Here is a 174,682-nt window from a genome sequence, read left to right on the forward strand (position 1 = left end):
CCTCTCTCCACCGCCCGCTTTGTCTCTCCACCAACTGTTCTCCTATACAGATCATCACCTGGAACCCTTCCCGGAGGGCCTTTCTTACTTTTGCATTGATGGAGGTATCTGTCTCCCCGTAATAGCTGCGCCTCTCGGAATGCCCTGCGAGCAGGCAGCTGCATCCCAATTCCCGGATCATCGGAAGGGAAATCTCCCCGGTAAAGGCTCCGCTGTCCTGTTCATGAAAATTCTGCGGCCCGAAGACAATGCGTCGTTTCACAAATTCCTCAGCTAAGACTGCCATTGTTGTATAGGGGGGAAACAGGATCACTTTGTCGTCTTCCCCTATTTCTCCCAACTCCTGCAAGAAAGCCATGCCCTCACGGACTGTCATATTCATCTTCCAATTTCCAGCTACTATCAGAGATTTCTTTTGCATATTGGAGATAACTTGTCTAATTATCTCTTCCAGCTTTTCTTTTTCCATTCTGTCCTCTCATTTATTGTTTGTTTACATTTGTTCATTATATAGTTAATTATGTTACCATGCTATAAGAATAGCATACTCCCACCCCTATGTCAAGAAAAGGAAGGAAACTTTGTACCCTATTTTCCGTACAACTTCCTTCCTCTTCACCTATTATCTGTTATGACATTGACTATTTACTGCAGTCCTTATGGTCTGAGTACCACCTTCATAGAGTGCTCCCCTCTTCCATTAAAGTCAAATGCCTTCTCCCACTGCTCCAGAGGGAAAAAATGGGATGCCACCCCCTCGGTTGGAAGCTTACCGCTGTCAATCCACTCAATGACTGTGGGAAAACAGTAGGGAGAGAGATGGGCTCCCAGCAAATCCAACTCTTTTGTATCTCCGATAATAGACCAGTCTACGGTGGTCTCACTTCCAAATACGGAAAACTCCACAAATCTGCCCAGCTTGCGCACCATGTTTAAGCCCTGTATAACGCTTTGCGGAGCGCCTGTGGCCTCCACATAGATATCGCACCCGTATCCGTCAGTCATATCCTTGACTCTCTGAACCACATCTTCCTCTGCCGGATTCATGACCATGTCGGCTCCGAATTTCTTTGCCATATCCAATCGCTCTTCCTTCAAATCCAGCACAATCAGACATTTGGGATTTCGAAGCTTTGCCACTCCCAGCATACCCATTCCCAGAGGACCTGCTCCGGAGAGGACCACCACATCCTCGTTCCCGATCTGTGCCCTGTCAATGGCATGTTTGGCACAGGCATAGGGTTCAACCAAAATGGCCTTTTCGATGGGCATCTCTTTTGGCACCTTGAACACCAGTCCCCCCTTGGCTACCTTCACATATTCGGCCATACCGCCGTTTACATTGCTCTGAAATCCATAGATATCATGTTTCTGGCACATCCAGTAATGACCTGTCCTGCAGAACCTGCACTCTCCACAAGGGGCAATCTGCTCCACAGTCACCCTGTCCCCTACCTGAACACCGTGTTTGCTGTCAGCTCCCTTTAAGACAACTTCCCCCACAAACTCATGTCCGGGGACAAAGGGCGCTTTCACCCAGGAGGGCTGATTGGCGTCTCCCCAGAACTTAGCAGCTCCATGCCATGCTTTCACGTCGCCTGCACATACTCCGCAGGCTTCCACCTTAATTAGTATCTCCTCATCGTCAATCTGAGGAACCGGAAAGTTCTCCTCCAGCTTATATTCTTCCCTGCTGTGCGCAACCAGCGCTCTCATTGTTTTTGGTATGCTCATAATACGCTCCTTTCTATCCCTCAATGGTCCATCCTTCGGATCAGTTCATCCAGTTTAAGTCCATCTTCGGGTATCCATTTTCTCCAATATTGATAAGTCTCTTTTAACTTCCCAGTGATCTCCGTGCAATACTCTGCATTGGATGCAAAGATTTCAAAGGCCAGATAGATTTCAGCAGCTCTGGGCGGCATTCCATTCACCTCTGTCTTCTCATAGGATTTGGCAATGGCCCTGAGTACTCTGTCCGGCCGGATAATGCCCTTTTGGTTGTTCGCCTCCGTAAAGGCTGCATGGGAGGCTGTAATCCCATCCGTCTGCTGCAGATGCACAATCGGGGAATAGCACCCCAGCTCCTGAAGCCAGGCATAGGGATCGGAATCCTCCGGCCCATCAGAGAACAGATACCCGTAAGCCTCCATATCCTCCAGAATCCGCTGGGCCTTTTCCCTTACGCTGCCCTGTGCCTTTTTCAGCTCACCCCACAGAATTCTGGTATGCCCTGCTCCCAGCCAAAGGCCTGGTTTTTCCTTTTTTCCATCGCAAAAGCTCTCCTCCAGCAGCTCTGAGGATGGCTTTTGAAATCTGGCCTGCCCGATCATATGTCCTACGTCAACCGTGGTGTAAATGGGCGCCCCTGTCCGGGTACAGTCTCTGAGGAAACGCCGGGTTCCCTGAATCGTCCAGGATGGCTGATGAGGCGCGTACATGGCCTCCGAGCAGAAATAAATTCCGTTTTCCGCAGCACATCTGCCGATCTTTCCAAACCGCTCCACCGCTTTTTGGTACGCCTTATGATACCGCTCCGGCTCCTGGAGGGCCTGGTCGGGGATTCCGAAAAAGGACACACCCATGTGGGATCTTCTCCTGCCCAGCCATCTGACCGCCTTTTCCATCCATTCCCTTTCCAGATAATCCGCCATCTCATCATCCGGGTGTCCCAACCCGGCTGTCCGATAGGTCTGGTATCCGGTAAAAAAGGTATCTACCCGGACTCCGCTCCTGTGCTCCTGTTCCTCCACCTGCTCAAACCACCTTTTCAAATACCAATCAGGGGAGTACAAAAAATCAATCTCATTGTCAAAACTGGCCTGGGCGCTTGTAAAGCCAATCTCTCTCGTCAAGGGCAGCCATTCCTTTGGCTGCACCCACCGTTTGATGGCAAAACAGTTGTCCAGCGTTAAGTATATCTTTGGATATTCCATGCAATCATCCCTCTACAATCTGCCTGTAACACTCTGCCAGTCCGCTCCACACCTGGGCGTCTTCGGGCTGATAGGATACCAGCTCACTATTTTGTGCGCAGAGCCTGCGCCCCTCCTCCAGAGAATCCAGCTTTCCATCCGCCATCATCTGAAAGATCAGGTTTCCGAAAGCTGTAGTCTCTGTGGGGCCTGCTACCACTGGTACTCTGACCGCATTGGCTGTGTACTGGCACACCAGCTTGTTCTGTGTACCTCCCCCCACCAGATGCAGCAGTTCCAGCGTTGCTCCCACTATATCGGTAATCCTTTCAAAACTGTATGCAAACATCAGAGCCAGACTTCGGAATATGCAGTCCGCCACTTCCCCTATGGTCTCAGGCACTTCCTGCCCTGTTTTCCTGCAGTACGCCTGTATGATCCCCGGCATGTCCGCCTGAAATTCTCCAAACCGCTCTTCGTTCACATTGATAACACACTTCATGGGTCTTGACTCTTTTGCCAGAAGAGTAATCTCATCCCACGAGATATCCCTGTCTTTTTTCCATTTATCCCTGCACTGCTGGATAATCCACAGTCCTGTTATATTTTTTATGAGCAGGTTTTTCCCGCAGGCGGCCCCTTCATTTCCAAATTCCAGTTTTACGATTTCAGGGTCCATCAGAGGCTCTCCCGTCTCCAGACCTGCCAGACACCATGTACCCAGACTCACATATCCCCAGGGCCTGTCGGTATCCCGAATCGGTATCCCCGCCACAGCAGAGGCGGTATCATGGGTGGCCGGGATGACCACAGGAATCGACTCCACCTCCAACTCCCTGCAAACTTCTTCCTTCAGCATCCCCAGGTAAGTCCCCGGTTCCGTCAGGGGATGCAGGAAATCCCTGTGCAGCCCCAGCCTGTCTAAGATTTCAGGTTCCCACTGCCTGGTTCTCTGGTTGGCCATCAGAGTCATTGTGGCGTTGCAGAATTCATTGCTGGGTTTTCCTGTCAGGAAATAGTTTAACAGATCAGGAATCATCAGCAGATATCTGCCATGCTCATATTCCACTGACCTCATCTTCATAAGGGAAAACAGTTTGTACACACCCATAATCCGGTTGCACGGTCCTCCGCTCAGCGCAAAGAGCTCTTCCTCTGAAAGTATGGCGTGAAGCTCCTCTGAGCGCTCATGCTGGTTCCTGTCCCGGTAATGGAGAGGATTTCCGATGAGCCTCCCATTCTCATCCAGCATCCCAAAATCACACCCCCAGGAGTCAATGGCCATAGAATTTACTTTTCCATATTTCTGCCAGCACTTTTGTATACCAATCTTTACCTCGGACAAGAGCCTGAGAATATCCCAGAAGTACTCCTCCTCGTTGGCGAACACGGGTCTGTTGTCAAACCGGTGGACCATATCAAACTCCACCTCATCCCCCCTGACGCTGGCCACAATCGCCCGTCCATTGCTGGCACCCAGGTCTAAAATCAGATAATGGTCTTTCATCTTCCTTCCCCCTTTTCATCAGGTATTGGTCTGTGTGCTCTTGGTCAACTGAGGCAGAAGGACTGCAATCAGAATGATAATACCCTTGATAACCAGCTGTGGATACGCGGGAACCTTCATCAGGTTCATGATATTGCTGATCAGTCCCAAGGTGTACACGCCAAACAGGGTCTTAACCACACTGCCGTTGCCTCCGTTTAAGTTCGCCCCGGCGATTACGCAGGCTGCGATGGCATCCATCTCTGTTCCGTCTCCTACCAGCGGGGAACCCACTCCTGTTCTTCCACACACAATGATGCCTGATATGGCCGCAAAGACGCTGCTCACTGCATATACGGACATCTTATATATGTTTACCCGTATACCGGACAGCCTCACCGCCTCCTCATTGGACCCCACAGCCAGAACCAGTCTGCCGTAGGTGGTATAGCGGAATACCAGAAAGATCAGGATAAACACCACTGCCATGATATAAAACTGTGTGGGCAGCCCCAGGATGTAAGATCTGGAGAACGTCAGATAAGACTGGCTCTTGATCTGAATGGATGCTCCTGCACTGATAATGTATGCAAATCCCTTGGCCACCTGCATGACTGCCAGTGTGACGACAAACGACGCCACCTTCTGATAAGCCACCATAAATCCGGATACGATCCCGCAGAGCATTCCCGCTCCCATTGCAATTAATATAGATACAAACAGTCCCTTTCCCGTATTCAGCATGTAGGCAAATACAATGTTACTTAGCGTCAGAACCGTTCCCACGGACAGGTCAATTCCACCTGTCATGATTACCATCAGCATTCCGAGACTGACAATTCCAAGGCCTGCGTTCTGTCTCAAAAGATTGGTCAGGTTCCCAGATGAAAAAAAGCTGGAACTGACGATTGACGAGATAATGAGCATCAAAATAAAAATAATGATGGTGTTATTGCGGTTAATAAAATTGAGAAAGCCTGCCTTTGTCACTTTTCCTCTCTTTGCCTGTGCTTCTTCCATGTCTATTTCCTCCTCGTTTACTCGTTCACCACACCCACGGAGTAATTGATAATCCGTGTCTGCGAAATATCTTCTTTTTCCAAAATCCCCATGGCTCTTCCCTTGTTTAAGATCAGTACACGGTCACTCATACCAATGATCTCCTCCACTTCTGAGGAGATCAGCACCACAGCAAGGCCCTCCTTTGTCAGGTCATTGATGAGGTTATAAATCTCCATCTTTGCCCCAATGTCCACACCGCGGGTGGGTTCATCCAGGATAATCACTTTGTTGTCCCCATAGAGCCATTTTGCCAGGCTGACTTTCTGCTGGTTTCCTCCGCTTAATCCCCCCACATGAATTTCCGTGCCGTCTGTCTTGATGTGCAGCTTACTGATCATCTCCCTGGTGTCCTGCTTCTCCTTTTTCTGCCTCACCACATCAAAGGGACCTCTCACCTTTTTCAGAGACGCCATGGTGGTGTTGATTCTCACGGACTGGGAGAGCAATACCCCGTGTTCCTTTCTGCTCTCCGGCAGGTAGGCAATCCCCAAACGGATGGCCTCATAGGGTGAACGCACTTTCACGGGCCTTCCATTCAGCCTTATCTCTCCGGTACAGTTCTTGTCCGCCCCGAATATGGCTCTGGCCAGCTCTGTCTTTCCAGCCCCCACCAATCCTGCAATCCCCAAAATCTCACCCGCGTGCACTTTAAAGGATACATTCTGCACATGGATGCCATTGCAAACATTGGACACCTCCAGAACCGGGGCTCCAAGTTTGATATCTCTCTTCGAAAACATGGATTCATAGCTTTGTCCAATCATTTGTTCAATGACCTGGTTCATGGTGATATTCTGGGTACGTACACTGTTTACCACTCTTCCGTCCCGCATGATGGTAATCTCATCGGATAGCAAAAAGATCTCATCCAGTCTGTGGGATATGTAGATAATGCTGACTCCCTGGTCCTTTAGCTTTCGAAGGAGAGCAAACAGATTTTCCGTCTCTTTTGGGGAGAGCACTGCAGTGGGCTCATCCAAAATCAGCACATTTACATCCTCACTCAGCGTTTTTGCGATCTCCACTACCTGCTGATAGGCAACACGCAGCTCCCCCACCTTGGCATAGGCATCGATGTCAAACCCCAGTCGGTTTAAAATTTCTTGTGCCTGCCTGTATAGCTCTTTCCAATTAATCCTTTTCCTGCCCAGGGACATCCGGTTAATAAATATATTCTCCGCAACCGTCAGGTCAGGAGCCAGGGCAAACTCCTGATAAATAATCCCCAGTCCGGCCTTGCGTATTTCAATCAGGTTGTTGCCTGAAAATTGTTTTCCATTGATAAAGATTTCCCCCTTGTCCTTCTTGTAAGCACCCGAGAGTATTTTCATCAGGGTCGACTTTCCAGCCCCATTTTGTCCCACCAGAGCATGAATCTCCCCCTCCTTCACGTTCAGAGATACATCCTGCAGAGCATGGACACCTCCAAAGCTCTTGTAAATATTTTTCAGTTCAATTCTATTTTTTTTCTGATCCGACACTCGTTTTCACCAGCCTTCCGATTTTTTCCCTGTTTTTAAGCCGAAGGAAGCGGGGTGGAGTGCTCCCCCCGCTTCCTTCTTAGAAGAAATTAAAATGTTGCATTGGGGTCATAGTAATCATCGATGTTATCGATGGTGACACAAGCTGCTGGCGTGTAAGTGTAAGCAGGGAAGTCTCCGAAGCCAGATCCGCTAAACCATTTGTCTGCCACGTCACAGGCGTACTCACCGATTTTTGTGGGGCTGTTTGTACCAGTACATCCGTATTTGCCTTCTTTGATCAGTTCAAATGCTTCTTTCTGCCCGTCCGCACATGCGGCAATCAGTTTATCCTGCAGCATATTGTGCTCCTCCAGCACCTGCATCGCTGCCATTGTCATAACGTCCGCCTCTGAGAGCAGTACGTTAAATTCCTCATTCAGCGCTACAATATCTTCCATTGCGGTGACCGCATTGTCCTCCGCCCAGTTGTCGCAGTATCCCTGTGCAATGATTTCCAGATTTACCTCACCCTCTGACGCCAGCTGTTCCTCAATAATTCCGGCGATCATGCCGTCCCTGCGGTTTAAGGAGTTGATGGTTCCCATCTGCCCGCTGATAAGCGCTGCCTTGATGGGTTTGCCCTTCATCTGCTGTGCCACCCATTTGCCGCAGACAAATCCGTTCCCGTAATTGTCTGCCTGTACGCAGGTCAGGACTTTTGCATCACTGTCCAGCGCATTGTCTATGGCGATGACCGGAATGTTTTCCTCATCTCTCAGACGGTTGATGGTGGTGGTCAGTATGGAGGTATCATAGGAGTTACACAGGATCACATCGCAGCCCTGGGTCACCAGATCCTCCATATCGCTGATCTGCTTATTGGAATCTCCCTGCGCATCCAAAACCACACACTCCCACCCCTTCTCATCACAGATCGACTGCACGGTATCACGGATGGTCACATAGAATGGAATGACAATGCTGACCATGGAGATCCCCACCGTAAACTTGTCTCCGCTCCTGGGTGTTCTGGTCCCACCCTCCTTTACTGTGCCGGATTCCCCTGCACTTGCCTGCTCGCTCCCTCCTGTGGTGCATCCCCCCAGCGCTGTTGCAGCCAAAGCCAGTGCCAGCACCATTGCCAATCCCTTTCTTGTTTTTTTCATATCCTTTCTCCTTTCAATTTTTATAAAAATATACCTTCTCCGTATATTTCTATCTCACCTCTGTGGGGGAAACTCCGGGCCGCCGGCTAAGTAGTCCGTACTGTACTCCCCAGCCTGATATTCCCTGACAATCCTCCCGTCCGCAAGTTCCAAAACCCGGTCCGCACAGTGGCAGACTGTATCCGGGTCATCTGAACACATCAAAACTGCTATTCCCTGTTGTGCTGCCTCCAGCAGCACTCTTTGTATTTCTCCGGAGGACTGGTTGTCTGCCCCCTCAGTAGGATTGATGACAATCATAATCCTCGGTGCCGTCATCAGACATTTTGCCAGCAGTACCTTCTGCCTGCTCCCCTTACTCACAAAACGGACTTTCCGGTCCATGAGATCTTCTATGTAAAGCTTCTCAGCCTGCAGCTTTACAGCGTTTTCCTCTACTCTTTTCTTGATCACTCCGCAGATATTCACCTTGTTCAGTACACCTATTGAGATATTCTCCTTGACCGTCATGTTCTCGATCAGGCCTCTCTGCTTCCTGTTCTGCGGCATATAGCTAATGCGGTGGCGTTTTCCCTCCAGTGGTGACTTTAAGGAAACCTGCTGTCCCCGGATACGGATTTCCCCGCCCAGGACCGGACGCAGCCCGTACAGACTCTCCATCAGCTCCTTTTTACCATGTCCTGTCAGGGCCAGTATTTCCCCCTCATGGATGTCAAAGGACACATCCTTTGTCTTTGTTCCTGCCTTCAAATGCTCCACTTGCATGATAACTTTCCGTTCTCTCTCCACCTTCTCTTTTCGGGGCAGCTGTGGCCCCCCTAGAAGATGTCGGATGAGATCTCCCTTTGTAAATTCTCCCCTGCGCAGTGTGTAGCAGGTATTTCCCTGGCGCATCACTGTAATCCGGTCAGCAAGCTCAAAGGCCTCTTCCAGTTTATTGGTAATGATAAAAACAGTGATTCCCTCTTCCTTCAGACGCTGGATGGATCTTTTTGACTGTCCGATCTCCTCGGACGTCATCGTTTCCATAAATTCATCCAAAATAATAAAACTTGCTCCTGAGGACAGCTCCCTGGCTAACTCCACGCTTTTTTTCTGAGCGGTGTTCAGCTTTTCTTCCGGGGTGTCCGGTTCCACATCCCCTATCCCAACCATATCCAGGTAGTGTCTGGCCTTGATATTCTCGGATTTCCGGTTCCAGATCCATCTGTTTGCCCGGTTGTTCAGGAGAAAAATATTTTCCGCCACGGTCATAGAGGGCACATACCGGACATCCTGGCTGACATATCCGATTCCCAAAGCCTTCATGGCTGCAGGTCCTCCATAATTGATCCTCTTTTCCTTAAAATAAATTTCTCCGGAGTCCCACTGCATATTTCCATTCAGAGTCTGCACCAGTGTTGTCTTTCCGGTTCCATTTCGCCCGATTAAGACATGGATTTCCCCTGCATAAAAGGTCATATTGATATGGGACAGCACCGTATCCCTCCGTATTTTCTTGCAAAGGTTTTTTATCCTCAGTATCTCGCTTTTCATAAGAGCCTCCTTTGTGTTTTTTATTATATCACACAAATTAATGCAGCCCTATTTTGACTATATGTCTCTATTCCTCTGCTTGACATTATCTATTTTGTATATTAAACTGTTTCCTAAGTTGTTTCCATTATACTAATCGCACAACTGTATAACAATGGCGTACTTTTCAGAAAAGGATGTCTCTTTTAAGGAATTAGAGACTTGTGACAGGAGGAGCCCCCTATGCTTAAGGTAATTGTAATTGACGATGAACCCATGATTGCCCAGATGATCGTACATACCATAAACTGGAAACAGCTGGATATGGCAATGTCAGGTCTGGCTTCAGATGGAGAGGAGGGAGAGCATCTGATTCTTCAGATAGAACCGGATATTGTGATTACTGATGTCCGTATGCCGATTATTGATGGAATAGAATTGATCAAGAGAATCCGAAACAACACGATTCTAAAGAATCAGCCGCACTTTATCATCATCAGCGGCTACGATGATTTTCAGTACGCGCAGTCCGCCCTCCGTTTTGGAGTGACAGATTACATACTCAAACCCTACGATGAGGAGTATCTGACAGAGATTCTGAAAAAACTTGGCTGCAAAATATCGCTGGAGCTTCATCAGCAAATGGACGCCAACCATATGCGCAGCATGTTAAATACCAGCCTGGAGAAACTCCAGAAAAACTTGTTCACCGACTTCTTCCGGCGCAGCTGCAGTTTTTCTTCCTTGGAAAACTTCAACAGGGAACTTTCCTGTTCTTTCTCGGAGCAGGATTTTACCGTAGTCATCCTAAAGGTATTTCAGTCCACCGGTCTGTGCACAGATCAGCCTCTGCTTGATGAACTCCAAAAGCAGATGGTTTCGCTCTATCCCCTCGGAGAGCAAACCGGCTTTTTCTGTTTCTGTATGGAAACACAGATTTGCATGGTGATCAATCACCGTCCCTCCCAAAAGGCCCGGGTCTGTCAGGGTATAAGAACGGTCTTTGAATCACTCTTGGGAGATGAGCGCATCAAATGGCAGACTTCTATCAGCATGGGCTATGCCTCTTGCTCCGCATTTTCTCAACTTAATGACACCTACGACCATGCAGCCACTGCCTGTGACTGCTTTCTTCTCTACTCCGTGAACCGCTGCTTTTGTTATGATGAGCTTACTTTTTCCCCACAGCCCGATTCTGTTTTCCTGCGGGGAAGCCAAAAGACTGCTCTGATGCACGCCTTTGAATGTATGGACCGGGAGCGCATCGGACTGTACATCTCGGAGTTCTTTACTCTCTTAGATACAAGTCCTCCCTATGCGCCTGATGTCTGGTATTCCCTCTGTGATGAAATAACACGATTGTTTATCAGCTACCTGGCAAAGGCAGATCCCTTTCTGGGCCAGAAAACAGATCTGTCCGCCCTCCGCCACTGTACTAAAAAATGTTTCTCCGCCCAGGATTTCCCTCTGGTTCTCACCAAATGCATGGACACTCTCCTGAAGGAGATCACCGCTGAAAAAAGTCAGGAGCCAAACGGCCCTATTGCTCTTTCTCTGGATTATATCCACCGCAACTACAACCAGACGCTACGTCTGAGCGATGTGGCAAGCTATGTGTATTTGACCCCTCAATATTTCAGCGAGCTGTTCAAAAAGGAGGTGGGACAGAATTTTATTGACTACCTGGCCAATTACCGAATTGAGATTGCAAAACAGTATCTGATCACACCAGGGGAAAAGATCAAGGATATCGGGGCAAAAGTCGGCTACACGGATTCCAAGTCCTTCAGCCAGGTGTTCAAAAAGCATGTGGGACTGACTCCCCAGGAGTACCGGAAACTCTATCTTTAGGCAAAGGAGCGTACAGATGAATATTTTTAAAAAATATTTCAACAGTCTTAAAGAAAAATACAGCCACAAAAGTCTTTTTTACGCTTTTACCATTTTCTTGTCCCTGCTCCTTGTGCTCTTTGGCAGCTTTGGAATCATCTCCTATCAGATTTTGAAACAAAGTGAAGAGACACGCATCCACAAGGAGCGCACCTGTCTGCTTCTCTCAACTGCTCTGGATGCCCAGACACTGGCCGGTACCAGGAATCAGGACTTTTCCTCAGCACAGTTTGAAACCTCTTTGCCAAAGGACTGCCTCCAGCTCTGGATCAAGGATGCCTCCAATAAGATTGTTTATTTTACGGATCAAAGCTCCCTCCAGCTTTTGGACAATATCTTTGAAAAAAGTCCCCACTGCGATCTTCCAGAGATCCATGGGGACTATACCGCCTCCAAAAACTACGTGTTCTATTCCATTCCGCTCTCCGGAGGCTGTACTCTTCAGTTTGCTTTTCCCAACGCCCCAGGCCGGCTTTCCCCATACCAAGCGCTTTTTTGGGGCGTCATTTTATCGTTAGTTTTGTCCGCTGCACTCCTCTTCTGGTACTTTACAAGACGTGTTTATCAGCCCCTGATAAAGATCGAACATGCCATCAACATGGAGGAGGACGGCGAACTTACCTTTGACCTCTCCTCCTCAGAGAACAGCGATCTGTATCCCCTGGCAGACAAACTAAACCGTATGTTTGAACACATCAAAAATCTGCTGAACCAAAAGTACAGCCTGGACCTTTTGTACAAACAGGCAGAAATCAATGCTCTGCAAAGCCAGATCAACCCGCATTTTCTCTACAACACTCTTGACTCCATCCGGGGGCTTGCACTGATGCAGAACTCTCTGGAAATCGCCAACCTCCTCAAATCCCTATCAAATATCTTCCGGTACAGCATCAGCAATAAACAAGATGTAGTCACACTGACCGAGGAGTTAAACCACTTAAATAATTATCTTACCATCCAGCAGTACCGCTTTCAGGACAAGTTTGAGTTTGTAACAGAATTTGACGAACCTCCTGAGCGGTTCCTTACCTGCCAGATTCCAAAGCTGACAGTACAGCCCATTGTGGAAAACGCTATCTTCCATGGCCTGGAGACAAAACGCGGCAGGGGGATCATTCATTTCTACATCTACCGGACTGCCTCCAGGCTCATCATTGAGATTAAGGACAATGGAAACGGAATGGACGATGAGACTCTGCGCAGACTCAATGAAAAGCTGAACTCCCCGGCTGATCCCAATGCTTCACCTGTAGGAGCCCACAGAAGCATTGCCCTGCAGAATGTAAATCAGAGAATTCAGCTCTCTTACGGGGACGACTATGGACTTACTATCTTCAGCACATTGAGCGTGGGAACCACTGTACAGATCCAGCTCCCCTATCTCCCCTCCTGCCAAGACGCAAAAACACCGCAGAATCCATAATGTTCTGCGGTGTTTTTGAGATTTAAAATTCTACCTGGACGACACAGTCCTCAAAGTTCTTTACCACAATATCGTTGTGGTAAATGCGTTCCGGCAGGCCAATCAGGATACTGGCCTGTTCGCTGTCTACGGGGTAAAGTACGTCATGCCAGGTTCCGGGATGAAGGCAGACCATCGTTCCCTTTGGAATGAGAAATGCCTCCGCCTCCCGGGCTGCAATCTCTCCTCCATTGGGCGGGGCGCACACCAGGACCACATCTGCGTCCATAGGCATTTGAATCTCCGCTGTGTAGTCATGGTACTCCATTCCTTTTACAATAAACTCCTCATTTTTTCTCACGGTCAGCGACGAACAGCAAAAAGTCTGCGGGGTGGCCGGGAACCGTATCCTATCCCGATAGAACTTGTGATACTCCCCCTCCAGGTAATATCCCCGGGGATTCATCATATCTGCATAGGTACCGTAATCTTTAAATGCTTCCAGGCTCAACGGCTTTGCCTTCACTTTTCTGGTTTCCATTGTAAAACCATCCTTTCCCTTTTTATTACCCAATACCCCATTCCAATCATTTCTTCTGTCTCTTACGCTAACATAACTCTTTTTTTTAGTCAAGAGTAACTATTCCATGTTCCTTGACTTATTTTAAAATATATGTTAATTTATTATCAGTTTTTTACATTTGTTAATCATTATTATCATTTGTTCTTAAGATGGGAGAATCAGAAAGATGAGCTATCGTGAACTATATCAGCCGGCCCACACTTTGATTGGCAAAGGCTGCATCCATGAAATCCCGAGATATATTGACAAAATATCCGGCAGAAAGGCCCTGGTGGTCACAGATCAGGGGCTTATCAAGAGCCGAATCCCACTGTCTCTATCGTAGAGGAGGCATACCGTTTTTATGCTCAGAATAACTGTGATTACATCATCGGGATCGGCGGGGGCTCATCTTTGGATGTCTCAAAAGCCATCAGCATCCTAGGCGCAAATGGGGGCAGCATCCTGGACTACAATGGCTTGGACAAGTCAAAAAAAGCCGGCGCCGCTCACAGCCTCCACCGGGATGGATGCTCTGACCCACGCCATAGAAGCCTATGTTGCCAAATCACATTTTCCGTTCACAGACGGCATTGCGCTTCAGGCCATCCGTCTGGTGGGGAAATCCCTGGAGCGCGCTGTCCGGGATGGCCATGACATTGACGCCCGGACAGATATGTGCTGGGCCGAATACATGGCCGGACTGGCTTTCTCCAACTCAGGTCTTGGCATGGTACACGCAATGGCTCATCAGCTCGGGGGCTTTTACAATACACCCCACGGAGTGGCAAACGCCATTTTACTTCCCTATGTCATGAGATACAATGCCCCTTCCTGCAAAGAACGATATGCAGATGTGGCCCAGGCTTTTGGTGCAGATATCTCAAAAATGACAGCAGACCAGGCCTCCAACAAAGCGATTGCTTACATAAAGGATCTATCCCGGCGAATATCCATACCTAAGCTAAGTTCCACTGCGTTCAAACCATCGGATGTGGTGACACTGTCTCTGCATGCCTTAGACGACACAGGGATGCCAGAAAATCCCAGAGAGGCATCCCTTGTAGATGTGCAAAAAGTCTATATGAACGCTTACTACGAGCAGTAGCCTACATTCTGTCCAGCCGGTTCAATACCCACTCGGCGGTATCTTCATTTGTGATCAGCACATTGACGATGCCGCCGTTTAACGCACCGCAGATAGACTCCACCTTACTGACACCCTGTGCTACGCCGATCCTGTATTCCTTTTGTCTGATCACATCCAGCGGAACCGCCATAGTCCGCTCATCCAGTTCTCTGTCACAGATGTTCCCGTGAATGTCAATGATATGGGAGCAGATATCCCCCACAGCGCCCATACCCAAGAGCCGCTCCATCTGCTCATACTCCAGGTAGCCGGCGCGCACCAGAGCGCTTCTGACTCCAAATGCCCCCATAGTGACCAACGCAATATTGGCATCATACCCATACTGCAAAATCTTTGCCATATGGTGATCTTCTCTGAGCATATCCACCATCTTCTTATTATCCAGCACCGCCGGAAGCGGAAGCAGGAAGGAGGAGCATCCCAGGGCCACTGAAAAGTTATCGGCGATCTCAGCCGTATACACCTTTTTGTTCAGGTTGCTTGTGCCTCCGCACAGCTGGACGGAAACCAGATCCTTCAGATCCTGACGTTCCATCAGAACTTTAGAGCATTCATAGATCGTCTCCCCCCAGGAAGTCCCGATCATATCCCCGTCCCTTAAGATACCGTCCAGGTATCTGGCAGCCTCAAGCCCCAGCCTGAAGAGCGCGTTACCCTCGGTTCCTCTCGGCACAATGATGACTTTCTTCAGCCCAAAGCGCTCCCTTATCTTTTTTTCCAGGACTGTCTCCACACTCAGGGGATCAATCACCTGTACCCTCACAATACCCGCCGCCTTTGCCTCATTTAAGAGTTTAGAGATGTAGGGCCGCGAGAGATTCAATGTCTTGGCCACCATCTCCTGGCTGTAGTCATTCTCATAATACAGCTTCGCCACCTGAACCAACAATTTAATTTTTTTGTAGTCTTCCATTTAACTAAGACCTCCAATTTCTTCTCAAAAACAGCGCAGAATAAGAATTCTGCGCTGCTGTCTGATATTCTTTAGTTGTTGATCAGCTTGTCCTCATCGCTCCAGCTATACAGCTTGCGAACCTCAGCGCCCACCAGCTCTGAAGGATGCTCTGCAGCTTTCTTTCTCATTGCACGGAAATGAGCCTGTCCGCCTGCGGGTGACATATCGAGAAGGAAGTCTTTTGCAAAGGTACCATCCTGGATATCGGAGAGGATCTTCTTCATTGCCTTCTTGGTATCCTCTGTGATGATCTTGGAGCCGGTGATGTAGTCACCGTACTCAGCGGTGTTGGAGATGGAGTATCTCATTCCCGCAAAGCCTGACTGGTAGATCAGGTCAACGATCAGCTTCATCTCATGGATACACTCAAAATATGCATTTCTTGCATCGTACCCAGCCTCAACCAGTGTCTCAAATCCAGCCTGCATCAGAGCACACACACCGCCGCACAGAACAGCCTGCTCACCAAAGAGGTCTGTCTCTGTCTCTGTTCTGAAAGTAGTCTCCAGCACACCTGCCCTTGCGCCACCGATTGCCAGAGCGTAAGCCAAAGCGGTATCCAATGCCTTGCCCGTAGCATCCTGCTCCACAGCCACCAGACAGGGAACACCCTTGCCCACCTGGTATTCACTTCTCACGGTATGACCTGGACCCTTAGGTGCGATCATGGCAACGTCCACGTTCTTAGGCGGTACGATCTGTCCGAAATGGATCGCAAAGCCATGGGCAAACATCAGCATGTTGCCTTCCTCTAAGTTTGGCTCAATGTCATTCCTGTACATTGCAGCCTGCTTCTCATCGTTGATCAGAATCATGATGATATCTGCTCTCTTAGCAGCCTCTGCTGCTGTATAAACTTCAAATCCCTGAGCCTCAGCTTTTGCCCATGATTTGCTGCCCTCATAGAGACCGATAATGACATTGCAGCCCGACTCTTTCGCATTTAACGCATGTGCGTGTCCCTGGCTGCCGTAACCGATTACGGCGATTGTCTTTCCCTCCAATAAGGCGAGGTTACAGTCTTCCTGATAGTAAATTTTTGCTGCCATTTTTTTATCCTCCATATGAAATCTATTTATTGTTTTGTAGTAACTGTTCAGTCTTCACAGTTACATGCAAAAATACATTTAAAATCACCTTCAGTGAAGGGACTTTTGTACTTATGTATTACAGATATCTGACATCCTCTGCACCCCTGGAAAGACCTGTGATGCCTGTGCGGGCCAGCTCCAAAATTTCGTAGCCTTCCAGCAGTTTGATAAATGCATCCAGCTTTGACTGCGCACCTGTCAGCTCTATGATCAGAGAATCAACCCCCACATCTATGATGTTGGCCCTGAACACATTCGCCAGAGAGATAATTGCCTGCCGGTTCTGGGCATCTGCCCTCACCTTGACCAGAATCAGCTCTCTGCAGACACTTTCGTCCTCCTTCAGAGTCTTAATGTCTACCACATCAATCAGCTTCGCCACCTGTTTGGTGATCTGATCCAGAATCAGCTCGTCGCCGCGCGCCACAACCGTCATTCTGGAATACCTGGGGTCCGCTGTCTCCCCAACTGTCAGGCTGTCAATATTGTAGCCGCGGCGGCTGAACAGACCTGCCACACGGCTCAAAACACCTGATGTATTGTCAACTAACATAGATAATACTCGTCTTTTCATAGAAAACCCACCTTTTGCTCGAACTAACAGTATTCTATCGTTACTGTTCACAGTAACGTGCATAAATCCATGCGAAATCGCCTTCGGCGATGGGATTTATGCACCCCTGAATCATTTTCTCACGGTTTGAGCAGTAAATGCTCAGACCTGAGTGAATAGTAACATTCTATCAACTATTAAAATCTTTGTCAACAAAAAACTGCTTTACTAGATTAAACTGTTAAAATTAACGCTTTTCTCCCGCTCTTCACTCTCTTTAAAACGGTTGTAGCAGTACTCTATGATATCTTTTCTGGTGATGATACCGATAAATATCTGATTGTCATCAATAACCGGCACAAAATTCTGATTCATGGAAGTCAGCACCAGATCCTCAATTTCACAGTTGACATTCACAGGATCATTATACCAACGCCGGTCAATTTTTGTAAGCGGGATATCCTCCGCCTTGTGCAGATCCAGCAGATACTTGTCCTTGATATTCCAAAGCAGATCCCCTTCTGTGATCGTCCCCACATAGTTGCCCTGATGGTTGATAACGGGCACTGCACTGTACCGGTAATACTCCATTTTTTCAAGGGCCTGGCGCAGTGAAAAATCTTCATACAGATAGATCACTTCACTTTTTGGCTTTAAAAAAAATAATACGTTCATCTCATGTCCTCTTATTTGCTTGCGCTCTTGTATAGTTGTACAAAACGTCCAAAATCATTATAGAGGAATGCGCCATTTTCGTCAATGAAAAGAGACAAATTTCATGGGTTTCTTACCTGCACAGATAGCCTTTTGCCGAGAGCTCCTTTGCAATGATATCCAGAACCTCTTCACTGTCCGCCTCCACTGTATGGCAGTGCAGTCCTGAGGTTAGATTTTTGAGGGGTCTTGACTCCCCGCTGCTGATCCCGTCTACAAAGTCCCTGACATTGCGCCTGGAACAGATGGACAGTCGGGCTGACAAATGTCCGTACACCCCATGCTCCACGAACACATCCAGAACCCTCCCCCCCATATCCACTATGGTATTCAGCTCGTCCTCTATCTGCTCATCGGTGTGAAAGACAGAGAACACCCTGGTCACTTTGTGCGGCATGTGAATCACATATCCCCGGTTGGTTGAGGAAATCTCATAGTTAGCCGCACGGAGCAGAGCGATATCCTGGACAATCACCTGCCTGCTCACATGATATTTGTTGGCCAGAGCTGCACCTGAGACAGGGCTTTTCGCCATTTTGATAGAATTTAAGATCTCCAAACGCCTTTCTTCTCCTGTCATATGCACACCCTTTCCCTATACTGCATGAAGGTTTTTCAGAGAGATATCCAGAATGGGCGCTGAGTGAGTCAAAGCACCGCTGGACACATAGTCCACGCCGATGTCCAGTATCTTCTGAATGTTCTCCTTTGTCACATTCCCGGAACACTCTGTCTTTGCCCTGCCATTTACCATCTCCACTGCCTTTTTCATTGTCTCCGGCGTCATATTGTCCAGCATAATAATGTCTGCCCCCGCGTCCAGAGCTTCCTTCAGCATGTCCAGATTCTCTACCTCCACCTCAATTTTGCGCACAAACGGGGCATACTCCCTTGCCATTCGGACAGCCTGTTTTACGCCGCCTGCTGCACCGATATGGTTGTCTTTGATGAGAACACCGTCTGAGAGATTATAGCGGTGATTAAAGCCCCCTCCCACCTTCACGGCATACTTCTCGAACAGACGCATATTGGGCGTGGTCTTTCGGGTATCCAGAAGCTTTGTCGCACTTCCCTTTAAAAGCTTTGCCACACTTTTTGTGTAGGTAGCGATTCCGCTCATCCTCTGCAGGTAGTTCAAAGCTGTCCGCTCCCCAGACAAAATTGCCCTAATGTCTCCCCGAACCACAGCCATCCTCTGCCCGCTCTTTACCTCATCGCCGTCCTCCACAAAGGTCTCAAACTTCACCTGATCGTCCAAGAGCTCAAACACCCGCTGAAACACCCACATTCCTGCAATGACCCCATCCTGCTTGCAGATCAAATCCGCACTGCCGGCGCAGGCAGTGTGCATTACCGCATTGGTGGTCACATCCTCGCTGGATATATCCTCCCTGAGGGCCATTAAAATTAACTCATCCGCATTTAACCTTGTTGTTACCTGATTCATATTCCCGTTCCTTTCTGATTTCTCTCCATATACTCTCTTTTGCCTCCTGGGAGCATCGCTGCATATCCCGGTACTCCTCCAGATGAACCCTGTACTGTTCTCTCAAAAATCCCGGCTCTGTACCGCATTCCTTTGGCCTTTGGGCCTTCTCCTCTATCATATCACGGGCCGCGCGCTCTGCAAACACCAAACTCTCCAAAAGTGAATTGCTGGCCAGCCGGTTGGCTCCATGGACTCCGTTGCAGCTGGTCTCCCCCGCTGCATACAGATGTCTCACTGAGGCAGCGCTCCTGGCATCCACCTCCACTCCTCCCATAAAATAGTGCTGGGCAGGAACCACAGGGATACATTCACGTGTGACATCGTATCCCTCCTCCAGACATCTCTTGCAGATGTTCGGAAATCTGGTCTTAATGTCTTCCCGGACCGTTTTCATGCAGAGCCATACATAGGGCATATCATCCTTTTCCATCTGCCTGTATATCTCCTTGGTGAGCAGATCCCTGGGCAGCAGCTCGTTTACAAACCGCTCCATATTTTTATTATAGAGCACCGCACCTTCTCCCCGCACAGACTCGGAGATCAAAAATCGTCTTCCCGGTTTCCGGGAATACAAGGTTGTTGGGTGTATCTGTACGTAACTGACATTTTTTAGTCTTATTCCATGTTTTAGGGCAATGGCCAGAGCGTCCCCCGTCAAATGCGGGAAATTCGTGGAATGGTCATAAATCCCCCCGATCCCTCCGCAGGCCCACAAAACATACCTTCCATATGCCGGTTCCAGTGTACCGTCCTGTTTCCTGGCCAGTATTCCATCGCACTGCCCTTCCCGGCACAGAATATCCACCATGGTGGTCTGTGTCAGGATAGTGATATTTTTTCTCTCCATCACCCGGCTCAACAATGCACTGGTTATCTCTTTTCCTGTGATATCCTCATGATACAGAATCCGGTTGGTGGAATGCGCCCCCTCCCTGGTAAAAAGGAGCTGTCCATCCTTCTGCGCAAACTGCACACCGTAGTCCATCAGCTGAGCGATCACCCCTTTAGATGACCGGATCATGATATCCACAGATTCCCTGCAATTTTTGTAGTGTCCCGCGCGCATGGTATCCTCAAAAAAACTGTCATAGTCACTCTCGTCCCTGAGCACACAGATTCCTCCCTGTGCCAGAAAGGAATCGCTCTCCTCCAGGTCCCCCTTTGTTATCATCAGGATTTCCCAGTCCTCAGGAAGATGCAGAGCTGCGAAACAGCCAGCCACACCTGTCCCCACAATAATTGCATCGTACACATTTTTCATAACTTTTCCCTCTTATTTTGCAAGCTGCAGCATTCTTTCAAGAGGTACGGATGCCTCCCGCAATAAGTTCTCCTCCATCTTCACTTCCGTCTCCCCTGTCTCCAAAGCCCGTATAATCTTATCCAGGGTAATCCGCTTCATTCCCTCGCAGATCTGTCTCTCCCTCACTGCGTAAAAACGCTTCTGTGGATTTCTGCGTTCCAGCTCATACATAACCCCCAGCTCCGTACAGATGATAAATTCCTCTGCAGGACACTCGCAGGCATAATGGATGATGCCCGAGGTACTTCCCGTGTAGTCTGCCAGAGCTGTGACTTCCTCCGGACATTCCGGATGCACCAGTACCTGCGCATTTGGATGCATCTCCATTGTCCTTCGAACGTCTTTGGCAGTGATGGCCTTATGTACGGGACAAAATCCTTCATTAAAAAGAAACTTCTTTTCCGGAACCTGGGCCGCTATAAATCTCCCCAGATGCTCATCCGGTATAAAGTAAATTACCGGATTTGGAAGCGCCTTCACGATCTTCAGCGCATTTGCAGAGGTCACGCACACATCCGCGTTTCTTTTCAGCTCTGCTGTGGAATTCACATAGCACACCACAGCCGCAGAAGGATACGCTTCCCTCACCTTGCGAATCTGCTCTGCTCCTGCCATGTGGGCCATGGGACAGTCCGCAAGCGCATCCGGCAGAAGCACGGTCTTTTTCTCATTGAGAACCTTTGCGCTTTCTCCCATAAAGGAAACGCCGCACAGCACTATGGTCCCTGCCTCCACTTCAGCCGCCTGTTTTGCCAGGTAGTAGGAATCCCCTATGTAATCAGCAACCTCCTGTACCTCCTGCTCCACGTAATAGTGGGCCATGAGTACTGCATCCTTCTCTTTTTTCAGCTCCTGAACTCTCTTTCTTTTGTCTTCCATGGTATCCTCCTATCCTTTCCTCATTCGTGAAAGTATACCATACCTTTTTACATATGACAAGACACATGAATACCTTATTATCCAAAACACGCCATACTGTTGTCGTCATTTGTGTGGTATGATTAAACTATCACACGAAAAAGAATGGTTGTCTGGAGGAAAAAAATGAATTTTATAAAGATTTCATCTGAAAATTTGGATACAGAGCACATCTGCTGCGCCATATCCAGCAAGAAAGACCCACAGGTGGTTGCCAAAAAGAATTGGTTAAAAGAGAGACTTGCCGAAGGACTTGTGTTTCTGAAAGGAGACATGCGAGGTAAATGTTTCATAGAATATATACCCGCAGAAAACGCGTGGGCACCCCTGACTGCAAAAGGTTATATGCATATAAACTGCTTCTGGGTGTCCGGCTCCTGCAAAGGTCATGGCTATTCCAATGATCTTCTAAACGCCTGTATCATAGATGCCAAAGCAAAAGGCAAGTTCGGTCTGACTGTCATTTCTTCTCCAAAGAAAATGCCCTTTTTGTCTGACCCCAAATATCTGACCTATAAGGGATTCCAGCTAGCCGATACCGCCACCCCCTATTTTACACTGTTATATTTACCTTTTTCAGCGCATGCGCCTGTTCCCAAATTCAGGGAACAGGCAAGGATTCCAAGAACCACCCAGAAAGGATTTGTTTTATACTACACCAGCGCCTGTCCGTTCACAGCCAAGTATGTCCCTGTCATCGAGCAATATGCCTCAGACCATGGGATTCCATTTCAAAGCATTCATATCACCACCTGTGAAGCTGCACAGAATGCACCTGCCGCTTGGACAAACTACGCATTGTTTTACAATGGTACGTATTTAACCAATGAAATTCTCTCTGTCAAGAAGTTTCAGTCCATTTGCGAGAAAACATTATAAAATTTGCAAAATCCAGTCATCCATGTTAAAATATAAGCAAATTTGCAAATGCGCAAATCAGTTGAATAGTTACACAAATTCCAAAAAAGGAGAGTAAAACTATGGATAAACAAGTACTGGATTTTGTTGTTGAAAAGACTCACGATCTGATCCATGCAGCCACATGCAGCAGTGAGACAAAAGCTGCTGCTCAGACCTGGCTGAACGCTGTTGGAACAGATAAGGAGGCTGAGGAAACCAAGAAATACATAGACGAACTGGAAGCAGACATTATGCCCATAGACAATCTGATCCATTTTGCCCAGTCCGAAAAGGGAGCCCAGGTTTTCGGAGCAGACAATGCGAAAAATATTGCAGCACACGCAATAGAGATCAGGTCTACTGGCGCAAAATACTGCGACTGTCCTGCCTGTGCGGCTGTGGAGGCTATTTTAGGGAAAAAAGAACTTATTTTGTAAGTAGTTAAAATGAACAACAAAATTTTAGCATAGAGAGCATCCATCAGCAATGATAGGTGCTTCTCTTTTAAAAGGAGACCATCCATGCTCAATCACTTACATATAACCTCAGGATTTAATTTTGAAGGATATTCCATAACAGAATATCTGGGATACTGTTCAGGAGAATGTGCTCTGGGCACAGGTTTTCTAAGCACTCTTGGCGCCAGTCTGGCCGATTTTGTGGGTATTAACAGCTCAATGTATGAGGGAAAGTTAGATAATGCCAGAAGTATGGCCCTTGATAATCTCTATCTCAGGGCAGAGGCTCTTGGAGCCAACGCAATAATTGGAATCAACATAAGCTACACAACGTTCTCCTCCGATATCATGGGAGTCATTGCCAACGGGACTGCTGTCAAAATAGAATCGGATAATAATATTATTCAAACTGCTAAGTGTATTCCCATAACAAACTACAATCCTGATTTGCCCTTCAGAATAAATGAATTAAAGATCTCCGTGAATAGTGAAAAAACGTCTTGTACTGTACAAGCAAATCTTTTGGGAAAAGCGATTTCTGCTATATCTGCTGATATTATCTTTACTACTATTTTTGATGATACTTACACTTTGAATAACATTGCATTAACAGACTTTATGGGTAAGCCTCAGCGCAGTCCTGGACATATCAGTTCACCATGTATCTGCAGCCTTCCTTTCGAAATCACAAAGATATTAAAATCCGCTAAAATAATGATCCGTAAATACATCCAAAACGAAATGATCCATAAAGTCGATGACAATGATATGCCCCTAAACCCAAATGAAAGATCAGATAATTTCTATTCACCAGAAAACGAAATTACTATTGAAGACTATCTTTCCTCTGTATCCCAGCTTGGTTCTGCCTCTGAAATTTTTGCATTTACCCAAAATCTGAATCTGAATTTCTTAAATTCCGAGATGCTTGATGAGATTCAGTCATGTGTTAATTTGGAGCGCTTGTATGGGAATGCTAAAGATGACTGTATCATAAAGTTGAAGAGATACCTCTATAGTTAGAGAGTACCGTTTCTTTGAAGATACAGCATACACAAAAAGCTCTCATACCCCTGGACGCCCTTCTCAATGAATATAAGCTTTCGTTTTAAAAAAGGGTTTATGTTCAGGAACATACGTTCTCTGCTTTTCACTATAGACTGAGCTGCGCTCAGCACATAAATCAGCTTGGATCTGGCATGATACATCTTCAGGTATCCTGCCAGAAGATCCAGGCTCTTTGTTTCTTCCGTCTGCACATAGCTGTCAAAATACCTGCCCAGTTGCAGCATGGGCATAGCTGACACCTGAGTGGTAATCTCACTGTCCGATTTCCAGTCCACAATATTCAACCTTACATTTCGAAAAATCTGGCTGTGTCTCTTCAATATATTTACAAGCTCTGCTGCCAGGGGCCCTATCTCCACCTTCTCCATCCCGTGATCCAGGACAATTGCCATCTCCAATAGGTCCTTTGTAAAATTGCCCGGTGTATTTAAGACTCCGTCCGTAAGCCTTATCAGCTTCTGTCTCTCTGTTAATTGAAATATCATCTCATTTACCTCTTCGCTGTTCCCTTGCTTCTATATGCTTTTGTAACTGTTCATTGTATGCACAAGTCCACAGAATCGTCACTATTTTTCTACTATAAACGTTTATATCCACTATGTCAATTTATCCATACAGAAAAGCTGCGGCAAAACAACCATACTTGCAACCGTTCCACTTAGAAATAGCCATTAGAAAAACATTCCCCAATGTGCTCCAAAATACAAAGGAAGTGCCACTCCACAGCAAAAAAGCTATTTTGCAGCACTTCCCTTGTTTAGCCTATAAAGCTTTCATTATTTGGTAATCTTAACTTTTCTCCCCTGCCCTTTCCCTTTCAGCAAGGTCTTATATACCTTCCGTTTTGCGGAAGGCACTTTGATATTTGCTTTGCTGGCAATCCCTTTAAAGGCATTACTTTTTACGCTGCTGAGGACCTTGGAATTGATCTTGATCATTTTCAGCTTGCTGCATCCGTTAAATGCCTGCTTTCCGATGACTGCAAGATTCGCTCCAATCGTTACTTTTTTTATCCTCTTATTTTTTCTGAATGCGTTTTCACTAATTGCGTTTACTTTGAACTTATATCCTTTGATTGTAATCGTTGCAGGAATTGTGATACTTGTTTTTTTCCTGTTGACCATACCTGTTACCGTAACGGTCTTCTGTCCATCTGACGAAGCCGTTACTTTGTATTTCAGGTTTCCAACATTATATTTCGTGCCGGCCCTGGGAGCAGCTTCTACCAACGCTTTTATGGCATTCTCCAGTGATGCGGCTGCAACGTTGACGGTGCTCTGTAGTCCCTCTTCCGGTTTTTGGATATTCAGGTTTTCCGCAACACTCAAAGCTCTTTGCAATGCTGCAAACGACTGCGGGGTATAAGCGGAACTAGTAAACGTTTTTGCTTTCATAATGGCTGTTTGCAAAGCCTTCAAATCCGCATATTTTATTACCGGTGTTTCCAGAACCAAAGCGCTGATAGCATCAATAATGTTTTTGCTGGCAGTATCAATTTCAGCCTGGGTTACATTCTCTTTATCCAGAATTGCCTGTCCTGCAGCCATTGCATCCTTCAGCTTTTTATAAGAGGCTGCCGTATACATAGCAGCGTCAATTTTTCCAGCGCTTGCAATCGTGTCCTCCAAGACCGTCTTGACTGCCGCAGGAGTCGGGTCAACGAGCCCCAGTGCGGCGATTTTGTCTACAATGTCCCTGGCTGCGTCGTCTACTTGCGTCTGGGTTGCGTTCTCGTCCAGCAGAACTGCGTGCGCATTGCGAATTGCATCTGTCAATTCTGCAAATGTATCTGCTGTGTATTTTCCGTCCTCGTTGCCAATCCGTTCAGCGCTGGACACAACTTCTTCCAATACCTCTTTCGATACCGCCGGAGCGGCTGCAGCGAGATCAGCCATCGCATTATTAAGAGTCAGAGTTGCCTCATCTACCGCATCCTGTGTGAGTGTATCAGATCCCTGCAATGCTATCGCAGCATCCAGTGCTTTTTTGAATGGGCTCCAGGAATCCTCAGTATAGTCCGTCTCAAGCTTAAGGATCGCTTTGGCTATGGCTTCATCAAGCGCATTTACGCTGGCCTCGGACACCAGGTTTCCGATGGAAACATTTACGCTGTCTGTCTGTGCAGCCACATCAGCCGCCGTGGCATTGGTCTTCTGATTATAGAACGCGGTCGCCTTCTCCACCGCAGTCTGAACCGCGCTTATCGATGCCGCTGTATAAACATCGGCCGAATAATCCAGAATTTCATTCGCCCGGGCCAGAGCTTCTCTAAGCGGGACTCTGGAGACAAGACTTCCCATTATGTCTCTCATTCTGCCTATTGCCCAGTCCAAATTATCCTGCGTATAGCTGGGTCTTCCATACATCATTTTACAATTTTCCAGCTCAATCAGGAAGTTTGTAGTAGTGCTGCCGGCACTGCCCTTTTGATATCTTACCTGGAATTGCATATAGTCGTCCAGATTCAGTGATTCGGCTTTTGCTATGACCTCTTTTAGTTCCACTCTGGAGACAAGGCCGCTCATCGCTTCGTTCAGCCTGAGCACGGCTTTATCAATGTCGATCTGTCTGGCATCCGGATTGGCATTCAGGGTTTGCGCTGCTGCCAGGGCATTCTTGTACTCATTTGCAGAGCCTGTGGTATAGTTCCCCAGATTGTCCCCGAACATCTTATCAAGCGCCGCGTTAATGGTCTGGACCAGATCCGTTTTGTCTACAGGTGCCCCTGACAGGACAGCAGTGTTACCCGCTTTATCTTCCGCCGATACCTCATACTGATCGGTTGCCAATGCTGCAATATAGGTTTTATCGTTTATAGCAAGCGCCTGCCCATTGATAGTTACAAACGCCGGATTTTGGTCATTGATGGTAACCGTTTTTGCATCAGGGTCATATTTTATCGATGGAATCGTTTTATCAACGTAAAATACAAATCCGCTTTTTTTGCCGTCAGCCGTTGCAGCCTCAATATAGTATTCACCCTCAGAGCTTGTTTCAATGTCGAATGGTGTGCCGGAGGAAACAAATCCCGCAGGAAGAGCTGCCTCACCGTTTATGGAAAGTGTCACTGACGTAAGCGCTGATCCGCCGGATTGCGCCACAGTCACCGATACCGTATCATTTTTGGTATAGCCGCCGTCGTTTATGCCGTCCACAGCTATTACTGCGGAGGTATCCGGTGTCAACACTTCCAGTGCTTTATAGGCCGTTTCCACTCTCTCATAGGCCAGCCCTATTTCAAGTGTGCTGGAACCGCTTTCCGTGATATCCTTTACTGTCTGCAGTACTTTCTGCAGTCTGTTCCAGCTTACCGCCGTATAATCGGATGCGTCTAAACTTCCTATCGTCTTGTTGACAAGTGCGTCAAATGCACCCCAATCCTTATTGGTAACATTCAGAATAGCAAACGGCGTGATGGTCATACTCGATCTGCCTTTTGTAATAGTCAGCTCATACGGACTGGCATTACGAACGGTACAGGTAACGCCGAGTGCCGTAAGTCCGGCATCTGCATCAAGCAGCCCCTGTGCCCTGGCCATGTCGTTGGCGCCGTCGTCCGTATCCTTAACTGCAATGCCGTTTCCGATCAGGCTTGCCGCATCTTCAACTGACAATTGATCGTAAGAAATCGGCATAGGAGTCTTTATGGGGGCAAACGTCACAGTATAATCTGTCTCAAATTCCTCCGCTGATCCGTTGGTTGCAAACACATTCAGCACCGCGTTTTCAAAGAACTCCTTAGGATATTTTGTCGCCAGAGTTCCACCCAGATTTGCCCAGGTCGTCGCCCTGGTGGTGGCATAAGCCCCACGCAATGTATTCCCAATCTTGGTCAGCCGAACTACGTGCGTATTCAGCGTAGAGGTCGGTGGATTCGTAGGGGGATTGCCCGTCAGTACAGGCCCCAATTCTGTTGGTGCGGAATCCTCTTTAACATAAATGGCAGCGCCAACGTTATTCTCCTTGGTACCGTTGCGGCGCATATGTGTCTGGAAGAAATTTTTCTCAGGCTCACTGCCCGCTGTCATGCCAATCCCGACCTGAATGTCTTCATTACTGGCCTGCAGCATCGGCTTGGCTGTAAAAGTTACCGTGGCCGCCCAGTCGCCGGCAAGCACTTCAGGAGGAATTGAGCTTAAATCTATTGTTTTTATGTCACCTGCGTTCTTGGCAGGATCACCATATGCCTTGCCATTCTTTTCAGGTTTGATTGTTCCGCTGACCGCTGGCAATACATTGGGATTTACATAATCTTCGGTGATGAGCGTCGCAACGTATTTCACTGAAAGGTTTCTGTCAGCAGCCGTATTTGTTGCGAACAACTGTACCCTGGCTTTATCAAAGACTGACGCATCAAAGGTCTGTGCGTTTCCAATATTTGTATACGTAGTACTACTATTATTCAGTGCTCCCTGCAATGCGGTTCCGTTCTTGGTAATGCGCAGGTTATAGGTGAACATCTGATAATAAGTCATGGTATTGACCATATGGTCCACCGCAAAGGCTGCTTTGCTGTTCTCACTGCCTGGATTATCGCCGTTTACAACGTAACCGACACCTGCATTCGCCGCTGTGACATTTGTCGCGGTGCTGTGGCGCTGTGCACTAACCTGATAATAGTTAGAGTCCGAATCATAAATCCCGACACCTGCCCGCGTACCGGCGGCAAACCCGTTGTCGCCCTTTAGTGCGTTATCCACCATGACCGATACGTCAAGCCGCCAATTGCCAGAAAGGTCTTCCCCCGCCATAATATCATCAATCATATCCTGCGGAGCGCCGCCCGGATATGCCATACCGTTTTTAACAGGATTGATTGTACCAGTTACGGTCTTACCTCTGGCCAGCATAATCCTGTAATTCTTGGTATAACCGCCTTTATTCGCACGCACAATAGCCATGCCCGTGGCCGAATCCGGCTGTTGTATGCTGATCTTGACGTTCTTATCGGAGCAGGTTGCCGTTACCACCGGCGCGTCCGCATTGCTATGCGCGTACGTAAAATCATAGTTGCCGCTGTCCGTGTACGCATTCGCAGTTGTGGTTGCAACTGAATTCGGTAACGGCACTACTTTTCCATCCACCTTTATTTTCATGTCAGACGTAGCGACTTCTTTATCTGTGGCGGCACGCACCAGCACACGGTTGATCCTGGCCGCAGCTGCCTGTGCAGTGGCAAATCCTACGGCACCGAAGTCATGATCGCCATTTTCGGTCCGAAGCATGGACACACCGTCAACATAGACTTTGATGACGCCGTCTGCAACGGAAATGGAAATCGCTGCCGATGCAGTAAACACGCCTTTGTCTGTTGATACCAGTTCTTTACTGATATTTTCCGACACACTGCTGAGTGCCAGAGTGCCGTCATCCGCTACAGTCAGCTCATAATAGTTCTTGCTATCCTTCTTCATAAATTGGATACTTAAACTGTCCGTTATTGACTCAATATCAGTAGTAAATTCATAGTCCTGCCAACCGCTGCCTTTTTTGGAGGTCAGCGCGCCGTTATTTGCCATCGTAAGGGCACCGCCGGAAACCGTCACATTCGCTGGGGCCGTCCAATTGTTCAGGCTGGCAAAGCTATCAGATAAAAGTACCTCCTCATGGCCGAAGGCAAAACCGCTTAACTGGCAGTTTTCCTGTACTGTATTGCCGGATCTGCAGACAAAATATATAGCGTGCTTCCCTTTTACGTTATCAAGCTCCGGCACAGAAATCGTATATTTTGTCTTAACCTGTCTGGCATCTGCCGAAACAGTAAGTTCGCCGAGTTTTTTACCAGCATTGGGCGTTCCTTCGGGCCACGGAGTATCCATCATGATATCAATGGTAAAATCAACGCCCTTGGGAGTAATATACAGGTCAAGGGTTGTACTCTTTCCGGCCGGTTTGGGTACATCAAAATTGAAATATTTGTATCCCATGATGGAGCCGTCCCGGATATTCAGAATGGGCGCTGCATCTTCGTGTATGTCATAGGTAGCCTGTATATACGTTATGAAATCCGGGGCCGGGACAACCGGAACATTGCCGGTGGTCCTTTCGGGCGTAACCCAGGTAGCCAGGCCGGCGGAAAAGTACTGATACGGATTCAAACCGTCAAGCTGCATTCCCGATGAGGTCACCTCGGCGCCCGTGTAGATATTTCCATTTACATCCTTTAATATTTTTGAACCTTTTGTATCAGTGTCATACCCGGTAATCACCACACTTCCGCCATCAGCCACCGGCTTTTCATCTGCTTTGACATAAACAGGGTCTGCCATGTGCTGACGTGAGTGCTCATTCTGGTTGATACACCTGTGATAGAAGATGTACCATTGATCATTCGCCTCCACAAGACCGCCGTGGGTATTGCCGTATGAGTTGGTTGTCATCATATTTCCATTTTGATCCAGCTGCGGACCACGGGCATCGACTATTACACCGCCGTACTTCCAGGGTCCCAGTGGATTGTCGCTATAGCAGTATTTTAATATAGCATTGGAGGAGTAGGTTCCATACTCAGGTCCTGCGTATCCACTGTAAACAAATACCCACTTATTTCCGATTTTACGCGGGGAAGATGCCTCAAAGATCCTGATGAGATCTAAATCTTCCTTATCTATAATGTCATATTTATTCTTTGTTGGATCATCCGGATTGATATTATCCTCCAACGGCCAGGCATGTACATTGCTGTAGTTGGATACGCCGGCAACCGGCAGGAAATTCCTCTTCACTCCATAGTCATTGCTTGTGGGATCACAATTATACTTGCCGGTGGTATCCTGGTCAGCAAGGGCCTGGTCAAACTCCGCGGATGCCATATTATCCATATTCAGTTTACACGCAACGATGGTATCAAAGCCCGCCCACCATAAATAGGCCGCGACAGCATAGCCGTCCTCATCGGTATCCACCACGACGCCCGGGTCAAAACCATTGTTGACAGCAGTAGAGCCATCCTCTAATATGGCTAATTTATTCGAGTTCGCATCAGCGTTCACGATCTCAAACGGTCCGGTCGGGCTGCCCTTTGAGTGACAGATAACCCAGGTAATTCCGTTAGGATGCGGATACAAATAATAGTCAAAGATATATCCACAGTCATTCTTTTTGTCATAATATACGGGATATTCATCGTATTTACGATCCTCATAATCGCTGGTAGCAAGCTTTTGATTATCTGCATATGAGTCTCTGTTTATTCCCGCCTTTAATGTGACCTTTCTCTTAACCTCCGCACAGTCTGGCGCAAAGAGTGTGGAAGGTAAGTTATTGTTGTTTCGTATAAACGTGTATACTGGTCCTTCATAACGCCAGTCTGTCATATCTTCCGGCGGAGTCGACCAGGAAACAATATCGTATGCACAATATGTGCTGGCTCTGATCAGATCATGCGAACCGTAAATATAGACGCGTTCTTTTGTGATATCGTCAGGATCGTGGAAAAGATGTACTTCTGCATCTGGGATATGTTCCCACAGCGGCAGGTACGGGTTCGCCGCCAGGGCCTTTTGCGGTGCGGCTATGATAACCATCGAACAAATCAACGATAGACTTATCATTATTGCCAAAAGTCTTTTTAGATTTTTCACTAATCTTCCCTCCTTAAAAATATTTGTCTTCCTGCTTTCGTTATCTGATTTCCGGGTGTAAAATCCTGGCACATCTTAAACTATGTTTTCATTTCCATCCCCTCCTTTGCTGCAAATGAGCAGGTTCCGATACTCCGGACACTGCATGGTTGTATGGTTATCTTTTTTGTAGCATATGTAACTTACTCTTTTGGCCTTCTTAATCATGATTCGCCTGATGTCGTTTCTACTCTGAACATTTATTATCATTTCAGGCACATCCAATCCGTATCAAAGTGATGCAAAAAAGAAATACGTCACTCAGTGTTCACGTATATAACAGCAATAATTTCTTTTCTTAGATCTATATAAAGGGGAACCAACGCTTTCTCCAGAAAGGGGCGATGTTTGAATGGCATTGCGACAGTTAGCTGTCTGCTCTTAGCATACAGCGCTACTTCCGCACGTCCAGAACTTGTTACCGATATGTTACAACTTTTCAGCAAGGAACCTATTCCTCTCTGATTTGATACTGGGAACTTGTGGCTTATCATTGTTAGCACAGCTCATGCAAAATACTGTACACTATTACGAAATCATATCTATCCACAAAGCAAAATCAACTTTCTGATGCAATCTATTACCAAAATTATATTATTAGCATTCAAATCTGAATCATAAAATTTAATAGTATTTTAACATATATTTCATAAATTTTCGTTCATTTTCTTTTGAGAATTGTTTGTTTTCTTATTTATTTAACTTCTATTTTCCATAAAATTAATTAGAAATGTATTTGGTTCAGAATAGAAAGAAAAAGAGCAGCTTATCCAAAAGATAAAACTGCTCTGACACGATATATAGGATTTTCTGGCTGGCTCTACAATTACTCTCCTACTCGCACTTTGTAAAATACATGGAAATTCCCTGCCCGCCTCCGATGCACATACTGATCATGGCGTCCTTCTTGTCTGTTCTCTGTAGCTCATACATTACCTTGGCAGCGAGTATACAGCCGGTTGCCCCGATGGGATGACCGATGGATATTCCGCCACCGTATATATTTACCTTTTCCATATCCAGCTTCAGATCTCTGGCTACTGCATAGCTCTGGCTTGCGAAGGCCTCGTTAATCTCAAACATATCGATTTTCGTTAAGTCCAGCCCCAGCTTTTTTGCCAGCTTCTCGCTGGAATACTTGGGGGCATATCCCATCAGCGCGCCGTCGTTACCGGCAACTGCAAACCCTTTTACCTCCAGGATCGGCCTGCACCCCAGCTCCTGTGCCTTTTCCTTGCTCATCACAACTACTGCTGCCGCGCCGTCGTTCAAGCTGGAAGAATTGCCCGCTGTCACGGTTCCTCCCTCCACAAAAGCGGGTCTTAGTTTCTGCAGCTTTTCCATTGTCAGCCCTTCTCTGGGACCCTCGTCAGTATCGAATACCGTTATATTCCCCTTTCTGTCTTTTAGCTCAACCGGAAGTATCTCATCTTTAAATTTCCCCGCCTTAATAGCGTCAAGGGCCCGCTGATGGCTCCTAAGTGCATAGGCATCCTGTTCCTCCCTGGATACATGGTACTCTCTGGCCACATTCTCAGCAGTCACTCCATTGTGATACGGCCCCAGCGGCCAGGTGAGAATGTCGATCACACCGTCCTCGAAGGTCTTATGCCCCATTCTGGCCCCCCATCTCGCATCCTTTACATAATAGGGAAGCTGGGTAATATTTTCCGTTCCGCTTGCCACCACCACATCCGCGTATCCTGTCTGGATCTCCATCACCGCATCTGTAATAGCCTGGAGTCCGGACCCACACTGCCGGTTAACAGAGTAAGCCGTTGTCTCCTCAGGCATTCCAGCTTTCAGGCTCACTGCTCTGGCTACGAACCCACACTCAGCAATCTGACCCACCTGGCCTACGATCACCTCATCCACATCTTTTGGCTTAATATTCGCCCTTTTTACAGCCTCCCTTACCACCATCGCTCCCATATCGATAGCCGAAATCGTTTTCAAACTCCCGCCATAAGATCCCACTGGCAGACGCACACTGCTCACCAATACTACTTCTTTTAAATTCATTATTCATTCTCCTCTCTACATCCTGTTCTCTACAGTACCATACCGCCGCTCACTTCAATCACCTGTCCCGTGATGTAGGCTGCTTCCTCTGACGCCAAAAACGCAATCAGATTTCCCACATCCCCGGGTGCACCTGCTCTCCCGGCGGGAATTTTACTGATCATCAGATCCCACACCTTTTCGGGAACCCCTCTTGTCATATCCGTCTCAATAAATCCCGGACAAATGGCATTGCAGGTGATCCCCTTCCTTGCCAGCTCCCTGGTAGCTGTTTTCGTCAGACCCACAACACCTGCTTTGGATGCCGCGTAATTGGACTGACCCACATTTCCCATCCAGCTCATGGAGGAAATATTGATGATCCTTCCGCTTCCCTGGTCACGCATATACCTCGCCGCCTCCCGGGTCATGTAAAAGGTCCCTGTCAGATTTACGGCAATGACCGCATCCCACTGTTCCTCCGTCATCTTGTGCAGCATAGCGTCCCGGTTGATCCCCGCGTTGTTTACCACTATGTCAATTTTTCCATAGATTTCCAAAGCAGCCTGGTAGACTCTTTTCACATCCTCCAGTTTCGCGATATTTCCCACAACTGCCGCAGCCTGTCCCCCCTTTTGTCTGATTTCCGCTACGCATTCATCCGCAGTCTCCTGCATTATATCGCTGACTATCACCTTTGCACCCTCCTGCGCCAGTTTAAGGGCAATCCCTTTTCCCAGCCCTCTGCCTGCACCTGTCACAATTGCCACCTTGTTTTCTAATCTCATATCTGTTTCTCCTTTCCGTATTCGTTTTCTTATTTTACATATTATTCTATGAAATCGCTTTCATTTTTGTGTAAAAAATTCCTTCTGCGGGAATTTTCTCTTACTCTGACAGCCTTCTGGTGGAAGTGCGCACAATCAATTTAGGTTCCAAAATCGCTCTCTGAAGGGGCCGGTCCGGGTCCTTCAATCTCTCCAGCAAAAACTTTGCGGCAATCTTCGTCATTTCCTCCAGAGGTTCTTTCATGGTAGTCAAACCAATCATATGCGTCCTGGCAATTTCAATATCGTCAAAGCTGCCGATGGAGATGTCCTCCGGCACAGAAAGGCCCGACTCTAAAAAAGCATCCATAAATCCAATGGCCATCATGTCATTGCCCGCCACAATGGCCTTCGGCATCTCGTCCAGATGCTGTGCGTACCACTTTCCTGCTTCGTACCCTCTCTCCATCCTCAGATTGCCGCTCAGAATCCACTTCTCCTCTATGGGAAGCCCAAAGGAATTCATGGCATGGCAGTAGCCATTGTACCTCTGTACACTGGATGAGGAAGTAAGAGGACCTCTCAGAACCGCAATCTCTGAGTATCCGTATTCAATCAAATGCTTTGTCATCTGATATCCCGCAATATAGTTATCCTGGATCACATAATCCCCTGCAAAGGAGGTCATGGTTCGGTTCAGAAGCACAGTGGGACATTTCATAGCCTTGATTCGTTTTGCCAGCTCCTCATCCTCCAGCGCTGTGGTCAGTATCACTCCAGCAAACTCAAACTGCTCCGCAAGATGAAAGAAATTCAGATTCTTTTCAATATTATTCTCATGGCTTGTGATAATCACCATATATCCGTGTTCAGCAAGCGCCTCCTGAATGTTGTACACCAGAGTGGCATAGTAAGGATTTCGGATATCATCAATCACCAGAGCCACAATATCCGAGTGGCCCCTGGCCAAACTGCGGGCAATGCTGTTGGGCCGATAGCCAATCTGGTCAATGATTGCCTTGACCTCCTCCCTGGTTGTAGGATTCACTCCCTGCTGTCCATTTAGCACACGCGATACCGTCGCGGGCGATACATTTGCCATCTTTGCAATATCAGCTATTTTATATTTCATCTGCTTCTCCATCCATCTCTCAATTATGTCTGTATTATACAGCAGTCTTCCTGTTTTCACAAGAGTGTTGCCGGCCATGAAGTGAACAGGAACGAATCAAAGTTCACTGCAACAATTAAACGCCCAGGTATGCTGCCCGTATTTCCTCATTGGACCGCAGTTCATCTGCAGTTCCCTCCATGGCCACACATCCTGTGTCGAACACATACCCCCTGTCCGCTACAGACAGCGCCTGCATCAGATTCTGTTCTACCAACAGGATGGATACCCCCTGCTTTGCCACATTGGAGATAATCTCGAACATCTCCTCCACTACAATGGGAGCCAGTCCCAGCGAGGGTTCATCCAACATCAGCATTTCCGGTTCCGCCATCAGCGCCCTTGCGATTGCCAGCATCTGCTGCTGCCCCCCGCTCAGTGAACCAGCCAGCTGATTTTTGCGCTCCTCCAGAATCGGAAACATTTTATAGCTCTTCTCAATGTTCCTTTCTAGATGGGGTCTGGCCTTTTTAGAGTAGGCGCCTACAATCAGATTATCCCGCACAGTAAGGCTTCCCAGAATTCCTCTCCCCTGCGGGATATGGGCAATCCCCAGGTCTGCTCTCTCAAAACTTTTCATCTTCGTCAGGTCCTTTCCCTTAAAGGTCACCTTTCCCGAAGTCACTGGTGTCAGTCCCGATATAATCCGCAGGAGCGTGGTTTTTCCCGCTCCGTTGGCGCCCACCAGGGATACCACCTCCCCTTCCTCCAGGTGCAGGGATACGTCAAAGAGAACCTTCAAATCTTTATAACCCGCACAAACATTTTCAACCTGCAGCATTCTTCTTTTGACCTCCTCCCAGATAAGCTTCAATTACCTCAGGACGTTTCAGCACTTCTTCAGGCACGCCCTCGCTGAGCATATTTCCATCCGCCAGCACCACCACCCTGTGACACACCTCCACCACAGCTTTCATCACATGTTCGATAAACAATACGGAGATTCCCTCCTTGTTGATCTTTTTGACCAATTGAAGGCTTTCTTGCATTTCCGACGGATTCAGACCACCCATCACCTCGTCCATCATGATGATTTTAGGGTCCAGCGTCAGGATTCTGGCCAGATCCAGCCATTTGCGCTTCTCAATCGGAAGCTTGATACTTCTCATGGATGCCAGGGGCGCCAGTTTTGTCATCTCCAGGATCTCCTCTGTCTTCGCCGCCGCGTCTTTGGGCGAGTAGCGCTGCAGGGCAATGGTATAGATATTCTGGTACACACTCAGATGCCCAAAGGGCTTAGGAGTCTGAAAGGTCCTGGTAATACCCATCTTTGCTCTGTCCGCTATGGTGTCCTTGGCCGTAAGTTCCCTGCCCCGATAGAGAATTTGGCCTCTGTCCTGGTGATATACGCCCGAGATCATATTGACACAGGTGGATTTCCCGGAGCCGTTGGGTCCTATGAGTCCCAGTATTTCCCCTTGATTTAATACAAAATTGGCATTCTTCACTGCTTTGATTCCTCCAAAGGAGATAGCTAAGTCCTTTACCTCCAAAATAACACTCATTCAACCGCCTCCTTTGTCTTTTTCGAAGAAATCTTCTTTTTGATCATCCCTATAACACTCTCATTTCCCTCTGTATCCTTTACGAAGAAGGAGATAATACCCGCCGGGCGGAAGATTACGATCAGAACCATAATCAATCCGTAAAGCATAAGGCTGGCTCCGCCTATGGCTCCCAGATACTCACTGGTTACCTGCGTCAGTATAATAATCAGGAACGCGCCCAGCACTGGTCCCCAGAGAGTACCCAGTCCGCCGATAATCGCACAGATTCCGATTTTGATGGATAGATCAATACCGCAGATGTTCAGAGGATCTATGTAGGTCAGGAAGAATGCGTAGATGGTTCCTATCCCGGAACAAATCACAGCGCTCAGCTGAAAAGCCGTCAGCTTTGTGCGGAATGTCTTGATTCCCAGAGAGATAGCTGCATCCTCATCCCCTTTGATAGCCCCCAGATAACGTCCCGTTTTGGATCGCTCAAAAAGCCAGGTGATCAGCAGCACTGCCGCCATTACCCCAAACATTATATAGTAGAAAGGGATATCATTTTTGAAGGTCAGATCCAAAAAGCTGCTCCCCTTGTAGGGGATACTGATACCTCTCGCACCCCCTGTAAAATCCGCAAAATACAGCAATACAATCTTCACAATCTCCGCAAAGGCAATGGTGGCCAGGGAAAAGAAGGCGCCTCTTAGCCGGAAGGTCCCGTATCCGATCACAGTGGCCACTCCCAGAGAGATCAGCATTCCCACCGGAATCGCGGCAAAGGGGCTCAGTCCTGTTTTTAAGTACATCAGATATCCGGTGTAAGCTCCGATTGCCACAAATGCGGAATGACACCAGGAGATCTGAGCCCCGTATCCGCCGATCAGGTTCCACGCCACCCCAAAGCCCGCAAAGACAAAGCAGTAGGTCAGAGTGGAGATGATAAAATTATTTTTTGTCAGAAGAGGGATCAGGATAAAGATTGCTCCCAGCAAAATTAAACAGATACTGTTTTTCTTTCGTTTACTCATGCGACCCTGGCCCCCTTTCCGAACAGGCCCTGCGGTCTCAAATACAGGACCACCAAGAATACCAGGAAGATTCCTGCAGGCCCAAGCTGGGCGTCTACCAATGTGGCAACCAGCTGTTCCATAATACCCACCAGAAGACCTCCCACGAAGGCTCCTTTGATGTCCCCAAGACCTCCAAGCACCACAATCATCAGAGCTGTGGTCTTAAAGATCGCTCCCGCGGAGGGAGTTACAAAGTAGATGGGTGTAAGCAGCAGTCCGGCCAGCCCGGCTAAAATGACACTCATCGTAAAGGCCAGTGCAAAAGACCTCTTTGTATTGATTCCCAGCATCTCCGCAACTTCTACATTTTCCGATGTGGCCCTCATGGCGCGTCCCACTGTGGTTTTGTTCAGCAGATAGTTGATCCCAAGCACCAGCACAACCGCCACCAAAAATGCTATCAGTCTGGGCATTCCCACAAAGAAGGTTCCAAGTGCAAAGGATGAACTCTTGATATCCGAAGGCACTGTCAGAGAGTTGGCTGTAAAAATCAACTGTGCCAGGTTCATGAGAAAATAGGACAAGCCTACCGTAACCATGATAAAAGCTGTTCCATCTCTGCCCAGCAGCGGTTTGATGCAGAGCTTAAAACTGACAAATCCCAATATTGCCATAAATACCATTACAAAAGGAATCAATGCATAACAATTCCATCCAAAAATACAGTACCCAATGTAGGTCGCGTACATGCCCCAAGTCAGGTAGTCCCCCATTGCGAAGTTTACCATCTTCATAACTCCATATACAATGGTGATTCCCACAGCTACCAGCGCGTACACTCCTCCCGCAAACAGGCCGTTAATGATGGCCTGTATAAACATCCATACCATTATATCCGCTCCTTTCAGGCCGCAATCCTAGTGGGCCTCCTATTCTTTTGACTGATACGCGGCGTTAGCCTCCTCCTCCGGATATACCGTTTTGGGGCGATACTCTCCATCCTCGCATTTCTGCCACTGGATCATCACGGCCCTCGCATTGGTGTTTGCACCCGTCTCATCAAAATTTAATTCCCCGCCTGGCTGGAGTGTAGGAATGTGCAGATTAGCAATCGTTTCCCTGAGCACCGCCCCATCTGTGGAGCCGCATTCCTCCAAAGCCTTGGCAATAATATAGATATTGTTGTAGTAACCCACAGCGTGCTCTGCCATGAAGGTGCCGTATTTCTCTTCATACTGCTGCGCAATCTCTGCAAGCTCCTGATTGTCTGTCATGCTCTTGCTGTCCCAGGAATTGGACCCCACAGAGACAATTCCATCCACATCTTCTCCCAGCTCCTGGGCAAATGCAGGGAAAAGAAAACCTGCTCCGCCGCCCACAATAACCGGGTGGTAATCCATGGTATTCATGGTATTAAACAGCAGCTTGGCATCCTGTGAGAAACAGACCGGAAATATGGCCTCAGCACCGGAGTTCTTCAGCGCCACCACCAGGGATGAGAGGTCAGAGCTGGGTGTTGTAAAGGACTCATCATAGACCACCTCATAGCCGGCCGCCTCCGCCACTTCCTTGTTTGTCTGGGCAGTGGACAGTCCGTACTCCGTATTCTCATAGATGATCCCAACCTTGCTTACCTCAATCCCCTGAGACTCGCCCAGATACTGCAGAAATTCCACCTGGGTGCTTCCAAAAGACTCTCCATTGGGCACCGGTTGGAATGTATAGGTGTACCCCTGGTTTGTAATGTTGGTGGAGACTCCAATCTGCACAAAGGGTTTCTCCATCTTTTCAAATACCGGCATCATGGGAATGGTGTAGGAACTGCCCCCGATACCGATTCCCGCCACAATGGAATGATCCGCCATGACACGCTCGCACACTGCCTTTGCCTGGGAGGTATCCGACATGGTGTCCCCCACTACCAGTTCCAGCTTTTTACCTCCCAAAGACTGTATCCCTCCTGCCTCATTGATATTATCAATGGCCAGCTGGGCTCCATTCATATTCAGGACTCCGGCGTCCGCCCCGCTCCCTGATACATTGATAAACGCAGCGATTTTAATAGTGTCCCCGGAGGAAGTCTCTGCCCCGCCTGAGGACTCACCCTTCGTCTCATTTCCGGAATCCGGGTATTCCTTTGATTCGGGGGTTGCCGCCGCTGTATCCGTGCCCCCATTGGTTCCGCCGTGTACACTGCATCCCACCATGCTGCATACCATCAGTGCTGCCATTAATCCCGCTAATACTCTTCTCTTCATATGATCCTTCTCCTTTTTCTATTTTTAGATCCTTTGAATCGTCACGATTCTTTCAGAATCCAAAATTCGGTTTTCTCTTCTCAAAAAAAGCATTGGTACACTCTGTCTTTTCCGGACTTCCCAGCATCCGGTCTGTATAAAGTGTCTCTGTCAAAAACTTTTTCTCAATCTGCGCATTCCGGTTCATGTTGATGGCCTCCTTGGAAAACTGCATTGCAGTGGGCGGATTTCCCACCATTTCCCTGGCCAGGTCCATAGCTTCCCCCATCAGCTTATCCCCTTTTACAGCCTTCCAGATTCCCCCGTACTCCTGCATCTGTTGAGCCGTAATACTCTTTCCGGTCAGCGCCATGTAACGCACAATCTTGTCCGGCACCATAAGGCTTAAAAAACTGGACCCGGATACAATGCTGAGCGTCACCTCAGGAATTCCAAACCTGGTATCCTCCGCAGCAATTACAATGTCACAGGCAGATGCGAACACCAATCCAGCGCCCAGCGCAAATTTGTGTATTGCGCCAATCACCGGATATTTGCACCTCATCACACTGAGCGCGCAGCCACAGAGCACGTCCTGATAGGCATGGTGATTCTCTTTTGTCATAGTTTTAATGTCATTGATATCGTTTCCCGCTATAAATCCTCTGCCCTCCCCGTGAAACACCACTACGCTGATATCACTTCGGAAGTTGATGCTGGTAAACGCATCCGTCAGCTCCCGGTAAGTCTGTGCATTGATGGCATTGACCGGAGGGCGGTTCACTGATATCGTACAGATTCTGTTCTCTACTTTTAACTTCACAAACTCATATTCCATAATGTTCTCCAATCACGCGTTCCTCACTTTCCCATTGTACTCAGACGTCTCTTCCTCCCTGGCAAGCCTGGTAACGGCTTCCCCCTCCAGAATCAGTACTCCATCCTGGTTATAGCAGTTCGTCTGCAGCTTTACGCGCCCTTTCCCCAATTTTTCTATACAAGTTACCACGGCCTTCACTGTATCTCCCACATAAACCGGAGCTTTGAACTCAGAGTACTGGGAAATATAGATGGATGTAGGGAAAGCATTTGTCAATGCCGTGGAAATCAGGCTGGAAGTCAATGCTCCGTGTGCGATCCTCCCGCCAAACTTTGATCTTTTGGCAAATTCCTCATTAATATGCATAGGGTTGCAGTCTCCGGACACCGCAGAAAACAAAAGAATGTCCGCTGCCGTGATGGTTTTTTCAAATGCATTGCTGTCCCCCTCCCTAAGCTGGCTATAAGTATAAACCATGAACGTCCTCCTCATCTTTTATGTAAGAAACTTATTTACTCTACTGTGGAATTTTAAAACACCTGTACTTATTTTATATCCTTGACTGTAATCGCTTTCATTATCTTTTCTCTCTTTTTCTGTGATTTCAGAATAACATCTTTTTTTCCTTCTGTAAATTGGATATTTTGTACATAATTACCTTTTCATTTCTGTGTAATTTATCTAAATTTAATATGTATGCGCTTTCTTTCGCTATCCGCTTCTTGCCTTTTTACGTATTTTTTCAGTTTTTCCAACATTTACTATTGCTTTTTTTTAAATATGTGTTATTCTTAACTTGTCATATAAAAAGATTACAATGCTTTTTAAATGATATTTTCTTATAATTTTAGTTTTTATTATTTATTTTTCTCTTTTTTGAAATCGCTTTCACTTTTCTTGCTTTTCTGCTTACGTATTCACATAAACTTTTTTCTGTTTAAAAACTGGAGGAAAATATATATGTTAACACCACAGCAATACAATGTAAGAGAGGCAGTTGAACTGATCAGGGATGGTGACACCATAGCAACCATCGGAATGACCATGATGGGCATCGCAGAGGCAGTCTTTAAAGAGATTGAACGAAGTTTCCTGGAGAAAGGTCATCCGAGAGATCTCATCCTCTTTCATCCAGCCGGCTTCAGTGACCGTTTTGGCGGTATCGAGCATCTTGCCCACGAAGGACTGCTGAAGAGAATCATCGGCTCACACTGGGGTCTTGCCCCAAAGATCATGAATATGATCTCAAACAGTAAGGTGGAAGCCTACTGTATGCCTTTTGGAGTGATGAACAATATGTTTCACGACATGTGCGGCAAAAAGCCGGGCTCCATCTCCAGAATTGGTCTGGAAACCTTCCTGGACCCCAGATACGAAGGCGGGAAGATGAATCCCATATCCACAGCGGATATGGTAAAGAGAATCTCCATAGACGGCGAGGAGTTTCTTCAATACAAGCATATCCCCCTGGATTATCTGATTATCCGCGCCACCTATGCGGATGAAGACGGAAACCTGTCCTGTGTGGACGAGCCTATAAAGATGGAAACACTGCCTGCTGTGCTGGCTGCCAAGAGATATGGCGGAAAAGTGGTTGCTCAGGTCAAGCGCATCGTAAAAAATGGTTCCCTTCCGCCAAAAGAAGTGGAAGTACCCGGAGTATTCGTGGATGGCATTGTAGTGTGCGAAAATCTGCAGGAGGATCACAAGCAGTCCTGTGGATGGTATCAGGATGATTCCTGCTGCGGAAAGCTGCAGGTGCCGGAATCCTCCATTGCCCCAATGCCATTAAATGAAAGAAAAGTCATTGTCCGCCGGGCCGCCATGTACATGTATCACAATGCGATTATCAACACCGGAACAGGCGTCCCGACAGATGCCATGGGTCCCATACTGGCGGAGGAAGGGCTGAAAGACAGCATCACGCTTACGGTAGAATCCGGCGTTTACGGGGGTGTCCCTGCCGGAGGAGGGGATTTCGGCATATCCCGAAATCCCACTGCCCTGATCCCCCAGAATGTACAGTTCGACTTATACAACGGCCGCGGAGTGGATTTTACCTTTATGGGATGCGGAGAGATGGATGAGGATGGGAATGTCAATTCCACTAAGATGGGAAATATAGCGCCTGGCTGCGGAGGATTTATCGATATCACCACCATGGCCAAAACCGTGTGCTTCTGTTCTACCTTTACGGTAAAGGGACTCCGGGTTTCTTTCGACGAGAAGAGGGGGCTCACCATTTTACAGGAGGGGACTATTAAGAAATTTAAGAAAAAAGTCATGCAGGTTTCCTATAACGCCAAATACAACACTTCCAAAGGCCAGAAGGCCTACTTTGTCACTGAGCGCGCTGTTTTTGAGCTTACAGAGGACGGGCCTGTGCTCATTGAAATCGCGAAGGGAATCGATCTGCAGAGGGATGTACTTGATCAGATGGAGTTTGTTCCCAGTATTTCACCTGGTTTAAAAACCATCAACCCCATTATCTACCGAGATGGGCTTTTCGGTTTAAAAGAAATTTTTGATCAGAATACGATTCAAGAGATTCACTAGATCACTATTATTGCTACTCATATATTCACAGTCCGTAACAGTTCAGCCAAGCTGCCCTGTCAATGCATAAATCCAGTAAAATTGCCTGCCTGAACTGTTACCACAGTCCCAAAAACCGCACCAACCATTAAAGGTTAGTGCGGTCCTGTTTAATCACTTTATTTTTTAATCTAATTAGAATTTCCCAGCCTTAGCCGCTTCCTCAATCGCCACAGCCACAGCCACAGTCATTCCAACCATCGGGTTATTTCCTGCGCCGATCAGACCCATCATCTCTACATGAGCCGGTACAGAGGAGGAACCTGCGAACTGTGCATCTGAATGCATACGTCCCATGGTGTCAGTCATACCATAGGAAGCCGGTCCTGCAGCCATGTTGTCCGGGTGAAGGGTACGTCCTGTACCGCCGCCTGATGCCACTGAGAAATATTTCTTACCCTGCTCAATACACTCTTTCTTATAGGTACCTGCAACCGGATGCTGGAAACGTGTGGGGTTGGTGGAGTTTCCTGTGATGGAAACATCTACACCCTCTTTGTGCATTATGGCAACTCCCTCGGTTACATCATTTGCACCGTAGCAGTTAACCTTTGCACGAAGACCCTCAGAGTATGCCTTGCGGAATACTTCTTTTACCTCTCCTGTGTAGTAATCCATCTCTGTCTCTACATAGGTGAAGCCGTTGATTCTGGCAATAATCTGAGCAGCATCTTTTCCAAGACCGTTTAAGATAACGCGCAGCGGCTCTTTTCGAACTTTGTTTGCCTTCTCTGCGATACCGATTGCGCCCTCTGCTGCTGCAAAAGACTCATGGCCTGCCAAGAAAGCAAAGCATTTTGTGTCCTCTTCCAGAAGCATCTTACCCAGATTGCCGTGTCCCAGACCTACCTTACGCTGGTCTGCTACAGATCCGGGGATACAGAAGGACTGAAGTCCCTCACCGATTGCTGCTGCTGCATCTGCGGCTCTTGTACAGCCTTTTTTGATTGCGATCGCTGCGCCTACTGTGTAAGCCCATTTTGCGTTTTCAAAGCAGATTGGCTGAATGCCTTCCACCTGATGATATACATCCAAGCCAGCAGCTTTTGTAATCTCTGCTGCCTCTTCGATTGAATTAATTCCATATTCTGCTAATTTAGCCAGAATCTGTTTTTCTCTTCTCTCATATGATTCAAATAAAGCCATCTTCTATTCCTCCTCAATTACTCGTTTCTCGGGTCAATGATCTTCACTGCATCTGCAACTCTGCCATACTGACCTTTTGCTTTTTCAAAGGCAGTGTTTGCATCATCGCCTGCTTTGATGAAATCCATCATTTTTCCAAAGCTTACGAACTGGTATCCAATGATCTCGTCATCATCATTCAGAGCAATGCCGGTCACATAACCGTCTGTCATTTCAAGGTAACGAGGACCTTTTGCAAGAGTACCGTACATGGTACCTACCTGAGAACGAAGTCCTTTTCCTAAGTCCTCCAGACCTGCACCGATGGGAAGTCCATCCTCAGAGAAAGCACTCTGACTTCTTCCGTAAACGATCTGTAAGAACAGCTCTCTCATAGCCGTATTGATAGCGTCACAAACGAGGTCTGTATTTAATGCTTCCAAAACAGTTCTGCCCGGCAGAATCTCAGAAGCCATGGCTGCGGAGTGAGTCATTCCTGAACATCCGATGGTCTCCACCAGACATTCCTGAATGATTCCCTCTTTAACATTCAATGTCAGCTTACAGGTACCCTGCTGAGGTGCACACCAGCCCACACCATGTGTTAAGCCTGAAATGTCTTTGATCTCTTTTGCCTTTACCCATTTTGCCTCTTCCGGAATCGGAGCAGCGCCATGTGCAACGCCCTGGGCCACTGGACACATTTTTTCTACTTCATGTGAATAAATCATTTTAAGACTCCTTTCAAATATAAATGACTTTACATATGTAAACATGAGATATAGCTATATCCCACGCCATACCTGAGAATATTTTCTCATAAATCGTCAAATTAGTCCAGTAGAATTTTAAATTTTTGTTTCTAGCCTATTATTCGTGCGGTAACAACAGACAGCAAGGGAAAACCCATTGGCTTTCCCTTGTAAAAAGACTTTTCCTTACCACTCTTTGTTCTTATACACTTGAATGGATACCCTGTAGGAGACAAAGAGGGCTGCGATCACTACCACAACACCTGCGACAGTCACTCCATTTAGGGCATTCATAAACATCTCATCTGTGAACGGTATCTTTCTGCCCTCCAGGTATTTCATAGCCATAACAAAAACTACAACTGGTATCAGGACACTGGCTATCATAATAAATCTGCCCTTTTCCACTCCGTATTTAAATATGACTGGTATGAGAAAAGCCAGCACAAGGAGAATAAAATAGACTCCAACCAACGTACACTTTACCAACAGCTCTTGATCTCCTCCGAAAATACTCGTCAGAACAACGCCCAGAATGAGTGACAAAACACCACCACCTATTGTAAAGAGCGTTGATAGAAACAGTTTTTCCTTGACAAGCAGGCTTTTATTTACAGGCATAGTCAATGCGTATTGATCCCATTTAACCTGCTCATCCAGGGACATCAGGGAAAGGGAAGCATTTAACGCCAGGAATATCATCATGGCAGTGACATAGGACGGATTTTTTAACACTATCCCAAAAATTGCCATCATCCCGAAAACAATGCCCAAAGACTTACCATAGTTTCTCATATTGTACAGGTCCTTTAAAATCAATCCTTTCATGCCATATCCCCCTTTGTCTGAAAGAGCATAATCTCCTCAATTGTCACCTGGTCCAACACATAGGTGTGCGTCCGCTTTTCCAGTTCCGGCCTGTTGTCTACCATTACCTCATAACCAAAACTGTTTTTTCTCACTCCAACCATATGTGCACGGTCTAAACTCTCAAATTCCTTTTTTGTACAGCGTACCAGTCCATAATGGTACAGAAGCCTATCTTTACTTTCCACAAACTGAAGCTTTCCCTTATGAATAAATGCAATGTAATCCGCCACTTTTTCCAGGTCGCTGATTATATGTGAGGAAACAAGAATACTGTGTTCCTCGTTCTGGATAAACTCCAAGAAAATATCCAGAATCTGGTCCCTGATCATGGGATCTAACCCGCTGGTCGCCTCATCCAGGATCAGCAGCTTTGCACCGTGTGAGAGAGCTACTGCCAGGGATACCTTCATTTTATTTCCTCTGGACAACTCCTTTACCAGCTTTGTGTCATCCACTCTCAGCTTTTTTAAGTACTCCCAAAACTTTTCCTCTTCCCATGTTTTGTAAATATTCTTCATAATTTTATTGATTTCTCTGACTCGTAGATTCTCATGAAACAGGCATCCGTCAAACACCACCCCTATGGATTCTTTAAGCTCTAAGTCTTCCGGGCTATACTCCCTGCCGAAAATCTTCACGCTCCCTCCATCCTTTTTCAGCAGACCCAGGATACCTTTGATTGTGGTACTCTTACCTGCTCCGTTTTCTCCTACAAATCCCACAATGCTTCCGCATGGCACCTGTAAAGAAACGTGATCCAGCTGAAACTTATTATAATTTTTGCAAAGATCTTTTACTTCAATTGCATACTCCATCATTCATCCTCCTTATACAGCATAGAAAGTATCTCCTGCATTTCCGCCAAAGTAACACCGCTTTTTCTCCCCTGGTCAACCGCCTCCTGTAGCTTCTGCTCTACAATCCGCAGCTGCTCCTCCTTCAGTATCTCCATATTGGACTCTGCAACAAAGCTACCGCGTCCCACCATAGTAGTGATAAATCCGTCTCTCTCCAGATCCTCATAGGCCCGTTTTGTAGTGATCACGCTGATTCTCAGCTCTTTTGCCAAAAGTCTCATGGAAGGCAGCGCATCTCCGGGCTTTAATTCTCCGGACATGATCATATTTTTAATCTGCCCGGTGATCTGTTCATAGATCGGTTTTCCACTGGAATTGCTGATAATGATATCCATTTATCCGCTTCCCTTCCCGTTTGTAATTATTGTATATATTTTATATATACATTTATATCACCATATATACACTTTGTCAATAGTAAATTTCCCAAAATGACCAGGTAATTTTTCAAAACTGACCGGGTAATTTTCGGAAATGACCAGGTAATTTTTGACATAGAAAAAACCACTGGTGTCAGTGGTTTTCTATACGATATTCAGCTTGCAGCTATTCGACTTCGGTACGCTTACTTTTTTATCTGAAGTATTCATCGATCCCATTCGCTATCCCTTTTACCATCCTTTTCTGGTAGATAGCTGTCTGCATCCTGCGATCTTCTGTTGGGTTCGTCATATAGCCCATCTCAATAATAGCTGCCGGAACCTTACTCCAGTTATTTCCGCTCATGCTGTCTGTCTCCCAGACATACTCTTTTCTGGCTCCCGTCGCCTTCACATATGCATCCAAAAGCGCAGATGACAGCTTCTTACTCTTTTGGGACAGGCTTTTTGACACATAAGGACTGTTCCCTGTGGTACAGATGGTCATGGCTCCGTGTACACCTAAATCACCGCTTCCGTTGGCATGGATACGTATAAAAGCATCTGCCCCGGCCCGATTTGCGACCATTGCCCGCTCTTTACAGCTGATGGCCTTTCGGTTTGTAGTCCTTGTCATTAACACGCGGTATCCCCTTGACTCCAGCTCTTTTTTTACCTTTTTAGCAATCACCAGAGTCAGCTTATATTCCGCAACATTGGTGGCAATCCCCTGGGTTCCAGTCGCATCTTTGGCCTTTTGCTGTGAAGCCCCTGGTCCCAGTGGCTCTGTGCCCCCTGTCATCCTGGCTGAATGTCCGGGGTCCAGTACAATCGTCTTTTTCCGGGTTCTTCCCAGGTACACCCCTTTTTTGCTGAACTGATACCACTTTGTGTTAATCTTCTGCCATCCGGTCAGCATCATGCCTTTTTTGTTAAAGTAATACTTCTTCCCCTGAATAACCTGCCACTTTTTTTGCATCACTCCATCCAGATAGTAATACTTTTCGCCCTTCTTTGTTTTCCAGCCAGTATACCCCTGTTCCGACTCTGTCCCCTTATTTGCCGCATCTGCCTTAACAGACAGGGCAGGTACAGACAGTATGCATAGAAACAGCAGCGCGAATCCACACCAAAATTTTTTCACCTCTCATCCCCCTTAACTTTTCTGCTTATGATATGTATTTCATCTTTGGGAAGAACTGCTCCAGCAGTTGATCCGTATAATATTTGTCCAGATGAGACTCTATTCTGTTGGTCGCCGGTTTGTTCTCATGTCTCGCTGACATCCTCATCAATGCCAGGGCGGACACGCTGATGGATAAAATCATGAACCCTACCATACACCACGTGGCAATGGTTCCCCCTTTTGCAGGCACGCGTTCGATCAGACGAGACAGAAATGGGTATACCTTCTTTGTCCACACAATCGCCGCAATACCCCAAAAAGCACAAAAGACCAGATTTACGTAATTGCCCAGGGATAGAGGAAGTCCGCTGTAGTCCCAGAATGTAACTCCCAGAGCCTGCTGGCATATCCAGCCGCAGAAAAACTCAAATACACCTCCCAGAACATATCCCTTGATAAAGAGCATTCCTGTCCTTTTGTCTCCATTGCCATGGAGGAGTATGCTGAACAGCGCACATCCAAGTCCCCAGACTGTGCTGAACGGCAAAAACAGATTGCTGGTCCTGCTGGACAGTTCGCCAAATGCAAAATAGCACCAGACCGTCTCTACCAGACATCCCAGAATTCCTCCCAGGACAAAAATCCAAAACACCTTGTAAAAATTAAATCCTTCTGCAAACTTTTCTCTCATTCTAACACACTTCCTTCTTTTTCTCAATCACTCTGTCTCACGATGTGTTTCTTTAGTTAAAACCGTACAGTCTCTGGAGTATATGATAACAGCCAATGGCTGCCTTCCGGCCCCACCTGCCCGGAAGGTTTACACCGATGCCCAGAAAGCTGTAGCGTACGCGCCGGTAAAGCTTTTTGTCTGCATCCTTCAAATACTGCCAGATTGCCCTCTTATCCTTTCTTCTCTCCTCTGTCCCGCTCAGAAGCGCCACGATAGAGGTAATGGCCATGACCAATTTCAGGCTGGTAATCATGGTTTTTCTCAGGGCAGACTCTTTGATCTTCCCCAATACCTTTTCCATATAGTCAATCATCTGTACATTTACATAGTACTGCTGTTCAAACCTGCGGCACATCACGCTCTCCTGTACAGATTGGCCGCAGCGCCCGATAAAATAGCGGTAGAGGTTGACGTCCATATAGCGGATTGTCTCCACATAGGGAAGGGGAACAAACGCATACAGGTTATCCACATAGAACGTGTTTTCCGGCAATTCCAGCCCGGACATCCGAACCACTTCTGTCCGGTAAATAATGGAATGCATCATCAGGTAATTGGTGATGGGCAGAGGTTTCATCCCACTCCATAGGAACATATACTTGTCATCCATAAACCTGTGATAATTGACCACCTTTTTCCGCTTCGCGCCCTGCTTTTCATAGACAAAATTGGTAACCAGCATATCCAGAGGCTGCTGTTCCTTTACTACCCTGCGCAGCTCCTGAAGAACCTGGAGATAGGCGTCCACATTCACCCAGTCGTCGCTGTCTACCACCTTGAGATACTGTCCCGTGGCATATTGAATACCAGTGTTTAACGCGCCTCCATGCCCTTTGTTCTCCTGATGGATTGCGCGGACAATGTCCGGATACTGCATCACATACCTCTGGGCAATGGCCAGTGTATTGTCCGATGATCCGTCATCAATCACCAGAATCTCCACATCGTCGCCCCCTGTCAGCAGTGTAGATATACAGTGCTTCATATAGTCCTGTGAATTATAACAGGGTACAATAATTGATAATAACTTCATAATCCGCCCTCATTTTCCTTCAAGTAAGCTGCTCCTCTGTTCTCTTTTTTCGTAACTGTTCCGTACCCTCACAGCTACTTGCAAAAATCCATTTAAGATCACCTTTGGTGATGGAATTTTTGCACTCCTGAATCATTTTCTTACGGTCAGCGCAGTAAAGGCGCAGGCCTGTTGAATTGTTACCTTTTATCTTAGTTTAAATTTATCTATACTTTATCAATTTTCTGTGGAAATCTTTATGCTCCCGCTTTCCGCCTTCAGTTCCAGTTTATTCCTGGCGCCCTTTTCCCTTATAAAGTTGGTGCCGTAGTCCTTGCCATTGAGTGTTGCGCTGCCGTAATCCGTGATCATGGATATATCATATTCGTCCTCTTTACCGGTCATTACCAGGTCTATATCACCGGATTCGCTGTCCACATCCACCTTCTTGGAGGTGAACTGTTTCATATCGCACTCTCCATAGTCAATGTCCATCTTAGCCTCTGCTGCAGTGATTAGATTACCTTCTATGTTCCCGCTCTCACTGGAAATCTCCAGGTAGCTGGTTTCCACATTTGTCAGATAGATTTCTCCGTATTCAGCGCCCAAAACCATACTTTTGGCCAATTTATTTTTTCCTGAACCCGCCAGATTCTCTACGGAAATCTTTCCGGACTCAGAATACAAGTTGAGACTGTCCGTCGTAATATCCTTCAGTGACATATTTCCATAGGCAAAGTTCATACTCACCTTTTCTGCTGTCAGATCATTGACTTTTCCCTCCCCGCTCTCATTATTCACTGTTAAATCCGTCACCGTGCTGGAATCCATCTGAAATCTTCCATAGTCTGTATTTAATGAGGCAGTCTGTGCCTTCAGGTTTTTGACGTTCACATCTCCTGACTCAGCATTTATAATAAATGTGTTTGCATCTGCCGTCTCCACTGTTACATTTCCGTAGCCATCCGTAATCTGCACATCCTCCAGTTGCTTGCCCTTGGGGATATAGATTCTCACATAACTGTCTCCTGACTGGTATGACATGCTGCCAAAGCTAAGTCCGCTCCAATAGATTTGTCTCGGAACATTTTTGGAGGCTAGATGATAGGTTCCATCTTTTACCTCCTCCTTTAAACTCTGGGCAGCATTATCGTAACCGTATTCCAGATGAAAGTTCTCCCCTTCCAGTATCTCAATATCTGCCTCATGAACATTAATGTTCAGCTTTTTTACGTTCTTTAAATCCACACTTTTCTCAATAAACTCGCCCTGATAGTCCTCTGTGGTCCGGATACCTGCCGGAGTAATCTGAAAACCGATTCTTCCTCCTGAAGCCCACCCGGCTGTCATAATAATTCCTCCGCCAAGTATCAGGCATCCTGATGTAATCAGCAGCACTTTTTGATATTTTTTCATCTCTTTTTCCCCCTTTTTACAATCTTTCTAAATAATGCGCGCACTCCCTTAAATATCCATTTTAAAATCCAGCAAAGCAGAAATCCCGCTAATATGCTGAAGCCAACGATCACAAGGCCTGCTCCAAAGTTTACTATGCCGGAAGCCGGCTGGCGGAACATGACTGCTATGCCTCCCACAATCGATACCACCCCTGTTGCCAAAAAACCTGCCACAGAAACGATTACACCCACCATTGCCACACCGATCATGACAAGAACCGCTCCCACCATTACGACAATTGCGATCGCCATAGGCAAAGCTATGGGGGCTGCACAGACAGCTAAGATTACCAGCCAAATTGTGCTGAAGCCCTTTTTCACAGAGGTTGCTGGATTATCCATGCGTTTCATAGCTGCTTCCGTGATAATCTGTGATGCCACCTCGTGGGGCGTCCCCAGGTCATTGATGGCCTCCTCCTCATGCTCAGGTCCTGCATCCTCAAAATACTCTACATAATAGTCAATGGCTCTTTCATATTCTTCTTTTGGCAGCTTGCGCAGCTCACCGGCAAGCGCCCTCAGATATTGCTCTTTATTCATTCTTCAAACCTCCCAAAATAATATCCTCTACCTCTATCCGGTATTTTTTCCACTCATCCACATAGTATTGATACTGCTGCTTTCCCTCTTCTGTAATGTAATAATACTTGCGGTTCCGCCCCTGGTAGGGCTGATCATAAGTCCCTAGGTAACCGTTTTGCTGAAGCCTCCTGAGCACTGGATACAGTGTAGATTCCTTCACATCGGATACCCTTTTGATTTGCTGGGAAATGGAATATCCGTAAGCATCTCCCCTTGCGATGATCGCCAGCACAATGGCGTCAATCAGCGTTGAACCCAATTGGTATATCATGCACATCCTCCTTTGGATACTTTTTCAATATATATCTGAAATATATATATGATCTATTTTTACATATTATACACTATATAATATATAAAATCAATACCTATTTTTACAAAAGAAGCTTCTGGTTTCCAAAACAAAAACAGCCCTGCATGAATTTACGCTTCCCAAAGGGTGGGATTCATGCAGAGCCATTCTTATATCACTGATTATTCACTTTGTTTGCTTTGGATTTTACATTTTCTCCTTATCCCTGGCTTGGAATATAGGTACGTATCCTTCCCACAAATTCATTAAAATTCTGAGTCTGTAAAATCACTCTTCCAGGCCCTGTTAGTCTGGTGATAAACAAGCCCTCACCGCCCAGAAATAAATTCATTCCTCCCTTTATTGTTTCAATCTCATAACGGATCGTGCTTTCAAATGCTACCACATTTCCAGTGTCCACCTTGAGCACTTCACCAGGAGCCAGCTGCTTTTCTACCCTGTTTCCGTCAATTTCCAAAAAAAGCATCCCGTTTCCTGAAATCTCCTGCAGAATAAATCCTTCTCCTCCAAACAGGCCTGCTGATAACTTTTTGGTAAAGGCCACTTTTGTGCTGACAGATTCCTCCGCACATAGAAAAGTCCCTTTCTGGCATATCAGGCTAGCGTACCCGTTCATTTCCACCGGCAGGATCTCCCCCGGCACAGTTGACGAGAATCCGATAAAAGCCTCATCTCTTTCAGCACGATAGGTAGTCATAAAGAAGCTCTCCCCTGAGAACATTCTTCCAAACCCTTTCATGATACCGCCCCTGGCGTTGGTATTCATAGAAATTCCATCACTCATCCAAGCCATTCCGCCTGACTGGGTGTACATGGACTCTCCACGGTTCATTTTCACTTCCACTGCAGGCATAACCTGACCGATCAACTGATACTGCATAATTTTTCCTCCTAACCATATTTTATTCCATTTACTCAATAACAAAATAACAATGCTGTTTCTCTAAGTGTAATACAGAAAGATAGCTCTTGCAAACCATATTTTACAACTATATAATGAAACCTATAATTCTATGACATCCGGGAGGTAGTTTTATGCCAAGGTTACGCAAAATTACTTTATCTATTTTCTTTCCTACTGTTTTTTTTCTGATTTTGACAGGATGCCAAAACAGAGAACCAGAACCACTCTCCAAAAGCGGTTTTTATTTTGATACGGCTATCACTCTGACTGTTTATGGCACAGAAGACGAATCCATCCTGGACCAATGTCTTTCACTGTGCAGAGATTACGAGCAAATGCTTAGCCGTACAATCACAGGAAGCGATATTAATCTGATAAATCTGGGACATGGAAAGCCGGTAGAAGTTCATTCTGAAACAGCTGCCCTTATTAAACAAGCAATTACATACGGACAGCTTTCAGGAGGTATCTTTGACTGCAGCATAGCTCCCCTTTCTACTCTCTGGGATTTCCGCAGTGAAACACACCGCGTCCCTTCGAGTTCAAAGCTTAAGTCTGCACTATCACACGTGGATTACCGCAAAATCAAAGTAAACGAAAACACAGTAACCCTTGAAGACCCTATGATGGAAATTGACCTTGGAGGAATTGCCAAGGGTTTTATTGCTGACCAGATAAAGGAATATCTAAAATCCCAAAATGTCAGCAGTGCCCTGATTAACCTGGGCGGTAATGTATTAGCTGTGGGGAATAAGCCAGATGGCTCCTTATGGAATATCGGTATTCAAAGACCCTTTTCCTCCGCCGGGACTTCCATCGCCACTGCAGCGATCTCTGATCAGTCTCTGGTTACCTCCGGCGTATATGAAAGGTATTTCGAGAAAGATGGGGTACTGTATCATCATTTGCTGAATCCATCCACTGGCTATCCTTTTGACAACGATCTCTACAGCGTAACTATCTTATCTGACTCCTCCACTGAGGCGGATGCCCTCAGTACCACCTGCTTTGGCCTGGGATTAGAAAAGGGGATGGAGATGGTCGAGTCCCTGGAAGGTGTGGAAGCCCTATTTGTCACAGCTGATGAGGAGCTACACTATTCATCGGATTTTCCCCGCTAAAACACAAAGTGTTCCTCCTTGTCTCCCTGTAAGACATTGTGGGCAGACCAACCTAATCTTCATGAAAATCAGACCAGGCCGCTGAATCTCAGCGGCCTGAACATACAATATGTTATACTCTTTTAGCTAATACTTCTTTTTCGTAATCCTGCACTTCTTTTAACCAATCCAGACCTGCGCCTGCATTCTTCTGTGCACAGTAGTAATCCCAAACCATGGCAAACGGCGCTGCCTTGAACTCTTCTTTGTAAGCCAGCCTTGCGCTTACATCCCAGTCTGCCTCGATCTCTTTCATCTTGTCTACCGGCTGGAGCAAAGCTGCCAGCATGGCTTTTCTGGTGTTTCTAAGGCCGATCACCCATGCTGCAATGCGGTTGATGGAAGCATCAAAGAAGTCCGTTGCAACATATGTATCTTTTAACTTGTCCATGCGAACCAATTCTTCGAAAATTGCCTTTGTCTCATCGTCAAATCCCACTACATGGTCAGAATCCCAACGTACCGGACGCGTCACATGAAGCAATACGGAATCGGTAAAGGTAAAGATGGAGGAAAGCTTCGCGGAAACCACCTCTGTGGGATGGTAGTGGCCTGCATCCAGAGTCATAATAATATGATCCTGATTCGCCTTCATTACATATCCCATGCAGAACTCATGAGAACCCACTGTGTAGCTCTCAGCGCCGATGCCGAACACCTTAGACTCAATGCCGTCGATTACGCCCTCTACATTCTTTGTGGCCTCAAAAATTTCGTCATAGCTCTTTTTCAGCCTCTGTCTCGGAGCCAGTGTATCAACCGGCACTTCCTTGTCGCCATCCGGTGTCCAGTGGTTAATCACACAGGGCTTTCCGGTCTTTTTGTAGAAGTACTCACCGATTTCGCGGCATTTGATGCCATGCTCAACCCAGAATTTGCGAGTGTCTTCATCTGCGCAGGAGAGCGTTCCTCTCTCTGTACTCTTGGGATGCGCAAAGTAAGTTGGGTTAAAATCCAGACCGATTCCCTTTTCAACTGCCCAGTCAACCCATTTCTGGAAATGCTCCGGAGCAATCTCGTTGCGGTCTACAAAGTGATCTGCCTCCTGATAGTTTGCGTGAATATTCACTTTCAGTTCACCGGGAATAAACCTCATAGCTTCCTCAATATCCGCTCTCAGTTCTTCCCCGTTTCTGGCTTTTCCCGGATAGTTTCCGGTTGTCTGGATACCGCCTGTCAGGGATTTGTCTTCCTTACACTCTGTTCCTGCAACATCGTCTCCCTGCCAGCAGTGCATAGAGATCGGAGTTTTGTCAGCAATCTCAATTGCCTTGTCTACATCAATACCGTACTGAGCATAGAACTCTTTCGCGGCTTCATAGCCTTTCTTTACATCGTACATGTTATTTTTCCGCCTTTCGTAAATTCGTTTACCGTGTTTATACTGCTATTATAGCGGAATAAACATAAAAAACAAGGACGTAAATTTTAGAATTTACGTCCTTATTTTCCACTAATCGTTAAAGTTGGTGCACACGCCCTTACTGTCGAAATTGTAGATCTTGCCGCCTCCCGCGGATCTGAGGCCGATTCCCCTGGCCATGGCGCCCTTGGGATAGAGCGTTCCTCCAACCTGGGTCTTTTGGGTAAAGAAATAATAGTAATTTCCGTCGATCTTCATCCATCCGGTACACATCACTCCGATATGGTCCGCATTTGTATTCATGAAGTAATAGAACCTGCCGTCATTGTACCAGCCCACTTTCAGGAATCCGGTAGGTTGGAAGAAGTAGCGATTTCCGTTAATGGTTCTCCACCCGGTAACCATACGTCCTCTCACATAATATTTCCAGGTCCTTCCATATCCGACCCATCCGGTTTTGGCAGGATTGTTCCTGGTCTCATCTACATAGCCCTTGATACGCTTTCCATCTTCGCCCACATATCGCTTTCCAACCCAGGTATTGCTGGCACGCTTGCCGTCCGCTCCCACATAGTAGAGGGCTCCGTCCGTTTTAATCCACTTTTTCGTGACCAAAGCCCCTTTGGAATCGAAGTAATACCATGCGGTTCTGATCTTGTTCCATCCGGTGAACGCATACCCTTTTCTGTCAAACCGATAGCGCTTGCCCTGAATAGTCTGCCATGCCTTCTTGGAGTATTTACCATTCCCATTGTAAAAGCGGCGTCCATTTTCATCCACCACCCACTTTGCCCCGGACAGTTTACGAACCATGGCTCCATTCTTATTGAAATAATACATGTTTTTCCCGATCTTATACCTGCCAATCACCATCTGGCCTGTCTTTTTCAGAAAATAGTACTTTTTCCCTTCAATCTTCGTCCATCCTGTGCTTGCTACGCCGTTCTGATAATAATAGGTGCTGCTCCCTCTCTTCACCCATCCATCTTCCCCTGCTGCCAGAGCTGTGGAAGACATCCCCAGACACAACAACAGCAACAGAATACATAGTAACCCTGTCTTTTTCTTATTCATGTTTCCTCCCTTCTGCAGGCCGCTGTTACCTGACCTGACTGTTTTCCAAAGCGCGGTAGCTCTTTGGACTCATGCCATAGGCCTCCTTGAAAATCCTGTGAAAATAGCTGGTGTTGTCATACCCCACCTGGTAAATAATATCCGTGATGGGAAGCCTGGTCCCCTTCAGCATATATTCTGCCTGTGCCAGCCTCTTCTCCTGCAGTAGTTCCTTGAAGGTCCTTCCCGTGTAGTGTTTGATCAGCTTGCTCATATTGGAAACCGACTGGTTCATACGCCCAGCCACCTCCGCCAGAGAACCATTCTTGTAGTTTTCTTCAATGTACTTTAGTATCTGCATTACAAAGATGCCCTGATACTGCTGTGGATTGCCGGATTCAATGCGGTCTGTCTCATTGACCAGCTGCATAAACAGCAGCCCCATGGTGGTCTGGTTGATGTCCCTGTAGTTGGCCTGCCGGTTCAGCAGGGACCAGACCAGATTCTCCACCAGATTCTGTACCGGAAGCACATCTGCCACCCGGTAATGGAGATATCCGGCTGTACTCGTATTTTTTCTCAGAGTGCTCACCAGAAAGCTGCTCAGCGCATTTTCCTGGTTCAGCATGGGCAGCACAGCGTCAAAGAACTCCGGGAGCACAATGAAATTGATCCCTATATCCTCCTCCGCTGCTGCCATCACCTCATGGTAGGAAAACTGGTTCATAAAGAGCAGATCTCCCTTTTGCAGTACTACCTTGGTGCTTCCATTGATCATGTGCTCAGTCTGACCGGAACACATATACACAATCTCAATATAGTTATGTTTGTGAGGCGGAAATGCAATAAACCTGGTGTGTGTGCGGATATCAATCAGCCTGCCCTTGGTGAGCATCTTTTCACTGTCAATGGTAAATTCCTTGCCAGTAGTGTATATTTCTTTCTCAATGCTCCCGCAGCCTGACAGAATCTTTTTTTCTTCCTCTGTCACCGGGCGCAGTCTATCTATCAATTCCTGACGCACCTGCTCTTCCTCCTGTCTTAATCATACTACGTTCTGTGCGCAATTTCCACCTATTTCTTTTGTTCAGGGGGATTTGTAATAATATTCTTCGGACACTGCAGTGCACAGACTCCGCAGTTGGCACATTTGGAGTAGTCTATGCTGGCTACATTGTCCGTCACGGTAATGGCGTCCACGGGACACTCCTTTTCGCATTTTTTGCAGCCGATGCAACCCGCCTGGCAGGCTTTCATCGTGTCTTTCCCCTTATCCTTTGAGGAACACTGCACCAGGTGCTCCATCTCATAGGGCACCAGTTCGATTAAGTGCTTTGGACAGCGGGATACACATTTCCCGCAAGCTTTACACTTTTCTCTGTCCACCACTGCAACTCCATTTGCCACATGAATCGCGTCAAAGGGACAGGCTTTTACACAGGTTCCGTATCCCAGACACCCATAATTGCAGCTCTTTGGTCCGCCGGAGGGTACAAACCCCAACATTTCACAGTCCTTTGCCCCGTAGTAATCATAGTTTTCGTGAGTCTTGTCACAGGTTCCGGCGCACTTCACAAATGCAACCATGTGCTGGCCTTCCCCAGCTTCCTTTCCCATGATGCCCGCGATCTTTTTCGCCACGGGGTCTCCGCCCACGGGGCAGGCCCCCACCTCGGCTTCACCATTCACAATGGCCTTTGCAAGGGCATCGCAGCCTGCGTATCCGCAGCCGCCGCAGTTATTGCCGGGAAGCTCCGCCCGTACGCGCTCCTCCCGCTCATCCACTTCCACCTTAAACGCCTTATCTGCCGCTCCCAGAAACAGTCCAAGGAGCAGCCCGGTCCCGCCCACAATCCCAGCGGCCAGTAATATTCCTGTCATACCCTCTCCTCCTTATTTCAGTCCTGAGAAGCCAAAGAATGCAATGGCCATCAGGCAAGCTGTCAACAGCACGATGGGGGAACCCTTAAAGGATTCCGGGATGTCATTGTACTCAATTTTTTCTCTGATACCTGCCATCAGCACAATGGCAACCGTAAAGCCCACTGCAGTGGCAAATCCGTTTACCACACCCTGCAGTACATTGTAGGACTTCTGCACATTAATCAGGGCCACACCCAAAACTGCACAGTTAGTGGTAATCAGAGGAAGGTATACCCCCAGAGCATTGTATAGTGACGGACTGCTCTTTTTCAAAAACATTTCTACGAACTGCACCAGCGCCGCTATCACCAGTATAAACACTATGGTCTGCAGATAGGTGACATCTAATGGTACCAGTATGTACTGATAGATCAGGCTGGTAAACAGGGAGGCAATGGTAATGACAAAGATGACTGCTCCACCCATACCGGCAGCCGTTCCAGTCTTCTTGGACACCCCCAGGAAGGGACACAGGCCCAAAAACTGGCTAAGCACCACATTGTTAATAAAAGCAGCTCCCACTGCTATCATCAGTAATTCTCTCATGAGACCTCTCCTCCTTTACAGCTGCTGGAGCAAGAATCACAGGAACCGGTGCATCCTGTTCCGATCTTTGTCTCCTTCCCCTTTCTCTGGGCATTTCTCTTAATCTTATTCTGCAGGGCGGTCAGCATGGACAGTACCAAAAATGCTCCCGGAGCCAGGATAAAGATGGTGACTGGCTCATAGGCGGAAGGCATAATCTGAAACCCAAAGAGCGTCCCAACTCCCACCAGTTCACGCACAGCTCCAATACAGGTTAGGCCTGCCGTAAAGCCGAGCCCCATTCCCACACCGTCGAAAAAGGACGGAAGTACCGGGTTCAGGGAAGCGTAAGCCTCTGCACGGCCCAGAATAATACAGTTTACCACAATCAGAGGGATATAGATGCCCAGACTGTCATAGAGACTGGGGATGTAACCCTGAAGCAAAAACTGTACGATTGTCACAAAGGATGCCACGACCACGATAAAAGCCGGCATACGCACACCGTTAGGAATCACCTTTCTGAGCGCCGAAATCATCAGATTGGACATTGCCAGGATCACCATGGTGGTCAGACCCATTCCCACGCCGTTGATGGCTGAGGTGGTAACCGCAAGTGTGGGACACATTCCCAGCATCAGCACAAAAGTCGGATTTTCCTTTACAATACCGTTATGTAAACGTTCCGTAATCTTATTCACCTAAAACTCCTCCTTCCTTCTGGAGGCTCTGAAAGAAACACAGGCCCGCATTCACTCCCTTTGTCATGGCATTGGAGGTGATGGTTGCGCCGCTGATGGCATCGATCTGATTGTCCTCTGAGGCTCCTGTCTTAGTGACCTCAAAGCTCTCTGCCTTTTTGCCCGCAAACTGCCCGCGGAAGTCCTCCTCTGTGGCCTTCATTCCAAGCCCTGCTGTCTCACCTATAGTCAGGATCTCGATCCCATTCACGGTTCCATCGTTCTGGATGCCCATGGAGAAATTTATGTCTCCCCCATATCCTTCCGTTGTGGTCAAATTCATAACCACTCCCAGTACGGTCTGTTCGGAATCCACGGCCCTGTATGCCTCCTCAATGTGGACTGCCTCCAGCCCGTTCTCTGCCAGAACCTGAGCTGCCTTTCCTTTAACCGCATTCATATCATCACTCCCATCATAGAGAGGTTCCATTGCAGCCATATCCGGGAATACGGCCTTATAAGCCTCCTCCTGCGCCAATGCCTCCTGCTGTTCAATGGGGCCTTTAGTGATATCATATACAAAACCCAGACAGATACCAGACACTAAGGTGATGGCCATCAGAATCAGGGCATTTTTCACAATCTTATTCATGCTTTTTCCCTCCTTTTCCAAAGGCTGTAGGAGGTGTCAGCTTCTCAATCAGCGGCACCAGCAGGTTTCCAAAGATGATTGCATAGGATACGCCCTCAGCCGAGCTTCCATACATTCGGAAGAGGCCAGTAAGAATGCCCAGGATACATCCGTACACAAGCTGCCCTGTCTTTGTAATTGGGGAAGTCACATAGTCGGTTGCCATAAAGAATGCCCCCAGCATCAGTCCGCCTCCGCAAAGCTGTGCAATCAGATAATTTGCATCAAATCCATGTCCACCGAACAGCAGTACAAAGACTGCAAAGCTGACCAGGTAGGTGGCAGGAATCCGCAGGTCAATGATCTCAAACCAGATCAGAATCATAGCTCCGATCACAATGGCAATGACGGAGGTCTCTCCAATGGTTCCAGCCGTATTTCCCACCAGCATATCCATTACATTCACTGATTCCCCTGCTTTGATGGCAGCCAGGGGCGTAGCCCCTGTAAATCCGTCATAGGCAAAGTTCGTCATTCTTCCGGTAAAGGAGATCAGCAAAAAACATCTGGCGCCCAGGGCCGGATTCATAAAGTTCTGTCCCAGACCTCCAAATAGTTGTTTTACGACTAAAATCGCAAACACACCGCCGATCACCGGCAGCCACCACGGCGCCGAGGAAGGCAGATTCAGGGCCAGCAGCAGGCCCGTTACAATAGCACTGTAGTCCCCTATCGTAACCTTTTTGTGCATCAGAGTCTCATACGCGTACTCCGTAATCACACAGGTTCCAATTGATATTAAGATAATCAGCAGCGCATTCAATCCAAAGTGGTAAACGCCAAAAGCACTGGCAGGAAGCAGTGCAATCACTACCAGAAGCATAATGGAATTTGTGGTCTGGCGTGACCGGATATGAGGATTGGATGACACATTCAATAAGTCGCTCATTCTCGCTTCTCCCTTCTACTTTTTCTTTCGGTTTGCCAAAATCATGCGCCGCATGGATTTTATGTACTGTGTCAAAGGTCTCTTGGCCGGACAGACAAAGCTGCAGCATCCGCATTCGCAGCATTCCATTCCGTTGAGCTTTAAGAAATTCTCCTCATCGTGACGTTCTGCAAAATCAGCAAGTCTGGAGGGAAGCACTCTTCCCGGACACATGCTCACACACCTGCCGCAGTTGATGCAGGCTGTGGGCTCATTGGCCGCCACCTCATCCTTCGTGAGGCATAATAGCGCGGAGGAGGTCTTTGTGGTGGGCACCTCCAGGGTGTAAAGCCCAAATCCCATCATGGGACCGCCGGACACGATCTTCTCCGGCTCTTCCTTATAACCGCCGGCCTCCTCAATCAGCTCCCCGTATATGGTTCCTGTGCAGACCCGGAAGTTCTGGGGATTTGAAATGGCATCTCCCGTCACAGTCACAATCCGGTGCATCAGAGGACGCCCTTTGTATACTGCCTGGTAAATGGCATAGATGGTATCGCAGTTGTTTACCACACACCCAGCGTCGGCGGGAAGCATGGAGGAATTGATCTGCCTGCCGGTAGTGGCATAGATAAGCTGGCGCTCCGCTCCCTGAGGATATTTGGTCTTCAGTTCCATTACCTCAATATTGGAATCCTCTTTCGCCGCATCCCTAAGCAGAGCGATGGCATCTTTTTTGTTATCCTCCACCGCAATAATCCCCTTGGCATGCGGGAAAATCTTGATCGCTGCCTGCAGGCCTTTTACGATCTTTTCCGGTTCCTCAATCATTCTGCGGTAGTCGGAAGTCAGGTACGGTTCACACTCCGCACAGTTAGCAATGATGTAATCTATCTTTTCAGGCTCCTTTGGGGAGAGCTTTACATGAGTCGGAAATCCTGCACCGCCCATGCCCACGATCCCTGCGTTCTTGATCATTTCCAGAATCTCTGTGCTGCTCAGCTCCTCTAGCGGTTTGCGCTCAGGCCAGTCAATCTCTCTGTATTCCCCATCATTTTCAATCACAATGGCTTTTACCAAATCACCTGTCACGGTCAGCCTCGGCTCTATGGCCTTAACGGTGCCGGACACGGATGCATGAATGGGTGCGGATACAAACCCGCCAGCCTCGGCAATCATCTGGCCTACCAGTACATGATCACCCTTTTTCACTGCCGGAACCGCCGGGGCTCCGATGTGCTGCGAGAGGGGATAAACCAGATCACCCTTCGGAAGCACAGTCCGAATAGGCTTATCCTTAGACAGTGCTTTCCCGTCGTAAGGATGTATCCCCCCTTTAAATGTGAGTCGTGCCATTTCTCATACCTTCCTCTCTTCTTTTTCTTTCTTTTCGTGCCGGATCTGCCTCAGGCTTTTCCTGCGCAGTCTGCTGGCCTTACTCAGATTTGGATACGCTCTGATCAAACGTCTGCTGTTCCAATTGCCCTTCGCCACTGTACTGCCAAGCTTTTCACTGAGCATCCTCAGCTTCTCCAGAGTCGCCTCTTTCTGTTCATTCAGTCCAAGGCTTTCAATACGCTTGGTCAGCATCTCCTGATACTGGGTCATCTTTTCCTTGATGTTTACCCGGTTAACCCCAAGCCGATATGGCTCCAGGCGGTCCATGAACTCTGCGGCAGATGCGTAGATTCTGGATTCCTGCAGATGCTCGGCAAGGTCCGCCATCACACGCTCCATCTGGGCCAGCTTCTTGCCCAGCTGCATGGCGGTGACAGTTGCAAAGGTAAAATCAACTGCGTAGAGAACTGTCACTGTAATCAGCACGATCTTCCCAACGCTTATGGTGAACCAGCCCACGATCATCTCTACAAATGGCTGGAGGACTGCAAACATCATGAGGGTAAACAATCCCCATGCTGCGGAGCTGCCCAGACAGATCCGCCCCTGAAAATTAAACTTTTTATTGCTGTAATCCCACCAACTGGTGTGGAACAGCCCTTCCATAATCACTGCTGTAATATATTCCAGCACAGTGGCGACTATGACACCTCCGAAGTACAGAGCAATCCAATTGCCCTGAAGAGGCCTGAGAATCAAAAATACACTGACTGCCCCCACCCCATAGATGGTACAGAGGGGACCGGTTATATATCCCCTGTTAACCAGTTTTTTCTCCTTCACTGATACATAGGCGCTCTCCCACAGCCATCCCAGAAAGCTGTACAGATACAGCCATGACAGAATATGATAAAGGTCAACGCCTAAAATCTCTAAATCCCACATACTTCTTCCTCTCAAATCTTATCACAAATTTTTGTTCCAATTTTTTTAAAATACAGTATACTATATTTTAAGGACGCTTTCTGTATCCTATATGCGAAAACAATCAAATCGTAACTGTGCAGCAAATGGACACGTCTGCTGATTAGTTATCTCAAAGCAATAATAGAAAGGAATCTGCCATGATCACAGCAAACGAACCCATTGACATTTCCCCCAGCTATCCTCTGGAAAATCTGGGGCCCAAGGAAACCCTGCTCTTATTTGATATTGAGACCACAGGCCTTTCCCCTTCTTCATCCTTTATCTATCTGATCGGAGTCCTTTTCTATCAGGACAGCTCCTGGAAAATCAAACAGTGGCTTGCCCAGTCTCCTGAGGAAGAGTCTGACCTTCTCACTGCTTTCTCGGAATTTGCCCGAAACTACCGCGTTTTGATCCACTTCAACGGGGACGCCTTTGATATCCCCTTTGTAAAAAAACGCTGGCTGGCTCAAGCTTCGGACTGTCTTTGCCTCCCGGAAAGTCTGGATCTGTATAAACGTCTCCGCCCCTTAAAAAAGCTGCTGGGGCTCTCCAAAATGAACCTGAAATCCCTTGAGCAGTATCTTGGCATTGCCAGAAAAGACGAGCTATCCGGCAGGGAACTGATCCCTCTGTACTTTAACTACACTAAGAACCGGGATCTGGCTGTAGAGAAACTCTTACTTTTGCACAACCGGGATGACCTGTCCGGCACCCTGGACCTGACTGCCCTTCTATCCTACACAGACTTTCTCCTTGGAGGCTTCACCGTGGAGGATCAGCAGACCGGGGAAGGTATGGACGGAGTCTTTGAGACAGTCTTTTTCTTAAAGCTGACGCAGCCTCTGCCGCAGCGCATTTCCTGTCCGCTGGCCCATGGATATCTCACCGCCCAGGATACCAGCTGCCGCATTTTGCTGAAAGGCATTTCCGGAACATTAAAGTATTTCTTTTCAGACTACCGCAGCTACTACTACCTCCCGGCGGAGGACACCGCCATGCATAAGAGCGTTGCGGCCTACGTGGACAAGAGCCACCGCGTCCAGGCTAAGGCTTCCACCTGCTACTGCAAAAAGACAGGTCTGTTTCTTCCCTGTCCCTCCTTAACATCTCAGCCTTTATTCTACCTGGATTACGGCAGTACTCCTGCTTATCTGGAATGTTCTACAGCATTCTTGGACGATGCTGCCGCCCTCCATGACTATCTGACTGGATATCTTAACGAAACTTGTTAACTATGTACATATACACGGCTTTAGTATAGCATATTTTTACAAACTTGAACAGAAAAAAGTGTACTACACTTAATTCAAAGTGTAGTACCACATATTTAAAATCTGTCCTTTTAGTTTTTCATACGTCCAGGACTGGCTGCTTCGGACTTTACTGTTGGGATCATGAACCTGAAACCCTCCGTCCGTGTAGCCGGTCAGTACAATAAAGTGCCCTTTGCTGGTAAAATCGCCTTTTCCTACACTGCATATGATCGGCATTCCGGCGTTTAAGGTGTTGACCATAGCCCCCTCGTCTAACCCCAGCATTGTCCCTGTGATTCCAAAGGCCTCGCAGCCGTAAGTCATCAAATCCCAGCTGGTATCCAGCTGTGCTGTGAGAAAGCCGTTATTTTCACTGTACTGGGCTACTGTGTATGGCGTGATATCATTTCTGCCCGTTAGCCCGGATGCCACCATGGCAATGCAGGTGGGCCCACAGCCGCTCACTGCCACAATACTGCTCCCATAACTGCCGTATCCCCAGCGCCTGTCCCACTGAAGAAGCAGGGGAATCTCTCCCTTTACTGGATTCTCCCCTATGGTTTCCTCACAGGGCTGATTTTTTTTCTGGGGATAATCCAATACAAAATCCAAGGTTTCTATATTGTTAGCCAGTATCTTCAGCACCTCCTCAGGATAATCCTGGATGTTGTCAATCACTGTACTGATCCTCTCATCCTGACTCTCCATGGCCTTGAGTTCCTCAAAGTAGGGTATCTGGGTTTTCGTTTTCTCAGACTTTGTACTCCTCACCAAAGAAAGCTCTTCCGGCTTTTCCTCCCCTGTCCCAGCCGTAGTGCTGCTTTTTTCTAAAAATACCTTTTTGGCCCCAGCCATACAGACCACCAACACAGTCATCACGAGAAAGCACAATAGCATTCTCTTAATACTGCGTATTCTCTTTGCTCTGCGCATCTGTTCCTGGCGCCTTCGGTACTGCCTGATTTCATTCCTGCTTGGCTCACGTCTATCATTCATCTTCCTGTCTCCCCTATTGTACTCCTAATATTCAGGTAAAGCTGCAATTCCGCTTTCAGCTCCCATTTACTATTATAATGTCCGCTCCGCTGAAAATCTTCACTATTTTGTAAACATTTCTGAAAATTAGCTGGTGTTTTTTAACAAAGTGGACAGATCAGTTTCAACTCCTCCCCAGCCTTGAGGGATAAAAAAGAATCCTGCACGCAGGATTCTCCGCCTGCGGCGGGGCTGCCCCGGCAGCCATCTTCCACTCCGCCGCAGTGCGATCCCGCCCGGAGGGCTTTTTATATCATAGGGAATTCCGAAGGACTTTCCTATGATACAATAAAAGATCCGGTTCCCAGGAACCGGACCTTATTCTTTATTTACTATATTAACCAATATTACTAAAATTACTCTTCTTCAAAAATCTCTTCCTGAGGAGCAGAGTTCTCCAAAGACTTGATGCTGAGGCTGATCTTCTTATCCGTCTCATTGAAATCAACCACCTTAGCGGTGATAATCTGTCCCACATTCAGAACATCGGAGGGTTTCTCCACATGCTCGTGTGAGATCTGTGATACGTGTAAAAGGGCATCCACGCCCGGCTCCAGCTCTACAAAGGCACCGAAATCGGTCATTCTAGCTACTCTGCCTTCCACTACATTGCCCACTGCATACTTCTCAGCCGCGGTTAGCCACGGATTCTGGTCTGCAAACTTCAGGCTCAGGGCAATCTTGTCGCCGCTGATATCTTTGATGAGAACAGAAAGCTGCTCGCCTACCTTAAATGCCTTTTTGGGGTTCTCAACACGTCCCCAGGACATCTCTGAGATATGGAGCAGACCGTCAGCGCCGCCCAAGTCAACGAACGCACCGAAGTCTGTCACATTCTTGATGACACCTTCTACCACATCGCCCACATTGATTCTCTCAAATAGCTCTTTCTGCATCTGTGCCTTCTTCGCAACTAAAAGCTGCTTGCGGTCACCTATGATTCTTCTTCTTCTGGGGTTGAACTCGCTGATAACAAACTCAATTTCCTGACCTGCATATTTTGCAAGGTTTTTCTCATAAGTATCGGAAACAAGGCTTGCGGGAATGAATACCCTTGCCTCTTCCACAATCACACTAAGTCCGCCGTCCAGCACCTGTGCTACCGGTGCCTTCAGTACTTCCTGTGTCTCAAACGCTTCCTCTAATCTCTTGTTGCCCTTCTCAGCTGCCAGTCTCTTGTAGGTCAGCAGTACCTGACCCTCTCCATCATTTACCTTCAAAACCTTTGCTTCCATGGTATCGCCTACGTGTACTACGTCACGGAGATCGATGCTGTTGTCGTTGGAGTACTCATTTTTCGTGATGATTCCGTCAGCCTTATAGCCTATATTCAGGATAATCTCATCCTCTTTGACGTCGATAATTGTACCTTCGACTACCTCTCCATTATGAATTGTTTTGAACGACTCGTCCAGCATTTGTTCAAAGCTCATTTCTGACATTCTTTCAGAACCTCCTCAATTATATTATTTGGGGTCGATGCCCCTGCGGTAATACCTACGCAACCCATGGAGTGTAACCGTTGTACATCCAAATCCTCAAGTGTCTGTATATAGTAAGTATTTGCACATTCCTTCTTACATATTTCAAATAACTTCTGAGTATTGGAACTATGCTTGCCTCCTATGACAATCATGGCATCCGCTTCCCCTGCAATAGCCCTGGCTTCGGTTTGACGCTCTGCCGTAGCATTGCAAATCGTATTTAAAACAAGTATATCATAACCCTTTTTAGAAATAATTTCAACTAATTTATTAAATTTATTGTAATTAAATGTCGTCTGCGACACGATACAAAGCTTTTCGGCGCTATCTTGCACAAATCGTGCGGCTTCCTCCTCCGTTCCGATTACCGTAACTCTGGATTGACACCATCCCTTGATACCTTCTACCTCTGGATGCCTGTCATTGCCTATAATCACAATCTCAGCCCCGGCAGCACTCTCTTTTTCAACGATCCTGTGAATCTTTTTTACAAAGGGACAAGTGGCATCCACCAAAGCCAACCCCTGCTTCCTGATCGCCTCATAGATACTCTCTGGAACGCCATGGGAACGTATGATTACAATCCCCTCCTGCAGGGCTTCCAACTCTTCCCGGCTCTGCAACACCTTCACACCTCTGTCCGCCAAGTCCCTTACCACCTCTTCATTGTGAATAATGGGTCCATAGGTATAGACAGGGCTGTCCATGTTTTTCGCCTGCTCATACACTTTTTCCACAGCACGCTTCACCCCGAAACAAAAGCCTGCTGTCTTTGCCACTTTTATCTTCATTCCAGCTTCACTTCCCTGTAATGGGATATAATGCACTCTGCCACCTCGTCAATGGTCATCTCAGAGGAGTCCACCAAAACCGCATCCTGTGCCCGTTTCAGGGGCGCAATTTTTCTGGTCATATCCTGATGGTCTCTTGTGGCAATATCCCTCTCAATTTCAGCCAGGCTGCCGGGAATGCCTTTTTGCTGGAGCTCACAAAAACGTCTCTGTGCTCTGGTTGCCGTGCTGGCTGTGAGATAGATCTTGAGCTGGGCTTGTGGCAGGACATTGGTGCCAATGTCCCTTCCATCCATCACAACATCCGATGAAACGGCCATTTCACGCTGAAGCTGCAGAAGCGCCTCCCTCACATCTGGGTTTCCCGATGAGGCGGAAGCCATATTCCCCACATCCTCTGAACGGAGCTGCCCGGTGACATTCTCTCCATTGAGCAGCACCTGCTGTTCTCCGTTTTCATACGCAATGGCAATCCTGATCTGTCTGCAGGCATCCCGGATACCCTCCTCATCGTCGGCAGTGATCCTATGCTTTAGTAGATACAGAGCTATGGCACGGTACAAGGCACCTGTATCTACATAGACAAATCCCAGCTGTTTTGCCACCAGTTTTGCAATCGTACTCTTCCCCGCACCTGCAGGGCCATCAATCGCAATGTTAAAACTCATTCATAAACCTCCGGTTTCTAATTTTCTGCTCAGGAAATACTGATTCCCGCAGCATAGGCAGTGGACCAGGCAATCTGAAGATTAAAGCCTCCTGTCTCAGCGTCCAAATCCAGCACTTCCCCGGCAAAGTAAAGACCGGAAACCAGCTTGGACTCCATAGTAGAGGGATTTACCTCCCGCACCTGGATACCGCCTTTTGTTATAATAGCCTCATTATAATCTCTGTACCCTGTTATGGTCAACTTAAAATTCTTTATAAAGCGCACAAAATTTTGTCTTTCTTCCCTGGATATTTCATTTACCTTTTTTTCCGGCAGTATTCCTGATCTTTCGACCATAACCGGAATTAGTTTTGCAGGGAAGAGACTGCCCACTGAATTTTTAAACTGCTTGTTTTTGGCCTCGTCAAACTCCCGCAACAGGCGTTTATCCAACTGTTCCGCAGTCAAAGCGGGTTTTAAATCAATCTGCAGGATTAACTTTTTCCCTTTCTCCATCTGCCTTTGTATACGGCTGCTGGCCGTCAGAATCAACGGGCCTGTGACCCCAAAATGGGTGAACATCATCTCCCCGAGCTCCTCGAACAGACACTTCTTCCCATCATAGATCCCTACCCGCACGTTCCGGAGAGACAGTCCCTGGAGGTCGCTCACCCAGTCCTCCCCTGTCGTCAGTGGAACCAGTGAGGGGGAAAGTGGGGTCACATGATGCCCCAGGCTTTCGGCAAAACGGTATCCGTCTCCTGTAGATCCCGTGCTCTGATAAGAAAGCCCTCCTGTTGTCACGATCACCGCATCTCCCTCTATAAAGCTTTCTCCTCTCCCCCGCCCTGTGCGCACACGTATCCCCGTCACCTTATCCTGCTCCGTCCCAATTCCCAACACAGGGGTATTCAGATGCACGGAGACGCCCAATTCACGCATTTTTTTCTGCAGGACGGCAATGACATCCGATGAGTGGTCAGAAGCCGGGAATACCCGGTTTCCGCGCTCCACCTTGGTTCTCAGACCGCACTCCTCAAAAAATTGTATAGCATCCTGGTTGGTAAACCCATAAATTGCACTGTAAAGAAACTTAGCATTCGTGCATATGTGTTCAAACAGCTCCTCTGTGTCACAGGCATTCGTCACGTTACACCGGCCTTTTCCGGTAATATACAGCTTTTTTCCCAGCTTTTCATTTTTCTCAAAGACATGCACCTGATGGCCCCTGCCCGCAGCCGCCACTGATGCCATCATACCTGCGGCACCGCCGCCAATAATCAACACATTACTCATTTTCTGCCCTTTTCCTCTCTGCCTGCCAGGTTTGTTCATGTTAAGTCCTTTTCCGCGTAATGCAAAAAGTATAACACACACGAACGAAAAATGCAAAAACAAAAAGGCACCAAACAGCAATGTAAGCTGTCTGATGCCCTGATTAAGCTCTTATTATACGGGATAAGCACCGTTCTTGGTGTCAGCTGCTTTTGGGTCAACCTTTGTCTTCTGAGCCTCTCTGTATTTGAAAAATTCCGTGGCTACCTGCGGGAACAGTGCATAGGTGAGTACATCCTCATCCTGCTCCTTCCACTGTGCCATTTCTTTCTCAATCTTATCCAATTCCGGCTTCAAGAGATCTGCCGGACGGCAGGTAATCGGCTTTTTATCACCAATGCATTTCTTCTGTACTTCTTTGTTGAAAGGCTTGATGGTAGCGCCGTACTCTCCTGAGAGAACTGCTTTTGTCTCTTTGGTCACCATCTTGTAACGCTCTCCCATGATTACGTTGAACACAGCCTGTGTACCAACGATCTGTGAGGAAGGAGTAACAAGCGGGCACTCGCCCAGGTCTTTTCTCACTCTCGGCACTTCCTCCAGCACCTCGTAGTACTTGTCCTCAGCGTGCTGTTCCTTCAGCTGGGAGGTCAGGTTGGAGAGCATACCGCCCGGTACCTGATACAGCAGAGTCTTGATATTAACGCCCAAATTCTTGGGGTTGAGCAGCCCGCTCTCCAGAGCCTCATCACGGATAGGTCTGAAGTAGTCTGCTATCTCTGCCAGCAGATTCTGGTCAAATCCAGTGTCATACGGAGTTCCCTTAAAGGTCTCAACCATAACTTCTGTAGCTGGCTGGGAAGTTCCCAGTGCAAAGGGAGACATAGCTGTATCAATCACGTCAACACCTGCTTCCACTGCCTTTAAGTAAGTCATGGAAGCCACACCTGAAGTATAGTGTGTGTGCAGCTGTACAGGGATCTTCACTGCCTTTTTGATTTCTGTAATCAGCTCAGTAGCCTTGTAGGGCAGCAGAAGGCCGGCCATATCCTTAAAGCACACAGAATTTGCACCCATATCCTCAATCTTCTTTACAATGTCAATCCAGTATTCCATGGTATAGGCATCGCCCAGGGTATAGGAAAGCGCCACCTGTGCATGGCCTTTCTCTTTGTTTGCCGCTTTTACGGCAGTTTTCAGATTGCGCATATCATTCATACAGTCAAAAATACGAATGATGTCAATACCGTTTGCAATTGACTTCTGAACGAAGTACTCTACCACATCATCCGCATAGGGACGATATCCCAGGATGTTCTGTCCGCGGAAAAGCATCTGCAGCTTCGTATTTTTAAATCCATCACGGAATTTGCGGAGTCTCTCCCAGGGATCTTCCTTCAGAAAACGAAGAGAAGCGTCAAACGTAGCACCTCCCCAGCACTCTACGGAGTGGTATCCCACTTTATCCATCTTATCCACGATGGGCAGCATCTGCTCTGTGGTCATACGGGTAGCAATCAGAGACTGATGAGCATCTCGCAGAATGGTCTCAGTAATTTTAATTGGTTTCTTTTTTGTTCCTGCCATTGCTAAACCTCCTTGGTTTTTACGAATTTATAATACAGCCCCGCAGTGCGGGGCCAAAACGCACTCATTGCTGCTCTGCCGTTCTACACTCCAAAGATGGCCATGAAGGTACCTGCCGCCACAGCTGTACCGATAACACCGGCCACATTGGGGCCCATGGCATGCATCAAAAGGAAGTTGGTAGGATCTGCCTCCGCTCCCACTTTCTGGGATACACGCGCTGCCATAGGCACAGCAGAAACGCCTGCAGAACCAATCAGAGGATTGATCTTGCCCTTGGTAATCTTGCACATAAGCTTTCCGAACAGCACGCCTCCGGCCGTACCGAACGCGAATGCAATCAGACCCAGAGCCACGATTTTCAGTGTATCCATATTCAGAAATGCCTCTGCGCTGGTGGATGCACCTACTGAGGTACCCAGCAGAATAACAACGATGTACATCAGGGCATTGGAAGCGGTCTCTGTCAGCTGCTTCACCACGCCGCACTCTCTGAACAGGTTACCCAGCATCAGCATACCTACAAGGGGTGCTGTTGTGGGAAGAATCAAACAAACTACGATTGTGATAATGATGGGGAAGAGGATTTTCTCCAGCTTTGAAACCGGACGCAGCTGCTCCATCTTGATCTTTCTCTCTTTTTCTGTGGTTAAAAGCTTCATAATCGGCGGCTGGATAATCGGTACCAGTGACATATAGGAATATGCTGCCACTGCGATAGGACCCATCAGCGCACTCTGTCCCAGCTTACCTGCCAGGAAGATAGAGGTAGGACCATCTGCACCTCCGATGATGGAGATCGCTGCAGCTGCCTTCCCATTGAAGCCCATAAGGATTGCCAGGAAGTAAGCCATATAGATTCCCAGCTGTGCTGCTGCTCCCAGCAGGAAACTTCTGGGATTCGCAATCAGAGGTCCAAAGTCCGTCATGGCTCCCACCCCCAGGAATATCAGAGACGGCAGGATACTCCACTCATCCAGCAAATAAAAATAATGTAAAAGTCCACCTACACCATTTGACATATCTTCCGGGTGCGCCATAATATCAGGATAGATATTTACCAGCAGCATACCAAATGCAATCGGTACCAACAACAGCGGCTCAAATCCATGCTTAATTGCAAGGTATAAGAACACGCACGCAACTAAAATCATCAGGTAGTTGCCCCAGGTCAGATTGAAAAACGCCGTTTGATGAAGTAGGTTTGACAACGTTTCTATAACGTATGACATGTTTCTACCTCCAATTTTAGTTCATGGTTGCTAAAGTGTCACCAGATTCAACTGCATCACCCACTGCTACGTCAACGCTTGCAACGGTTCCGTCCTGAGGAGCCACAACCGGAATCTCCATCTTCATTGCTTCCAGCACAATAATGGTATCTCCGGCCTTCACAGCCTGTCCTGCATTTGCCTCTACCTTAAACACTTTGCCCGGAACGGATGCTGTCACTTTTACAGCCCCTGCGCCTGCCGCCTTGGGAGCCGGTGCTGCCGGTGCCTTGGGAGCTGCTTTGGGTGCTGCCTTGGGAGCCGGTGCTGCCGGTGCTCCTGTGCCGATTCCTTCTTCTACAGTTACGTCATATACGGTTCCATTTACCGTGATTGTATAATTTTTCATGATCTAAATCCTCCTATACCTATACATTTTTCCATCTTCTTGCATTTGCTTTTTTGATTGAACGAACTCTGAAACTGTCTGTAGATGTATTCTCTGATGCCGCGATTGCCGCTGCAATGACTGCCACCAGTTCACCATCATCCACAAGTTCCTCCTGTACAACCGGCTCGGTCCTCACCGGAACGGGTACTGGCGCAGGAACAGGCGCTTCCTTTTTCTTTGAAAAACCTTTCTCCAGCTTAGGAACAAACCGGAACAGGGAAATGATAAAGCTGAGGAAAATCAGCATAAGAAATACAATGCCGATGCCCATGACTGTGTTCAGCCCCGCCTTTTCCATCTTCTGCCCCAATGTATAGTTCACATCAAAGCTCATGCTCAGAGGTCCTTCCATCACATCAATAATATATGGAACCGTTGCCGTTCCCTTCTCAAACTTAACGATCGAAGTGACAGTCACCTGGGTATCATCTGCCTCCACTTCCTGGCTGGTAATTTCCACGAAGGTTCCCAACTCTTCCCTGGCGCTTTTCCATGACTCCACAGTGTTGATGACAAAAGCACTGTTGCTCTGTGACAGGTACGAGTCAATATCCTCATCCGTAAACGCAGTCACAATCTGTATGGTCTGGGTAGCGCTGCTTTTGTACTCGGCTATACTCTGCTCATTCAGTACCGAAGCACTGTCCGCTGCTTCTGATTTACTGCCAAAAACAAGAATACCCATACCGAACATCAGGCACATTGCCCATAATAATCCTTTTAATCTCTGCCTCATATTATTCACCCCGCTTATACCGTTCCGTGTTTCTTGGATGGACGACCTTCTCTTTTTGTGAATAACATTTCAAAAGCACCGATAACATATTTCCTGGTATCTTCCGCCTCAATGATGGTATCTACATAGCCTCTCTTCGCTGCAGCCAGAGCACTGGACTGAAGCTTTGCATACTCGCCCGCTTTCTCATTGATCGTGGCTGCGTCCGCATCCGCGTACATGATCTTAGCCGCCAGCTTTGCATCCATCATACCAATCTGTGCTGTGGGCCACGCGAAAGTCATATCCGCGCCAATGGCCTTGCTGTTCATGGCTGTATAGGCGCTGCCGAATGCCATGCCGATAATCACATTTACCTTAGGCACAGTTGCATTTGCAAATGCATAGGTCATCTCCGCCACAGCGGCAGCAATTCCTCTCTCAGAGTGCATGTCCGCCTTAAATCCCTTCACATTAGTCAAGGTCAGAACCGGAATCTCAAAGGCATCACAGAACTTAACGAATTTTGCAGCTTTTCGACTGCCCTTTGTGGTGAGCACTGCGTCAAACTCTTCCGCTTTCTTCCCCTCAGCGTCATAGACCTCAGTGCGGTTTGCCACAACACCTACGGTCGTCCCGTTTAATTTGATAAATCCGGTTACCATTTCTTTTGCATATCCGGCCTTAGTCTCTACAAAAATGGCGTCATCAGAAATATTAGAAAGAAGAATGGAGGTATCTCCCACAGTATTCGCCAAGTCTGTACATACACGGTTTAAATCATCTGTGCATTCTTCATAAGACATGTCGTCCTCATTGTTGGCCGGAAGCATGCAGATCAATTCTCTGATTCCGGCAAAAATCTCTTCCTCGGTTCCGGTAAAGTCCACCAGCCCCACTTCCTCGCTCTGGAATTTTGCAGAAGATGTATCGCATTTGGAAATTTCATTTCCATCCAGCGCGTTTGGAGAGTTCACAAATAATTTTGCTTTTTTACTTTCCATAAAAGTAAAATCCGTCAGTGCCGGTACCAGTGCAAGTCCGCCTCCGCAGGTACCGAAAACGGCGGTTATCTGCGGCACCACTCCGGATGCCATGGTCTGTTTCAGGTAAAGTTCACCAAAAGCATTCAGCGCATCTGTCGCCTCCTGAAGCCTCAGTCCCGCACAGTCAACCAATCCGATCACCGGTGCGCCCATCTTCATCGCCATATCATAGACTGCGGCAATTTTCCTGGCATGCATTTCACCGATAGAGCCTCCCAGTACAGATGCGTCCTGGCTGTAAACGTACACCAGATTGCCGTCAATCACACCATATCCGGTTACGACTCCATCTGCAGGGGTTTCTTTTTGCTGCATGTTGAAATCAGTATTTCTGGCAGTCACACATCCGCCGATTTCAACAAAACTGTTCTCATCAAGTAAAGAAGTAATTCTTGTACTTGCTAAGCTTTGTGCTGTATTACTCATTATTCAGCCCTCCATTTTTTATATTTAATAAAAGTAAAACCAATTTTCTGCCGATTTTAATTGTATCTTGTTTTGGTGAAAATATCAAGTATTTTGTCACGTTTTTTCATTATTGTAAACCTTATGTCAGATAGGTCTAACTAACCTTTCTTTGAATCAATCATTTTTTCCCAAAGAAAAGATGCCGGTTTCCGAAAATGTCATCATTTCAGAAATCCGGCATACACCTTAATTTTCTCCCAAAAACCGTTCCATCACCTTTCTGGCGCACCAGCTGAAGCTGATCTCATCCACACGGCTGCACGCAGTGACGGGATACTCCCGGATGAGTTGCTCCCCCAGAAAATATTTGACGCTCCCCACTACCTGGCCTTCTTCAACCGGGGCCCTCAGGGACTCCTCCTGGGATACCTGAACAGTCACTTTTTCATCTTTTTTTAACAGGACAGAAATCTCCTCCGGCTCCTGAATCTTTGTCTCAGTGTAGGCCAGGTCCTCTAAGCTTCCGCTTTCCGGTATCCCATCTGCCACCGGAATCTTCCGAAGTGCCACATCCTCCCACACATTTTGGTACGCATAGTTTTCCAGCCCATACTCCATCAGTTTTTTCGTATCGCTCCACTTATAGCTTTTGTTGTTGGGCCACCCGCAGGCCAGAAGAGCTACGATAAAGGTTTTACCATCTCTCTGCAGCGCTCCCACATAGCAGTATCCAGCGTTTGCAGTAAATCCCGTCTTTCCCGTGAGTGCGCCGTCCATCATACCCAAAAAGGCATTGTGGTTGACGCAGGAGAAGCCTCTGTTCTTCTCCACATTGGAGAAGGCATAGGATATGGTCTGGGTTATCTTTAAAAACTCCTCACGTTTCGGAGACTGGGTGATACAGTATCGCATAATCAAGGCCAGATCCTTTGCTGTGGTAGAGTGGACGCCTCCCTCGTCCTGGGAATCCAGACCGTTTGGGGTGACAAAGTGGGTATGTTCGCAGCCCAGTTCCCGGGCCTTTTCATTCATCATCCGGGCAAATCCGGATACGCTGCCCCCCACGTGTTCTGCCAGCACCACTGCCGCGTCATTGTGGCTCTCCAGCATCAAAGAGTACAGCAGGTCCTCCACATAGTAGGTTTCCCCCTGGCGTACGCCCAGGTGTACCTTGGGCTGGGATGCCGCCTCTGCGGACACTTGTGCCTCCTCGCCAGGCCCGGTATTCTCCAAAATCAGAATACAGGTCATGATCTTTGTAGTACTGGCCATGGGCAGCTGTTTTTCGCAATCCTTGCCAAATAAAACACGCCCTGAGTCAGCATCTATCAGAACCGCTGACTGGGCGTACAGGTTCCCAGGTTCGGCAGAAGCCTTCATGGGAAAACATAAAAGCATTATACATACTATCATTACTCCGGCAATTTTTTTCTTCAATATCCCGTACTTCCCATTTTTATAGATTATGGTAAGTATATGCTCCTGGGGACAAAGTTATTCACACAATCCTCTTCATTCCCTGCTATTTGTAGTTTCTCTGGAAGCGATAATTGATGTGTCCCTCCTCACCCAGAGTATTATAGAACTCCTCCAGCACTGTCACGGTTTCCGGCACCGCACACTTTACCATGCTCACCAGCTCCCCGGTGCTCTCCTGGCACCTGGACACAGGCTTTTTGCGCAGAATTCTCCCCTGAGTCTCATCATAGACCTTGAAGATGCGCAGCAGGCGCAGAAGCAGCTTTCTTTTCAGTGGATTTCTGCACACAGTCACCCCTGTGTAGAACCTCATGCCCCGCAGGCATTTGCGCAGCTTTTTCTCACTGATCCCTTCCAGCGCAGCCGCAGCGGCACGCACTGCATCCTTCTCCGGGTGCAGCCCGCTGGCCGGGTGAAAGGAAAAGGGGTTGTGACCGTATTTTTCCATCAGAGCCCTGTCCAGTTCTGTCTCGATCTCATCATGCTTCGCTCCCGTCTTTTCCATGTACCGGTAGATATATGGATGGCAGGTACTGTCCAGCATATAATGGCAGATAAATCCAAGAATATATACCAGCAGGGTTTGGTCCCCCGTCTCCCGATACTTTTCCTTGCAGCTCAGAAAGAAATCTGCTGCAATTTCATCGTGCATTTTATGCCCGGTTTGATTGATTTCGTTTTTAAGAAAGGGCCTGTAATAGAACAGGATGTCCGGGCCGTGAAGCCCAATCAGATAAGCCATCCGGCAATGCATGATGATCTCCTTCATCTCTTCCGGAAGTCTCTGATAAACTGCCTTTCCAAATAGATCATGTGTGTACGTTGTGGGCATCTTACCAGCTCCAATCTTGCGTAATCTATGCCTCTGTCTGTCCCGGTGGAATACTCATTCATCCGCCGTCCATTCAGACATCCAGCTTTAACTGTATCTCTTCTTCTGCCTCTGCCTTGAAGTCTTCGATCTGCACAGTACTCGCACAGGGCAGATCCTCTAAAGACTGTACTCCAAAGTTTCTCAGGAACTCTTCTGTAGTTCCAAATAAAATCGGTCTTCCCGGAGCATCCAGACGCCCAAGCTCTGTCACCAGATTGTATTCAATCAGCTTATTTACCGCATGATCACACTTTACGCCCCGGATTTTCTCAATCTCCGCCTTTGTGATCGGCTGCTTATAGGCAATGATGGACAATGTCTCCAGGGCCACATCCGTCAGCGCAGCCTTGCGGGGCTGTTTCGCAATACGGATCAGATATTCGTACATCTCATTTTTTGTACAAAGCTGGAAAGAATTCTCCAGCTCAATGATTCGGATTCCCCGGTCCTCTGCCTGATACTTGTCCATCATATTATGTATTATTTTCCTGGTTGTCTCCAAATCATGCTCTATTGTCCTGGCAATCTTCTCCAGCTCCACTGAGTCTCCCATTGCAAACAGGATGGCCTCAATGATCGCTTCCGTCTTTTTCAGTTCCAACACTCTCGTCCTCTTTCTGTGGTATATAGGAGATATAGATCTCCTCAAAGGTCCCCTCCTGCCGGATTTGGATCTTCCCCACCTTCATCAGCTCAAGAATAACCAAAAAGGTGATTATCACCTGCATCTTGCTTTTTCCGGTCTCCAGCAGATCCCGAAATCTGCATCGTCCACGGTCTGTGATATACTGCTCCACGGTCTCCCAGGTGGCATCCATATCCACCTCTTCCTTTTCCAGGGTTCCAAAGCTGCTTCGGATGGGGTCAATTCTATCCTTCTGCCGTCTCAGGATATCTTTAAAAATCTTATGCATCCTTGTGAGTGTGACCCCGCCAAGAAGCTCTTCCACATTGATCTCTGGCCGGTAGGCCAGCACCTCATCCGGAATGGTGGGAGGTTTGTACATGGAATGAGAGGCATCCTGCTGCCTGTCCCTCAGTTCATAGGACATGTATTTGTATAGTTTGTACTCCAGCAGCTTTTCTACCAGCTCTTGCCTGGGGTCCTCCTCCTCGCCTTCCTCGTTGACCTCCTTGGGCAGAAGCATCCTGGACTTGATGTCCAAAAGTGTGGCTGCCATGACCAGAAACTCACTCATGACATTCAAATCCTGCTGCTTTATCTCCTGAATATATTCCATATACTGTTTCGTTATCTCCACGATGGGAATATCGTAGATATTTACTTTGTTTTTATCAATCAAGTGCAGAAGAAGGTCCAGAGGTCCCTCAAATACCTGCAGCTTAACGGGTATCCCCATGAAATTTACCTCATCTTCTTACGGTCAGCGCAGTGCATGCGCTGACCTGTTGAATAGTTACGTTCCGCGGTCTTTTTATTGTACTAAGTTTCAGAACGGTTTGCAACCCTCGTTACTGTTCACACGTTCGCAGTAACATGCATAAATCCATGCAAAATCGCCTTCGGCGATGGGATTTATGCACCTCTGAATCATTTTCTCACGGTCTGAGCAGTAAATGCGCAGACCTGAGTGAACAGAAACCAACCCTCAGAACAGGTCCAGCACCACGACCTCCGTGGGATTTCCGAGCCGCGGAAGCATGGAGTGTGTCCCGATCCCTGTGCTGACTGCCATAAACTTACCCTTTTCCTCAAAGACGCCCCTGGCGTATTTTGGAAAAAGCCGAAACTGAGGGCTGACCACTCCTCCCAAAAGCGGTAGGCGCACAAACCCGCCATGCAGATGGCCGGACACCGTCAAATCTGCACCCCAAGCAGCATAAGCAGGAAAATGCACGGGATTGTGCGCAATCAGCAAACCGTAGCGTTCCCCCTTCTTTTTGCCCAAAAGCTGTTCCATCTGTGCCGCCGTCAGCCTTTCTCTGCACGTTCTTTGGTAAAACCTCCAGGGCAGCTCCAAGCCGTAGATGCGAAACCGCATCCCTTTTAAACTGATATCCGCCCACTCATTCTCCAGTAGGTAAACCCCTGCTGCCCTCAGATGCTTTGCATATCCCGCATACCGAAGTCCGAAGGTCTGTGTGTCCAGTTTCATCCGGTACTCATGATTCCCATTTCCATAGTAAACCGGGTAAACTTTTGCCAGCTTCGTCATCACGGACAGGGCCGCGTCCTCCCGACGCTTAGGCTCGCAGTTGAGTATATCCCCCGCAGCCAGGATCAGGTCAGGCTTTAGCTGGCGTATTCCCGCCAGCAGCACAGAATTGTCCGGCCCGTAAACCTGGTTGTGCAGATCACTGAGCAGAACAATTCTGATTTTTTGAAAGGGTCGGTATATTTCATGATCCAGTGGTATTTGATAGTAGGTAGTTTTAAAATTCTTCATGAGATGTAGTATATCACACTCCCGGCCAGATGAAAAGTCTGTGAATTTATTTCAGATACTCCTGAAAGGCTTTTTTTAGATAGTCAAGGAATCCCGCTTTCTCCACTTCTCCGTCCGCAAGTATCTTCACACTGCCGATCTTTTTGTCATTTAAGTAGTACTCCGCCGCTCCAACCGGATCTCCCTTGGCTATGGGCGCCTCAATCTCCTCGCTCATCTTAATCTCTTTTCTTATTCCCGACAAATCCGCCCCCTCTGTGTCCAGGTAGCAAAATTCCCCCTCATAACGGCAAGGAGCCTGTTCCTGTACGCCCCGTTTCACCGGGATATTTGGCAGGGCATCCTTGTTTTCGTCTGTGTACAGGGCACATTTACCAAACCCATAGTTCAAAAGTGTAGCTGCGTTGGAAAACCTGGTCTTGGAATCAGGTGCTGTCATGATGACGCTGATCAGGTCAATCCCATTGCGATTGGCCGTGGCTGAAAGACAGTATTTTGCAATGCTGGTGCTGCCTGTCTTCAGTCCCGTGCAGCCTTCATAGCTGCGCAGCAGTTTATTGGTATTGGTGAGGCCAAACTCCTTGGTCCCCTGTTTTGTCACATGCGTAATATTTTCCATCCATATGGTTGTGTAGTCAAACACTTGGGGAAATCTGGTGACCAGTTCCCTGGACATCAGGGCAATATCCCTGGCAGTTGTATAATGATTGGTATCCTCGGTGAGACCGCAGCAATCTACAAAGTGGGTATTTTCCATCCCCAGCTCCTTTGCCTTCTCATTCATCTTGTTGACAAACTCCTGCTCGCTGCCTGCAATATGCTCTGCCATGGCCACCGCCGCATCATTTCCAGAGGCAATGAGAATGCATTTGAGCATCGTCTCCGCGGTCTGAGTTTCCCCCTCCTCCAGAAATACCTGGGAACCTCCCATGGATTTGGCGTGGGCGCTGGTCACCACCTCGTCCGTCATCTTCAGCTTACCGCTCTCCACTGCCTCAAAAATCAACAAAGTAGTCATAATCTTTGTCACACTGGCAGGGCTCCTCTGCTCATCCGCTGCCTTTTCATACAGCACTGTGCCTGTAGATGCCTCCATCAAGATAGCTGACGGGGACTCGATCTCCACGCCTTCCCCCTCAGCGCAGACCGGCAGAATATTCAGGCCAAACAGCACAAAGGCCAGCAATACCGCGAGAAATCTTTTCATAAAAATACCGCTCCTGTTCTATTATCTAATTAAGTATAATAGAAACTGGAACGGTTTATGCTTATTATATTTTGTCAGTGGTAAAAATCACGTATACTGTTCTTCAGCACCTTCATTTTGTCGGGTATTCTCCTCACCGGGCGAGGCAGGCTAAGGGATTTGGCTTTGCACAAATGCACGGTAAAATCCACAAGATAGTATACCATCAGAACTCCTCCCGCAATACAGCCAGCCAGGTAAGAGTAGGAATCTGCCAGAAACATCACGCCCCTGTGCAGAAATGCGAAGAGAATGACCGTATAAAATCCCCACGCAATAGAGCTCTCCAGGCAGATAATTCCCTCGTAGTTGTATGGCTTCTCTCTGTAATCCCACCACACAGTTCCAAAAATATGTATCATGAGCTTGGCCACCAAAAACTCAAAGAAGGTTGCCATCAGACTGCCCAGTATATAGAGAACTACATAATTGCCTGCAAACGGCTTCAACAAAAAGTAGGCTCCCAGGGCACCAAATCCATAGATCGGACAGATTGGCCCAAAAATGAATCCTCTGTTTACAAATTTCTTTTCACAAAACGACATGTACGCCGTCTCCACACACCAACCTAAAATACTGTAAATAAAAAACCACTGTACAATGTGATACACGTCTGTTCCTGTTCCAAATACAGGTATTTCCCAGGGCATGTCTTACTCCTTTCTGCCAGTCTCCACCGTCCATGAAAAAGTTTAAAAGTATCAGCACCCATATTGACTATTGTCATGGTATCACACTTTTCTAAGACATGCCACCCACTTTGAAATTATTAAAAGATTATTAAAGTATTCTTAATAAAGAATACCTATATCTTTCACTCATTGTCTCTCTTTGGCAAAGGCGCCAAAAATGGCCTGATGATTTTTGACATAGAAAATCCCCGGACAATAGCCGGGGATTTCATCTGCACATATTAGTTATACTTACGCTTACGAGCAGCTTCAGATTTCTTTTTACGTCTCACGCTCGGTTTTTCGTAATGTTCTCTTTTACGAATCTCCTGCTGAATACCAGCCTTTGCGCAGTTTCTTTTGAAACGACGTAAAGCGCTATCTAAAGTCTCGTTCTCTTTAACGATTACGTTTGACATAGCTTCACACCTAACCTCCCTCCAGTTGTAGATTGTGCATAATACAACTGTCTGGGTATTTTTATTGCACTGTTAATTATTATAGCATATTTTCGCCACACGTCAAGTATTATTTGACTTGATCTTCCAAAATTTGTGAAACAGCCTTCAAAGCTTCGGGAATTTTGTCCGGATTTTTACCTCCAGCCTGAGCCATTCCGGGGCGTCCGCCTCCGCCTCCGCCTACAACCGCTGCCATTCCTTTAATCAGATTTCCGGCATGGGCACCTGCCCTCTGGGCCTGGTCAGTGGCCATAGCAACCAGGCTAACCTTACTATCCTTGGCGCTGGCCAGCACCACAACACCGTCGCCCAGTTTTTCCTTTAACTGGTCGCCCAAGTCGCGAAGGCCATTCATATCCACATCCTCCACAGATACTGCCAAAAGCTTCACGCCCTTCACTTCCGTCACCTGATCCATCACATCGCCCAGCGCGTCCTGAGCCAGTTTGCTCTTTAGGGACTCATTCTCGCTGTGAAGCGCTTTGAGTTCTGCCTGTAGATGCGCTATCTTTCCGGCCAGCTCACCCGGAGTGGTCTTTAAGAGCACGGCGGCATCGGCAAGCTTCTGCTCAAGACCACTGTAGTAGGCAAGCACGCCGTCCCCGGTAAGGGCCTCGATGCGCCGCACGCCGGATGCAATGCCCGCCTCTGACACAATCTTAAAAATTGTGATCACGCCTGTGTTCGACACGTGTGTACCACCGCAGAGCTCCTTTGAAAACTCTCCCATGGACACCACGCGAACGTCGTTCTCGTATTTCTCGCCAAACAGAGCCATTGCACCGCTCTTCTTGGCCTCCTCCACATTCATGATCTTTGTGACCACGGGAAGGGAAGCCTGTATTTCCTGGTTGACCAGATTTTCCACCTTCCGTATCTCCTCCGGTGTCATTGCCGCAAAGTGGGCAAAGTCGAAACGCAGCCTGCCCGGAGTCACCAGAGAGCCCTTCTGCTCCACATGGGAGCCCAGCACCAGCTTCAGTGCTTTCTGCAAAAGGTGGGTTGCGCTGTGGTTCTTACATGTATTTGCACGGCTCTTTTCATCCACTTCCAGGGTTACCTCATCCCCGGTCTTTAGCATCCCCTTTGTCACTCTTCCCACATGGCCATATTTGCCGCCCAGAAGCTTAATAGTGTCCTCCACCTTAAACTCTCCGTCTGCAGTGAGGATTATACCTGTATCGCCTTCCTGGCCGCCCATGGTGGCATAGAAAGGAGTCTTTTCCACAAAGATGGTTCCCTTTTCTCCATCCGAGAGGGCTTCTGTGATTTCCTCCTCTGAAGTGAGCACCGTCACCCTGGAAGAAAAGCTCAGGTGATCATAGCCCACAAACTCTGTAGTAACAGAAGCATCGATACTGTCGTACACCGTAGCATCGGCACCCATATAGTTAGTGGTTTTGCGCGCATCGCGCGCCTTTGTCCTCTGCTCCTCCATGGCTGCCTGAAAGCCATCCTCATCAATACTGCAGCCTTTTTCCTCTATAATCTCCTTTGTGAGGTCCAGGGGGAAGCCGTAGGTGTCATACAGGGTGAACGCACTTTGGCCATCCAGCACCTTTCTGCCCTCACGCTCCATCTCCTCCAGCATTCCAGCGAGAATGCTCAGTCCCTGGTCAATGGTTTTATTGAACTTCTCCTCCTCCTGAGCCAGCACTTTGAAGATAAAGTCCTTCTTCTCCTCCAGCTCCGGATATCCGTCCTTTGATCCCTCAATCACTGCCTCGCCAAGCTGTGAGAGGAAATTGTCCTTTATTCCCAGCAGACGTCCGTGGCGGGCAGCGCGGCGGATCAGGCGGCGCAGCACATAGCCTCTTCCCTCATTGGTGGGCATGATTCCATCTGAGATCATAAAGGTCGCAGAGCGGATATGATCTGTGATCAGGCGGATAGACACATCCTTATTTTCATCTGACTTGTACTCCGTATGTGAGAGTTCACAGACCTTTTTGCGAAGGGCCTCAATGGTGTCCACATCAAAGATGGATTCCACATCCTGAACCACAACAGCCAGCCTCTCCAATCCCATTCCGGTGTCAATGTTCTTCTGCGTCAGCTCCTCGTAATTCCCTTTTCCGTCATTCTCAAACTGGGTGAATACATTGTTCCACACTTCCATATAGCGGTCGCAGTCACATCCCACCGTGCAGTCCGGGCTGCCGCAGCCATACTTCTCTCCGCGGTCATAATAAATCTCGGAACAGGGGCCGCAGGGACCTGCCCCGTGCTCCCAGAAGTTGTCCTCTTTTCCAAAGCGGAAGATCCGCTCCGGCGCAATCCCGATATCCTTGTTCCAGATCTCAAAGGCCTCATCATCATCCAGATAGATGGAAGGGTAAAGCCTTTCCTCATCCAGTCCCACCACCTTGGTCAGGAATTCCCAGGACCAGGCAATCGCCTCTTTCTTAAAATAGTCCCCAAAGGAAAAGTTGCCGAGCATCTCAAAAAAGGTACCGTGTCTGGCTGTTTTTCCCACATTTTCTATATCACCTGTGCGGATACACTTCTGACAGGTGGTAACCCGCTTTCTCGGCGGAATCTCTGCCCCTGTAAAATATGGCTTTAAGGGAGCCATCCCTGAATTAATCAAAAGTAAGCTCTTGTCATTGTGCGGTACAAGAGAAAAGCTTTTCATAGCAAGATGTCCTTTGCTCTCAAAGAACTCCAAAAACATCCTGCGCAGCTCATTAACGCCGTACTTCTTCACAATAAATCCTCCTGTGTCTTTTTATTTTTCTGCCTCTTCCACAGCTGCTTTCTTCGCGTCCTTTCGGTTTCTAAGAACCTTTCCCAGACTGATGCCCCCAACCGCCACTGCCATCAGCAGAATCATTTTCACTGCTGTTTGAAATAATACTACAAAAAACTCCATAAGTCTACCTCCTTATTATAAGGTTACTCGGCTGTTATCTGATGATATCCCTTTTTCCCTTTTTTAATCACAAGAGCCCCGTCCTGATCAAAGTCCGAGGTGGTAAACACTCTTGCAAAGTCCGTCACCTTCTCGTCATTTACACTCACGCCGCCCTGCTGGATCAGACGTCTGCCCTCGGAACGGCTGGCCACCAGCTTCGTCTCCACAAGCAGGGTGATCAGATCCTTTCCCGCGTCCAGTTCCTCTTTTTTGTAGACTGTGGTGGGCATATTCCGGCTCTTTCCTCCGCCTGCAAAGACTGCCTTGGCCGCCTCGTCCGCTTTATTGGCTTCCTCCTCCCCGTGTACCAGCTTTGTCAGCTCATACGCCAGAATCTCCTTAGCCTTATTTAACTGGCTGCCCTCCCAGCTGTCCATAGCGTCAATCTCCTCCAGAGGGAGGAAGGTCAGCATGCGGATACATTTGAGCACATCGTCATCCGCCACGTTTCTCCAGTACTGGTAAAACTCATAGGGTGTGGTTTTATTGGGATCTAACCATACGGCTCCTGACTGTGTCTTGCCCATCTTTTTGCCCTCGGAATTCAGAAGCAGGGTGATGGTCATGGCATGGGCATCCTTGCCCAGTTTCCTGCGGATCAGCTCTGTTCCCCCCAGCATATTGCTCCACTGGTCATCTCCGCCGAACTGCATATTGCAGCCGTACCTCTCAAAAAGCTGTAAGAAGTCATAGCTCTGCATAATCATGTAGTTAAACTCCAGGAAACTAAGTCCCTTCTCCATGCGCTGCTTATAGCACTCTGCTGTCAGCATACGGTTTACAGAAAAATGAGGGCCTATATCCCTGATAAATTCAATGTAGTTCAGATTTGTCAGCCACTCCGCATTGTTTACCATCAAAGCTTTGTCGTCACTGAAATCAATAAACCGGCTCATCTGCTCCTTAAAACAGTCGCAGTTGTGCTGGATGGTCTCCACTGTCATCATCTGACGCATATCGCTGCGCCCGGACGGATCACCGATCATACCGGTTCCGCCGCCTAAAAGCGCGATCGGCTTATTTCCGGCCATCTGAAGCCGTTTCATGAGACACAGCGCCATAAAATGTCCCACATGCAAACTGTCCGCTGTGGGGTCAAAGCCAATGTAAAATGTGGCTTTACCATTGTTCACCATCTCTCTGATCTCTTCCTCATTTGTCACCTGGGCGATCAGTCCCCTGGCAACCAGTTCTTCATAAATCTTCATCTTTTCATTCTCCTAACTTACTAAATTTTAATATACCATACGAAAATGGCGAATGCAAGCGCAGGGCCGGGAAAAGGCATTTCTATACAGCAAAAAACCCGCCCCTTATGCTAAAAGGACGGGAGTTATTCTCACGTGTTACCACCTTTTTTCGCAGACGGCTCACACCGAACTGCCTCAATAAGTACTCGCTGTCTAAAGAGACCGCCTATACTTCGGCACATTAACGGATGCCAGACCGCTGCAGCCTACTAGTTTCCCCGGAAACATTCAGTGCAGAGCTCAAAGAGGTATTCGCCATATGCTTCCCCTGCGCCTCTCATCTGCCGGCTGCTTTCTGTAGGTTTCCCATATGACTACTTGTTCTTATCATCGCCTTCATTCATAGTGGTTATTATAAAAGACAATTTCCGGATTGTCAACGGTACTTTTTTATGTGCAGTAAATGCTCAGACCTGAGTGAACAGTAACCCCTCATCCGCAATCAGATTCTCACCGTCTGCCGCCCGGGTTGCCAGTTGGTCGCAGCGCTCATTCTGTTCATGGCCGTCATGTCCCTTTACCCAGATAAACTTGACTTCATGAGGATTCTTGGCAGCCAGAAGGCGTTTCCAGAGATCCACATTCTTTACAGGCTCATTTTTTCCCCGCTTCCAGTTTTTTTTAAGCCATCCCTCAATCCAGTGCTGGTTAAAGGCATCCACCAGATATTTGGAGTCTGAGTAAAGCTCCACCTGGCATGGACGGTTTAAGGCCTCCAGGCCCACAATCGCTGCCATGAGCTCCATCCGGTTGTTGGTTGTCTTTACATATCCCTGACTGTACTCCCTGGTGTGCAGCACGCCTTTGCTGTCCGTATAGTGAAGTACTGTTCCGTAGCCTCCGGGTCCGTCAGGATTGCCCCTGGCAGCTCCGTCGGTATATATCTTTACTAGCATAGATACTCCTTTTACTCTGTTTCATAGATTTTCAATGCATCTGTTGCGCCACTCCCCTGTTTCAATAAAGTGTTCCGCAGCCTCCTCAGCCCTGGATATGATGCTTTTATTGTATCCCATGATTCCCAACAGCTTGATCGCGTTTCTGGACACCGCTCTCCCCTCATAGAGTTTGTAGTTAAAAAGTACAGCCTCCTCCACCACTTCCTCCTGGAAGTGGAAGTTCTCGTACTCTCCCTCCAAAATGTGGGTCAGCTCAATATCGTGGGTGGCCGCAAAGCACATCACATCTGTTCTTGCCATACTCTCCAGGATCTCCGATGAGGCGGCTATGCGCTCCACCGTATTGGTCCCCCTGAGCACCTCATCTACAAAGCAGAGCAGGGGATTTTCTTCGCCTAAATGGTCCAGTATCCGTTTCAGGGACTTGATCTCCACAATAAAATAGCTCTCCTGGCTCATCAGATCATCGCGAAGAGCCATGGAGGAATAGATCTGGTAGAAATTTCCCCGGTAGGAGTCTGCCAGGCAAGTGTAGATAGATTGAGCCAGCAGCGCGTTGATGGCTATGGTCTTCAAAAACGTGGATTTACCGGAAGCATTGGACCCTGTGAGCAGGACGCCCCGCTCCACAGAGATGGTATTTTTCACGGGTTCCTCAATCATGGGATGGTAGATATTCTCCGTGTGCAGAAATACTTCCTTTGACCTGGAAAGATCTGGTTTACAGTGTTCCTCCATCATTGTCCTAAATGAGGCCACCGCAATGGCGCACTCCAGGGCCCCCAGATTTTCCGTCAGTTCCTCAAAGGCACTGATGTGCTCACGCAGCTCTCTTACCAGGGTGCTGAACTGAATCAGGTCCAAATGAAAAGTAAAGTTGAGATAAGCTGCAATGGACTGCTCAATACCTCCTCCGGCATTCATGGCTCCCCCGGCGATTACAAAAAAGGAATTTCGCTTAAACTTCTTAAACTGCTTTCCTGCCGTCATAAGACAATCCAGATATTCCTGTATTTCCGGACTTTTCAGCTTCTGTATTTTCTCCGCAGCCCTGAGCATCTCCAGCAGGCAGCTGCAGGAGAGAACATAGGGCTCAATTTTCTTTCTTCTTGAAAAATAAGTACTCCAGCAAAATCCCACCGATGCGATCAACGCCAGTATGCCGTACTGGGGAGCAGCCGCAATGGCGGCAATGGAGAGTACGATGGCAGCCATCCCCGCATAGTGAATGAGATTCGACCCCTGCTCATAGTCTGCCAAATTGTAAATATAGTCAAACACAGACCTGGCACCTGTCTTTCCGATGCCTGCAAAAAACACCTCCATCTGCTCCCGCTTATTCGGATTTGCAAGGAAGTACTCCGCAAGCCTGTCCCTCTCCTCCAGTTCCTCATTAGAAAAGGAGGGTGTTCGCAGCATATTGTAAAGACAGCTCTCCCCAATGCAGGACCAGGTATGATTCAGTAGCATAAATATTGTGTCCATATCCAGGTCGTTCCAGGTAATGTCATCCACGCAGAACTCAGCCTTCTGCCTGCGCTGAAAATAGTGGGTGATGGCATCGTACTCCGCGAAAGAGTATTCCCGGTCCGGCCTCTTTCCCCAGCTCTTTTTGACCTTTTGTATCAGCTGCTGCTTTCTCCTGTAATTGTGATACACACAGTACCCGGCAAATGCGGCCATCACTGCAGCCACAACCAGTATGACTTTCAACTGCACATCCATAGGCCTCTACTCTCCGCACATCTTGTGGATGGTGTAGATGAGTTTCTCAGACTCCTCCCATCCAAGGCAGGGATCGGTGATGGATTTTCCATAGATATGATCTGCCTGCCCAATCTTCTGAGATCCGGACTCCAGATAGCTCTCTATCATCACGCCTTTCACCAACTCCTTGATTCTGCCGTTTAAGTTTCTGCTGTGAAGCACTTCCTTTACAATGCGCACCTGCTCCTGGTACTGCTTGTTGGAGTTTGAGTGGTTTGCGTCCACGATGGTGGCAGGGTACTGCAGATCTCTCTCGTCATACATGTGCAAAAGCCTGTTTAAATCCTCATAGTGATAATTGGGCAGAGCATTGCCGTGCTTGTTTACAGCCCCCCGCAGAATGGTGTGGGCAAAGGGGTTTCCTGTGGTCTTAACCTCCCACCCCCGGTAAATAAAACTGTGCCCGCTCTGAGCCGCCACCACGGAGTTAAGCATTACGGAAAGGTCCCCGCTGGTGGGGTTCTTCATGCCCGCCGGCACATCCATCCCGCTGACAGTCAGCCTGTGCTGCTGGTCCTCCACAGACCTGGCCCCGATGGCCACGTAGGAGAGAATGTCAGAAAAATATCTCCAGTTCTCAGGATAAAGCATCTCATCCGCCGCGGTCAAACCGCTCTCCTCTATGGAGCGCAGATGGAGCTTCCGGATGGCAATCAGGCCTGCCAACAGGTCCGGCTTCTTTTCCGGGTCCGGCTGGTGAAGCATTCCCTTGTAGCCCTCGCCTGTTGTTCTGGGCTTATTTGTATAGATACGCGGGATCAGGATTAATTTGTCCCCCACCTTGTCCTGCACCCTTGACAGCCGGCCGATGTAATCACACACCGCCTCCTCATTGTCCGCAGAACAGGGGCCGATAATCACCAGAAACTTATCGGATTTTCCTGTAAAAACGTCCTTGATCATAGCGTCACGTTCTTCTTTTATCTTTGCCACGCGCTCGGACACCGGAAATTGTTCCTTGATCTCATTGGGCGTTGGCAGTCGTTTGATAAATTCAAAGCTCATAATATGTTCTCCTTATATCGCCAATTTCATTTCTTTCTTAATATAGCACAAAAATTTGGAAATACCAACAAAATAAAATTGAAAAATCCAATAAATGTGCTATGATAGTTACTGTTCACTCAGGTCTGAGCATTTACTGCTCAGACCGTGTGAAAATGATCCAAGGGTGCATAAATCCCATCGTCGAAGGCGATTTTACATGGATTTATGCATGTTACTGTGAACGTGTGAACAGTAACCTATGATAAAGGAAATCTTTTTCCAAAAAAACGTAAAGGAGTGTGATACAATGACCAACCCGCACAAACCTTACTTTCCCATGTTTGTGGATCTGACAGAAAAACGCATCGTTGTGGTTGGGGCCGGCACAATTGCAAAACGCAGAATCCGCTCCCTGCTGGAGTTTACAAATAACCTGACCGTCATTGCTCCGGAGGTAAACAGAGAGCTTTTGACGCTGCAGGAAAAAGGACTGCTGTCCATCACGAAGAAAAAATATGATCACACAGATATCCAAAAGGCTGATATCGTCATTGCAGCCACCAATGACGCGCAGCTAAACAGCGATATCTACCGTGTGTGTAAGGCTGAGGGGATCATGGTAAATGTGTGCAGCGATAAAAGTAAATGCGATTTTTATTTCCCGGGCATTGCCCGCAAGGACAATGTGGTGGTTGGAGTCACTGCCAGCGGGTCAGATCATAAAAAGGCCAGAAGTGTCATTGAGCGGATACGGCAGCTCCTGGAGTGCTGACAAGAATCGTTATATAAAAAAGCTGCCTCACACTGAAAAGTTTCGTGTGAAGCAGCTTTTTTATCCTCTTGGATGGGCCTTTGCGTAAACCTGCCGCACCCTGTTAACATTCATATTCATATAAATCTGCGTGGTGGATATGTCAGAGTGGCCCAGCATTTCCTGCACTGCCTTTAAATCAGCTCCGTTTTGTACCAGATGTGCTGCAAAAGAATGGCGCAAGGTGTGCGGGGTAATATCCTTTGTAATTCCCGCCCGCTCCGCATACTGCTTGATCAATTTCCAAAATCCCTGGCGGCTCATGGGTTTTCCGGAACAGTTTACAAAGAGATGTCCGCTCTCATTGCCTTTCAGAAAAGAATCCCTGGCCCAGCTTAAATATTCCAAAAGGGCCTGTCTGGCTGCAGTTCCAATGGGAATCACTCTCTCTTTTTCCTCATCCCTGCAGATAATGTAGTTCATATTCAGATTCAGATCTTCCATCTGAAAGCTGATCAACTCTGTCACCCTCACACCAGTGGCATAGAGCAGTTCCATCATCGCTTTATCCCTGCATCCCTTGGGTGTGTCCTTTCTTGGAGAATCCAGCAGTTCGGCTACCTCCTGTGTGGTCAGAATCTCCGGAGCCTTTTTCTCAATGTGAGGAGCCTTGATGACCTCTGTGGGGTCCTCGGGCACCTCATGCCTGCTGAACACATAGTGAAAATACGCCTTCATGGAAGCCACGTTTCTCGACACCGTTGCGGTAGAAAAACCTTCCTTTTCCAAAAAGAGAACATAAGAATTTAAGCTGGTGGATGTAACGTCGTGGATATCTTCTATCCCCTTTGACCTTAAAAAGGCAAACAATTTTTTCAAATCCCGCTGATAGGACATGATGGTGCTCTGTGACGCGTTTTTTACCTGCGCCAGGTACATGATAAAATTCGGTATCGTGCTTTCCATACTCGTCTACTCCTACTCATAGTTCCGTAATAATTAAGTAAGATAAACAGGGGATTTATCCCCTCTTTTCTCTCTCCCACTCACTCATTATGTAAATATTATAAGCAGATTTTCAGACAAAATCAAATGGTTTTTTTGCCCAAAAATGCTGATTTTACAGCATACACCACATATCGCTCTTCCCTTTTTGAAGGACACCAGATGTAGTGCGCCTTTACATATTTTCGTAAAACTTTTTTAAAATAATCTTAAAATTTGTTTTACAACCCATGGGTTTATGTAACTTTCTACCAAAATTCCAAAGAGAAGGAAGAGACACATTCCAACTCCGATCAAAATATAGTTCCAATCAATCCCCCCTGAGGGATTTCTGCCGCCCTGGTTTCTCCTTGCAGATTTTCTGTAAATTCCATACAAAAAGAAGATCCACGCCGGTACGTAAATAAAAATCTGAGGCACCATTGCCCCCGCGCAAAAAAGAATGCCCAGCATCCCAAGCTTCAGCACACCGATGCTGAACAGCGTTCCCGCGCAAAATCCCATCCAGGCAGTGTATGCGGCTGCGCAGGGCACTCCTGCTACCGTATACCCCAAAATCCATAGCAGGGCCACCCACTTGATCCTCTTCTCTAAAATGTAGAAAAACAGTCCTATCCCGTCAATCTCCAGATACTTGTACTGTTTCAGGAAAAAGTCACTTAAAATCCCTGCCTGACTGAGATATCCATCTCCGAGCAGGTTGACCGAGAGGATTCCTCCTATGAATCCAGCCAGAAAAAATATGACAAGCCCTTTGACAAATCTGGATTCCAACCGAACCCTTTTCACTTCATTTCTCCCATCACGCTTTTCTAATATAGTATGCAGGGAAAAAGCCCCATAGACTTCCATCTATAGGGCTTTTATTAAGCTAAATGATTTATTTGGCGTAATCTACCACGCGGGATTCCCTGATTACGCTGACTTTGATTTGACCAGGATACTCCAGTTCTGCTTCAATCTGCTTGGAGATATCGCGTGCCAGCAATACCATGTCCGCATCGCTAACCTGATCCGGCACAACCATAATTCGAATCTCTCTACCTGCCTGAATAGCAAAAGACTTGTCTACACCCTTGAAGGCATTTGATATATCTTCCAACTGTTTTAAACGATTTGTATATGTTTCCAGTGTTTCTCTTCTCGCACCAGGGCGTGCCGCAGAGATCGTATCTGCTGCCTGCACAATGCACGCAATCAGAGATTCTGGCTCTACATCGCCATGATGTGACTCCACCGCATTGATTACAATGGGGGATTCTTTGTACTTCTTACATAAATCAGCACCGATCTGAATATGGGAACCTTCCATTTCATGATCAATGGATTTACCGATATCATGCAATAAACCAGCGCGCTTCGCCATCCGCACATCCACGCCAATCTCACCTGCCAGCAGTCCTGACAGCTGAGCAACTTCTATGGAGTGCTTCAGAGCGTTTTGTCCATAACTGGTTCTAAATTTCATTCTACCAAGTAATCGGACTAACTCAGGATGGATTCCATGTACACCAACCTCAAGCGTAGCCGCTTCGCCTTCCTCGCGAATCATTGTTTCTACTTCTTTTTGGGCCTTTTCTACCATTTCCTCAATTCTTGCGGGATGGATACGCCCGTCTACGATCAGTTTCTCAAGGGCAATCCTTGCAACTTCTCTCCGTATTGGGTCAAAGCCTGATAAAATAACTGCTTCCGGTGTGTCGTCAATAATCAGATCCACACCTGTCATGGTCTCTAAGGTACGGATATTCCTTCCCTCTCTACCAATAATTCTTCCCTTCATCTCATCGTTGGGAAGCTGTACCACTGAGATGGTTGTCTCAGCAACGTGATCTGCCGCGCATTTCTGAATAGCGGTAACCACATACTCTTTTGCCTTTTTCGAGGCATCCTCTTTTGCTTTACTCTCCAACTCTTTATAGAGTTTGGCTGTATCGCTTTTTACTTCGTCTTCAACAGTTCTCAAGAGATATTCTTTTGCTTGTTCGGAGGTTAAACCTGAGATTCTCTCCAGTTCCTGTACTCTCTCGTCATTTAGCTTTTCAACCTCTTTACTCTTCCTCTTAATTTCTTCCTCTTTCGCTGCTAATCCTGACTCTCTCCGCTCAATTGCATCCGCTTTTTTGTCTACGGTTTCTTCCTTAGACAAAACGCGCTTTTCATAACGCTGTAACTCTGCTCTTCGCTCTCTTGTTTCTTTTTCGAGTTCATTTTTTGTTTTTAATGACTCTTCTTTCGCTTCGAGTAAAGCCTCCCGTTTTTTCGTCTCTGCAACCTTTAATGCATCATCTATTATTTTTCTGGCTTTTTCCTCCGCACTTCCAATCTTGGCTTCCACTACCTTCTTGTGATACGAAGTTGCAATAGGCCATGTAATAATAACAGCTATAATCAGAGTGATGACAACAGCAATAACCGTAATTACTGCACTCGGCACAGGAGCACCTCCTTATTTAATTTTCATTGTACAAATACAACACTTTGATTTTATCGTGTTTTGTGCATAATGTCAAGTAAATGTATATTCTATTCAAAATCTTCTTAACTGTTCCATACCTGAATCACCAAAAATCTTCTACTCCCCTGAGCACCCTGCTGATGTCTCTGGAGGAAAATCCTTTTCTCATCAAAAACTGATATAACTTCTGCCGCTCCTGCAAAGTGGCTGTTTCCAGATCCACTTTCTTCTTTCTCACCCACTTTTGTATCATAGCTGTCTCATCCGCGGGCTCTTTCCCTTCGTACACCCGGTTGATCATCTCCTTTGAGATCCCTTTTCTGAGCAGTTCCTGGGTAATCTGCTGACGGCTCTTGCTGTCCTTCCGGTAATCAATATAGCGGCTGGCATAACCTTCATCATCCACATAGCGGTAACTCTTCACATAGTCTATGGCACGGTCAATGATCTCCTCCGGATAATCTCCCTGCCGCAGTTTCTGTCTGAGCTGCTGTTCCGTGCGGTCCATGGACTTTAAGAGGTTCAGACAGCGCAGCTTGGCTCGTTTATCCAGCACCTGCTCCACAATCTCCTGATACACATGCGCTGGCAGCTTGGCCCCCTCTTTGATTCCATAGCGAGACAGCTCGCCCCTGTACAGGACAAAGGCAAGCTGCTCATCAATATATACTCTGCTTCTGTTTTTCCCCAATGGTTCAATCTGCGTAACTGTCACATCCGGCCCTCAATCTATTCCTCAGTCTTTTCCTCTGCTTTCGTTTCCCCAGCGCTCTCCTTTGCCTCGTCTTTTCCAGAGCCCGGAATCAGGCCATAACTCTCACGCACCTTCATCTCCACCTCTTCCATGACCTGAGGGTTCTCTTTCAGGTAAGTCTTTGCGTTCTCCCTGCCTTGGCCGATCTTAACGCCGTTGTAAGCATACCAGGCGCCACTCTTGTTGATCACACCCAGATTAGCTGCCAGATCCAGGACATCTCCCTCCCTGGAGATTCCCTGTCCAAACATGATATCAAACTCCGCCTCCTTAAAGGGCGGGGCAATTTTGTTCTTCACTACTTTGATACGCGTCCGGTTTCCGATCACCTCGCCAGCCTGCTTTAAAGACTCAATGCGCCTCACATCCAGACGGATGGAGGAATAAAACTTGAGGGCCCGGCCTCCTGTGGTGGTCTCCGGACTTCCAAACATAACTCCCACCTTCTCACGCAGCTGGTTGATAAAGATTACTGTACAGTTGGACTTGCTGATAATTCCTGTGAGTTTCCTGAGCGCCTGTGACATCAGACGAGCCTGGAGCCCCACATGGCTGTCCCCCATATCCCCGTCAATCTCTGCCTTGGGTACCAGTGCGGCCACAGAGTCCACGATAATAATGTCCACCGCCCCTGATCGCACCATGGTCTCTGTGATCTCCAGCGCCTGCTCGCCGTTGTCCGGCTGAGAGATGTACAGATTGTCGATATCCACGCCGATATTCTTGGCGTACACCGGGTCCAGAGCATGCTCCGCATCTATAAATCCAGCGATTCCGCCTCTCTTCTGAACCTCAGCCACCATATGTAAAGCCACTGTAGTCTTACCGCTGGACTCTGGACCATAAATTTCCACAACCCTTCCCTTTGGCACTCCGCCCAGCCCCAGGGCAATGTCCAGGCTCAAAGAACCTGTGGGGACGGTCTCCACATTCATATTCGCCGTGGAATCGCCCAGTTTCATGATAGCGCCCTTTCCAAAATCTTTCTCAATCTTGCTGATGGCCGCATCCAATGCTTTTAATTTATCATCCTGACCCATATCTCTGTTCTCCTCACTCTGTGATTTCATTTTTAATGTTGTCGGTTGCTATTCCGATCTATATATTTTGCCCGCGAACTAGTGTTCGTTTTTCTTCTAAACATCATATTATACTTTTGACTGCTTGTCAACTATTATCTTCTAAAATTTACATCGTCTCACTTACTTGTTTGTAACAGTTCAGACGGTCAGGTTCGTTACGGGCTGAGGCGAACGCTTCCTGCGCCGGAGGAAGCTGTTTCCCATAGGCGGAAGATCATGCTACCCAGGCGATTTCCTAACAAACTTTGAGGTGATTCTAGGTTCCTCTATGTTCCTGAGAGCAGTCGCCCGGGTGATGTCCGGGTGGTAATGCAAGTAACAGCCCTGATGTGTCTGCATCTGTGGTCAAGAGTATTTTCACTTTTGCGTCTTCTATATTGTACACTACAATGTCATATTTTTCAATATTTATTTCACTTTTTAATTATAAAGTTTACTAAAAAATAATGCAGGACCACTTGGTCCTGCACTTGTCTCTAAAAGCCGATATTCTTATACACCTCATAGGTGTCCAATATATGAAACTGCTCTGTCTCATGATTTCCCTGGGCTCCGGCGGTAATCAGTATAAACTCCTCCCCGCCAATCTGGGCAAAACTGGCCAGGCAGAGCCCTGCTTCCTCTGTGTACCCGGTCTTTCCTCCAAGAATCAAGCCGCTGCTCCGAACCTCATCAGGCATTGACGAGAACAGGGTGCTGTACAGAGTCAGTCCCTCCGGATGAGCATCCGACGGCTCTATGGTATAGGCATCTGTCTGGGCAATGGTGCGAAAGGTCTCATTTTGCAGAGCGTACTCCATCAGAGCCGCCAAGTCGGCTGCCGTAGAATAATGGTCCTCATTGTGCAGGCCGCTGGCATTCACAAAATGTGTATCGCCCATCCCCAGTTCCTGTGCCTTCTGGTTCATCAAGTCTGCAAACGCCTCCTCGGAACCCGCCACAAACTCAGCCAGCCCCGTACAGCACTCCGCCCCTGATGGCAGCATCACCCCGTAGAGCAAGTTTCTGACACTCACTTCCTCACCCGGGAGAAAGCCTGCCATGGAAGCCTCCTGCTGATAGAGTTCCTCAAACATATCCTCGGAAAGACGGACCTTCTCTTCTAAATCCTGCACCTTTTCCAAGGCCACCACTGCTGTCATGATCTTTGTCATAGATGCCGGATAGATCCGCTCCCCGCTGCCTTTGTCCAGCAGTCTCTCGCCATTCTTTCGTCTGATCAGCAGCGCATGATTGCTGTAAAGATTCTCCGCGTTTGTCCCCAATTTCACCGGTGGGTCTGTCTCTGTCTGAGTCTCCGCCTCATGCGTTTCTGTCTGTACCGCAGCGCTCTCCTGCCCTTTGCTCTCACGGCTGCTGATATTCTCCCCCTCAGGCTGGCGGGATAGAAACTGCCATGCGGCAATCCCTGTTCCTGCCAATAGAAGGAGAATCAAACCTCCTATCAGGCAGAAGGCTGCTGTGCGCTGTTTCTTACGCCTGCGGCTTCTGGCCCGCTGTCTTATTTCTTGAATTCTTCTATCTTCCGTATTCACGATCCGCCCCTGCTTTCTCTTTGATATTCTTCTATTTTACCATGTTCTCCAAAAAGATTGCTAATATTCTATAAGCAGGCGCTTAAGATTTTCTTATCTTTTTTCTACAATCACACCCTGCTTTTTGTAAATGCTCTTTGCCGGAACCACCTCTCTCACAGAGGACAGGGGATAGATATTGGTGTGGGGTCCTACCACAGTACCAGGGTTCAGCACAGACCCGCAGCCCACCTCCACTTCATCACCCAACATAGCGCCAAATTTCTTTAGCCCTGTCTCCATCCTCTCTGATCCTTCTTTTACAATGACCAGCTTTTTGTCTGATTTTACATTTGAGGTGATGGACCCAGCCCCCATGTGGGCCTTGTAACCTAAAACAGAGTCACCCACATAATTGTAATGTGGAACCTGTACCTTATTGAACAGCACAACGTTCTTCAGTTCCGTGGAATTTCCCACCACAGCTCCTTCGCCCACAATGGCGTTCCCTCTAATAAAGGCGCAGTGGCGCACCTCCGCCTCTTTTCCGATAATCGCAGGACCGTTTATAAACGCAGTGGGCGCTACCTTTGCGGACTTGGCCACCCAGATATTCTCACTGCGCTGCTCATACTCTTCCTGATCCAGCTTACTCCCCAGTTCCAGGATGAATGCGCCGATCTTTGGCAGCACCTCCCAGGGATAGACAGCGCCCATAAATAAATCCTTTGCGATCGTCTCTTCCAGGTTGTACAGGTTACAAATTTTACATGTTTCCATTATTTTTTCGCTCCTTTTTTGTAGTACTTGGCGGCTGCGCTGAAATTGTGACGCAGCGCATACCCATAGTTATTTTGCATGACGCTTGCTGTGCGCGTCTGGATAAAATGACGAAGCTTTGCCATATACTCCTCAGGCGTGATGGTCCCCTCCGCCACATACGTAAGCCCCTTCTCCCAACTGGCTGTCAACTCCGGATTCAGAAGTGACTTTATAGAGGCGTTCACCACCTCGTATATCATCTCACCGAAAAAGGTGGGTGTCAATATTTGAGTCTTTTTATTTAGTCCTATGTACTCGTTTCCGATCAGCTTTTTCAGAATCTCCGCCCTGGTGGCGCTGGTTCCGATTCCGCTCCCTTTAATCTGGGCCCTCAGCTCTTCATCTTCAATCAACTGCCCTGCATTTTCCATGGCCAGTATGATGGAACCGGAATTGTACCGTTTGGGCGGGGAAGTCTCCCCCTCCTTGATCTTCAGCTCTTTCACCACAAGCTCCATCCCTTTTTTCAGATTTTTGAGCGCCTCAATCAATCCTGTGTCAGCCCCCATCTCTGTTTCCTCATCCTTTTTCTTTTCCTGAGGAATACCTGCCACCTGCAGATACCCCTCCGAGAGCAGAATCTTAAAACTGCTGAAGAATTTCTCCTCCCGCATCTGAGTCACCAGGCTGATTTTCTGGTAAACAGCCGGGGGATAAAATATACTTAAAAACCGCCGCACAATGGTATTGTATACCTTTTCGCCCCGCTCTGACACAGACCGCAGCGCCCCTATACCCTGCCCGGTGGGAATGATCGCATAGTGGTCTGTTATTTGCTTGTCATTCACATAGCGAGTGGCGCTGATCTTTTTATAGCTGCCCATCTCCAGCACCTGATCCACATAGCCCTCTGCCCATGGAAGACCTTTTAAGCCATTTATATTTTTATAAATCTCTTTTGACACAGCAGTGGAGAGCACCCTGGCATCCGTCCTGGGATAGGTTACCAGCTTCTTTTCATAGAGCTCCTGCACGCACTGCAGTGTCTCGTCCGGGCTGATCTTAAACATTCTGGAGCAGTCATTCTGCAGCTCCGCCAGGTTATAGAGCAGAGGGGGATTTTTGTTCTCCCTCCTGCGATCAATGGAGCATATCAGCGCACGAAGGGGCTGCTCTTCCTCAAGGTACCCTATGAGCTCCTGGGCGTCCTTTTTCTCCTTAAATCCATTTTCTTTGTACAGCTTTGGGGACTGAAAGTATCTGGAACCTTCCACTGCCCGAAACTCGCCGTCAAACTGCTTTTCGCCGTATTCCAGTGTATTCAGCACCCGGTAAAAGGGTGTTTTGACAAAGTCCCGAATCTCCCTCTCCCTCCGTACAATCATCCCCAAAACGCAGGTCATAACTCTTCCCACTGAGATCACCGTATATTTGGTTCCCATGACATTTGACAGAAGATCCCCATATTTAAGAGAGAGGAGCCGTGAAAAATTGATTCCCATCAGATAGTCTTCCTTTGCCCTGAGGTAAGCCGCCTCCGAAAGGTTGTCGTAGTCTGACAAATCCTTTGCGGTCTCAATGCCCCTCAGGATTTCCTCCTCTGTCTGGGAATCAATCCACACGCGCCGTCTCTTCTTTCCCTTGACATGAGCCATCTGTTCCACCAGGCGGTAGATATACTCACCCTCCCGCCCGGAGTCCGTGCACACATAGATAGTATCCACATCCTCCCGGTTCAGAAGTCTGCTTACAATCTCAAACTGTTTCTTTACAGAGGGAATCACCTCATAAAGAAATTTTTCCGGAATAAAAGGCAGGGTCTGCAGACTCCACCTCTTTAACCTGGAATCATAGACCTCAGGGTAGCTCATGGTCACCAGATGACCTACGCACCAGGTGACAACCGCATCTTCCCCCTCCAGATATCCATCCCTCCGGGCAGTATTCAACTTCAATGCTTTTGCGAATTCCTGAGCCACGCTGGGCTTCTCCGCAATAAATAACGATTTAGACATGTATAACCTCTCAACTGCCTACAAAGGCAGATCTCTCTTCTCAAACAGGGCAATTCCCGCCCAGTACATTCCCAGTCCGGCCAAAGCCAGCAAAGGCAGACTCCAGCAGATCTGAACACTCCCCTCCATGATTGCTTTGGGCGAAAACAGGGTGAACACCGTAAAAAATCTCAATATCTCCATCCCTCCCCCTATGTTGGACAGCATCCTTATTAAATAAAACAACACTGGAAGGCCGGCACCGATCATCAGGGAAGTCCTGGTATCATCTGAGATACAGGACGCCAGAAAACTGATTCCGCTTAAAAATATGTGCAGACAGAAGGCCCCCAGATTCAGGAGCATAAACTGGGGAATACCAAGTTCTCCCGGAAACCAGAGACGACAGCACACAAGCCCCAGGACCGTAGTGAACAGAAACATCACAAACAGGCTCATAATCAGATAGTACGCCTGTGTGGTCGCGATTTTCTTCCTGGGATTGGGCGTGGAAAGCCAGCTCCCCATTCTTCCCGTCTCCACTTGGCGCGCAACCAGCCGGTTGGCTGTGACCGTTTCATAGATCATAGGGAACACCAAAAACAAAAAACCAAACAGACAGGACGCCAGATGACCTGTCAGGGTAACCGCACCCATATCAAATCCAAGGGCAGTCAAAAGCATGGTGGGAAGTCCCGCCATAAGCGATGCCACACGCGCCCCCAGCCCCGGGCTGAACATGCCCACAATGAGAAGCATGAAGAGGGTCAGGATAACCACGATCGTGGTCCAGAGTTTATAGTTCGATTTCACAGTCCGTTTCAGAAGAGGAATACTAAGCACTGGCCCCACCTCCGTAAAAATGGGAAAAGATATCCTCCAGGCTCTGGGTCACGGTCTCAATCCCCACTACCTGATAATCTCCCAGAGCCTTGACCAGGGGCGCCATCTCACCGGAGAGGCTGACAGTTATCTGTCTTTCGTTAATGGACAGTACCTGAAACTCTTCCTTTACGAACTGCAGGGCATCCTGTTCCGTGGCAAAGGTAATGCTGTAAGATTTTTTCTTTGACGCCCTGATTCCTGCAATATCGTCCACATTTATTAATACTCCGTCCTTTATCATGCCCACCCGGTCACAGGTGCGCTCCACCTCCTCAAAGATATGTGAGCACAGAAAAATGGTCTTTCCCCTTCCCTTCTCCTCCAGTATCAGATCATTAAACCGGTTTCGCATTACAGAGTCCATTCCCCTGGTGGGCTCATCCAGCAGCAAAACCTCGGGGTCATGCATAAGGGCACAGATAACTGCCGTCTTCTTCCGGTCCTCCGCAGACAATTTCCGTATGCGCGTATCCATATCCAGATCAAAGCGCTCCGCCAACTCTGCGGCACGCTCAATGCTCTTTACTCCACGCATCTGAGCCATCAGACGGACAAATCCCAGGCTGGTCATATCCTCAGGCAGGGCCGTATCCTGCGAGAGATACCCGGTAAATTCCCTGATCTTTTCCGCCTTTACATGACAATTCTTACCATTGATAAAGCAACGTCCCCTGCTGGGGCTGGCAAACCCCATCAACTGCCGGATCGTGGTGGTCTTTCCTGCCCCGTCCGGTCCCAGATAGCCAAAAACTTCCCCGTCCTCAACTTCAAAAGACAGGTCGAAAACCCCTCTTCGCCTGCCAAAATCCTTCGTTAAATTTTTCACACGTATCATTTATTTACAACCCACTTATCATTCGATTTCTTATGTTTCCTTCTTATTGTAAAGTAGAATCCTATAAATGACAAGTTAAATTTTGTGCTACTTTTGCAAAAAAGAATCCTGCGCGCAGGATTCTCCGCCTGCGGCGGGGCTGCCCCGGCAGCCATCTTCCACTCCGCCGCTGTGCGATCCGCCCGGAGGGCTTTTTATATCATAGGGAATTCCGAAGGACTTTCCTATGATATAAAAAAGATGCCGCCCCTCAGCGGAACGGCATCGATCTCTTTTCTGTTCAAGAACGCCCCGGCGTTCTTGCTTCAGTCTTATCTGTTTCCAAGACAAATCACTTTGCCTGTATATATCCCTTCGCTTTCAGTGTCTCTGCGCAGAGCACAGCTCCGCCGGCCGCGCCTCTCACGGTGTTGTGTGAAAGGCCCACAAACTTAAAGTCATAAACCTTATCCTCGCGCAGTCTTCCCACTGAGATGCCCATACCCTTCTCATAGTCTACATCCGCCTTTACCTGAGGCCTGTTGTCCTCCTCCATGTACTGGATGAACTGCTTGGGCGCGCTGGGCAGATCCAGCTTTTGGGGTACTCCTCTGAAGTTGACCAGCTTTTCGATCAACTGCTCTTTGGTAGGTTTTTTCTTAAACTTTACAAACACTGCAGCTGTGTGTCCGTTCAACACAGGTACCCGGATACACTGGCAGGTAATCACAGGAGACTGAGCAGGCTTTATAGCCCCGTCCTCAATCTTGCCCCAGAGCCTTAATGGCTCCATCTCACTCTTCTCTTCCTCCCCGCCGATATACGGGATGATATTCTCCATCATTTCAGGCCAGTCCTTAAACGTCTTACCGGCTCCGGAGATTGCCTGGTATGTAGTAGCCACTACTTCGTATGGTTCAAACTCTTTCCACGCAGTGAGCACCGGCGCGTAGCTCTGAATGGAACAGTTGGGTTTCACTGCCACAAAGCCTCTAGTTGTGCCCAGACGCCTTTTCTGAAACTCAATCACATCAAAATGCTCCGGGTTGATCTCAGGAACCACCATAGGCACATCCGGCGTCCATCTATGGGCACTGTTATTGGAAACCACAGGAGTCTCTGTCTTTGCGTAAGCCTCCTCAATGGCCTTGATCTCCTCCTTCGACATATCCACTGCTGAAAAAACAAAATCCACACTGGATGCCACTTTTTCCACTTCATTTACATTCATTACCACCAGTTTCTTAACTGCCTCCGGCATGGGAGTGTCCATCTTCCATCTGCCGCCTACAGCATCCTCGTAGGTCTTTCCCGCACTTCTCGGGCTGGCTGCCACAGTCACCACCTCAAACCAGGGGTGATTCTCAAGCAGTGAGATAAAACGCTGACCCACCATACCCGTTGCTCCTAAAATTCCAACTTTCAACTTTTTTTCCATTTTTCCAATCTCCTCATGCTCTAAAGTCAGAACAGCCCGCTGCCGCCCTGCTGACAAGCGTTTCCAATGCAAGGCTAAGAAATTTCTTAATTATGAACAAAACCGGCCCTTTGTCTTCGCATCGCGAACATTTGTCTTTTCTTGAACAATACTATACTATTTTTGCGCAAAAATCAAGGTTTTTTTAATTTTTCATCAAATATTCCCTATTCCTGGAAAGAACCTCTCTCATCGCTTCCTGTCCCGGAGCTCCGATGGTGGTCCTCTTCTCCACACAGGTCTTTAAGCTGATTGCCTCGTAGATGTCCTCCTCAAATACCGGGCTGATCTTTCGGTATTCCTCCAGGCTCATATCATCCAGGGAAATGTTTTTCTCAATGCAGTACAGCACCAGCTGTCCCACTATACCATGGGCATCCCGGAAGGGGACGCCGTGGTTTACCAGATAGTCGGCCGCATCCGTAGCATTTGTAAAGCCGTTTTTGGCGCTTCTCTCCATTACTTCCTTGTTAAATTTCATAGTGGCAAGCATACCGTTGAACAGGGCGATACACCCCTTCACCGTGTCCATGGCATCAAAGCTCAGCTCTTTATCCTCCTGCATATCCTTATTATATGCCAGAGGGATTCCTTTCATAGTCGTCAGAAGGGAAACCAGCGCCCCGTACACACGTCCGGTCTTTCCTCTCACCAACTCAGCGATATCCGGGTTTTTCTTCTGTGGCATGATACTGCTTCCAGTGCTGTAGGCGTCATCCAGGTCCACGAACTGATACTCATTGCTGTTCCAGATGATGATCTCCTCAGAAAAACGGCTCAGGTGCATCATGATGGTGGACATGGCGCTAAGCAGCTCAATCAGATAATCCCTGTCTGCCACAGAGTCCATGCTGTTGAGCGTGGGACCGTCAAACTCCAGCAGCCGGGCAGAATACTCTCTGTCCAGCGGATAGGTGGTGCCTGCCAGGGCACCGGAGCCCAGAGGACAGAGGTTCATGCGGTGATAGATGTCGGAAAGCCTCTGCCGGTCCCTTTTAAACATCTCAAAGTAAGCGCCCATATGATGAGCCAATGTGATCGGCTGTGCTTTCTGAAGGTGTGTAAATCCCGGCATAAAAGTATCTGTATGCTCCTCCATAATTGAGATCAGAGTGGTCAGCAGCTCTTTTAAAAGCCCATCAATGGCTATGATTTCATCTCTGGTGTACAGTTTCATATCTAAGGCCACCTGGTCATTGCGGCTGCGCCCTGTGTGCAGTTTTTTCCCCGCATCACCGATCCGGTCAATCAGGTTCGCTTCCACAAAGCTGTGAATGTCTTCATACTCATCTGTGATCTCCAAAGTCCCGCTTTCCACGTCCTTTAAAATGCCCTCAAGCCCCTCCAGAATCTGATCCCTCTCTGATTCCGTTAAAATCCCCTGTTTAGCCAGCATGGTTACATGGGCTTTGCTGCCCTCAATATCCTGGCGGTAAAATTTCTGATCAAAGGAAATGGATGCATTAAAGTTGTAAACCAGTTTATCTGTTTCTTTTGTGAAGCGTCCGCCCCATAATTGTGCCATAATCATTCCTCATTTCTATTATTTTTCATCAAGTATCCTTATTTTACCTTATAATTCCTGAAAATCCAATACAAAAAATGTATCTCTTTTCTAACCTTGCCTCTTTGAGAAAACGCATCCGCAGTAATCCTGACGATACAGGCCAAATATCTTGGAGAGCTCTACGGACCTTTTATACCCGTCCTTTTTCTTAAAATCAGAGGGAAGATAGTTTACCCCGTATACTCTTCCCAGCTCTTCCCCAATCTCATTAAGCTTTTTCGCATTTTTCATGGGGCTGATGGAGAGGGTTGTGGTAAACCAATCACACCCCAGCTTTTTTGCCAGGGCCGCTGTCTCCTCCAATCTCAGGGCATAACAGCGAAAGCAGCGCTCACCGCCCTCCTGAAGCTCTTCCAGCCCCCTGGACATATGATAAAAGCGTTCTTTATCATATTCTCCCTCTATGAAATCCACTTCATTTTCCAGGGACATCTTTACTATCAACTGCCGCTGCTCCCTGACCCGCTTACTGTATTCCTCCTCAGGATAGATATTAGGATTATAATAAAACACCGTAATCTTAAAATACCTGGACAGGTATTCCAGCACATAGCTGCTGCAGGGTGCACAGCAGCTATGCAGCAGCAGATGAGGCGTCCTTTCCTCCCTCTGGTTTCTCTCAATGATTCCATCCAACTCTCTCTGATAATTTCTGTTCATGGCAGCCTCCCAGCCAATTTCTGTGATAAACGGACATGTCTTTTTGCTTTTTCGATTATACACCTTTTCACATGATTTTCATAGAATAAGATATAGAACATTCCACAGTACAGGAATGTCAGAATACAAGGAGGTAACCATGGAGCCATTATTAGAACTTCGTGATATCAACTATGCATACCACAGTGTCAGTGGGGAAACTTATGCATTATCTAATATATCCTTCTCCGTCCAGGACGGAGAATTTATTGCCGTGGTGGGGCCCAGCGGCTGTGGCAAGTCCACACTTCTGTCGCTGATCTGCGGCCTTCTCTCACCGGAATCCGGCACCATCCTACTGCGTGGACGAGATATGAAGGACGCGCGCACCAAAATCGGCTATATGCTGCAGAAAGACCATCTCTTTGAATGGCGCAGCATCTACAGCAACGTTATGCTGGGGCTGGAAATTCAGAAAAAAGTCACCGATGAGGCAAAAGAACGTGTAGAAAATATGTTGTACACCTACGGTCTGAGCAAGTTCAGAGACTGTAAACCCTCTCAGCTCTCAGGAGGAATGCGCCAGAGGGCCGCACTGATCCGAACACTTGCCCTTGCGCCGGACCTGCTTCTGCTGGATGAACCCTTTTCCGCTCTGGACTACCAGACTCGGCTTTCCGTTTGTGATGACATAGCATCCATCATTAAAAGGGAGCACAAAACTGCCATACTGGTAACCCATGACTTGTCGGAAGCCATCAGTGTGGCGGACCGGGTGATTGTGTTAACGGCGCGCCCTGCTAAAATCAAGGCTATCGTCCCTATCCAGCTTGATATTCCTGACCGCACACCCTTAAAGTCCAGAAATGCCCCTGAGTTCAAAGACTATTTCAACCGTATATGGAAGGAGCTGAATAAAGATGAATGAGCTCTCTCCTAACCAGTTAAAATTTTTAAAAGATATCAGGCACCATAAACAGATTGTGACTACGGCGCGCATTCTCCTGTTTGTGGTCTTTTTTGTTCTGTGGGAGGTTGCAGCCAGACTGGGCTGGATTGACAGCTTCGTCTTCAGCAGTCCGTCCCGGGTGGTATCCACATTTTTGACCATGGCTGCTGACAGCAGTATTTTCATGCACATCGGCATCACCCTTGCTGAGACATTGCTCAGCTTTGCCCTTGTGGTAATCCTGGGACTTGTGATTGCCGTTTTGCTTTGGCTCTCCCCTAAGCTCTCCCAGATTTTGGAACCTTATCTGGTGGTGTTGAACAGTCTGCCAAAATCCGCTCTGGCTCCACTGCTGATTGTGTGGCTGGGTGCGAATATGAATACGATCATCGTTGCAGGAATCTCCGTAGCCATTTTTGGCGCTGTACTCAATTTGTACACTGGCTTTCAGGAGGTCAGCCCGGATAAGATAAAACTGATTTATACCCTGCACGGAACAAAGAGAGATGTCCTCTTTAAGGTCGTCCTACCAAGTACCATACCGAATATAATCAGCATCATGAAGGTCAGCATTGGTCTTTGCCTCATCGGTGTAATCATCGGGGAGTTTATATCCTCCAAGCAAGGGCTTGGTTATCTGATCATTTACGGTTCCCAGGTGTTTAAACTGGATCTTGTGATTATGAGCATTCTAATTCTGTGTGTCATTGCTACCGGGCTGTATGTGTTAATCAGTTGGGTGGAAAAGATGTATCTGAAACGGATCTGAGCATTTCTTTTATATACAAAATGCCGCCAGTCACGGCGACATTTTCTCGGGACTTAAGTCCCGATACATAACATTCTTTCTTGTTAACTTCATAACATCCCCTCCGCTTCTCTATAAAAAGTTTTTTACTCCAATCTCTTGATTCTATCATCCCATAAATTAATTATAGCTGAACATACTATTCTTTTCATTCCTACCAGCGAAAAAAACAGGAACTACTCATAATGAGATTTTTTGTGAATAATACCTTAGCGTACGCGTTTACATTAATAAAAATCAGTAGTATAATAGAAACAATTGACGGCTATGCTTCTTAATGAGCAGTTCTATCTATAGCTTTTTATAAGAGCTATACAGAAATCCTGCCATTGGCAGCCTTACTGCATACTAAGCATGCAAAGCCGGTAAAGAGACGGGCGAAGTATTATCTTCGTCCTCCTTCTTGAACAGAAAAGATAGGGAGATGTAAAGATGACTAAAATTGATATTATTTCCGGTTTCCTGGGGGCTGGAAAAACCACACTGATCAAAAAATTGCTCCAGGATGCGTTTAAGGGCCAGCAGATTGTTTTGATTGAAAATGAATTTGGCGAAATCGGAATTGACGGCGGTTTTCTGAAGGATGCCGGCATTGAGATCCGGGAGATGAACTCCGGGTGTATCTGTTGCTCTCTTGTGGGAGATTTTGGCACCGCTTTAAAAGAGGTTACGGAAAAGTATACACCTGACCGTATTATTATTGAACCCTCCGGTGTGGGGAAGCTCTCCGATGTGATTCACGCAGTGGAGAAATTGGATGCTGAGGTCGTCTTAAACAGCGCCATAACGGTTGTGGATGTATTAAAATGTAAAATGTATCTCAAAAACTTCGGGGAATTTTTTAAAAACCAGGTGGCTGCGGCCGGCACTATTATTCTGAGCCGCACGGACACGGAAAAGGCTGATTCAGAGAAGATGGAGACCGCCATCTCTCTGATACGCGACATAAATCCAAAGGCAACCATTATCACCACCCCTATAGAGCAGCTGGGAGGTCAAAAGATACTGGATACCATCGAGGGCAAAAAAATTGAACTATCCAATGCGGAAGAGGAACATGAGCATGAGCACCACCATGAACATGGAGAAAACTGTACTTGCGGCTGCCATGATCACGAGCATGAACACCACCATGAGCATGGAGGAAACTGCACTTGCGGCTGCCATGACCACGAGCATGAGCACCACCATGAACATGCACACCACCACGCGAACGAAGTATTCACCAGCTGGGGCAGAGAGACAGTTCGCAAATACACTTCCGATGAAATTAAAGAGATTCTAAAAACATTGTCGGATGATGCTTCCTATGGCACCATTCTAAGGGCAAAGGGAATGCTTGAGGATGGAGACGGAAAATGGACCTATTTCGACATGGTTCCCGGCGAGTTCGAAGTCAGAAGCGGAAGCGCGGAGTATACCGGCAGAATCTGTGTCATTGGTTCCAAAATTGATGAAGAGAAACTGGAACAACTATGGTTTGGGCGTTAAGGACAGGGTGAGGTCAAATGAGTGATTTTAATATTTCAACGCCGGTATATCTGGTCACCGGTATGCTGGAGAGCGGCAAAACTTCTTTCCTGAATTTTACTGTACGCCAGGATTATTTTCAGATTGAAGAGACAACCCTGCTGATTGCCTGTGAAGAGGGAGAAGAAACCTTCGATGAGAAGGATTTGCTGAAATACAACACGGTTCTGGAAACAATAGAGGAACCGGAAGATTTTACCTTTGAAAATTTAAGAGTGCTTCACCGGAAGTACCATCCGGACAGAGTGCTGTTGGAATACAATCCCCTCTGGGGTGTCAATAAACTGCGCGCTATGAAGCTACCTCTGGGCTGGGGCATTGCCCAGGAGATTGTTATCATAGATGGCGGCAGCTATCAAATCTACCGCAACAATATGCAGTCCCTGTTCACTGAGATGGCTCAAAATGCGGACATGGTTTTATTTAACCGCTGCAAACAGGAAGACCCGCTGGCTAATTACAGACGTGGCATGAAAGTGGTCAACCCTTCCTGTGAGATCAGCTTTGAAGATGAGAACGGCGAGTTGATCGATCTTTTTGCAGAGGCTATGCCCTATGATCTGAATGCGGAAATCATTGATATTGATGATGTGGATTATGGTATATTTTATGTGGATATGAATGACAATCCGGATAAGTATTTGGGAAAGACGGTGAGATTTAAAGCCTGTGTCATGAAGAGTAAGCGGAAAGAAGCCGACTATTTTGTTCCCGGCCGTCGGGCAATGACCTGTTGTGCGGATGATGTACAGGTAATCGGCTATATTTGTAAAACTCCTCTTGCTGCAAATCTAAAGCATGGCCAGTGGATTCAGGTTACTGCCAAGGTCACCTTTGAGTTTAATAAAATATACAGGGAAAAGGGACCCGTCTTGTACGCAAAGCAAATTTCTTCCTGTGATGCCCCGCTCGATGAAATGGTTTACTTTAACTAGTCTTATTTGGCGGCAGGATTTTGACAAATGATCCTGCCGCCCAAATATTATTTTAGTTCATCCACTACCTCCACGTGACTGGATAGTATAAATGCTTTGGAATCTTTGTACTGCGATTTCCTTTTGCTGCGTTGATTTGTCCTTGTGTGAGAAAAACCGCTTCCTCCAAATCAGCGCCCGTGAAATTGGTATCTCGTGTGTCAGCTCCTAAAAAGATCGTCCCATCAAAAATGCAGTCTGAAAAATCAGCGGCGATCAATAGCTTTGTACTTAAATCCAGACCGCTCATATCTTTCCCCCTGAATTTCTTCCCAATAAAGTCTTTCGGACAAGAGAAATCTTTACGATTTTCTTTACCGTGCAATCGCTTGCATATTTCTTTCAGGACATCGTTCGCTTTACTTCTATATTCCTCTATATTAAAAGATAATATTATCTGAGGTGAATTATTTGTAATTCTGACATTTTCCTCTATCAATTTTTGAATATCTCCCGAAAACGAGTCAGCAAAAATAAGTAATGATGCCTCCGTCAAAAAATACCTGATTTGGTATAATTGGAATACAGCTGTAAATACATCAAAAATTTCTTTTGATTGCTTTGGAAGCTCGTTCCATGTTTTTCTCTTGTATACAATTTCTGTCACTTGATTCCCTGCTCCAAAACAATCATAGCCAATACAGCCTCGCATTTTCTTTGCCTTGAGTTGCGAGTGTATCTTGCATTGATAGTTTTTCAGAAGATGCATACAAGGTTCCCCTGCAATCTTATCCTTTGGAAAGCCATCTGTTTTTGAGAAAAACAGTGCTGTACAGCATAATCCTGAACATTTCGAACAGTCAGACTTCATTGGTTTCCATAATTTATCATTTTTCTTATGCACTATCATATAGTTTATCCCTTATATCCTTTCTACTCTCCGGACAAATCCAGTTTCATATAAATTGAGGAATCCATGGGACTGTCATTGTAGCTCGGGATCTCATAAAAGCCATACTTTTTGTACATATGCACTGCGCTTTGTAAAAACGGCAAAGTGTCCAACAGCATGTGCGCATATCCAATCTCCCTGGCATCGCTGATAATTCTCTGTATCAGCAGATTGCCTATATGTTTCCCGCGAAATTTAGGCCTAACATAAAGCCGTTTCATTTCACAATTCTGAATGTCTATTTTTTTTAGCCCAATACACCCTGCCACTTCCTCACCGCACAATGCCAAGTACAGCCGCCCGTATGGCAGGCCGTATTTCTCTTGCAGTTGTCTCAGCTCTTCATCATAATTCTGAATGTGCAGATAACGTTCAAAGGTAGAATCACCCTTGATTAACATATCCGTATACTCGGTAAATAACTCGCATACTTCCCGCTGGAAATCATATGCAGGTACTATTTTTATACTCTGTGATTCCATCCGTTGTTTTTGTGTGTCTTGATTCATTTTGTTTTCCTTTCACTTCATCTAAAATAATCGTTTCCCATTTAGAATATCTAGCCCCATCTCTTTTGCCCTGCTCGTCTGTTTAAACGGATTTATCTTTTCCACTTTACCATTGCATTTAAAAAGCGAGCCTGTGTTTTTGAACCAGAATGTCACATTTGCCTTTACACATTGTTCATGGATTTTGAGTATCCATTCGTAATCACATTCTCGTGCCGCTCTCCCAGTTTCACCTCCCACTGTAACGTGCTCCACTCCATGAAGATAAGGCGTTAAATCTATTGCTTCTAAAAGCGGAGCGCAGGCAATAAAGCGCCGCTTTATTGGATAGGACAAAAAGAGTGGAAGTCTGTTATCGGCTAATTGCTGATTTTCAACAGTACATCCTATATTCACATTGTCATATCCTGTGCCCCAATCATCTGGAAGTGAAACAAGAAACCGGTCAATCCGCTTTGTCAAAATTAAAAACTCTATATCCTTTCTCTCCCTGATCATAGCCCATACTTCTTTACGCCATTCATCTGCTTCCGGCAAAAAAAAGTCGGTTGCAAAACAGGTCGCAAGTATTTTATTTCCTTTAATATTGTAATCGCCTTTTGCGTTCGTTCTGATGGGCCAATCAAATTTATCTGTTTTTTGTATGGTATTTTGGCCATAGCGTTTCGCATATGGTCCATAAAAATAACAGTTTGTGCAGCCATCGCTTATCTTGTAACAGCCGGTCCACGGTTCCCAGTTCATAAGCATCCTCCTTGTCCGGCTATCCAAGCCGGGATTGGTGTTACCTTCACTTATTCACACAACTTTCAATATCAGAAATCCATTGTTTAATAATCAGGCTATTTTCCTGCAACTTCTCTCTATTTTTCTCAAAGCTCTGTAATAGCTGATATTGGTGCTGCCAATATCCACACAGAGCCTTTAATAGATCATAATCGTCGGTAGACAAAACCCCTTTGCCTGTCTCCATAGCTTTTATCTGGGCATTGACTTCATCTGCCGACTTCCCAACACTTTTCTTAAAATCCCTCAGTACCCATTGCCTTTCAAAAATGTTCCTCTCCTTCCAGCCACGGTATTGCTCCTCATACGTTCTAATTACTCTTTTTAGAGTTTTAAAATCACAGCTTTCATAAGATTGGCTTTTATGATCTGCTCCATTGATTACCTGTATGGAACCAACCTCCTGACCATTGTATTTTTCCGCATACAATACTGACAAAGCAAAACCAAGGGCGGCATCTTCTTTATCTATAATATGATCTTGATTCATCCTGTAAAATTCCTCTAAGGAAATGTTCATATTCTGGGCAACAATCTCAATTGAACGCATAGCGGTTTCCGTTTTTACCAAGCCTGGGCTTATGGTGTATGCGTAAATTCCAGTGCCTTCCAACTCCATAGACAACGTATTGCTCAATTCAACCTGTGCTGTTTTGAATATTTCATATGCCCCCATGTGAGCGATTGCTCCGGAACTTGATACAAATACGAAAATCCCTGAATTTCTTTGCTTCATTATATCTAAAAAACATTTAACCAACAAAATGGGGGCTTTCAAATTTACAAGGTATCCATTATCCCATTCACTGCTGCTGACTGATCCAATATCGCCTAAATGTAACGCTGCAGCATTGTTAAAGACAATATCGGGGCAGCCGAATTTATTCAACACATATTCTTTCATTTTAAATATGCCGCTCTCGTTTGCCAGATCAATTTGATAAAACTTTGCGCTGCCTTGGGCAATCAGATTTAGTTGCTTTTCTGCACTTTTCCCTTTTTCTTCATTCACTTCTAGGATGAGTACTTTTGCACCCATCACAGCAAAGTATTTGGCTGTTTCTAATCCAATTCCGCCGCCTGCCCCTGTTATTAAAACAGTTCTGCCGGACAGTACATTTTTAAAATTATTTATATTCATTTACCATATCTCCACTTATTTAAGTAAAACAGCTCTGCTTTCCATATTTCATGGGACAGACAGTCCTGCAAGTGTTACAGTCTACTGTATCATACCCGCGATCCGTTTTCCGTAAGTATTCTGTCAACACAACAGCTGATCAACCTTTCCCTGATTGATCGCCTGAGCCGGACAGACTTCTGTACATTTTCTACAACCATTGATACAGATATTTTCACACGGTTTATCTGACGGAAGCTCGAGTTCAAAAAGAATTGCACCTATCGTCAGCAAATTTCCATACTCAGGGTTAAGCAGCAAACCGAGGTTCAACCTTTGTTAAACCTTTGGGGAGTGCAACACCAAATACAATCACTGACTTACATTCCTCAAATATATCCGCAGGAGAAAAACCCGCCGGTGCTTCTTCAAATTTTTCTATACCTGCAATGCCGCACACGTCTGCGCCGCATGAAAGAATTATCTGTTTTACATCGCTCTCCATAAGTGTATCCCTTTCATTTTCTAAAAATATCAATTGCATGACTTGTAACGCCCAGCAAATCCTGACGCTCACAAGTAGCAAAATGATATTTCAAATACATATCAAAGGTTTCATCATCCATACCATCCACAGCCTCACGCATAAATAAGGCGCATCCATCTGATGCAACATAGTGCAGCCGTGATACAGGAAATACAGACATCAAGTCATCGATGTTTTCTTTTCGAACAAGCTCAAACAAATCCTTTGGCTCAGATTTGGCGGCAAAAGTCTGGGGGTCAAGCAAGCCCTTTTCAATATATTCTGCTACACTGATATTACCACGGCAAAACCCTTCGTCAAGCAAGCAGCCATCGGATATGACATAGGCGGCAAAAATCACGCCTCCCTGCTTTGTTACGCGGATAGCCTCACGCAGAGCCTTCCTTTTATCTTCCACACTGTAGAGATGATACAGCGGACCTAGCAGCAGCGTGATATCATACTCATTGTCATGGAAACCGGACAGATCCATTGCGTTGCCCTGGGTGATCGTTATGTTTTCTTCCGGCAAGGTATTCTGACGAAAGATCTCTATATTGTGCTCTATCAATTCCACTGCGTCTACGGCATATCCCTGGCGCGCCAGCGCGTGTGAATACCGTCCCGTCCCAGCACCGATTTCGAGTACACGGTCACTGCTTTTTATGTATTTTTCAATATAATGCATTGTGGTGAGAAACTCAACGGAGCCATGCTTTGACGCAAGCCGTCCATCCTCATCATAGTGATTGTACAGGTCATTTAAGTACTGGTTTGTTTCCATGTGGCTAATCCTCCATTCATAAATTTTGTTTAGCAGTCAGTAATTCCTTCAAACGATCTTTCTTTTTGATATGTAATATTGTTTACCCGCTCTGTGATCCAAATCTCATCATCCTTGATCTCTAATGCATACCCCTTTATCACTAGCTTATCAAACCTAGCCCAACTATCATCCGGCTCCGATGCTGTCTGCTTTTTCTTAGGAAAACGGATAGCGATATCCTGCCATTCCTTCTCTGTATAGAATTTTATATGACCGTCTTTTCTCATCTGCATATATGAATCCACAAATCGTTCCGTCTCCTCCTCATTCGGTGCCGAATCAGCTAAAAAAACATTCCGTTATCCTTCAGTACTCTGTTAATTTCCTGAAAAGTATCAATGATAGCAGAAAAATGGTTCAGGGTATATCGTGAAACCGCCAAATACAAAACGCCATTTTGACATATCTCTATTCATTATATTTCGTATATCCAAACTATGCAAGCCATAGACTGATACAAATTATTTCCTTTTATTATACAGAGGACGGTCCAGCATACAACTGAACCGTCCTCTCAACCTCGTATCTATGGTCACATCTCTTTACTCCAACATTTACACTGTTCAATGCGTTTACCGCCGTCTCCCTGCTTTTCGTCGTAGGCAAATTGTTTCAGCAGGGCGCAGGGAAACTCACCGCACTGCCCGCAATGGTCATGTTCCCTGGATTCGCAGCTGCTTTTGACCGGGCAGCTATCCCCCCAAAACGGCTTGTCGATATGTATACAGCCCTGGCATCCCATCTGCTCTTTGTACCCGCATTCACTGCATAAGATGCCACATCTTGATTCTATCATAAGTGAAACCTCCTTTTTATGCTGATTATAGCAATTGGAACATGACAGCTGTATGTCATGTCTCTTGGTATCTTTGCAGCTGTTCCTCTTAAGATTCCTTTTCTTTTCTACTGCAAAGCTTTCAAAGCATTTTCCTCATATTCTTCTAACGCAGAGTAATATTTTTCTGCCTGTTTCTCTGATATACGCTCAACATCAGTAATCTCTCCCGCCACGTCTCTCACTACCGACAGACTGACCGTTCCATCCTGATCATACCAGTATGTCTCAAAGGAACCATCCAAAAGCATATCTGCAAGCAGTTTCACACGCTGGCCGTTGTAATTCAAAACATTACCGTCTGTTGAAGGCTTTACGCCGTATGCCTCATATTGCTCATATTTATTGGAGCCTTTCCTATCTATTGCTGTCTCTTTTACGTTTTCTTCTGTCTCTTCAATCTCTTCTATCTCTTCGGCCTCTTCTGTGTTGTTTCCTGTATTGACATCGCCTGCAAAGAAAGCGGAACGATACTCTTTTGCTTTGCCCTGGGATATAGGTTCCATGCCAGTAATATTGCCGGACGCATCGCGGATAACACACAAATCAAGAGTCCCTTCTTCATCTAAAAAGAATGCCTGGCTGTCAGAATGTTCATCCACAAAAAGTCTTACTCTCTGTCCATTATACAGTAACCTTTCACCGTCATCTGAGATTCCAATTCCAAATGCCGAATACATTAAATAAATTTCAGGGTCAGGCAAAAATTTGTATGCAAAGGTAGAGTCAGGTGAAACCGTTCTAATTTCCTGAATCTCTTTTCGAATACTTGTGGGCGGTTCCTGCGTTTCCGCCTTAGCCGAGAAGGCAAAGAACATCCCAAAAGTAAAAATGATTACGCCGCAGAGAATGGAAAGCCCTGCTTTTTTCTTGCTCATATCCATAATTGAAAAAATTCTGTCTTTCATACCTTTTTTTCCTCCATAAAAATGAGACGATAACGCTGTTTTTCGTTTCGATTGATATCTGATCACACTGATAATTGTTTCACAATAATACTGACGTGTGTCTGCCCCCGTACCGCGTACAACTTCCTCATCGCAGGACAATTCACATTGAACGTCAATTGCTTTAGCCATTAAGTAAACGAAAGGATTAAACCAATGTACTGCGTTTGCAATCAATATCAAACATTTATACCATAGGTCTTTTCGCTTGTAATGAACAAGTTCGTGCTTTAGGATGAAACGAAGCTCTTCCTCCGCAAATTCTGCCTTCGGCAGCAATATGCAGGGTCGTACAAAACCTATCAACATGGGACTCCCGATGCTGTCACAGACCTGCAGATTAATATGATCTGTCAAACCCATCTGTGCTTCTAAGTTTCGGAACAGGGTCAGCGTTTGTTCATCCGTAACGTTTTCGCTCCAGCGCGACGTCAGTTTTAAAAAGCGGCAATGTTTGATGACATGGTAAGCAAGAAAGATTAGAATTCCTGCTATCCATACTGCCGCCACAATCTGCCACAGTGACTGACCGGGTACAGCAGCTGGGAGCACATTGTCAGCGGGGGTGTGAAAGGCAGCAGGAGACCCGTTCCCTATTCTGATGATAGGCGCTGCTGTACTGTTTTGCATATCCACTTTGATAAGAGCATTGGGAAACTGCGGCCGAAAAGGTATCAGCAGCCCAGCCACAAGGACGAGCCATGCGTAATAACAGCCTTTTACAGAATAGCGCTTTACTAAAAGCGGTGTCACTGCCATATAAAAAAGTGCAATTACCGTCAGGGTAACGGAACATATCAGAAGCATAACCATAAAACTCTGCATTCTATTCCCTCCGTTCTTTTGCCCACTGAAGCAATTCGTCAATATCCTTTTCCGACAGCGCTTTGTCCGCATAAAGCGTATTTACAAGATTGAAAAAAGAATTGTTATGATACTGCCTCATAAAGTTACTTGTCTCAAACTTTAGATAATCCTCCTTACTTACCAGGGGATAGTATATGCGCTCTTTTCCCCTTTTATCGGTACTTAAAAATCCCCGCTCCACCAACCGAAGCATTAGGGAAATGACAGTCTGTGCCTTCCAGCCCTTATTATTTCCCAGCTGCTCCATAATAATGTTGGTTGTGATGGGCGGGTCATTCGCCCATACCACTTTCATAATGTCAAACTCCGCGTCCGGTAATTTTTTCATCCGTTCCATATTATCATCTCCTTTAAGACAATTGTCTATAATTTGATTCTACATCTGTCTAATTTAAATGTCAAGCTTTATTCGGCATTTGTAGAAAATATTTAATTTATAGAATCTCTGCATTGACTTTCCCCCTAGGGCAAGGTGTACTATATAGTGAGACATAAAAGTATTAGGAGGAACACAATGTTATCGATTGGAGAGTTTTCGAATATATGTAAAGTTTCCACAAAGACACTCAGGTACTATGCCGAAATAGGGCTGTTGCTGCCCAATGAAATCAACCCTGAAAATGGTTACCGTTATTACTCAATCGAACAGTTGGAAACCATGTTAATGATTAACCGCCTGAAATCTTATCATTTCTCATTGGAGGAAATCAAAGCCATACTCTGTTCAGAAGAAATAAGGGAGGAAAAGCTTTTCCGGGAGCTCACGCAAAAGAAAAAAGAGCTTGCTGACCAAATAGTGCAGGCACAGACTACTCTGAGTCAGCTAAAAGAGGATCTATCTGTTTTGAGTCAAGGCAAGTCTCTCCTGTCTTATATGGATGATATCGACGTTCAGTTAGTTGAGGTACCTATGATGCGCATCCTTTCGATCCGTAAAATGATACAGGAATACGCCTTTGCAGAAGAATATCCCCAGTGCTTTGACAGACTTTTTAAAAGAATACGGGACCACCGCCTTACGGTACTTGCACCGCCAATGGTACTTTTCCACAGTGAGGAATATACGCCACCCGGTTTGGATACCGAATTTGCAGTTCCGGTGAAAGAGTTTGTAACTGGTACGAGAGATTTCTCCCCGGGGCTGTGTTTAAAGACAGTTCTTTATGGTTCCTACTCCCAACTGCCATCTGTCTATGCAAAGCAAAGGGAGTGGGCAGAAAAAGAGGGCTATGTGGGGACAAATGCTCTCTATGAAGTCTATGTGACAGACCCCTCCCAGGTTTCCGATGAGAGTGCGTTCGTAACAGAAATATATTTTCCGGTCAAAAAGAAACCCTTAAACACATCACAGATGGAGGTATAGTATATGGATATCAAAAAGATAACAGAGCTTGAAGACAAAATTTTGAACGATTACAGCAATATAGCAGGTATTGTTGTATCTAAAGATGGGAGAGTGAATTATGAGAAATACTTTAATAACTGTACACCGCAAAGTCGTATTCATGTTTATTCCGTGACTAAGAGTATTCTCTCCCTACTGATCGGAATTGCCATGGATAAAGGGTACATCAAGGATGTTAACCAGAAAATATTGGACTTTTTCCCGGAATACAATGTCACAAAAAATGAGGCAGTTATACAGAATATCACTCTAAAAAATCTCCTGACCATGACCGCCCCCTACAAATATAGAGACAACGTCCCTTATACTGAGTATTTTACCAGCAGTGACTGGGTAAAGTTTTCGCTGGATCAGCTGGGAGGCAGGGAGCAGATTGGAACCTTCCGATATACACCTCTGATCGGGCCGGATATTTTGTCGGGTATTCTTGTGAAAGCTACCGGAGCATCCGTGTTTGACTTCGCATCAGAGCATTTATTCTCTCCATTGGATATCACAGTGGAACGGCCTATCGTCTTTCACAGCAAAGAAGAACAGTTTGCATTCAATGAGTCCACAACCATCAGCGGCTGGGTTGCCGACCAGGCCGGGGTGAACGCGGGAGGCTGGGGACTTACGCTCTCCCCTGTGGATATGGCGAAAATCGGTCAGCTTTACCTGAATGATGGGATATGGGAAGAAAAGCAGATCGTGTCTGCGAAGTGGATGGATGAGAGTATGTCTGAACACAGCTTTTGGGACGAGCAGGGCCTCTCCTACGGCTATCTGTGGTGGATTGTGGATACCCAGGAAAAGGCCTGCGCTGCAATGGGAGACGGCGGAAATGTGATCTATTTTAACAAGAAGAAAAATCTGGTTATCTCCATTGCCTCCCTCTTTGCTCCCAATGTGAGTGACAGAATTGAGCTTATTAAAAATTTTATTGAACCGTTATTTTTGCGGGAATCTTGACCGATTCCCGCGTTAACTTTATCCACGTTTCTCATACACCTGCTCATAGCCTTCGTGTTGATGTCTTACACTCCCACGCCATCATACTTAACTGCGATCTCCCTGCTGAGTTTATCCAGGAAAATTTTACTGTTTATATACATTTTTTTCTGTTTTTCTTATTATTGGAAATCAGATACCCATTGCTTTTAACATTGCATTTGCCTACAACGGACAAATATTTTTTGCGGCTGATTTTCCTTCCATTAACTGTAAATGTTCTTTTATTAATCAGTTTGTCTTCATTACCTTCTGCATAGAGTTTCAGTTTCCCCTTTTTCATGTGATAAACATCATTTCGATATCCCAAAAATCCGCCATTCCAATCAACATGTAAATGATTTTTATTGCACGCATAAATGGTATAATTCCCTGCTGCGTTACAAAAAGCCTTAATGCTACTTAATTTTCCATTAAAATCCTTTACTCGAACCACTCTTTTATTTTTGTATGTATATATAAACGCATAATTTTGTTTATAGGCTACATTATACCATGTGATTAGCTCAGGAATCCCATTCTTATCCAGGTCTGTAATTAGAAAACTTGCTGCCTTTTTGTAACTCTCTTTATTAGTATGCCTGAAATTCCCCTCTACAACTTTAAACTTTGATTCATTTTTTGCTAGATAAGATCTATAAGCTTTACAAGCCTTTTTCCACTTTGTATTAGCTGCATTTACATTTATTGTTGAGGAACATAGAGTAAAAATTACTAAAAATGTAAAAAAGAATATTATACCTGTGCTATTCTTGCTTATTTTTCTCATATCTTTCTGCTCCTTTTCTCTTTCATAATTAGCAAACAACTCACAACATATTTTTTAACTTTAATGCGTCATAAAAGCAACTATTTCTTACTCACTCACCCTTCCAAAATAAGCATCAATCCCATCCGCAATCCCCGCAGCCATCCTCTCCTGGTATTCATCACTGGCCATATTTTGGTCTTCCTCTGGATTAGTCATATATCCCAGCTCCACGATAGTTACGGGAACCTGGCTCCAATTGTTTCCGGTCATGGTGTCGGTCTCCCAGACCCATCCCTCGGATCTGTCCGTTTCCGAGAGCAGGTGCTGCAGGATGCAGTCGGACAGACGGCGGCTGTCCTCATATAGGCTGCCTATATACGGATTTTCTGCTGTGGGGCAGATGGTCATTCCTCCGCTTATGGAGGAGTCCTCTGATCCGTTGGCGTGGATTCTGACCAGAATGTCAGACCCGCTGTTGTTGGCCACGCTTGCGCGTTCCACATTTCCCACAGGAACGTCATTGCTCTCCCTGGTCATGCAGACCTGGTAGCCTCTGCTCTCAAGCTCCTCCTTCAGCTTTTGGGAAACCTGAAGATTCAGCTCATACTCCCGAATCCCGGTTACACAGCCTGTAGTTCCGCTGGAATCCTTTGCCTTCTGCTCCGAAGCCCCCGGTCCGATCGGGTCAGTTCCCTCTGCGGCCACACTGGAATGCCCGGGATCAATGGTTATCTTGTATCCATTCTCCGCAGCCTCCTCCTCTGAGAGATCCATGTATTCCGCTGCTGCATACAGCTCTCTGTCGTCATAGGTGACCTTGCACCACTTTTCATTTGCCCAGATACAGTAGAGCTTGCTTCCTTTTTGGATGATCTGGTAGATGGCTGCGTCAGTGGAAGGAGCTTCCCTCAGGTTCACATTGTCCGAAACCGTGATCTCCCGACCAATCTCTTGCTGCCCTGCATCCTTTTCCTCTGCTTCTATGCCACTCTCCCGCTCTGTGCTGTTTTCTGACTGGCTTTCCGACTCTGTCTGTTTTTTCTTCTCAGGCTGTTTCTTCTTTTCTGTCTGGCCCGTTGTCTCCTCTTTGGCTGTCCCGGAAGCATCCCGTTTCCCACTATCTCCTGCCTGTTGGCTCTGAGATATGGATTCCGTCTCCAGAGCAGAGTTTTCCGAACTTGTATCTCTCTTCTTTCCGCACCCTGATAACAGAAGCGCCGCAATCACCATCCATGTTATCACTGCTGTTTTTCTTTTTCTTGTCATCTGATACTCCTCTTTGTGCAATCTCTGTGAAACTATTTTACCCCCAGCGGACAAAGAACATCCACTGAGGGTATTATACTAAGATTTTGCGAGTTACGCAATCGATTCCTGGGGAAAAACATTCTCACAATTCTAATATCGCTTTATTTTTTTAGAGGGTGTTTTCTCAAACTCCTCCTCTCGGACTTTAAGTCCGTGAATCCTCTTATAGGCCGGAAGACCTTGGTTATACTCATCGATTACTTCCTGAAGTCTTTGAGTTATTTCTTTGATATGCTTCTTTTTTACGTAGTCCTGATCCGGAAAAACCTCGGCCTCAATGACTGAGTCTTTTTCCCTTACAAGCACCTCCTGGACCAGGGGGGACTTTCCAAGTTCATTTTCCAGCTCCTCTGGACTTACGTTTTCTCCGTTTTTCAATATGATCAGATTTTTCTTGCGTCCTGTGAGAAAGACAAAGCCATCCTCATCCACATACCCCAGATCCCCGGTCCGCAGCCAGCCGTCCGTCAGTGCTTCCTCTGTCTCTTCGGGCATTTGGTAGTATCCAAGCATGACGCTTGTGCCTCGCACCCAGAGTTCTCCGTCCACGGTCCTGGCCTCACAGTTGGGCAACAGTTTGCCCACCGAACCTGCCTTTGAGGCCCACTCCAGGTTTGTACTGATGACAGGGGAGCACTCTGTCATTCCGTACCCCTGAAGTACTGTGATACCGTACTGTGCAAAGGCATCCACCATCTCCGGAGGGAGGTATGCTCCTCCGCTGCATATAGTCTTTAGGTTTCCGCCAAAGGCTGCTTTGGCAACCATCTTTTTGGGAAGGATACCTGTGGATTCCTTCAGTTTCTTGTACACGGACTCAATCACCATGGGAACCAGCAAAACAATCTCTGGCTTAAACAGCTTCATATTTCTGGATACGTGCATAATGGAGTCATTGATGCAGATCACCAGTCCTATGTAGATTCCCTTCAAAATATCCATGGTAAAGCAATAGGCATGGTGGATGGGCAAAAGCGTCATGGATACGGTTCCAGCCTGTATCTTCATGTCCAGGCTGGTAGCATTGTCTGTCAGATTTCTGTGAGTGAGCATCACTCCCTTACTTTTTCCAGTGGTCCCTGAGGTAAACAGTATGGCGCACATTTTGTCAGGGTCCAGTTCGCAGGAAAAGCTTCCCTCATTTTCCCGGATGATCTCCCAGAGCGACTTTGTATCCTGGGTATTCTCCTCCGCCTGCATGCAGATCATATGGCTGATGCCAGGGCAGGTCTCCCTGGCCAGCTTTGCCGCATCCTTTCTCAGGCTGTCATACATCAGCACACTGATATCCGCCCGGTTTAACAGATCACACAAATCTGCTGCAGGAAGGCTGGCATCCAGGGGCACTGCCACACAGCCGCTGTTGACAGCCCCAAAGTAGCTGATGATCCACTCGTAGGTGGTCGGGCCGATGACTGCAATATGTTTCCCCAGCATATTCAGAGACGAAAGTCCTCTGCTCACCGCCTCACTGTCTTTTTTGAGATCCTCATAGGTCTTTGTCACGATTTCTTTTTTCCGCTTGTACCGGAACGCAGGGTTTGCTCCATAACTTTTTGCCGCAAAATCCACAACTTCCTTCATGGTGCTGATTTGGCTGTTCATTCGATCCCCTCCTAGTCTCTGAGACTTTCAATATAGCGAATGGCCTCTCCAACTGTAGTGATATCAGCCACTTCCCGCTCCTCCACCTCAATGTCAAAGGTATCCTCCAATTCACCTACCATGCTCATGAAATCATAGGAGGTAAATCCCAGATCTTCCACAAACCGCGAATTCTCAGTAATAGTATTTTGGTCCACCTCTACATACTCACAAATCATATCTCTCAGCTGTTCAAACATCTTTTTTTCCTCCTCTACACCGCCTCAATAATCTCTCCAACTGTCATTTCCGGATTTTCAATACCCTTAAACAAAATACGGCACAAATAATAGTACAAATATTCCAGATTGTGGTAGGTAACCACCCCAGTCTGGTGCTCAAAGTTAAAGTTCAGTCCATTGTCTTCCGCCCGGTGCATCACTGTCAGATACAGCGCGTGGGCCGCAGCTCCGTTGCTGTACCATGCGGATTTATAGCGGATATCCTGCAGACGGTCCAGCCCTTTGTCCTTCAGGGTCAGCGGCTGGTAGGTCAGACTGAGGGGTTCATAGGTCTGTCCTGATTTCAGCCCGTAGTGCTTATTTCGAAACGCGTAGTACGCTGTGGGATCATAATTGGCATGGCGGAAAATCTTATTTTGTCCATCCCTGATCTTCAGAAGCCCTTCCATAAAGGTTTCCTTCTTATCCACAATAGTCCTGAATGGAAAACAGTGGATTCTGGTTCCCCCGCACCTCTTCTCCGCTAGAGTAGCCCTTCTGGCCACTGTGGTGTTGACGGACACGTCATCGTTTCCGTTCACCTTCTGCAGATATGTGCGCAGCCCCATCATTAGCAGACATACCATGGAAATATGGTGCTTGCTGCAGAATTCCATCAGCCGGTTGGAGGGATCTTCCTCCAATTGGAAGGTGACGATATTGGCATCTACATTGTCGGATACATTGGCAGCGGCCCGCAGATTTGGGTTATTCTCCCTCTTTCTCTCTTCCTCCAGCTTCTGGGCTCCGAAGATACTGTTGAAAATCGGTTCCGAGCCTGCGATCATCTTCTCAAAAAATACAGCATCCCGTTTCTGTGACTTACTTCCAGCTTCATAGAAAAGGTCTTTTTCCAGTTGCTCAATGTAGGAGGACATTTCCTTTGGATATTCGATGCCTTCATACTTTTTATTGCAATAGATCTCAATCACATCCTTTAAAAACAGGATCAGAGACTGTGCGTCCATAGTCATGTGGTCTACCAGCAGATAGATTCCCTGGAATCCATCCGGAGTGATGATCATGACAACGCGGTTCAGGGGAGTGTCAAAACGTTGGAACGGGATTGCAGTCCATTCCCTCATCTTATCCTCCGCATGACATTCCTGCCAGCCGGTGAAATCGAAAAACTCGATGTCTCTTACCTCCCTCTGGGCAAGATACTGGTAAACATTACCGTCCGATGCCTTTGTAAAGCGAAGACGCATGGACTCACATCGGTCATATGCCTGGTAAATCGCATCTTTTAAGGCGCCGAAGTCCAGACTCTGCTGGATGGTCAGGCTGGTGCCAATATTAAGCACCTGCTTTTTAGGGCAGTACTTCTGATAGAAGAAATGCAGCTTCTGAGCCGCTGTCAGCGGATAAAGCTTTTTCCCATTTTCGATTCTCATGCTCTGTCTCCTCCTTTTTCCAAAAACTCCGTTAACTTTTCTTCGTACTGGTCTTTCGCTTTGTAGAAACACTCTGCATGGCCGGCGCCATGCACAATCAGTATATCTTTCTCTCCCGGACAGTTGTCATAGATTTCCCGGCACATTCTGCTGGGAACGAAATTGTCTGCATCTCCGTGTATCAGCAGGACAGGAACCTGACACTTTTTCACCTCGCAAGCGCTGTTGCACTGGGCCAGGCGGTAGCCGGCCCGATCCTGAACCCACTTGTCCGCTATATTCAGGATTGGAAAAGCAGGAAGATGGTACTGGTCTTTCAATACCGAGGCGAACACATCCCAGGCGGAAGTGAAGCCACAGTCTGAGATAATCCCCTTCACAGCTGAAGGCAGCTCCAGTCCCCCGGTCATGAGCACGGTGGCGCCTCCCATAGAGATTCCGTGAAGCCAAATCTCACAGTCCTCCCCTAACCGCTTCTGCACATATTCAATCCAGCGCACAGCATCCAGACGGTCCAAACATCCAAAACCAATATACGTCCCCTCGCTGTCTCCGTGGGCGCGCTCATCCACCAGAAGCATCTGGTAGCCTCTGGACAGATAATAGTTAGAAAGACCGATATAATCGCTCATCCCCTTACTGGTATACCCATGGAAACAGATGACGGCCTTTTTTCCCCCGCTTCCAGGAAAATAGGTCCCGTGAAGCTTCAATCCATCCCAGGAACGTATCCATACATCTTCCCTGTTCTGTTCCATCATCCAGCTTTTCATCTTCTGAATCATTGGCATGTACTGGTCCCAATTGGTTCCTGCCATGTTCATGGTGCGCTCTGTTTTGGCATTCTGCCGAATCATGGTGCGCCTGAAAAAATAGGCTGCTATTCCATACTCCACAGCAGTGGCTGCCGCTGCTGTTCCCAAAATCATCTTCCACCCCTTCATAATACACTCCTCCTGTATGATGCAGTGTTTATTTGTTCCGGTCGGCTCTTTTTGCCCTTCTGCCCTCCTTAGTTTTCATCTTTTCTTCCTTCTTTGTGCAGAACTTCTGCAAAAGCAGAGCCTTGTCAAAGTCTCCCTCCACCTTCAGTTTTCCCAGAGTAAACGCTTTTATGGGGTCCATCTCTCCCTGCGCAATCCTGAGCAGCGTATCTGCTGATGTAATGAACAACACGTCCCTGTCAAAATACTCATAGGGTTCTATGGACACATGACCCTGGGAGACCTCCGCATAAAATGCTCCCTCGGCCTCCCCCTCAATATTAAATTGATAGGCAAGATGCTCCTGTATCCGGCTCACATCCGCCTCTCCAAAGATCTGTTTCGCCTTTTCTATTAATTCTTCATACGTCATAATGCGCACCTCCGACATTTTATTTGTTTTTTCGACCATTAGTCGAATTTGAATTTTCTTTACAATAACACTTTTTCGACCATCAGTCAAGTTTACATTTCTGCGGTATCATGGTACAATCATAAAATCAAAACATACACTGGAGAAATGCTTTATGCAAAACAATCAAAAAAAAGAAAAAATTCTGGATGCTATGCAGCGTTTGATGGAGCGGACGCATGCCCAGGCCATTTCCGTGAGCGATATTGCCAAAGAAGCGGGAATTGGAAAGGGAAGTATCTACTATTACTTTAAATCAAAAGAAGATATTTTAGAGGCGGTCATCGAACGTTTCTATTCCGATGCTATAGAGAAGAGTAAGAACCTGCTGGATACAAGGGATATGGATGCGCTCACAAAAATGGAAGTCATTTTCCGCACATGCCGGGACTCCTCCCTAGAGCTGCTGCGCCAGGAAGCCAATAATTTCTTCGAGCTGCAGCAGAGCGCCCTGCTCCACCAGCAGTACATCCGCATCATGATTCGCAACCTGCGACCCATTCTGGCAGATGTCATACGTCAGGGAAATCAGGAGGGTTCCATGAACTGTAAATCCGCGGAAGAAGTTGCGGAAATCGTACTGATTATTCTGACCATCAAGCTGGACAACCAGCTCTCCGGGAGTGACACGGCAAAAATCAGGAGAACTCTGGACGTATTTTCCTATATGCTGGAAACCAGCTTTCACATTGAGAAGGGAAGACTGGACTATCTGTGGTCCAACCTCTGACGCCCGCCAGGCGTACCTGAAAAGGAGCAGGCACTTCGCAAATTGAAGTGCCTGCTCCTTTATCGCTGGAACAGTAAATAATTAGTAAACGGACATATCCGCTGACACATTGATTTCGTATTCGCTGTATTAGAAAAATCTTGCTCCCATATACCCCGTCTTGCCGTCCACTCTCACCTTATACCACCCTCCCACATCCTCCAGGAATTCCACTGTGGTTCCGGTCCAGTACTCGCCGATGATCTCACCTTCGTAGCTGGGGGCTGACCTCAGATAGCAGCCTCCCTGCATAGTCTTGTAAACCGGCTCAGGCGGATCTGTCTCCTGTACGTATTCCGTCTGCTCCAGTGTGGGTACTTCTGTGGACTCCTGCTCAGGAGCCTTTGTCTGTGGCTCTGTCTGTGGCTCTGACTCCGTCTCTCTTTGTGTCTCCTCTGTCTGGCGGCTTTCCTTCTCTGTCGCCTTGGCTGTCTCCGTCTGTCTGCTCTCGCTGGCCTGAGTCTCTTTGTCCTTTGCGGGCTGCGTCACTGCCTCTGTGGCATTGGCCTTTGTATCATTATCTTTCACTGTTTTGGAGTAAATGGTGATCCCCAGTATCGCTGCCACTATAATCAGTACAATAATAACAGCCAACAATAAATATCTGAGATTGTCCGACAGCCATTCCTTAAAATTATTCATACAAATCCCCCTTATGCTGGTAAATACTTACAGGGCTGTCCTGCCTCTGCTTTCCCGTACATTTTACCACAATTTAGCTTTAAAAGGAACTGTACAACTTCTTAAATCTTTCGTAACTCCTTCCCTTATGCCCGCAGTCTGGCTTCCCTGGTAATCTCCTCCGGAAATCCCATACATTCCAGCAGCCGTATGGCATTCTGTGAATTGGCAGGTCCTGGGTGAATTTTGTAGTCAAAGGTGATCTTCCCATCTTCCATGTGTTCGGTAAAGTGATAATTCATATATCCGGTTTCCAGCATATCCAGCAGCTCCTGATCATGGGTTGCCACCACTGCCAGACAGTTTCTCTTCTCCAGATACCTCAAAACGGCTGCTGAGGCTGCCACCCTCTCTCTGGTGTTGGTCCCTCTCAGGATCTCATCGATCACACAAAGGGTCCATACTTTGTCAGATAGGCCCTTCACAATCCTCGCCAAGTATTTTACCTCCCGGACGTAGTAGCTCTCCCCGGCCGCCAGATCGTCCCGCACAGCCATGGAGGTGACCACCTTTGCACAGCACATCTCAAACCGCCCAGCAGTGCAGGTGTGAAGTGTCTGTGCCAGGATCGCGTTGAGCGCCACAGCCTTGATAAAAGTGGACTTTCCTGAGGCGTTGGACCCGGTTACCATGCAGGAATCCGTAAGATTCAAGGAATTTGCCACCGCATTCTCTATCAGGGGGTGACAGAGCTCCTCCATCATAACGCCTTTTTGCTCCGCAAACCTGGGAGTACAGTACCGGGGCAGACTCTCCCGGTATTTAGCTGCTGCCAGAGCCATATCCAGCTCTCCGATTCTCCGGTAAAGACAGAGAAATGTCTCCCTGTGCTGCTTTAACTGCTTGATAATCTTATCATAACGGATAAAATCCAAGAGCAGGGCCCCGAAGAAATAGTCATAGAGCAGTCCCTCCAGGGTCCCCGACGCGCTGGCCATCCTTCTGTTCTGTACCCGGCCGATCATTCTGGCCAATGGCCGAAAACAGTCTGCATGCTCCTTTAGATCCTGAAACCTCTCTTCATAAGCAAATTTCCCCGAATCAGTTAGTCGGACCGCCGCCTTTATCAGCCTGAGAGCCCCCTCCAGGGTATTCAGGTTCAGCTCGTATCTATATTTTTGCGCAAGATATATCAAAAGATTTACGCCAAACACAGCTACTGGAATATACAGCAGCCCCTTTTCCTGAAACACCAGGGCAGGGACAAGGGACAGCGCCAGAAGGGCTCTCATCAGTCTGTAAAACCACACATGTTCAATGGAGAATACGTCCAGATTGTTCAGAAAAACGGGCAGGAAATAGCTTCCCTCCTCCTTTCCGATTCTATAAAGAATCTTCCCAATCCTCTTTGCCTCCTCCTTATTCTCTCCTGCATAACCTATCTTCTCTTCCAGAATCTGAAGCTCTTCTGTCCCCGCCAGCCTGTGCATTCTGGCAAACAGCACCTGTTCGCCTGCAAAGGAATGACAGGTATTGATCCGCAGGTATAAGTCATCCATATCCAGATCGTTCCAGGTGATCTCATCCACAGCTTCCCCTGGAAACATCTGTTCTCCCAACTCTGTATATCCATATTTCTGTTCCTTTGTTACTTCTCCCATACTGGTCTCTCCTTTGACTTCATGAATCCTTCTGCTGGTTTCTAAATCTGTATTTTTCCAGTATCCCATATCCCAGGGTAACCAAAGTGCAGACTGTTATCTCGGTGAGGAGTATCCTGTCTACATTCCAGCGCACGCCTTTGACAAACAATATGGTGTAAAATTCACAGGTAAGCAGAATCAGGCTAAAGCAGACCAGAACAACCGCCGTCAGCCGGTCCAGAAGCCTTGGGGACGCCCACATCATATTTCTGGCTATCACAGCCCGGATCAGGGATCTCAGCAGGGTCATGGCTGCTAGGCTGAACACTGGATACAGAAAGATCCATTCCCTGGAAACATAGGATGTTGCATAAGACTCATCCCAGTTGATGGGAATCCGGTCCGGGAGCAGGAAGTAGATGCTGACTGCGATCATCAGCTGGGCAAAAAACATACCCCACAACAAAACTTTATCCTTTATGCTTGCTAAATAGCCAAGAGTATCCTTCTTCATATTCCCCTCCTGCACCCATTCGCTCTGTTCATATTTCTCCACATCCAACTTTTCATAGTCTGCTTGTGCATCCCTGGCGATTTCCCTGCAGATTGCCCGCGCATTCTCAAACTCTCCGATTCTGCCCTCCAGGCTCTCTCCCTGACACTTCATCAAAGTACACATAGAAATTGTCCCTTTCTGCAATGCCCGTATATCCTCCAGACTCACATCCAATTTGCGCAGAAACAAAATTTTTTTCAGCGTCTGTACATCCTCCGGCGAATACTCCCGGTAGTCATTGATTGGGTTTCGCCTGGGCACACAGAGGCCCTCCTTTTCGTAAAACCGGATATTGGCCCTGGTGAGCCCTGACAGCTCTTCTGCTTCTTTTATGTTCATATATCTCTCGTTACGGTTCATTCTGCACAGTGAATGCACAGAACTGTATGAACCGTAACTATCCCTCCTTTCCCTGTTATTAAACAGTATAAACTTACTTTACAGTCAAGTATTTTTATTGTATTCTTATAGTAATTGTTTAAAAGGCTGCTTCTGAGGAGGATTTAGCTATGAAATGCCCCAACTGCGGCGCCCCGTTAGATGAAAGCGTGACCTGCTGTCCCTTCTGCGGCACGCTTAACATTCCCGGCGCACAAAAGAAATACAGGAAAAAATTACAGAGTATCCAAAAAGATTTGGAGGACCTTGAGGAGGTGCCTGCAGATGTCTTGGAAGATACCTTTAAAAAGGAAACCCGGCGTACCATCAAACGGATCGGTATCGCCCTGTTCATTACCCTCCTTCTGGTTATGGCAGTCTATGCCTTCACCCGTTTTCAGGATGTCCGGCAAGCTTCGAAAGAAGCCTCCCAGCTTGCCTGGGAGCGGGCCACATTTCCAAAGCTGGATGCCTGGTATGCATCCGGTGATTACGATTCTATTCTTGAATTTATAGACAACCCGGAGGCTTCAGAATATTCTTTGTCCCGTTGGAAACATGCATCCTTTCTTTGGGCTTACCTGGACTATTCCATCATTCATGATTACCGGAATCAAAAGAAAGAGGATGTTCTCTTTTCTCTGTATGCCCTCTTTTATCTGGATTCATTTGAAAGAATGACACAAAAGGAACAAAAATTGGTGGAAGGCTATCGCAAAGAGGGTGAAAACCTGCTTTCCCAAGTATACCACATGTCAAAGGAAGCGTTAATAGAATATTATGAGGAGGAATACACGCCATGAAATGTCCTTTTTGCGGCGCTAACCTAAGCCTGGAGGATGAAAAATGTCCGTATTGCGGGACCCCAAACCCAGAAGGATGCAGACACCAGGAAAACCTGCACCATTATCAGGCGGAATTTGAAAAAACAAAACAAGATGTCTATACTACCAGTAAGCGCTTTGCCCATCTGAGCGTCAAGACAACGATTATTGCTATTCTAATTCTATTAAATATAGCTGCAATCATATTAAACAGCCGTTCCTGGGATATCTACCGGGCGGTTACGTCTGCCTCCCTGGGCAGGAACCTGCCTTCCTATGTGCAGACAATGGATGCCTATATCGAGGAGGCTCGTTATCCGGAGCTTTCCGCCTTTTATAATCAAAATAATCTCTATCTTAGAAAAGAGTTAAAAGTCTATCAGGATATATCCAATGCTGCGCAAAGCTACAGCAGTGTGATGTACTATATTGGTAATATCACTCATTTAGACAGTTCTGATACCTGGTCTCTAAAAAGCCTGGCCTCCAACCTTGCTCTTTACTTCGAGATCGTTTCTTCAGACTACTTTATGAAAGAGGACACCGGGGACTATAAGGAAAATCATAGACTGGCTGTGAAGGATATGACAGACCGAATCAATCTTATGCTTAAGACTAACTGCAGTTTTACCCAGAAGGATCTGCAACAGCTGCCTTCCCTGTCAGAAAACGGAATACAAACACTGCTGAAAAGGAGGATGAACATCCATGAGATGCAAGAAAGTGAAGCTTTCTGATATTTTGATTGTGCTTTTGTCTTTGAGCCTTCTGCTCTTTCTCTTCAGCGGAATTCATTCGCTTATGGACGAGTTTCGTGACGTTATTTCATACGATGAGCAGAGCTTTGCCTGGGATTTACAGGACCAAAACTACAGTGAAATGCTGCGCAAGACGGTAAGCAATGAGGTTTCCGGCGCAGAGGCTTCGGATACATTGAAAGAATACTATGCCCTGTCCCGCTACTATGAGGCTGCGATGTATTACAAGATGTATTCTGACAATGGACAACAGGGAAAGGCTGATTCATACGCCGAAACCATGACCCGCGAAAAAGAAAAGACAGGTTATTTGAAATCAGAGATCTCCGAAATCAATAACCTGTTATCTATAAAAGAATAATCCATAGCAGAGCTTCTACAGCTCGTTCCCGTTTTCCCTACCCTCCACAAAGGCCAGTGCATTGTCAAGAGTGGTCTCGCTGATGGCCTCCAGTGCTTCTTTCGTGAAGAATCCCTGGTGTGACGTCACCATCACATTCGGAAAGGAGAGAAGCCTGGCCATGGTAGAGTGCCCCAGAATCCGTTCCGACATATCCTCATACACACTTCCATTCTCCTCCTCATACACATCCAGGCCCACGGCAAAAAACTTTCCGTCCCGGATTCCCTGAACCAAGTCATTTGTCTTAATCAGTCCTCCTCTGGAGGTGTTTACAAGCATTACTCCGTCCTTCATCTTTTGAATAGTCTCTGTATTAATCATGTGGTAGCTGGTCTTTAGCAGCGGACAGTGCAGGGAGATCAAGTCCGATTCTGCAAGTAAATGTTCAAAGTCCACATATTCCACAAAATCCAAATCCTTATTGGGGTATAAATCATATCCGATCACTCTCATTCCAAAGCCCTGGCAGATGCGCGCCATGGCTGCTCCGATTTTTCCTGTTCCTACAATTCCCGCCGTCTTTCCGTAAAGGTTCACCCCCATCAGTCCACTTAGGCTGAAATCATTCTCACGTCCTTTTATATATGCCTTGTGCATGTGTCTGTTTGCAGTGAGTACCAGTGCCATGGCATGCTCCGCAACAGCTTCCGGGGAATAGCTGGGTACATGCATCACTGTGATACCGCACTCCTTTGCCGTGTCCAGATCCACGTTATTGTAGCCTGCACAGCGCATAAGTATCAGTCTCACACCACATTTGCTCAGGAGCCGGATTGTCTGTGTGCCCAGCTCCATATTCACGAAAGCGCAGACCGCGTCGTAACCGTCCGCCAGCATAGCTGTCTCCCTTGTGAGATTTGGCTCAATAAAGGTAAACTCCAGGTCATGATAGGGACCCTTCTCCAAAAATTCTCTGAAGAACAGCTCATCGTAATTTTTTGTTCCGAAAAAAAGTATCTGCATATTCGTAGCCTCCTCATATGAGTAGTATACCCGCATTGGGAGGGCTCATACACCGCTTCTCCCGTATATTTAAGCGTAAAATAACCCCGCACTGTCCAAAGCAGACAAGGCGGGGCATTCTTTACTCAATATCAATTTCACGATCTCTATAATAATACTTATTATCCTTCTCAGTGATCTCCCTCATCACTCGGCAAGGATTCCCGTATGCAACCACATTGGAAGGGATATCCCTGGTCACCACGCTTCCGGCCCCAATTACTGTATTCTCCCCAATTGACACCCCCGGCATAATCACACAGTTGGCCCCAATCCAGGCATTCTCGTGAATATGGACAGGGAGATTATACTGGGCCTGCTTTCTGCGCAGATTCGGCTCCACTGGGTGTGTTGCAGTACACAGCACCACATTGGGCCCGATCATCACATGGTCATCCACAAAAATTTCACAGTCATCCACCAGGACCAGGTTGTAATTGGCATAAATATGACTGCCGAAATGCACGTTTTTGCCGCCCCAGTTGGCGTAAAAAGGAGTTTCGATGTAACACCCCTCACCAATCTCTGCAAACATTTCCCGCAGCAATTCCATTTTTTCCCTACTCTGACTGGGCTTTAAATGATTGAAGTCATACACCTTATCCAAATATGCAATCTGCTGCCTCATCAGATCATCGTCATTGCAGAAATAGAGCTTTCCACTGTGGATTCTGCTGAAAATCTCGTCTATTTCCATAGTTTTGTCCTCCTCAAGCTTTTTTCTAATTACTGTTCACTCAAGTCTGAGCATTTACTGCTCAGACCGTGAGAAAATGATTCAAGGGTGCATAAATCCCATCGCCGAAGGCGATTTTGCATGGATTTATGCATGTTACTGTGAACGTGTGAACAGTAACGTTTTCTAATAATTAAAACAAAAGAGTAGATAAATATATTACTAAGAACATACTCATCTACTCTTTCCTTCTCTGTCAAAGCTGGAAAAGAGACTTGAACTCTCGACCCCTTCATTACGAGTGAAGTGCTCTACCGACTGAGCTATTCCAGCTTATCTGGCGGCCACTTATGACCGCTGACCTAGATTATTATATATACTTTTGGAGAATTTTGCAAGTACTTTTTTTAGTATTTTTCACATTCTGTACAAGTATGGTAATCGTTCAGACGGGCTGATAAGAGGACGCTTCCACCGGCGCAGGGCTATGCTTCGGGGACGCGTGCAACATTCCGATGAACTATCTGCCAACTACAACTAAGTCGTTCGGGAAAGCCCTCACGACTAAGTTTCCGTAGGCAGAGGATTTCATCTACATTAAAACGCTCGCCAATTGTCCCCGAAGCATAGCCCTGCGCCGGAGGAAGCTGTTTCCCATAGGCGGGAGGTGGTGCTCTCAGGCGATTTTCAAACAAGATTGAGGGAAGTTCTCGGTTCTAGAACACAGTCACCCGGGCGTTGGCAGCTCTCTAAGCAAACAATTTACGTGCGTTTTTAGCGGCGGGGAAATGACCGTTTACGGAAACTTGGACGCGAAGGCTTTCCTGAGCGTCCTTAGTTGCAGTAACGGTTAGTTCCCCAGAGCGTTGCACGTGTTTGCGTGAGAGCTGCCAACGCCCGGGTGACGTCCGGCTGGTAACACAAGTAACAGACCTCCCCCCACCTGAACTGTTACACAGTATGCTTAATCCCCATACCCGGAAGTCTGTGTCTCCTCCGTCTCGCTCTCCTCCTCTGTGGAATTCTCTTTTCCGTTAGAGGCCAGTTCTTCTCCGGTTCCCTGATAGTTCTCTGAGCTGGCGGCGCTGTCCTCCGTAAATCCTGTCTTCTCAATGATGTAATCGCTTCTCTCCTTTACATCTGAAGAGGGCTCATAGTCTTCATTGTCAAACAGGAAGGTGTGCAGCTGATCTACGTTTGTCTCCAGGGTTACCGGAATCTCGTCATCCCCGTTTGTTGAATGGGTGAACGGGAAACCTGTGGTCTCACCCAGCTCATAGGACAGCATATTCATTCCCATGGAGAGAATTTCTGATTTGCTGAGATTGGTTTTGATCATAGGGAATACCTTATCCATGATCTCATTGAGTGTACCGATATCTGCCTTCTTTGCCTTATCAACAATCTTTGCAACCACCTCTCTCTGACGCGCTGTCCTCTTGAAGTCATTGCCGGCTGTAAAGCGGATACGCGCATAGGAGACTCCCTGCACACCGTTTACCAGATACGTGCCCTCGCCCGGAAGGTTCTCGTATTCTTTTCCCGTTACCTTTGAAGTCTCCACACAGTAGTTGTTCAGGTGAACACATTCCTCCTCCGTAACGGTGATCTCAATCCCTCCCAGCAGATCAATGATGTCCACCAGAGCATTGAAATCTACTGTCACAAAGCTTTTGATATCCAGATCCAGATTGGTGTTCAGCATGGTGATGGCTCTCTCTGCTCCACCGTTTGCATAGGCCGCATTGGCCTTTGCGTATCGGTCATGACCGATATCCAAATATGTATCTCTGTAAACAGAGACCAGTCTTACCACCTTTGTATCATTGTTGATGCTTGCTATAATAATAGTATCCGTGTTTGTCTGATCAATGTTCCCCTCCCGGGAATCCACTCCGAACAGCGCAATATTTGTGTACCCTTTAATCACTTCATCCGTCTCAGCAGCCTGATTGATGGTTACCTTGCTGCTGTCAAGCTGTTGGATCTGTATACTGTTCAGCTTTTTGTCCAGCTGCACATAGACAAAGGCCCCTCCGCATACCAGAACGAGCAGAAACACCTCGACAATAAAAAGAGTTCTCCTCCTCCTGTATTTTTTGAATGCTGCACTTTTTTTATCTACTTGTCTTTTTCCCATTTTCCATAATTCCTATCTTATTTTATAAATCTGTCGATGGCCTTATTCAACTCTTCTATGGCCTCTGTGTCTCCCGTCTCCACTGCATCCACCAGGCAATGCTGTATATGGTCGTGCAGAATCACCTTGCCTGTATTGTTTATGGCTGCCTTTACTGCCGAGAGCTGTATCAGCACCTCGCTGCAGTCCCTTCCGTTTTCCACCATCTTCTTGATGGATTCCAAATGCCCGATCGCCCTGGAAAGCCTGTTCAATACAGCTTTCGTATTTTCGTGCGTATGGGTATGCACGTGGGAATGTGGACGGTCCTCATTGTCGTGATCATGTATATGGGTGTGCTCAAACACACTGCCATCCTCTCTCACATGCGTATGCTTGTGCGGCTCCATGTCTATTAATTATTCCTCCTTCACCTGCTTCACAGAAATATCCAACTGCCGGAATGGAATCTCTATGCCTGCTTTATCGAATTCTCGTTTTATTTTCTCCGTAATACGCCATCTGGTGGGCCAGTAGTCGTCAGGCTTTACCCAGCCACGCCAGCCCATATCCACCGAGCTCTCTGACAGATTGTCCACAAAGACCTCTATGGACTCTGTCTTTATGATGCCCTCGTCCTCCAGCAAAATCTGCTCCAGAATATCCTTGGCCTCCTTCATATCCGACGTGTAGGAGATACCCACAACCTCCCGGAGCTGTCTTTTATCCTGCCTTGAAATATTGGTGAGACTTGTGTTGGACAGGATTCCGTTGGGAACACTCACCGTCCGGTTGTCTGGCGTCAAAAGGATGGTGTAGAAAAGGTCGATCCTGGCCACTGTCCCCTCGTTTCCGTGCTCATCCTCTTTAATGTAATCCCCCAGGACAAAAGGCTTCATAATCAAAAGTATAAATCCTCCGGCGAGATTTGACAAGGACTCTTTTAAAGCCAGTACAATTCCCACACCCATGGAACCCAACAGGGCTGCTATGGATGCTTCCTTTACTCCCAGATAGGTAGTTGCGATGCTGGAAACCAGAATCACATAGAGCAGGGCTTTCACCAGAGAGTTCATAAAATGTATGGAGCCTTCCTCCAGCCCTGCCCGCACAAACGACCGTTTCACCAGCTTTAACAGAAATTTAATAATTTTACTTCCGATAAAAAGGATAACCAGTGCAATCAGAAGGCGCACTCCGAAGTCTAAGATGGACGGAAGCTTATCCTGAAAGTATTTTACAAATTGATTTACCTCTGCAGCCTGCTGCTGCAGGGTTTCTTCCACTATTGATGTATCCATATTACCTCATATTACGTGCCTTCACGTATTTTTCCTCCAGCTCCTTCTTCAGATCCTTCTTCGCTGCCTTCTTTTTGACCGGAGCTGTCTTTTCCGCTGTCTCCTTAGCCTTCTTGTTAGTGGATGCCTTGGGAGCAGACTTGGTGTAAGAGAAAATTGAGACTGCCATGGGCGGCACCTTGATGGTAATGGAATTTTCTCTGTCGTCACACTCGTCCTTCTTGGACTGTTTCAGCCTGGCATTTACCACCCCGCTGCCTCCGAACTCCTTCCGGTCGCTGTTGAAGATCTCCTTGTATTTGCCTGGATAGGGGACGCCGATCTTATGATTTTCGTATACCAGGGGGGAAAAATTGCAGACAATCAGCAGCATCTCTTCCTTCTTCCTGGTATTTCTGGTAAAGACGAGCATATTCTCATTGGCTGATATGGCGTTGATCCACTCAAATCCATCTGGATTGTAGTCCAGCTGGTAGAGCGCTGGATGCTCCCTGTAAAAGGCATTTAGGGATTTGATATAGTTTTGCATCTGCTCATGCTCCTGGTGCTGTAACAGCTCCCAGTCCAGCGACCTTTCCTCAGACCACTCAGAGTACTGAGCAAAATCCTGTCCCATAAAGAGCAATTTTTTGCCTGGATGTACCATCATATAGCCGTATGCAGCCCTCAGGTTTGCAAACTGCTGGGGACGCTCACCGGGCATTTTCCCGATCATAGAGGCCTTGCCGTGTACCACCTCGTCATGGGAGAGAGTCAGAATAAAGTCCTCGCTGTAGGCGTAAACCATACTGAAGGTCAGCTCTCCATGGCACCCGGAACGGAAGATGGGATCTTTGGACATATAATCTATAAAGTCATTCATCCAACCCATATTCCATTTGTAGTCAAACCCCAGCCCTTCCTCCTCAACAGGAGAAGTAATCTTAGGCCAGGCGGTAGATTCCTCCGCGATCAGCATGGAACCCGGGAACTTCTTCTTATATACGGAATTGAGGTGCTTCAAAAATTCTATGGCCTCTAGATTTTCATTGCCGCCATAGATATTAGCCACCCACTCTCCATCCTGCTTACCATAGTCCAGATAGAGCATGGAAGCCACCGCATCCATGCGAATGCCGTCTGCATGGTACTTGTCCGCCCAAAACAGAGCGTTTGAGATCAGGAAGTTGCATACCTCCGGCCTGCCGTAATTATAAATTAAAGTTCCCCAGTGGGGATGGGAGCCCTGCCTTGGATCCAAATGCTCGTAAAGGCAGGTTCCGTCAAAGGTCGAAAGACCAAAGGTATCTCTCGGAAAATGAGCCGGAACCCAGTCCAGGATAACGCCAATCCCCTGCTCATGCATGTAGTTCATAAAATACATGAAATCTTCCGGGCTTCCGTATCTGCTGGTAGGCGCGTAATACCCTGTCACCTGATATCCCCAGGAGCCGTCAAAGGGGTGCTCCATCACCGGCATCAGCTCCACATGGGTATATCCCATCTCTTTGACATAGTCAGCCACCATTGGCGCAAGCTCCCGGTAGTTGTAAAAGGAGCTGGCTTCCTCCGCAGGTTTTTTCCAGGAACCCAGGTGCATTTCATAGATAAATACCGGCTCTTTTTTAAAGCTCTTTTTCTTCCTGGACTGCATGTAAGCGCTGTCCGTCCACTTAAACGTCCTAAGGTCCGCGATCACAGACGCGTTTCCCGGACGCAGCTCAGCGGCATTTGCGTAGGGGTCTGCTTTCAGGAAGGTCAGTCCTCCCTTTGCCTTGACTTCATATTTATACAGCATACTTGCTTTCAGTCCGGGGACAAAGAGCTCAAAGATTCCAGAATCCCACAGTCTTCTCATGGGAAGCCTTCTGCCGTCCCAGAGCACAAAGTCCCCTACCAGACTCACACGCACTGCGTTTGGAGCCCACACGGCAAAGTAGACACCGTCCACGCCATTTATTGTCATGGGATGCGCTCCCAGCTTCTCATAGATATCGTAGCAGATCCCTGCGTTGAATTTCTTGGTCTCTTTCTCTGTGATTTGGGGCTGATAGGCGTAGGGATCAGCGTACTCCTTTACCTGGCCATTGTCGAATTCCACTTTGTAGGTATAGCCCGGAATCGTCTTTCTCGGGATCAGGACTGCAAAGAATCCCTCTTCATCCTCCAGCTCCATGGGGTACTCTCTCTTGACACCTTCCACCTTTACGGACACTTTCACCGCTGTTGGTATAAAGGTCTGTATCAGGATACCTTCCTCCGTTACATGGGGTCCCATCAGTGCATGGGGATTGTCCTCTTCTGAATATACGACTGCCTCGATTGCGGCCCAGTCCATCATTTCATACAATTTTTCATCCATAAGCGTACCCTCCTGTTTCTTATGTTTCACAGCTTTATTTTATCACAGAAGTAAAAAGGTGAAAAGTAAATCCTGCTACTATTTATTCCAAACTATGGATAAATAAACCGCTGCGCAGCTTCGGCTCAAACCATGTGGATTTGGGGGGCATCAAAAGTCCCGCATCCGCCACTGCAAACAGTTCCTCAATGGATGTGGGGTACATGGCAAAGGCTACGGCGCAGTCTGTCTGCACTCTTCTCTCCAGCTCCTGCAATCCTCTGATTCCGCCCACAAAATCAATCCTGGCATCGGTCTTGGGATCTCTGATTCCCAAAACAGGAGACAGCAGCTCTCTCTGGAGAATGGAGACATCCAGCCCTTCAACAGGATCGGTATTGCAGTACCGGGGCTTTACCTTCAGGCTGTACCACTGATCTTCCAGGTACATGCTGATGCAGCCTTTTTTCTGCGGCGATGTAGCTGTCAAAATCTCTTTCACTTCAAATTTCTCCGCCACTTTCTCCAGAAAGTCTTCCCCGGAAAGGCCATTTAAATCCCTGACCACCCGGTTGTAGTCCATGATATAGAGCTCCTCCCCTGGAAAAAGGACGGAGAGGAAATAGTTGAACTCTTCTCTTTTGCTGTATCCCGGATACGCTCTGCGCCTCTTTTCCCCAACTGCCACCGCGGAGGCTGCCCTGTGGTGGCCGTCCGCTATGTATATCTCCCCTATTGCGCCGAAGATTTCCCCAATCCTGGAAATCTCACTCTCCCGGTCAATACGCCATCCCCGGTGGGTAACCTCGTCCTCTGATGTAAAAGAAAACAGGGGCTGTCTCTCTTTGATCTCTCCCACCAGCTGATCCATATCCGGATTTCTCCGGTAGGCCAGAAAAATCGGGCCGGTCTGGGCATCACAGGCGTCCACATGACAGATACGGTCCTGCTCCTTGTCCGCCCTAGTGTTCTCGTGTTTCTTAATCAAATTGTTTTTGTAATCGTCAATGGATGCGCAGGCAACCAGCCCGGTCTGGCTTCTTCCATCCATGGTCAACTCATAGAGATAGTAGCAGGGTTTCTCCTCCCGGACAAACTCTCCATTTTCCACCATCTCCCACAGAAGGTCATGGGCCTTCTGGTAAACCGCGGGGGCGTAGGGATCTGTGCCGTCCTCCAACTGTGTCTCCGCCCGGTCAATGCGCAGGAAGCTCATAGGCTCCCTGGCTACCTCTTCCTTGGCCTCCTGGCGGTTGTAGACGTCATAGGGGAGCGCTGCAATGCGCTGCGCAAGTTCTTCCCTCGGACGGATTCCAGCAAATGCTCTGATTTCTGCCATATCTTATCTCCTATTCTCTTATATTTATTCTTGTTTTTTTTAACAGACCGGATGATTTTCTTGAAGTAATCCAGCCGTCTGCGTTTCTTCTTCCACTTTGCCAACATCTGTACATCCCTCCGTTCTGGTGCTCTTTCACACTATGCCCTAAATCGGCATCAATGAAACGGAAAAAAGCCGCAAAAATAAATTTTGCGGCTGTCCGGACTATTATTTAATCACACGAACCTTCAGTACGCCTTCCAAATTTTTGACCTTTTGGATTACTTCCTCTGTAGCCGGAGTTTCCAGATCCAGAAGGGAGTAGGCATAGTCACCCTTGCTCTTGTTTACCATATTCGCAATGTTGATGTCTGCCTCGCCGAAAATTGCGGCAAACTGACTGATCATGTTCTTTACGTTCCTGTGATTGATAGCCACACGGCACACGTGGCTGCACTCGCCCATGTCACAGCTGGGATAATTCACAGAATTTTTGATATTTCCGTTTTTCAGATAATCGATCAGTTCCTGAACCGCCATCTTCGCGCAGTTGTCCTCAGATTCCTCTGTGGAAGCGCCCAGATGAGGAATGACAATGCAGTTTCTCTCCCCCGCTGTGGTGGGGTTGGGGAAATCTGTCACATATTTCTTCACCCTTCCGTTCTTTAAGGCTTCCACCATATCTTTTTCATCTACCAGCAGATCTCTTGCGAAGTTTAAGACAACAACCCCCTCCTTCATCAGGGAGATTGCCTCCGCATTGATCATTTTACGGGTCTCATCTAAAAGAGGAACATGGATTGTGATATAATCACACTCATTGTAAATGTCCTTCACATCCTTGATGTGCTTAATGCTTCTGGACAAATTCCACGCCGCATCCACAGAAATATAGGGATCGTATCCATATACCTCCATGCCCAGATGGGTCGCTGCGTTTGCCACCTGTACACCGATTGCTCCAAGGCCAATGATTCCCAACTTCTTTCCCTTGATCTCGCAGCCTGCAAAATTTTTCTTCTCTTTCTCAGCAGCCTTTGCAACCTCTTCATTCTGGCGCTCGCCCTGAACCCAGTTCACACCGCCGATGATATCGCGGGAAGCCAGCAGCATACCGGCAATCACCAGCTCCTTCACACCGTTTGCATTTGCTCCCGGGGTATTGAACACTACGATTCCCTTCTCCGCACACTTTTCCAGGGGGATATTGTTAACACCGGCCCCGGCTCTTGCCACAGCCTCCAGATTTTCCGGAAGCTCCAGATCATGCATAGATGCGCTGCGCACCAGAACCGCGTCCGCCTCCTGAATGCTGTCCACTTTCTCATAACCTTCCTCAAACAGCTCCAGTCCAACCGGTGCTATGGGATTTAAGCATGTATACTTTAACATTTTACAGATTCTCCTCTTCAAATTTTCTCATAAACTCTACCAGCTTTTCCACACCTTCTATGGGCATTGCATTGTAAATGCTGGCTCTCATTCCGCCCACACTGCGATGGCCCTTGAGATTCTCAAAACCTGCTGCCTTGGCCTCTTTTACAAACTTGGCATCCAACTGCTCATCCCCTGTCACAAAGGGAACGTTCATCAGAGAACGGTCTTCCTTCACCACAGTGCCTTTAAAGAGCTTGCTCTGATCCAGGAAATCATACAGGATGGCTGCCTTCTTCTCATTGTGCTCCTTCATTGCCTGAAGGCCGCCCATGTTTTTCAGCCACTTGAACACCTTGCCGCACATATAGATGCAGTAGCAGTTCGGCGTGTTGTACAGGGACTCTGCGTCCGCATGGGTTTTATACTGCAGCATGGTGGGTGTCCCGTCGAGCACATCCTCTGTAATCAGATCTTCCCTGATGATCACGATCACCATCCCTGCGGGTCCGATGTTCTTCTGAACTCCTCCGAAAATGATGCCGTATTTTGTCACATCCACGGGCTCTGACAAGAAGCAGGAGGAAACATCAGCTACCAAAGTCTTCCCTTTAGTGTTTGGAAGCGCCTTAAACTTTGTGCCGTAGATAGTGTTGTTTTCACAGATATAGACATAGTCCGCATCCTCACTGATGGAAAGGTTTGAGCAATCCGGTATGTAGGAGAAGGTCTTATCCTCTGACGTGGCAATCTTGTTTGCCTTTCCGTATTTCTGCGCCTCCTGGAATGCCTTCTTTGCCCACTGGCCTGTCACTATGTAATCCGCCACCTTGTTTTTCATCAGATTCATGGGAATCATGGCAAACTGCTGGGAAGCTCCTCCCTGCAGAAACAGTACCTTATAATTGTCAGGTATGTTCATCAGATCCCTCAGATCCTGCTCAGCCTCTTTGATAATCTTGTCGAAAACCTGAGATCGGTGACTCATTTCCATAACGGACATCCCGGACCCCTGATAGTCCATCATCTCTGCTGCTGCTTCCCTCAACACCTCTTCCGGTAACACTGCCGGTCCCGCTGAAAAATTGTACACTCTGCTCACTTTTCGTTTCCTCCTCATTTTAAAAAGACTTTTTATTCTGTTTATGCTTTCTTGCTTTATCAGTCTAAACTGACTCAATAAAACCTATTTTATCTCTTTGTTAAAATTTCGTCAATAGTATATTTGTAACTATTCAGCAGGTCTGCGCATTTACTGCTCTGACCGTAAGAAAATGATTCAGGAGTGCAAAAATCCCATCACCAAAGGTGATTCTAAATGGATTTTTGTATGTAACTGTGAAGGTACTGAACAGTTACGTATTTTTATAAATCGTCCTGGTCAAACACTTCCTCTATGGGCGCTCCTGCAGGTACCATTGGGAATACTTTGTCGTCACAGTCAATCTGGCACTCAATCACCACTGGTCTTCCAAGCCTGATGGCACGCTCTAAGGCTGGGGCCACCTCCTCTTTTTTGGTAACCAGGATGCCCTCCGCGCCCATGGCTTCTGCCAGCTTCACAAAGTCCACCGCATCGCTTAACACGGTATTGGAGTAGCGTTTTTCATAGAAAAGAGTCTGCCATTGGCGCACCATTCCCAGCACATGGTTATTGATCACCACCTGGACAATGGGGATATTGTAGCGGGCCGCTGTGGCAATCTCGTTCATGTTCATACGGAAACAGCCATCGCCTGCCACGTTGATGACGGTCTTATCCGGACATCCCACCTTGGCTCCCAGACTGGCTCCCAGACCATACCCCATGGTCCCCAGACCTCCGGATGTAATAAAGGTATGTGGCTTTTTGTATTTGTAGAACTGAGCTGCCCACATCTGATGCTGTCCCACCTCAGTGGTGATAATGGCATCGCCTTTGGTGATCCGGTAGATTTCCTCCACGATGTAGGGGCCGGTCAGGGCCTCTTCATTGTATTTCAGAGGATATTTCTTCACAAGTCCCCTGACTTCCTCAAGCCACTGGTCATGGTTGTGGTCCTCAATCCTGGTGTTCAGACGCTTTAACACCTCTTTCACATCACCCTGGATACTGCAGTCCACAACAACATTTTTGTTGATCTCAGCCGGGTCCACATCAATCTGTATAATCTTGGCGTTTTTTGCAAACCGCTTGGAATCTCCGGTTACACGGTCACTGAACCTGGCTCCCACCGTGATCAGAAGATCACACTTAGTCACACCCAGATTTGACGCCTTGGTGCCGTGCATTCCCAGCATGCCACAGTAAAGGTCGTCGTTTGCGTCAAAGGCACCCTTCCCCATAAGGCTGTCCGCCACCGGAGCATGCACCTTTTTCACAAATTCCATCAGTTCTCCGGAAGCATCGGAGATTACTGCACCACCGCCCACAAAGACAAAGGGCTTTTTGGAGTGGTTGATCAGTTCAATCGCCTGATCCAGATCCGCATCCTTAATATAGTCTGTGCTGCGCTCAATGGGGTAGGGCTCCTTTGGAGTGTATTCCGCTTTGTTGGCGGTCACGTCCTTGGTGATATCCACCAGGACAGGGCCCGGCCTGCCGGATTTCGCGATATAGAAAGCCATGCGGATAGTATCTGCCAGCTTATTTACATCCTTTACAATATAGTTATGCTTTGTGATGGGCATCGTAACGCCTGCAATGTCGATCTCCTGGAAGCTGTCTCTTCCCAGAAGGGGAACCCCCACGTTGGCTGTGATCGCCACGATTGGAACAGAATCCATATGAGCAGTTGCGATTCCAGTCACAAGATTTGTAGCTCCCGGACCGGAGGTAGCCATACATACGCCGACCTTCCCCGTAGCCCTTGCATATCCATCTGCCGCGTGGGCAGCTCCCTGCTCGTGGGAGGTGAGGATGTGATTGATTTCTCCGCTGTGTTTGTAGAGCTCATCGTATATGTTTAATATGGTACCGCCCGGGTAGCCGAACACAGTGTCCACTCCCTGCTCTTTCAGACATGCAATTACAATTTCAGAACCTGTCAATTTCATACGCTTTCCCCCTGTTTCATTTTATCGGTGTTTCTAAGATCGCTCCCCTGTTTCCCGATGTCACCATGGATGCGTAACGCGCCAGATAACCTGTGGTAACCTTTGGCTTTCTGGGCTGCCATTTCGCTTTTCTGGCTGCCATCTCCTCATCAGACACTGCGATCTCCAGCTTGTTTTCCGGTATATTAATCTTAATGATATCTCCCTCTTCCACCAGTGCAATGGGGCCTCCCACTGCCGCCTCGGGTGAAACATGGCCTATGGAGGCGCCTCTGGAAGCGCCACTGAATCTTCCGTCCGTGATAAGCGCCACGGAGGAGCCCAGGCCCATGCCCGCGATTTCTGAGGTGGGATTCAACATCTCCCGCATACCCGGGCCGCCCTTGGGGCCCTCATAGCGGATCACCACCACGTCCCCTGCCACAATCTTTCCTGTAAGGATCGCATCACAGGCGTCCTCCTCGCAGTCAAACACTCTGGCCGGTCCCTCATGCACCATCATCTCAGGCACCACCGCGGAACGCTTGACCACACCTCCGTCCGGCGCCAGGTTTCCCTGCAGGACTGCCAGTCCTCCGGTCTCACTGTAGGGATTGTCAATGGGACGGATTACCTGGGGATTTAAGTTCACACAATCCTTTATGTTCTCTCCTACAGTCTTTCCGGTAACGGTCATACATTCTGTGTGGAGAAGTCCTTTTTTATTTAATTCATTCATCACCGCATAGACACCGCCAGCCTCGTTCAGATCCTCTATGTAGGTGGGGCCTGCCGGCGCCAAATGGCATAGGTTCGGTGTCCTGGCACTGATCTCATTTGCAAAGCTGATATCAAAGTCCATGCCGATCTCATGGGCGATTGCAGGAAGATGAAGCATACTGTTGGTGGAGCATCCCAGAGCCATATCCACTGTCAGGGCATTCAGCACTGCTTCCTCTGTCATGATATCCCTGGGGCGAATGTTTTTCTCATACATCTCCATCACCTTCATACCTGCCTGTTTTGCCAGGCGGATACGCTCGGAGTAAACGGCCGGAATCGTACCATTTCCTTTCAGCCCCATTCCAAGTACCTCTGTCAAGCAGTTCATACTGTTTGCCGTATACATTCCGGAGCAGGAGCCGCAGGTGGGACAGGTCTTGGACTCATATTCTTCCAGCTCTTCCTCAGAAAGATTGCCCGCTGTGTAGGAGCCCACGGCTTCAAACATGCTGGAAAGACTGGTCTTTTTTCCCTGTACGTGTCCAGCCATCATAGGGCCGCCGCTGACGAACACAGTGGGTACATTGATGCGCGCGGCTGCCATCAAAAGCCCGGGCACGTTTTTATCGCAGTTGGGCACCATCACAAGGGCGTCAAACTGGTGGGCCATAGCCATAGCCTCCGTGGAATCTGCAATCAGATCCCTGGTCACCAGGGAATATTTCATACCCATGTGCCCCATGGCGATACCGTCACAGACTGCGATGGCCGGGAACACAACCGGGGTTCCCCCCGCCATTGCAACGCCCTGCTTAACGGCATTTACAATCTTGTCCAGATTCATATGTCCGGGGACAATCTCATTGTAGGAGCTGACAATGCCCACCATGGGGCGCTCCATCTCCTCCTTTGTAAATCCCAGAGCATTAAAGAGGGAACGGTGCGGTGCCTGCTGAACACCTTTTTTTACTGCGTCACTTTTCATGTTCTATCCAACCTTTCTTATATTCTCTCCGCAATCAGGTCACCCATCCTGGCAGTGCCGACTTTTTCACAGCCCTTTGACCAGATGTCCCCTGTGCGGTAACCGTCTTTTAATACCTGTTCCACAGCCGCCTCCACAGCATCCGCCGCCTCGTCCAAATCCAGGGAGTAGCGCAGCATCATTGCTGCCGACAGAACAGTGGCGATGGGGTTTGCCAGATCCTTCCCGGCGATATCCGGCGCGGAACCATGGCTGGGCTCGTAGAGCCCGAATTTGGTCTCGTTTAAGCTGGCTGAGGAGAGCATTCCGATGGAGCCTGTCACCATACTGGCCTCATCGGACAGAATATCTCCGAACATATTCTCTGTGAGGATCACATCAAACTGTCCCGGGTTTCTCACCAGCTGCATTGCACAGTTGTCCACCAGCATGTGTTCCAGCTCCACATCCGGGTAGTCCCTTGCCACCTCTTCCACCACTGACCGCCACAGTCTGGAGGAATCCAGCACATTGGCCTTGTCCACGCTGGTGACCTTACGCCTTCTCTTGCGTGCAATGTCAAATCCCCTCTTTGCAATCCTGCGAATCTCTGTCTCATCGTAGACCAGGGTATCTTTTGCCCTGCGGACACCGTTTTCTTCCACGGTCTGCCTTTCTCCGAAGTAGAGACCTCCTGTCAGCTCCCGCATGATCATCATGTCAAATCCAGCTCCGATGATCTCGTCCCTCAAAGGACACGCCTCCTTCAGCTCCTCATAGAGATAGGCTGGCCTTAGATTTGCAAAGAGATTCAACTCCTTGCGGATCTTCAGCAGACCTGCCTCCGGTCTCCGGGACGGCTCCAGCTGATACCAGGGGGATGTGGCCGCATCTCCTCCTATGGAGCCCATCAGCACCGCGTCACTTTCCTTGGCTGAGCGTACGGCTTCATCTGTTAAGGGGACACCGTGTACATCAATGGATGCTCCGCCCAGGAGCACTTCCGTATAATTTAAAGAAAAACCAAATTTTTTTCCAGCTGCATCCAGTACCTTGACAGCTTCTCTCACAATCTCAGGTCCGATTCCGTCGCCCGGAATCACTGCTATATTGTAATCCATTCTCCTCGTCCTTTCCTATGTCGGGCAGACAACGCAAAAACGGCGCCTGCTCCAAAAGTCTTTAGAAAATATAATAATGCATTTTTTTGCGGATTTCAACTATAATCCCGTTTTCCTTACATCTTTCGCAAATTTTTCTATTTCTTTTTTTACTTCGTCCGCTGTCTCACCAGGACTGTAAGAAGGCCTGCCAGTGTAAAATCCCTGGATATAATCCACTCCCTGGCTGATCAGTTCCCTCAATTCCTCACGGCACTCCACTCCCTCCGCCACCACCTTGATTCCATGGTGTTTTGTAAACCGTAGAATATTTTTTACCAGACTTCTCTTCCTGGCGTCCTGATGTATCCCGGTGATCAGAGAATAATCAATCTTCACGTAATCCGGTTCCAGCTTAAGCAGTCTGCTGTCATTGCTGTAGCCTTCCCCAAAGTCATCCAGGGCAATCTGCGCTCCCCAATTCTCAATCATCTCCTGTTTCTTTTTGAGTCTGTCCTTTTCCTCATGCTCCTCCTCGGTAAATTCTATTACCACGCGCTTCATATATTTCCCGTAACTCTTTTCAAATTCTCTGCTCTCCTCCAGAGTCAAATGCTGGTTTGCAATCGAATTGATAAAGATTTTCGCCTCATTATTTACAAGATTTGTCTTGGTGAAGGCTTCCATAGATTTAAACATGGTCAGACGCTCCACCTGCTGAAGCTTACTCTGGGAGCGAGCCAAGGCCAAAAGCTCCATGGGCGTCTTGATATTCTCTGTGCTGGGCCACATCAGAGCCTCATAGGCAAAGATCTCTCCTGTCCTGGCATCCACAATAGGCTGGAACATATATTCCACCAGCTCCTGATCCAGAATCAGATTCAGTTCCTCTCTGCACTGGAGCAGATAAGACTCCTTGCTGTAGCTCTCAAAGCTGAACTCCACCAGATGGCCCTTATTTGTCTTTTTCACTTTATACATGGCGAAGTCAGCGTACCGCACCAGTTCCAGGTAATCCCTGCCGTCGTCAGGGTACCAGGAGATTCCCGCGGAAGCCCTTATGGGCATCTTGCTGCCGTCCGGCAGAGAGATCTTTGTGTTCTTAAACTCCTCAAACATATCCTCCAGTTTCCCACGTATCTGATCCTTCTCCTTCTCACCGTAAAAGAAAGCCATAAACTCATCCCCAGAGAGGCGTGCCACAACGGATGTGCTGCTCCTGTAGTGGCGCAGTACTTTTGCCGCCATGTGAATGTATTCATCCCCGCAGTCATGCCCATAGGTGTCATTAATATATTTCAGGTTATCCAGGTCCAGCATCACCATTGCCCCAACCTCCAAGCTCTTGGGTTCCCGGAAAAGCTCCCGCATTTTATTATTAAATGCCCGCCTGTTGTACAGATTAGTCAGCAGGTCGTAGTCCCTGTCATACTCGATCTTTTTCTTTTCATTCATATCCTTTGTGATATCCGTGGTGACACCGATCATTCTGTCCTTCTTTCGTATCACCTGCACCCTTATCCACTTTCTTTTACCAGCCTCCGGCACCTCCAGTATATAGCTGTCCTTTTCCCCATCCCGCTCCACTACGGAATTTTCCAGCCGTCTCTTGGCCTCATCAAGGAGGTCTCTGGGCACATATTCTCCCTCCTCCTTTGGCCACGGGATATTCAGGCTGGAGCAGAAATCACCGGCACAGTACACCTTATCCGGCTGGGAGTCGGTAAACTCACAGATACCAATACCCACATCGGCCATCCTGATGATGGCTGCCATCTTGGACGCATTTTCCGTCACCTCAGCGCTCAGCTTTTCAATGGTGCTGGTTAGCTCATCCACTTCCTCGATATTTGTTGCATCCAGATGTATGGTCTGTCCTATGCCCGAGCTTTTCAGTTTTTTGGTCAGATAGGTAATGGGACGGGATACCGCCTTGGCAACCAGGATTGCCGCAAAAATCCCAATCAAAATATTTCCGATCAAAATAGAGAGAATGGTCCTCTGAAAGCTAAAGTAAAACTGCAGTAGACGTTTTTTCGGAATGATTCCGGACAGGAGCCAGCGCTCCTGTTCAAAGGGTGTGTTGCGGTTGTAGAGTTTAAGGTGATCAGCCCAAAGGTACACCTCGTCCTCTGTGTCCCCTGCCAGATAAAAATGTTTCTTATCCAGATCCCCTTCTTTCTCCAAGGATACGTTCTCAAGCTGTGATATGCCACGAAGAGAACCGCTCCCAAAAATCAGGCGGTAGTCAGTATCCACTATATCCTCTGTGTGGGATTCCCCCAGCAAAAGGGCATAGCTGGCGCTCTCATCCGCATTCAGTTCTGAGTTCGGCAGATATTTTTTCAGATAATTGACACTGATTTCCACACCTGCGACTCCCACCACCTCTTGGCCGATGCGAAGAGGTATGGAATAGGTAATAATTTTGCCGGACTCATCCTCGGGCAAAAAAAAGGGCTGACACCAGTATCCCAGATCAGAGGTATCCAGCTGCGGATACTCTTCTGCGGCGTGAAAAGGCTTGTAATAAAACGCCCACTCCTCCTTGTTCTCCTCCGTCTCGAAGGATGGCAGCCAGTAGCTCGCCAGGGCGATTTCCTTCTCCTTTGTCACATAGGAGGGACCTCTGAGCGCAATCAGGTCTGAATTGTTTTCCATAGAGGCATAAGGGTTGCTGTCTCTGAAATAGACACCATTTTTCTTATCCTGCCCGTTCTCATCCAAGATGACAAAGGCCCCTGTCACCGTATTTTTGCGCAGTAAATTAAAGAGGTCGTCTGCCAAATCCGCCAGCACCTCCCTTGTGTACTTTTCACTCCGGGACAGTTCCTCAACAGTAAGGTGATTCTTATCCAGATGGTTTTGAATGGTCTCCTCCATGGCTTCACCATCCTCGTAGATGTGTCCCCACTTATTCACCATCTGGTTTTCAAGTGTTTCTTTTCTTCCATCGGCTTTTTCTTGAAAAATGTCAAAGGCATTCTCGCGAAGATTGTTCATTGCACCGCTGGCAAAGATCACTATGTAGATCAGAATTCCTTCCAGGATGATTACGAACAGCAGAGGAAACAATATCCTCCGCTGTAAAGAACCCTTTTTGACGTGCATATGTGCTACTCCTTCTGAGTTTCATCCAACTTTTCTTTCAAGTCCTGCATCCAATTGTCAAAATTTTCTTCTGTGTCAAATCCCTTTGCTGCCTCTTCCCTGCTTACGCCTTCTGCCATCTTCTCTTCAATCAATGCCACATCACTGGCGATTTTATCTGTCATGGCGCTCTCCAGCACCTTTCTCGCAGAGGTTCCTCCCTGAAACGCCTTGTTTGTGTAAAGCGTCTTCTCCGAGCAGGTATCTGCAGCAACCTTAAGCGCCTCCTGCATGGATTCCACAATGGGTTCCTTGGTGTTGGCAAGCGCCTCCTCCAGCTTTTCCCGTGAAAGGGCCGCTTTCTTCACCGGCAGATATCCTGAGAGGATAGAGAAGGAGGTATTCCTCTCTTCCTGGGTAAACCACTTCATAAACTGAACCGCTGCGTACTCCTGTTCCCTGGTTGACTGGAGCACTGCCATTCCTGCGCCCTGCTGCACTGCGCAGGGTTCTCCTCCCTCGAACACCGGTGCCTGGAGTACAATTGCGTCTATAGGATAGCTCTCATCCTCGTTGACAAACACTTCTTTGGGAAAATATCCGGCAGATGAGGAGGACCCCACGAACGCTAACAGATCTCCCACCTTTGTGTCATCGGACCGGAACTTTCCATAAGCGCCGAAATATCCATAAATGCTGGGAATGTAGTAGTTATCCCACAGCTTTTTCATGGTCTCTCTCTCCACCTGAAAAGTAGCTGTCCCGTTTTTTACATTAAAAATCTCCACTCCCAGCTGTTTGGCCCCAATGAGCATATAGTTCGCAACTGCATCTCTCCCGAAGAATGCCTTGCCGCCTGACCACTCATAGTACTGCTTTGCAACCTCAGTAACTCCCTCAACGGTGGACAAATCCTCCAGTGAGGCTTTTGTTTCTTCTGCAAACACGTCCCAGTCTGTCTTATTCATCATAAATATTTCCGTGGATTTTGCCATTGGAAAGATCTTCAGTTTTTCGCTGTCACCGATCTTTCCCTCCTCAATAAATTCCGGCACATACTCATCTAACTCCTCCTGGGTGAAATATCCGTCCAGCTCTGCCACCAGTCCCAGCTGGTCTATTGCATAGACCGTATCCGCATAACCCATGAACAGATTCGGAAGCTCCTCCGCTCCGGCCTTCCCATTGGCTGAGTCCAGCAGCTCGTCCGCCAACTCGTTAACCGTACCATGGTTCTCCGGCTCAATAACGATGCCCTGTTCCTCTCCTTGCGTGGAGTTAAACTCATCCACCAGATTTTCAAACGCCTGCTGCAGTCCCCCTGAATAATAATGCCATATCTTTACGGTCACCGGGTTTTTGGGGTCAAGCTTCACGCTGTTATTTTCCCGGCATCCTCCAAGTACAGCTGTCGCAGCCAGTATTAAGACTGCTGTACATATCTTATATCTTTTCATATTATACTCCCTCTTCCGTCTTTTTCTTAATTTATGAAAAAAATGCCGAACTTCCCGGCATTTTTCGTGTAATCTTATTCTGCGTCTGGTTTTTCAATCTCCGCAATTGCCGCTTTCCTCATGGGAATCCTGCAATTCTTGTTGCTTCCAAATTCTACAATGACATCCTCATCTGTAATATCAATGACCACTCCATAGAAACCGCTGGTGGTTACAACACTGTCACCAACTTCCATTTCCGCCAGCATTGCGTTGAGCCTTTTCTGCTCTTTCTTCTGGGGTCTGATTGCCAGGAAGTACATTGCTCCACCGATTACAACAACGTACATGATAATGAGGCCAATTCCCATACCGCCGCTTGCCGCTGTCCCTGATAATAAGTTCATCTTGCTTCCTCCTCGTGCTTCACACTTCTTTCAGTAAAATATCGTAACTGTCCCGTACTTTCACAGTTACATGCAGAAATCCGCTTAAAATCACCTTCGGTGATGGGATTTTTGCACTCCTGAATCATTTTCTTACGGTCAGCGCAGTAATGCGCAGATCTGTTGAATAGTTACAAAAATCACTGTAAATTATATGATACACAATTTACAGTCTTTCTTCAAGCATTTTTCCAAAAAATTCAATATTTTTTATTCTCCGCATGCAGCCCTTCTAATTTCGCTCTCTTATACTCTTGAAATTTTCCGGCATCAATGGCTCCCCGGATTTCTTCCATGAGATGATTGTAAAAATACAAATTGTGCAGCACACACAGACGCATACCCAGCATCTCTTTTGCCTTGAGCAGATGGCGGATGTAGGCCCTGCTGTAATGGCGGCATGCCGGGCACTGGCACCCCTCCTCTATGGGAGATCCATCCAGCTCGTATTTTGCATTGAAGAGGTTTAACTTTCCACGGCTGGTGTACACATGTCCGTGACGTCCGTTCCGGCTGGGATACACGCAGTCGAAAAAGTCTACACCTCTCTCTACGGCCTCCAGGATATTAGCCGGTGTCCCCACTCCCATAAGATAGGTAGGCTTGTTCTCCGGCAGATGCGGAACTACGGCGTCCAGTATCCGATACATCTCTTCATGGGATTCTCCTACCGCCAAACCGCCCACCGCGTATCCGTCCAGATCCAGAGCCGCGATCTCCTTTGCGTGTTCGATACGGATGTCCTCATAGACAGCTCCCTGGTTGATACCAAACAGCATCTGGCTTGGATTGATGGTATCCTCCAGACTGTTCAGGCGCTGCATCTCGGCCTTACAGCGGTGCAGCCACCTGGTAGTCCTCTCCACGGAAGACTGCACATATTCTCTGGAAGCAACACTGGACGGGCATTCGTCAAAGGCCATGGCAATGGTGGAGGCCAGATTGGACTGAATCTGCATACTCTGCTCCGGTCCCATAAAAATCTTCCTTCCGTCCACATGGGAGTTGAAGTATACGCCCTCCTCCTTTATTTTGCGCAGCCCTGACAGGGAAAATACCTGGAACCCGCCAGAATCCGTGAGAATGGGACGATCCCACACCATAAATTTGTGGAGTCCTCCCATTTTTTTGACTACCTCATCTCCGGGTCTGACGTGGAGATGGTAGGTGTTTGATAGTTCCACCTGGGTTCCTATCTCTTTTAAATCCTCTGTGGAGACCGCTCCCTTTATTGCAGCCGCAGTTCCCACATTCATAAATACAGGGGTCTGGATCACTCCATGTACGGTGTGCAGCTCCCCTCTTTTTGCTTTTCCATCTTTTTTCAGTAATTTATACATATTTCTCCATTTCCTGTCTATACCTTGTGCACATTGCCCTCTAAGTATATATGGAACAGCTTATTTTTGCAATAGCTTCCATTTGCTATTTTTTGTTTTTTGTCATATAATGAATCATGTATGCGCGAAAGAAGCTTACTTATTATTATAAATTTCCGTACATTGGCTGGACAGCTGTTGAGACATTGGACGGGATGGCCGGTATGAGCAAGCAGAGCGATAGCCCGGACTGTGAATACTGGCGGCAGACTATACTACGGATCAGCAACATAGTAAGGAGGATACAGGATATTCCTGTAAACACATATGAAAAATACAAATCTACATACACTTGGAATTGATATCGGGTCCACAACAGTGAAAATCGCTATTTTGGCCCCTGATAAAAAGCTCTTGTTTTCAGACTACGAACGGCACTATGCAAATATCCAGGAGACCCTGGCGGCTCTACTGAAAAAGGCCTATGGCCAGTTAGGTCAGCTCTCACTCTCCCCCATGATCACAGGCTCTGGCGGTCTGACTCTGGCCAAGCACCTGGGTGTGCCCTTTGTCCAGGAGGTGATTGCTGTCTCCACAGCACTCCAGGACTATGCACCCCAGACGGATGTGGCCATTGAACTGGGCGGTGAGGACGCGAAGATCATCTATTTTGAGGGCGGCAGCGTGGAACAGCGTATGAACGGTATCTGTGCAGGAGGCACCGGTTCTTTCATTGACCAGATGGCTTCCCTGCTTCAGACAGATGCAACTGGTTTAAATGAGTACGCGAAGCACTACCAGTCCCTCTACTCCATCGCAGCCCGCTGCGGTGTGTTTGCAAAGTCGGATATCCAGCCCCTAATCAATGAGGGGGCCACCAAAGAGGACCTCTCTGCTTCCATTTTCCAGGCTGTGGTGAACCAGACCATAAGTGGACTTGCCTGCGGGAAGCCCATCCGGGGGCACGTTGCGTTTCTGGGCGGGCCTTTGCACTTTTTGTCAGAGCTCAAGGAAGCCTTTGTCCGCACTTTGAAGCTGGATGAGGAGCATGCTATTGTCCCCGAGAACTCTCACCTCTTTGCAGCCATCGGTTCTGCGATGAACTACCATGAGGAGGTGGTGGTCTCTCTGACTGACATGATTGAAAAGCTCTCGTCTCAGATTAAAATGGAGTTTGAGGTGGCCCGTATGGAGCCTCTTTTCCCAACTCAGGAGGACTACGACGCTTTCATCAACCGCCAGAATCAGTACAATGTGGTGACGGCTGATCTGGAAACCTACGAGGGCAACTGCTTTCTGGGGATCGATGCAGGCTCTACCACCACAAAGGCCGCCCTTGTAGGTGAGGACGGTTCTCTTTTGTATTCTTTCTACAGCAACAATAACGGCAGTCCCTTAAAGACTACCATTCAGGCTATAAAGGAAATTTATGAACTGCTGCCTGCCACAGCCAAGATTGTCTACTCCTGCTCCACAGGTTACGGCGAGGCCCTGATCAAGGCTGCGCTGATGCTGGACGAGGGGGAGGTTGAGACCGTCTCCCACTATTATGCCGCTGCCTTTTTTGATCCTGAGGTGGACTGCATCCTGGATATCGGCGGACAGGATATGAAGTGCATTAAGATTAAAAACCAGACAGTGGACAGTGTACAGCTCAATGAGGCCTGCTCCTCCGGATGCGGTTCCTTTATTGAGACCTTTGCCCAGTCCTTAAATTACAGCGTGCAGGATTTTGCCAAGGCTGCGCTTTTTGCAAAGCATCCCATTGATCTGGGAACCCGCTGTACAGTTTTTATGAACTCCAAGGTAAAACAGGCCCAGAAGGAGGGTGCGGATGTGTCCGACATCTCTGCCGGTCTGGCTTACTCTGTGATCAAAAATGCCCTCTATAAAGTAATCAAGGTCTCCGATGCGGCGGAACTGGGGACGCATATTGTGGTGCAGGGCGGCACCTTCTACAACGACGCTGTGCTCCGCAGTTTTGAAAAAATAGCGGGATGTGAGGCCATCCGTCCGGACATTGCGGGCATCATGGGTGCTTTCGGAGCGGCCCTGATTGCCAGGGAGCGCTACAGTGACGGAACGGAAACCACCATGCTCTCCATTGACAAGATCAACAAACTGCAGTTCACCACTACCATGGCAAAGTGCAAGGGATGTACCAACCAGTGCCGTCTCACCATCAACCGCTTTACCGGCGGTCGCCAGTTCATCAGTGGTAACCGGTGTGAGCGTGGAATTGGCAAGGAGAAGAACAAGGAAAACATCCCCAATATGTTTGATTATAAAAACAAGCTGCTCTTTTCCTACAAGCCCCTGGAGGCGGATGAAGCTGTCCGGGGTGAGGTGGGTATTCCCAGGGTGCTGAACATGTATGAGAACTATCCGTTCTGGTATAAGTTCTTCACTGCCCTGAAATACCGGGTAATCCTCTCACCGCCCTCCAACCGGAAGATTTATGAGCTGGGTATTGAGTCCATCCCCAGTGAGTCGGAGTGCTATCCGGCCAAGCTGGCTCACGGGCATGTCACCTGGCTGATTAAACAGGGCGTGCAGTTTATTTTTTATCCCTGCATTCCTTATGAGAGAAACGAGTTTCCGGACTCCAACAACCACTACAACTGCCCCATCGTCACCTCCTATGCGGAGAACATTAAGAATAATATTGATGAGCTGCGCACGGAAAAGATCGATTTTCGCAATCCATTCATGGCCTTTACCAGCGTGGATACCCTGCGCAGCCAGCTGATCAAGTCTTTCCCTGACATTCCCCAGGAGGAAGTGAACGCTGCTGTAAAAGAGGGCTGGGATGAGCTGGAGAAATGCCGTCAGGCCGTTTTCCGCAAGGGCGAGGAGACTCTGGCCTGGATGAAGGAGAACAACCGCAGAGGAATTGTGCTGGCGGGACGCCCTTACCACATTGACTCGGAAATCAACCACGGTATTCCGGAGCTGATCACTTCTTATGGGATAGCAGTTCTCACGGAGGATGCAGTCTCCCACCTAAATCCCCCGGAGCGTCCACTGATCGTCATGGACCAGTGGATGTATCACAGCAGGCTCTACTCAGCTGCCAACTATGTGAAAACCGTGGACAATTTGGACCTGATTCAGTTGAATTCTTTTGGCTGCGGTCTGGATGCGGTTACCACAGATGCGGTCAGTGACATTTTATCGAACTCAGGAAAAATTTACACTTGTCTGAAAATCGATGAGGTAAATAACCTGGGGGCTGCGCGCATCCGTATCCGTTCCCTGATCTCCGCGATCCGCGTGCGGGAACAGAAGAAGATAAAGCGCACCGTTGTCCCTGCCAATATGAAGCGTGTTGTCTTCACAGAGGAGATGCGCAAAAATTATACCATCCTCTGCCCACAGATGTCCCCCATCCATTTCAGCCTGCTGGAAGCTGCCTTCAACGCATCCGGCTACCGACTGGAGGTGCTGGACAATGATAACCGCTCCGCTGTGGATATGGGACTGAAGTATGTCAACAATGACGCCTGCTACCCCTCCCTTATTGTGGTTGGTCAGATTATGGATGCTCTTTTGTCCGGCAGGTATGACCTGGATAAGACAGCGGTATTGATTTCTCAGACAGGAGGTGGCTGCCGGGCCAGCAACTATATCGGATTCATCCGAAGAGCTCTGCAGAAGGCTGGCTATGAGCAGGTTCCAGTTATCTCCATCAACTTGAGCGGTCTGGAGAAGAATCCAGGATTTAAGCTTTCCTACTCCATGGTCATGCGCGGTATGTATGCTTTGGTTTTCGGTGATCTGTTTATGCGCTGTGTTTACCGGATGCGCCCGTATGAGAAGGTGAAGGGATCTGCAAATAAGCTGCACAAGAACTGGGAGATGCGGTGCAGGAAGTTTATTGCAGGACGTCGCCCATCCTACAGCCAGTTTAAAAAGATGTGCCGTGAGATAGTCCGGGACTTTGACCAACTTCCCATCACAGATGTGAAAAAGCCAAAGGTAGGTGTTGTGGGAGAAATTTTAGTAAAATTCCTGCCAGCAGCAAACAACCACCTGGTAGACCTGCTGGAATCTGAGGGAGCGGAGGCTGTGGTTCCGGATCTTATGGACTTCCTTCTCTACTGCTTCTACAACAGCAATTTCAAGGCATCAGAGCTAGGAATGAAGAAATCCTCCGCCCAGATCGCCAACGCGGGCATCAAGGCACTGGAACAATTTCGAAGGGCCGCCGCAAGAGAACTGGAAAAGAGCGAGCACTTCACAGCACCCGCCCGCATCCAGGATCTGGCAAAATACGCAGAGCCCATCGTATCCCTTGGAAACCAAACAGGTGAGGGCTGGTTCCTGACCGGAGAAATGTTGGAACTGATCCACTCCGGAACCAACAACATTGTATGCACACAGCCCTTTGGCTGTCTGCCGAACCATGTGGTTGGAAAAGGGGTGATCAAAGAACTACGGCATCAGTATCCGCTTTCCAATATTGTAGCTATCGACTATGACCCAGGGGCCAGTGAGGTAAACCAGCTGAACCGAATTAAACTGATGCTTTCCACTGCATTGAAGAATATGCAATTTTGACCGGGTCATTTCCGGAAATTACCTGGTCACTTTTCAAAAATTACCCGGTCACTTTTCAAAAGTGACCGGGTAATTTTTAAATATTCTCAATCTGCCAATCAATTGGCTCTATCCCATTTGCCTTTAAAAACTTATTTGCTCTGCTGAAAGGCCTACTTCCAAAAAATCCTCTGCTGGCCGAGAGAGGACTTGGGTGAGGTGACTCCAATATCATGTGTCTGGGGTTTGTCAACATAGACCGCTTCATCTGAGCGGGTCTCCCCCATAAAATAAAAACAATGGGACGATCCTGCTCATTCAGAATACGAATAGCTGCATCCGTAAATTCCTCCCAGCCTATTCCCCTGTGAGAGTTGGCCTGATGCGCACGCACAGTGAGTACTGTATTCAGCATCAAAATCCCCTGTTTGGCCCACTTTGTCAAATATCCGTTGTTGGGTATATAACACCCGCAGTCATCGTGCAGCTCCTTATAAATATTCACCAGCGAGGGGGGAATCTCCACATCCGGCTTTACAGAAAAACACAGACCGTGTGCCTGGCCCTCCCCATGGTAAGGGTCCTGGCCCAAAATCACTGCCTTTACCTCCTTCAAAGGAGTAAACGCAAAGGCATTAAAAATATCATCCGGCGCAGGGAATATTCTTTTCGTCTGGTACTCTGTATTTATTGTGGCATAAAGCTTTTTATAGTATGGTTTACTGAACTCCGGCTTCAATGGTTCCAGCCAATCGTTGCTTATCGGCGGCATCTTATCTTCCTCCTTTTTCGTTTCCCGTTTCGACCAGGTCATTTCCGAAACTGACCTGGTCAGTTTTGAAAAATGACCTGGTCGAAAATGACAAATATGTTAATATCGCACAAAAACGCCTCTCTCATTCAGGTATTTTTTTAACTCCCGTATCTCCATCTCTTTGTAATGAAACAGAGATGCCGCTAACACTGCATCTGCTCTTCCCTCTGTCAGGGCATCATAGAAATGTTCCATCTTCCCTGCTCCACCGGAAGCAATGACAGGTATGGATACGTTTTCCGCTATGGTCCTGGTCAATTCTAAATCGTATCCCTCTTTTGTCCCGTCACAGTCCATGCTGGTTAAAAGGATCTCCCCTGCCCCCAGCTTGTCTGCCTTCATTGCCCATTCTACGGCATCAATCCCCACATCAATGCGTCCGCCGTTTTTATAGATGTTCCATCCACTTCCATCCGTCCGTCTGCGGGCATCGATGGCTACCACGACACACTGGCTGCCAAACTTGTCCGCTGCTTCACTGATCAATTCCGGCCGGTTGATGGCTGAGGAATTGATGGAAATCTTATCCGCTCCCTCCCGTAAGAGAGCCCTGAAATCCTCCACCGTCCTGATTCCTCCTCCCACTGTGAATGGAATAAAGACTTTCTCCGCCACCTTGCGCACCATGTCCGCGACAGTGGCTCTTGCATCGGAAGATGCTGTGATATCCAAAAAGACCAGTTCATCCGCTCCCGCCTTGTCGTATGCTGCCGCAATTTCCACCGGATCTCCCGCATCCCGCAGATTTACAAAATTTACCCCTTTCACAACCCTTCCGTTATGTACATCCAGACACGGAATAATTCTCTTAGTGAGCATCTAACACTCCTCCTTCCCAATGGCAGCAAAATTCTTCAGTATCTGAAGTCCCAGATCACTGCTCTTCTCGGGATGGAATTGACAGGCAAATACATTCCCCTTCTCCACAGACGCATGTATCTGCGTACTGTACCAGGTCGATGCCTTCACTATCTCCGGATCTTTCGCTTTTAAATAGTATGAATGCACAAAATAGACATAGGGCTTTTCTTCAATTTCCTGAAAAAGCCTCCCGTTGTTCTCCAATTCCAATGAATTCCACCCCATATGTGGAATCTTCAATCCTTCATGCTCCGGAATGCGCAGGATTTCTCCTTCCAGTATTCCCAGACCTTCTACTCCGGGGCACTCATCGCTGCGCTCAAATAATAACTGCAGTCCCAGACAGATTCCAAGAAAGGGCGTTTTCTTTTCCACAACCTGACGGATCACCTGATCCATTCCATACTCTTTCAGCTTCCCCATGGCATCTCCAAAGGAGCCCACTCCGGGCAGAATCACCTTGTCCGCTCTCAAAATCACATCCCTGTCTCTAGAAATCACCGGTTCCTCCCCCAGATGAACCAGCGCCTTTTCCACACTTTTCAAATTTCCGGCATCGTAGTCAATAATAGCGATCATATTTTCACTCCTCATCTGCTGTTCTAACACGCCTGCACCTGTCCTGTATACAAAGTTGCAAGGAAAGCCTGCCACTATTGTCTTTTGCATACTGAGGCATACAGAAAGGGAAATACCGCAGGCACCCTCCTGTGCGGCACTTCCCTATAGTTTAGCATATTTCATCTTTCAAAACAACGAAAAATCTTCTGTTCGCTAAATCTCCGAATACCCATATCCATTCACAATGGCATCAATCTTTTTCCCCTGCTGGCAGACCGGACAATTTCTTGGGTCAAAAGTCTTGTAGTCGGGAATATCCTTTTCATTAAAGACAGAATTTACCTTTAGCATCCTCGCAGAGGTAATCGCGCTGAATATAGCAGAGATTCCAACCACATTCGCACCGTAATACTGCAGACACTCCAGACTCTGGTTCAGCGTCTGTCCTGTAGTCACATTGGCAAGAAGCAGCAGCACATGCTTTCCTCTGATCATGGGCTGCATATTGTCCCTGAAAATCAACTGTCCATTCACATTGATCTCAGGTGTCATGATGTAAATCGTCTGATGCTGGTTCACAGAGAGGACTCCCCCTTTTGTGAGCTCCTGTGCAAGGTAGGCGCCGATGATTTCGCATCCCTCCATGCACACAATTGTATCAATCACCGTAGTTGCTTCATAATCTCTGGCCATCAGCGCTGCCGCCGCTTCCGCCTCGTTCTGTCTGGCCTTCAGCGTTGTCAGGTCAATGTAGTAATTGATATGAGAGTGACTCGTTGCAAAATGGCCCTGTATGATCTTCATCACTACTTTGGGGTCCAGCTTTGAATGTACCTTAATCATTTCCATGCGCAATTCCTCCTTTTCCTTAAAGGATTTGTCTGACACTTTACCGGATATATACATAAATATCTTACCATATATTCTCCAAAATTAAAATACAATTTCCGCTATTTTATTCCCCCGGGCAGCCAGCCAGCACAGACCACACGCAACTTACTCTTCCTCCCTGGCCAGCTCCCCCTCCTGCTCTCTTTGTATCTCCTCAAATGCGGACAGCATTGGTTTCAATTTCGTATCCGTCCTTTTCACCTTCCTGGCCAGATAGTTTTTAGTAACCGCAAACACAGTCCCTGACAGCGCCAGCACACCGATCAGGTTGGGAATTGCCATCAAACCGTTCAGCGTGTCCGCAATATTCCATGCCAGTTCAAAGCTCATAGTAGCTCCAAATACAATGCAGACGATAAACGCCATCTTATAGACAAGCGTTGCCTTGGTGCCGAACAGATACTCACAGGCCTTTGTCCCATAAAAGGACCAACCCAAAACAGTGGAGAACGCAAAGAGTACAATGGCAATCGCTACAAAGATGCCCGCGTATTCTCCAATTCCCCTGGACAAAGCCTCACTCACCAGGGACGCGCCTGTGGCTCCGGTCAGAGCTTCCCCTGTCTCCAGATTGATGAGTCCAGAACTGAGCACAGCAAATGCCGTCAGGGTACACACAATAATGGTGTCAAAAAACACCTCAAAGATCCCCCACATTCCTTGAACCACAGGCTCCTTTACATTGGATGCAGAGTTCACCATAACTGAGGACCCAAGCCCCGCCTCATTGGAAAAGATCCCCCTCTTAAAGCCTAAGGTTACCGCATTTTTGATCAAAAGCCCCACTGTAGCTCCTGCCACTGCCTGAAGGCCAAATGCACTCTTAAAGATAGCGCCGAACACATCCGGTACTGCTTTGATGTTCATGATTAGAATAAATAGGGTCCCTAATATGTACATTCCCGCCATAAAGGGAACAATTTTCTCCGTAACATTCCCGATTGATTTGATACCGCCCAGAATGACCAGAGAAGCTACAATGGCCAGAAGGATACCAATGATCAGCGGAAGCGAAATCCCAAACACCGTCTCCGGCAGATGAAAACCATCCATCAGAGAACTGGTAATCTCATGCACCTGGGTCATATTTCCAATGCCAAAGGACGCAAGCATACAAAACAGTGCAAAGAGTGCTGCCAATATCCTTCCCAACAGCTTACAGTTCTTTCTGCCTCCCAGTCCGTCCCTGAGATAATACATGGCTCCCCCGGACCACTCCCCTTTTATGTTTTTTCTTCTATAGTAGATTCCCAGCACGTTCTCAGAAAAACTCGTCATCATTCCAAAGAGCGCGGAGATCCACATCCAGAACACCGTCCCTGCCCCGCCAACAATGAGCGCGCTGCTGACTCCCGCAATATTTCCCACCCCGATGGTGGCTGCCAGAGCTGTGGATACTGCCTGAAACTGTGAGATTGACTTCTCCTTTTTCCCAGTGTGTGCCGTCACATGCTTCTTCTTAAAAATTGCCAGAAAGGTCTCATTCATCCAGATTTTAAACCTGGTAATCTGGAAAAAACGCAGTCCAACGGACATAAAAATTCCTGTGGCCAGAATTAAGACCAGCATAGGGATTCCCCAGACAACACCATTTACGGCATCGTTGATCTCTGTTATCATTTTTATCATTTTCTCTCCTCCTAAGTTTACTCCCACTGCATTTTGTACGCCTCCACCTACTGTCAAAAAAGCACACAACCTACTCTGAGTGTCATTCATATGCTCCACATGTTTGGGTGCAGCTTCACGCTTCTGCCATCCCCAGAACACCGGATAGAAAAAAATGGAGTATACCCTTAGGATACTCCACCATATCATACTGTCCCATGCTTTCACATGCTGTTCTAAGCCATACCCGGTATCTTATGCAGGCGCCGCATACGTATTGTTTCAATCTTCTCTCAGTAATTTCATGTCATGCGGCTACATCATTTATAGATGCATAGATTGCCCCCATGGCAGTGAGGGATACCGATTCCTCCCAGCCGACCGCTGTCCAGGATTTGCACAACAAATACGTTAAAAGTATATTAAAGAATTTACAGCACGTCAATATTTTTCTGTAATTTTTTCCTATTTTTCCCCTTTTTAGTTCTGCTTTTTCTTTCATTAAATCCTACAGATACCAAATCTCTGCCATTTCCACCATGGTAGGTACTCCCAGAAACGCAGCGGCCAGATAGAGCTTCACGACTCTGGGGAAGACAATTGGCCTGCCATCTGTTTTGCCTTCTCCTCTGCCTCAAAAAGAATTCTGGCTGTGTTCCTCACACTGTCCGCCACCGCCTGTATGTCCTCCGCCGTCTGCAGAAGGTGTTCCCGCATAGCCTCCCCCTTCCTCAGATAAGCAGCGGCATTCTCCCCCTTCCAGCACCCGGCTACCGCCTCCATACTCTCATCAAAATCCAATATTACCCTACCCCTCATCCTGTCTGCCAGCTCCTCAATCACATCCGCCTCTCGCTTAGCCTGATTAAAATCAATGTAAATACCGTCCATCTGCACCTCCCGTCACAAAATCACTTCCAGAGGGGGCTCCTGTACCGACACCTCCTCGCTCCGCTCCGTTTCCTGATAGTTAGTCAAAATATTCTGCAGATTCATAAGCTCCTCCCTCATCCGGGACAGGATCTCATCCATGTCCTCCTGATACTCCAAAAACGCAGACCTGTGTGCTTCCCCCGCGCTTCCGCTCCAGTACGCCTGTGATCCCGCTGCTAACTGGGTCAGGTTCCGAAAACAGCTCTCCATAACAGAAATGCGCCTCCCAAGGCCCTCTATCCACTGGTTCATTTGCTCTGAACGTACCTTTAGACTTCTACTCTGCTCACTCATGCGACACCTCCCTCATAGCTGTTCATTACCAGCCGCTCCGCCTCCTGGTAAAGCCTACCTGTCTGCATCAGGCAAAGCCCCATGAGCTCCAGCTTTCTGCCGTACTGCCCCAGCTTAAAATCCGCTTTTATAAAGTGATACTGCATGATTGGGTTAAATTTTATAATCAACTGTGTCCTATCTCTCTGAGCCTTTAGTTCCTCCCGTATTTCTGAAACTGCTGCCGCCTGATCAGCCAGCTCCCCGGCCTGGCCCTCCAAGATGGAGAGGTGAACCTCATAGTCTGCTCTTGCACAGCCTCCTGCCTCTCTTTCAATCACGGATGGCAGCGTTCCCAGGATTTCCGTAAAGTGCTTAAAGCACTCTACAAAATATCCAACCATGGTGCCTTCCACCTTCTCACTTACAAAGTCATAGACCTTCTCCAGCAGTTTTACAGACCCTGCTGTAAATGGCCTCAGGGGCAGTATAAAATTCGCTGCTGTGATCAAGCTGATAAAGGTGCGCATGTCCGCTGAACCCCCAAAGAACTTTTCAAATATTCCAGCCACATGACTGGACAGCTCCTCCACGGCCCAGGATGAAACCAGCACCAGCAGCAATTTTCCGGACGTGTTTACCAGAAAGGGAAGTGTTTCCAGAAAACCGTTTTCTCCATCAAACCCAACTATTTTTCCACCGTTGATCAATTCAATGGCCTGCATAATGGTCTTTGCCGCATCCTCCCGGTCCTCCCGGTCCAGAGTCATCAGATATCCGGATGTCCTCCGCATGGTTTTTGCCAGGGTTCCCTCCCCGTCTGCCTCCTCCATGACCTTAGAGGTATATGTACCGTCCCTTTTCTCAAAAAGATTGCAGGCAAAATGATAGTCCATGGGGTTCTCCTTTGTTTCCTGCTTAATATACTGTGTCTGTTCCTCCGGGATAATGGTAATTCCGAGAGGATGCACATAGTCATTTTCTCCGTTTATTGCCCGCATCTTTTTGATTGCGCTGTCATATTCATCACCCAGAGACTCCTTGTAAAAGGCCACAGCCTCCGGTGAAAACCCCTGACCGTCCAGAGAGTAGACTTCATCAATCAAGTGCTTGAACTTTGCGTCCAGAGTTACAAACTGTGCCTTGTTTCCTCCCTTGGAATGACCTGTCAGGACAATACCATTCTTCTGGGTCCAGCCGTATCTTTTGACAAGGCTGTCAAAATATAACGTGGCATTTTTCTGCTGTTTAGAAGCCTGTGATGCCATTGCAACCGCATTATCCAGCCATTCTCCATCCTGGGTGCCCCGGAATACCACATAGCGGTCTCCCCTGCACGGGTTGGTAAACAGGCACGCGCCTGTATTTTCAAACTCTCCTCCCATACTCCAGGAAGTATCGCTGATTCTTAAATTTTTCAACTCCCCGGTGGTATCCCGTTTTAGTGCATCCCGGAGAATCTGGTATTCCCCGCTCGTATTGCCCTCCATCCGGTTCAGCACATCTCCAAGTGTGTCATAACCATCCCGGTTGACATTTGGGGAACCAAGATACATAAAGCTGCCGAGCAGCGTGGAAATGTATTCCCTACTGTAATGTTCCATTAACGCCCCCTCTTTCCACTCTTTCCTTAAATACCCAAGCCTCTCATTCATCTCAATCCAGGCCCTCCGTACATACTGTTCCTTACTTGCTTTACCTTTTCTTACTCATAACCGCAGTGAGGCTATGGCATCCGCAATTTCATTTTCACATCCTATAAATGCCTTGTACGCCTCTTCCATACAGTGCAGAAACCCCTCTATTTCCCTGCAGATCTCTGCCATCCGCTGATAGTCCTTTGCCATCTGTGCGACAAAGCTTTGGCTTGCAGGTTCTTCCCACATAGAAGTAATTTGATTGATCTCCCCCCTCATAGCCTCCATCTCCTGGCAGAAGGTTTCCATTTGTATGTGAAAGGTGTTTATATCCTGCTTTAATAGATCCGTATCCATTGTAAGATAGCTCTCTGACATATCATTCCCCCCTGATTTCCAATTAAATATCCTGCCCCCTACCTAAAGGACATACCACATGTCTGTCTCATCCTCTGCCTGTTTCTATTCATACTCAGGGGCCATTGTATTTATAATTGAAATATCTCTCCAAACGGCAAGTCCGCTTCCTTAAAGAATCAATTAAGTCTATGAAAGGTTGGCGCTTTTTTTGCATCTTATCAAAAAAGTTTTCATTCACTTTCTCTGTTGTCGTTTCAATCCATTGTTCATATAGTATATAATATCCATCTTTTATAAGTGTTGTCTTCTATACAGAAAACAGCCGTGGATTTCCATATAATCCACGGCTGTCACAAATTTCTTCTGTTTTCTTTTATTATTCTTTTACAACAAGTTTCACAAATCCACAGACCAACTGAAAAGCCTCCATTTACCTTACAGCTTCATCAGCAAGTCTACCGGGGTCTCCTGCACAGAAATCCCTCTGTCTTTAAGCTCCGGAACCAACTGGGCCAGCTTGCTGTGCACCCGCACAAAACTGGATTTTTGGTTAAAATACGCAGCTTTCTCAAAGGCAAAACGGATCACCTGCGGGTATTGAAAGCCCACCCCCAACTCCAGAATACATAGTTTCCTATGCAGGGTATTCTCCAGCCATTTGGTATAGGCCTGCCACTGAGGAAGATATCCGGACTCATCATAATTTTCATTTGTCACCACATTCCCCGCCTCTTCGCTGCCACAGGGTGCCACGATGCGATCACTTGGCAGGGAAGACGCATAAATCAAATCATCCGTATTCAATGTCACCAGAAAAAAATCTTTTCCTTCCAGTAGTTCTGCCAATCGAGTGTACGCGGCAAGCACCATATCCCTGCCTGCCTTTGCAGCTGACAACTCCTCTCCGATACCTACCAATACCAGCTCAGCCTCTTTGATCTGTTCTTTTATTTGTTCCTTTATCTGACTCTGCATTTGTTACTCTCCGCTTCTTCTATCTATTACTCAGCCAGCCTCTGCCCCATCAGTACTCCCATGACGGAGGCCATCATCAGTCCTCTGGTCCAGCCGCTGGAATCTCCCAGACAGTGTAGCCCGGCTATGTTGGTGTTAAAATCCTTGTCCATTTTAACACGATTGCTGTAGAACTTCAATTCCGGAGAGTACAAAAGTGTCTCCTCCGATGCAAAACCAGGCACTACCTCATCCACTGCCTTGATAAAATTAATGATATTTAACATGGCTCGGTAAGGCATGGCGGCAGTGATATCCCCTGCCTCCGCATCCGGAAGAGAGGGCTTTACGTTGGACCTGGACAGCTCCTTTGGCCAAGTCCTCTTCCCATCCAGGATATCCCCATACCTCTGTACCAGGATATGCCCGGCCCCCAGCATGTTGGTCAGCTCTCCCACTTTTCTGGCGTACTCAATGGGCTGGTTAAAGGGCGCATTGAAATTGTGGGAACACAGAATCGCCAGGTTAGTGTTGTTGGATTTTAAATCTTTATAGGAATGGCCATTGACCACAGCCAGATCATTGTCATAGTTCTCCTGGCTCACAAAACCTCCGGGATTCTGGCAGAAGGTGCGGACTTTATTTTTAAACGGCTTGGGATAGCCGATGAGCTTTGACTCATAGAGAACATTGTTGACCCTCTCCATGATCTCATTGCGCACCTCCACACGCACCCCGATATCCACTGTGCCGGGCTGGTGGGCAATGTCATGCTCCGCGCAAAGCTTCTCCAGCCAGTCTGCACCACGTCGGCCAGTTGCGATCACCGTATGCTTTCCAAGGATCTTACGCTCACTGCTTCCATCCTGTATTATCACACCCCTGCATTCATCCTGTTCCAGTATAATATTTGCGCAGTGGCAACCAAAAATCATCTCCACGCCTTTTTCCTGTAAATAGTCTTCAATTGATTTATAAATCAACTGTGCTTTTTCCGTACCCAGATGGCGGATGGGACAGTCCACCAGCTTCAGCCCTGCGCCGATGGCGCGCCTGCGGATCTCCTTTACCTCATCATTCTGCTCTGCGCCTTCTACATGCTCATCTGCGCCAAACTCCAGGTAGATTTTATCCGTGTATTCAATCATCTGCTGAGCAAACTCCTCGCCGATAAGCTCTGGCAGTTCCCCGCCCACTTCATAGCTCAGAGACAGCTTTCCGTCAGAGAAAGCCCCAGCCCCTGAAAACCCGGTGGTAATATGACAGTAAGGTTTACAGTTTACACATTTTTTTGTCTTCGTCTTTGGACAGTGCCGGTCCTCAATGGGTTTTCCCTTCTCGATCATAATAATTCTGCTCTCCGGTTTTTTTCGAATCAACTCCAGAGCAGTAAAAATCCCCGCAGGTCCCGCACCAACTATCACTATATCATACATTTGCATACTTTACCTCCATTTTTCTTCCTGTATTTCAGGCATCTTTCATTTTTATACCTCATAAGATCAGTTACCTTCTGACCTCCACATCCATATTTCAGTATACACAAAAAAACCACCTCACATTCGGCTATACAATCCCTGTATTGTAAGGGATATATAGTCAACTGTTACGGCAGTTGGTAGAAACACTCACCCTGATTGTGAATTTATATATATACCTCTATTATTTTAAATGTATCTGATCATTTTTGCAAGATAAATTTTATTTTTACTGCAGATAATATACTATGAGATTGTACAGCAGGCTATCCATATACCCTGCGGGCCAGATCATAAACTCTCTCTTTTGTGATCTCAATACTTTTTCCCATATATGCAGCCGTTGCCCCTGTCCCTACCTGCTGGGTCTTTTCATCTGCAAACTCATCCCAAGCCTTCTGTGCCTGGGCATCCCGATAATCGATCCATTCCAATTCCTACTGTACAAGGGCTTTCGCATCTTTTTCACTCAGGCTGCCCTTCAGAATCTGGTAGATTTCATTCAGTTTCTCATCCCACCAGGTGTAAACCGTATCTAACGCCTTATTAATGCTCACTGTATCACCGGAAATACTGCTATAGAGTTCCTGTTCTTCTGTCTCCAGATCCGCAAGACCGGAGAAATACTTTTCCCCCTCTGCAGACTCGTCCTCATTTTCTTCCTTCTCTGACGTACTTTCTGAAGGTGTTGTTATCCACTCCAGTTCTCCTCTCTGCAGCATTTGCACATTGTCCGCAGTCGCCTGATAGGATCTAATGCCTTTAAGCTCCACATATTTATCCCGAATCTCCTGATACTCTTCCTCTGAGATCTCATTCGCAGAATCTCCCTCATTGTCGTGATAATATCGGATCTGATTGTAATCGTTGTCATCCCCGTGTAGGGATATGCTCTCAATTAGCTCCAATTCCGTACCACGTGCAGGAAGTAAATAGTAGTCTTCCATAGAATGAGCTGCTCCCCCAGAAGAAGCATCACGAATCACACCACCTACGCAGAGAATGCAGGTGCCTGCTCTGTATCCTATATTTTCCATCAAACGGATTCGTTTTCCATCAGAATAAGTGAACACATCATAGACAAATAGATCAGCCTGCGGATCTTCATAGTTTAAACCAATAAAGAGCTCTGGAGTGCCATCGCTATTCAAATCATACAATTGGAAACCCGCATAGGCTGTCTTTTTGTCTTGTACAGTGGAGAGGCTCATTATAAATTCCACATTTATTTCCTCAGATACCGCATCAACGGAACCTGTATTATATGTTTGTTCTACCTGGGTCTGGTAAGTCTGGAGTATATCGGCATATGAACGGTACATCTCTATTTCTCCAGCACTTACATCGGCTGTCTGACTCTCCTGCGTAGTCTCTGTTTCTGCTTGCGCCTCATGTTTCTCAGTCTCTTTGATCGTATCTTTGGCTGTATCTTCTGACGGAAGTGTTTTGTCCTTCCATGTGCTGCTCTCAGACATACCAGAAGGATTTTTTTCAACCTCCCGACCAGCGCTGCATCCTGCAAGCAGTACGGCAAAAATAAGCAATGTACAGACTTTTCGTCCTCTATTTTTCTTCACTCTATACTCCTCTTTTCTGTATAATCAAAAAAACCTGTAAACAACGTCTACAGGCTCGGTATATACCTTCAAAACCACACACAGATCTATTCAACCATCCATTTACCTATCCTACTCTTAACCAGTATTCTAGTATTCCAGTAATCTCTTACTCTCTTTAACCCTTACCTTCTTGGTTAAGCCTTCGACCTATTAGTAACAGTCAGCTCCATACATTACTGCACTTCCACCTCTGCCCTATCTACCTCGTCGTCTTCAAGGGGTCTTACCGCTTTGCGGGGGATATCTCATCTTGAGGGGGGCTTCACGCTTAGATGCCTTCAGCGTTTATCCCTTCCCGACTTGGCTACCCGGCTCTGCTTTTGGCAAAACAACCGGTACACCAGTGGTCAGTCCAACCCGGTCCTCTCGTACTAAGGTCAGCTCCTCTCAAATATCCTACGCCCACGCCGGATAGGGACCGAACTGTCTCACGACGTTCTGAACCCAGCTCGCGTACCGCTTTAATGGGCGAACAGCCCAACCCTTGGGACCTACTACAGCCCCAGGATGCGATGAGCCGACATCGAGGTGCCAAACCACTCCGTCGATGTGAACTCTTGGGAGTGATAAGCCTGTTATCCCCAGGGTAGCTTTTATCCGTTGAGCGATGGCAATCCCACTTTCTACCACCGGATCACTAAGTCCTACTTTCGTACCTGCTCCACCCGTCGGTGTCGCAGTCAAGCTCCCTTTTGCCTTTGCACTCTTCGAATGGTTTCCAACCATTCTGAGGGAACCTTTGAGCGCCTCCGATACCCTTTCGGAGGCGACCGCCCCAGTCAAACTCCCCGCCTGACATTGTCCTCCCGCCGGTTTACGGCGGCTAGTTAGAAACCCAATACTGCAAGGGTGGTATCCCAACAGCGGCTCCTTGGCAACTGGCGTCACCAATTCTCTGCCTCCCACCTATCCTGTACATGCAATACCGAATCCCAGTATCAAGCTGGAGTAAAGCTCCATGGGGTCTTTCCGTCCTGGCGCAGGTAACCAGCATCTTCACTGGTATTTCAATTTCACCGGATGCATTGTTGAGACAGTGCCCAAATCATTACGCCTTTCGTGCGGGTCGGAACTTACCCGACAAGGAATTTCGCTACCTTAGGACCGTTATAGTTACGGCCGCCGTTTACTGGGGCTTAAGTTCAAAGCTTCGCTTGCGCTAACCTCTCCCCTTAACCTTCCAGCACCGGGCAGGCGTCAGCCCATATACTTCACCTTGCGGTTTTGCATAGACCTGTGTTTTTGCTAAACAGTTGCTTGGGCCAATTCTCTGCGGCCTCATTTCTGAGGCACCCCTTCTCCCGAAGTTACGGGGTCATTTTGCCGAGTTCCTTAACAATGCTTCTTCCGTCGGCCTTAGGATTCTCTCCTCATCCACCTGTGTCGGTTTACGGTACGGGTATGATATAAACAATAGCGGCTTTTCTTGACGCATGGCTCACACACTTCCCTACTCTAGTTCGGTACGCGTCACGTCTTCGGATTGTATGACGGTTTTTCCAATCATACTCCTACCCCGCTTGCCCCGGGTTTTCCACTCCCGGGTTGTGCTTTCCACACGTGTCCCCACAGTTCTGTTATACCATAGTACAGGAATCTCAACCTGTTGTCCATCGACTACGTCTTTCGACCTCGCCTTAGGCCCCGACTTACCCAGAGCAGATCAGCTTTACTCTGGAAACCTTGGATATTCGGCCGAGAGGATTCTCACCTCTCTCTCGCTACTCATTCCGGCATTCTCTCTTCTTAAAAATCCACTGCTCCTTTCGGTACAGCTTCTTCTCTTTAAGAATGCTCCTCTACCAATGTATTTACATACATTCCTCAGCTTCGGTGCCGTGTTTCAGCCCCGGACATTTTCGGCGCAGGACCTCTCGACTAGTGAGCTATTACGCACTCTTTTAATGTATGGCTGCTTCTGAGCCAACATCCTAGTTGTCTTCGAAATCCCACATCCTTTTCCACTTAACACGTACTTTGGGACCTTAGCTGGAGGTCTGGGCTCTTTCCCTTTCGACTGCCCAACTTATCTCGTGCAGTCTGACTCCCGTGCATCCTCTTTATGGCATTCGGAGTTTGATAATCTTCGGTAAGCTTTGACGCCCCCTAGGATATTCAGTGCTCTACCTCCACAAGAGTAACACGAGGCTAGCCCTAAAGCTATTTCGAGGAGAACCAGCTATCTCCGGGTTCGATTGGAATTTCTCCCCTATCCACACCTCATCCCCACCCTTTTCAACGGATGTGGGTTCGGTCCTCCATTGCCTTTTACGGCAACTTCAACCTGGACATGGATAGATCACCCGGTTTCGGGTCTACC

The 174,682-nt window shown here is 47.4% G+C and carries 160 protein-coding genes, 1 tRNA gene, 1 rRNA gene, 1 pseudogene and 1 riboswitch (2 of these 164 running past the window's edge); of the genes and pseudogenes, 23 read left to right on the top strand and 140 right to left on the bottom strand.

The window, feature by feature from the left end; genetic code table 11:
* The 8 genes from tpiA to AC0THY_RS15270 all read right to left on the bottom strand — a co-directional run.
* Positions 1-469, bottom strand: the 5' portion of a protein-coding gene (gene tpiA, locus AC0THY_RS15235) for a triose-phosphate isomerase (protein WP_489991452.1). Its footprint begins 323 nt before the window's first position; the window shows 469 of its 792 coding nt (coding positions 1-469); the start codon lies at positions 467-469; the stop codon falls past the left edge of the window.
* A gap of 188 nt (positions 470-657) precedes the next feature.
* A complete protein-coding gene (locus AC0THY_RS15240) occupies positions 658-1,734 on the bottom strand; it encodes an alcohol dehydrogenase catalytic domain-containing protein (RefSeq protein WP_489991453.1) in 1,077 nt (358 codons plus the stop codon).
* Between the two features lie 20 nt (positions 1,735-1,754).
* Positions 1,755-2,936 (bottom strand): TIM barrel protein, encoded by a 1,182-nt coding sequence (locus AC0THY_RS15245; RefSeq protein ID WP_489991454.1) that lies wholly within the window; start codon positions 2,934-2,936, stop codon positions 1,755-1,757.
* Between the two features lie 4 nt (positions 2,937-2,940).
* Positions 2,941-4,422 carry a rhamnulokinase gene (locus AC0THY_RS15250; RefSeq protein ID WP_489991455.1) on the bottom strand — a complete coding sequence of 494 codons (1,482 nt, stop codon included), beginning with the start codon at positions 4,420-4,422 and terminating at the stop codon, positions 2,941-2,943.
* 18 nt (positions 4,423-4,440) lie between these two features.
* A complete protein-coding gene (locus tag AC0THY_RS15255) occupies positions 4,441-5,421 on the bottom strand; it encodes an ABC transporter permease (RefSeq protein ID WP_489991456.1) in 981 nt (326 codons plus the stop codon).
* Positions 5,422-5,438: 17 nt separating this feature from the next.
* A complete protein-coding gene (locus AC0THY_RS15260) occupies positions 5,439-6,944 on the bottom strand; it encodes a sugar ABC transporter ATP-binding protein (protein WP_489991457.1) in 1,506 nt (501 codons plus the stop codon).
* An 89-nt stretch (positions 6,945-7,033) separates the two neighbouring features.
* The gene (locus tag AC0THY_RS15265; protein ID WP_489991458.1) at positions 7,034-8,092 is read right to left on the bottom strand and encodes a substrate-binding domain-containing protein; all 1,059 of its coding nucleotides are present in this window, start codon (positions 8,090-8,092) and stop codon (positions 7,034-7,036) included.
* A 54-nt stretch (positions 8,093-8,146) separates the two neighbouring features.
* Entirely contained in the window at positions 8,147-9,628 is a 1,482-nt protein-coding gene (locus tag AC0THY_RS15270) for an ATP-binding cassette domain-containing protein (protein ID WP_489991459.1), read from the bottom strand.
* A gap of 222 nt (positions 9,629-9,850) precedes the next feature.
* On the opposite strand from AC0THY_RS15270, the gene AC0THY_RS15275 reads away from it, so the two are divergent.
* Both AC0THY_RS15275 and AC0THY_RS15280 read left to right on the top strand, forming a co-directional pair.
* Positions 9,851-11,458 carry a response regulator transcription factor gene (locus tag AC0THY_RS15275; RefSeq protein WP_489991460.1) on the top strand — a complete coding sequence of 536 codons (1,608 nt, stop codon included), beginning with the start codon at positions 9,851-9,853 and terminating at the stop codon, positions 11,456-11,458.
* 16 nt (positions 11,459-11,474) lie between these two features.
* Entirely contained in the window at positions 11,475-12,920 is a 1,446-nt protein-coding gene (locus AC0THY_RS15280; RefSeq protein ID WP_489991461.1) for a sensor histidine kinase, read from the top strand.
* 22 nt (positions 12,921-12,942) lie between these two features.
* On the opposite strand, the gene AC0THY_RS15285 is transcribed toward AC0THY_RS15280, so the two are convergent.
* The gene (locus tag AC0THY_RS15285) at positions 12,943-13,440 is read right to left on the bottom strand and encodes an ureidoglycolate lyase (protein ID WP_489991462.1); all 498 of its coding nucleotides are present in this window, start codon (positions 13,438-13,440) and stop codon (positions 12,943-12,945) included.
* A gap of 208 nt (positions 13,441-13,648) precedes the next feature.
* On the opposite strand from AC0THY_RS15285, the gene AC0THY_RS15290 reads away from it, so the two are divergent.
* The 3 genes and pseudogenes from AC0THY_RS15290 (at position 13,649) to AC0THY_RS15300 (ending at position 14,569) form a co-directional block, all read left to right on the top strand.
* On the top strand, positions 13,649-13,807 hold the full coding sequence (locus tag AC0THY_RS15290) for a hypothetical protein (protein WP_489991463.1): 159 nt from the start codon (positions 13,649-13,651) through the stop codon (positions 13,805-13,807).
* Positions 13,801-13,899 (top strand): annotated as a pseudogene (locus AC0THY_RS15295) (iron-containing alcohol dehydrogenase); the annotation flags it as partial. The gene AC0THY_RS15290 and the pseudogene AC0THY_RS15295, both read left to right, overlap by 7 nt.
* 37 nt (positions 13,900-13,936) lie before the next feature.
* Positions 13,937-14,569, top strand: coding sequence for a dehydroquinate synthase/iron-containing alcohol dehydrogenase family protein (locus AC0THY_RS15300; protein ID WP_489991464.1), 633 nt, complete (start codon positions 13,937-13,939; stop codon positions 14,567-14,569).
* 1 nt (position 14,570) lies between these two features.
* On the opposite strand, the gene AC0THY_RS15305 is transcribed toward AC0THY_RS15300, so the two are convergent.
* From AC0THY_RS15305 to nadA, 8 genes are all read right to left on the bottom strand, one after another.
* Positions 14,571-15,524: a sugar-binding transcriptional regulator gene (locus AC0THY_RS15305; RefSeq protein WP_489991465.1), complete on the bottom strand. Its 954-nt coding sequence runs from the start codon at positions 15,522-15,524 to the stop codon at positions 14,571-14,573.
* Between the two features lie 71 nt (positions 15,525-15,595).
* Positions 15,596-16,645, bottom strand: coding sequence for a ketol-acid reductoisomerase (ilvC, locus tag AC0THY_RS15310; RefSeq protein WP_489994206.1), 1,050 nt, complete (start codon positions 16,643-16,645; stop codon positions 15,596-15,598).
* Between the two features lie 88 nt (positions 16,646-16,733).
* Positions 16,734-17,231, bottom strand: coding sequence for an acetolactate synthase small subunit (ilvN, locus tag AC0THY_RS15315; RefSeq protein ID WP_489991466.1), 498 nt, complete (start codon positions 17,229-17,231; stop codon positions 16,734-16,736).
* 207 nt (positions 17,232-17,438) lie between these two features.
* Positions 17,439-17,885, bottom strand: a complete 447-nt coding sequence (locus AC0THY_RS15320; protein WP_489991467.1) for a CBS domain-containing protein — start codon at positions 17,883-17,885, stop codon at positions 17,439-17,441.
* A gap of 112 nt (positions 17,886-17,997) precedes the next feature.
* The gene (locus tag AC0THY_RS15325) at positions 17,998-18,504 is read right to left on the bottom strand and encodes a transcription repressor NadR (RefSeq protein WP_489991468.1); all 507 of its coding nucleotides are present in this window, start codon (positions 18,502-18,504) and stop codon (positions 17,998-18,000) included.
* Positions 18,505-18,519: 15 nt separating this feature from the next.
* Positions 18,520-19,371 carry a carboxylating nicotinate-nucleotide diphosphorylase gene (gene nadC / locus AC0THY_RS15330; protein WP_489991469.1) on the bottom strand — a complete coding sequence of 284 codons (852 nt, stop codon included), beginning with the start codon at positions 19,369-19,371 and terminating at the stop codon, positions 18,520-18,522.
* On the bottom strand, positions 19,337-20,674 hold the full coding sequence (locus AC0THY_RS15335; RefSeq protein WP_489991470.1) for an L-aspartate oxidase: 1,338 nt from the start codon (positions 20,672-20,674) through the stop codon (positions 19,337-19,339). The genes nadC and AC0THY_RS15335 overlap by 35 nt, the downstream gene beginning before the upstream one ends.
* A gap of 12 nt (positions 20,675-20,686) precedes the next feature.
* Positions 20,687-21,595 (bottom strand): quinolinate synthase NadA, encoded by a 909-nt coding sequence (nadA, locus tag AC0THY_RS15340; protein WP_489991471.1) that lies wholly within the window; start codon positions 21,593-21,595, stop codon positions 20,687-20,689.
* Positions 21,596-21,760: 165 nt separating this feature from the next.
* On the opposite strand from nadA, the gene AC0THY_RS15345 reads away from it, so the two are divergent.
* From AC0THY_RS15345 to AC0THY_RS15355, 3 genes are all read left to right on the top strand, one after another.
* Positions 21,761-22,513 carry a YoaP domain-containing protein gene (locus AC0THY_RS15345; RefSeq protein WP_489991472.1) on the top strand — a complete coding sequence of 251 codons (753 nt, stop codon included), beginning with the start codon at positions 21,761-21,763 and terminating at the stop codon, positions 22,511-22,513.
* Positions 22,514-22,614: 101 nt separating this feature from the next.
* Positions 22,615-22,971, top strand: a complete 357-nt coding sequence (locus tag AC0THY_RS15350; protein ID WP_489991473.1) for a molecular chaperone Hsp90 — start codon at positions 22,615-22,617, stop codon at positions 22,969-22,971.
* Positions 22,972-23,055: 84 nt separating this feature from the next.
* A complete protein-coding gene (locus AC0THY_RS15355) occupies positions 23,056-24,015 on the top strand; it encodes a YbjQ family protein (RefSeq protein WP_489991474.1) in 960 nt (319 codons plus the stop codon).
* Here AC0THY_RS15355 and AC0THY_RS15360 read toward each other — a convergent pair.
* The 12 genes from AC0THY_RS15360 to AC0THY_RS15415 form a co-directional block, all read right to left on the bottom strand.
* Positions 24,012-24,545 (bottom strand): hypothetical protein, encoded by a 534-nt coding sequence (locus AC0THY_RS15360; RefSeq protein ID WP_489991475.1) that lies wholly within the window; start codon positions 24,543-24,545, stop codon positions 24,012-24,014. The genes AC0THY_RS15355 and AC0THY_RS15360 overlap by 4 nt on opposite strands.
* A 291-nt stretch (positions 24,546-24,836) precedes the next feature.
* A complete protein-coding gene (locus tag AC0THY_RS15365) occupies positions 24,837-31,643 on the bottom strand; it encodes a leucine-rich repeat protein (RefSeq protein WP_489991476.1) in 6,807 nt (2,268 codons plus the stop codon).
* Between the two features lie 873 nt (positions 31,644-32,516).
* A complete protein-coding gene (locus AC0THY_RS15370) occupies positions 32,517-33,704 on the bottom strand; it encodes a thiolase family protein (protein ID WP_489991477.1) in 1,188 nt (395 codons plus the stop codon).
* Positions 33,705-33,733: 29 nt separating this feature from the next.
* Entirely contained in the window at positions 33,734-34,471 is a 738-nt protein-coding gene (fabG, locus tag AC0THY_RS15375) for a 3-oxoacyl-ACP reductase FabG (protein ID WP_489991478.1), read from the bottom strand.
* A 100-nt stretch (positions 34,472-34,571) separates the two neighbouring features.
* Positions 34,572-35,582, bottom strand: a complete 1,011-nt coding sequence (locus AC0THY_RS15380) for a LacI family DNA-binding transcriptional regulator (RefSeq protein ID WP_489991479.1) — start codon at positions 35,580-35,582, stop codon at positions 34,572-34,574.
* A gap of 115 nt (positions 35,583-35,697) precedes the next feature.
* A complete protein-coding gene (locus AC0THY_RS15385; protein WP_489991480.1) occupies positions 35,698-36,402 on the bottom strand; it encodes an ABC transporter ATP-binding protein in 705 nt (234 codons plus the stop codon).
* A complete protein-coding gene (locus AC0THY_RS15390) occupies positions 36,389-37,126 on the bottom strand; it encodes an ABC transporter ATP-binding protein (RefSeq protein WP_489991481.1) in 738 nt (245 codons plus the stop codon). Before AC0THY_RS15390 ends, AC0THY_RS15385 begins: the two co-directional genes overlap by 14 nt.
* The gene (locus AC0THY_RS15395; RefSeq protein ID WP_489991482.1) at positions 37,123-38,142 is read right to left on the bottom strand and encodes a branched-chain amino acid ABC transporter permease; all 1,020 of its coding nucleotides are present in this window, start codon (positions 38,140-38,142) and stop codon (positions 37,123-37,125) included. The genes AC0THY_RS15390 and AC0THY_RS15395 overlap by 4 nt, the downstream gene beginning before the upstream one ends.
* On the bottom strand, positions 38,139-39,014 hold the full coding sequence (locus AC0THY_RS15400; RefSeq protein WP_489991483.1) for a branched-chain amino acid ABC transporter permease: 876 nt from the start codon (positions 39,012-39,014) through the stop codon (positions 38,139-38,141). The genes AC0THY_RS15395 and AC0THY_RS15400 overlap by 4 nt, the downstream gene beginning before the upstream one ends.
* A 39-nt stretch (positions 39,015-39,053) precedes the next feature.
* Complete coding sequence (locus AC0THY_RS15405; RefSeq protein WP_489991484.1) at positions 39,054-40,382, bottom strand: ABC transporter substrate-binding protein; 1,329 nt, start codon at positions 40,380-40,382, stop codon at positions 39,054-39,056.
* A gap of 52 nt (positions 40,383-40,434) precedes the next feature.
* Positions 40,435-41,199 (bottom strand): enoyl-CoA hydratase/isomerase family protein, encoded by a 765-nt coding sequence (locus AC0THY_RS15410; protein WP_489991485.1) that lies wholly within the window; start codon positions 41,197-41,199, stop codon positions 40,435-40,437.
* 12 nt (positions 41,200-41,211) lie between these two features.
* Complete coding sequence (locus AC0THY_RS15415) at positions 41,212-41,658, bottom strand: MaoC family dehydratase (RefSeq protein WP_489991486.1); 447 nt, start codon at positions 41,656-41,658, stop codon at positions 41,212-41,214.
* A gap of 483 nt (positions 41,659-42,141) precedes the next feature.
* Here AC0THY_RS15415 and AC0THY_RS15420 point away from each other — a divergent pair, with 483 nt between their 5' ends.
* On the top strand, positions 42,142-43,737 hold the full coding sequence (locus AC0THY_RS15420) for an acyl CoA:acetate/3-ketoacid CoA transferase (protein WP_489991487.1): 1,596 nt from the start codon (positions 42,142-42,144) through the stop codon (positions 43,735-43,737).
* Between the two features lie 174 nt (positions 43,738-43,911).
* Here AC0THY_RS15420 and AC0THY_RS15425 read toward each other — a convergent pair whose 3' ends face one another.
* From AC0THY_RS15425 to AC0THY_RS15480, 12 genes are all read right to left on the bottom strand, one after another.
* Positions 43,912-44,922 carry a GGGtGRT protein gene (locus tag AC0THY_RS15425; protein ID WP_489991488.1) on the bottom strand — a complete coding sequence of 337 codons (1,011 nt, stop codon included), beginning with the start codon at positions 44,920-44,922 and terminating at the stop codon, positions 43,912-43,914.
* Positions 44,923-44,939: 17 nt separating this feature from the next.
* Positions 44,940-45,632: an iron-sulfur cluster assembly scaffold protein gene (locus AC0THY_RS15430; protein ID WP_489991489.1), complete on the bottom strand. Its 693-nt coding sequence runs from the start codon at positions 45,630-45,632 to the stop codon at positions 44,940-44,942.
* 207 nt (positions 45,633-45,839) lie between these two features.
* The gene (locus tag AC0THY_RS15435) at positions 45,840-46,481 is read right to left on the bottom strand and encodes an ABC-2 transporter permease (RefSeq protein WP_489991490.1); all 642 of its coding nucleotides are present in this window, start codon (positions 46,479-46,481) and stop codon (positions 45,840-45,842) included.
* Positions 46,478-47,341, bottom strand: a complete 864-nt coding sequence (locus tag AC0THY_RS15440; RefSeq protein WP_489991491.1) for an ABC transporter ATP-binding protein — start codon at positions 47,339-47,341, stop codon at positions 46,478-46,480. The genes AC0THY_RS15435 and AC0THY_RS15440 overlap by 4 nt, the downstream gene beginning before the upstream one ends.
* Entirely contained in the window at positions 47,338-47,715 is a 378-nt protein-coding gene (locus tag AC0THY_RS15445) for a GntR family transcriptional regulator (RefSeq protein ID WP_489991492.1), read from the bottom strand. Before AC0THY_RS15445 ends, AC0THY_RS15440 begins: the two co-directional genes overlap by 4 nt.
* Before the next feature lie 238 nt (positions 47,716-47,953).
* Complete coding sequence (locus tag AC0THY_RS15450; protein ID WP_489991493.1) at positions 47,954-48,883, bottom strand: N-acetylmuramoyl-L-alanine amidase family protein; 930 nt, start codon at positions 48,881-48,883, stop codon at positions 47,954-47,956.
* Positions 48,884-48,908: 25 nt separating this feature from the next.
* Complete coding sequence (locus AC0THY_RS15455) at positions 48,909-49,556, bottom strand: putative ABC transporter permease (protein WP_489991494.1); 648 nt, start codon at positions 49,554-49,556, stop codon at positions 48,909-48,911.
* 52 nt (positions 49,557-49,608) lie between these two features.
* The gene (locus tag AC0THY_RS15460; protein ID WP_489991495.1) at positions 49,609-50,631 is read right to left on the bottom strand and encodes a glycosyltransferase family 2 protein; all 1,023 of its coding nucleotides are present in this window, start codon (positions 50,629-50,631) and stop codon (positions 49,609-49,611) included.
* A gap of 216 nt (positions 50,632-50,847) precedes the next feature.
* A complete protein-coding gene (locus tag AC0THY_RS15465) occupies positions 50,848-52,026 on the bottom strand; it encodes a DUF4097 family beta strand repeat-containing protein (RefSeq protein ID WP_489991496.1) in 1,179 nt (392 codons plus the stop codon).
* On the bottom strand, positions 52,023-52,607 hold the full coding sequence (locus tag AC0THY_RS15470) for a DUF1700 domain-containing protein (RefSeq protein ID WP_489991497.1): 585 nt from the start codon (positions 52,605-52,607) through the stop codon (positions 52,023-52,025). Before AC0THY_RS15470 ends, AC0THY_RS15465 begins: the two co-directional genes overlap by 4 nt.
* Positions 52,600-52,920 (bottom strand): PadR family transcriptional regulator, encoded by a 321-nt coding sequence (locus AC0THY_RS15475; RefSeq protein WP_489991498.1) that lies wholly within the window; start codon positions 52,918-52,920, stop codon positions 52,600-52,602. The genes AC0THY_RS15470 and AC0THY_RS15475 overlap by 8 nt, the downstream gene beginning before the upstream one ends.
* A gap of 241 nt (positions 52,921-53,161) precedes the next feature.
* The gene (locus AC0THY_RS15480) at positions 53,162-53,842 is read right to left on the bottom strand and encodes a TIGR00266 family protein (RefSeq protein ID WP_489991499.1); all 681 of its coding nucleotides are present in this window, start codon (positions 53,840-53,842) and stop codon (positions 53,162-53,164) included.
* Positions 53,843-53,997: 155 nt separating this feature from the next.
* On the opposite strand from AC0THY_RS15480, the gene AC0THY_RS15485 reads away from it, so the two are divergent.
* Positions 53,998-54,987 carry an FAD:protein FMN transferase gene (locus AC0THY_RS15485; RefSeq protein ID WP_489991500.1) on the top strand — a complete coding sequence of 330 codons (990 nt, stop codon included), beginning with the start codon at positions 53,998-54,000 and terminating at the stop codon, positions 54,985-54,987.
* Positions 54,988-55,099: 112 nt separating this feature from the next.
* On the opposite strand, the gene AC0THY_RS15490 is transcribed toward AC0THY_RS15485, so the two are convergent.
* From AC0THY_RS15490 to AC0THY_RS15535, 10 genes are all read right to left on the bottom strand, one after another.
* Positions 55,100-56,368, bottom strand: coding sequence for an L-rhamnose isomerase (locus AC0THY_RS15490; RefSeq protein ID WP_489991501.1), 1,269 nt, complete (start codon positions 56,366-56,368; stop codon positions 55,100-55,102).
* Positions 56,369-56,479: 111 nt separating this feature from the next.
* Entirely contained in the window at positions 56,480-57,463 is a 984-nt protein-coding gene (locus tag AC0THY_RS15495; protein WP_489991502.1) for a hypothetical protein, read from the bottom strand.
* 25 nt (positions 57,464-57,488) lie between these two features.
* The gene (locus AC0THY_RS15500) at positions 57,489-58,466 is read right to left on the bottom strand and encodes an AraC family transcriptional regulator (protein WP_489991503.1); all 978 of its coding nucleotides are present in this window, start codon (positions 58,464-58,466) and stop codon (positions 57,489-57,491) included.
* A gap of 50 nt (positions 58,467-58,516) precedes the next feature.
* Positions 58,517-59,323, bottom strand: a complete 807-nt coding sequence (locus AC0THY_RS15505) for an RnfABCDGE type electron transport complex subunit B (RefSeq protein WP_489991504.1) — start codon at positions 59,321-59,323, stop codon at positions 58,517-58,519.
* 12 nt (positions 59,324-59,335) lie between these two features.
* Positions 59,336-59,911, bottom strand: coding sequence for an electron transport complex subunit RsxA (gene rsxA, locus AC0THY_RS15510; protein WP_489991505.1), 576 nt, complete (start codon positions 59,909-59,911; stop codon positions 59,336-59,338).
* The gene (gene rsxE, locus AC0THY_RS15515) at positions 59,908-60,591 is read right to left on the bottom strand and encodes an electron transport complex subunit RsxE (protein ID WP_489991506.1); all 684 of its coding nucleotides are present in this window, start codon (positions 60,589-60,591) and stop codon (positions 59,908-59,910) included. Before rsxE ends, rsxA begins: the two co-directional genes overlap by 4 nt.
* Positions 60,584-61,222, bottom strand: coding sequence for an RnfABCDGE type electron transport complex subunit G (locus AC0THY_RS15520; RefSeq protein WP_489991507.1), 639 nt, complete (start codon positions 61,220-61,222; stop codon positions 60,584-60,586). The genes rsxE and AC0THY_RS15520 overlap by 8 nt, the downstream gene beginning before the upstream one ends.
* Positions 61,215-62,150: an RnfABCDGE type electron transport complex subunit D gene (locus tag AC0THY_RS15525; protein WP_489991508.1), complete on the bottom strand. Its 936-nt coding sequence runs from the start codon at positions 62,148-62,150 to the stop codon at positions 61,215-61,217. Before AC0THY_RS15525 ends, AC0THY_RS15520 begins: the two co-directional genes overlap by 8 nt.
* 15 nt (positions 62,151-62,165) lie before the next feature.
* Positions 62,166-63,485, bottom strand: coding sequence for an electron transport complex subunit RsxC (rsxC, locus tag AC0THY_RS15530; RefSeq protein WP_489991509.1), 1,320 nt, complete (start codon positions 63,483-63,485; stop codon positions 62,166-62,168).
* A gap of 3 nt (positions 63,486-63,488) precedes the next feature.
* The gene (locus AC0THY_RS15535; RefSeq protein WP_489991510.1) at positions 63,489-64,412 is read right to left on the bottom strand and encodes a putative ABC transporter permease; all 924 of its coding nucleotides are present in this window, start codon (positions 64,410-64,412) and stop codon (positions 63,489-63,491) included.
* A gap of 179 nt (positions 64,413-64,591) precedes the next feature.
* Here AC0THY_RS15535 and AC0THY_RS15540 point away from each other — a divergent pair, with 179 nt between their 5' ends.
* A complete protein-coding gene (locus tag AC0THY_RS15540; RefSeq protein WP_489991511.1) occupies positions 64,592-65,668 on the top strand; it encodes a ribonuclease H-like domain-containing protein in 1,077 nt (358 codons plus the stop codon).
* A 69-nt stretch (positions 65,669-65,737) separates the two neighbouring features.
* Here AC0THY_RS15540 and AC0THY_RS15545 read toward each other — a convergent pair whose 3' ends face one another.
* The 24 genes from AC0THY_RS15545 to AC0THY_RS15660 form a co-directional block, all read right to left on the bottom strand.
* The gene (locus AC0THY_RS15545; RefSeq protein ID WP_489991512.1) at positions 65,738-66,685 is read right to left on the bottom strand and encodes a C39 family peptidase; all 948 of its coding nucleotides are present in this window, start codon (positions 66,683-66,685) and stop codon (positions 65,738-65,740) included.
* A gap of 395 nt (positions 66,686-67,080) precedes the next feature.
* On the bottom strand, positions 67,081-68,166 hold the full coding sequence (gene rpsA, locus AC0THY_RS15550) for a 30S ribosomal protein S1 (RefSeq protein WP_489991513.1): 1,086 nt from the start codon (positions 68,164-68,166) through the stop codon (positions 67,081-67,083).
* Entirely contained in the window at positions 68,154-68,999 is an 846-nt protein-coding gene (gene ispH, locus AC0THY_RS15555; protein ID WP_489991514.1) for a 4-hydroxy-3-methylbut-2-enyl diphosphate reductase, read from the bottom strand. Before ispH ends, rpsA begins: the two co-directional genes overlap by 13 nt.
* A complete protein-coding gene (gene cmk, locus AC0THY_RS15560; protein WP_489991515.1) occupies positions 68,996-69,667 on the bottom strand; it encodes a (d)CMP kinase in 672 nt (223 codons plus the stop codon). Before cmk ends, ispH begins: the two co-directional genes overlap by 4 nt.
* Positions 69,668-69,696: 29 nt before the next feature.
* Entirely contained in the window at positions 69,697-70,944 is a 1,248-nt protein-coding gene (locus tag AC0THY_RS15565) for a BaiN/RdsA family NAD(P)/FAD-dependent oxidoreductase (RefSeq protein ID WP_489991516.1), read from the bottom strand.
* Between the two features lie 153 nt (positions 70,945-71,097).
* Positions 71,098-72,510, bottom strand: a complete 1,413-nt coding sequence (locus AC0THY_RS15570; RefSeq protein WP_489991517.1) for an oxaloacetate decarboxylase subunit alpha — start codon at positions 72,508-72,510, stop codon at positions 71,098-71,100.
* Positions 72,511-72,593: 83 nt separating this feature from the next.
* Positions 72,594-73,742, bottom strand: a complete 1,149-nt coding sequence (locus AC0THY_RS15575) for a sodium ion-translocating decarboxylase subunit beta (protein ID WP_489991518.1) — start codon at positions 73,740-73,742, stop codon at positions 72,594-72,596.
* A gap of 16 nt (positions 73,743-73,758) precedes the next feature.
* The gene (locus AC0THY_RS15580; RefSeq protein ID WP_489991519.1) at positions 73,759-74,130 is read right to left on the bottom strand and encodes a biotin/lipoyl-binding carrier protein; all 372 of its coding nucleotides are present in this window, start codon (positions 74,128-74,130) and stop codon (positions 73,759-73,761) included.
* Positions 74,131-74,149: 19 nt separating this feature from the next.
* Positions 74,150-74,908, bottom strand: a complete 759-nt coding sequence (locus tag AC0THY_RS15585) for an OadG family transporter subunit (protein WP_489991520.1) — start codon at positions 74,906-74,908, stop codon at positions 74,150-74,152.
* 14 nt (positions 74,909-74,922) lie between these two features.
* Positions 74,923-76,359, bottom strand: coding sequence for an acyl-CoA carboxylase subunit beta (locus AC0THY_RS15590; RefSeq protein ID WP_489991521.1), 1,437 nt, complete (start codon positions 76,357-76,359; stop codon positions 74,923-74,925).
* A gap of 228 nt (positions 76,360-76,587) precedes the next feature.
* Positions 76,588-77,778, bottom strand: coding sequence for a D-alanyl-D-alanine carboxypeptidase family protein (locus AC0THY_RS15595; protein ID WP_489991522.1), 1,191 nt, complete (start codon positions 77,776-77,778; stop codon positions 76,588-76,590).
* 85 nt (positions 77,779-77,863) lie between these two features.
* Positions 77,864-78,652, bottom strand: coding sequence for a zinc dependent phospholipase C family protein (locus AC0THY_RS15600; RefSeq protein WP_489991523.1), 789 nt, complete (start codon positions 78,650-78,652; stop codon positions 77,864-77,866).
* 73 nt (positions 78,653-78,725) lie between these two features.
* Positions 78,726-79,295 (bottom strand): SMC-Scp complex subunit ScpB, encoded by a 570-nt coding sequence (gene scpB, locus AC0THY_RS15605; RefSeq protein ID WP_489994207.1) that lies wholly within the window; start codon positions 79,293-79,295, stop codon positions 78,726-78,728.
* Positions 79,264-80,055, bottom strand: coding sequence for a segregation and condensation protein A (locus AC0THY_RS15610; RefSeq protein ID WP_489991524.1), 792 nt, complete (start codon positions 80,053-80,055; stop codon positions 79,264-79,266). Before AC0THY_RS15610 ends, scpB begins: the two co-directional genes overlap by 32 nt.
* Positions 80,056-80,304: 249 nt before the next feature.
* The gene (locus AC0THY_RS15615) at positions 80,305-81,102 is read right to left on the bottom strand and encodes a metallophosphoesterase (RefSeq protein WP_489991525.1); all 798 of its coding nucleotides are present in this window, start codon (positions 81,100-81,102) and stop codon (positions 80,305-80,307) included.
* Positions 81,103-81,148: 46 nt separating this feature from the next.
* Complete coding sequence (locus AC0THY_RS15620; RefSeq protein WP_489991526.1) at positions 81,149-82,309, bottom strand: D-alanyl-D-alanine carboxypeptidase family protein; 1,161 nt, start codon at positions 82,307-82,309, stop codon at positions 81,149-81,151.
* Between the two features lie 74 nt (positions 82,310-82,383).
* A complete protein-coding gene (locus AC0THY_RS15625) occupies positions 82,384-82,998 on the bottom strand; it encodes a putative ABC transporter permease (RefSeq protein ID WP_489991527.1) in 615 nt (204 codons plus the stop codon).
* A 263-nt stretch (positions 82,999-83,261) separates the two neighbouring features.
* On the bottom strand, positions 83,262-83,438 hold the full coding sequence (gene rpsU, locus AC0THY_RS15630) for a 30S ribosomal protein S21 (protein WP_004054229.1): 177 nt from the start codon (positions 83,436-83,438) through the stop codon (positions 83,262-83,264).
* Between the two features lie 109 nt (positions 83,439-83,547).
* Positions 83,548-86,154, bottom strand: a complete 2,607-nt coding sequence (alaS, locus tag AC0THY_RS15635; protein WP_489994208.1) for an alanine--tRNA ligase — start codon at positions 86,152-86,154, stop codon at positions 83,548-83,550.
* 54 nt (positions 86,155-86,208) lie between these two features.
* Entirely contained in the window at positions 86,209-86,352 is a 144-nt protein-coding gene (locus AC0THY_RS15640; protein ID WP_489991528.1) for a hypothetical protein, read from the bottom strand.
* A 23-nt stretch (positions 86,353-86,375) separates the two neighbouring features.
* Positions 86,376-87,602, bottom strand: a complete 1,227-nt coding sequence (tyrS, locus tag AC0THY_RS15645) for a tyrosine--tRNA ligase (protein WP_489991529.1) — start codon at positions 87,600-87,602, stop codon at positions 86,376-86,378.
* A 449-nt stretch (positions 87,603-88,051) separates the two neighbouring features.
* Positions 88,052-88,540: a ribonuclease HI gene (rnhA, locus tag AC0THY_RS15650; protein WP_489991530.1), complete on the bottom strand. Its 489-nt coding sequence runs from the start codon at positions 88,538-88,540 to the stop codon at positions 88,052-88,054.
* Positions 88,541-88,561: 21 nt separating this feature from the next.
* Positions 88,562-90,268, bottom strand: coding sequence for a MutS-related protein (locus AC0THY_RS15655; protein ID WP_489991531.1), 1,707 nt, complete (start codon positions 90,266-90,268; stop codon positions 88,562-88,564).
* 6 nt (positions 90,269-90,274) lie between these two features.
* Complete coding sequence (locus AC0THY_RS15660; protein WP_489991532.1) at positions 90,275-91,315, bottom strand: 3-deoxy-7-phosphoheptulonate synthase; 1,041 nt, start codon at positions 91,313-91,315, stop codon at positions 90,275-90,277.
* Positions 91,316-91,604: 289 nt separating this feature from the next.
* Here AC0THY_RS15660 and AC0THY_RS15665 point away from each other — a divergent pair, with 289 nt between their 5' ends.
* Complete coding sequence (locus AC0THY_RS15665; RefSeq protein WP_489991533.1) at positions 91,605-92,069, top strand: precorrin-2 dehydrogenase/sirohydrochlorin ferrochelatase family protein; 465 nt, start codon at positions 91,605-91,607, stop codon at positions 92,067-92,069.
* Between the two features lie 60 nt (positions 92,070-92,129).
* Here AC0THY_RS15665 and xerD read toward each other — a convergent pair whose 3' ends face one another.
* From xerD to AC0THY_RS15730, 13 genes are all read right to left on the bottom strand, one after another.
* Positions 92,130-93,014, bottom strand: coding sequence for a site-specific tyrosine recombinase XerD (xerD, locus tag AC0THY_RS15670; RefSeq protein WP_489991534.1), 885 nt, complete (start codon positions 93,012-93,014; stop codon positions 92,130-92,132).
* 237 nt (positions 93,015-93,251) lie between these two features.
* On the bottom strand, positions 93,252-93,842 hold the full coding sequence (locus tag AC0THY_RS15675; protein ID WP_489991535.1) for a stage II sporulation protein M: 591 nt from the start codon (positions 93,840-93,842) through the stop codon (positions 93,252-93,254).
* 91 nt (positions 93,843-93,933) lie between these two features.
* A complete protein-coding gene (gene rny / locus AC0THY_RS15680) occupies positions 93,934-95,490 on the bottom strand; it encodes a ribonuclease Y (protein ID WP_489991536.1) in 1,557 nt (518 codons plus the stop codon).
* A 124-nt stretch (positions 95,491-95,614) separates the two neighbouring features.
* Positions 95,615-96,226, bottom strand: coding sequence for a regulatory protein RecX (locus AC0THY_RS15685; RefSeq protein ID WP_489991537.1), 612 nt, complete (start codon positions 96,224-96,226; stop codon positions 95,615-95,617).
* A gap of 14 nt (positions 96,227-96,240) precedes the next feature.
* Positions 96,241-97,305, bottom strand: a complete 1,065-nt coding sequence (recA, locus tag AC0THY_RS15690) for a recombinase RecA (protein ID WP_489991538.1) — start codon at positions 97,303-97,305, stop codon at positions 96,241-96,243.
* Positions 97,306-97,823: 518 nt separating this feature from the next.
* On the bottom strand, positions 97,824-98,882 hold the full coding sequence (locus AC0THY_RS15695) for a D-alanyl-D-alanine carboxypeptidase family protein (protein WP_489991539.1): 1,059 nt from the start codon (positions 98,880-98,882) through the stop codon (positions 97,824-97,826).
* 93 nt (positions 98,883-98,975) lie between these two features.
* Positions 98,976-99,641 carry an acyltransferase gene (locus AC0THY_RS15700; protein WP_489991540.1) on the bottom strand — a complete coding sequence of 222 codons (666 nt, stop codon included), beginning with the start codon at positions 99,639-99,641 and terminating at the stop codon, positions 98,976-98,978.
* Positions 99,641-101,638: a DNA topoisomerase gene (locus tag AC0THY_RS15705; protein WP_489991541.1), complete on the bottom strand. Its 1,998-nt coding sequence runs from the start codon at positions 101,636-101,638 to the stop codon at positions 99,641-99,643. The genes AC0THY_RS15700 and AC0THY_RS15705 overlap by 1 nt, the downstream gene beginning before the upstream one ends.
* Before the next feature lie 18 nt (positions 101,639-101,656).
* Positions 101,657-102,460 carry an ABC transporter permease gene (locus AC0THY_RS15710; RefSeq protein ID WP_489991542.1) on the bottom strand — a complete coding sequence of 268 codons (804 nt, stop codon included), beginning with the start codon at positions 102,458-102,460 and terminating at the stop codon, positions 101,657-101,659.
* Positions 102,453-103,337, bottom strand: coding sequence for an ABC transporter ATP-binding protein (locus AC0THY_RS15715; RefSeq protein WP_489991543.1), 885 nt, complete (start codon positions 103,335-103,337; stop codon positions 102,453-102,455). Before AC0THY_RS15715 ends, AC0THY_RS15710 begins: the two co-directional genes overlap by 8 nt.
* Before the next feature lie 331 nt (positions 103,338-103,668).
* Positions 103,669-104,754 carry an aspartate-semialdehyde dehydrogenase gene (gene asd / locus AC0THY_RS15720; protein WP_489991544.1) on the bottom strand — a complete coding sequence of 362 codons (1,086 nt, stop codon included), beginning with the start codon at positions 104,752-104,754 and terminating at the stop codon, positions 103,669-103,671.
* A gap of 184 nt (positions 104,755-104,938) precedes the next feature.
* On the bottom strand, positions 104,939-106,318 hold the full coding sequence (argH, locus tag AC0THY_RS15725; RefSeq protein WP_489991545.1) for an argininosuccinate lyase: 1,380 nt from the start codon (positions 106,316-106,318) through the stop codon (positions 104,939-104,941).
* Between the two features lie 90 nt (positions 106,319-106,408).
* Positions 106,409-107,020 carry an epoxyqueuosine reductase QueH gene (locus AC0THY_RS15730; protein WP_489991546.1) on the bottom strand — a complete coding sequence of 204 codons (612 nt, stop codon included), beginning with the start codon at positions 107,018-107,020 and terminating at the stop codon, positions 106,409-106,411.
* A gap of 139 nt (positions 107,021-107,159) precedes the next feature.
* Between AC0THY_RS15730 and AC0THY_RS15735 the strand changes: the two genes are divergently transcribed.
* The 4 genes from AC0THY_RS15735 to AC0THY_RS15750 all read left to right on the top strand — a co-directional run bounded on the left by AC0THY_RS15735 (position 107,160) and on the right by AC0THY_RS15750 (position 111,221).
* Positions 107,160-107,927 (top strand): ABC transporter ATP-binding protein, encoded by a 768-nt coding sequence (locus AC0THY_RS15735; protein ID WP_489991547.1) that lies wholly within the window; start codon positions 107,160-107,162, stop codon positions 107,925-107,927.
* Positions 107,920-108,717, top strand: coding sequence for an ABC transporter permease (locus AC0THY_RS15740; protein WP_489991548.1), 798 nt, complete (start codon positions 107,920-107,922; stop codon positions 108,715-108,717). The genes AC0THY_RS15735 and AC0THY_RS15740 overlap by 8 nt, the downstream gene beginning before the upstream one ends.
* A 471-nt stretch (positions 108,718-109,188) precedes the next feature.
* Complete coding sequence (locus tag AC0THY_RS15745) at positions 109,189-110,247, top strand: CobW family GTP-binding protein (RefSeq protein ID WP_489991549.1); 1,059 nt, start codon at positions 109,189-109,191, stop codon at positions 110,245-110,247.
* Positions 110,248-110,264: 17 nt separating this feature from the next.
* Positions 110,265-111,221 (top strand): TIGR03943 family putative permease subunit, encoded by a 957-nt coding sequence (locus AC0THY_RS15750; protein ID WP_489991550.1) that lies wholly within the window; start codon positions 110,265-110,267, stop codon positions 111,219-111,221.
* Positions 111,222-111,285: 64 nt separating this feature from the next.
* Here the strand turns inward: AC0THY_RS15750 and AC0THY_RS15755 are convergent, their stop codons facing one another.
* The 11 genes from AC0THY_RS15755 to AC0THY_RS15805 form a co-directional block, all read right to left on the bottom strand.
* A complete protein-coding gene (locus AC0THY_RS15755) occupies positions 111,286-112,110 on the bottom strand; it encodes a pentapeptide repeat-containing protein (RefSeq protein ID WP_489991551.1) in 825 nt (274 codons plus the stop codon).
* A gap of 23 nt (positions 112,111-112,133) precedes the next feature.
* The gene (locus tag AC0THY_RS15760; RefSeq protein ID WP_489991552.1) at positions 112,134-112,661 is read right to left on the bottom strand and encodes a GNAT family N-acetyltransferase; all 528 of its coding nucleotides are present in this window, start codon (positions 112,659-112,661) and stop codon (positions 112,134-112,136) included.
* A gap of 21 nt (positions 112,662-112,682) precedes the next feature.
* On the bottom strand, positions 112,683-113,405 hold the full coding sequence (locus AC0THY_RS15765; RefSeq protein WP_489991553.1) for a DUF5131 family protein: 723 nt from the start codon (positions 113,403-113,405) through the stop codon (positions 112,683-112,685).
* 46 nt (positions 113,406-113,451) lie between these two features.
* Positions 113,452-114,588 (bottom strand): SDR family NAD(P)-dependent oxidoreductase, encoded by a 1,137-nt coding sequence (locus tag AC0THY_RS15770; RefSeq protein ID WP_489991554.1) that lies wholly within the window; start codon positions 114,586-114,588, stop codon positions 113,452-113,454.
* 289 nt (positions 114,589-114,877) lie between these two features.
* On the bottom strand, positions 114,878-115,072 hold the full coding sequence (locus tag AC0THY_RS15775) for a hypothetical protein (protein WP_489991555.1): 195 nt from the start codon (positions 115,070-115,072) through the stop codon (positions 114,878-114,880).
* Between the two features lie 13 nt (positions 115,073-115,085).
* Complete coding sequence (locus AC0THY_RS15780) at positions 115,086-115,877, bottom strand: class I SAM-dependent methyltransferase (protein ID WP_489991556.1); 792 nt, start codon at positions 115,875-115,877, stop codon at positions 115,086-115,088.
* Positions 115,878-115,906: 29 nt separating this feature from the next.
* A complete protein-coding gene (locus tag AC0THY_RS15785; protein WP_489991557.1) occupies positions 115,907-116,164 on the bottom strand; it encodes a hypothetical protein in 258 nt (85 codons plus the stop codon).
* Positions 116,165-116,202: 38 nt separating this feature from the next.
* On the bottom strand, positions 116,203-116,307 hold the full coding sequence (locus tag AC0THY_RS15790; RefSeq protein ID WP_489991558.1) for a methyltransferase domain-containing protein: 105 nt from the start codon (positions 116,305-116,307) through the stop codon (positions 116,203-116,205).
* Between the two features lie 144 nt (positions 116,308-116,451).
* The gene (locus AC0THY_RS15795) at positions 116,452-116,715 is read right to left on the bottom strand and encodes a DUF3795 domain-containing protein (RefSeq protein ID WP_489991559.1); all 264 of its coding nucleotides are present in this window, start codon (positions 116,713-116,715) and stop codon (positions 116,452-116,454) included.
* 107 nt (positions 116,716-116,822) lie between these two features.
* Entirely contained in the window at positions 116,823-118,598 is a 1,776-nt protein-coding gene (locus tag AC0THY_RS15800; protein WP_489991560.1) for a M56 family metallopeptidase, read from the bottom strand.
* Positions 118,528-118,905, bottom strand: a complete 378-nt coding sequence (locus AC0THY_RS15805) for a BlaI/MecI/CopY family transcriptional regulator (protein ID WP_489991561.1) — start codon at positions 118,903-118,905, stop codon at positions 118,528-118,530. The genes AC0THY_RS15800 and AC0THY_RS15805 overlap by 71 nt, the downstream gene beginning before the upstream one ends.
* Positions 118,906-119,082: 177 nt before the next feature.
* On the opposite strand from AC0THY_RS15805, the gene AC0THY_RS15810 reads away from it, so the two are divergent.
* Both AC0THY_RS15810 and AC0THY_RS15815 read left to right on the top strand, forming a co-directional pair.
* Positions 119,083-119,931: a MerR family transcriptional regulator gene (locus AC0THY_RS15810; protein WP_489991562.1), complete on the top strand. Its 849-nt coding sequence runs from the start codon at positions 119,083-119,085 to the stop codon at positions 119,929-119,931.
* A gap of 3 nt (positions 119,932-119,934) precedes the next feature.
* Complete coding sequence (locus AC0THY_RS15815) at positions 119,935-120,924, top strand: serine hydrolase domain-containing protein (protein ID WP_489991563.1); 990 nt, start codon at positions 119,935-119,937, stop codon at positions 120,922-120,924.
* A gap of 133 nt (positions 120,925-121,057) precedes the next feature.
* On the opposite strand, the gene AC0THY_RS15820 is transcribed toward AC0THY_RS15815, so the two are convergent.
* From AC0THY_RS15820 to AC0THY_RS15850, 7 genes are all read right to left on the bottom strand, one after another.
* Positions 121,058-121,732, bottom strand: coding sequence for a hypothetical protein (locus AC0THY_RS15820; protein ID WP_489991564.1), 675 nt, complete (start codon positions 121,730-121,732; stop codon positions 121,058-121,060).
* 87 nt (positions 121,733-121,819) lie between these two features.
* On the bottom strand, positions 121,820-122,980 hold the full coding sequence (locus tag AC0THY_RS15825) for an N-acetylmuramoyl-L-alanine amidase (protein WP_489991565.1): 1,161 nt from the start codon (positions 122,978-122,980) through the stop codon (positions 121,820-121,822).
* A 132-nt stretch (positions 122,981-123,112) separates the two neighbouring features.
* Complete coding sequence (locus AC0THY_RS15830; protein ID WP_489991566.1) at positions 123,113-124,627, bottom strand: AMP-dependent synthetase/ligase; 1,515 nt, start codon at positions 124,625-124,627, stop codon at positions 123,113-123,115.
* 11 nt (positions 124,628-124,638) lie between these two features.
* Positions 124,639-124,866, bottom strand: a complete 228-nt coding sequence (locus AC0THY_RS15835; protein ID WP_489991567.1) for an acyl carrier protein — start codon at positions 124,864-124,866, stop codon at positions 124,639-124,641.
* 14 nt (positions 124,867-124,880) lie between these two features.
* The gene (locus AC0THY_RS15840; RefSeq protein ID WP_489991568.1) at positions 124,881-126,281 is read right to left on the bottom strand and encodes a condensation domain-containing protein; all 1,401 of its coding nucleotides are present in this window, start codon (positions 126,279-126,281) and stop codon (positions 124,881-124,883) included.
* Positions 126,278-127,225, bottom strand: coding sequence for an alpha/beta hydrolase (locus AC0THY_RS15845; protein WP_489991569.1), 948 nt, complete (start codon positions 127,223-127,225; stop codon positions 126,278-126,280). The genes AC0THY_RS15840 and AC0THY_RS15845 overlap by 4 nt, the downstream gene beginning before the upstream one ends.
* A gap of 28 nt (positions 127,226-127,253) precedes the next feature.
* The gene (locus tag AC0THY_RS15850) at positions 127,254-127,637 is read right to left on the bottom strand and encodes an SCP2 sterol-binding domain-containing protein (protein ID WP_489991570.1); all 384 of its coding nucleotides are present in this window, start codon (positions 127,635-127,637) and stop codon (positions 127,254-127,256) included.
* 154 nt (positions 127,638-127,791) lie between these two features.
* On the opposite strand from AC0THY_RS15850, the gene AC0THY_RS15855 reads away from it, so the two are divergent.
* Entirely contained in the window at positions 127,792-128,406 is a 615-nt protein-coding gene (locus tag AC0THY_RS15855; RefSeq protein WP_489991571.1) for a TetR/AcrR family transcriptional regulator, read from the top strand.
* A 129-nt stretch (positions 128,407-128,535) separates the two neighbouring features.
* On the opposite strand, the gene AC0THY_RS15860 is transcribed toward AC0THY_RS15855, so the two are convergent.
* The 3 genes from AC0THY_RS15860 to AC0THY_RS15870 form a co-directional block, all read right to left on the bottom strand.
* Positions 128,536-129,087, bottom strand: a complete 552-nt coding sequence (locus AC0THY_RS15860) for an SH3 domain-containing protein (RefSeq protein WP_489991572.1) — start codon at positions 129,085-129,087, stop codon at positions 128,536-128,538.
* A gap of 125 nt (positions 129,088-129,212) precedes the next feature.
* Positions 129,213-130,727, bottom strand: a complete 1,515-nt coding sequence (locus AC0THY_RS15865) for a MutS-related protein (protein ID WP_489991573.1) — start codon at positions 130,725-130,727, stop codon at positions 129,213-129,215.
* 19 nt (positions 130,728-130,746) lie between these two features.
* On the bottom strand, positions 130,747-131,604 hold the full coding sequence (locus AC0THY_RS15870; RefSeq protein WP_489991574.1) for a MerR family transcriptional regulator: 858 nt from the start codon (positions 131,602-131,604) through the stop codon (positions 130,747-130,749).
* 170 nt (positions 131,605-131,774) lie between these two features.
* Here AC0THY_RS15870 and AC0THY_RS15875 point away from each other — a divergent pair, with 170 nt between their 5' ends.
* From AC0THY_RS15875 to AC0THY_RS15885, 3 genes are read left to right on the top strand one after another with little or no spacing between them, the layout of a single operon-like run.
* Positions 131,775-132,446, top strand: coding sequence for a zinc ribbon domain-containing protein (locus AC0THY_RS15875; protein WP_489991575.1), 672 nt, complete (start codon positions 131,775-131,777; stop codon positions 132,444-132,446).
* Positions 132,443-133,204: a zinc ribbon domain-containing protein gene (locus AC0THY_RS15880; protein ID WP_489991576.1), complete on the top strand. Its 762-nt coding sequence runs from the start codon at positions 132,443-132,445 to the stop codon at positions 133,202-133,204. The genes AC0THY_RS15875 and AC0THY_RS15880 overlap by 4 nt, the downstream gene beginning before the upstream one ends.
* Entirely contained in the window at positions 133,176-133,586 is a 411-nt protein-coding gene (locus AC0THY_RS15885) for a hypothetical protein (protein WP_489991577.1), read from the top strand. Before AC0THY_RS15880 ends, AC0THY_RS15885 begins: the two co-directional genes overlap by 29 nt.
* 15 nt (positions 133,587-133,601) lie before the next feature.
* Here AC0THY_RS15885 and AC0THY_RS15890 read toward each other — a convergent pair whose 3' ends face one another.
* The 17 genes from AC0THY_RS15890 to tgt form a co-directional block, all read right to left on the bottom strand.
* Positions 133,602-134,591, bottom strand: a complete 990-nt coding sequence (locus tag AC0THY_RS15890; protein ID WP_489991578.1) for a 2-hydroxyacid dehydrogenase — start codon at positions 134,589-134,591, stop codon at positions 133,602-133,604.
* A 121-nt stretch (positions 134,592-134,712) separates the two neighbouring features.
* Positions 134,713-135,327 carry a sugar O-acetyltransferase gene (locus AC0THY_RS15895; protein WP_489991579.1) on the bottom strand — a complete coding sequence of 205 codons (615 nt, stop codon included), beginning with the start codon at positions 135,325-135,327 and terminating at the stop codon, positions 134,713-134,715.
* A gap of 239 nt (positions 135,328-135,566) precedes the next feature.
* A tRNA-Thr gene (locus AC0THY_RS15900) sits at positions 135,567-135,639 on the bottom strand.
* A gap of 631 nt (positions 135,640-136,270) precedes the next feature.
* Positions 136,271-137,446, bottom strand: coding sequence for an LCP family protein (locus AC0THY_RS15905; protein WP_489991580.1), 1,176 nt, complete (start codon positions 137,444-137,446; stop codon positions 136,271-136,273).
* A gap of 17 nt (positions 137,447-137,463) precedes the next feature.
* Positions 137,464-137,793, bottom strand: a complete 330-nt coding sequence (locus AC0THY_RS15910) for a metal-sensing transcriptional repressor (protein ID WP_489994209.1) — start codon at positions 137,791-137,793, stop codon at positions 137,464-137,466.
* Between the two features lie 51 nt (positions 137,794-137,844).
* Positions 137,845-138,726: a mechanosensitive ion channel family protein gene (locus AC0THY_RS15915; RefSeq protein WP_489991581.1), complete on the bottom strand. Its 882-nt coding sequence runs from the start codon at positions 138,724-138,726 to the stop codon at positions 137,845-137,847.
* Between the two features lies 1 nt (position 138,727).
* Positions 138,728-141,067: a 1,4-alpha-glucan branching protein GlgB gene (gene glgB / locus AC0THY_RS15920; protein WP_489991582.1), complete on the bottom strand. Its 2,340-nt coding sequence runs from the start codon at positions 141,065-141,067 to the stop codon at positions 138,728-138,730.
* A gap of 82 nt (positions 141,068-141,149) precedes the next feature.
* Positions 141,150-142,385, bottom strand: a complete 1,236-nt coding sequence (locus tag AC0THY_RS15925; protein ID WP_489991583.1) for a DUF1015 domain-containing protein — start codon at positions 142,383-142,385, stop codon at positions 141,150-141,152.
* A gap of 210 nt (positions 142,386-142,595) precedes the next feature.
* Positions 142,596-143,759, bottom strand: coding sequence for a phosphoglycerate dehydrogenase (locus tag AC0THY_RS15930; protein ID WP_489991584.1), 1,164 nt, complete (start codon positions 143,757-143,759; stop codon positions 142,596-142,598).
* A 1-nt stretch (position 143,760) separates the two neighbouring features.
* Entirely contained in the window at positions 143,761-144,843 is a 1,083-nt protein-coding gene (gene serC, locus AC0THY_RS15935) for a 3-phosphoserine/phosphohydroxythreonine transaminase (RefSeq protein ID WP_489991585.1), read from the bottom strand.
* Positions 144,844-145,106: 263 nt separating this feature from the next.
* Entirely contained in the window at positions 145,107-146,777 is a 1,671-nt protein-coding gene (gene ilvB, locus AC0THY_RS15940; protein ID WP_489991586.1) for a biosynthetic-type acetolactate synthase large subunit, read from the bottom strand.
* Positions 146,778-146,793: 16 nt separating this feature from the next.
* On the bottom strand, positions 146,794-148,464 hold the full coding sequence (gene ilvD, locus AC0THY_RS15945) for a dihydroxy-acid dehydratase (RefSeq protein WP_489991587.1): 1,671 nt from the start codon (positions 148,462-148,464) through the stop codon (positions 146,794-146,796).
* A 17-nt stretch (positions 148,465-148,481) separates the two neighbouring features.
* Entirely contained in the window at positions 148,482-149,564 is a 1,083-nt protein-coding gene (gene leuB / locus AC0THY_RS15950) for a 3-isopropylmalate dehydrogenase (RefSeq protein ID WP_489991588.1), read from the bottom strand.
* A 99-nt stretch (positions 149,565-149,663) separates the two neighbouring features.
* Positions 149,664-152,654, bottom strand: coding sequence for an EAL domain-containing protein (locus AC0THY_RS15955; RefSeq protein WP_489991589.1), 2,991 nt, complete (start codon positions 152,652-152,654; stop codon positions 149,664-149,666).
* 5 nt (positions 152,655-152,659) lie between these two features.
* Positions 152,660-154,090 (bottom strand): ABC transporter substrate-binding protein, encoded by a 1,431-nt coding sequence (locus AC0THY_RS15960; RefSeq protein ID WP_489991590.1) that lies wholly within the window; start codon positions 154,088-154,090, stop codon positions 152,660-152,662.
* A gap of 74 nt (positions 154,091-154,164) precedes the next feature.
* A complete protein-coding gene (gene yajC / locus AC0THY_RS15965; protein WP_489994210.1) occupies positions 154,165-154,440 on the bottom strand; it encodes a preprotein translocase subunit YajC in 276 nt (91 codons plus the stop codon).
* Between the two features lie 275 nt (positions 154,441-154,715).
* Complete coding sequence (tgt, locus tag AC0THY_RS15970) at positions 154,716-155,855, bottom strand: tRNA guanosine(34) transglycosylase Tgt (protein WP_489991591.1); 1,140 nt, start codon at positions 155,853-155,855, stop codon at positions 154,716-154,718.
* Between the two features lie 306 nt (positions 155,856-156,161).
* On the opposite strand from tgt, the gene AC0THY_RS15975 reads away from it, so the two are divergent.
* Positions 156,162-160,394, top strand: coding sequence for an acyl-CoA dehydratase activase-related protein (locus AC0THY_RS15975; RefSeq protein ID WP_489991592.1), 4,233 nt, complete (start codon positions 156,162-156,164; stop codon positions 160,392-160,394).
* A 76-nt stretch (positions 160,395-160,470) separates the two neighbouring features.
* Here the strand turns inward: AC0THY_RS15975 and AC0THY_RS15980 are convergent, their stop codons facing one another.
* The 14 genes from AC0THY_RS15980 to AC0THY_RS16045 form a co-directional block, all read right to left on the bottom strand.
* Positions 160,471-161,145, bottom strand: a complete 675-nt coding sequence (locus tag AC0THY_RS15980; RefSeq protein ID WP_489991593.1) for a uracil-DNA glycosylase — start codon at positions 161,143-161,145, stop codon at positions 160,471-160,473.
* 99 nt (positions 161,146-161,244) lie between these two features.
* A complete protein-coding gene (hisF, locus tag AC0THY_RS15985) occupies positions 161,245-162,006 on the bottom strand; it encodes an imidazole glycerol phosphate synthase subunit HisF (protein WP_489991594.1) in 762 nt (253 codons plus the stop codon).
* Entirely contained in the window at positions 162,007-162,627 is a 621-nt protein-coding gene (gene hisH / locus AC0THY_RS15990; RefSeq protein WP_489991595.1) for an imidazole glycerol phosphate synthase subunit HisH, read from the bottom strand.
* 195 nt (positions 162,628-162,822) lie between these two features.
* Positions 162,823-163,458 (bottom strand): phosphoribosyltransferase, encoded by a 636-nt coding sequence (locus AC0THY_RS15995; RefSeq protein ID WP_489991596.1) that lies wholly within the window; start codon positions 163,456-163,458, stop codon positions 162,823-162,825.
* Positions 163,459-163,605: 147 nt separating this feature from the next.
* Positions 163,606-165,129: an alanine/glycine:cation symporter family protein gene (locus AC0THY_RS16000; protein ID WP_489991597.1), complete on the bottom strand. Its 1,524-nt coding sequence runs from the start codon at positions 165,127-165,129 to the stop codon at positions 163,606-163,608.
* A 558-nt stretch (positions 165,130-165,687) separates the two neighbouring features.
* Positions 165,688-165,999 carry a hypothetical protein gene (locus AC0THY_RS16005; protein WP_489991598.1) on the bottom strand — a complete coding sequence of 104 codons (312 nt, stop codon included), beginning with the start codon at positions 165,997-165,999 and terminating at the stop codon, positions 165,688-165,690.
* Between the two features lie 12 nt (positions 166,000-166,011).
* The gene (locus tag AC0THY_RS16010) at positions 166,012-166,335 is read right to left on the bottom strand and encodes a WXG100 family type VII secretion target (protein WP_489991599.1); all 324 of its coding nucleotides are present in this window, start codon (positions 166,333-166,335) and stop codon (positions 166,012-166,014) included.
* Positions 166,332-167,918, bottom strand: a complete 1,587-nt coding sequence (locus AC0THY_RS16015) for an Mbeg1-like protein (RefSeq protein ID WP_489991600.1) — start codon at positions 167,916-167,918, stop codon at positions 166,332-166,334. Before AC0THY_RS16015 ends, AC0THY_RS16010 begins: the two co-directional genes overlap by 4 nt.
* Positions 167,919-168,023: 105 nt before the next feature.
* Positions 168,024-168,329 (bottom strand): WXG100 family type VII secretion target, encoded by a 306-nt coding sequence (locus AC0THY_RS16020; protein WP_489991601.1) that lies wholly within the window; start codon positions 168,327-168,329, stop codon positions 168,024-168,026.
* A gap of 417 nt (positions 168,330-168,746) precedes the next feature.
* Positions 168,747-169,286, bottom strand: coding sequence for a hypothetical protein (locus AC0THY_RS16025; RefSeq protein WP_489991602.1), 540 nt, complete (start codon positions 169,284-169,286; stop codon positions 168,747-168,749).
* Positions 169,287-169,312: 26 nt separating this feature from the next.
* Positions 169,313-170,707 carry an NAD(P)/FAD-dependent oxidoreductase gene (locus tag AC0THY_RS16030; protein WP_489991603.1) on the bottom strand — a complete coding sequence of 465 codons (1,395 nt, stop codon included), beginning with the start codon at positions 170,705-170,707 and terminating at the stop codon, positions 169,313-169,315.
* 134 nt (positions 170,708-170,841) lie between these two features.
* Positions 170,842-170,938, bottom strand: a riboswitch (purine riboswitch).
* A gap of 71 nt (positions 170,939-171,009) precedes the next feature.
* Complete coding sequence (locus AC0THY_RS16035) at positions 171,010-171,177, bottom strand: lysozyme inhibitor LprI family protein (RefSeq protein ID WP_489991604.1); 168 nt, start codon at positions 171,175-171,177, stop codon at positions 171,010-171,012.
* A 3-nt stretch (positions 171,178-171,180) separates the two neighbouring features.
* On the bottom strand, positions 171,181-172,320 hold the full coding sequence (locus AC0THY_RS16040; protein WP_489991605.1) for a hypothetical protein: 1,140 nt from the start codon (positions 172,318-172,320) through the stop codon (positions 171,181-171,183).
* Positions 172,321-172,492: 172 nt separating this feature from the next.
* Positions 172,493-174,682: ribosomal RNA gene (locus AC0THY_RS16045) — 23S ribosomal RNA — on the bottom strand; it runs 699 nt beyond the window's last position.

This window comes from Ruminococcus sp. 8Y-12 (assembly GCF_058119865.1).

Coding starts and splice junctions, on each gene's coding strand:
- AC0THY_RS15240 (WP_489991453.1), bottom strand. CDS start 1,734: ATGAGCATACCAAAAACAATGAGAGCGCTGGTTGCGCACAGCAGGGAA.
- AC0THY_RS15245 (WP_489991454.1), bottom strand. CDS start 2,936: ATGGAATATCCAAAGATATACTTAACGCTGGACAACTGTTTTGCCATC.
- AC0THY_RS15250 (WP_489991455.1), bottom strand. CDS start 4,422: ATGAAAGACCATTATCTGATTTTAGACCTGGGTGCCAGCAATGGACGG.
- AC0THY_RS15255 (WP_489991456.1), bottom strand. CDS start 5,421: ATGGAAGAAGCACAGGCAAAGAGAGGAAAAGTGACAAAGGCAGGCTTT.
- AC0THY_RS15265 (WP_489991458.1), bottom strand. CDS start 8,092: ATGAAAAAAACAAGAAAGGGATTGGCAATGGTGCTGGCACTGGCTTTG.
- AC0THY_RS15270 (WP_489991459.1), bottom strand. CDS start 9,628: ATGAAAAGCGAGATACTGAGGATAAAAAACCTTTGCAAGAAAATACGG.
- AC0THY_RS15275 (WP_489991460.1), top strand. CDS start 9,851: ATGCTTAAGGTAATTGTAATTGACGATGAACCCATGATTGCCCAGATG.
- AC0THY_RS15280 (WP_489991461.1), top strand. CDS start 11,475: ATGAATATTTTTAAAAAATATTTCAACAGTCTTAAAGAAAAATACAGC.
- AC0THY_RS15285 (WP_489991462.1), bottom strand. CDS start 13,440: ATGGAAACCAGAAAAGTGAAGGCAAAGCCGTTGAGCCTGGAAGCATTT.
- AC0THY_RS15290 (WP_489991463.1), top strand. CDS start 13,649: ATGAGCTATCGTGAACTATATCAGCCGGCCCACACTTTGATTGGCAAA.
- AC0THY_RS15300 (WP_489991464.1), top strand. CDS start 13,937: ATGGCTTGGACAAGTCAAAAAAAGCCGGCGCCGCTCACAGCCTCCACC.
- AC0THY_RS15305 (WP_489991465.1), bottom strand. CDS start 15,524: ATGGAAGACTACAAAAAAATTAAATTGTTGGTTCAGGTGGCGAAGCTG.
- ilvN (WP_489991466.1), bottom strand. CDS start 17,231: ATGAAAAGACGAGTATTATCTATGTTAGTTGACAATACATCAGGTGTT.
- AC0THY_RS15320 (WP_489991467.1), bottom strand. CDS start 17,885: ATGAACGTATTATTTTTTTTAAAGCCAAAAAGTGAAGTGATCTATCTG.
- AC0THY_RS15325 (WP_489991468.1), bottom strand. CDS start 18,504: ATGACAGGAGAAGAAAGGCGTTTGGAGATCTTAAATTCTATCAAAATG.
- nadC (WP_489991469.1), bottom strand. CDS start 19,371: ATGAATCAGGTAACAACAAGGTTAAATGCGGATGAGTTAATTTTAATG.
- AC0THY_RS15335 (WP_489991470.1), bottom strand. CDS start 20,674: ATGAAAAATGTGTACGATGCAATTATTGTGGGGACAGGTGTGGCTGGC.
- nadA (WP_489991471.1), bottom strand. CDS start 21,595: ATGGAAGACAAAAGAAAGAGAGTTCAGGAGCTGAAAAAAGAGAAGGAT.
- AC0THY_RS15345 (WP_489991472.1), top strand. CDS start 21,761: ATGAATTTTATAAAGATTTCATCTGAAAATTTGGATACAGAGCACATC.
- AC0THY_RS15350 (WP_489991473.1), top strand. CDS start 22,615: ATGGATAAACAAGTACTGGATTTTGTTGTTGAAAAGACTCACGATCTG.
- AC0THY_RS15355 (WP_489991474.1), top strand. CDS start 23,056: ATGCTCAATCACTTACATATAACCTCAGGATTTAATTTTGAAGGATAT.
- AC0THY_RS15360 (WP_489991475.1), bottom strand. CDS start 24,545: ATGATATTTCAATTAACAGAGAGACAGAAGCTGATAAGGCTTACGGAC.
- AC0THY_RS15370 (WP_489991477.1), bottom strand. CDS start 33,704: ATGAATTTAAAAGAAGTAGTATTGGTGAGCAGTGTGCGTCTGCCAGTG.
- fabG (WP_489991478.1), bottom strand. CDS start 34,471: ATGAGATTAGAAAACAAGGTGGCAATTGTGACAGGTGCAGGCAGAGGG.
- AC0THY_RS15380 (WP_489991479.1), bottom strand. CDS start 35,582: ATGAAATATAAAATAGCTGATATTGCAAAGATGGCAAATGTATCGCCC.
- AC0THY_RS15385 (WP_489991480.1), bottom strand. CDS start 36,402: ATGCTGCAGGTTGAAAATGTTTGTGCGGGTTATAAAGATTTGAAGGTT.
- AC0THY_RS15390 (WP_489991481.1), bottom strand. CDS start 37,126: ATGAGTGTTATTTTGGAGGTAAAGGACTTAGCTATCTCCTTTGGAGGA.
- AC0THY_RS15395 (WP_489991482.1), bottom strand. CDS start 38,142: ATGAGTAAACGAAAGAAAAACAGTATCTGTTTAATTTTGCTGGGAGCA.
- AC0THY_RS15400 (WP_489991483.1), bottom strand. CDS start 39,014: ATGGTATGGATGTTTATACAGGCCATCATTAACGGCCTGTTTGCGGGA.
- AC0THY_RS15405 (WP_489991484.1), bottom strand. CDS start 40,382: ATGAAGAGAAGAGTATTAGCGGGATTAATGGCAGCACTGATGGTATGC.
- AC0THY_RS15410 (WP_489991485.1), bottom strand. CDS start 41,199: ATGGAATATGAGTTTGTGAAGTTAAAAGTAGAGAACAGAATCTGTACG.
- AC0THY_RS15415 (WP_489991486.1), bottom strand. CDS start 41,658: ATGGTTTATACTTATAGCCAGCTTAGGGAGGGGGACAGCAATGCATTT.
- AC0THY_RS15420 (WP_489991487.1), top strand. CDS start 42,142: ATGTTAACACCACAGCAATACAATGTAAGAGAGGCAGTTGAACTGATC.
- AC0THY_RS15425 (WP_489991488.1), bottom strand. CDS start 44,922: ATGGCTTTATTTGAATCATATGAGAGAAGAGAAAAACAGATTCTGGCT.
- AC0THY_RS15430 (WP_489991489.1), bottom strand. CDS start 45,632: ATGATTTATTCACATGAAGTAGAAAAAATGTGTCCAGTGGCCCAGGGC.
- AC0THY_RS15435 (WP_489991490.1), bottom strand. CDS start 46,481: ATGAAAGGATTGATTTTAAAGGACCTGTACAATATGAGAAACTATGGT.
- AC0THY_RS15440 (WP_489991491.1), bottom strand. CDS start 47,341: ATGATGGAGTATGCAATTGAAGTAAAAGATCTTTGCAAAAATTATAAT.
- AC0THY_RS15445 (WP_489991492.1), bottom strand. CDS start 47,715: ATGGATATCATTATCAGCAATTCCAGTGGAAAACCGATCTATGAACAG.
- AC0THY_RS15455 (WP_489991494.1), bottom strand. CDS start 49,556: ATGAGAGAAAAGTTTGCAGAAGGATTTAATTTTTACAAGGTGTTTTGG.
- AC0THY_RS15460 (WP_489991495.1), bottom strand. CDS start 50,631: ATGAAGTTATTATCAATTATTGTACCCTGTTATAATTCACAGGACTAT.
- AC0THY_RS15465 (WP_489991496.1), bottom strand. CDS start 52,026: ATGAAAAAATATCAAAAAGTGCTGCTGATTACATCAGGATGCCTGATA.
- AC0THY_RS15470 (WP_489991497.1), bottom strand. CDS start 52,607: ATGAATAAAGAGCAATATCTGAGGGCGCTTGCCGGTGAGCTGCGCAAG.
- AC0THY_RS15475 (WP_489991498.1), bottom strand. CDS start 52,920: ATGATATACCAATTGGGTTCAACGCTGATTGACGCCATTGTGCTGGCG.
- AC0THY_RS15480 (WP_489991499.1), bottom strand. CDS start 53,842: ATGCAGTATCAGTTGATCGGTCAGGTTATGCCTGCAGTGGAAGTGAAA.
- AC0THY_RS15485 (WP_489991500.1), top strand. CDS start 53,998: ATGCCAAGGTTACGCAAAATTACTTTATCTATTTTCTTTCCTACTGTT.
- AC0THY_RS15490 (WP_489991501.1), bottom strand. CDS start 56,368: ATGTACGATGTAAAGAAAGGCTATGAAGCCGCGAAAGAGTTCTATGCT.
- AC0THY_RS15495 (WP_489991502.1), bottom strand. CDS start 57,463: ATGAATAAGAAAAAGACAGGGTTACTATGTATTCTGTTGCTGTTGTTG.
- AC0THY_RS15505 (WP_489991504.1), bottom strand. CDS start 59,323: ATGACAGGAATATTACTGGCCGCTGGGATTGTGGGCGGGACCGGGCTG.
- rsxA (WP_489991505.1), bottom strand. CDS start 59,911: ATGAGAGAATTACTGATGATAGCAGTGGGAGCTGCTTTTATTAACAAT.
- AC0THY_RS15520 (WP_489991507.1), bottom strand. CDS start 61,222: ATGAATAAGATTGTGAAAAATGCCCTGATTCTGATGGCCATCACCTTA.
- AC0THY_RS15525 (WP_489991508.1), bottom strand. CDS start 62,150: ATGAGCGACTTATTGAATGTGTCATCCAATCCTCATATCCGGTCACGC.
- rsxC (WP_489991509.1), bottom strand. CDS start 63,485: ATGGCACGACTCACATTTAAAGGGGGGATACATCCTTACGACGGGAAA.
- AC0THY_RS15535 (WP_489991510.1), bottom strand. CDS start 64,412: ATGTGGGATTTAGAGATTTTAGGCGTTGACCTTTATCATATTCTGTCA.
- AC0THY_RS15540 (WP_489991511.1), top strand. CDS start 64,592: ATGATCACAGCAAACGAACCCATTGACATTTCCCCCAGCTATCCTCTG.
- AC0THY_RS15545 (WP_489991512.1), bottom strand. CDS start 66,685: ATGAATGATAGACGTGAGCCAAGCAGGAATGAAATCAGGCAGTACCGA.
- rpsA (WP_489991513.1), bottom strand. CDS start 68,166: ATGTCAGAAATGAGCTTTGAACAAATGCTGGACGAGTCGTTCAAAACA.
- ispH (WP_489991514.1), bottom strand. CDS start 68,999: ATGAAGATAAAAGTGGCAAAGACAGCAGGCTTTTGTTTCGGGGTGAAG.
- cmk (WP_489991515.1), bottom strand. CDS start 69,667: ATGAGTTTTAACATTGCGATTGATGGCCCTGCAGGTGCGGGGAAGAGT.
- AC0THY_RS15565 (WP_489991516.1), bottom strand. CDS start 70,944: ATGAGTAATGTGTTGATTATTGGCGGCGGTGCCGCAGGTATGATGGCA.
- AC0THY_RS15570 (WP_489991517.1), bottom strand. CDS start 72,510: ATGGCAGGAACAAAAAAGAAACCAATTAAAATTACTGAGACCATTCTG.
- AC0THY_RS15575 (WP_489991518.1), bottom strand. CDS start 73,742: ATGTCATACGTTATAGAAACGTTGTCAAACCTACTTCATCAAACGGCG.
- AC0THY_RS15580 (WP_489991519.1), bottom strand. CDS start 74,130: ATGAAAAATTATACAATCACGGTAAATGGAACCGTATATGACGTAACT.
- AC0THY_RS15585 (WP_489991520.1), bottom strand. CDS start 74,908: ATGAGGCAGAGATTAAAAGGATTATTATGGGCAATGTGCCTGATGTTC.
- AC0THY_RS15590 (WP_489991521.1), bottom strand. CDS start 76,359: ATGAGTAATACAGCACAAAGCTTAGCAAGTACAAGAATTACTTCTTTA.
- AC0THY_RS15600 (WP_489991523.1), bottom strand. CDS start 78,652: ATGCCCACAACGTACACACATGATCTATTTGGAAAGGCAGTTTATCAG.
- AC0THY_RS15610 (WP_489991524.1), bottom strand. CDS start 80,055: ATGGGGATACCCGTTAAGCTGCAGGTATTTGAGGGACCTCTGGACCTT.
- AC0THY_RS15615 (WP_489991525.1), bottom strand. CDS start 81,102: ATGAAGAATTTTAAAACTACCTACTATCAAATACCACTGGATCATGAA.
- AC0THY_RS15620 (WP_489991526.1), bottom strand. CDS start 82,309: ATGAAAAGATTTCTCGCGGTATTGCTGGCCTTTGTGCTGTTTGGCCTG.
- AC0THY_RS15625 (WP_489991527.1), bottom strand. CDS start 82,998: ATGCCCTGGGAAATACCTGTATTTGGAACAGGAACAGACGTGTATCAC.
- rpsU (WP_004054229.1), bottom strand. CDS start 83,438: ATGTCAAACGTAATCGTTAAAGAGAACGAGACTTTAGATAGCGCTTTA.
- alaS (WP_489994208.1), bottom strand. CDS start 86,154: ATGTTTTTGGAGTTCTTTGAGAGCAAAGGACATCTTGCTATGAAAAGC.
- AC0THY_RS15640 (WP_489991528.1), bottom strand. CDS start 86,352: ATGGAGTTTTTTGTAGTATTATTTCAAACAGCAGTGAAAATGATTCTG.
- tyrS (WP_489991529.1), bottom strand. CDS start 87,602: ATGAAGATTTATGAAGAACTGGTTGCCAGGGGACTGATCGCCCAGGTG.
- rnhA (WP_489991530.1), bottom strand. CDS start 88,540: ATGCTAGTAAAGATATATACCGACGGAGCTGCCAGGGGCAATCCTGAC.
- AC0THY_RS15655 (WP_489991531.1), bottom strand. CDS start 90,268: ATGGATGTGCAGTTGAAAGTCATACTGGTTGTGGCTGCAGTGATGGCC.
- AC0THY_RS15660 (WP_489991532.1), bottom strand. CDS start 91,315: ATGAGCTTTGAATTTATCAAACGACTGCCAACGCCCAATGAGATCAAG.
- AC0THY_RS15665 (WP_489991533.1), top strand. CDS start 91,605: ATGACCAACCCGCACAAACCTTACTTTCCCATGTTTGTGGATCTGACA.
- xerD (WP_489991534.1), bottom strand. CDS start 93,014: ATGGAAAGCACGATACCGAATTTTATCATGTACCTGGCGCAGGTAAAA.
- recA (WP_489991538.1), bottom strand. CDS start 97,305: ATGGGTCAGGATGATAAATTAAAAGCATTGGATGCGGCCATCAGCAAG.
- AC0THY_RS15700 (WP_489991540.1), bottom strand. CDS start 99,641: ATGGAAACATGTAAAATTTGTAACCTGTACAACCTGGAAGAGACGATC.
- AC0THY_RS15705 (WP_489991541.1), bottom strand. CDS start 101,638: ATGTCTAAATCGTTATTTATTGCGGAGAAGCCCAGCGTGGCTCAGGAA.
- AC0THY_RS15715 (WP_489991543.1), bottom strand. CDS start 103,337: ATGATACGTGTGAAAAATTTAACGAAGGATTTTGGCAGGCGAAGAGGG.
- asd (WP_489991544.1), bottom strand. CDS start 104,754: ATGGAAAAAAAGTTGAAAGTTGGAATTTTAGGAGCAACGGGTATGGTG.
- argH (WP_489991545.1), bottom strand. CDS start 106,318: ATGGCACAATTATGGGGCGGACGCTTCACAAAAGAAACAGATAAACTG.
- AC0THY_RS15730 (WP_489991546.1), bottom strand. CDS start 107,020: ATGAACAGAAATTATCAGAGAGAGTTGGATGGAATCATTGAGAGAAAC.
- AC0THY_RS15735 (WP_489991547.1), top strand. CDS start 107,160: ATGGAGCCATTATTAGAACTTCGTGATATCAACTATGCATACCACAGT.
- AC0THY_RS15740 (WP_489991548.1), top strand. CDS start 107,920: ATGAATGAGCTCTCTCCTAACCAGTTAAAATTTTTAAAAGATATCAGG.
- AC0THY_RS15745 (WP_489991549.1), top strand. CDS start 109,189: ATGACTAAAATTGATATTATTTCCGGTTTCCTGGGGGCTGGAAAAACC.
- AC0THY_RS15750 (WP_489991550.1), top strand. CDS start 110,265: ATGAGTGATTTTAATATTTCAACGCCGGTATATCTGGTCACCGGTATG.
- AC0THY_RS15755 (WP_489991551.1), bottom strand. CDS start 112,110: ATGATAGTGCATAAGAAAAATGATAAATTATGGAAACCAATGAAGTCT.
- AC0THY_RS15760 (WP_489991552.1), bottom strand. CDS start 112,661: ATGAATCAAGACACACAAAAACAACGGATGGAATCACAGAGTATAAAA.
- AC0THY_RS15765 (WP_489991553.1), bottom strand. CDS start 113,405: ATGAACTGGGAACCGTGGACCGGCTGTTACAAGATAAGCGATGGCTGC.
- AC0THY_RS15770 (WP_489991554.1), bottom strand. CDS start 114,588: ATGAATATAAATAATTTTAAAAATGTACTGTCCGGCAGAACTGTTTTA.
- AC0THY_RS15775 (WP_489991555.1), bottom strand. CDS start 115,072: ATGGAGAGCGATGTAAAACAGATAATTCTTTCATGCGGCGCAGACGTG.
- AC0THY_RS15780 (WP_489991556.1), bottom strand. CDS start 115,877: ATGGAAACAAACCAGTACTTAAATGACCTGTACAATCACTATGATGAG.
- AC0THY_RS15795 (WP_489991559.1), bottom strand. CDS start 116,715: ATGATAGAATCAAGATGTGGCATCTTATGCAGTGAATGCGGGTACAAA.
- AC0THY_RS15800 (WP_489991560.1), bottom strand. CDS start 118,598: ATGCGGACAAAGCGCTGTCGGAAAAGGATATTGACGAATTGCTTCAGT.
- AC0THY_RS15805 (WP_489991561.1), bottom strand. CDS start 118,905: ATGGAACGGATGAAAAAATTACCGGACGCGGAGTTTGACATTATGAAA.
- AC0THY_RS15810 (WP_489991562.1), top strand. CDS start 119,083: ATGTTATCGATTGGAGAGTTTTCGAATATATGTAAAGTTTCCACAAAG.
- AC0THY_RS15815 (WP_489991563.1), top strand. CDS start 119,935: ATGGATATCAAAAAGATAACAGAGCTTGAAGACAAAATTTTGAACGAT.
- AC0THY_RS15820 (WP_489991564.1), bottom strand. CDS start 121,732: ATGAGAAAAATAAGCAAGAATAGCACAGGTATAATATTCTTTTTTACA.
- AC0THY_RS15825 (WP_489991565.1), bottom strand. CDS start 122,980: ATGACAAGAAAAAGAAAAACAGCAGTGATAACATGGATGGTGATTGCG.
- AC0THY_RS15830 (WP_489991566.1), bottom strand. CDS start 124,627: ATGAACAGCCAAATCAGCACCATGAAGGAAGTTGTGGATTTTGCGGCA.
- AC0THY_RS15835 (WP_489991567.1), bottom strand. CDS start 124,866: ATGTTTGAACAGCTGAGAGATATGATTTGTGAGTATGTAGAGGTGGAC.
- AC0THY_RS15840 (WP_489991568.1), bottom strand. CDS start 126,281: ATGAGAATCGAAAATGGGAAAAAGCTTTATCCGCTGACAGCGGCTCAG.
- AC0THY_RS15845 (WP_489991569.1), bottom strand. CDS start 127,225: ATGAAGGGGTGGAAGATGATTTTGGGAACAGCAGCGGCAGCCACTGCT.
- AC0THY_RS15850 (WP_489991570.1), bottom strand. CDS start 127,637: ATGACGTATGAAGAATTAATAGAAAAGGCGAAACAGATCTTTGGAGAG.
- AC0THY_RS15855 (WP_489991571.1), top strand. CDS start 127,792: ATGCAAAACAATCAAAAAAAAGAAAAAATTCTGGATGCTATGCAGCGT.
- AC0THY_RS15860 (WP_489991572.1), bottom strand. CDS start 129,087: ATGAATAATTTTAAGGAATGGCTGTCGGACAATCTCAGATATTTATTG.
- AC0THY_RS15865 (WP_489991573.1), bottom strand. CDS start 130,727: ATGGGAGAAGTAACAAAGGAACAGAAATATGGATATACAGAGTTGGGA.
- AC0THY_RS15870 (WP_489991574.1), bottom strand. CDS start 131,604: ATGAACATAAAAGAAGCAGAAGAGCTGTCAGGGCTCACCAGGGCCAAT.
- AC0THY_RS15875 (WP_489991575.1), top strand. CDS start 131,775: ATGAAATGCCCCAACTGCGGCGCCCCGTTAGATGAAAGCGTGACCTGC.
- AC0THY_RS15880 (WP_489991576.1), top strand. CDS start 132,443: ATGAAATGTCCTTTTTGCGGCGCTAACCTAAGCCTGGAGGATGAAAAA.
- AC0THY_RS15885 (WP_489991577.1), top strand. CDS start 133,176: ATGAGATGCAAGAAAGTGAAGCTTTCTGATATTTTGATTGTGCTTTTG.
- AC0THY_RS15890 (WP_489991578.1), bottom strand. CDS start 134,591: ATGCAGATACTTTTTTTCGGAACAAAAAATTACGATGAGCTGTTCTTC.
- AC0THY_RS15895 (WP_489991579.1), bottom strand. CDS start 135,327: ATGGAAATAGACGAGATTTTCAGCAGAATCCACAGTGGAAAGCTCTAT.
- AC0THY_RS15905 (WP_489991580.1), bottom strand. CDS start 137,446: ATGGGAAAAAGACAAGTAGATAAAAAAAGTGCAGCATTCAAAAAATAC.
- AC0THY_RS15915 (WP_489991581.1), bottom strand. CDS start 138,726: ATGGATACATCAATAGTGGAAGAAACCCTGCAGCAGCAGGCTGCAGAG.
- glgB (WP_489991582.1), bottom strand. CDS start 141,067: ATGGATGAAAAATTGTATGAAATGATGGACTGGGCCGCAATCGAGGCA.
- AC0THY_RS15925 (WP_489991583.1), bottom strand. CDS start 142,385: ATGGCAGAAATCAGAGCATTTGCTGGAATCCGTCCGAGGGAAGAACTT.
- AC0THY_RS15930 (WP_489991584.1), bottom strand. CDS start 143,759: ATGTTAAAGTATACATGCTTAAATCCCATAGCACCGGTTGGACTGGAG.
- ilvB (WP_489991586.1), bottom strand. CDS start 146,777: ATGAAATTGACAGGTTCTGAAATTGTAATTGCATGTCTGAAAGAGCAG.
- ilvD (WP_489991587.1), bottom strand. CDS start 148,464: ATGAAAAGTGACGCAGTAAAAAAAGGTGTTCAGCAGGCACCGCACCGT.
- leuB (WP_489991588.1), bottom strand. CDS start 149,564: ATGGATTACAATATAGCAGTGATTCCGGGCGACGGAATCGGACCTGAG.
- AC0THY_RS15955 (WP_489991589.1), bottom strand. CDS start 152,654: ATGCACGTCAAAAAGGGTTCTTTACAGCGGAGGATATTGTTTCCTCTG.
- AC0THY_RS15960 (WP_489991590.1), bottom strand. CDS start 154,090: ATGAAAAGATATAAGATATGTACAGCAGTCTTAATACTGGCTGCGACA.
- yajC (WP_489994210.1), bottom strand. CDS start 154,440: ATGGGAATTGGCCTCATTATCATGTACGTTGTTGTAATCGGTGGAGCA.
- tgt (WP_489991591.1), bottom strand. CDS start 155,855: ATGTATAAATTACTGAAAAAAGATGGAAAAGCAAAAAGAGGGGAGCTG.
- AC0THY_RS15975 (WP_489991592.1), top strand. CDS start 156,162: ATGAAAAATACAAATCTACATACACTTGGAATTGATATCGGGTCCACA.
- AC0THY_RS15980 (WP_489991593.1), bottom strand. CDS start 161,145: ATGCCGCCGATAAGCAACGATTGGCTGGAACCATTGAAGCCGGAGTTC.
- hisF (WP_489991594.1), bottom strand. CDS start 162,006: ATGCTCACTAAGAGAATTATTCCGTGTCTGGATGTACATAACGGAAGG.
- hisH (WP_489991595.1), bottom strand. CDS start 162,627: ATGATCGCTATTATTGACTACGATGCCGGAAATTTGAAAAGTGTGGAA.
- AC0THY_RS15995 (WP_489991596.1), bottom strand. CDS start 163,458: ATGGAAATGATTAAGGTACATTCAAAGCTGGACCCCAAAGTAGTGATG.
- AC0THY_RS16000 (WP_489991597.1), bottom strand. CDS start 165,129: ATGATAAAAATGATAACAGAGATCAACGATGCCGTAAATGGTGTTGTC.
- AC0THY_RS16005 (WP_489991598.1), bottom strand. CDS start 165,999: ATGGACGGTATTTACATTGATTTTAATCAGGCTAAGCGAGAGGCGGAT.
- AC0THY_RS16010 (WP_489991599.1), bottom strand. CDS start 166,335: ATGAGTGAGCAGAGTAGAAGTCTAAAGGTACGTTCAGAGCAAATGAAC.
- AC0THY_RS16015 (WP_489991600.1), bottom strand. CDS start 167,918: ATGGAACATTACAGTAGGGAATACATTTCCACGCTGCTCGGCAGCTTT.
- AC0THY_RS16020 (WP_489991601.1), bottom strand. CDS start 168,329: ATGTCAGAGAGCTATCTTACAATGGATACGGATCTATTAAAGCAGGAT.
- AC0THY_RS16025 (WP_489991602.1), bottom strand. CDS start 169,286: ATGCAGAGTCAGATAAAGGAACAAATAAAAGAACAGATCAAAGAGGCT.
- AC0THY_RS16030 (WP_489991603.1), bottom strand. CDS start 170,707: ATGCAAATGTATGATATAGTGATAGTTGGTGCGGGACCTGCGGGGATT.